General features: G+C 45.7%; 184 protein-coding genes and 3 pseudogenes (1 of these 187 only partly in view). 44 read left to right on the plus strand and 143 right to left on the minus strand.

Annotated elements, in window-relative coordinates:
• Positions 1–132: 132 nt before the first annotated feature.
• Positions 133–1,233: an alcohol dehydrogenase catalytic domain-containing protein gene (locus ACKTT9_RS27395; protein ID WP_407868400.1), complete on the minus strand. Its 1,101-nt coding sequence runs from the start codon at positions 1,231–1,233 to the stop codon at positions 133–135.
• Positions 1,234–1,606: 373 nt separating this feature from the next.
• Entirely contained in the window at positions 1,607–2,347 is a 741-nt protein-coding gene (locus ACKTT9_RS27400) for an MgtC/SapB family protein (RefSeq protein WP_407873128.1), read from the minus strand.
• 330 nt (positions 2,348–2,677) lie between these two features.
• On the opposite strand from ACKTT9_RS27400, the gene ACKTT9_RS27405 reads away from it, so the two are divergent.
• Positions 2,678–4,162 carry an oligosaccharide flippase family protein gene (locus tag ACKTT9_RS27405; protein WP_407868401.1) on the plus strand — a complete coding sequence of 495 codons (1,485 nt, stop codon included), beginning with the start codon at positions 2,678–2,680 and terminating at the stop codon, positions 4,160–4,162.
• A gap of 248 nt (positions 4,163–4,410) precedes the next feature.
• Here ACKTT9_RS27405 and ACKTT9_RS27410 read toward each other — a convergent pair whose 3' ends face one another.
• The gene (locus ACKTT9_RS27410; RefSeq protein WP_407868402.1) at positions 4,411–6,969 is read right to left on the minus strand and encodes an asparaginase domain-containing protein; all 2,559 of its coding nucleotides are present in this window, start codon (positions 6,967–6,969) and stop codon (positions 4,411–4,413) included.
• A 21-nt stretch (positions 6,970–6,990) separates the two neighbouring features.
• Entirely contained in the window at positions 6,991–8,160 is a 1,170-nt protein-coding gene (locus tag ACKTT9_RS27415) for an asparaginase (RefSeq protein WP_407868403.1), read from the minus strand.
• A gap of 437 nt (positions 8,161–8,597) precedes the next feature.
• Between ACKTT9_RS27415 and ACKTT9_RS27420 the strand changes: the two genes are divergently transcribed.
• The 3 genes from ACKTT9_RS27420 (at position 8,598) to ACKTT9_RS27430 (ending at position 13,320) form a co-directional block, all read left to right on the plus strand.
• Positions 8,598–10,808 carry an amidase family protein gene (locus ACKTT9_RS27420; protein ID WP_407868404.1) on the plus strand — a complete coding sequence of 737 codons (2,211 nt, stop codon included), beginning with the start codon at positions 8,598–8,600 and terminating at the stop codon, positions 10,806–10,808.
• Between the two features lie 31 nt (positions 10,809–10,839).
• Positions 10,840–12,501 (plus strand): S-layer homology domain-containing protein, encoded by a 1,662-nt coding sequence (locus tag ACKTT9_RS27425; protein ID WP_407868405.1) that lies wholly within the window; start codon positions 10,840–10,842, stop codon positions 12,499–12,501.
• Between the two features lie 135 nt (positions 12,502–12,636).
• Positions 12,637–13,320, plus strand: coding sequence for an MBL fold metallo-hydrolase (locus tag ACKTT9_RS27430; protein ID WP_407868406.1), 684 nt, complete (start codon positions 12,637–12,639; stop codon positions 13,318–13,320).
• Between the two features lie 88 nt (positions 13,321–13,408).
• On the opposite strand, the gene ACKTT9_RS27435 is transcribed toward ACKTT9_RS27430, so the two are convergent.
• The 4 genes from ACKTT9_RS27435 to ACKTT9_RS27450 all read right to left on the minus strand — a co-directional run bounded on the left by ACKTT9_RS27435 (position 13,409) and on the right by ACKTT9_RS27450 (position 17,444).
• The gene (locus ACKTT9_RS27435) at positions 13,409–14,233 is read right to left on the minus strand and encodes a carbohydrate ABC transporter permease (protein ID WP_315955461.1); all 825 of its coding nucleotides are present in this window, start codon (positions 14,231–14,233) and stop codon (positions 13,409–13,411) included.
• A 15-nt stretch (positions 14,234–14,248) separates the two neighbouring features.
• The gene (locus ACKTT9_RS27440) at positions 14,249–15,178 is read right to left on the minus strand and encodes a carbohydrate ABC transporter permease (protein WP_407868407.1); all 930 of its coding nucleotides are present in this window, start codon (positions 15,176–15,178) and stop codon (positions 14,249–14,251) included.
• A gap of 22 nt (positions 15,179–15,200) precedes the next feature.
• Positions 15,201–16,511, minus strand: a complete 1,311-nt coding sequence (locus tag ACKTT9_RS27445; RefSeq protein WP_407868408.1) for an ABC transporter substrate-binding protein — start codon at positions 16,509–16,511, stop codon at positions 15,201–15,203.
• 66 nt (positions 16,512–16,577) lie between these two features.
• Entirely contained in the window at positions 16,578–17,444 is an 867-nt protein-coding gene (locus ACKTT9_RS27450) for a MurR/RpiR family transcriptional regulator (RefSeq protein ID WP_157319394.1), read from the minus strand.
• Positions 17,445–18,339: 895 nt separating this feature from the next.
• Between ACKTT9_RS27450 and ACKTT9_RS27455 the strand changes: the two genes are divergently transcribed.
• Entirely contained in the window at positions 18,340–18,756 is a 417-nt protein-coding gene (locus tag ACKTT9_RS27455) for a VOC family protein (protein ID WP_407868409.1), read from the plus strand.
• A gap of 130 nt (positions 18,757–18,886) precedes the next feature.
• Here the strand turns inward: ACKTT9_RS27455 and ACKTT9_RS27460 are convergent, their stop codons facing one another.
• Positions 18,887–19,492, minus strand: a complete 606-nt coding sequence (locus ACKTT9_RS27460; RefSeq protein ID WP_407868410.1) for a TetR/AcrR family transcriptional regulator — start codon at positions 19,490–19,492, stop codon at positions 18,887–18,889.
• Positions 19,493–19,642: 150 nt separating this feature from the next.
• Between ACKTT9_RS27460 and ACKTT9_RS27465 the strand changes: the two genes are divergently transcribed.
• Complete coding sequence (locus tag ACKTT9_RS27465) at positions 19,643–20,836, plus strand: MFS transporter (protein WP_407868411.1); 1,194 nt, start codon at positions 19,643–19,645, stop codon at positions 20,834–20,836.
• A 96-nt stretch (positions 20,837–20,932) separates the two neighbouring features.
• On the opposite strand, the gene ACKTT9_RS27470 is transcribed toward ACKTT9_RS27465, so the two are convergent.
• The 6 genes from ACKTT9_RS27470 to ACKTT9_RS27495 form a co-directional block, all read right to left on the minus strand.
• Entirely contained in the window at positions 20,933–22,513 is a 1,581-nt protein-coding gene (locus tag ACKTT9_RS27470) for a phytoene desaturase family protein (protein WP_407868412.1), read from the minus strand.
• A 66-nt stretch (positions 22,514–22,579) separates the two neighbouring features.
• Positions 22,580–23,755, minus strand: a complete 1,176-nt coding sequence (locus ACKTT9_RS27475; RefSeq protein ID WP_407868413.1) for an ROK family protein — start codon at positions 23,753–23,755, stop codon at positions 22,580–22,582.
• A 20-nt stretch (positions 23,756–23,775) separates the two neighbouring features.
• Entirely contained in the window at positions 23,776–24,498 is a 723-nt protein-coding gene (locus ACKTT9_RS27480; protein ID WP_407868414.1) for a glycerophosphodiester phosphodiesterase, read from the minus strand.
• A gap of 22 nt (positions 24,499–24,520) precedes the next feature.
• Entirely contained in the window at positions 24,521–25,831 is a 1,311-nt protein-coding gene (locus tag ACKTT9_RS27485) for an ABC transporter substrate-binding protein (RefSeq protein WP_407868415.1), read from the minus strand.
• Positions 25,832–25,898: 67 nt separating this feature from the next.
• Positions 25,899–26,822: a carbohydrate ABC transporter permease gene (locus tag ACKTT9_RS27490; protein WP_407868416.1), complete on the minus strand. Its 924-nt coding sequence runs from the start codon at positions 26,820–26,822 to the stop codon at positions 25,899–25,901.
• A 31-nt stretch (positions 26,823–26,853) separates the two neighbouring features.
• Positions 26,854–27,738 (minus strand): sugar ABC transporter permease, encoded by an 885-nt coding sequence (locus ACKTT9_RS27495; RefSeq protein ID WP_326062395.1) that lies wholly within the window; start codon positions 27,736–27,738, stop codon positions 26,854–26,856.
• A 559-nt stretch (positions 27,739–28,297) separates the two neighbouring features.
• On the opposite strand from ACKTT9_RS27495, the gene ACKTT9_RS27500 reads away from it, so the two are divergent.
• A complete protein-coding gene (locus ACKTT9_RS27500; RefSeq protein ID WP_407868417.1) occupies positions 28,298–34,258 on the plus strand; it encodes a discoidin domain-containing protein in 5,961 nt (1,986 codons plus the stop codon).
• A gap of 75 nt (positions 34,259–34,333) precedes the next feature.
• On the opposite strand, the gene ACKTT9_RS27505 is transcribed toward ACKTT9_RS27500, so the two are convergent.
• The 7 genes from ACKTT9_RS27505 to ACKTT9_RS27535 all read right to left on the minus strand — a co-directional run bounded on the left by ACKTT9_RS27505 (position 34,334) and on the right by ACKTT9_RS27535 (position 41,605).
• Positions 34,334–35,116, minus strand: coding sequence for a DeoR/GlpR family DNA-binding transcription regulator (locus ACKTT9_RS27505; RefSeq protein ID WP_407868418.1), 783 nt, complete (start codon positions 35,114–35,116; stop codon positions 34,334–34,336).
• Between the two features lie 93 nt (positions 35,117–35,209).
• Positions 35,210–36,577 (minus strand): ABC transporter substrate-binding protein, encoded by a 1,368-nt coding sequence (locus ACKTT9_RS27510; protein WP_407868419.1) that lies wholly within the window; start codon positions 36,575–36,577, stop codon positions 35,210–35,212.
• A 38-nt stretch (positions 36,578–36,615) separates the two neighbouring features.
• Positions 36,616–38,031: an MBL fold metallo-hydrolase gene (locus ACKTT9_RS27515; protein WP_407868420.1), complete on the minus strand. Its 1,416-nt coding sequence runs from the start codon at positions 38,029–38,031 to the stop codon at positions 36,616–36,618.
• A gap of 14 nt (positions 38,032–38,045) precedes the next feature.
• Positions 38,046–38,852, minus strand: coding sequence for an HAD family hydrolase (locus ACKTT9_RS27520; protein ID WP_407868421.1), 807 nt, complete (start codon positions 38,850–38,852; stop codon positions 38,046–38,048).
• 63 nt (positions 38,853–38,915) lie between these two features.
• Entirely contained in the window at positions 38,916–39,809 is an 894-nt protein-coding gene (locus tag ACKTT9_RS27525) for a carbohydrate ABC transporter permease (protein WP_157319380.1), read from the minus strand.
• Between the two features lie 22 nt (positions 39,810–39,831).
• On the minus strand, positions 39,832–40,908 hold the full coding sequence (locus tag ACKTT9_RS27530) for a carbohydrate ABC transporter permease (RefSeq protein WP_407868422.1): 1,077 nt from the start codon (positions 40,906–40,908) through the stop codon (positions 39,832–39,834).
• Positions 40,909–41,161: 253 nt separating this feature from the next.
• Positions 41,162–41,605, minus strand: a complete 444-nt coding sequence (locus tag ACKTT9_RS27535) for an Lrp/AsnC family transcriptional regulator (protein ID WP_407868423.1) — start codon at positions 41,603–41,605, stop codon at positions 41,162–41,164.
• Positions 41,606–41,751: 146 nt separating this feature from the next.
• Between ACKTT9_RS27535 and ACKTT9_RS27540 the strand changes: the two genes are divergently transcribed.
• Both ACKTT9_RS27540 and ACKTT9_RS27545 read left to right on the plus strand, forming a co-directional pair.
• Positions 41,752–42,720, plus strand: coding sequence for an NADH:flavin oxidoreductase (locus ACKTT9_RS27540; RefSeq protein WP_407868424.1), 969 nt, complete (start codon positions 41,752–41,754; stop codon positions 42,718–42,720).
• A 252-nt stretch (positions 42,721–42,972) separates the two neighbouring features.
• Positions 42,973–45,291 carry a helix-turn-helix domain-containing protein gene (locus ACKTT9_RS27545; RefSeq protein ID WP_407868425.1) on the plus strand — a complete coding sequence of 773 codons (2,319 nt, stop codon included), beginning with the start codon at positions 42,973–42,975 and terminating at the stop codon, positions 45,289–45,291.
• Positions 45,292–45,420: 129 nt separating this feature from the next.
• Here ACKTT9_RS27545 and ACKTT9_RS27550 read toward each other — a convergent pair whose 3' ends face one another.
• From ACKTT9_RS27550 to ACKTT9_RS27560, 3 genes are read right to left on the minus strand one after another with little or no spacing between them, the layout of a single operon-like run.
• Entirely contained in the window at positions 45,421–46,437 is a 1,017-nt protein-coding gene (locus ACKTT9_RS27550; RefSeq protein ID WP_407868426.1) for a glycosidase, read from the minus strand.
• 36 nt (positions 46,438–46,473) lie between these two features.
• Positions 46,474–47,391, minus strand: a complete 918-nt coding sequence (locus ACKTT9_RS27555) for a carbohydrate ABC transporter permease (RefSeq protein ID WP_407868427.1) — start codon at positions 47,389–47,391, stop codon at positions 46,474–46,476.
• Between the two features lie 24 nt (positions 47,392–47,415).
• Entirely contained in the window at positions 47,416–48,360 is a 945-nt protein-coding gene (locus ACKTT9_RS27560; protein WP_407868428.1) for an ABC transporter permease, read from the minus strand.
• 281 nt (positions 48,361–48,641) lie between these two features.
• Between ACKTT9_RS27560 and ACKTT9_RS27565 the strand changes: the two genes are divergently transcribed.
• Both ACKTT9_RS27565 and ACKTT9_RS27570 read left to right on the plus strand, forming a co-directional pair.
• On the plus strand, positions 48,642–51,398 hold the full coding sequence (locus tag ACKTT9_RS27565) for an alpha-mannosidase (RefSeq protein WP_407868429.1): 2,757 nt from the start codon (positions 48,642–48,644) through the stop codon (positions 51,396–51,398).
• A 28-nt stretch (positions 51,399–51,426) separates the two neighbouring features.
• Positions 51,427–52,707, plus strand: a complete 1,281-nt coding sequence (locus ACKTT9_RS27570; protein ID WP_407868430.1) for a glycoside hydrolase family 125 protein — start codon at positions 51,427–51,429, stop codon at positions 52,705–52,707.
• A gap of 946 nt (positions 52,708–53,653) precedes the next feature.
• Here ACKTT9_RS27570 and ACKTT9_RS27575 read toward each other — a convergent pair.
• On the minus strand, positions 53,654–55,264 hold the full coding sequence (locus ACKTT9_RS27575) for an extracellular solute-binding protein (RefSeq protein ID WP_407868431.1): 1,611 nt from the start codon (positions 55,262–55,264) through the stop codon (positions 53,654–53,656).
• 425 nt (positions 55,265–55,689) lie between these two features.
• Between ACKTT9_RS27575 and ACKTT9_RS27580 the strand changes: the two genes are divergently transcribed.
• Entirely contained in the window at positions 55,690–57,060 is a 1,371-nt protein-coding gene (locus tag ACKTT9_RS27580) for a catalase (RefSeq protein WP_407873129.1), read from the plus strand.
• Positions 57,061–57,098: 38 nt separating this feature from the next.
• Here the strand turns inward: ACKTT9_RS27580 and ACKTT9_RS27585 are convergent, their stop codons facing one another.
• A complete protein-coding gene (locus ACKTT9_RS27585; RefSeq protein ID WP_407868432.1) occupies positions 57,099–58,481 on the minus strand; it encodes a PLP-dependent aminotransferase family protein in 1,383 nt (460 codons plus the stop codon).
• Positions 58,482–58,628: 147 nt separating this feature from the next.
• Here ACKTT9_RS27585 and blaOXA point away from each other — a divergent pair, with 147 nt between their 5' ends.
• Together blaOXA and ACKTT9_RS27595 are read left to right on the plus strand one after the other, a co-directional pair.
• A complete protein-coding gene (blaOXA, locus tag ACKTT9_RS27590) occupies positions 58,629–59,420 on the plus strand; it encodes a class D beta-lactamase (RefSeq protein ID WP_407873130.1) in 792 nt (263 codons plus the stop codon).
• Positions 59,421–59,534: 114 nt separating this feature from the next.
• The gene (locus ACKTT9_RS27595; RefSeq protein WP_407868433.1) at positions 59,535–60,008 is read left to right on the plus strand and encodes a GlcG/HbpS family heme-binding protein; all 474 of its coding nucleotides are present in this window, start codon (positions 59,535–59,537) and stop codon (positions 60,006–60,008) included.
• Between the two features lie 149 nt (positions 60,009–60,157).
• On the opposite strand, the gene ACKTT9_RS27600 is transcribed toward ACKTT9_RS27595, so the two are convergent.
• The 3 genes from ACKTT9_RS27600 to bglX form a co-directional block, all read right to left on the minus strand.
• On the minus strand, positions 60,158–61,123 hold the full coding sequence (locus tag ACKTT9_RS27600; RefSeq protein WP_127455911.1) for a LacI family DNA-binding transcriptional regulator: 966 nt from the start codon (positions 61,121–61,123) through the stop codon (positions 60,158–60,160).
• Between the two features lie 99 nt (positions 61,124–61,222).
• Positions 61,223–64,567: a GH36-type glycosyl hydrolase domain-containing protein gene (locus ACKTT9_RS27605; RefSeq protein ID WP_407873131.1), complete on the minus strand. Its 3,345-nt coding sequence runs from the start codon at positions 64,565–64,567 to the stop codon at positions 61,223–61,225.
• A 31-nt stretch (positions 64,568–64,598) separates the two neighbouring features.
• Entirely contained in the window at positions 64,599–66,761 is a 2,163-nt protein-coding gene (gene bglX / locus ACKTT9_RS27610; RefSeq protein ID WP_407868434.1) for a beta-glucosidase BglX, read from the minus strand.
• Between the two features lie 421 nt (positions 66,762–67,182).
• On the opposite strand from bglX, the gene ACKTT9_RS27615 reads away from it, so the two are divergent.
• From ACKTT9_RS27615 to ACKTT9_RS27630, 4 genes are all read left to right on the plus strand, one after another.
• Positions 67,183–68,439, plus strand: a complete 1,257-nt coding sequence (locus ACKTT9_RS27615) for a sugar ABC transporter substrate-binding protein (RefSeq protein ID WP_407868435.1) — start codon at positions 67,183–67,185, stop codon at positions 68,437–68,439.
• A 90-nt stretch (positions 68,440–68,529) separates the two neighbouring features.
• Positions 68,530–69,417: a carbohydrate ABC transporter permease gene (locus tag ACKTT9_RS27620; RefSeq protein ID WP_127455908.1), complete on the plus strand. Its 888-nt coding sequence runs from the start codon at positions 68,530–68,532 to the stop codon at positions 69,415–69,417.
• A 20-nt stretch (positions 69,418–69,437) separates the two neighbouring features.
• Complete coding sequence (locus ACKTT9_RS27625; protein ID WP_127455907.1) at positions 69,438–70,295, plus strand: carbohydrate ABC transporter permease; 858 nt, start codon at positions 69,438–69,440, stop codon at positions 70,293–70,295.
• 168 nt (positions 70,296–70,463) lie between these two features.
• On the plus strand, positions 70,464–71,879 hold the full coding sequence (locus ACKTT9_RS27630; protein WP_407868436.1) for an S-layer homology domain-containing protein: 1,416 nt from the start codon (positions 70,464–70,466) through the stop codon (positions 71,877–71,879).
• Between the two features lie 667 nt (positions 71,880–72,546).
• Here the strand turns inward: ACKTT9_RS27630 and ACKTT9_RS27635 are convergent.
• From ACKTT9_RS27635 to ACKTT9_RS27655, 5 genes are all read right to left on the minus strand, one after another.
• Positions 72,547–73,437: an ABC transporter permease gene (locus ACKTT9_RS27635; protein ID WP_407868437.1), complete on the minus strand. Its 891-nt coding sequence runs from the start codon at positions 73,435–73,437 to the stop codon at positions 72,547–72,549.
• Positions 73,418–74,197, minus strand: coding sequence for an ABC transporter ATP-binding protein (locus ACKTT9_RS27640; protein WP_407868438.1), 780 nt, complete (start codon positions 74,195–74,197; stop codon positions 73,418–73,420). The genes ACKTT9_RS27635 and ACKTT9_RS27640 overlap by 20 nt, the downstream gene beginning before the upstream one ends.
• Before the next feature lie 4 nt (positions 74,198–74,201).
• On the minus strand, positions 74,202–75,251 hold the full coding sequence (locus ACKTT9_RS27645) for an ABC transporter substrate-binding protein (RefSeq protein ID WP_407868439.1): 1,050 nt from the start codon (positions 75,249–75,251) through the stop codon (positions 74,202–74,204).
• A gap of 24 nt (positions 75,252–75,275) precedes the next feature.
• The gene (locus ACKTT9_RS27650; RefSeq protein WP_407868440.1) at positions 75,276–76,322 is read right to left on the minus strand and encodes a Nif3-like dinuclear metal center hexameric protein; all 1,047 of its coding nucleotides are present in this window, start codon (positions 76,320–76,322) and stop codon (positions 75,276–75,278) included.
• Positions 76,323–76,735: 413 nt separating this feature from the next.
• On the minus strand, positions 76,736–77,089 hold the full coding sequence (locus ACKTT9_RS27655) for a Na-translocating system protein MpsC family protein (RefSeq protein WP_127455782.1): 354 nt from the start codon (positions 77,087–77,089) through the stop codon (positions 76,736–76,738).
• 301 nt (positions 77,090–77,390) lie between these two features.
• On the opposite strand from ACKTT9_RS27655, the gene ACKTT9_RS27660 reads away from it, so the two are divergent.
• A complete protein-coding gene (locus ACKTT9_RS27660; protein WP_157319361.1) occupies positions 77,391–77,852 on the plus strand; it encodes a nuclear transport factor 2 family protein in 462 nt (153 codons plus the stop codon).
• Here ACKTT9_RS27660 and ACKTT9_RS27665 read toward each other — a convergent pair.
• The 7 genes from ACKTT9_RS27665 to ACKTT9_RS27695 form a co-directional block, all read right to left on the minus strand.
• Positions 77,849–79,225: a sulfatase-like hydrolase/transferase gene (locus ACKTT9_RS27665; RefSeq protein WP_407868441.1), complete on the minus strand. Its 1,377-nt coding sequence runs from the start codon at positions 79,223–79,225 to the stop codon at positions 77,849–77,851. The genes ACKTT9_RS27660 and ACKTT9_RS27665 overlap by 4 nt on opposite strands.
• Positions 79,226–79,268: 43 nt before the next feature.
• Positions 79,269–80,777, minus strand: a complete 1,509-nt coding sequence (locus tag ACKTT9_RS27670; protein ID WP_407868442.1) for a sulfatase-like hydrolase/transferase — start codon at positions 80,775–80,777, stop codon at positions 79,269–79,271.
• A 52-nt stretch (positions 80,778–80,829) separates the two neighbouring features.
• On the minus strand, positions 80,830–81,693 hold the full coding sequence (locus ACKTT9_RS27675; protein WP_407868443.1) for a carbohydrate ABC transporter permease: 864 nt from the start codon (positions 81,691–81,693) through the stop codon (positions 80,830–80,832).
• Positions 81,693–82,598 carry an ABC transporter permease gene (locus ACKTT9_RS27680; protein ID WP_407868444.1) on the minus strand — a complete coding sequence of 302 codons (906 nt, stop codon included), beginning with the start codon at positions 82,596–82,598 and terminating at the stop codon, positions 81,693–81,695. The genes ACKTT9_RS27675 and ACKTT9_RS27680 overlap by 1 nt, the downstream gene beginning before the upstream one ends.
• 81 nt (positions 82,599–82,679) lie before the next feature.
• Positions 82,680–84,218, minus strand: a complete 1,539-nt coding sequence (locus ACKTT9_RS27685; protein ID WP_407868445.1) for an extracellular solute-binding protein — start codon at positions 84,216–84,218, stop codon at positions 82,680–82,682.
• A 110-nt stretch (positions 84,219–84,328) separates the two neighbouring features.
• Entirely contained in the window at positions 84,329–86,137 is a 1,809-nt protein-coding gene (locus ACKTT9_RS27690) for a sensor histidine kinase (protein ID WP_407868446.1), read from the minus strand.
• Between the two features lies 1 nt (position 86,138).
• The gene (locus ACKTT9_RS27695) at positions 86,139–87,155 is read right to left on the minus strand and encodes a response regulator (protein WP_407868447.1); all 1,017 of its coding nucleotides are present in this window, start codon (positions 87,153–87,155) and stop codon (positions 86,139–86,141) included.
• A gap of 213 nt (positions 87,156–87,368) precedes the next feature.
• Here ACKTT9_RS27695 and ACKTT9_RS27700 point away from each other — a divergent pair, with 213 nt between their 5' ends.
• Positions 87,369–88,718, plus strand: a complete 1,350-nt coding sequence (locus ACKTT9_RS27700; protein ID WP_407868448.1) for an MATE family efflux transporter — start codon at positions 87,369–87,371, stop codon at positions 88,716–88,718.
• Positions 88,719–88,735: 17 nt separating this feature from the next.
• On the opposite strand, the gene ACKTT9_RS27705 is transcribed toward ACKTT9_RS27700, so the two are convergent.
• Positions 88,736–89,188 (minus strand): GNAT family N-acetyltransferase, encoded by a 453-nt coding sequence (locus ACKTT9_RS27705; protein ID WP_407868449.1) that lies wholly within the window; start codon positions 89,186–89,188, stop codon positions 88,736–88,738.
• A gap of 40 nt (positions 89,189–89,228) precedes the next feature.
• Positions 89,229–90,602, minus strand: a complete 1,374-nt coding sequence (locus tag ACKTT9_RS27710) for a PLP-dependent aminotransferase family protein (protein ID WP_407868450.1) — start codon at positions 90,600–90,602, stop codon at positions 89,229–89,231.
• Between the two features lie 120 nt (positions 90,603–90,722).
• Here ACKTT9_RS27710 and ACKTT9_RS27715 point away from each other — a divergent pair, with 120 nt between their 5' ends.
• Positions 90,723–91,589: a DMT family transporter gene (locus ACKTT9_RS27715; RefSeq protein WP_407868451.1), complete on the plus strand. Its 867-nt coding sequence runs from the start codon at positions 90,723–90,725 to the stop codon at positions 91,587–91,589.
• A 936-nt stretch (positions 91,590–92,525) separates the two neighbouring features.
• Here the strand turns inward: ACKTT9_RS27715 and ACKTT9_RS27720 are convergent.
• The 8 genes from ACKTT9_RS27720 to ACKTT9_RS27755 form a co-directional block, all read right to left on the minus strand.
• A complete protein-coding gene (locus ACKTT9_RS27720) occupies positions 92,526–93,476 on the minus strand; it encodes a DUF1861 family protein (protein ID WP_407868452.1) in 951 nt (316 codons plus the stop codon).
• 46 nt (positions 93,477–93,522) lie between these two features.
• Complete coding sequence (locus ACKTT9_RS27725; protein WP_407868453.1) at positions 93,523–94,530, minus strand: glycoside hydrolase family 130 protein; 1,008 nt, start codon at positions 94,528–94,530, stop codon at positions 93,523–93,525.
• A 27-nt stretch (positions 94,531–94,557) separates the two neighbouring features.
• Positions 94,558–96,120, minus strand: coding sequence for an extracellular solute-binding protein (locus ACKTT9_RS27730; protein WP_407868454.1), 1,563 nt, complete (start codon positions 96,118–96,120; stop codon positions 94,558–94,560).
• A gap of 85 nt (positions 96,121–96,205) precedes the next feature.
• Positions 96,206–97,081, minus strand: a complete 876-nt coding sequence (locus tag ACKTT9_RS27735) for a carbohydrate ABC transporter permease (protein WP_127455767.1) — start codon at positions 97,079–97,081, stop codon at positions 96,206–96,208.
• 31 nt (positions 97,082–97,112) lie between these two features.
• The gene (locus ACKTT9_RS27740; RefSeq protein ID WP_407868455.1) at positions 97,113–98,009 is read right to left on the minus strand and encodes an ABC transporter permease; all 897 of its coding nucleotides are present in this window, start codon (positions 98,007–98,009) and stop codon (positions 97,113–97,115) included.
• A gap of 172 nt (positions 98,010–98,181) precedes the next feature.
• Positions 98,182–99,849 (minus strand): extracellular solute-binding protein, encoded by a 1,668-nt coding sequence (locus ACKTT9_RS27745; RefSeq protein ID WP_407868456.1) that lies wholly within the window; start codon positions 99,847–99,849, stop codon positions 98,182–98,184.
• A gap of 12 nt (positions 99,850–99,861) precedes the next feature.
• Positions 99,862–101,403 (minus strand): response regulator, encoded by a 1,542-nt coding sequence (locus ACKTT9_RS27750; protein WP_407868457.1) that lies wholly within the window; start codon positions 101,401–101,403, stop codon positions 99,862–99,864.
• Positions 101,384–103,270, minus strand: a complete 1,887-nt coding sequence (locus ACKTT9_RS27755; RefSeq protein ID WP_407868458.1) for a sensor histidine kinase — start codon at positions 103,268–103,270, stop codon at positions 101,384–101,386. The genes ACKTT9_RS27750 and ACKTT9_RS27755 overlap by 20 nt, the downstream gene beginning before the upstream one ends.
• Before the next feature lie 309 nt (positions 103,271–103,579).
• On the opposite strand from ACKTT9_RS27755, the gene ACKTT9_RS27760 reads away from it, so the two are divergent.
• On the plus strand, positions 103,580–103,834 hold the full coding sequence (locus ACKTT9_RS27760; RefSeq protein WP_407868459.1) for a hypothetical protein: 255 nt from the start codon (positions 103,580–103,582) through the stop codon (positions 103,832–103,834).
• A gap of 66 nt (positions 103,835–103,900) precedes the next feature.
• Here the strand turns inward: ACKTT9_RS27760 and ACKTT9_RS27765 are convergent, their stop codons facing one another.
• The 15 genes from ACKTT9_RS27765 to ACKTT9_RS27835 form a co-directional block, all read right to left on the minus strand.
• Positions 103,901–104,230, minus strand: a complete 330-nt coding sequence (locus tag ACKTT9_RS27765) for a hypothetical protein (RefSeq protein WP_407868460.1) — start codon at positions 104,228–104,230, stop codon at positions 103,901–103,903.
• Between the two features lie 121 nt (positions 104,231–104,351).
• Positions 104,352–105,389 (minus strand): phosphotransferase, encoded by a 1,038-nt coding sequence (locus ACKTT9_RS27770; RefSeq protein ID WP_407868461.1) that lies wholly within the window; start codon positions 105,387–105,389, stop codon positions 104,352–104,354.
• 138 nt (positions 105,390–105,527) lie between these two features.
• On the minus strand, positions 105,528–106,859 hold the full coding sequence (locus tag ACKTT9_RS27775; RefSeq protein WP_407868462.1) for a hypothetical protein: 1,332 nt from the start codon (positions 106,857–106,859) through the stop codon (positions 105,528–105,530).
• Between the two features lie 286 nt (positions 106,860–107,145).
• Positions 107,146–107,538 (minus strand): DoxX family protein, encoded by a 393-nt coding sequence (locus ACKTT9_RS27780; protein ID WP_127455761.1) that lies wholly within the window; start codon positions 107,536–107,538, stop codon positions 107,146–107,148.
• A 1,272-nt stretch (positions 107,539–108,810) separates the two neighbouring features.
• Entirely contained in the window at positions 108,811–109,275 is a 465-nt protein-coding gene (locus ACKTT9_RS27785; protein ID WP_407868463.1) for a RidA family protein, read from the minus strand.
• A gap of 37 nt (positions 109,276–109,312) precedes the next feature.
• A complete protein-coding gene (locus ACKTT9_RS27790) occupies positions 109,313–110,359 on the minus strand; it encodes a serine hydrolase domain-containing protein (protein ID WP_407868464.1) in 1,047 nt (348 codons plus the stop codon).
• A gap of 4 nt (positions 110,360–110,363) precedes the next feature.
• On the minus strand, positions 110,364–111,524 hold the full coding sequence (locus tag ACKTT9_RS27795; RefSeq protein ID WP_407868465.1) for a M20 family metallopeptidase: 1,161 nt from the start codon (positions 111,522–111,524) through the stop codon (positions 110,364–110,366).
• Between the two features lie 20 nt (positions 111,525–111,544).
• A complete protein-coding gene (locus tag ACKTT9_RS27800; RefSeq protein ID WP_407868466.1) occupies positions 111,545–112,798 on the minus strand; it encodes a threonine synthase in 1,254 nt (417 codons plus the stop codon).
• A 52-nt stretch (positions 112,799–112,850) separates the two neighbouring features.
• A complete protein-coding gene (locus tag ACKTT9_RS27805; protein WP_407868467.1) occupies positions 112,851–113,687 on the minus strand; it encodes an ABC transporter permease in 837 nt (278 codons plus the stop codon).
• Between the two features lie 26 nt (positions 113,688–113,713).
• On the minus strand, positions 113,714–114,631 hold the full coding sequence (locus ACKTT9_RS27810) for an ABC transporter permease (protein WP_246238739.1): 918 nt from the start codon (positions 114,629–114,631) through the stop codon (positions 113,714–113,716).
• Between the two features lie 26 nt (positions 114,632–114,657).
• Complete coding sequence (locus ACKTT9_RS27815; RefSeq protein WP_407868468.1) at positions 114,658–116,199, minus strand: ABC transporter substrate-binding protein; 1,542 nt, start codon at positions 116,197–116,199, stop codon at positions 114,658–114,660.
• Positions 116,200–116,287: 88 nt separating this feature from the next.
• The gene (locus tag ACKTT9_RS27820) at positions 116,288–117,397 is read right to left on the minus strand and encodes an amidohydrolase/deacetylase family metallohydrolase (RefSeq protein ID WP_407868469.1); all 1,110 of its coding nucleotides are present in this window, start codon (positions 117,395–117,397) and stop codon (positions 116,288–116,290) included.
• Entirely contained in the window at positions 117,394–118,380 is a 987-nt protein-coding gene (locus ACKTT9_RS27825; RefSeq protein WP_407868470.1) for an ABC transporter ATP-binding protein, read from the minus strand. The genes ACKTT9_RS27820 and ACKTT9_RS27825 overlap by 4 nt, the downstream gene beginning before the upstream one ends.
• 17 nt (positions 118,381–118,397) lie before the next feature.
• A complete protein-coding gene (locus ACKTT9_RS27830) occupies positions 118,398–119,363 on the minus strand; it encodes an ABC transporter ATP-binding protein (protein ID WP_407868471.1) in 966 nt (321 codons plus the stop codon).
• 321 nt (positions 119,364–119,684) lie between these two features.
• Positions 119,685–120,323, minus strand: a complete 639-nt coding sequence (locus tag ACKTT9_RS27835) for a transcriptional regulator (RefSeq protein WP_127455750.1) — start codon at positions 120,321–120,323, stop codon at positions 119,685–119,687.
• 226 nt (positions 120,324–120,549) lie between these two features.
• On the opposite strand from ACKTT9_RS27835, the gene ACKTT9_RS27840 reads away from it, so the two are divergent.
• On the plus strand, positions 120,550–121,107 hold the full coding sequence (locus ACKTT9_RS27840; protein WP_407868472.1) for a DUF420 domain-containing protein: 558 nt from the start codon (positions 120,550–120,552) through the stop codon (positions 121,105–121,107).
• Between the two features lie 144 nt (positions 121,108–121,251).
• On the opposite strand, the gene ACKTT9_RS27845 is transcribed toward ACKTT9_RS27840, so the two are convergent.
• The 4 genes from ACKTT9_RS27845 to ACKTT9_RS27860 form a co-directional block, all read right to left on the minus strand.
• Positions 121,252–121,869, minus strand: a complete 618-nt coding sequence (locus ACKTT9_RS27845) for an alpha/beta hydrolase (RefSeq protein ID WP_407868473.1) — start codon at positions 121,867–121,869, stop codon at positions 121,252–121,254.
• 77 nt (positions 121,870–121,946) lie between these two features.
• Positions 121,947–122,663, minus strand: coding sequence for a class I SAM-dependent methyltransferase (locus ACKTT9_RS27850; protein WP_407868474.1), 717 nt, complete (start codon positions 122,661–122,663; stop codon positions 121,947–121,949).
• A gap of 74 nt (positions 122,664–122,737) precedes the next feature.
• Positions 122,738–123,931, minus strand: coding sequence for an acyl-CoA dehydrogenase family protein (locus tag ACKTT9_RS27855; protein ID WP_407868475.1), 1,194 nt, complete (start codon positions 123,929–123,931; stop codon positions 122,738–122,740).
• Positions 123,932–124,093: 162 nt separating this feature from the next.
• Positions 124,094–124,618, minus strand: coding sequence for a GrpB family protein (locus ACKTT9_RS27860; protein WP_407868476.1), 525 nt, complete (start codon positions 124,616–124,618; stop codon positions 124,094–124,096).
• Positions 124,619–124,817: 199 nt separating this feature from the next.
• Between ACKTT9_RS27860 and ACKTT9_RS27865 the strand changes: the two are divergent.
• Positions 124,818–125,154 (plus strand): annotated as a pseudogene (locus ACKTT9_RS27865) (transposase); the annotation flags it as partial.
• Between the two features lie 365 nt (positions 125,155–125,519).
• Here ACKTT9_RS27865 and ACKTT9_RS27870 read toward each other — a convergent pair.
• From ACKTT9_RS27870 to ACKTT9_RS27905, 8 genes and pseudogenes are all read right to left on the minus strand, one after another.
• Positions 125,520–126,119, minus strand: coding sequence for a GNAT family N-acetyltransferase (locus ACKTT9_RS27870; protein WP_407868477.1), 600 nt, complete (start codon positions 126,117–126,119; stop codon positions 125,520–125,522).
• Between the two features lie 130 nt (positions 126,120–126,249).
• The gene (locus ACKTT9_RS27875) at positions 126,250–126,480 is read right to left on the minus strand and encodes a hypothetical protein (protein ID WP_407868478.1); all 231 of its coding nucleotides are present in this window, start codon (positions 126,478–126,480) and stop codon (positions 126,250–126,252) included.
• A gap of 221 nt (positions 126,481–126,701) precedes the next feature.
• Positions 126,702–127,094, minus strand: a complete 393-nt coding sequence (locus ACKTT9_RS27880; protein ID WP_407868479.1) for a contact-dependent growth inhibition system immunity protein — start codon at positions 127,092–127,094, stop codon at positions 126,702–126,704.
• Positions 127,095–127,174: 80 nt separating this feature from the next.
• Positions 127,175–127,540 carry a ribonuclease E inhibitor RraB gene (locus tag ACKTT9_RS27885; RefSeq protein WP_407868480.1) on the minus strand — a complete coding sequence of 122 codons (366 nt, stop codon included), beginning with the start codon at positions 127,538–127,540 and terminating at the stop codon, positions 127,175–127,177.
• Positions 127,541–127,898: 358 nt separating this feature from the next.
• Positions 127,899–128,681, minus strand: coding sequence for an SDR family oxidoreductase (locus tag ACKTT9_RS27890; RefSeq protein ID WP_407868481.1), 783 nt, complete (start codon positions 128,679–128,681; stop codon positions 127,899–127,901).
• 81 nt (positions 128,682–128,762) lie between these two features.
• Positions 128,763–129,332 carry a histidine phosphatase family protein gene (locus ACKTT9_RS27895; RefSeq protein WP_407868482.1) on the minus strand — a complete coding sequence of 190 codons (570 nt, stop codon included), beginning with the start codon at positions 129,330–129,332 and terminating at the stop codon, positions 128,763–128,765.
• A gap of 192 nt (positions 129,333–129,524) precedes the next feature.
• Positions 129,525–129,635 (minus strand): annotated as a pseudogene (locus tag ACKTT9_RS27900) (DUF6210 family protein); the annotation flags it as partial.
• 213 nt (positions 129,636–129,848) lie between these two features.
• Positions 129,849–130,394 carry an O-acetyl-ADP-ribose deacetylase gene (locus ACKTT9_RS27905; RefSeq protein ID WP_407868483.1) on the minus strand — a complete coding sequence of 182 codons (546 nt, stop codon included), beginning with the start codon at positions 130,392–130,394 and terminating at the stop codon, positions 129,849–129,851.
• A 138-nt stretch (positions 130,395–130,532) separates the two neighbouring features.
• Here ACKTT9_RS27905 and ACKTT9_RS27910 point away from each other — a divergent pair, with 138 nt between their 5' ends.
• Complete coding sequence (locus ACKTT9_RS27910) at positions 130,533–130,778, plus strand: hypothetical protein (RefSeq protein WP_407868484.1); 246 nt, start codon at positions 130,533–130,535, stop codon at positions 130,776–130,778.
• 451 nt (positions 130,779–131,229) lie between these two features.
• On the opposite strand, the gene ACKTT9_RS27915 is transcribed toward ACKTT9_RS27910, so the two are convergent.
• The 5 genes from ACKTT9_RS27915 to ACKTT9_RS27935 form a co-directional block, all read right to left on the minus strand.
• Positions 131,230–131,895 carry an HAD family hydrolase gene (locus ACKTT9_RS27915; protein WP_407868485.1) on the minus strand — a complete coding sequence of 222 codons (666 nt, stop codon included), beginning with the start codon at positions 131,893–131,895 and terminating at the stop codon, positions 131,230–131,232.
• A 316-nt stretch (positions 131,896–132,211) separates the two neighbouring features.
• Positions 132,212–133,078 (minus strand): SDR family oxidoreductase, encoded by an 867-nt coding sequence (locus tag ACKTT9_RS27920; protein WP_407868486.1) that lies wholly within the window; start codon positions 133,076–133,078, stop codon positions 132,212–132,214.
• Positions 133,079–133,453: 375 nt separating this feature from the next.
• The gene (locus ACKTT9_RS27925; RefSeq protein ID WP_407873132.1) at positions 133,454–134,341 is read right to left on the minus strand and encodes a glycine betaine ABC transporter substrate-binding protein; all 888 of its coding nucleotides are present in this window, start codon (positions 134,339–134,341) and stop codon (positions 133,454–133,456) included.
• Positions 134,342–134,346: 5 nt separating this feature from the next.
• Entirely contained in the window at positions 134,347–135,180 is an 834-nt protein-coding gene (locus ACKTT9_RS27930; RefSeq protein WP_157317383.1) for a proline/glycine betaine ABC transporter permease, read from the minus strand.
• Complete coding sequence (locus ACKTT9_RS27935; protein WP_407868487.1) at positions 135,155–136,378, minus strand: glycine betaine/L-proline ABC transporter ATP-binding protein; 1,224 nt, start codon at positions 136,376–136,378, stop codon at positions 135,155–135,157. The genes ACKTT9_RS27930 and ACKTT9_RS27935 overlap by 26 nt, the downstream gene beginning before the upstream one ends.
• 230 nt (positions 136,379–136,608) lie before the next feature.
• Here ACKTT9_RS27935 and ACKTT9_RS27940 point away from each other — a divergent pair, with 230 nt between their 5' ends.
• Positions 136,609–137,169 (plus strand): GbsR/MarR family transcriptional regulator, encoded by a 561-nt coding sequence (locus tag ACKTT9_RS27940; protein ID WP_157317381.1) that lies wholly within the window; start codon positions 136,609–136,611, stop codon positions 137,167–137,169.
• A gap of 256 nt (positions 137,170–137,425) precedes the next feature.
• On the opposite strand, the gene ACKTT9_RS27945 is transcribed toward ACKTT9_RS27940, so the two are convergent.
• The gene (locus ACKTT9_RS27945) at positions 137,426–137,974 is read right to left on the minus strand and encodes a hypothetical protein (RefSeq protein ID WP_407868488.1); all 549 of its coding nucleotides are present in this window, start codon (positions 137,972–137,974) and stop codon (positions 137,426–137,428) included.
• Entirely contained in the window at positions 137,971–138,639 is a 669-nt protein-coding gene (locus ACKTT9_RS27950; RefSeq protein ID WP_407868489.1) for a phosphatase PAP2 family protein, read from the minus strand. The genes ACKTT9_RS27945 and ACKTT9_RS27950 overlap by 4 nt, the downstream gene beginning before the upstream one ends.
• Before the next feature lie 122 nt (positions 138,640–138,761).
• On the opposite strand from ACKTT9_RS27950, the gene ACKTT9_RS27955 reads away from it, so the two are divergent.
• Entirely contained in the window at positions 138,762–139,526 is a 765-nt protein-coding gene (locus tag ACKTT9_RS27955) for a YheC/YheD family protein (protein WP_407868490.1), read from the plus strand.
• Between the two features lie 68 nt (positions 139,527–139,594).
• On the opposite strand, the gene ACKTT9_RS27960 is transcribed toward ACKTT9_RS27955, so the two are convergent.
• Positions 139,595–140,200 carry a DedA family protein gene (locus tag ACKTT9_RS27960; protein ID WP_407868491.1) on the minus strand — a complete coding sequence of 202 codons (606 nt, stop codon included), beginning with the start codon at positions 140,198–140,200 and terminating at the stop codon, positions 139,595–139,597.
• Between the two features lie 263 nt (positions 140,201–140,463).
• Here ACKTT9_RS27960 and ACKTT9_RS27965 point away from each other — a divergent pair, with 263 nt between their 5' ends.
• The 3 genes from ACKTT9_RS27965 to ACKTT9_RS27975 all read left to right on the plus strand — a co-directional run bounded on the left by ACKTT9_RS27965 (position 140,464) and on the right by ACKTT9_RS27975 (position 143,213).
• A complete protein-coding gene (locus tag ACKTT9_RS27965; protein ID WP_407868492.1) occupies positions 140,464–140,994 on the plus strand; it encodes a C40 family peptidase in 531 nt (176 codons plus the stop codon).
• A gap of 147 nt (positions 140,995–141,141) precedes the next feature.
• Positions 141,142–141,840, plus strand: a complete 699-nt coding sequence (locus ACKTT9_RS27970; RefSeq protein ID WP_407868493.1) for a response regulator transcription factor — start codon at positions 141,142–141,144, stop codon at positions 141,838–141,840.
• 5 nt (positions 141,841–141,845) lie between these two features.
• The gene (locus tag ACKTT9_RS27975; protein WP_407868494.1) at positions 141,846–143,213 is read left to right on the plus strand and encodes an ATP-binding protein; all 1,368 of its coding nucleotides are present in this window, start codon (positions 141,846–141,848) and stop codon (positions 143,211–143,213) included.
• A gap of 34 nt (positions 143,214–143,247) precedes the next feature.
• On the opposite strand, the gene ACKTT9_RS27980 is transcribed toward ACKTT9_RS27975, so the two are convergent.
• The 12 genes from ACKTT9_RS27980 to ACKTT9_RS28035 form a co-directional block, all read right to left on the minus strand.
• Positions 143,248–143,421, minus strand: coding sequence for a hypothetical protein (locus ACKTT9_RS27980; RefSeq protein WP_407868495.1), 174 nt, complete (start codon positions 143,419–143,421; stop codon positions 143,248–143,250).
• 20 nt (positions 143,422–143,441) lie between these two features.
• Positions 143,442–144,563: an MGDG synthase family glycosyltransferase gene (locus tag ACKTT9_RS27985; protein WP_407868496.1), complete on the minus strand. Its 1,122-nt coding sequence runs from the start codon at positions 144,561–144,563 to the stop codon at positions 143,442–143,444.
• Positions 144,564–144,590: 27 nt separating this feature from the next.
• Positions 144,591–145,277: a response regulator transcription factor gene (locus tag ACKTT9_RS27990; RefSeq protein ID WP_407868497.1), complete on the minus strand. Its 687-nt coding sequence runs from the start codon at positions 145,275–145,277 to the stop codon at positions 144,591–144,593.
• Entirely contained in the window at positions 145,274–146,752 is a 1,479-nt protein-coding gene (locus tag ACKTT9_RS27995) for an ATP-binding protein (RefSeq protein WP_407868498.1), read from the minus strand. The genes ACKTT9_RS27990 and ACKTT9_RS27995 overlap by 4 nt, the downstream gene beginning before the upstream one ends.
• A gap of 17 nt (positions 146,753–146,769) precedes the next feature.
• A complete protein-coding gene (locus ACKTT9_RS28000; protein WP_407868499.1) occupies positions 146,770–147,516 on the minus strand; it encodes an ABC transporter permease in 747 nt (248 codons plus the stop codon).
• Positions 147,509–148,246 (minus strand): ABC transporter ATP-binding protein, encoded by a 738-nt coding sequence (locus ACKTT9_RS28005; protein ID WP_407868500.1) that lies wholly within the window; start codon positions 148,244–148,246, stop codon positions 147,509–147,511. Before ACKTT9_RS28005 ends, ACKTT9_RS28000 begins: the two co-directional genes overlap by 8 nt.
• A gap of 79 nt (positions 148,247–148,325) precedes the next feature.
• A complete protein-coding gene (locus tag ACKTT9_RS28010; protein ID WP_407868501.1) occupies positions 148,326–149,240 on the minus strand; it encodes a hypothetical protein in 915 nt (304 codons plus the stop codon).
• A gap of 190 nt (positions 149,241–149,430) precedes the next feature.
• Positions 149,431–150,048, minus strand: a complete 618-nt coding sequence (locus tag ACKTT9_RS28015; protein WP_407868502.1) for an undecaprenyl-diphosphatase — start codon at positions 150,046–150,048, stop codon at positions 149,431–149,433.
• 101 nt (positions 150,049–150,149) lie between these two features.
• Positions 150,150–151,556: an ATP-binding protein gene (locus ACKTT9_RS28020; RefSeq protein WP_407868503.1), complete on the minus strand. Its 1,407-nt coding sequence runs from the start codon at positions 151,554–151,556 to the stop codon at positions 150,150–150,152.
• Positions 151,553–152,227, minus strand: coding sequence for a response regulator transcription factor (locus tag ACKTT9_RS28025; RefSeq protein WP_157317369.1), 675 nt, complete (start codon positions 152,225–152,227; stop codon positions 151,553–151,555). The genes ACKTT9_RS28020 and ACKTT9_RS28025 overlap by 4 nt, the downstream gene beginning before the upstream one ends.
• Positions 152,228–152,655: 428 nt before the next feature.
• A complete protein-coding gene (locus ACKTT9_RS28030) occupies positions 152,656–152,766 on the minus strand; it encodes a YjcZ family sporulation protein (protein WP_127455728.1) in 111 nt (36 codons plus the stop codon).
• A gap of 403 nt (positions 152,767–153,169) precedes the next feature.
• On the minus strand, positions 153,170–153,271 hold the full coding sequence (locus ACKTT9_RS28035) for a sporulation protein YjcZ (protein ID WP_127455727.1): 102 nt from the start codon (positions 153,269–153,271) through the stop codon (positions 153,170–153,172).
• 230 nt (positions 153,272–153,501) lie between these two features.
• Between ACKTT9_RS28035 and ACKTT9_RS28040 the strand changes: the two genes are divergently transcribed.
• Positions 153,502–154,140, plus strand: coding sequence for a DUF1796 family putative cysteine peptidase (locus ACKTT9_RS28040; protein ID WP_407868504.1), 639 nt, complete (start codon positions 153,502–153,504; stop codon positions 154,138–154,140).
• Between the two features lie 105 nt (positions 154,141–154,245).
• On the opposite strand, the gene ACKTT9_RS28045 is transcribed toward ACKTT9_RS28040, so the two are convergent.
• From ACKTT9_RS28045 to ACKTT9_RS28060, 4 genes and pseudogenes are all read right to left on the minus strand, one after another.
• On the minus strand, positions 154,246–154,668 hold the full coding sequence (locus ACKTT9_RS28045) for a VOC family protein (RefSeq protein ID WP_157317367.1): 423 nt from the start codon (positions 154,666–154,668) through the stop codon (positions 154,246–154,248).
• A 66-nt stretch (positions 154,669–154,734) separates the two neighbouring features.
• Positions 154,735–155,352: a hypothetical protein gene (locus tag ACKTT9_RS28050; protein WP_407868505.1), complete on the minus strand. Its 618-nt coding sequence runs from the start codon at positions 155,350–155,352 to the stop codon at positions 154,735–154,737.
• 46 nt (positions 155,353–155,398) lie between these two features.
• The gene (locus ACKTT9_RS28055) at positions 155,399–155,884 is read right to left on the minus strand and encodes a dihydrofolate reductase (RefSeq protein ID WP_407868506.1); all 486 of its coding nucleotides are present in this window, start codon (positions 155,882–155,884) and stop codon (positions 155,399–155,401) included.
• 34 nt (positions 155,885–155,918) lie between these two features.
• Positions 155,919–156,017 (minus strand): annotated as a pseudogene (locus tag ACKTT9_RS28060) (DinB family protein); the annotation flags it as partial.
• Between the two features lie 281 nt (positions 156,018–156,298).
• Between ACKTT9_RS28060 and ACKTT9_RS28065 the strand changes: the two are divergent.
• The gene (locus tag ACKTT9_RS28065; RefSeq protein ID WP_407868507.1) at positions 156,299–158,887 is read left to right on the plus strand and encodes a heparinase II/III family protein; all 2,589 of its coding nucleotides are present in this window, start codon (positions 156,299–156,301) and stop codon (positions 158,885–158,887) included.
• A 47-nt stretch (positions 158,888–158,934) separates the two neighbouring features.
• Here the strand turns inward: ACKTT9_RS28065 and ACKTT9_RS28070 are convergent, their stop codons facing one another.
• The 8 genes from ACKTT9_RS28070 to ACKTT9_RS28105 all read right to left on the minus strand — a co-directional run bounded on the left by ACKTT9_RS28070 (position 158,935) and on the right by ACKTT9_RS28105 (position 173,769).
• Positions 158,935–160,446, minus strand: a complete 1,512-nt coding sequence (locus tag ACKTT9_RS28070; RefSeq protein ID WP_407868508.1) for an alpha-N-arabinofuranosidase — start codon at positions 160,444–160,446, stop codon at positions 158,935–158,937.
• Positions 160,447–160,465: 19 nt separating this feature from the next.
• Positions 160,466–163,570, minus strand: a complete 3,105-nt coding sequence (locus tag ACKTT9_RS28075) for a glycoside hydrolase family 2 TIM barrel-domain containing protein (protein WP_407868509.1) — start codon at positions 163,568–163,570, stop codon at positions 160,466–160,468.
• A gap of 26 nt (positions 163,571–163,596) precedes the next feature.
• Positions 163,597–165,207 carry a response regulator gene (locus ACKTT9_RS28080; protein WP_407868510.1) on the minus strand — a complete coding sequence of 537 codons (1,611 nt, stop codon included), beginning with the start codon at positions 165,205–165,207 and terminating at the stop codon, positions 163,597–163,599.
• Between the two features lie 7 nt (positions 165,208–165,214).
• On the minus strand, positions 165,215–166,966 hold the full coding sequence (locus ACKTT9_RS28085) for a sensor histidine kinase (RefSeq protein ID WP_407868511.1): 1,752 nt from the start codon (positions 166,964–166,966) through the stop codon (positions 165,215–165,217).
• Positions 166,967–167,058: 92 nt separating this feature from the next.
• Complete coding sequence (locus ACKTT9_RS28090; protein WP_157317360.1) at positions 167,059–168,465, minus strand: ABC transporter substrate-binding protein; 1,407 nt, start codon at positions 168,463–168,465, stop codon at positions 167,059–167,061.
• A 150-nt stretch (positions 168,466–168,615) separates the two neighbouring features.
• Positions 168,616–169,479, minus strand: coding sequence for a carbohydrate ABC transporter permease (locus ACKTT9_RS28095; protein WP_407868512.1), 864 nt, complete (start codon positions 169,477–169,479; stop codon positions 168,616–168,618).
• Between the two features lie 16 nt (positions 169,480–169,495).
• Positions 169,496–170,389 (minus strand): carbohydrate ABC transporter permease, encoded by an 894-nt coding sequence (locus tag ACKTT9_RS28100; protein WP_407868513.1) that lies wholly within the window; start codon positions 170,387–170,389, stop codon positions 169,496–169,498.
• Between the two features lie 230 nt (positions 170,390–170,619).
• The gene (locus tag ACKTT9_RS28105) at positions 170,620–173,769 is read right to left on the minus strand and encodes an alpha-mannosidase (RefSeq protein ID WP_407868514.1); all 3,150 of its coding nucleotides are present in this window, start codon (positions 173,767–173,769) and stop codon (positions 170,620–170,622) included.
• 319 nt (positions 173,770–174,088) lie between these two features.
• Between ACKTT9_RS28105 and ACKTT9_RS28110 the strand changes: the two genes are divergently transcribed.
• Together ACKTT9_RS28110 and ACKTT9_RS28115 are read left to right on the plus strand one after the other, a co-directional pair.
• Positions 174,089–174,448 carry a transposase gene (locus ACKTT9_RS28110; protein ID WP_407868515.1) on the plus strand — a complete coding sequence of 120 codons (360 nt, stop codon included), beginning with the start codon at positions 174,089–174,091 and terminating at the stop codon, positions 174,446–174,448.
• A gap of 5 nt (positions 174,449–174,453) precedes the next feature.
• Entirely contained in the window at positions 174,454–175,350 is an 897-nt protein-coding gene (locus tag ACKTT9_RS28115) for an IS3 family transposase (RefSeq protein WP_407873025.1), read from the plus strand.
• A 297-nt stretch (positions 175,351–175,647) separates the two neighbouring features.
• Here ACKTT9_RS28115 and ACKTT9_RS28120 read toward each other — a convergent pair whose 3' ends face one another.
• Positions 175,648–176,187, minus strand: coding sequence for a GNAT family N-acetyltransferase (locus tag ACKTT9_RS28120; protein ID WP_407868516.1), 540 nt, complete (start codon positions 176,185–176,187; stop codon positions 175,648–175,650).
• Positions 176,188–176,363: 176 nt separating this feature from the next.
• Between ACKTT9_RS28120 and ACKTT9_RS28125 the strand changes: the two genes are divergently transcribed.
• Positions 176,364–177,038, plus strand: a complete 675-nt coding sequence (locus tag ACKTT9_RS28125) for a hypothetical protein (RefSeq protein ID WP_407868517.1) — start codon at positions 176,364–176,366, stop codon at positions 177,036–177,038.
• 58 nt (positions 177,039–177,096) lie between these two features.
• Here ACKTT9_RS28125 and ACKTT9_RS28130 read toward each other — a convergent pair whose 3' ends face one another.
• The 10 genes from ACKTT9_RS28130 to ACKTT9_RS28175 all read right to left on the minus strand — a co-directional run bounded on the left by ACKTT9_RS28130 (position 177,097) and on the right by ACKTT9_RS28175 (position 194,727).
• Positions 177,097–179,007 (minus strand): stalk domain-containing protein, encoded by a 1,911-nt coding sequence (locus ACKTT9_RS28130; RefSeq protein WP_407868518.1) that lies wholly within the window; start codon positions 179,005–179,007, stop codon positions 177,097–177,099.
• A gap of 16 nt (positions 179,008–179,023) precedes the next feature.
• Positions 179,024–180,157, minus strand: coding sequence for a S1C family serine protease (locus ACKTT9_RS28135; RefSeq protein WP_407868519.1), 1,134 nt, complete (start codon positions 180,155–180,157; stop codon positions 179,024–179,026).
• Between the two features lie 202 nt (positions 180,158–180,359).
• Positions 180,360–183,176: an S-layer homology domain-containing protein gene (locus ACKTT9_RS28140; protein WP_407868520.1), complete on the minus strand. Its 2,817-nt coding sequence runs from the start codon at positions 183,174–183,176 to the stop codon at positions 180,360–180,362.
• Positions 183,177–183,231: 55 nt separating this feature from the next.
• Positions 183,232–186,378: an efflux RND transporter permease subunit gene (locus ACKTT9_RS28145; RefSeq protein ID WP_407868521.1), complete on the minus strand. Its 3,147-nt coding sequence runs from the start codon at positions 186,376–186,378 to the stop codon at positions 183,232–183,234.
• Positions 186,375–188,411, minus strand: a complete 2,037-nt coding sequence (locus tag ACKTT9_RS28150; protein WP_407868522.1) for an efflux RND transporter periplasmic adaptor subunit — start codon at positions 188,409–188,411, stop codon at positions 186,375–186,377. The genes ACKTT9_RS28145 and ACKTT9_RS28150 overlap by 4 nt, the downstream gene beginning before the upstream one ends.
• 247 nt (positions 188,412–188,658) lie before the next feature.
• A complete protein-coding gene (locus ACKTT9_RS28155; protein ID WP_407868523.1) occupies positions 188,659–189,483 on the minus strand; it encodes a carbohydrate ABC transporter permease in 825 nt (274 codons plus the stop codon).
• Positions 189,480–190,301: a carbohydrate ABC transporter permease gene (locus ACKTT9_RS28160; RefSeq protein ID WP_157317415.1), complete on the minus strand. Its 822-nt coding sequence runs from the start codon at positions 190,299–190,301 to the stop codon at positions 189,480–189,482. Before ACKTT9_RS28160 ends, ACKTT9_RS28155 begins: the two co-directional genes overlap by 4 nt.
• Positions 190,302–190,446: 145 nt before the next feature.
• Positions 190,447–191,748, minus strand: a complete 1,302-nt coding sequence (locus ACKTT9_RS28165) for an ABC transporter substrate-binding protein (RefSeq protein WP_407868524.1) — start codon at positions 191,746–191,748, stop codon at positions 190,447–190,449.
• Between the two features lie 124 nt (positions 191,749–191,872).
• Complete coding sequence (locus ACKTT9_RS28170; RefSeq protein ID WP_407868525.1) at positions 191,873–192,940, minus strand: helix-turn-helix domain-containing protein; 1,068 nt, start codon at positions 192,938–192,940, stop codon at positions 191,873–191,875.
• A complete protein-coding gene (locus tag ACKTT9_RS28175) occupies positions 192,937–194,727 on the minus strand; it encodes a sensor histidine kinase (protein WP_407868526.1) in 1,791 nt (596 codons plus the stop codon). The genes ACKTT9_RS28170 and ACKTT9_RS28175 overlap by 4 nt, the downstream gene beginning before the upstream one ends.
• Before the next feature lie 147 nt (positions 194,728–194,874).
• Here ACKTT9_RS28175 and ACKTT9_RS28180 point away from each other — a divergent pair, with 147 nt between their 5' ends.
• A complete protein-coding gene (locus tag ACKTT9_RS28180; RefSeq protein WP_407868527.1) occupies positions 194,875–196,440 on the plus strand; it encodes a diguanylate cyclase domain-containing protein in 1,566 nt (521 codons plus the stop codon).
• Positions 196,441–196,504: 64 nt separating this feature from the next.
• On the opposite strand, the gene ACKTT9_RS28185 is transcribed toward ACKTT9_RS28180, so the two are convergent.
• On the minus strand, positions 196,505–197,887 hold the full coding sequence (locus tag ACKTT9_RS28185) for an MFS transporter (protein ID WP_407868528.1): 1,383 nt from the start codon (positions 197,885–197,887) through the stop codon (positions 196,505–196,507).
• A 146-nt stretch (positions 197,888–198,033) separates the two neighbouring features.
• Between ACKTT9_RS28185 and ACKTT9_RS28190 the strand changes: the two genes are divergently transcribed.
• Positions 198,034–198,873, plus strand: coding sequence for a helix-turn-helix transcriptional regulator (locus ACKTT9_RS28190; RefSeq protein ID WP_407868529.1), 840 nt, complete (start codon positions 198,034–198,036; stop codon positions 198,871–198,873).
• Positions 198,874–198,883: 10 nt separating this feature from the next.
• On the opposite strand, the gene ACKTT9_RS28195 is transcribed toward ACKTT9_RS28190, so the two are convergent.
• Both ACKTT9_RS28195 and ACKTT9_RS28200 read right to left on the minus strand, forming a co-directional pair.
• Positions 198,884–200,116: an ATP-binding protein gene (locus ACKTT9_RS28195; protein ID WP_407868530.1), complete on the minus strand. Its 1,233-nt coding sequence runs from the start codon at positions 200,114–200,116 to the stop codon at positions 198,884–198,886.
• A 78-nt stretch (positions 200,117–200,194) separates the two neighbouring features.
• Entirely contained in the window at positions 200,195–200,704 is a 510-nt protein-coding gene (locus ACKTT9_RS28200) for a GrpB family protein (RefSeq protein ID WP_407868531.1), read from the minus strand.
• A gap of 119 nt (positions 200,705–200,823) precedes the next feature.
• Between ACKTT9_RS28200 and ACKTT9_RS28205 the strand changes: the two genes are divergently transcribed.
• Positions 200,824–202,014 (plus strand): RCC1 domain-containing protein, encoded by a 1,191-nt coding sequence (locus ACKTT9_RS28205; protein ID WP_407868532.1) that lies wholly within the window; start codon positions 200,824–200,826, stop codon positions 202,012–202,014.
• A gap of 76 nt (positions 202,015–202,090) precedes the next feature.
• Here the strand turns inward: ACKTT9_RS28205 and ACKTT9_RS28210 are convergent, their stop codons facing one another.
• The 7 genes from ACKTT9_RS28210 to ACKTT9_RS28240 form a co-directional block, all read right to left on the minus strand.
• Positions 202,091–203,047, minus strand: coding sequence for a bile acid:sodium symporter family protein (locus tag ACKTT9_RS28210; RefSeq protein ID WP_407868533.1), 957 nt, complete (start codon positions 203,045–203,047; stop codon positions 202,091–202,093).
• Positions 203,048–203,157: 110 nt separating this feature from the next.
• A complete protein-coding gene (locus ACKTT9_RS28215) occupies positions 203,158–204,090 on the minus strand; it encodes a D-2-hydroxyacid dehydrogenase (protein ID WP_407868534.1) in 933 nt (310 codons plus the stop codon).
• Positions 204,091–204,501: 411 nt separating this feature from the next.
• Positions 204,502–205,539 carry a glycoside hydrolase family 105 protein gene (locus tag ACKTT9_RS28220; protein WP_407868535.1) on the minus strand — a complete coding sequence of 346 codons (1,038 nt, stop codon included), beginning with the start codon at positions 205,537–205,539 and terminating at the stop codon, positions 204,502–204,504.
• Positions 205,540–205,751: 212 nt separating this feature from the next.
• Complete coding sequence (locus ACKTT9_RS28225) at positions 205,752–207,170, minus strand: sulfatase (protein ID WP_407868536.1); 1,419 nt, start codon at positions 207,168–207,170, stop codon at positions 205,752–205,754.
• Between the two features lie 7 nt (positions 207,171–207,177).
• Positions 207,178–208,056, minus strand: a complete 879-nt coding sequence (locus ACKTT9_RS28230) for a carbohydrate ABC transporter permease (RefSeq protein ID WP_407868537.1) — start codon at positions 208,054–208,056, stop codon at positions 207,178–207,180.
• 34 nt (positions 208,057–208,090) lie between these two features.
• The gene (locus ACKTT9_RS28235; RefSeq protein WP_407868538.1) at positions 208,091–208,981 is read right to left on the minus strand and encodes a carbohydrate ABC transporter permease; all 891 of its coding nucleotides are present in this window, start codon (positions 208,979–208,981) and stop codon (positions 208,091–208,093) included.
• A 71-nt stretch (positions 208,982–209,052) separates the two neighbouring features.
• Entirely contained in the window at positions 209,053–210,372 is a 1,320-nt protein-coding gene (locus ACKTT9_RS28240) for an ABC transporter substrate-binding protein (protein WP_407868539.1), read from the minus strand.
• 128 nt (positions 210,373–210,500) lie between these two features.
• Here ACKTT9_RS28240 and ACKTT9_RS28245 point away from each other — a divergent pair, with 128 nt between their 5' ends.
• The 4 genes from ACKTT9_RS28245 to ACKTT9_RS28260 all read left to right on the plus strand — a co-directional run bounded on the left by ACKTT9_RS28245 (position 210,501) and on the right by ACKTT9_RS28260 (position 215,331).
• Positions 210,501–211,976 (plus strand): sensor histidine kinase, encoded by a 1,476-nt coding sequence (locus ACKTT9_RS28245; protein WP_407868540.1) that lies wholly within the window; start codon positions 210,501–210,503, stop codon positions 211,974–211,976.
• 26 nt (positions 211,977–212,002) lie between these two features.
• Complete coding sequence (locus tag ACKTT9_RS28250; protein ID WP_407868541.1) at positions 212,003–212,689, plus strand: response regulator; 687 nt, start codon at positions 212,003–212,005, stop codon at positions 212,687–212,689.
• 252 nt (positions 212,690–212,941) lie between these two features.
• Complete coding sequence (locus tag ACKTT9_RS28255) at positions 212,942–214,291, plus strand: lytic polysaccharide monooxygenase (RefSeq protein WP_407868542.1); 1,350 nt, start codon at positions 212,942–212,944, stop codon at positions 214,289–214,291.
• A 158-nt stretch (positions 214,292–214,449) separates the two neighbouring features.
• The gene (locus ACKTT9_RS28260; RefSeq protein WP_407868543.1) at positions 214,450–215,331 is read left to right on the plus strand and encodes a helix-turn-helix domain-containing protein; all 882 of its coding nucleotides are present in this window, start codon (positions 214,450–214,452) and stop codon (positions 215,329–215,331) included.
• A gap of 70 nt (positions 215,332–215,401) precedes the next feature.
• Here the strand turns inward: ACKTT9_RS28260 and ACKTT9_RS28265 are convergent, their stop codons facing one another.
• The 4 genes from ACKTT9_RS28265 to ACKTT9_RS28280 form a co-directional block, all read right to left on the minus strand.
• The gene (locus ACKTT9_RS28265; RefSeq protein WP_407868544.1) at positions 215,402–216,424 is read right to left on the minus strand and encodes a Gfo/Idh/MocA family protein; all 1,023 of its coding nucleotides are present in this window, start codon (positions 216,422–216,424) and stop codon (positions 215,402–215,404) included.
• A 47-nt stretch (positions 216,425–216,471) separates the two neighbouring features.
• Positions 216,472–217,350 carry a carbohydrate ABC transporter permease gene (locus ACKTT9_RS28270; RefSeq protein WP_407868545.1) on the minus strand — a complete coding sequence of 293 codons (879 nt, stop codon included), beginning with the start codon at positions 217,348–217,350 and terminating at the stop codon, positions 216,472–216,474.
• A gap of 27 nt (positions 217,351–217,377) precedes the next feature.
• On the minus strand, positions 217,378–218,334 hold the full coding sequence (locus ACKTT9_RS28275) for an ABC transporter permease (protein ID WP_407868546.1): 957 nt from the start codon (positions 218,332–218,334) through the stop codon (positions 217,378–217,380).
• A gap of 76 nt (positions 218,335–218,410) precedes the next feature.
• Complete coding sequence (locus tag ACKTT9_RS28280) at positions 218,411–219,928, minus strand: extracellular solute-binding protein (RefSeq protein WP_407868547.1); 1,518 nt, start codon at positions 219,926–219,928, stop codon at positions 218,411–218,413.
• Positions 219,929–220,186: 258 nt separating this feature from the next.
• On the opposite strand from ACKTT9_RS28280, the gene ACKTT9_RS28285 reads away from it, so the two are divergent.
• Positions 220,187–221,032: an alpha/beta hydrolase gene (locus ACKTT9_RS28285; RefSeq protein ID WP_407868548.1), complete on the plus strand. Its 846-nt coding sequence runs from the start codon at positions 220,187–220,189 to the stop codon at positions 221,030–221,032.
• A gap of 122 nt (positions 221,033–221,154) precedes the next feature.
• On the plus strand, positions 221,155–221,970 hold the full coding sequence (locus tag ACKTT9_RS28290) for a class I SAM-dependent methyltransferase (RefSeq protein WP_407868549.1): 816 nt from the start codon (positions 221,155–221,157) through the stop codon (positions 221,968–221,970).
• A 690-nt stretch (positions 221,971–222,660) separates the two neighbouring features.
• Here ACKTT9_RS28290 and ACKTT9_RS28295 read toward each other — a convergent pair.
• The 7 genes from ACKTT9_RS28295 to ACKTT9_RS28325 form a co-directional block, all read right to left on the minus strand.
• Positions 222,661–223,818, minus strand: coding sequence for an enolase C-terminal domain-like protein (locus ACKTT9_RS28295; protein WP_407868550.1), 1,158 nt, complete (start codon positions 223,816–223,818; stop codon positions 222,661–222,663).
• Between the two features lie 31 nt (positions 223,819–223,849).
• The gene (locus tag ACKTT9_RS28300; protein ID WP_407868551.1) at positions 223,850–226,144 is read right to left on the minus strand and encodes a helix-turn-helix domain-containing protein; all 2,295 of its coding nucleotides are present in this window, start codon (positions 226,142–226,144) and stop codon (positions 223,850–223,852) included.
• Positions 226,145–226,233: 89 nt separating this feature from the next.
• Entirely contained in the window at positions 226,234–227,742 is a 1,509-nt protein-coding gene (locus ACKTT9_RS28305) for an extracellular solute-binding protein (protein ID WP_407868552.1), read from the minus strand.
• Between the two features lie 39 nt (positions 227,743–227,781).
• Entirely contained in the window at positions 227,782–228,657 is an 876-nt protein-coding gene (locus ACKTT9_RS28310) for a carbohydrate ABC transporter permease (protein ID WP_407868553.1), read from the minus strand.
• Between the two features lie 16 nt (positions 228,658–228,673).
• The gene (locus tag ACKTT9_RS28315) at positions 228,674–229,639 is read right to left on the minus strand and encodes an ABC transporter permease (RefSeq protein WP_407868554.1); all 966 of its coding nucleotides are present in this window, start codon (positions 229,637–229,639) and stop codon (positions 228,674–228,676) included.
• A 199-nt stretch (positions 229,640–229,838) separates the two neighbouring features.
• Positions 229,839–230,282, minus strand: a complete 444-nt coding sequence (locus ACKTT9_RS28320) for a DUF2269 family protein (RefSeq protein ID WP_407868555.1) — start codon at positions 230,280–230,282, stop codon at positions 229,839–229,841.
• A gap of 21 nt (positions 230,283–230,303) precedes the next feature.
• Positions 230,304–230,686 carry the 3' portion of a DUF4267 domain-containing protein gene (locus ACKTT9_RS28325; RefSeq protein WP_407868556.1) on the minus strand. Its footprint extends 88 nt past the window's final position, so the window shows 383 of its 471 coding nt (coding positions 89–471); its start codon lies off the right edge, out of view; the stop codon is at positions 230,304–230,306.

Raw genomic sequence — 230,686 nt, forward strand, 5'->3', positions numbered from 1 at the left:
TGTTCAAATGGATCCTCCTTCCATTGATATCAAAGATGTTGATGCTTATTAATGTTTATTTCTTTTGGTAAACGCTTTCTTTTTGCTTAGATAAGTTTACTTCAATTCATTATTTTTGTCATTACTGAAACATCACCATTTGAAATTTAGCAGAATCTTCTTCCACCCTCTGTTGGATTCAGCAAATTCCATAACATGTGCGAAATCTTCTGCGGATTGAATCTGTGTCCGTTCATCCGGAAGCAGCTTCCTTAAGGTTTTCTGGCATTGCAAATCTTTCATAGCCTCCAGCACAGGAATGAAATCATCAATAGAACTACGACTGCTTCCTCTCATCGTGATTCCTTTCTCAAGAACGTCCCTCGTATTAATGGGCACCCGCTCTTCCGTGACTCCCATCAGAATGAGATGTCCGCCTGGATTTAACACCTCAATGGCTTGATTGATCGCACTTTCTGAGAACTTACCACCCGTGCATTCCAACGCGACATCATACTTTTCACCTTTGGAGAAATCATAGTCCTGCACCAGTCTGCGGGTGGCAAATTCAAATTGTGCCAACTTCTCCGGGACAGCACCGAATACAGTGAGGCGATCTTGACTTACACCATAAACATGATGAAGCATGGCAGCTGCCAAATATCCGACCGGACCGTCTCCGAATACAACTACCTGTGCACTCTTAAGTGCATCGGCAACATGATGGAGTGCTTGATAGGAAACGGAGCTTAGCTCTGTCAGTACAGCAATTTCATCCGGCACTTCATCTGGAATCGGGATTGCACTTGCTGCCGGAAATACCAATCTGCTCTGAGCAATACCGTCGGTTCCGCTTCCCAAAAAACGCCCTCGTGTGCAATAATTTACGCCCTTGCCGCTTCTGCATGACTCACAACAGTTCATCGGATCTGTTCCATCCAACATATAACCTTGAATGTTCGGTACAATAACAACTCGTTGGCCCGTTTTGACTGCCGGTGTACCACTTGACTTTACGATACCAATGCCTTCATGAATAAGTGCCATAGGAAGCTTTTTTTCCAACACTTCTGCTCGCCGTTGACCACTAAAATAGCGTAAATCCGCATGACATACGCTGCCCAGGGTCGGTTCCACGACAACATCCCAATCATGCATTTGTTTTTCAAGAACCGTCTCAATTACCTCATGAGGCTTTACTAATCGATACGCACGCGATTGAATACGGTTCTGAACGAATTTTGCTTGTTCCATCTATGATTCCTCCCATTTCTGTCTAATGACCTCTGCGGTTGCAAACTACATTCATATAAATCTAATCAGACCCGCATATGCTGCTTCCGTTCTATGCCGAATTACAGCATAAACCCCTTCTTCTCCTTCCTGCTCATATTTCACTGCAATAAAATGTTCATTAATGCTCATTATTGCTTGTTTTGAGTATACTATCCGAATTTCACTTTCGTCAATACGAATTTTTCATAAATATTAGCAGATAATTTGCTCGATTATGTTTAATTACTATTAAACAAAACAAATAAGCATAGCCGCCTGGCTGCTACCATCCAAATAGGAAGAGCCACTGCTTCTATGCTTTCTTTACTACAATATGAATGACTGTACTCCCCTAAGAGTGCAAGGATTTAACTATATGTTCGCTACTGCTTCCACCAGAATGTTCATGCTGAGCACTTGGCTCAACGCCCAGAACGTCCGGAAGGGAGATAAGCGTTTTCAAAATATCCGTCAACGACTTATCGTTTTGTACTTTAATTGAAATGCCTAATGAAACTTCACCGTTGTAACCACTCACTTCAGCCCTTTCCATGCGCGGAATCATCTGCATAGTCCGAATGTGTATTTTGAGTTCAGTCAACTTATTGAATACAAGATTTAAACTTTCAGGATTACTCGATACACAGAGAATAAATTCTTTGTGTCTGCGTTTCCGCAGGAGGTACTTCTCCCAATGATTCAATACAAACAAACAAAACAAGACAAGAATGGCTGCCAAAATAGAGACATAATAAAACCCCGCCCCTACCGATAGCCCGATTGCGGCTACTACCCAAATCGAGGCCGCCGTAGTCAAACCGTAAACGGTCGCGCCCGTGCGCATTATAGCTCCCGCGCCAAGAAAACCAATTCCACTTATCACCTGTGCAGCCAAACGGGCAGGATCAACCCTGACGTTAGGTTCAATGATGAAATCATTAAACCCGTAAATAGACAACAGCATGATGGTTGTTGAACCGACACATACAAGAATATGGGTTCGCAGTCCAGCTGCATGATTGCTCCATTCCCTCTCCAGACCAATAAGCCCTCCGAGTACCACAGATAAAATCATGCGAAAAGTAAGCGACATATCGGAAATGTGCCAAATCGAATCATGTGATAACAATAGACGTCACCCCCTCATCTTTTGCTCGTTAATGAATGATAATGTTCATTAATATTAAAATAATGTTTATTAATGTTTATTACATAGTATTTCATGGATATAGGTGTGTCAAGATGAATAATTGGATTTTCCCACATATTTCTCTCACAGGAATTAACAACCCCACATAAGCAATGATTATCTTTATTTTTCTCCGTTTTCCTTCAAATCCTTGGTTTGTCATACACGAAGGTGTTTGATACGCTTTGGATATCATAAGCGTCCGACCTAATCCACGGAAAAGGGGAAGTCCCCATGCGAACACAGCGATTCAATTTATCCGATACACAACGTTTTTTACTTCGAAACGTGTCTATCATCGGTCTCGGACTTTTTATCAATCAAATGCTGCAAACCGTGGGCAGTATCGTACTCGCCCGGGAGTTAGGCGACCCGGATCGGTTTGGCGAGGTCAACCTGTTGTTGCAAATTTTCGGAATGATCGCCCTATTTCTCAATTTCGGCTTCAACTCTTCCTTAATCTATACATTTTCGCGCAAACCATTGGAAGCGGTTCAAACGAATTTACGTGTCGCTTTGACAGGGAGCATCCTTTTTAGCTTGATTGTCGGATTGCTGCTCTTAGCTCTAGCTCCACTTTTGGCGAACTACTACCATTTACCGGAGCTTCGAGGCGCATTGCTGCTGAGTTCGATTATGTTTATTTTCAACTCCATTCTAAACATCGGTGTCGCTTCCTTCTCTGGAAACCGCGATTTCGGTACGCAAGCCTTCTTTATGGTCATTACGACGGCACTTTCCACCACCGGCACCGTGCTTGGCGTACTTTTGCCGCGTGGCAGTATGAGCTTGTTGGAAAACATTTCACTTTGGATGGGCGTAGGAGCATTCCTGACTGCCTTTATTATTTGTATTAAAGTTGAACGTGTGCATAAACCCTTATGGTTCGGTCCTCTTCCGATTCAGGAGGTCAAAAACATGCTTTCGTACGGACTGCCAACCTGGGCTGGCAATATAGCAAAAGCTTTTCAACAGCCTTTTCTCGTCATGATGGTAGGTTCAAGCTCTGTATTAGCTGTAGGTTATTTGGCAAATGGTTTCCGAATTACCGGCTTTATTGGAATCATCACATGGGCGTTCATGATCGTCACCCTCCCCTTTGTCGCAGAGAAAGCACAGGATGCCCAGGAGAGCAAGAATCGCGGTACGAGTTGCATCCGCTACAATAACATTTTGCTTTATCCGTTGACCGCAATCATTTGTTTATATCCGAGTCAAATCAATGGATTTTTATTCGGTTCGGACTATTCGACAGGAGATTCCGCTACATACATTCGTCTAATGGCGCTAGGCGTCCTCTTTTCTTCTGTCGGCCGTTTAGGAGGCAGCATTATGGCAGGTATCGGCAAGACGAAATCCACCTTCTGGGTGATGATTGCCGCCGGAATTTTCGTTGTCATTTTAGTCCCTATGGTTGCCGCCAGCAGCCCTGTGCTTGCCGTTTGGATTTATACCGGAGGTTGGGCCGTGTCTGCTCTGACAATGATCGGATTTTATTATTATGAAAAGTTTACGCTTAACTGGTGGAAAGCCTACGGCGAGCCTCTGCTGCCAACGATTGCGATGCTGGTGATGATGGAGGCAGGACGATTCACAAAAAGCTGGCTTCCTCTCTTCATTGTCTTGGGTCTTCTTGCTCTCCTCGTTTTCACGATATGGATTGAGAGAACCCGCAAGCCGAGATCAAAGGCAGCTCAGCGTGCCGTTGTTGTGGAATGACATGAACTCCAGTTCCCTTAAGCTTTGCTTAAGGGAACTGGAGTTCGCTAATTGAAGAAGATCGAGCATTTCGCTCTCTGTGAGGAACTGCAGGGTCTTATTTCGCCTCCATCACCCGTTTTTCAGGCGAAATGGCCACATTAGCGGACCGTAGTTCCCCTCCCAGGCCGAAAGTCTACCTTTTCAGCAAAATAGAGGACCACAGTTCCCACCACCAGAAAAAAGACCACCCTAAGGTGGCCTTTTTTCTATTTCCGCTGCATCATTTTCATGAGCACCTTAACCGCTTCCGCCCGCGTAGCTGTATCCGCCGGCTCAAACTTATTACCGCTGCGTCCTTCGATAATGCCTAGCAGGCGAATACTCTCTACATGGCCTTTCGCCCATGCCGGGATCTCTTGGTCATCGGCAAAGCTAGTTACCGCTTGCGCCGCCGGCGTCGTACCCAAAGCTGCCGAAATCATGGCTGCCATTTCCACGCGGGAAATCAAGCCATCCGGCCGGAAAGTCTGATCCTCATAGCCGTGAATGATTCCCAAATCTACCGCTTGAGCAACAGCCGTTTCAGCCCACGCAGGGATCTGCCGCTGATCTGCGAACGCAGACGCCGCGCCCTTTTTGTCAACCTTCAACGCGTTCATCAGCATGACTGTAAACTCGGCCCTCGTAACCGAATTGTCCGGTTTGAACGTTCCGTCCGCATAGCCACTGACGATTTTCTGCGTTACAGCTTGCTTAATGTCCAGTTCCGCCCAGTGTCCAGCTATATCCGAGAAGGAAACTTCCGCACTTCCCGGACTCTTCGGTTTGTCCACTGCGAACACTGCAAACTTCGTAAAGTGATCTACTTCCACTGTTATTTTGTTATCCACGACGGTTCCGCCGATTTCAATCCATGACTTTTTCGTTTCATCGTAATAAAAAACAGATGGCTGCTGATCTTGTGCTAACTTGGCCGGATCGAACAAGAGTGAAATGCTTACTGGCTTGTTGAAGTTCTGCGTGAAATTTTTCAAAATTTCAAAAACAGAACTAAGCAGCTTACGACTATCGCTGACTAACCCATCTACATTTTGCAATGCCTCAGCTGTTAGATGAAGCTCTTGACTCGTTGCTCCCTCAGGTATGGTAATCCAAATGGCATCCTTCCAACTTACACTGCGCGTACCGCCTGCTGGAACCGTCACATCTAGCTTGACAGGCACAACAGGAGAAACTGAACCCGAGTTTGACGAACCTGTTGAATCTGACGAACTTCTTGGTGAGTTAGTCTGAATCGTCTTGCTAAGCCCAATACTCTCATTACCCGCAGCATCTATCGCTGTAACACTAAATGTATAGGTCGTACCTGCTGTTAAAGTACTGAGGTTGAAAGAATAATAGACACTTCCTGTAACTGAGGAGTAGACAGTATCAGTAACCGAAGCATACACGCCATTCGTCACTGAAGCGTAGACGTTTCCGACCACGGTGCCGCTTCCCGTCTCATAAATTCGGTATTGCTTCACGCCAATATCATCCGAAGCTTCCGGCCAACTGAGAGTCAGGCTATTTTGTCCAATATTCGTAACCTGAAGGGCGCTGCCCTGCGGCCATACGGGAGCCTCAATATCAGGCGCTTGTGTCTTGAGTTGAATGGCCTGCGTTCCGACAGTTCCAAACCAGTTCTTGATCGTATTAAAATCATTGGAAAAAGCCAAGGACAACAAAAGCATAATTCTGGCATGCTGCGGATTCAAACTGTCTCCAGCGATAATACCGTTCCCGCCGCCAGGGTACATCGTGCCCGAGCCCGTTCTTGTTGTGGTGACGAAAATAACACCTTGCTTGATGGCATTACTGCGCGCCGCGCTCATCTTCGACGAAATGCCGCCTGCGCCCGTACCGGCGGTCACGATCCCCCTCGCCCCCTCCGCGACAAATCCCTTAATCGCACCGGCTGAGCTATCTTGGTAGCCATATACGATTTCAACTGCCGGGAGTTTATCCTTCGTGATTTTCTTCAGATCGAAAGGGGTTGCCCAATCCGCTCGGCCTGCTTTGAACCGTTTCGCAGTGGTGCGATAAATACGAATGTTAGTCTCATCAATATAACCAAGCGCACCTAGAATCGGTGTTTCAAACGTATCCATGCGCTGTGCGTTCGTCTTGGTTACATCCCTTGCTGCTTGGATGATGTCGTTCAGCATAACCACGGTGCCGAACGATTTCGTTTTACCGCTGCCTGCAAGCTTAATGGCATTGTACAAATTCGCCGGACCATCTGTTCCGATGACGTCCCAGGGTCTCATGGCGCCAGTGACAACGACCGGCTTTTCACTTCTTACCGTGAGGTCAAGAAAATAAGCGATTTCCTCCATGGTATCCGTTCCGGTAGTAACGACCACACCATCATAAACTTCCAATGCTTGATCTACCGAAAGTGATAGGTCGTATAAATCCCCCATCGAATAACTGCCTGAACCTTTATTGCCAAATTGGTACGTGTTCACATTGGCAATTTTGTTTTTATTCGGCAATTGGTTTACAAGATCGGACATCAGGTAAGTACCTGCTTGATAAGTTTGAAAACTCGTTGCATCTCTTGCTTTACCCGCCAACGTTCCACCTGTTGCGATCACAACAACGTTAGGCAGCCCAGGGTCTCTGTTGTCGGATAGCGGAGGGATCGGAAAAGCCGATCCCGAAGGTTCCGCCGCACCTGCATGTGACGGATGGTTGAACAATGCAGCCAACAGGAGCATCAGAGACACGAAATAGAGCGGGATGAGGCTTCTTTTGAGATTCGGATGATCCATATCATTCATTAAACCTTACCTCCCGCTGAATTAGGATGCCTCTTCCACATCTTGCGTACCATAAGTGCCAAACCACCCTTTAATCACGTTAAAATCGCTGGAAAAAGCCAAAGAAAGCAAAAGCATAATTCGAGCATGCTGTGCGTTCAAGCTATCCCCGGCGATGATGCCGTTACTTGAACTAGGATACATAGTACCCGAACCTGTCCGTGTTGTCGTGACGAAAATAACACCTTGTTTAATCGCATTGCTGCGCGCTGCGCTCATCTTCGATGAAATGCCGCCCGCACCTGTTCCTGCCGTCACAATCCCTTTGACGCCATCGGCCACCAGACCGTTAATCGCGCCGCCTCCAGCATCCTGATAAGCATAAGCAATCTCTACGGCAGGGAGCTTGTCCTTCGTAATCGTCTTCAAGTCAAATGGCGTCGCCCAATCCGCTTCACCTGCTTTAAGCGCTCTAGCCGTAGCACGATAAATACTAATATTCGTCTCATCGATATAACCAAGTGCGCCGAGGATAGGCGTTTCAAAGGTATCCATACGGTGAGCGTTCGTTTTGGTCACTTCTCTCGCTGCCTGAATGGTGTCATTCAGCATAAGGACAGTACCAAATGATTTCGTTTTTCCACTGCCTGCAAGCTTAATGGCGTTGTACAGGTTCGCTGGACCGTCAGTTCCGATAACATCCCAAGGTCTCATAGCCCCAGTAACAACAACCGGCTTTTCACTTCTAACTGTGAGGTCAAGAAAATACGCGATTTCTTCCATCGTGTCCGTCCCGGAAGTCACAACAACGCCATCATAGACTTCCAAAGCTTGATCCACGGCAAGTGATAGATCGTACAAGTCGCCTATGGAATAACTGCCTGACCCTTTATTTCCAAATTGATAGGTGTTCACATTAGCGATTTTATCTTTATTCGGCAATTGGTTTACCAAGTCCGACATCAGATACGTTCCTGCTTGATAAGTTTGAAAACTCGTTGCATCTGTTGCTTTACCTGCAAGCGTACCGCCGGTTGCGATCACGATAACGTTAGGCAGCTGGGGATTTCTGCTGTCGGATAGCGGAGGAATCGCCGCAGCCGCACTCGCAGAGGTCGGATTCATAAATACCAACATCATACTAAAGAGAGCCAAAACAAGGAACGGGATGAGGACCTTTTTGCTGAGTTTACTTTCATGAATAAATGTCACGTAAGAAAACCTCCATGTTAGGTATTTTTTTGATTTAAACGCTTAAACATATCCCAATCGTATTTAATGTTATATTTTTTATCAAATACATAACACAACCATAAAAGCGCATACATATTATATTTTCGTTATTTTACGAGATAATTCGCTAGTTTATCTATGTTTTTAGCTTTACAACTCTATAAATTTTAAAATATTTGCATGCGCTTTCTTGGAAGAATCTACCTTGTTGATTAACAAATGATGTAATAGAATGATGTCCATAAGTGAAAATAAACAAAACGAGGTGATATTATCTGACATAACATTCACTTTATTATTCCTCTCAAGTTATTGGTCTCAGGTTAATTCATCATTTTCATCATTTCTATCAACCTAGCATTTTCTTTGAATTATCCACGTTCGATAAATTCGTAATTGTTATTGGAGGCGTCTTCATGAAATCCTTATTATCCAGAAGCTCTATTTCAAAGATTCTTTCCACGGCCCTTATTGCAGCTACGCTGCCTATAGGAGCACTGAGTGCTGCCGCAGAAACTTCTATCTCCAGCGTCGATTCACCGAACAATTCATCGACAGTAACAGAGAGTGTTTATCAAACAGCTCCTAATGTTGTCGTTTTGCCACCAGGTTCGGAATCCGTCCTTCTGACTGGGCCTTCAACGACAATCAGCGGAGCGTTATTCGATGTTGATGTCGCGTTAACCGGTGTTACCGGGAAAGTAACCGCCCAGAAGTTTATGATCGAGTTTAATCCCGCGCGAGTTGATTTCATCGATGTACAAGCCGTAGACAGTTCAACTACCATCGTTGGTCAGAATGCAGAACTAGGTAAGGCAACAGTCGTCGCAGCCAGCATTAGCGAGTCAGCCATTAATAACAAAACATTGATTCGCCTTAAATTCAAAGCAAAAGCAAATGGCGGCGTACAGGATATTAAGGTGAGCGCTGAGCTTGGCCTTGCAGATACAGGCGTAATCCAAGCAACGCGTTTTGGCAGCCTCAGCTTGCAAACGAACCAAGTTACCGGAGACTTAAACGGCAATGGCGCACTTGATATCGGCGATTTAGCATGGCTTGCCCCTTATTACGGTATTACATCTACTCACGCTTCATGGTCCTCGGTGGCTGGTGCCGATTTCAACCAAAACGGATCAATCGATCTGACCGATTTAGGCCTATTAGGCAAAAAGGTATTGTATGATACAAAGCAATTTGAACTAATGGAAGCATCGGTGATGGATATTCAAAATGCGATGAATGCCGGTAAACTGACAGCCGTCCAGCTTGTCACGAAATATTTGGCGCGTATCGATACATATGATCAAAAAGGTCCTGAAATCAAGGCCATTCTTAACGTCAATCCGAAGGCACTCGAAGAAGCAGCAGCTCTAGACAAGGAGCGCAGCGAGAAAGGGCCTAGAGGGCCACTTCACGGAATTCCCGTTATTGTGAAGGACAACTTCAATACAATTGGCATGCCAACAACAGCCGGATGTATTTGTCTAAAAGCAAACAACACCTCGACCGATGCGTATATGATTAAAAAGCTGAAGAATGCAGGCGCAATTATACTCGCAAAATCTAATCTCCACGAATTCGCCTTCGGAACGACAACACTCAGTTCGCTTGGCGGACAGACCAAAAACCCGTATGATCTGACCACGAATCCCGGCGGATCAAGCGGCGGTACCGGTGCGGCTCTTGCGGCAAACTTCGGCACGATCGGCCTCGGAACAGATACAGGCGGCTCTATTCGAATTCCATCCTCGCGCAACGCACTCGTAGGCATTCGCCCTACAATCGGGTTGACGAGCCGTGAAGGCATTATTCCTCTCGCCCATTCTCAAGATGTCGGCGGTCCAATGGCTCGGTCTGTAGCCGATGCTGCGATTGCACTTGATGTTGTAAGCGGATATGACCCGAACGACCTGGTCACCGCTCTATCAACCGGCAATATTCCGAAGAGCTATACCGATTATTTGGATAAGGACGGTTTAAAGGGTGCAAGAATCGGCGTTATACGTTCACTGTCAACAGGCAACGACGCCGCATTCAATGCGGCAATCGACAAGATGAAACAGCTTGGAGCAACCGTTATCGATGTAACCATCCCGAACCAATCCAAAATCCTCGGCTACGCCAGCTTGAGCGGCACGGAATTCAAATTTGATTTAAATGATTACTTGGCTACACTCGGTGCGAATGCTCCCTACAAGACATTGACGGAAATCATTGCTTCCAACGATATTTTACAGAGTCAAAAAAGCTCGATGATTCAGCGCGATAACGTGACGACCCTGGAAACGTTGAACTACTATAAAGATCTTTGGGAGCGCACGAAACTCACACAACAATCGCTAACTCAAGTACTGGGCGAAAATACGTTAGATGCCGTTATGTATGCAACTACATCAGGGAATGCGAACCGGTTAAGTGCATATTCAGGCTTCCCAGCCATCAGCTTTCCTGCAGGCTACAACAACCAAGTTCCATTTGGAATTGAACTCCTGGGCAGAGAGTACGATGAAGGAACTTTGATCAAACTTGCGTACTCCTTCGAACAGGCGACCCACATTCGTACGATGCCGGCGTCCACCCCTGCCCTAACAACCGAGGAGGAGTCCAAGCTCGTATTAACACCGTAAGCAATTTTCAATGAAAGGTCGGGACCTAGATATGGCACGTATGCTGCTTGGGTTATCTTTATCCTTATGTTTAGCTGTTGGACTTTGGCTTCCGCAGGTTGCGGCAGCCGTTGTCGATCCTGTGTTCTCTGTAACAACTTCAACAAATTCTATGTTACAAAATCAATCGGTAACGGTGGACATCCAGGGCGACTCCTTAGATGATCTTTTCGCCTATGAGATTAACCTGTATTATGACGATTCCATCCTTCAGCCGGATACTACGCAAAAATTTACCGACCTGAACGGCTTCGCACTTCCAATCAAGATTGTGCAGGAAGGCGGTACACACGCGCAGCTCGTCTATACGAAAACAGGATCATTAACCGGTCTGAGCGGCTCTGTCAAACTCGGTACCTTAACTTTCAGGGCAGTAGGTACCGGTACTGTAGATCTAACGCTAAAACAAGTCAAAATCAGCACCAGTTCTCTCAAGGAAGAGAAGCTGCTTACGCCGAATGCCAAGGCGACCATCCTGGTAGATAGCCGAGAAAGACCAACATTAGGAAGCTATCCAACACCAACTGTCTCAACACCCGCAGAACCGAATGTTGTTTCCGTGAAACCTGAACAACTACAGACCAGTGGAGCAGAGAAGATTGCTATCGCTCTGCCAACAAATGCTCAGCAGATTCTTTTACCTTCTAACACGGCCGAATTGTTAGGCGATAAGAATCTTGAAATTCAAGCGGAGAAGCTCAAACTGGAATTGCCAGCGAAAGTGTTCACCCAGCTGATCAATCTTGTCAATGAGCAGGAACGCTCCGACAGCAAAATCACGTTAGCCATCGAACCGCTTACCGAATCGGCCGTTGGCGAGGACGTGTTGAATCAAGCTAAGAATCAACTAGGAGCGAGCGTGAAGCTAGGCAGTATGATCTACAGCATTAAGCTTTATGTAACGACAAAAGCAGGTCAAACCTTGAGCCTTACCAGTTTCGAACAACCTGTTCAAATTCAATTCAAACTCGATTCTGCTGTAAATCCGAAACTGAGCAGCGTGTATTACATCTCCGATAATGGAGGGCTGGAGCGCGTAGGAGGAACTTACCTAAGTGGTGAATTAAGTACTGACATCTCTCATTTCAGCAAATACACCGTTCTGGAAGTAGCTAAATCTTTCGCCGATGTCCCTCCCTCTCACTGGGCGGCGGATGTCATTCAAGAACTGGCCGCTAAACTTATTATTAGCGGTACAAGCGAACAAACCTTCGAACCCGAGAGCAAGGTCACACGCGCACAATTTACGTCACTTATGGCAAGAGCCTTGAATTTGAAGATGACCAATTCATCAACTTCATTCAAGGACGTGCAATCATCTGACTGGTTCGCCCATGAGGTTGCGGCTGCCGTGCAAGCTGGCATTGTAAATGGCAGAGAAACCGATAATTTCGAGCCTAACGCTCTGGTCTCGCGCGAAGAAATGACAGCCATACTGATGCGGTCGTACAAGTTTCAGCACGGTAAAACCGATCCGGCAGCAGCGCCCTCTTTCTCGGACGAAGCCGCCATCGGAGAATGGGCCTTGGCTGATGTAAAAGCAGCAGCAGCTCTAGGTTTGGTACAAGGCCGCTCCGAAGGCGAATTCGAGCCTCAAGGCTTTGCAACGCGAGCTGAAGCAGCGCAGGTATTGTACCGTTTGTTATCGAAATAAACAAAACGAACAGGGAGGGGACGCCTAGTCCCCTCCTTCGCTTGCTCTCTTTTATCCCTCTACGCAGAACTTGTTTTTCTACAGCAATAGAGGAATAATAAGAGAGTATACAATCTTAATTAGGCGGTGTTCGAATTGGTTCAATTGGGCTCAGGCATTACAACTATTCAGCTAAGCGTAGCAAACAACAGCAACTCCTTCATCCCTACTATCCTATGGGACGATCAAGACGTCATTCTCTTTGATACAGGCATTCCCGGCCAACTAGAGCTGATTCGTGCCGCGTTCCAGGAATTGTCCATTCCTTTCGAGAAGTTGACCAAAATTATCATTACCCATCAAGACATGGATCATATCGGCAGCCTTCCGGCGCTTGTGGAAGCTCTCGGAGACCAGGTTCAAGTGCTGGCTCACGAAACAGCCGTACCTTATCTAGCCGGGGAGATCCCGCTCGTGAAGAGCAAAAAGCTCGCTCCACCCGTCAAGGTCGACGTAGCGCTGAAAGACGGCGATATTTTACCGTTTGTTGGCGGCATTCGTGTCGTCTATACGCCAGGTCACACGCCGGACCATACCTCCTATTATCATATCCCGAGCAAGACCCTGATCGCCGGCGATGCTTTAACAGCGAAGGATGGCGTTCTGCAATCCTATAACCCGACCTATACACCGGATCAGGAAACAGCACTTGCATCCATTGCGAAACTCCAAGAGCTGGACCTTAACGCAATCATCGCATTCCATGGCGGTGTTTGCACCGATAATCTGCAGGAGCGTTTGCAGGAAATCGTCACGGCCGGTCCCGTCGTGAACAACTAATCATCGTCTATTGCAAGTAAAAAGAACCTCCATTTCCACTAGTATCGTGGATGTGGAGGTTCTTTTTTGTCATTTTCTCAAAACGAAATTACTTCACAGCTCCTGCCGTCATGCCTTCCATAAACTGTTTGGAAGCCAAGAAGAAAATAACCATCATCGGCACAGAGGCCAGGGTTAGTCCAGCGAACAGCATACTTAAGTCAGTCGAGTACTGCCCGAACAAGGATAACATACCGACCGGAATTGTCTTCTTCGCATCATCCTGTATGAAAATTAGCGGGAAAAAGAAATCATTCCATGCCATGATGAAATTCATAATCATGACCGTCCCGAGTGCTGGCCGAATTAAAGGCAGTAAAACATGCCACATCACACCAAAATCAGACGAACCATCGATGCGCGCCGCTTCTTCCAATTCCTTCGGCAGCGTTCTGAAGAAGCCCGTTAAGATCAGAATGGCTAGCGGCAATCCGATCGCCGTATACACGCTAACCAACGACCAAATGCTGTTTAGCATCGAGAGTTTCTTCATTAGAAGAAACAAAGGTACGATCCCGAGTTTGATAGGTATCATCATGCCCAAGAGAAAGAAAAAGAACAAGGCTCCATTCCAGCGGAACGGATATCTGGCAATATAGAAGGAAGCCATAACACCAAATAACAAAATGAGAACCACTGACACAACACTCACTACAAGACTATTCCAAAAATAGCTGAAAAACGGTATTTGATGCACTAATTTACTGTAGGCCGCAAATGAGATGGATGTTGGCAGTGACATTGGATTTTTCAAAATTTGAATATTCGTTTTCAACGAGGAGGTCAGCATCAGAAAAATCGGATACAAACTGACCAGTGCCCCCAAATACGCCGCAGCATATTGGAGTCCCCGAACTGATTTGTTGGTTTTCATGGTCCGCCTCCTGTCTTAATGCTGAGCCGACTGGTTCCTGGTGAAGTACAGGAACAAAGCGGAAATCGTTGCAATAATGAAAAATAATACAACAGCCAATGCGGACCCAAGACCAAGCGCAACTGAATCGCCGCCGGACGAGCCACCGAATGCAATGCGATAAAAGAATACAGCCAACGTGTCCGTTGAGTTGTAGGGCTCACCTTGCGAGCCTTCCATCGCATAAATCAACTCAAACGCTTCGAAAGCATGGATAAACGTGAAAACCGTAATAATGATTAGTGACTGACTCATCATAGGAAGGATCATCGAGCGGATTAAGCGAAAACCCTTAACGCCATCCATCCTAGCCGCTTCAATAACTTCCGTAGAAATTGCATGTAAACCGGCAAGGAAGATTAGCATCGAGAAACCAACACCAAACCAACTATTGACGATGGTAATCGAGGTTAGCGCCGTAGCTGGATCCCCCAGCCAAGGTTTGGCCCATGAAACAAGACCGATCTTTTTGAGCATAACATTCACAACGCCATTATTCGGGTTCAACATGAGCTTCCACAAGAAACCTACCACGATGACAGACAGCAATCTCGGTAAGAAGTAGGCCATTTTCAAGAAATTAGAACCTTTAACTTTACTATAAACCAAATATGCAAGCACAAAGGCAAGTACGTTTTGTACAGCCATCTCTACAGCAAAATAATAAAGATTATGGCCAAAGGCGTTCCAAAACAGATGATTAAACGGCTCCTTCGTAAACAAATCTACGAAATTGCCTAGACCAATGAATTCTCCGCGAACGAGGCCTTTCCAATCAAAGAAGCTGTAACCAAACGCGGATAGAATCGGGTAAATAACGAACAGGATATACACTGCAAGGGCAGGGACCGGGAACAGATGAACTGCTCCCTTTTTCCACCCGGACGTTTTGGCCAAGTTATTCATGTCCCCCACACCTTTACTTTACTTATTTCTTTGGTTTAAACCAGGAATCTGCACTCTTTTGAACTTCCTCTGTCACTTGCTCCGGTGTTAATTTGTTCAAATACATCCCTTGGATGGAGTTTTCCAATGTCGCTTTCGTCGTCGGGTTACCTGCATTAAAATAAACGACTGCAGCATAAGGTGTGGAGATCGAATCGGCGTTTTTGGCAATTTTAGCTACCAACGGATCATTTGCCGCTACACCTGGAATTGTGCTTGGTTTCTGCAATTCATTTACCGCAAGCGTTCCGAACTCTTTGGACGTTAAAAACTCCATGAACTTCAGAGCTTCCTGCTTATGAGCGGATTTGGCATTAACGGAGAATGAACCGTCTACCCAAGTCGTTACTGTTTGCTTGCCATCTGCCTTCACTGGCGGAACCGGGAATACATCCATTTGTAGATCAGGATTCGTTTTCTTCATAACGGCATACTCCCAATCTCCCATAACCATCATGGCTGCTTGCTCCGTAACAAACATATTTCTCATGTCGTCCATGCCGATTCCTACATAATTATCCGGGAAATAAGGCGTTAAATCTTTCATCATTTTAATGGATGCCACATACTCCGGACTTTTGAAGTTCGCAGCACCGCTAAGAATTTTCTTCATGAAATCCGTTCCGTATACAGACGGCCCAAGCGTTCCTTCCGTCAGCGAAAGAATCCAGCCTTCTTTAGAACCAAACGCGAATGGCGTTACTTTATTTTTCTTCAATGTATCCGCTGTTTTTACAAGCTCATCCCATGTCTTAGGTTCTTGAAGATTATATTTTTGGAAGATTTTCTTGTTATAGAACACTTGCGTTGAGCTGAAAACAGTTGGAACCCCGTATACTTTCCCGTCAGATCCCGTAGCAGCGAGCAAAGTGTCTTTTGAGAATACATCCATGCCCTTAACATTCGTCAACGGCTCCAGGTAGCCCGCATCCGCCAAAGCTGCACCTGCCGCATAAGGACGAAGATGAATAATATCAGGACCATTCCCGCTTTGTAGAGCTGTGTTCAGAGCTGTGTTATACTCTGTATTCTTGGTCGGTTTAAACTCGATATCAATGTTCGGGTTTTTCTTTTTGAACTCTGCAATGATCTTTGCGTAAGCTTCTGTATCTTCTGTACGCCAGCTACCCATTGTCAGCTTTACTTTATCCTGTGGCGCTGCTGTTGTTGTTGGTGGTGCAGTACTTGCTGTACCGGAAGTTGCACTTGGCGTTGCGGTGTTACTGCTGCATGCTACAAGCATGGAGGATGCTGCGACCATCGTTAAAACTGCCCCACTGAATAAACGTTTCATAAAAAAGCCTCCCTTTAATTTTTCATATCTATGTTTAACCTCCAAAACCACAAGAGGACCAAACCGTTATCCGATACGTTTTCCTACACTAACTGCTTGCCGAGTCATATCCAGCGATTTCACACTTTCCTCGTAATGACAACCCGCGATTCCTACATACAAAATATCTATGACATTCAGCTGAGCAATTCTTGATGCCATCGCTCCGCTGCGAATACTTTTCTCCAAGGTACTAATAAACAGCTGGATATCAGCAAGCTCCGCCACCGGATTGGCTCCAAATCTCGTCAATGTAATGACAACTGCGCCATTTTTCTTGGCTACAGCGAGCGAACGAATCATATCTTCTGTTTGACCCGTGTAGGAAATGCCAAAAACCACATCACCCGGAAGCAAGTTGGCCGCAATCGTAGCTTGGGCATCGAACCCCGTACCAATCTCGCACCACCGGTTAATCCGTGAAAGCTTTTGCTTGAAATCCTCCGCAATGACCCCTGAGGCGCCTACGCCAAACACACCAATTTTCCTCGCAGCGCTAAGCGTTTGTATAGCTTTCTCTACACTTTCTGGCGAAAGAACGGTTAGTGTATCTTGAATTGAAACAATATTGTTTGTTGTGACTGATTTAATGAGTTCCCCTACTGAACTGTTCGCATTAATTTCCTGATACGCTTCTGTCGGTAATGACGTCTGCGACAAATCCCCGGCGACTCGCATCTTAAGTTCCTGAAACCCTTTGAAATGAAGCGAACGGGAAAGCCGTATAATTGTCGCTTCACTAACACCGGCGAACTCCGCCAATTTCTGTACCGAAAGGCTAACTACCTCTTGCGGATGTTCCAAAATATACTGTGCAACTTTGCGCTCACTCGGCGTCAAGCTTGCCATAGCAGCTTCTATGCTCACTAATCCACCTTTTAACATAGGCAACATCCTCAATCGTTATTTTTCGATATCTCAATTTTATGTTAATAAAGCTGACTTATAATCCTCATTATAATGAGTTTTATTTCATCTTGTAAATACTTTTCTGAAATTTTATTTCTCCTATGTTATGTAAACTATCACACTTAAAATTTAAAGCGTATACATTTTTTCAGTCTTTTTTTTAGCGCAGAAAATGTCACATCGCGCGCCACTGTTCGCAGAAAGGCACGAAGCACATAAAGCTCCATATAAAAACTTTCAGGAAAGTTTATCCATGACACTCCAGTTAGCTTGCGTGCACATCGGCAGTTTTGCCCCCCCACCACCACTCTAAAGGGAACTGGAGTCCCCTATTCCGGGAAAAACGGGCTGTATCCTGTCCGAGCGGAACTACAGGGTTTTAATTGTCCGTGATACCGCGTTACACAGCTGAAATCAGCAAAATAGCGCCCCACAGTTCCACTTCCACGTGGAAAGTATGCTTTTACCCAAAATAACGGACCGTAGTTCCCGTCAATTAGGGGAAGATCGCATTCGCAGTCAGACCACGCCATTATGTGGTACAAATGCAACGTAAGCCTCCGAGTTTGCTGCTCAGCCGCCTCGCCGTCAACTCAGCTTCAGCATCAATTTCATCTTCATCCGCAACCTTATGCCTCCCCTTCCCTCACGCCCCCCAAGAACCATTCCCTTAATTGTCAAGGGGAAATAGTGGCTCAATCTTACAATCAATACTTGACGGGCGACGGAGTGACGTCGATATGAAGTTCAGTGTGATCGACAAACAGAATCTGGCTGCATGTAATTCTGGTGTGTTGAAAAGTTCATTGATATACTGAGTTTGCTAAATAAACGAAGACTCTCATGACAACAATCCAATTTGACGATGAGGTGTTTAAAAATGGCATTAATGTCCACATTCACGAGCTTCAATCTGCCCGTAAACAACGTAGAACAATCGAAGGCGTTCTTCACCGGACTCGGATTCGAGCTCAACCCGCAATTCCCCGAGAGTGAGAATTCGGTAGCCATCGTGATTGACGACAACCTGCAGGTCATGCTGCTCACCAAAGAAATTTTAAAGTCGCTCACGCAGAAGGAAACCGTTGATACGGAAAAGTATGCGCAAATGACGATCGCATTGGCCTTCGAGAGCCGAGAAAAGGTGGATGAAATCGTGAATACTGCGGTCTCCTTGGGTGGGAAATCGTACGAAGAACCTGAGGATTATGGTTTCATGTATCATTGGGCCTTCGAGGACTTGGACGGCCATATGTGGGCAATCAACTACATGAACACGGATGCAGCTCAAGGTTAAGGATAGCGGAGAGCGCACTCATACTTGAAATAACAAGGAAAGACGCCGGGTACCTTCCCCGGCGTCTTTTTCGCGAGATGGAGAGTATCCCACTAATAGGGGAACCTTGCATCTGTTGTTACATTCTCATCTATAAATCCAATAGACTTATCTTTGCCTTGCCCGTGGAAATCAATCCATTGAAAACGGTGTAAATCATCCGCTTCACTGTATCCTCTGTTAATGGCTCCCCGCTAACTAACAAGCGGTAAAACAAGGGTCCATAGATCAAATCAATGCTGGACTCTACATCCAGTTCTTTACCTAACTCATCGCGGTCAATCCCTCTTCTCAGAATCATAGCGGACTCTGAGCGTCGAGGCTTTACATAGTATTCTCGGAAAACCTGAATTAATGCAGAGTCCATCTGTCCTTGGCCGATTAACTCCGAGATCACTCTACCTTCTTTGCTTTCCATGAACAAAGATAAATTTACGGCATGTTGCGTAATTTCTTTCAGAACAGAGCCTGTATCCGGGACAGGCAGGCGGCTGGCCGCAGCTTCAAAAAAACCTTCAGCCACGACAGCAGCTTTATTTGGCCACCATTTATAGATGGTTGCCTTGCTCACGCCTGCTTTTTCAGCAATTTTATCGATGGTTACTTCTTCAAAGCCACCTTCCAATAGCAGCTCATAAGCTACAGTCAATATCACATGTTGAAGCTTTACATCTCTCGGGCGACCTTTTTGAGCCATTCAACTGACCCCTTTCTATCCTTTGCCATCAGTATATATGATATTTAGCGTATTTACAAAACGCTTCGTTCAGTATATAGTGATACCTATTAAGTAAACGATACGTTCACTTAATGGAAAATTCATTGTTGTAGAGGGGGAACATTTCCTATGAGCAAGTCCATTTCAAAACCGCAAAACGAGATCTCCACAACAATGATGGTTGTTCTGGCAGCGGCATGCGGCCTTATTGTAGCCAACCTTTATTATTCCCAAACCCTTGTGGGCCCCATCAGCGCAGCACTTGGTCTGCCTTCAGGAGCAGCCGGGTTGATCGTAACTTTAACGCAAATCGGCTACGTAGCCGGCTTGCTGTTCATTGTTCCGCTGAGTGACAAAATAGAGAATCGCCGACTGATCGTGACATCTCTTGCCATCGTAGTCCTTGCCTTGATCCTGGCCGCGGTTTCCTCGGAATCCGTCCTGTTCTTGACAGCCGCCTTGCTGATCGGATCCGGCTCCGTAGTTGCGCAAATCCTCGTCCCTCTTGCCGCTTATTTATCTAACGACCAGCAGCGCGGCCGAGTCGTCGGCAACGTCATGAGCGGCCTTTTACTCGGCATCATGCTCGCACGGCCGATTTCCAGCCTGATCGCCGGTATTTGGGGATGGCGCACCATTTTCGTGCTATCCGCCGTCGTCATGGCACTTCTAGCTCTTTCACTGGCTAGAGTGCTGCCAAAAAGGAGTCCCGAAAGCACCTTAACGTACTCGCAGCTTGTGGCTTCCTTAATTGAACTGTTCAAAAAGAACCCGATTTTGAGACGACGCGCTTTTTACCAAGCCTGCCTCTTCGGATCGTTCAGCCTCTTTTGGACGACCGTACCTCTTCGATTGGCGGATGAATATGGTATGTCCCAACAAGGCATCGCTTTATTCGCCCTTGTTGGTGTGGCGGGAGCTATCGCTGCTCCTATTGCCGGAAGATTGGCGGACAAAGGCCTTACCAAAGTGATCACCATTGGCGCAATTGTAACTGCGATCTTGTCCTTTCTGCTTATTGTCGTGTTTCACAACGGTTCACTTTTTTCGCTCATCCTGCTTTTCGTCGTCGCTGTTACGCTTGATATGGCGGTTTCCGGCAATCTGGTAGCCAGCCAGCGAATTATTTTTTCACTGGGGAATGAAGCCAGGGGAAGATTCAATGGATTATTCATGGCCATTTTTTTCATCGGCGGAGCAGTGGGCTCATTTTTAGGCGGTTTAACCTATGCGCATGGCGGCTGGGTATCGAGTGCAAGCATCGGGGTGGCACTAACTTTCATTGCTTTCCTGTATTTCTTGACGGAACGTAAAAGCAAATAAGGGAATTTGGAATTAGAGGACCATAGTTCTTCCTTTCTTCTGAAAACCCCAAAAACACAAAGGAGCTGCCAACAGGCAGCTCCTTTCTATGTAAACTTATAATCGTGATAAAAGCTGCTGAGCTACGATATAACCCGAGCCGCCATTCACCCCATGGCCTGGCCAAGTCGCAGCACCGAGCATATACACATTCGGAATCACCGTCTGGTGGCTTGGCTGTCCTGGCAATGGACGGAGCAGGTAGCTTTGCGCCAGATCGTGCGCGCCGCCGTAGGGATCTCCCGGTCCCGCGTTCGGATTGAATCGGGCGATAACGTCTGGCGTTACAACATATTTGCCAATGATCGCGCTTGGTATATTCGGAATATGTTTGCTCACAACCTGCAATACACGTTCTGTAAAACGCTCCGTGAGGTCCTGAGTCCAACCGCCATCTCCAACATCAATCAGGCCGGCGGCATCCCCTCGTGGCCGAGTAGGCACTTCAAGCACTTGAATTCGCATGATCGCTTTGCCAGCGGGCGCGCGCGTCGGATCAAGATTCGTGGAACAATCAACAGTAAAGGTTGGTTTCGCCGGAAGCAGATCAGCCATTCCCTGGGCAATCGCTAGCGTAAATCCATCCAGCCCATCTGTCAGATGAGGCTGTCCTACGCGATCAAAGCGGGCATCCGGCCAACGCGGCGGCTCGCTAAGAGCCAGATGAATCTGTACGCATCCGCGGCCGTACCGAAACTGCTTCGCTTGGCTGCGCAGTGCCGAAGGGGCATCACTCTCAGCCAGCAGCGAGAGGTAGAGTTGATCCGGCGTAGTCGATGCCACAACCGCTTGCTTCGCTATGTATGTCCTGCCTTCCGCGGTTCGCACGCCGACAGCTCGGCCATTCTCTACTACGATACGCTCGGCCAGCGTATCCGTTATAATCTCTCCGCCTTGATCCTTGATCAACTGTACCAACGCCTGAACCAATTGTTCGCTGCCTCCTGCCGGAGTAGGCATGCCGCCGCCCATCAAGGCCATGGCCGTGAGCGGAACCCAAATGCCGCTTCCGACTTCATCCGGCGTGCGGCCCAGATGGGTGACCCATGAGGCCAGCATGGCCCGCGTCACGGGAGATTTCAGCGAATTCACCGCCTGTCGCGCTGTCCCGAACAACTGCCCGGCAAACGCCGAATAGCCTGAGCTATTCTCATCATGGAGCAACCGTTTCAGGATAGGGGCAGCCTCCTGGCTGGAAAGATCCATGCTGAATAAACCAAACACGTCGTTGACGTGCGGGTTTAACTGTTCGAAGATGCCGGCCAGCGCAGCGCCATCTCCAGGAGCCAAACGCTCCGCCTCTGCGATAAGCTCCTCGAAAGAGCGTGACAATACGGCCGTGCGCCCATCCTCCATAGAAACTCCAGTCGGCAAGTCCGTATTCACATAACGTAACCCGCGAGCTTCCAAATCCTCCCTCAGCTCTGCATAAGCGGGCCCTGTTGTAAAAAGAGGATGCGCCGCTGCATACACATCATGCTTGAATCCTGGCAAGGTGAGTTCCTCGGTCCGCACGAAGCCGCCAGGGCGATCGTTTTTCTCTAAAACTAGCACACTGCGACCAGCACGAGTTAAGTAGGCAGCCGTTATTAAAGCATTGTGTCCACTGCCGATAATAACAATGTCGAACGATTCCATTCTATCACTCCTTTTTAAAATTGAAGCCTAGTAGAAACTTATTCGAACATTTGCTAGTTCATTACTTCATCCACAATGAAATATCCACTGGTAAAAAACGAGCGCGGCGGCTCCCATGCTGCAATTATTTTGATTATAATCACTATAAATAATTGGGGTATCGCGAGTTGGACGGATCGTTATTTCTTCAATGGCTTGAAGCATGGATTCTTTAAACCAACCCGCTGCCGTAACAAGCTCTCCACCAAGAATGATCACCGTAGGATTAAGCAAATTAAGCGTATTGCCAAGCATGAACCCGAGGTGTCGTCCCACCTGCTCGAATAACATCTTCGCTTGCGGATGACCTTCTTCCAGCAGCCGCATGATTTCGGTGAAAGTTCCTACGGGCCAACCGAGCTCCTCCCTAATCCTTTGAACGGAAACATAAGCTTCCAGACATCCCCGCTGTCCGCAAAAACATAAAGGGCCGCCCCAACCAATTTTCATATGTCCAATTTCGCCTGCATAATAACCATCGCCTGTATAAATCTCGCCATTCATCACCAGTGCGGAGCCGATGCCTTCATCCAAGTAAATACACAGGGCATGCCGCAGCTGCTCTTCGGTCCTCATCCAAACTTCTCCCCGGGCAAAAGCGCGCACATTATTGTCAATATACACAGGAATTGCATACCGCTTCGAGAGATGCTCTTTAATCCCGAACTGAAACCAACCAAGATATGGGGAATGAACGACCTCCCCTTTTTGCGAATCAATAATGCCCTGTATACCCACACAGATCCCCACATTGCGAGCGAAAGCCGGAACCCGCTCCAGCAATCCGTCAATCAGCTTTTCAAGACGTATCGTTAAAGCATCTCCTTGACAAGGAGTAACATCACTAGCCGATGTGCCCACGAGATATACCTTCTCTTGATAAACGATCTCCCGGTTATAACTCATCACTAAACCAATGATATAACTTTTGGTCACCTCAATACCGACGGCATACAGGTTTTCTCGATTTAAACGAAGAAGGACGGGCTTGCGCCCGACCCCGGAAATAGCTAAAACATCTTCTTCTATGACTAGTTCTTCGGCCAGCAGCTCATTCACAATATTCGTAACGGTCATCTTCTGCAGGTTAGCCCTTCGCGCAATGTCGATGCGTGAAATCAGCTTTTCCTGATGGAGGAGCTCAAGCACCTTCTTCTTATTCTGAAGTTTCATCCAACGAAAACTGTTGTAATCTTCTTTCAAGCCGATTCCTCCATGCTGCTCTAATTGTTCGCCGATGCGCTGCGGATTGCTGCTGTTAACTCATCCGGGAAGTTGATGGTCATACCGTCAACGCCGCATTGTAGAGCATGATTCATCAATTCAGGGGTAAAAGCGCCCCACGCTCTGACTTCAAAACCATGCGCCTTCGCAAGCCGTACATCCTCTTGCTCAAGCCCATCCGCGCAAGGACAAATTTGCACAGCGCCAATTTCTTTCAAACGGGCAATTGCTTCCTCATCAATCTTACGGATTAAATGTCCGAGTCGGATCGAGGGGTCGACAGCTCGTGCAGCTTGCAAATTCTCATATCGAAAGGAAGTTATCGTCGATTGATGCTGGACATCATACTTTCTAATCAGCTCCAAAACAGGCAGCTCGATGTTAGGATCCTTTAATTCTAAGGCAAACAAAGCCTTCTTTCTACCAAAATAATGAAGAAATTGCTCAAAGGAGACGAGTCTCTCTCCCGCGTAGGCGGGGGAGAACCAGGAGCCGGCATCCAACTCCTGAAGCTCTTTCCACGTATAGGACGACGGAAGACCATGACCGTCCGTCGTACGGTCTAACTCATTATCATGAAATAAAATAATGACGCCGTCTTTCGATTGTTTCAAGTCTGTTTCAATCCCGTTTGCGCCTTGCTCAAGCCCCTTGTAGAAAGCAGCTAGTGTATTTTCAGGCGCATATTCCGAAGCACCTCGATGGGCTAAATTCATGAACATTGTGAACATTCCTCACTCTCTTTTATTTGTAGCTTTTCATAAAGCTGTCTACGTCGGCTTGCAGCTTGTCGAGCACTTTTTGCGGATCAGCCTTGGCGTCGCCTTCCACGGTTTCAAGCGCTGTAACGAGCCCCGACCAAATCAGGGAATCCGCCGGATGGATGCCTTGACCGCGCAGGAATTGATTTTGATCCATGATAATTTTAAAGTTCGGATCTTCGCTCATTTTCTTCTTGAAAGCTTCTGTTTCTGTTGCAGATTTTTTAATTGGCGCATACCCCGTCGAGATGCTGGTCGCTGCCGCATTTTCCGTATTCGTCAAAAAGGAGACGAATGCCCAGGACGCTTTTTCTATATCTGGATCGGATTTAAAAATCCCTAAACTGTTTCCGCCAATCGGCACGTTGCGGTCCTTAATCATCGGAAGGTAAGCTACTCCAATTTCAAACTTTTGACCCACTTCTTTTTGAGTGCCCGCCAAAGCAGAACCGGATTTATAAATCATCGCCAATTTACCAGCACTGAAATCCTGCTCCGAGGTGTTATGCTGATTCGGCGCCATGGCTTTTTGCACATGAACCAAGTCCTGGAACGATTTCAACGCCTCTACCGCTTCCTTGCTGTTTACCGTAACTTTCCCCGCCTTATCCACGATACTTCCTCCGCGATTCCACGTCATCGGTTGAACATACCAAGGAGAATCAGCCGCCGTATTAAAGCCCCATACATCCACTTTACCGTCGCCGTTTGTATCTTTGGTCAGCGTTTGCGCTGCTTTTACCAGCTCATCCCATGTGTTTGGCGCCTTCAGACCGGCTTGGTCGAACAACGTTTTGTTGTAGTAGAGCATAGGCGTACTGCTATTGTACGGGATGGTCCAAAGCTTGTCCTTATATCGGAATCGATCCCAAAAAGCGGGATATACATCCGTTTTCTCCTGCTCGCTCATGAACTGTTCAATCGGAATCAGCTTCCCGCTGTCAGCCATTTGCGGAATGCCATGCCGTTGGCCTAACTGGACCACATTGGGCAAAGTGTTGGATACAACAGCTGCCATGACCTTTTGAGCCATTTCATCATAGCCGCCCATGAATTCAGCTTTAATTTTAATCGTAGGATATTTCGCTTCAAAAGCTTTGACCTGGTCGGCGAGCAAGTCTTTATTGGTTGTCCATACACTCAGTGTAACCGGTTTTTGTTCACCTTGCGTCGTTTGACTCGGCTTTTCCGCTGTTTTCCCTGCGTCTGTATTCCCAGCCGGTTGGTTGGCTGCTCCACACGCCGTCAATCCCAACATGGATAACGAAAGCAAGACAATCATCGTTTTTTTCATAAAATGGTTTCTCCACCTATCTTGTTTTTTTATTTGAATTTGGTTTATCGTCATCCTCTTGCAAATCTTATTTCACACCGGCGTTCATCACCCCCCTGACAAAATATTTTTGGCTGACCAGGAAGAACAGCAGAACCGGCAGGATGATAAACGTCGATGCCGCCATCAAACTTGGCCAATCCGTTCCCTGTTCCGCATCGATCATATAACGCAGCCCTACTTGCACGGTTCGCATATTCGCCGTATTCGTGATGAGCAAAGGCCACAGGTAGCTGTTCCATGCGTGCAGGAAGGCAAAGAGGCTTAGTGTTGCCAGCACCGTTTTGGACATCGGAAGAACGATCTGTATCAAGGTTCGAAAGTGCCCGCAACCGTCGATCCGCGAAGCATCCATCAAATCTTTGGGAATGGTCAGAAAAAACTGCCTCAGTAAAAATATCCCGAACACACTCGCTGTGCTTGGCACAATAAGTCCAGCATAGCTGTTGATCCACCCCAGTTCTTTAATGACCAAGTAGGATGGAATCATCGTAGATTCGAACGGGACGATCGTTGAAGAGACAACCAGAAGAAACAATAGTTTTCTTCCACGGATTGGAACCCAGGAGAAGACATACGCAGCCATCGAGCTGGTCATCAATTGACCCACTACAATGCCGGCAGACATCACCAAACTATTTATAAAAAAGCGGTCGAACGGAGCCTTTTTCCAGGCTTGCCCATAATGCTCCCAGTGCCAGATCTTCGGCAAAGCGAATAAGCTCCCCGAGAAAATTTCTTCCGTCGATTTGACAGAAGATAGAAACATCCAGATGAAGGGCAGCATCATAAATAACCCACCTACGAGCAGAACCGCATGCTTTAACCATAGATCCATTGGCAGCTTGCTTAGCGAACGGGAACTTTCAGCGCGTTTTGCTGTCCTCGCTTTCCCACCCACGGGTTTCAGTGTTGCTTTTTGTCCGACTGTAACCGGCTTGGATATACGCATCTTGCCTCATACCTTTCTAAAATAACGGATTTTATTGATAGTGTACCTTTCGGCCGACCACAATCATTTGCAGGACAACTAGCAGCAAAACAATCGCAAAAATGACCATCGAAATCGCCGAAGCGTATCCCATTTGGAACAGCTCAAAGGCATAGTGATAAAGCTGCACCACCACTAACTCCGTACTCTTGGCAGGACCGCCTTTTGTCATGACGTTGACTTGAGTAAATGTCTGGAATTGCTCGATCGTTAGCAGAATTAATAATAGAAAGAGCGATGGAGTCAACAGTGGTATGCGGATTCTCGTAACTACTTGCCACTTATTTGCACCATCTACTTTCGCTGCCTCCAGCACGCTGGAATCCGTGTTCTGCAAACCGGCTAACAAAATAATGACATTGTAGCCCAGCGTCTTCCAAATCGACATGATCGCTAGCGACATCAGGGATGTGTTCGTATCATTGAGCCAACGGAGCGGTTTAAAACCAAAACTTTCTATTATCGCGTTCGCCAGGCCATAATCCGGATGGAAAATGAACATCCAAACGACCGAGATTGCGACGGTGGAAGTAACCATAGGAGCGAAAAACATCGATCGGTACGTGATCATCAGTTTTTTGGAACCCTGATCAAGCAGCAGCGCAAAAATCAATGCGATCAACATCGATAACGGCACCGTCATAGCTGCAAAAAGAAAGGTGATCTTCAATGAATGATAAAACTCTTCGTTGGTAAACAACCTCTGGTAATTATCTACGCCTACAAAGGTTGGCGTTGGGCGCAGCATGTCCCAGGAGTACAAGCTCAAACCTGCGCTATAGAGGACAGGAATAAGGACAAAAATAGCAATAACCAACAGAGACGGCGCCAGCAGCAAATAACCGGCAACATTCGTTTTCCATGATTTCAGTGACAATGTGGTGGTTCCTCCTCTCATTTATTAGCGAAGCCAGTAATTAGTAAAATTATTTGACTTATTTATATGGTCATCGTAACAAGACAAAATCAAGTAAGTGTTATCTCACTTTGAATAATATGTAAATATGTACAGCTTTGCGTTCCCGCCTGTTTTTGACCCAGGATCGATTGTAAATATTTTATTAAGAAAACGTTTTGAGACCTATTACGTTTGACATATAAGCTTAGGTCCCTATGACCAATTAATTTTTTAAATGAATAAACTTACAGGAGCGCTATCTAATTGAGTCTAAACCTGACATCATGATAGACGAACCCTTTTTTATTCGACCGGCGGACAAAAAATGACCTAGATTCATTTTTTTCACGTAGGCATACAGGCCTAATTCCAAAAATTGACTAGGAATTTCCGCTTATTGTTAACAGGATTCGACAGAATATATAATCGCGTTGGAAATTAAATTTCCAAAATAATGAAGAATGTTGTTTCTTTTTGTCAGTTCACAACATTCAAGCTAGTAAGCCCTATCGGGCGAAAAAAGGAGGAATATGAAGGAATGAGTTCACCCAAGAAAAGATTACGCAAGAAATTGACCCAAACCGCATCATCAGCGCTCGCTCTTTCTGTGCTTCTTGGGTCCTGGAGCGGTATGCCTGCCCCAGCATCGGCTGCGAATGCAGGCGAAACGTCCCACCTTCTGACTTATGAGGGTGCAGCCTATGCCTCTTCAACCGAAGGTGGCTTGACGGCGGACAAAGCGTTTGACGGCAATACCGACTCCCGTTGGGGAAGTGCTTTCAGCGCCGGCGAGCAGTGGATCTACGTAGACCTTGGTTCCAAAGCCAAGATCGACAAAGCCGTCCTCCGCTGGGAGAATGCCTATTCAAAGTCGTACAAGATCCAAGTATCTGACGACGAAACGAACTGGAAAGACATCTACACAGATACCAAAGGAGACGGTGGCGTTGACACCATCGCCTTATCTGGCGAAGGACGTTACGTCCGCATGCTGTCGCTTGAGCGCAGCGGAGGCTATGGCGTTTCCCTGTATGAGTTTGAAGTATACGGTACAGGCGGCAGCAACCCGCTCCCTGTCATACTTGGCGAAGATGTCGCTTTGAATAAACCGGTAACGGCTTCTTCAACCGCTGCACCTGACAAAGATAAGCCCCTGCTATTGCCTGAATATGCGGTGGATGGCAATGCGACAACAAGATGGTCTTCTGCGAGCACGAGCGATGAGTGGATTTATGTTGACCTTGGCAGCAAGCATGACATTGGCCGCATCCGCTTGAACTGGGAAAATGCAGCTGGCCGTATCTATGATTTGCAAGTATCGGACGATGCCCAGAGCTGGACAACGATTTACCGTGAAATTAACGGTCAAGACGGCTGGATGGATACGCAGGTATATGCCAGCGGACGTTACGTTCGTATGAAAGGGATCTCCCGCACAACGAGCTACGGCTACTCTCTGTTCAATTTCAGCGTGTACGATTATGTGGAAGGTGACCCGAAACCGGTTTATACCATTCCTTCCCTTCCTACCGCATCGACCGTTGAAGTAGGCAAAGGCAGCTATTTGAGCAGCGACATCAACATGCCGCAGCCCCGTCCTCCTGTTAATAAAACAGATGACGTGAAAGGTCCGATTCCTTCTAATGATTGGTGGCAGTCCGTTCTTATTAAAAACTTGAGTGACAGCCTCATCACGCTTCCGCTCAAATCCAAATATACGACGATGGGTCTCGGTATCCTGAACCCGGGTGCGGGTTGGGTGAATGACACAGGCAACTCCCAAGCAGCCGATGGCGCGCCTGACTTCTACTTGAACGCCGGCAACATCTCGCCATCGCATATCAAGAACAAAGTAGCCGGTTATGGCGACTGGTCTGCAACCGTTCAGCTAAGCGACAACGACACGGAGAAAATGAAAACGACGTTCGTCAAAGGCTCACCGTACCTGTTTTCGGAATTCAGCGATCCAACGACACCGGAATTAAACTTCCCGGTTTCCACAAGCTTTTATGACGACAACGGGAATCCGGTTCTCTTAGGTGAAGGGACTACATTGACGGCAGACCACATCGGTTTTACCGTTAACAACGTGGATGGCTCACCGCAATCCAAACCCGTGACTCGCCACTACGGCTTGTTCGCACCGCAAGGCTCCGTCTTCATGAAAGTCGGCAACAAGATCAAAGTTCGACTCGGCGGCGGACAGAACTACCTGTCTCTAGCCTCTATGCCGGCTGCAGGTGACTTGAACTATTTTTATAAACACGGCTATGCCTTCATTAAAAATACAACGGTAACTCCGGGCTTCGATGAAAACACCTCCGAAGTCACAACCCGCTTCGACGTCGAGATCGATCAGAAGCGCGCGGACATGGAGCCAACGACACTGATGGCCCTGCTCCCGCATCAATGGAAGCAAACGTCCTCTTCGCTGACTTCGCTTTCTTATGAGTCCATTCGTGGCACATTGAAGCTTCATGAGGGCAATTCGTTTACGACAGTTGACCGTTTTAACGGTATGGTCCCTCAATTTACAGAGCCAGGAGATCCGACTTACTCGCGGGAAACGCTGCTTAAACAGCTAAGCTATCTGGACGAATCAACCTCGAAGAACATCATGTCAGGTGATGCTTATTGGCAAGGCAAAGTGCTTCATCCGCTGGCAATGGGCGTCCTAATCGCCGATCAGATCGGAGATCAAGCATACAAAAATGTGTTCTTGGAGCGCCTCAGAACGATCTTGACGGACTGGTACACCTATACCAAGGGAGAGCCGGATTACTTCATGTACTACGACCCAACTTGGGGGACAATGTATTACAAAAACAGCGAATTCGGCGCTAATACTGGCCTGACGGACCATCATTTTACCTATGGTTATTACGTCTTCGCTTCCGCTGTACTTGCCACTTACGATCAGGACTTCAAAAACAATTACGGCGAGATGGTCGAGCACCTGATCCGTGACTACGCGAATCCGTCGAAGAGCGATCCGATGTATCCGTTCCTGCGCAACTTCGATCCGTACGAGGGCCATTCATGGGCTGGCGGTTACGGGGATAACAACAACGGGAACAATCAGGAAGCAGCGGGCGAGTCCTTGTTCGGCTGGGTTGGCGAATACATGTGGAGCCTGATGTCCGGCGACAAGGAGTTCCGTGATATCTCCATCTATGGCTTCACGACAGAATTGAAAGCTGTTGAACAATATTGGTTCAACTATGATAACGACAACTGGCTGCCTGGATTTGCTCACAAATCCGTTGGCCAAGTGTACGGCAGTGCGTACAATTTCGGTACGTTCTTTAGCGGCGACCCTGTCAACATTTACGGCATCCACTGGTTACCTACTGGCGAATACCTGACAAGCTATGGTTTCGATCCTGCGAAAGCTGCAGACCTGTATAACGGTCTTGTCAAGGATAACAAAGGCCCTGAAAATGCATGGCAGCACATCGTTTGGCCAATTGAATCCTTAAGCGAGCCGCAAACGGTACTTAATAAATTTACGACCGAGAATACGCAAAAAAATGAAATTTTCAACACGTACTGGTTCGTTCATAACATGGCGACTCTCGGAACGCGCACCAATGACATTTGGGCAAGCGGCTGGACAGGAGCTTCCATCTATAAGAAAGATTCGGCATACTCCGCACTGATCTGGAATCCGAAGAACGAAGCGGTTACGGTGACATTCCACAATGCAGCCGGCGTAACTGGATCCGCAAAAGTTGGACCGAAATCACTCGTGAAAGTAGATCCGATGAAAGTGACGGATTTGGATGGCAACACACCACCGCAGCTTGCGGCAGATACAACACAAAACACGATTGGACAACCGATCGACATTACGTTTGCCGACCATCTGAAATGGCGCGAGTCCATCTCCTCCGTTCTTGTCAATGGAGCAGCCATTGATGCCAAGCAATATCGTGTGCAAGACGGCAAAATCACCTTGAACAGCGCTGTATTCCCAGTGGAAGGCAGCTACACAATTACCGTTCAATCTGCTGGCTACCCGGATACGAGCACACAGCAAGTCGTCATCACAAACTCAACGGTCAATCTGGCGCTGAACAAACCGACCTTTACGTCGGATAAAGCGAAAAACCCTGGCTCCTACGCGGTTGACGGCAAGACGGACACGCGTTGGGAATCCGATTTTAGCGATCCGCAGTTTATTGGTGTCAACCTGAACTCGGAGTATAAAATCAGTCATGTCCGCTTGAACTGGGAGAATGCAGCTGGTAAAAGCTATACCGTTCAAACTTCTGTAGACGGCCAAACTTGGCAAACGGTATACACGACCACACGTGGTCATGAAGGCATCGACGACATTAAATTCCCAGCCGTGAATGCTCGATATGTCAAAGTAGAAGGCACAGAGCGGACGACAAACTACGGTTACTCTCTATGGGAGATGGAAGTGTTCGGTACGCCGGCAGGCGATCTTGATGCTCCGAAGTTGACGGCGGATACGACCATGAATCGTGCAGGTCAGTCAATCGACATCGGCTTTGATGACTTCGCGGATTGGAGAAATGCGGTCATTGGCGTGAAAGTGAATGGCGTGGCGGCATCTGCTGCACAATACGTTGTTTCACCAGGTAAAATCACACTAAATGGCGCCTTGTTCCCTGAAGCTGGCAGCTACGACATTTCCGTTGAGGCTAAAGGTTTTGCCAATGCTGCGGTTCAGCAAACAATCGTGACGAACTCGAACGTCAACCTTGCCTTGCGCAAACCGACACTCACCTCAGCGAATCCAAAACAACCCGGCAAAAATGCCGTTGACGGAAACACCGCTACGAGATGGGAGTCCGATTTCAGCGATCCGCAGTACCTGACGGTCGACCTTGGCGCGGATAACACCATTTCGCGTGTGCTTCTAAACTGGGAGAATGCGGCCGGCAAGAGCTACACGGTTGAAGTCTCTTCGGACGGTAAGGACTGGAAAACGGTCTATGCCACAACAACAGGCAAACCAGGCATCAACGATATCGGATTCTTGCCGACGCAGGCAAGATACGTGAAAGTGAATGGAACCGAGCGGACGACTGCCTACGGGTTCTCGCTTTTGGAATTCGAAGTGTACGGCAATGCTTCCAGCTTGCCGAGCGCGCCGGAATTATCAGCTGATACAACGGATGCGAAAGTCGGTCAGCCGATCGACATCACTTTCGACGATGATGCAACATGGAGAAGCACGATTGAATCAGTCAAAGTTGACGATACAGTGGTTGGCTCCGGCCAATTCACATTGTCTGCAGGCAAAATCACTTTAGACGCTTCGCTTTTCAAAGATGCAAAAACGTATCGAATTTCGGTTCAAGCGAAAGGGTACACGGAAGCATCCGTACAGCAAACCGTCGCAGCGAAAGACATTCCGGGGAATCCGAATACAGATCCGGACCCAGATCAAGGCCATGGAACAAATCCTACAAATCCGACGAATCCTAATCCGTTAAATCTCGCTTACGACAGACCGACAGCTTCGTCGCCGGACTACCACCGTTCCAGCGCAGATGCCGTCGACGGCCGATTCGATCGCCGCTGGGAGTCTGCTTTTGAAGACAACCAATGGATGAGCGTTGATCTAGGAGCTCCAAAAACGATTAATCACGTTGTCCTAACTTGGGAAAATGCTTACGGTAAAGCTTACACCATCGATGTCTCCCTGGATGGACAAACATGGACAACGGTATACGCTACAGAGAATGGCAACGGGGACGTTGACGATCTTACATTTGCTCCAGTGAGTGCAAGATATGTGAAGATGAACGGAATCAAACGTGGAACACCATACGGCTTCTCGTTATGGGAATTCGAAGTGTATGCCGGGAATCAAGCTCCACTTGCAGGACCTGCATTATCGGCGGATACGACTGATAACATTCTTGGTCAAACCATCGACATCACGTTTGAGGACAATAGCGCTTGGAGAAACGCAATCAACGCAGTTGAACTGAGCGGCGTTACCCTTCGCGCTGATCAATACAAAGTATCTGCAGGCAAAATTACGCTTAACGCTGCTTTGTTCACAGAAGCTCGCCCTTACGAAGTAAAGGTGCGGTCAACTGGTTATGACGACGATACGGTTGTACAAGCCATTATTCCTGCAGCTAATCTTGCGCTTAACAAACAAGTCACCACTTCCGAAACGCCGCTTCAAAGTGCGCAGTTCGCTGTGGATGGAAACAAAAGCACACGTTGGGAATCGCCATTCAGCGATTCGCAATGGATCTGCGTTGATCTTGGGCAATCCTACAAGATCGGTCGCGTTCTTCTGAACTGGGAAAATGCTTCAGCGAAGGCTTACACCATTGAAGTGTCCACGAACGGCGAGAACTGGACGACAGTATCCTCGACAACGTACGGAGACGGCGGTAAAGACAACATTCTCTTCACCCCTGTTGACGCACGTTACGTGAAAGTTGCTGGCACACAACGCAATACGCAATACGGCTACTCCTTATTTGAGCTAGAAGTATACGAATAATAAGTGAAAAGGCTGTCCCCAAGTCATCTAATGACCGAGGGACAGCCTTTTTTTTTTCCAAACGACCATCTCATCTTACCTTTCACTCTGATCATCGCTGCTGGTCACAATCAGGTTACGGACCGTTTCCCGCAGACTCTCACGCATATCATGCGGCGTCCCTTCATCGGTCACTAACGTTTGAATCCGATTAAGCTCCATCCCAAATAGAAATCCGCTGCGGTTGGCTTTGGACGAATCCGCCATGAGAATGAGGTGATTACTCTGCTCAACCATCATCTGCGCAATTTGCAGAGGCTCCCATTTGGAATAATAAATGCCTTGTGTACCAAACCCCATGCAGGAAAAAAGCGCTTTGTCGAAGCGGTATTGACGAAGCTCGCAGTGCAGCTTATAGCCGAATGTCATTCCATCCTCGCCCACCTCGCCACCAACCATATAGACACTCAGCTTCCCTTTCTTCTGAACAAGATTCAAGGCGACCATCGCCGAGTTCGTCACGATCGTCAGGTTTTTATCGGCGGGAATCAAGCGCGATAGCACAAGCCCGGTCGTATTGCCATCTACGAAAACACTGTCGCCATCCTCCAATAAGAGCACCGCCTCGCGGGCAATAGCCTCTTTACGCTCCAGATTCAGCTGCATGCGATCATAATATGGCATGTCCCACGTCGTCTGCTCTCTTTTCACCGCACCGCCGTACGTTCTGCGAACAATGCCTTTTTCGTCCAAAATACGTAAATCCCGGCGAATTGTTTCCACCGAGACTCCATAGGCCATCATTAATTCATCGACAGAAACGCTGCCGGTACGCCGCACATCCATAATAATTTCATTTCTTCGACGGACTGAGTTCACACCTGTAACCTCCCCTGACGTTAGTAAAACAAGGCTTCCTCATAAGCCCTAATGGCGCTTACGCAGGAAGCCTATTACCTATTGTTTTTGAGCTTATTTGAATTCTTTGAGCGCTTTCGTGGAATCAGCTTGCGCCTTCTTCAGCGCATCGGCCGGAGACAATTTACCGGCAGTCATCGCTTGCAAAGCTTCTCCAACCGCCGTATCCATCTTGTTACGCGCAGCACTGGATACATCAATTCGTGCAAAAGGGAAAACTTCATCAAAAGCCTGCTTTTTCTGCGGGTTATCCGTATAATTTTTCTTCAATAAATCTGTATTCTGTGCGGATAACGTTGCTGGGAAATAACCTGTTTTGGCAGCATAAATCGATTGCGCTTTAGATTCAGCGAAATACTTCATAAATAACCAACCTGCGAGCTGTTTCTCTGGCGTTGTTTTGAACAGGACTTGATTGCCGCCGTATAATTCCGTCACTTTGCTTCCACTTTTCCCCTGTGGGATTAGCGTAATGCCCCATTTGAACTTATCTTTCACCAGATCAAGTTTGGAGCTTGTACGAGCCGTCGTACCGATTTCCATCACAGCTCTACCGTTCGTAAACTCCTGCTCCGTGTCTTGTGCGAACAGAATCGCTTTCTTATCCACCAAATTTTTGATAATTCCAGCTAATTCCAATGCCTGTGGATTATCGTAGTTCACACCGCTTTGATCCAGATTAATCGGATCAATGCCGTAAGTACGCAGCCAGGTGCGGAACGTTCCCCCATTATTGGCATTCCCCATAACCAGCGCAGGAACACCTGTTTTCTCCGTAATGTCCAGCGCCATCTTTTCAAATTCCTGCCAGGTGGCTGCCGGCTTCTCATAACCTGCTTTCTTAAGCAGATCTATGTTGTAATACACGCCCATGGAGGAGTTGCCGTGAGGCCAACTCATCGTTTTCCCATTGTATTCCGGGATTCGCTGACGAGCCAATACGCCTGGCATAATGTCATCAAGCTCTGCCTTTTTCAATCCGTTAACCGGATCGTTGATGTAGTCGTCGAGCGCTACAATTTTGTCTGCTTTCATATATTCCAGCGTATCGCTCTCATAGGACATGGCTACGGCCGGAAGGCCCCCGCCTTGCAGGGCAGCGCGCACTTTTTTATTCAAATCGTCATACGAACCCTGGAACACTTCTTTGACAATAATTTTACCTTCATACTCTTTATTAAAGGCTGCGACCATCTCTTTAATTGCATCGCCATAGATCGTTGCTTGAATATGCCAGAAATCGATCGTTATCGGCCCGTTTTTCCCAAGCTCAATCCCTTGCGCTACTTTAGATTCCTCTTTTTTTTCCGTTTGCGTGCTGGCCGGCGCTGCTTGCTGCGGTGTTCCACAACCGATGGTTGCGAGAAGCAAAAGGCTCGCCATCGAAGCTTTCCAAGCGGGAAAACGTTTCGTCAAATTCATGGTTATCACTCCCTCGATTTGTATGTTGCATGAAGCATCTATTTACCAACGAGTTCCGAAAGTTCAAAGCTTTCTCCAGGAGCCGGACAATACTTCCTTATGCCACCGCTATTAAACAATGTCGGGTGTAAGCTGTGCAAAGGAACAACTAATTTCGGAGAAATCCGAGTAGTTAATTCGGTTATCTCCTGTGGAGAGGCATGGCCTCCTGTTGCACAATAGCGATACTGAACACCAAATTCCGTGAGCCACTTTAGCAGCGTTTCGTCCGACGGGGTCAACGGATTACCGTCAGCATGAACGTAAATCGATGCCGAAGCGCGTGAGCCGAAGGTTTCCATTTCCGCTATAAGTGGTGTGTTCGGATAAGTAAGATAGACGGCATACGACGATTTATTAGCCGTAATTTCATTCAGCGTTATAGGCGCATAAGGAAGATCAACCTCCTTGGAAGGGTGCGGCCCCTTGGACCATTGCGGCGTGCTCATAAGTCGAATGACATCCTGATCGACATCAAGCGCCGGATGCCCGGCTAGCACCGATAGTTTCGTGGAGGCCTCCTTCCACAGAACGGCTGTACTTTCGTCCATCACAAGCTGACGACCCGCTTCGCTGGTGCGGATAATCAAATCAGCGACACGCTCCACGTTGCGAGCGAGAATGTTAACATACACCAACCCCTCCGTGTCTTCCATCGCACGGCGGCACTCGACAGCCACTTCAATTTCAAGCCGATCCTTCGGCTTGCGGAACAACGTGTCTGGGCGCATTCTTGTGCCTTCGGTAATGAGCAGGTCAACTTCAGCGCTTTGACAGCGTTCAATGAAGTGATCCAAGCGATGCGAATTCCGACCATGGCGGCGCCAATCGGCCGTGAATGCGATTTTGTGCTGCGGTCCGTGAATAATGAAGCCCGTAACCCCTGGACTATCATGATCCACTTCGATGAACTCTATGCGGAAAGTGCCAAAGTCTACGATCTGTCCGTCCTCAATGAGACGAATATCTGCTTTCGTGCCTTCATACTCGCCAGCAGCTACAACACCTTCATACACCGCATAAGCGTCACGATGCATCCAGACAGGAAGTCCTTCGCGCAAGGAAGGAAGCAAAGCCATATGATCTTGATGGATGTGGCTTACAAAACCATGCAGGTTATTTACCTGAGGAAAGTGGTCTTGGCCCCATACTTGCGCAAGTTCAGCTTCCCCAACATCGCCCAGGAAAGCAGGATCGTATAACCCCAATACAGGCGGCGCCATCCGTGTCAGCAGACTGCTTCGGATCCCAAAGTCAGAACGGACGCTGACTTCGCCTTTGAAAAATGCGCGTGCCATACCAAGATCAAACACAATTCCCGTATCTCCACAGCTGTATAAGATATGAACTCCGCCAATTGTGGTCAACCCACCATAAAACGTTATGCGTTCCTCCAACTGATGCTGCTGATTCATACACATGACCTCCTTTAATCTTGTTTAAGTTTACTATCTTGAATATCCATCAAAAGGGCTGCCAGTTCATCCAGCGTTGTCAGTCGTACATCCCACGGCGACGGGTCGGACGATGGGTACGCGGATATCCATGCCGTGCGTCCGCCTAACTTACGCACCGGATATAGATCGTTCCAAGCGTGATCGCCGATCGAGAGAATTTGTTCAGGCCGCAGCCCCTCTCGTTCCATCAGCTCACTCATGAAATGCTCCAATCCAACCGGTTTCCCCGCTCCGTACTTAATATCTGTAAACAATTCGCCAGCGCCGAGTGCAGCAATAAATTCACGTCCTGTATTTTCCGGCGAATTCGTGAGCAACAGCTTCGAGCGGACTCCACTCAACTGACGAATAGCCTCATATAACCCTGCATGGCGTTCGAAACTCGACGAGCCCTGAAGCATTTCCTTGCGCACCTGCTGAAAAGCTTCCTGACGTTTGGCTTCGCCGATCCCGTGCTTAACGGTAAACATGCTAACCAAGCTCCATGCGTCGCCGGCATAAATAGCTGGCGTGTTCCAATCTTGCTGCGATAATTCCAATACATCCCCAAGCGTTACCCGTGTCCAAGTATCCGTGCTCGGATGATACCAGTCCCCTATACGGCTTGTATCCCGGCCTGCAAGCAAACGCTCCATTTCTTCCAGAATCTCATTCAAACTTGCCGCATGATCTCCCTCTTGAAAGAGCAATTCCAAATACCGTTTGTAAAAAGTGCCATCCTGATAAAGCGTGCCATCTAAATCGAATAAGACGATCTCAATCTCATGCAGCCAATCCATCTGATGTTCCTCCAGTGTGTTTCTTTGTTGTTTTATAAAATTCTAAAGTGTTGGGGCTTTGGCTTATCCTTTGAGCCCAGCTGAGGTAATCCCTTGATGAAACCAATGCTGCGCGACCAAGTACAGGACGACAATAGGAGCGATTGTAAAAGTAGCCGCCGCCATTAAATGATGATAATTTGGCCCTTCTTCACTAACGAAATACAATAAACCTACTTGCAGTGGCCTGAGCGCTTCACTAGATGTAATCAACAATGGCCATAGGACACCGTTCCATTTTCCAATAAAGGCAAGTAATGCTGTCGTAATTAAGGAGGGCAGAACGAGTGGCAGCAGTACGGACCACAGATATCTGGCGCTCGACATGCCATCCACTTGGGCAGCTTCCCAGTACTCTTTTTGTACAGATAAAAAAGCTTGCCTTAACAAAAATATCGTGAATGCCTCCGCTAAAAACGGCAGCATCATGCCCATATAACTGTCATAGAAACCCTGCCCCCCGTTCCCCGCCCAATCGTTACCGCCAGCAAAAGGTATATGCCGCATCGTCACGAAGTTAGGAACCAAGGTAACATCAAAGGGAATGAGCATCGTGATCACCACGAGCATAAAGATGAGATTACGACCGCGAAATGTAAAATGGGTAATGGCAAAAGCAATCGGCACACACACGAGTAATTGGAGAGCCGTGCCAACGCCAGCGATAATCACCGTATTGACAAAATAGCGCTGAAAGGTGGATTCCGGTTTTAACCATGCTTCCGCATAGTTCTTAAGGTGCCATACATCCGGCAGCCATGTTGGCGGCATGCGATTAATTTCCTCCGCACTTTTTAGCGAAGTCAGAATCATCCATACGAAAGGGAACACCACACAGCAGGCTAACAATACCGTGCAAATCCACACGATTAACCATGTTATTCGGGAAGAGCGGCTTGATCCTACTGAGCCAAACATTCTTTTCATCCTCCATCCTGCATTAATGCATATAATGAACCTTTTTCTCGCCGTAACGCAGCTGCAGCCAAGTTAATCCAAGCAAGAGTACGAATAATACCATCGAGACGGCCGATGCGTAACCAACTTGACCGTACACATAGAAGCTTCTGAAAATATACAAGGGCAGTGACATCGTGGAACCTAATGGCCCACCTTCTCCACCAGAGAACACATAAAACGCGTTAAACGATTCGAAAGCGCCAATCACAGAGACAATGATGAGTAAAAACCAAGTCGGCGACAGCAGTGGCAGCGTAATATGACGGATCGTATGCCACGTCCTGGCCCCATCAATTCGGGCCGACTCCGTCAGATCATGAGGAATTTGCGTCAACCCTGATAAGAACACAATAATTTGAAAACCAAGACTGCCCCATATCGTGAATAACATGATGACACCAAGCGCCCAAGTCGGACCTGCGAATGCCGTTGGGATCGAAGATGGCCAGTGCCCGCCAAGCGACTGAATTAGCTTCATTAGAATGGGATCCGGGTCCGTCAGCCATTGCTGCGGCGTTCCACCCATCTTGTTTACAGCCCAATTCGCAAGGCCCACGCTTGGATGGAAAATCCATTTAAATACAATTGCCGCCGCAACCTGTGAAGTAATGTATGGAAGGAAGAAAAGGACGCGCAACAAGGTTCTGCCTTTCGTTATATGAAACAGGACATAGGCAACAAAAAATGAAAGCAACAATGACAAGGGAATCGTGCCTATGGCGTAAAAAACGGTAACCATGAAGCCTTGTCCGACAGGGCCCAGCTGTAAACCGACGGTTGGGTCTTGCACAACGAGGTCTTCTGTAAAAATACGAATATAATTATCGAATCCTACGAATCGCTCCGGTACATAACCCCACTTCCACAAACTCATCCACATGCCGAACAGCAGCGGCCAATAACGAAACAACAATAACAGAGCCAGCGCCGGAAGGGCATAACACAATCCCGTCCACGCTTCTATGGCTTTTCTCCGAGAACGCGACTTGACGATGGTACGCTCCCGCATTTTTGGAATAGGCTTGTTGTCATAAGCAGCGGCTTCTTTCGTTATCACTTGGAATCTCCTCTCTTATCTGCCTTTTTGTTCACCTTACTTCACTTATTGTAGCTAGCAATTGTTTGCTGATAGTTATAGATGCTTTAAGAAATTGTTGCCGATGTTACCGATGTTTACACAATTCGTTATTCACTGTTGTCAGAACGGGCATCTTATTGATGAGAACGGTCATATTCGGCATTGTTTTTTAAAAAAAGAAAGACTCTATTCCCTTTGTAAATTTAGGAATAGAGTCTTCGTGACGGCATGTTCACTCCAATGTTTGTATCGATGCAATTAGACTTCTGTCTTCAAATTCCGTAGCGAGAACAATTAGAGGCATACTAAATCCAAAAGCATTGCAGGTATCCAGGAATTGGGCAAGAGATGAAGTAGATTCCGTTAATACTTTCATCAAATAGTTATACTCACCACTGATTCTGTAAAGATCAATAATTTCCGGAGAATTTTCGCTGAATACTAGAAAATCCTTACATCTATTGGTTCGGAATAAAACAAAAGAAGTTGTAAGTTTACCTAGTTTCTGCGGGGAAAGCTCTGTGCGGTAGCCTGTTATGATCCCTTGATCCTCAAGCTTCCGGAGTCGTTCTGTAACTGCAGGCTGTGACATTGTAATCATTCGGCTTATTTCAGATATGGGGATCCTCGCGTTTTCATGCATGAATGACAAAATCTTGGAATCGATATGGTCCATGAAAAGAAACACCTCATTTTATAAAGAATATATAATCAAACAAATAAATATTTAAGTTTAGATGATGAATAGACCTTAATTATCATATGTGAATTATATATTTTCTGAAGTAAAATGTCATTAATAAACCGTGGGGAGATGAAGAAATGACAATCCATACACCTATCCAGATTGGCGGAATAAGCTTAAAAAATAGACTCATTATGGCACCATTGCAGCAATATGCGGGAACTCCGGAAGGCTTTGCTACAAATCATCATCTTGAATTTTATAGCCGCAGAGCTAGTCATGTTTCATTAGTCATTGCGGAATCAACAGCGATATCGGATAGCGGGCGCCTTTTCAATAACGACATCGGCATTTTTACCGACCATCACATAGAATCGCTAAAAAAGATAACAGAGGCTGTTCACGCAAAGCAAACACCCATATTTATACAATTGTCGCATGGGGGAAGAAAATCATCACCATTGGTTACAAAAAAGCTAATGGCCCCAAGTTCAATCTCCTATGATGATCATTATGGATTACCAGAAGCTATGTCACTGGCTGATATCCAACAAATTGCTGAACAATATCGTTTAGCTGCAAAACGTAGCATTATGGCTGGATTTGATGGGATCGAAATCCACGCTGCTCATGGTTTCTTGATCCATCAATTTCTATCGCCGTTGTCGAACCACCGTATCGATTCTTATGGGGGCAGTGCTGAAAACAGGTCACGGTTCTTAAAGGATGTACTTACGGTTATCAGAGGAGAAGTCGGCAAGAATTATCCGATTACCGTTCGGGTTTCCGCCACAGATTATGTAAAAGGTGGATTGTTTCCTGAGGACATAGCCCGAATGTTACAGCCACTGGAATCAGAGCTTGATGCTGTCCACGTTTCAACGGGTGGTCTAGTCTCTGCGCAACCGAATCATATATATCCTGCTTATCAGGTTCCCCATGCAGCCATTATTAAACAACATTTGAAAATACCGGTTATTGCTGTCGGATTAATTAATAGTCGCAGTCTTGCAGACCATATCATTCAAGATCAATTGGCTGATATGATTGCAATCGGCCGACCGCTCATAGAAGACCCGGATTTTGCGGCTCAACTACTTCAATAGGCGATACGGTGATCTTGTTCTCTCACTCTCATCAGAAAGACAGCAGCAGTCTAGGACTTAGTTTTCGTCCATGGCCGCTTCTGTTTTTTTTATTTTTGGGTCAGTCGCGTGCCACAAAAACTTATATCCTACTAGAAAGGTCGTCTCCACTTCCTTTACACCGGCTTATTTTTCAGCCATAATGAGGAGATGCATACAATTAAAACCCTCTAATTGATCTATGTTAGTCTAGTATGGAGAGGAAGCGCATTCATGTCGAAATCATCCTTAAAGTCATCTGTTGTGTCCAGCTTCCGAATGTCTTGGAACAGCTTTAAATCAAAATTGCTTCTTAAATATGCCTTATCTTACATACTGATGTTCCTCATTCCCTTGACCGGTGTTACGATTTTCATCTATGAAAACGCAATCAATGATTTGCGCAGAGAAATTGAACAGACGAACGTCAACCAACTCATTCAAGTCAAATTATCGATTGATGAACGCATGAGTGAACTGCAGCAAATTACAAGCCGCATAGCTTATGACAAGCAGCTCAGCTCCTACATGGTGCATCATCCGTACTATGAGATGGAAGCTATCGACACCTTGGGCAATTACAAAGTGAACAGCAGCATTCTGGAAGATTTGTTTCTGTACTTCCATAACGATGAGAATATTTACTCCTATCGTGGTTTAACGAATGTGCATGTAGCATTTGGAGACTGGTACCACTATAGCAATTGGACCAGCGACCAAATCTATAGCGATTTGAATAAAATTAAGCAACCGATGATTCGCCCAGCCGAGAATGTAACCGTTAACTCGCGGAATGACTCCATGCTGACGATGCTTTTCCCGATCAAGCCGAACGATCTCTATCCCACGGCCACAGTCGTTTATATGGTCAGTGAGGAGAAGCTGACCGGCGTTATGGACATGATACTGAACAATTTTTCTGGCAGCAGCTACATTTTCAATCAGAACGGACAGCTTCTTACTTCCAATAATCATGGAAATGCACTTCCGGAACAGGCAGTTGGGTCCTTGGCCTCTCTAGAACCCGGCATACATAACATGAAGCTCGACGGCGTAGAGCATTCCGTAGTTTCGGTAAGATCCAAGGAGAACAATTGGAATTATGTAACTGCGATCCCAAGCCATCAATTTTTCAGCAAAGTGGTCCATATCCAGACCTTATTTCTTCTGGTGTTCTGTATCACTGTTTTATTCGGCATTATCGTAGCCGTGATCTTAGCGAAGCGGCAGTACCACCCGATTAGGGATTTGATCGAATTCACCAAGATGAAGAGCTCCAATTACGACATGACCCGGAACGAGTGGGACTGGATTAAGCAAACGCTTCATGATTACAGCGCCCGCATCGACACCCAGGAGCCCTTCGTCCGCAACCAGTGCCTGCTGATGTTGTTCAAGCACGGCAAGCCGGATGATCCCGAAATTGAACGCATGGTGGCGAGCGCCGGACTGGAATACCCGCACGGGCAAGGATTGTATGTCTCCCTCATCCTCGCGTGGGATGACAATCTTGAGGGCGAGGATTCCTCGAACATTCGGCAGCATCTGCAGGAGATGTTTAATGAATTGGAATTTCCGAGTCTTCAAGCCCGTGTTTACGGCGTAGAATTTTCGGCAAAAGACCAACTGGCCTTGCTCGTCTCCGTCCCTGCGGAAGCTCAAGAGCCCGCCCAGAAGCGGATCGAGGATGTTGTCGAGGCGATTAAAATCATGATGAACAACAGCATTCAAATTATGCCGTACATCGGCGTAGGAATGCCGTATCCAGACCTCGCCTCGATCAACCAATCATTCATCGAAGCAGCTACGGCGATCGATAATCGAATTCTGGGATCTAACGGACGAGTGACTTACTTTGAGCAGCTGCAGGATATGATTGCATCGACTTCGTCCGAAGCCTACTGGCTGCCGAAAAAGTCGATGCTCAAGCTGGAGCAAAGCTTGAAGCAGGGCAACGAAACGGTAGCCAATCAGGTAATTATTGATCTGATCGCCGAGATTAAGGAGGCCGCCGTCCCTGCAGCATTGCTACGCTGCATCTGCTTCGATCTGTTGAACTCCTTGCTGAAAACAGCCCATGAGCTGGGGGTCAGCGAAGTGTTCGCCGGCATTCACAACTTCTCCGTTTTCGAAACGTTGGAAGAGCTTGAAGACCGATTAACTTCCCTGGCCGTCAGCATCTGCCAACAGGTCGAACGGAATACGGAAACGGAGCAGCCTTCTTTAATTGAAGATATCGTCGCGTATGTGGATCAGAAATTTGCTGACTACACGCTAAGTCTTGAGCATGTGGCTCTCAAATATTCCATCTCGATCTCCTACTTGAGCCGCACCTTCAAAGAGAAAATAGGCCATAACTTCACACAATATATTTGGCAAAGAAGAATGGAAGAAGTCATTCGGTTGCTGGTCCATACGACCGCACCACTAAAAGATATCATTGAGCAGGTCGGCTACTTGGACGCACCGAATTTTATCCGTAAATTCAAGAAAGAAACGGGCTATACACCGGGACAATATCGGAAACTATATGCCAAAAAAGAGCAGGAATAACCTGCTCCTACCACAAAGCTGCCCCTAAAGTCATGAAATGACCGAGGGCAGCTTATCTTATGGGAAAGTAAATAAAAAACCAAAGAACTAAGCGAAAACAGGCCGCTTAGCTCCTTGGTTTTTTTAAATTTATTGAGGCTCGTTAAGTATGTACTCCACCAGCTCGTCCAGAGGCACGGTAGCCAAAGCAATAGCCGTGTCCGTCACCCCGTAGTAAATATAAAGCAGTCCATCCTTCACGACATTCCCCGTAGGGAAGATCACATTCGGAATTTGATAACCGAATTTCTCATAATACGTCTCCGGCTCCATGATGAAGTTTTTCGTGCGGGCAATCACTTTCTCCGGGTTTTCCAGATCCAGCAGCAGCGCCCCCATGCGATAGACAATCTCGTCATCGACACCATGGTAGAGCACCAGCCAGCCCTTATCCGTTCTTACCGGCGGCGTGGAGCCTCCGATTTTCCGTGATTCCCATGCGGGATTCTCGCCTTTGGCCAGCAGCTTCGGCTCTTCCCAGTGAATCAAGTCTTCCGAATACGTAATCCACATGGCTGCCTTTTCCGTGCCGTATTCTTCCCCTACATATTCCTCAGGACGGCGCAGCATAACGAACTTGCCATTAATTTTCTCCGGGAACAAAATGTTGTCGCGATCATTGATCTCCAATGGAGTCGTGTCGGCCACAAACTCCCAGTCGATCAGATTCGTCGACTTGGCGATCGAAGAGCGCGTCCGCCAATGGACTTCCTGCTCTCCCCAACCGTCTGGGTACGACGGGAACGATCTCTCCGGGACACCGCGATTCGTCGGGTAGTAATTCATCGCACACGGACGCAGCGCGTAGTTCATATAAAACGTGCCGTCAATTTTGACAACACGCGGGTCCTGAACGCTGCCATAAGGGAATCCGAGCTCATCAGGCGTCAGAACAGGTTCATCTTTCACATGGGTGAAATTCACGCCGTCTTCGCTTTCCAAAAGGCCCAGGAAATTTTTGCACGGGGTCAAGGAGCCCGCCGTACGCTCAACCATGTAGAATTTGTCATTGTCAATAATAACAGCCGGATTGAACACCGTCACTTTGCGCCATTCGTAGCCTCCCGGAACGACAATCGGGTTATTAGGATGTCTTGTAATTTTCATACTTATTGCCTCCTAGGTATATGGGGTAAATTGCAACTAGCCTTTGACGGAACCGATCATGACGCCTTGTACGAAATAGCGCTGCAAGAAAGGATACACCACAACAATCGGCAAGGTAGACACGATGATCACTACATATTTTACAAGTGCAGCAATCTCGGCCTTGTTATTCATCGCGATAGCCATATCGCCGCTAATCGCAGCCCCTGTGGTCTCCGCCGTCATTTCTTGCAGGACGAGAATTTGGCGCAGCACCATTTGCAGCGGATATTTCGACTCGTCATTCAAGTAGATCAATGCTGGGAAATAACTGTTCCAATGGCTCACGCCATAGAATAAGGCCATTACCGCAATAATTGGCGCTGATAATGGAATAATGATAAGCCCAAACAGCTTAAAGTTCGTGCAGCCATCCATATAAGCAGCCTCATGAAGCTCCTTGGGAATACTGGACTCGAAAAACGTGCGAGCAACAATGATATTCCACACCGAAGCAGCTACTGGCAAGATGAGTGCTCCGATGGAGTTCATCAATCCCAAGTTTTTCACCAATAAATAAGTTGGAATGAGACCGCCATTGAAGAACATCGTGACCAGGAACATCCCCATGAAAAACTTACGGCCGACAAAGTCCGCTCGACTAAGCGCATAGGCGGCAGGCAGCGTTACAACCAGGTTCAGCAATGTACCGATAAAGGTGTACAAAAGTGTATTGCCATAGCCGTTCCAAATTTTCATATTATCGAACACAAGCCCATATCCTTTGAAATTAAGCCCCTTTGGAAACAGCCACATCTCACCGGTGCTTACATACTTGGGATCGCTCATAGAAGCGCTAATAATATATAACACAGGGTATAACACCACGATCAAAGCCAAGCTTAAAAACACATAATTCATGATGAGAAAAATCCGGTCACCCTTCGTCTCCTTAACTGCAGTGGCAACAGCCATAGATGACTCCTCCCTTCTTCTTGTCTACCACAAGCTCGTTTGACTTGTGCGTTTGGCAATTTTGTTAACAGTAATCAGCAGAATCGCGTTGACCAGCGAGTTGAACAGGCCTACGGCTGTGGAGAAGCTGTATTGCGCGCTGACAAGCCCCGTACGATAGACAAATGTAGATATCACGTCGGACGAATTTATGTTCAGCGGGTTTTGCAGCAGCAATACTTTTTCATAACCCACGCCCAGAATATTGCCCACATTCAAAATCAATAAAATGGTAATCGTCGGCACAATTGTCGGAAGATTAATATGAAGAACACGTTTGAACCGGCTCGCTCCATCCACAATGGCCGCTTCATGCAGCTGCGGGTCTACGCCGGACAGCGCCGCCAGGTAGATAATCGTCCCCCAACCTGTGTTCTGCCAAACCCCCGAGAAGACATACACCGTCTTGAACCAGCCCGGGTCCGTCAAGAAAGCCGGAGCATGGATACCGAATAGCTCCATCAACTTCACAATGATTCCGCTTGATGGAGACAGGAAGGTAATCACCATCCCCGCCATGACCACGACAGAAATAAAATGTGGTGCATACGTAATCGTTTGGACACCTTTCTTGAAAAAACCATTCTTCACTTCATTAAAAGCAAGAGCCAATATAATGGGAAGTGGAAATCCGATCGCTAGCTCATAAAGACTGAGGCTAAACGTATTCCACAATAAATCCCAGAAGTAATAGGAATGAAAAAACCGCTCAAAATGTGCGAATCCTACCCAGTCACTCCCAAAGATCCCCTTAGATGGCGTGAAATTTTTAAAGGCAATTTGAATCCCGTACATCGGTCCGTATTGGAAGATCAGGAAATACAAAAAGGCCGGGGCGATAAATAAGTACAGTTCCCAGTTTTTCTTCATTCTCAAAAATAGCGAACTGCTGCTTGACACCTTCGTGTTACTTGCTGTTTGTTGACTCATTGTACTCATTTCCTCCATCCTCTCCTTTCTCTGCATGTTGGTTGCTGCTAACGCTTACATTCGTCTTTTAAAGTGTAGAAAAACCGAGCGTATTCGTAAATATGTGAAATCTGCATTGTCATTCTTCAGCCTCTCTAAGCCTTGATAGGCAAGGAATTATCATGAGCAAATCATACATATTGTCATTCCCAACGATATGTGTGAATCTGTCTACGAAGTAAAATAAAAATCACTGATTTTTGGTCACCATTTTTACTTTATAAAAGGAGGGTTTTCATTCTATGACTAAAAAATCAGCTCATCTGATCTCACACAGTCACTGGGATCGAGAGTGGTATATGCCGTACGAGCGCCATCACTATCTATTGACCGAACTGATGAACGATCTGCTAGACACGTTGGAGCGTGACTCTGAGTACCGTTATTTCCATCTGGACGGACAAACGATTATTATCGAAGACTATCTGACGGTTCATCCTGAAAAAAGAGAGCAATTGGAAGCCTACATCAAAGCTGGCCGCATCATTATTGGTCCTTGGTATGTCCTGCAGGATGAATTCCTGACCAGTTCGGAAGCGAATGTGCGGAATTTGCTGATCGGACATCAGGATGCGGCCAAATACGGCGTCATCTCCAAGCTGGGATACTTTCCAGATTCCTTTGGTAACATGGGCCAAGCGCCACAATTGCTAAAACAAGCGGACATTGATACAGCTGTGTTCGGACGCGGTGTAAAACCAACCGGTTTCGACAATGTTGTCATTGACGCGCACGGCTCCGGCTACGAATCTCCCTATTCCGAGATGTATTGGTCGGCCCCGGACGGCTCCAAAGTTATCGGAATCCTGTTCGCCAACTGGTACAGCAATGGCAACGAGGTTCCGGTCGAAGCCGAAGCAGCCAAGGCATTCTGGGACAAACGGCTTGGCGACGCACAGAAGTACGCGTCTACATCGGAGCTGCTGTTCATGAACGGCTGTGACCATCAGCCGATCCAACGCGATCTTAGCGAAGCTATCGACACCGCCAAAGCACTCTACCCTGATGTGGATTTCATTCATTCTAGTTTCGAGCAGTATATCGATGCGCTCAAAAAGCAGCTGCCCGATGACATGGTGACCATCCAAGGCGAGCTGCGCAGTCAGCATACCGACGGCTGGGGCACGCTGGTCAATACCGCATCCGCCCGTGTCTATCTCAAGCAGCTGAACCAACTTGGACAGACGCTGCTAGAGAAGGGCGCTGAGCCTCTGGCGACGCTAGCTCATCTGGCGGCTGGCAAAGCGTACCCACATCAGCTGCTCACCCATGCATGGAAGACGCTGATGCAGAACCATCCGCATGACAGCATCTGTGGATGCAGCGTGGACGAGGTTCATCGCGAGATGATCACGCGCTTCGACAAGAGCAGGCACTTGACAGAGACCATCATCGACGAAAGCTTGCAGGTGTTGGCAGGACAAATCGATACAGCCAGTGTAGCTTCCTGGCCGAAAGACAGCCTGCCTGTCACGATCTACAACATGACTGGCTGGGAACGTACAGGCACTGTCCGTATTGAATTGCTCGTCGCCAAATCTTACTTCAAAGAAGGCCCGAACCCACCGGCCATTGCGGAGAGGCTGGCCCAACTGCCATTGAACTTGGACAATGGCGTTTTGCTAGACGACCACGGCCAGGCTACTTCGGCCAAGGCGGAGGATCTGGGCGTGCACTTTGGCTATGAATTGCCGAAGGATAAATTCCGGCAGCCTTATATGGCGCGCAGAATCGCGCTGACTTTCGAAGCGCAGCAGGTTCCGGCGTTGGGCTTCAAAACGTGGGCCTGGGTTAGCGATCCTACAGTACAAGCTGAGGCAGTAAATAGTCCGCTAATCGCGACGGATTCCGGCATGGCTAATACGCATATAGCGGTTAGTATTCACGCAGACGGCTCTTACGATATTACCGACAAAGAGACAGGTTTCACCTACGAAGGCATGGGCGTATATGAAAACTGCGGCGATCTCGGCAACGAGTACGTTTTCCGTCAGCCTGACGGAGATATTGCTTTGACTACCAAAGGTTTGCCGGCTCAAGTAAAACTGGTTGAAAATGAGCCTTATCGAGTGACCTATGAGATCAAGCATACTTGGCTCATCCCGGCTTCCGCTTCGGAGCTGTTCGAAGATGAGAAGCGGAAAATGGTTCCTTTCCGCAAACGTACGGCTTCGCGCTCAAGCGAGCTGGTGCCATTCGAGCTGATCACTCGTATCAGCCTCGAGCAGTCCGGGAAAGGCGTTCAGGTGTCGGCTTCCTACAATAACCAAGCCAAGGATCACCGCCTCCGGGTGCTGTTCCCTACCGGACTGACAGCGTCGACACATCTGGCTGATTCGATTTTTGAAGCTGCTGAACGCGATACAGTGCCGGCCAAGGAGTGGATCAATCCGAGCAACGCCCAGCATCAACAAGCTTTCATCAGCGTATCGGATGGCACACAAGGCCTGATGATCGCCAATAAAGGGCTGAACGAATACGAGGTCTTGCGTGACGGCAAGAACACCATTGCCGTCACCTTGCTCCGCAGTGTGTCCGAGTTGGGCGATTGGGGCGTTTTCCCGACGCCGGAAGCCCAATGTCTTGGCGATCATACGGTCGAATTTGCGGTTTATCCGCATAAGGGCAACGCGATCCAATCCGGCGCATTCGCTTCGGCGTACCAGTTCCAATCGCCGTGGTTCCACACGACTGCGATGGGACAACAGCAAGGCACGCTGCCGACTAGTTATCAAGCGTTGGAATGGAGTGGCTCATCGCTTGCTTTGTCGGCATTCAAGATGTCCCTGGACCATGACGATGTCATCGTCCGACTGTACAATCTCGCCAACGAGGCGGAGCAGCTGACGCTGAAGCCTTCCTTCCCGGTCGCTGCAGGCTACCAGAGTGACATTCTGGAGCGCCGTCACGATTCGGCCGAGCTCGCAGACGGGCTAATCCGTGCCTCTGCAGGCAAGTGTGAAATTATCACTTATGCTTTTCAGCACAAACAATCTTAAACTTAATTCCACAGGAGGAATATTCATCATGCATTTACCCGCTTCCATTACCGAATTTCTGAACGAAGCCGACCTTAAACTGGCACATAACCCGAAGCTGCAAAAGCTGTTCAGAAACTGCTTCCCGAACACGCTGGAAACAACGACCAAGCTCCTTGACGATGGCACCACCTTCGTATTTACAGGCGATATTCCAGCTATGTGGCTGCGCGACTCCACGGAGCAGGTTCGCCATTACATTCCTTTCGCCAAGCAGGATAAGGATCTGCAACGCATCATCGGCGGTCTCATCGCGCGTCAAATGTTCTACATTAACATTGATCCTTACACCAATGCTTTCAATGAAACCGCTAGCGATAAGCACTACCGAGACACAGACGATTGCGATCTGAACCCGTGGATGTGGGAGCGGAAATATGAGATCGATTCTCTCTGCTTCCCTGTGCAGCTTCTTTACTCTTACTGGAAGGAAACCGGGATTACTGAAGTTTTCACCCATTCGGTTTACCAGGCGCTGACGTCCATCGTGAACCTGATGATTACCGAACAGCATCATGATCAAAAGTCACTGTATCATTTTACGCGCCAAACAAAACAGCATACCGAAACGCTCCAAAATAACGGGCGTGGTCTTCCGTCCAACTACACCGGCATGACCTGGTCCGCTTTCCGTCCGAGCGATGATGCCAACCTGTATGGCTACAACATTCCGGGCAACATGTTTGCCGTCGTGATTCTCGGCCACATTATCGAAATGGCTGCGGATATTTACAACGATACGCGCCTAGCTGCGCGCGCAGAGAAACTGCGGAAGGAGATCGACTTCGGCATCCAAACCTACGGCATCGTCGACCATCCGAAATACGGCAAAATTTATGCCTATGAAACGGACGGTTACGGCAACTACTGCCTGATGGATGATGCAGGTACACCTGGCTTGATCACCATCCCTTACATCGGTTACACCGGCATCGACGATCCGATCTACCAGAATACGCGCAAGTTCGCGCTTAGCTTCGATAATCCGTATTATTTCGAAGGCAAATACGCCAAAGGCATCGGCAGCCCGCATACGCCGGGCGGCTACGTCTGGCATATGGCCTTGTCTGTGCAAGCGTTGACTTCCAACAATGTCGACGAGATCAAGGAGCTTATCCAGACGCTGATCAATACGGATGCGGACACAGGCTACATGCACGAAGGATTCCATCCGGATGATCCTTCCAATTTCTCGAGACCATGGTTCGCTTGGTCAAATAGTCTTTTCGCCTCTCTGATTTGCAAAGCTATGGACGAAGGACTCGTCTAGTAGCATAATAAGCTCCTCGTTAGCCCTTACCGGCTGCGGGGAGCTTTTTAGTTGCGGAATGTGTTCACACGCGTCCCCTATAGCCTTGGGTTGCCCTGATGCTCTAAGCCCCCTACTACTACATATATCGGCCGCCTCCGGGCTCTCTACCGCCTCCTATTCGAATCCTATCCCCCCCATACTCACGCCCATACCCGTGCTCATACCCACATTCACACTTTTCCCCAAACTCATACTCATACTCATACTCATACTCATACTCATACTCATACTCAACTATTCACCATACAACCAACCTCCGCCGCACCTGCCAATTACAACTTTCATTAACCAGCGGAAATTCCGCTAAGGCTATGCTTAAAGGAACTAGAGTCCCCTATTTAGCGAAAAATGAACAGTTTCCTCTCCGAGCGGAACTACGGGATCTTATTTGACCTCCACGCCACGTCTTTCGGGTGGAATCGCCGAAATAGCGTCTCGTAGTTCCCTTCCCAGATGGAAATACTGCTTTTTTAGGAAAATAACGGCTCGTAGTTCCCTTCTTTCGTTCATACGGGAGAACTCACCCCTCAGAATTTAAAGATTCAAAAAAAAAAAGGCGTAAAGGTCAACTTCACCTCTACGCCCACTTCAATCCGTATAATGTCTATTTCCTTAAAGGAACTAGAGTCCCCTATTTAGCGAAAAATGAACAGTTTCCTCTCCGAGCGGAACTACGGGATCTTATTTGACCTCCACGCCACGTTTTCCAGGTTGAATCGCCAAAATAACGCCCCGTAGTTCCCCTCCCAGATGGAAATACTGCTTTTTCAGGAAAATAACGGCTCATAGTTCCCTTATTTCGTTCATACGGGAGAACTCACCCCTCAGAATTTAAAGATTCACATAAAAAAGGCGTAAAGGTCAACTTCACCTCTACGCCCGCTTCTATTCGTTCAGTCATTCACTAGCTGTTTTTCCAACGATCATACGCTTTTTGATAAATCTCTTGGAATCGGTCCGACCCCATTTTCTTCAGCGTTTGTACATACTTGTCCCAGCCGTCCAGCGATTCTTGTCCAGTAGTAAACTTCGCTTCCATCTGCGCAACATAAGTTGTGAGATCGGAGCGCAGTGCCGCAACTTCACCAGATTCCGCTTCCGTCAAGTATAATGCCGGGAACGGTACGCGTGCGCCACGGTCCAGCAGTTTGGTTTTGGACTCATTTTCCACCCATTTCGCGAAATCGTCCTTCACAGGCTCATCCGGTACAACCATTGGTGAAGCGATACCGAAGTTAGGTGTAATCTTGGAGCGATAAGTCTCTCTATCTTCACCATTCGGTACTGGCAGGTACTCAATTTTGCTCTTCGTGCTGTCCGTATATTTCCAGAGAATGCCCTCTGGCCCTTTGTTGAACAGCATTTGGCCTTCCGGTGAGTACATATAGTCTACCCAACGAATCGATGCTTCTGGAGATTTATTGGATTTGGAGATTGCAAATGTGCCTGTCGAGAAACCTTTATTGCTCGCGATGGCCGGAGCGCTTACCTTGTCACTGCGAACCGGGCTGAACATAACGTCCTCGGTGTTAGGCTTCCCGCCATGGGACATGTAAGCATGCCAGTCGGAGAACAGCAGCACTTGATCGTTTTTAATCTTCGCTTTCTTCTGATCATCCGTCTGTGAAAAGGATTCGTGATCCAGAAGATTGTCAGCCCAGAGCTTATTGAGGTACGTTACGTAGCCTTTATAAGCGTCTTCAGCCGGTGTATAGTGAACTTTTCCTTTATCATCCACGTACAATTCTTCCTCATAGGCTCCAAATGCGCCAAGAAGCCACGTACGGATATCTCTCAGCTTGATGCCTGAGGAAGAGGACAACGGAATTTCATCCTTTTTGCCATTTTTGTTCGGATCTTCATCTCTCGCACGCTTCAGCAAATCATACAGCTCATCCGTCGTCTCCGGCAGCTTCGTCACATTGAGCTCCTTCAGCATCTTGCCGTTGTACCACATCGGATTTCGGTACCACGGCTGGAACGGTTCAATGCGTGGAAGCGAATAAATATGTCCGTCCGGTGCTGTGATCGACTTCCGAATATCCGGTTTATCGGCCAACACTTTCTTAATATTCGGAGCGTACTCATCGATCAGCTTCTCCAAAGGAATCAAGATGCCTTGGCTTCCGTAGTTCAGCTCTTCCGCTTGTGTCAGTTTCGATGCGAAGAAAATGTCCGGGTAATCGCCGCTTGCAAAAACAAGGTTTTTCTTCGTATCAAAACTGTCACGAGGAGCATTCCGGTAATCGATCTTGATGCCCGTAAGCTTCTCCATCTCTTGCATAACCGGCATATCCTTCCAGTTCTGAATCCCCATATCCGGAGCCATGATCGATAAAGTCAGCGGATTCTTCACGATCGGGAACCCTTCTTTATTCACTGTGCTTGCCTTCGAGCTTGCACTCCCGTTTGCGGCGCTTTCATTCTCTTTTTTAGTTGCGCAGCCGCTTAATACGGAAAGTGATACCGCTAACACGAGTGCGGACGCCACGACTTGCTTCTTTCTCTTCAACATTGCATGTCCTCCCTTATGGTCATCTTTGAAAGCTGCTAGCGCTTACAAATTGAAGATTAAACTTTGCTGACGTTTTAGTAAATATGTCGATTTTGTGCTGTCAAAGACCTCATATCCCCCCTGATCCAGGTCAGGATGGTTTGTACAAATCCGGTTCCCCCATTAAGTCTACTACCGAATATGTGATTTTTGTAAACCTTTTAGCCAGAGCAAAACATACACATTGTAACTTTTTAATTACAATTGTCAAAGATCAATCTCCCGCTACGTAAGCGATTTCGTCCATAAAGTATTGTCATAAGTGCAGGGATGTTCAACATAAATAATAAGAGATCAGGGAGAATTGACTGTTTGATACAGGAGGTACAATGATGAAAGATAATAAAGAATTTCCCCGAAGACCTTCCATCCAGCCATCGCAGCCTATGATAAATGATCAGCAGCGTCATGGTCATTCCCCTACACAATGGTCAACTGTTAAACCGGCTACCCATCATTCGCAAACTGTCGGTGACCGAGGTCCCGTACTGGAACAGGACAGCGTTCTGCATGAAACATTGGAAACTTTTATCCATGAAAAGATTCTTGAAAGGCCGGTACACGTCAAAGGATACGGCGCTTTCGGGTACTTTCAGACCGTCCATTCCATGGCGGCATACACTCAGCTTTGTTTTCTTCAAAGTCCTGGTCAGCAGGTCCCTATCACGGTGAGGTTCTCGTTTGCTGTCAGCAACAAGGGTACCCCGGACACTTCCCGCAATGTACGTGGCTTCTCCACCAAGTTTTATACGGAAAAAGGTGTTTTTGATCTCCTCTGCAATCACATCCCCGTTTTTGCGGTACGCGACGCCATGCGCTTTCCAGAGTTTATTAAAGCCTCCTTACCCTCACCGGTAAATAATCTCATCGATCCCGAGCGGTTATGGAGCTTCATAGCGAGAACACCGGAGGCCACGCATTTTCTTCTTTGGCTCTATTCCGACGCCGGTACGCTTAAGAGTTTCCGTCACACCCCTGGACACAGTGTTAACACTTATGTTTGGAAGAATGCAGCAGGCGCCCGTACGTATGTCAAATATCATTGGGTTCCTTTTGCCGGCGTGCAATACATAGACAGTCGCGAAGCCACTCAGCTTGCAGCGGAGAACCCGGATTTCGCAGGCAAAGATTTATACGATCATTTAGCAGCGGGAAACACGGTTGAATACGGACTTTACGTACAGCTGATGAACCCCGCGGATGAAACATCTCTTCCATTTGATCCATTGGATGATACCAAAGTTTGGGATGAACGGCAATATCCGCTGCAGCCAGTAGGCCGGCTTGTGCTGAACCGTAATCCGGATAACTACATGGAGCAAGTGGAGAAAATAGCTTTTTCACCCGCCAATTTATTGGAAGGTGCCGAAATGTCAGACGACAAGCTGCTGCAAGGACGCAACAATATTTACTGGGATTCTCAGCGCCGGCGAATGGGGCCGGATTTCCGTAAGGTTCCTATTAACCACCAGGCCAACTGGTCCCCCGATTCGTTGGTAACCAGCGGGAATGGAAGATACATAGAAGGCCATCTCATGCGATCGGACATCCCGAAGCAGGATGATTTTACGCAAGCGGGCCAGTATTATTACTCGCTCTCTCCTGTGCAGCAAGATCACTTGGTTGCTAATCTCTCTGGCGATCTGTCCGGCATATCCAAGAATACGCAAAACATTGTTCTGAACTATCTCTACAATGCCTCTACCGAACTAGGAGAGCGGGTAGCTCGAGCCGTTCAACAGCATGAACAAGGATAATTAAATCAACCGTAGATGATTCCTATATGGCATAGGGGTCATCTTTTTTTATCTCCACTCACAAATCTCACTTCCGTCCGCCTGCCTAGCAGCTCAGTTATCCCTTTTGCGATCATCTGAACGCCTCGCTCAATCAAATCCTCATCCACTTGAGAGATACTAAGCCGAATCACGTTATCTTTGGAAAAATCAGAGAGATACATGCGCTCTGCATGATCCACTAAAACATTCTGATGCTTCAGGTATTCCTGAAGCTGCTTCGCTTTCATCGGCAACGGCAACTCAATGGTGGAATAGAAGCCGGATAAGGAACCCGAGTAGGTGGCGACAGCAGGCAGCCACTTCCGGAAAGCTTGCTGCAGGAGTGCAGCCTTCTTGCTATACAGTTTCCTCATACGTTCAATGTGAGCACTGAACATTCCGCTTTGAAGGTAAATCTCAAGCGCTCCTTGCGTCAGCATAGGCGTATGTACGTCTGCAGCGAACTTAGCTCGCAGATAATCTTCCCGCAAGGCATCAGGGAGTACGGCTAAGCCAAGTCGGAGGCCGGGCAGCATCACTTTCGAGAAGCTTTTGACATAAATCACTCTTCCGGAAGGATCATAGGCAAACATCGGATCAGCCTTGGCATTCGAGTCCAGGTCGCCCATATAGTCATCCTCAATAATATACACATCATATTGCTGCGCTAATTCGACGATTTTTCGCTTCGTTTCATTCGTATGGCTGTAGCCGGTCGGATTGTGGAATCTGGACACTGTGTAGAACAACTTGATATCGTTATGTTTGAAAAGCTGCTCCAACCGCGTTAGATCGATCCCCTCGCTTCCTACTTCTATACCATAAGTCTCGCTTCCATGCTGACGAATAGATTCAATAAACCCGGCATGTGTAGGCTGCTCCAAACAGATATGACGTTTTTCATTCGGAAAAGGCAGGGATAGAAGCAGATGCAGGGCTTGCTGCGAACCGGAAACGACATAAATCTTATCAGGCACTGTAAACACCTGAAGCTCTTGCAAATGCTTGGCCAGCTGGACGCGAAGCGATCCAAGCCCTTGAATGTCCGAGTACGTGAACATCTCTTCTTTGTAGCGTTCAATAGCTTGATTGATACAGTGTTGAAAATCCCGATAAGGCATCGCATGCCGATCAGGTCCAGCCGAAAGGAAGTCAATTGTACCGTGTACTCCCTCCAACTTTTCCCGTCTTCGATAACCCTCCACGACGTAGTAGCCACTCTGGGGCACCGAATAGATGATATGCCTTTTCTCTAACTCGCCATAAGCTTTCATGACCGTATTTTTGCTGCAAGCGAATTCCTGCGTTAAAGCACGAATAGAAGGCAGCCTGTTCCCCGGCTTCAAAATCCCTTCCTCGATGTGCTTCATCATCTGATCCACAATCTCTTCATATAGCATAGGGTTCATCCCCTCTTCTTCCCAACTGTAAGGGTACAATTCAAGAATACTACCCTATCAAATGCATGCCATTCCTCGTATACTCAACGTGAAGAAAGTCAATTGTTACCATTTTAAACCAAAGAGGAGTGATGCATGATGAAAAAAATGAAGGTTATTGTTCTACTGCTTATTGTCCTGCTTTTTACAAGTACAGGCTCTTTCGCCAGTTTTGCGAATTCGGCTAGCGCCAAGCCCGGCAACAAGGAACTTCATGTAGAAGAATTATTCCATGGAATAACAGGTACAATCGTGATCAAAAATTTGAAGACGGATAACATGTATACCTATAATCTCCAGAGGAGCAATCAGCGTTTCACACCCGAATCCTCATTCAAAGTTGCTAATGCACTCATCGGCTTGGAGGAACATGCCGTAGAGGATGAGTACGAAGTCAAACGCTGGGACGGGATCGTCCGGGAATTCGACGTCTGGAATCGCGATCATACGTTAGCTTCCGCTATGCGAAATTCCGCTATCTGGTATTACCAAGCCATGGCTCGGGACATTGGCCCTGAACGGATGCAAAGTAATCTCAATCGAATTGGGTATGGCAATCAAGACATTAGTGGTGGCATCGATAAATTCTGGTTGAATAGCAGCTTAACGATCTCCGCACAAGAGCAAGTTGAGTTCATAGAGAATCTCGTGGAAGAAACGCTGCCGTTCCATGAGCAAACGATGAAAACGGTCAAACGCATCATGATCGATAACGAACAGGACGCATACACCGTTCATGGTAAAACAGGGACAAGGCTTTCCGATATGGGACTCGGATGGTATATCGGCTATGTGGAGACGAATAAGACCTCATGGGTATTCGCCACCAACGTGGATAACAGTGGTACGACCGCTAAGACGATCACCCTCGAGTGTCTCAAGCAATTGCATATTTTATGAGTCTCACTCTACTTCTCATCATATCACGAATTGGCACCTCCTATGATTGAATTCACCCCGTTGGGGGAATGACCATACAATATCGGAGTATCCAAATTCCGAGGAGTGAATGTGATGTACAATCTTACGTTAGAAACGGCAAAATATTTATTGGAAGTCGCCGAACAGAAGGCTCGGCAAATGGGGCTGAACAGCGATATCGCGATTGTTGATGAAGGCGCGAACCTGATCGCTTTCCATCGGATGGACGGCGCGCGAATTGCCGGGATCGAAATCTCGCAAGGGAAAGCTTGGACTAGCGTTGCCATGCAAATGCCGACAGCCAACCTTGCGCAATCAGCACTCCCAGGCTCTCCCTCATTTGGGATCAACACGACCAATCATGGCAGAGTGACCATTCTGGGTGGAGGCATACCTCTCATCCATTACGACAAAGTCATTGGCGGTATTGGTGTAAGCGGAGGCACAAGTGCGCAAGATATTGAAGTAGCCACTGCCGCAGTTAATGCCTTCAATAGCACGATGCATGGAGCTAGAGATCCTTGGACGGCTAGCGCCCGTATAGGCTCCAATCAATCTTACCGATAGATGTATCTGTAATCCATTTTTTTGTAAATATGTAATATAAAGAAATTTTTACCCTTCGCTCACCTCAAAACCAAACAGCGGCAAACGAAGACTCGAAAAAGTCCTAGAAAGCCGCTGTTGTTTCATTAAATATGGAAAACAAGCTCGGCTCACCCTTTTCCAACCGACTCGCCCTTAACCAGACTCACATATACCCGCTCATGCTCCACTTTTTCTTCCCCAATCAGCTTAATCAGCTGCTCGGATGCCAAAGCACCCCACTTGCGTTTGGAGTAATCAATCGTCGCGAGGCGCGGCTGAGTATATTGTGTCAGCTCGATATTGTCGAAACCGATGATATGGATGTGTTCGCCAATCCGGAAATCCGTTTTCATCAACGTATTGTACATGCCAATCGCCATTTCATCGTTCAGGCAAAAAACGGCAACCGGTTCTTGGTATTCCCGCATAATTTGCTCGGCGGCTCGTTCCCCGGAATCCTTATTGAAATTCCCCTCGATCTCGACATAAATCAGATCAGAATTCCGCTCAATGGATTGTTTCGTTGCCTGCAGCCGCTGTCTGGAGTCGTAGGAATCCTTCGGTCCCGTTACGACATACAGTTTCCGATGGCCTCTTTCGATCAGATATTCGACAGCCAAAGTAGCCCCCGCTTTATTGTCCAGAAGAACATGATTGATGTTCGGATGGTTCAATTCACGGTCCAGCACAACCAATTTATGTCCGCGGTCCGCCAATTGCAGCAATTCTTCGCTAGCGAACGAGTGGTCCAAGACAACAGCCCCGTCAATCATACGCTGCGGCAGCAAACGGTGAGAGTAGGAGCCGCTGCAGACAATCAGATCATAACCTCGTTTATTCAGTACCTCTTTCATCCCCTGCAAGATTTCCCCGTAAAACGCTCCGCTAAAATCCGTCAAATAAACACCGATGATTTTGGAGACCCGTTTCTTCAACGTTCTTGCCGCGGCATTCGGAACATAGTTCAGCTCGCTGGCTATCTTCAAGATCCTTGCACTCGTTTCCTCCGTCACTTTGGGGTTTCCGTTGAGCGCATAGGACACGGTCGAGATTGAAACGCCCGCTTTTTTGGCAACATCTTTAATGCTGATCACAAAAACCGCTCCTAACATCTACACTTTCGTTTTCTTCTTACTATATCATAAAGCACTTTTTAAAAGGAAAAAGGCGATCCTTAAGATCGCCAATTTTTCTTACAGATACACATCAATCACATTTGTTTCTTCACTTAAAAGCGTTTGAAGATCCTGCGCGCTGATGCGAAGGCCACCCTGGCGATAACGGTTGGCGGTTGCTTCGGCAGTCACGGCTTTCTTGTTTACCGTCACATAACTTGCCGAACGATTTTCCAAGTGATAGATGAACGTCACCGGACGTCCCGCTGCTTGAAAATCAAACTGCAGCCCGTCTAATTCTTGCGGAAGCACTGGATCCAGGACAAGATCGCTACCTTCCATGCGAATACCGAGGACGTTAGAGATGAGCTGGTTCATATAAATTCCCGGACCGCTGGAATAAATTCTCCATCCGCCTTTGACCGGCACAGTACCTTCTTTCAACTCCCCAAAACGCTCCTGCGCTTCGTAACGCGTATTGAACTTCCCGTCCGAGCTGCTGAAGTAGGTATTGCTTTGACGCAGTTCCGCATTCGGCACTACACCGCGGATTCCGACCGGGTTAATCATCTCGAGCCCCTTCCAGGCTTCATTGGCTTTGCCCAATTTGGCCATGGCCTCGACAAAACGGATGTGAGCGTGCACGTACTGCAGTCCGATCTCCCTGCCGAAGTTAGCCGCTTGCTCAGCTCGCTTGAAGTTCGTGCTGATACCGCCGACATAGTTGGCAGGGCGGTTCATCAAGCGGACACCGTCCGGATAATACAGCTCTTTTTTAATAAGATTGTAATGCGAAATAGCCTGTTCCTCTGTTAACAGCTCACCGATCATACTCCTCGTCATCGGGAGCAGGCGATATTGAATCCCCGTCTTGTTATCCGTTGGATGCAGCAACAGTTCTGCTTTGCCTGGCTGCTCCATGTACAAGAAGCCCGGGATGACGTCCGTTCCCAGCATATATTTATTGAAATCAGCCTGAATGCCAGCTGCCAAATCCCTTAGTTCAACCCCCATCTGTTCATCAGCTTCTAGAAGCGCCGCGGACAATTGATTGAACACCTGATAGGTCAAAGCAACCGTCCAGCTGCTGACCATGTATTTCTTTAGCTGCGCATTGGCAGGCTGAAGCGTGTCATCCCAATCGCCATCGCCATAGGAAGAAAGATGAGTGCCATGAAGGAAGTGATGCTTGATGTAATCAATCTCTTTTTTGGCATGATCTAATAACGTTGCTGGCTCTTCCGTAAACTCGAACACATGCCGCTTCGTATATGGAACCTTCTCTTGTAAAATCCCGAAATCTTTGGTAGCCGCCAAATAATCACTTAATACTTTCAACGGCCACACGATGATATCGCCATGGCTTTCTTCCTGCTGAATCGCCGCATAGCGGTCGAACATAAACCACTGTGGCCAGTTGCCGTCGTCTTCGTACTGATGGGCATAGACGGTTTTGAGAATATCGCGCACTTCACCATATTTTTGCGTAGCCATGAAGTATTCAGCCGGTCCTTGGCACACATCGCGTGTTCCCCAAGCAGCGCCGCCATACTGTTCCAAACCGTGAGGGACGGAGTAGTGGACCAGCATATTGTGCGTATACCACCAAGCAAGCGTATTAACTTTCTCCAAACTTTCAGCAATTTCTCCGTTTTGCGATAGTTGGAACCCGTTCATCACGCTGGCAAAAAAGTCCCTGTAACGGCCAATCTCAGTAGCAGCATTAACTTCTGTGAAAGGCAGATCTTCATCCCGCAGAAGCCCCTGAATGGTTAGGCTCCATTCGCTGCTGGCGCCAAGCTCCATGACGACCGTAGAAGCGGCAAGGGGTTGAACATTTTGCGCAATCAGCGTTTCATTGCCTACTTGCATATCTGCGCCGGCAACACGCACCCGGTAGCATAGATGCGGCCAAACCTTCGCACTGTCGGACTCGGGAGACGCATAGAAAGACAACGTTTGCCCTTCTTGCTTGCAGCTAAACGGTGATTCGTATTCGTTGTTGTTCATCGTGATCTGATTCGTTACGAGGAAACGATACTTGTTGCCGCTTTCGGAACGAACTTGCAGATGGATTTCCGGCGTATCAACGGTCGTCAGATTCGTGATAACAAGCGTATCGTCCGCCATTTTGTAATACCAGCGCGCATAGTTGAAACCAAGTTCAAACATCGACGGCATCGTGAGCAGACGGTATTGGCCTTGAATCTCCACATACATGCGTTGTCCTGAAGTTTTCATCACATTCAAGGCATTCCGTGCATTTGTGAGCATTTTGTTGAACGACGTGTTGCCCACTACCACCTGCGAATTGAAGATACCATACATATACGAAGTGGTCGTCATGACGTCTTCCTTCAGGCGAGCATTATCGCCAGACATGAGAATATGACCGTGCGGGCGCTCTACGAGCAGCTCTTTTTCCTTCAGAATGACGTGTTCATGGGTTTCCGTGAAAAAGGCTAGCAGCCTCTCCCCGTCAAACTCTTCCTGGTGTCTGTTCGGGAAATAACGTTCAATCTCAGCTTGGTTCATTGACAAGGTGGTCAGCGGCTCACCTATATTCCCGAATAAAGTCACCTTATCGAGCTGCTGGTTGAATACATGGCTTTGAGCGCCAGCTTCTTCCCAGGCACGCGTGATTTCAGACTGATATTCCAGTCCTTGAAGTGTCTCCGGATGATCAGGTTTGAACAAGCCGTAGAACACAAAACGTGCCGTACCGTTCACTTTCACACGTTCAGATTGCAGCGCCGTAAACGCGAATTCATACTGGTACACTTCGTTCGCCAGGCTACTTTGGATTAACGCTTCAGGTACGTTCGTTTCCTTGTACGATAACCCGTAGAATTGGAAACCATCGGTCGAGTAGCCTACTACCTTGGTTAAAGCACTTTGCTGCAAATAGGGGAATGCCCCTTGTTGCGGCATATTTTGACGGGAGCAGACGGCATATCCGTTTGTACCATTTTCAAAAACCGCGTGGTCGATATATTGGGATAAATAAGCTTCGTTGCTGCGTACGGCACCTTTGTCAGCGAGGCCAACATCCTGACCGTATATGACATCAACTTCCGCGTCTTCCCCCTTCACCTGGATTTCCCAAAACCATATGTCATAAGGTGTCAGATGAAACGTTAATTCGTAATGGAGTCCTTCAGCGAAACCTTGCCAAGCTACTTTGGATGCCGAGTACTGTACCCTGCTAACCGAGCGAGCGCCCATTAACGGTACAATTTTGATACCATCAGCCGAATGTACGCGCAAATACAGGTTATTTAGAGATCCATCAACGGGATTGGCCACCCATTGGTTTATCATTATGTTCTTATACATCACTTCGCGAATATCCCCGCTGCTAAGGAAGGAAAATTGCAAATTGCCCGACTTCAGTTGAAAATCCGCCTGTTCGGCAGCTGCCATGTTGTTCACTCGCTTTCCACTTGCTTACTTTTTACTTTGTTAATCGAAATGAAAGTGCCTGCAAAACATCCCGGCTATTGGGACCTACGAAAACAGCGAACTCCCCGGCATCGCTTGTATAGGACAAGTCGGAATGATGGTAGCGAAGCTGCTCCTCCGTCAAGATGAAAGCGACTTCCTGAGCTTCGCCCGGCTGCAGCTTAATTTTGCGGAATCCTTTTAACTCTTTTAACGGTCGAACCACTTCGCCAGCCAGATCGCGCACATAGAGCTGAACGACTTCTTCTCCGGCGACATCTCCCGTATTTTCAACTTTCACCGTCACCTTAAGCGTCTGATTGAAAGCCATTCTATCTGATGAAATCGAAGCGTCGCTATAAGCAAATGTCGTATAACTCAAACCGTAGCCGAATGGATAAAGCGGCGCGTTTGGAATGTCCAAGTACTGAGAAACATAACGCACCTGAGCATCAGGAGCTCCCTGCGGGCGTCCGGTGTTGAAGTTGTTGTAATAGACGGGAACTTGGCCAACGGAAAAAGGAAACGACATCGTGAGCCTTCCCGATGGTTGGCTGTCCCCGTACAGAAGGTCCGCAATTGCCGCGCCTCCTTCCGTTCCCGGGTACCAAGCTTCCAGCACGGCATCCGCCACGTCGTACACACCGTGAAGATCTAACGGACGGCCATTGAATAACACGGCCACCATCGGCTTGCCGAGGCTTTTCAACTTGGCCGTCAGCTCCAGTTGAGCATCCGGCAAGCGGATATTAGACCGGCTGCCCGCTTCTCCGCTCATATCAGAGTGCTCGCCAAGGGCTAGCACGATCACATCAGCATCACGCGCCGCTTTTACTGCTTCCTCTAATTGCTCTTCCGTCATGCTTTCAATGTCGCTGCCTTGAGCCGTAACGATGCGGGACGTTTTTGATTTCAAGCCGTCATACAACTGAACGGCATCGTCTTTTGAACCTAGCCACGACCATGGGCCAAGGATATCTCCGTTTTGGGCAAAAGGACCGATTAACGCGATGTTTTGTTCCTTTTTAAGCGGAAGCACAGACTCGTTTTTCAAAAGTATGCAGGACTTTACAGCCAAATCACGCGCTGCCTGGCGGTGCTCCGCGCTCATGACAATCTCACGCTCGCGGTCCACATTCGCACCTCGATATGGATTATCGAACAGTCCCAGCTTCTGTTTCAGCTCTAGAATGCGCAGAACAGCTTCGTCGATCAAAGCTTCATCTACTTCTCCGCTTTCCACAAGCTGCTTCAGATGATCCTCATAACAGGTGGTCATCATTTCAATATCGACACCCGCCAGCAGGCTTTTGCAGGCTGCTTCCGCTTCATCGGCAGCCACGCCATGCGGAATCATTTCCTTCACTGCGCCCCAATCGGAGATGACAACACCGTCAAAGCCCCACTCCTTGCGCAGCAAATTGCGCATTAACCGCTTGTTGCCTGCGGCTGGAATGCCATCTACCGTGTTGAACGCCGTCATCACAAGCTCTGCACCTTCATCCAGTGCCGCTTTGTAAGCTGGCAGGTAATATTCCCGCAGTTGGCGTTCGGACATGTCGACCGTATTGTAATCGCGGCCGCCTTCCCCTGCTCCATAAGCGGCAAAATGCTTCACGCAAGCAGCAAGACGAGTTAGGTCGTTCTTCAAATCTTTTCCTTGATAGCCGCGGACAAAAGCCCTTGCAAACTCACCGTTCAGGTAAGGATCTTCTCCCGTCGTTTCCATAACACGTCCCCAGCGGGGATCTCGCACCAAATCAACCATAGGGGAGAACGTAACATGAACCCCGGCAGCGGACGCTTCCGCCGCAGCGATTGCCGCGCTTTGTTCAGCCGCTTCCAAATCCCACGAACACGCAATTGCCAGCGGAACAGGGAATATCGTTTTATAACCGTGGATAATATCCGCCATCACAAGCAGCGGAATTCCCAAACGGTTTTTTTTCATATGAGCTTCTTGTACGCCGATCGTTTCTATTGCGCCTGACAACCCGAGCACGGAGCCTGTATTTTTTACAATGTCATCGTTAATACCCATAGCCGCCATAGGGCCGGTTATTTGCCCCTCGGTTCCCGACCCTTCGAAGAAAGGCGCGGCCAACTGCAGCAGTTGGGATATTTTTTCTTCCAAAGTGAGCTCCTTAAGCAGGGCATTCAATTGTTGATCCGTCATCAAGATGCCTCCTTTGGCCTCATTCATTTGATTTCAATCTGAATAATACAGAGATCGAAACGTTTCGATTCATATTATAAACACTATAAAAAATGTCGTCAACCTATTAACGAAGACTATTTTCAGTAATCAAAACGTTTTTATTGTTTAAAAATAACTAGTTGAAAACGATATCAAGTTGTTTTATAATGACATCGAAACGTTTCTATTGACTGAAAGAGAGATTATGAGATATTTTTTATAGCAAATCGAAACGTTTCGCAGATTTATAGTATAACGTATTGTATTTCTATTATTTAGTAGGGAATCTGATTTTATTCCTGAAAGTATCCGGTTAAAAAATGTGTATATATAACTAATATTTTCATGAATAAGCGTGCACCCTATTAAACAAATGAAGAACAACTGGGAGGAAAAGGAAATGCGTAAATCAATCACCACAGTAATGGCCGGCACTTTGCTGGTAGCGGGAGTTCTTACAGGATGTGCTTCGAAAAGCACGCCGCAAAGCTCTGGAAATCCAGCAGCAGGCGGCTCGCAAGTCACATTGAATGTTTGGGGTATGGGGGAAGAAGCCAAATCGCTTCCGAAAATCGCAGAAAAATTCATGCAAGAAAATCCAACTATTAAAGTCAATGTACAAGCTCTGCCTTGGGACACGGCGCATGACAAACTCCTGACAGCCGTTGCCTCCAAGAAAGGACCAGACGTCCTTCAAATGGGGACGACCTGGATTCCGGAATTCGCATCCGCCAAAGCATTGATGGATTTGAAGCCGGAATTGAGCAAATATCCCGAATTCGCTGAAGCGAACTTCTATCCTGGAGCCGTCAACACAACCAAACAAGGCGACACGGTCGTTGGTGTTCCTTGGTATATCGATACTCGTGTCCTTTACTATCGCACTGATCTCTTAAAATCCGTTGGTTATAACGAAGCACCGAAAACTTGGGACGAGCTGTCCGACGCCGCTACGAAACTGGCTGCACGCGGCAACGGCAACTACGGAATTAGCATCGATCCAAAAGAACAGTCCTTAGAATTCATGTTCGCACGTCAAAACGGTTCCAAACTGCTGGACGGTAACAAACCTCTTTTCAACCAACCTGAATTCGTTGGCGCAGTTGATTACTTAAACAGCTTCTTCAAAAATGGCTCTGCACCGAAAGACCTTGGCATGGATATCGTTCCGGCATTCCAAAAAGGGATTGCGCCAATGTTCATCAGCGGACCATGGATGATCAAACTGATCAATGATCAAGCTCCTGACATTAAGGATAAATGGGCAACAGCAGTTCTGCCTAAGAAACAAAACAACATCTCTGCCTTAGGCGGTTCGGATCTGTCCGTCTTCCAATACACAGAGCATAAAGACGAAGCTCTCAAGTTCATAGCTTATATGAGCAAGCCTGAAACACAGTTGGAGTGGCTGAAACTAACTAACACATTGCCAGCAACGAAGAAAGCTTGGGAAGATCCTGCTCTAACGAACGATGCGAATTACAAAGTGATTGGGGAACAAATGAACGCTTCTGAGCCGATGCCTCTGATCAAATCTTGGGAAGAAATCGCTCAAAACTTTTTGAAAACTTTTGAAAATATTTATCGCGGCGGCGCTAACGTTCAAACCGAATTGGATGCTTTCAACAAAAAATCCGAATCCATCCTTTCTAAATAACGATAATTCTACTACACAGCTAGCCGGCTTTTGTCGGTTAGCTGTTCAATGCTGCAAGCACTTCATCCCTCGGAAAGGAGAGGATTTGTCATGAAGGGATCTGCCGCCAAAAGAGCGCCCTATTTTTTTATTGCTCCAACCCTTATTTTATTAACCTTATTCTCTGTAATACCGATCCTGATTGCTTTGGTGATCAGCTTCACGAATATGGATTTGGCCGGATTAGCCGATTATTCGAACATCAAGTTCATTGGTCTGCAAAACTACAAGGATGTACTTTCTGACTCGATTTTTATAAAAGCGATCTACAATACGTTGTTCTACGTTGTGATCGGGGTTCCTCTGGTTATCCTCTGTTCACTTGGCGTCGCTATCCTTATTAATTTCGGAACTTCCCGGATCTTCAAAGCGTTCCGAGTCGTCTATTACCTACCTTCCGTGACCAACGTTGTTGCCGTCGCTGTCGTATGGTTCTACCTGTACAATCCGACATTCGGATTATTAAATTACTTGCTCAAATTGGTTCACCTTGGACCTGTTCCTTGGTTGACCCACCCTATCGTTGCGAAAATATCGCTGATATTACTAGCGTTGTGGAGAGCCATTGGCCTCAATATGATTATTTTCATCGCCGGTCTGCAAGGGATTCCGAAATCCAACTATGAAGCAGCGGAGCTAGACGGGGCGACCCGTTTGCAGCAAATGTGGTACATTACGATCCCGATGCTGCGTTTTGCCATCTTTTTCGTTTCGATCACAACGATGATTGGTTGGCTGCAATTTTTCGAGGAGCCTTTCATTATGACTCAAGGCGGTCCTTTAGACAGCACGACTTCCGTCGCCCTGTTCATTTATCGCAATGGTTTCCAATTAAGCCACTTCGGTTATGCGGCAGCTGGATCATTCATTCTGTTCTTCTCCATCATCATCGTGACACTGATTCAATTCCGTTTCCAGAACAAAGACACGGATCTTTAATGAGAAAGGGGGCATAAATCATGTCCGCAAAATCTGCATCAACCCCGTCAGCAGGTTCGGGATCGAACGATCGGCTGCTCCAATGGTTAGCCGGCATTGTTCTGACTGTATTCGGGCTCGCGATGCTGCTGCCATTTATTTGGATGGTCTTGTCAACCTTCAAATCGGAAAGCGAAGTGCTCAGCATCCCGCCTACACTGTGGCCTAATGCTTTTACGCTCGCTAATGTGAAAAAGCTGTTCGTCAGCATGAACTTCGGTGTCTATCTGGGGAATACGCTCAGTATCGTTGTTTTCTCCTTCTTCGGGATGTTTCTGAACGCTATGGCGGGCTTCGGATTTGCCAAATATCACTTCAAAGGGAGCAAGGCGCTCTTCTACATTGTGCTCGCGACCATGATGATTCCCGGACAGGTAACCATGATTCCGGTTTATCTCATCCTTAATGCGATGCATTTGACAAACACGATGATTGGTATTGTTTTGCCAGGCCTTGTCGGCGCGTTCGGCATCTTCTTGTTCCGACAATTCATGGTCACCATTCCGGATGAATTGCTCGAAGCCGGCCGTATGGAAGGTGCCGGAGAATTCCGTACCTTTTTACAAATCGTGCTGCCGATTTCGAAACCGATTCTGTCCGTCCAGGGCATTCTGACCTTCATCGCGGGCTGGAACAGCTTCCTCTGGCCTTTGATCATCGCGAACGATGAGAAGCTATACACCTTGTCCGTTGGCCTCTCTTTGTTAAAAAGCCAATCCAACCAAAACTTTGCTTTACAGATGGCCGGCGCTACCCTGATGGTCGCTCCGATCATTGTCATCTTCATCATTTTCCAAAGACACATTATAGAAAATTACACCACTTCAGGCATGAAGTAAGTGAACGAACTGGCGAGCCCATGCGGCTTTCCAGTTTTTTTGTACGACAAAACAGATCACCTTGTGAGAGTCGTTCAAATATTTTAAAAAAAGTTTGCAACCTTTTCTTTCAGCCCGCCGTTTATGAGATTGTGAAAGAAATAAACAAACTATTATGAGGTGAAATTTATGAAAAAAATATTCAAAACGATGACTCTATCAGCAGCCACTGCTGTTTTCTCTTTAACACTTGTAGGACAAAGCTTCGCAGCAGCGCCGAGCTTTACAGATTTGGATAAAGTTGCAGCCAAGGACAAAATCATGGCCCTACAACAAAGCGGTATCGTATCCGGTATCACGCCTGAGTTGTTTGCTCCTCAAGCGGCGATGTCAGAAGCCCAAGGCGTTCAATTGCTTGTTAATGCATTCAAACTCAATCTGGATTTGGTGAAATTCGTAAAAGAGCCAAAAGCAACTGATTATTTCGTTAAAGCTACTAATGATGCTTGGTATGCCAATGCGCTTATCACGGCTGCCGTTAACAATGTTGAGCTCCCAAAAGATTTAGACCCTAATGCAACCTTAACCCGCGAACAGTTCACACATCAGCTCATTCACGCTATGGAAACATACGGTAAGCTGCCGCTGATTAATCCGGTTGTTGCAGATATTAAAGATAACGATCAAATTAACGTTGAATATTCCGGCTCCATCCAGCGCGCAATTAACTATGGGGTGATCAAATTGAGTGCAGATGGAAAAATGAATCCAAAAGCCGAAATCACTCGCGCGGATGCAGCAGAAGAAATTTTCAACGCCATTGAATATTTGAAAGCTCACCAAGCGCCAGCGGCTCCAACTGAAGCCCTTACAGCAACAGAAGGTGTGAAGCTGATTACGGAGACATTGGGACTTGTTGATACAGACATTCAAATCAAGATTGACCCGAACTCCAAAATGACTCGTGAGTCATTCACGAATCTGCTCGTTACGACGCTTCAATCAAGCGGTAAACTGCCTATGATTAAGGTCGTTCCAGTTGATATCAAAGATAACGACCAGATCGACATCTTAAATACAGGCGCTATCCAAACAGCGATTGCCATTGGTGCCGTGCAGTTGAATTCGGATGGCAAGTTCGATCCTAAAGCTGAGATTACTCGTGCTGATGCAACTGAAATTGCAACTAACGTTGTTGACTATTTGAAATCTCACCAAGTGCATTCAGATCCAGGTGCAGCCATTACTGCTACGGAAGGCGTAAGACTGATCACAGAAACACTTGGACTCGTTGGTTCAGACATCAACATCAAGATTGACCCGAACTCCAAAATGACTCGTGAGTCATTCACAAACCTGCTCGTTCAGACGCTTCAATCAAGCGGCAAATTGCCTATGATCAAGGTTGTTCCAGTTGATATTAAAGACAATGACCAGATCGACATTTTACACTCAGGTTCCATTCAAACAGCGATCGCTCTTAAAATCGTTAAATTAAATCCAGATGGCACCTTTAATCCAAAAGCTGACATTACCCGTGTTGATGCAACGGAAATCGCAAACAATGCTGTTGCAGCTGTCAAAGCGCTGCCGAACAATAAATAAGATACATGACTGCAGAGAGAGGACGCGTTCAGCGCCTCTCTTTTTTTAACATGGAGCTACCTATACTCCGTCCGCCTCCAGAATCCCCGCCCCATAAAACAAGGATAAACGACTTCGTCGTCCTTTTAGGACGAACGCGTTTGTCAAGGTAGATGCGAAAGGAATCGTTGGAGGAATTAATTTCCCTCCGTAGTTTAGCTTGTTAAGAGCACAGTGGGAGCGAATTTTGGCGGTGGAGAACACCCAACGCCGCTAAAAATTCAGCGTTCCTAAGACATTTGGCGGAGGGGGCATCCTCAGGAGAGCTAAGCTGGTTGGCCACCTAGAGGAACCGCTAGAGCGATAACTGCGACTGTAACAGCTATGTTGTATTTTGCGCAACCATCTGGCCGTAAAGGGGCCTCACTTCGCCTCTATATTGCACTTTATACAACGATTGTTGCATTTAAACCGCTTACAGTTCACCTTTTGCAACAAATGGTTGTATGTTGTGCAACGAAAGACCGCAATCGCGGTCTGACCACACCATTACGTTGTATGTCATGCAACGTGGCCCTTTAACTTTGCTGCACAGCCGTCTTTACAACGAAAAATAAAAAGCTCCGAGCTATCACTCGAAGCCTCCTCACGCTATCCATCTCTTGCCTTATCGAAATTGATTAACAAACTACGCTTCAAAGTGATACTTTTTCTTCGCAAACCGTCCGATTACATTCACTAATCCGTACATAATAATGGATAGAAGCGCCAACATCGCAATGCTCACCATGACCATGTTCATTTGGAAAACTTGGCCACCGTAGATAATCAAATAACCGAGTCCCGCTTTAGAGGACAGGAATTCTCCCATAATGACGCCGACCAGCGTCAAACCGACATTGACTTTTAGTGTAGCAATCAAGTTAGGTATACTTGCCGGCAGCAGCACCATCCTTAGCATCTGCGCCTTGGTTGCACCGAAGGATTCCATGAGTTTAAGCTTTGTTTTGCTAATCTCTTTAAACCCGCTCTCCACCATAATAATGGTGACGATGACCGATATGGCCATGGCCATCCCGTAAATCGAGTACTTATCTCCGAGCCAGATGTAAAAGATAGGCCCAAGCGCAACCTTTGGCAATGCGTTCAATACGACGACGTACGGTTCCAATACCTTGGAAGCAAAGGTTGACCACCAGAACACAACTGCTACGAGCGTACCGAACAGCATGGACACGACGATACCGATGAAGGTTTCAACGGCTGTAGTCCATGTATGCTTCAACAGATCGCCATGAAAGGCAAGCTCTTGAAAGGAGTGGACAATTTGCGAGGGTTTGCTGGTTAGCATGGAGTCCACCCACTTCATATTGGCGGCAAATTCCCACAGCCCCAGGAACAAGATGAGTACCAACAGTTGGGTTAGGCGAACCGCCCACAGCCTGCGCTTTTGAACCCGAAGATATTGTCCGTATTGAACTGACGCTGCCTTTTCCGGAATTTCCGCAATCAAGGCCATCGATTGTTCCTTTCTCGCTTCTGAACCTATACTTGGCTCACTAACCGGCAGTGACGACATGTCCTTCCAACTCCCTCCAAATTTGATTAAAGTATTCATTGTAACCGGCCGCTTCTCGTTTGTTCCACGGAGTCAACGTCTCTCCCTTACCAAGCTCAATATTGTAAACGGATGAAATCGTGCTTGGCCGCTTGGACATGACCATGACCCGGTCTCCCATGCTGATGGCCTCGGATATATCGTGAGTGACAAGCACGGCGGTCTTCCCTTGATCTTTGATGATCTTGAAAATTTCATCGTTAAGCGTTATCCGCGTTTGATAATCGAGAGCGGAAAACGGTTCATCGAGCAGCAAAATGTCCGGTTCCGTCACGAGCGTACGGATTAAGGCGACTCTTTGGCGCATCCCGCCTGAGAGCTGTGCCGGACTATGATGGGCAAAGCCGCCTAACCCGTAGCGGTCCAGAAGCTCCATGGCTTTCCGCCTTGCTTTCTGCAAATCCATCTTGCGTACCTCAGCGCCAACGAGCAAGTTGCTCAAAATATCGCGCCATTCAAACAAATGATCATGCTGCAGCATATATCCCACCTTGGGCGAAGTGCCGATCACTTCCTGCCCGTCAATCAACACATTGCCTTTTGTTGGTCTATACATGCCGGAGATCAGAGAGAGCATCGTACTCTTCCCGCAACCGCTTGGGCCAACAATGCTAATAAACTCACCCGCTTGAATCGACATATTGATTTTGCGTATCGCCTCGGTCTCTTGCTTCAAAGTAAAATAGCTGAGGCAAACATCCTGCAATTCAATTTGCGCCATCTGTCTATTCCGCCTTCCCGATTTTTTTCACAAAGCTCATATCCACAACAGCGTTGATGTCAGCTACTTTCTGTTCGGGTTTCAGCACACCGTTATCGATCAGTACCTTTTGCAGCGTGTCAAATTGCTGGGCATTCAATTCCGGCACGGCCGGCCAAGTATCCTGCTTCATGTACCGGTCAACCGATTGAATAATAATGTCTTTGGGCGTTCCATCAAAAAACGGCATCAATGCGTTAGCGATTTCGTCCGGAGATGCGGTTTGCATCCATGCTCGACCTTTGACTACGGCATTGACGAATTTCTGGATAATGACAGGGTTTTTCTTTATGTAATCGGAGGTGGCCACATAAGAAGTTTCAGGGAAAGCACCAAAATCCTGTCCAACTGAAGCAACATAATGAGCTTTACCTTCCTTCACCAAGCTGGACGCGATAGGCTCGAAGACTTGAATGTAATCCCCTTTGCCGCTTGTGAAAGCTCCCGCCATGGCCGTCGAGGCGATATTCGTCACAACGTCCGTCTGAGCAACCTTTTCTTGCGTCAATTTCGTGTTCAGCACCATTTGCGGCGCACTGCCAGGCCTCCAGCCAATGACCGACTTGCCTCCCAAGTCGCTCCATTTGAAATTATCAACCTTATTGCGAGAGAGTAAAAAAGAGCCGTCCTTCATCGTGAGTTGGTGAAAGATTTTGAGTGTTTTATCGCCTTTTTGGTTATAAATGTAGATGGCGGTCTCGGGTCCGACAAGCGAAATGTCGGCCACGCCGGCGATTAGTGCAGCCGCTCCTTTGTCCGAGCCTTGCGCGGTATTCATATCCACGTTCAGCCCTTCCTCTTTAAAAAAACCTTTTTCCATAGCAATGTAATGCGGCGCATAAAAAACGGAACGGATAACCTCAGAAAACTTGACGGTTTGCAGAGCTTCCTCCTTCTTCTTCTCCGCTGCTGCGGCGGGCGCAGTTGTCGAAGACGTTGTCGAGCTACATCCAGTGGCAGCTGTCAGGAGCATAGCGGCAAATAAAATAATGGCGGTTTTCTTCATTTTTAGCATGAGCAGTCATCCTTTCAACAATGTTTATAGGAATTGTACAACCTGGGGCTGTTTTGTCACCAAATGTGTCTCCGCCATTTCTTTCCCATAATCAACCATCACCTTGTGGCCTACGTCCTTCAGGGGAACAGCGGTTATACGCTCTCTGAGCAAAAATACTTCAACGTCAGGGAGCAGCATTTCTAAGGCATACGCGAGTGGAAGCCCATTCTCCATAAGTTCAACGGAATGCGAATTGCCGACGATAAAATTAAGCCCGCGCCGTTTGGCCAGGTCAACAAAAGCATGATCCTCTCTCACCCGGCTGATGCTCGCAATAATCGTGTCGGTCTCGGGATACATGTCCAAGGCCGTTTCCAGATTGCTCATGGAAAATCCGGTATGCGGGAAAAAGTGCAGGACATGCTCTACAGGACTATTCACCGTGCCGCTTAGCAGCTGTGCCGGATTCGCAAGCGTCGCTTCTTGCAGGGAGTTCTCTCCGCGGATTGCCCGTTCTGCTTCAAGAATGTCATCATCCATTTCTCTCCCCATCAAACGATGGATACGTTCCAGGATGTCGCCCGCCGTCTTAATCCCTTCCAAAGCTATTCCTTTATGTAAAATGTTGCCCGGAATTCCGCCGAAGGCAATGTCCGTCTTCAATTTGCGATGACCATGCAAAAATGTCATGCCGGGATGCAGCCCGTGGAACGCTTCGTGCATTTCAATCAGCGCCAAATTGTATAAAGGCAAATAATCCGAGAATGGCACTCCCCCTGAGCTGGCGGCGTCTGCAACGGGATGATGTACAACAATGAGGTCAAGCTTCATGGCTGAGGCCAGCTCGATCACTGATTCGGTCAGGGTCATGCCCACACCGATTTTCTTGACCGGTTGCTTTTTATCGCCGAAAATGAGACCAGGAATTTCAATAACACTTTTGCCCGGGATATTCGAGGTTTTCATAACAACGTACGGGTTCGTTCCCGAAGTAATCTCATTCCAATCCATCACCATCCTTCCTCTAGAAATGGTATTCAGTGCCTCAAGTACTTGTCCTACATCCGTTTGCTTTTGGATTTGCTTCATTTGCGCCCTTCCTTTCTCCTGCTGCTTTTTCTAACTTGCCAAATAACAAATAACCGCTACTTATGAGCATACGGACTTAAAGAATCCGATAGTGTCATTAGTAGCGGTCGTAAAGCTCTCCAGAAATTGGAGTTCCTTAGCACCTGCATGAAAATAGGTTTGTAAAGAGCAGCACTATGGCATCTGATCTCTTGTTCACACAAGGATTCGACCCTTAATGCTCCCTCCTGTAAAACGCTTACACTGCCATCATAGCATAAATTCACGAAAAATACTTTGGTAATTGCATATTGTATACAAAAATATTTTTCAAATGTTATGTCAGTAAATATAACAACAAATAAAGTTCATGTCAATAAGAAGTTGAAAACTTCCGTTCAAAACGCCATTTCACGTCACGTTATATAACACAACTATTCCAAAGGCTCTTTAAACAAAATCACAGTACCTGATAATTCCGTTTCCGGGTCATAATCCTTCAGCACCAGCTTAACCTCCAGGCCAAGCTTACTCTCAATCTGCTGCTTGAGCATGCGCTTGTTGGCTTCCATAAGCAGAATGTCCACGCTAGCGGTCAAACTCCGATTCGAACCATCCAATATTTTCAAAGCCGGTATACGCTTGTGCGTGGCAAAAATAAACACCTTGTCCCCTGATATGTCAACCTTTTGCGATTTGATACCGGTTCCGAATATTTCCTGATTGATAGAATTATAGATCTTAATAATTTCCTGTTTCAGTTCGCCGGGCGAGTATGAATGCTTCATCCAACCGCTCCCCTACCATTTTTTCTCCCATTATATCACAAGGAACTTAGCGAGAATTAAGATTTCCGCTAACTCTTGATTGGAAGGGAACCGGAGCCCTCTATTTGTGAAAAAAAGCTATTTCTTCACCGAAGGGGAACTGCAGGCTCTTATTTGGACTAATAAAAAAACCTCCCATTCACCTTCACTCGGAAGAGGAATAAGAGGTTTTCATGTCACACACCTAAATTGCAAGCACATATACTGGTGCATATGACTATGTCTCCCTTATGAGAAGGGAATATTACAAAGGAGCACTAGTATGCGAATTTTTTTAACGCCATTTACATTGGAAACGGCCACAGCTAAAGTCCGAAAAGCCGAAGATGACTGGAATACACGTAATCCTCAACTGGTTGCATTAGACTACACCGAGGATTGCCGCTGGCGGAACCGAGTCGAATTCCCTGTGGGAAGAACCGAGATCATCGAATTTCTCACGAGAAAGTGGAATAAGGAGTTGGACTATCGACTCATTAAGGAACTATGGTCCTACAGCGGCAATCGCATCGCCGTACGTTTCGCCTATGAATGGCATGACGACGGCGGCCAATGGTACCGTTCTTACGGGAATGAGAATTGGGAGTTTAACGCCAAAGGGTTGAATCAGCGCCGTTACGCTTCCATTAATGATATGCCGATCACCGAGGCTGAACGGAAATATCACTGGCCCTTGGGACGTCGTCCGGATAACTATCCGAGCCTCTCCGAGCTAGGGCTTTAATCAATTAGCGAACCAGGGCTGCCTGCGAGAAAGTCGCCGGTCACTCGCATCCAGTCCTCGAGTGCAGCATTAAGCTGTTCCATCGGTTCTTCGCCGATCGCATCGTTGGATAAATCCGTCGTTTCCCAAGGATCGTCAATCAGATTAAATAACTGTACACGATCGGTTCCTAATCCCGTAAGGGGCGAACGGTAGTAACGGATGAGCTTCCACTCCCCATCCATCGCCATGCGCTGCACATCTTTGTAAACCGAACATACAACGTCTCGGATGGATTCCCCTTCCTCTGAGACGAGCGGGAGCAATGAAAGGCCCTCCGTTCCTTCCGGAAGCTCCACATCAGTCATTGCAGCCACCGTCGGGAAAATATCGATATTACTGGAAAGTCCCGTAATCTGTCTGCCTTGCGGCAAGCCAGGCCCAGACATAATGAGGGGAATTCGAACGCTATGTTCATACAGATTCTGCTTCCCCATTAGACCGTGCTGCCCAAGGGCTAACCCATGATCAGCGGTATACACGATAAGCGTGTTCTCATAGATGCCCTTCACTTTCAGAGCTTCCACGATCCGCCCGATCTCCGCATCCATGTGAGTGATCATCGCATAATAGTCTGCGATATGCTGGCGAATTTCCTCCGCATCCCGAGGCTGGGAAGCCAACTTCTCATCACGAACCAACATTTCCCCATTGTCAAAAGGGTGTTCCTGGCTAAAGTTAGCAGGCAGCGGAATATCGTCCGGACGATACATGGAAGCATAAGGCTCCGGCGCTGTTCGTGGATCATGAGGTGCCGTAAACGCCACATACAGGTAAAACGGGCTCTCATCCTCATAGGCTTCAACAAACTGCACGGCGGCATCGGTAAATAATTGTGTCGAAAACGTTTCTTCGATATATTCCCGCTCCTTGGAATACGCGCCCGTTGGATCGAAGTCTTGGACAGGCACTTGGGTATGCGGGCTCATACCGTAAAAAAACAGCTTATCACCGCCATCAAAGCTTTTCGCAAAACTCGCTTTGTCGTTATGCCATTTACCGACCGCATGCGTATAATAACCCGATTCCCGCAGCGTTTGCGGCATTAATTGGATGTCGGGACGAATGTCTGAAGAGTGCATACATTTGTGCAGTTCCTGTCCGACCATGGTGTGAAAAATGGCTTTTCCCGTATTAACGCACGCCCGGCTAGGGGCACAGACAGCGCCCGTTAATCCTCCGAAAATATGCGTATTCCTGAACGAGACGCCGCTATTCGCTAATCCATCCAATACGGGAGTCTGTAGAACCGTGTTTCCGAAAGCACCTATCGCCTCGTCGCGATGATCGTCTGAAATAAGAAAAACGACATTCGGTCCCTTAGCAGCCTGCATGATTTAGCACCAGCCTTCCCCAAATTTGCCTTCCTTCACTTTTCTATGGGAGATCCCGCATGCGCTTAAATATTTTCAAGGCACCGTCTCGATGCTGAACCATCCAATCCGCCAGCCTTAATCTAAGGAAAAGCAGTTTCTCCACATAGTCGGAATGATCAATCAGATTATCCAATTCGTAAGGATCCTTGCTTAAATCATAGAGCTCATCGAGGTCACCGCAATTAAATACATACTTCATCTTTTCATGACGGATCATTCTTTGTGTATACATCACACTCTCTAGTCCTGAACATTCCGTTACCACACAATCCGGCCAAGAAACCAAAGCCTCAGCGTTATTTCGCAGCATAGGCGCAAACGAACGTCCATCCCGGTTCTCCGCCTTTTCCCGCTCGACACCGGCCAACTCAAGAATGGTCGCATACAGATCGCATGTGCCAACAAAGTGATTTTCTTCACGGTGCACGCTTTCTCCTGCCGGTTTTACAAATAAAGGAATACGGCATGTTTCCTCATACATGAAAAAGGCTTTATCGCTTAATCCGCCATGAATGCCTAGTGATTCGCCATGATCCGCCGAAAAGATAATCGTCGTATTGTCATAGAGATCATTTTCTTTTAAATAAGCAATGATGCGACCGATTTGCTCATCGATGGAGCTCATAAAGCCATAATAATGCTTCACATAGGGAGCAAAAGCTTCCCATTCCTTCGATTTCGCGCTTTTCGCTTTATGGATCGACGGTTTCTTATGCCCGTCATCATAAAAATTAGGCCATGGCTCCAGTTCCATGTCACGGTACAGATCGAGATGCTTGGTCGGTGCCATATACGGCTCATGCGGCCCCCAGTAGTTGAGCGCAAAAAAGAACGGCTTCGAACGTTTACGGAATCGATCCATGTAATGAATAGCCCGTTCTGTCAAATAGTACTCCACCGTCGATTCAATAGGTGAGACCACCTCGGCTGCGGTATGTACATCGAAGTTGCCGGATAACATATTTTTCGTCTCAAATGTGAGGTTATTCTCTTCCAAGTAGTCCTTGAACTGTTTATAGTGATACCCGCCAATCCCATGACCCGGGAAATCGTCCGCTTCATACCCTACATCAGAGGGGAGTGAACGCATATCGTATTTAAATTCCGGAAATTGAATGGCATGTTCGCCCTGACTCAAGTAATGTTTCGTTTCTGCGGAATCATTCCCTTGACCCAAGTGCCATTTCCCGGTATAACCAACACTGTAATTTTGATTCTGCAATTGCCGGCTGAGCAGGTCCGGGTGGTCCGGCAGTTCCCTGATCAAGCAATGCGATCCATACGAGTTTGCCTGCATGCCTACATTAAACGGGTAATACCCGGTTTGCAAAGAGGATCTTGCCGGTGTACAAATCGGACAGCTCGTATAGGCATTCGTAAATACAATGCTATCTTCCGATAACTGATCGAGATTGGGTGTTTGGCACACCTTTCCGCCGTAAGCCTTTAATGTATCCACACGTTGCTGATCGGTCAAAATCAATAAGATATTTTGGTTTTCCCTACTCATTTGATACCCACTCCTCATCGTCATTTTGTTCGTGTTTTGCAGCTATTTATATTCAACCTTTGACGGAACCCATCAGCATTCCTTTGTTAAAGTGCTTTTGCATAAAGGGATAGATCAGCAGCATCGGAGCCGCAGCGATGACAACGGCAGCCATCTTGACCGGTGGTCCGTACTCGAAGCCTTCAACGGCTTGTATCATAGATGAATCACTAGATTCGATGAGCATTTGCCTTAAATACACTTGAAGCGGCCACATCTGTGTGTCGTTCAAATACAGCAGCGCCGAGAAATACGTATTCCAATTTTGCACTAAATAAAATAAGGTGAACGTTGCCACCGCCGGCATCGAAAGCGGCAGCACGATCCGCCAAAACAAGCGAAGTTCACCGCAGCCATCCATACGCGATGACTCTTCCAATTCAGCCGGGAAGTTTTGGAAAAAGCTTCTCATCACAATCAAATGAAAAGGTGCAATCGCCCCCGAGAGCCAGAGAGAGCTATAGCTGTCCAATAAACCGAACGCTTTGATGACCAGGTAGGTCGGGATAATACCACCGCTGAACAGCATGGTGACCAGCACTAGAAAATTGATGGTTTTACGGCCGGGCAACCAGACCTTCGATAAGCCGTATGCCATCAAGCTGGTCATCGTGATATTAATCGCCGTTCCGATGATCGTAATGACGAGCGAATTTTTGAAAGAAGTAAGGAAATTTTGCTCCCGCAGCAGAAACTGGTAGGAGTCGAGCGTCCATTCCTTTGGAAACAAGAAGAAACCTCTTGATATCACCTCATGCTTGGTAGCAAACGAAACAACCACGACATAAATGAAAGGCACAACTACAAGCAGCGATGCGAGAGCTAGTAAAGCGTATACGATCCAAACAAACAGACGATCGGTTCCTTTGGCAGCCATTAATATACACCCTCTTCCCCAAACCGCTTCGCCAGCGCATTTGCCGTGATGACAAGTACAAGACCAATGGCTGATTTAAACAACCCCACTGCCGTCGTAAAACTGAATTGCGCCGAGAGGATACCTGATCGATAAACATACGTATCGAAAACATCGGATACCTCCATGTTGAGCGGATTTTGCAGCAACAACACGTGTTCAAAACCAATATCCAGCACTTGACCCAGCCGCAAAATAAACATAATGAAGATAACGGATTTGAGTGCCGGAAGGCTAATATTCAGCATCTGCTTCCATCGGCTTGCGCCATCTACGACGGCCGCTTCGAACAAGGTTGGATCTACGGAAGCAAGCGCAGCCAGGAAAATGATTGCACTCCAACCTGTTTCTTTCCAAATGTTTTGAATCAAATACATGGACCGAAAATAATCGGGATTCGTTAACAGATCGAACCGCTCCCAGCCCCAGGAAACGAGCATTTTATTCAGTGCCCCGTCTTGTGTAGAGAAGAGAATGACTGTCATGCTGACAACAACGACCCAGGACAGAAAGTGAGGCAAATACGTAATGGTCTGCACCGATTTGCGGTAAGCCTTCATTCTGACTTCATTCAGCAGCAAAGCTAGAATGATTGGAGCCGGAAAAAAAAGAAATAAGTTCAAAGAACTCATAATCAATGTGTTGCGCATCAAAAACCAAAAATCAGCTTCCGTAAATAGGCGGCGGAAATGCTCCAAGCCGACCCAATCACTATGGAGAAAGCCATCAAATGGATCATAGTCTTGAAAGGCAATGGCAATGCCGAACATTGGTAAGTAGCGAAATAGGATGAAAAAAAGCACGCCCGGTGCAATCATCGCATAAAGCGGTAGTCCACGGCGGAGCAGTTTCTTAGTTGTGATCATTGTCGTTCCCCCTTCCTAAAGGATAAGACGCTGTGTAACAAAGAAGGAAACCACGAAACCGTGGTTTCCCCAGTAGAAGATTTACTTCATTTTCGCATAAATATCGTTGATCTCTTTCGTAATTTGGTCGCCGCCACCGGATTTCCACTGTTCGACCGCTTTATCAATGCTTTCAACCGGCTCCTGGCCTACGATGACTTTGACAATGGCATTCGTAAACTTTTTGTCCAGCTCACTGCCGACTTTCGTCTGCGTTTCTGAGACAAGACCTGCTCCAGGATTGTCATATCGGTAAGGTTCTGTGTTCTTAAACCAGGTAAGCACTTTGTCACCGTAGGATTTGTCGTCCCAAATGCGAATTTGGATGCCAGGGTCAAAGCGACGGAAAAACCAGGTAGACAAAATTTGTGGACGATTTGTGTTGAAGGCCGGAAGCATGGTTACTTTATCGCCTTCTTTCTTGTAATCCACACCTTCAATACCGTTCTTGATTAACGTATATCCTTCGTCAGAAAGCATATAGTCAAGCAACCTCATGATGCGCTGCTGTTTTTTCAAATCTGTTTTGGCATTTACAACGATTTTCGTCGTACTGATGACCGTCGTGGCAAACTGTAAACCCGTCGGGCCCTTCGGAGGAGTAAGCTGCACAATATCCGCTTTCGGATCTAACTTTTGTAAATTCGGTAGCGTCCTTGTATAGACTTCATTCGGATTTACCTCTCCAATGCCATTCGTATTCGCTTCTAGCTTATTCAAAGGATCGAATTCTTTGTTGACAGCGAAGTCTTTGTCCAGTACCCCTTCCGCATAAGCTTTATGCAAGAATGTGGCAAGGTCCTTCCATTCCTTCGTTTGAGATTGCATCGGCACCAGCTTGCCATCCACCGTTTTCCAATTATTCGCAAGTCCAAAGGCGCCTTTTAAATAATCAATATTTCCAAAGCCCCCATTCACACCAACATTCATGCTGAAACCGACCGTATCTTTCTTACCATTACCGTCCGGATCTTGATCAGCGAAGGCTTTGGCCACATTGTAAAACTCGTCCACGGTCGTCGGCATTTTCAAGTTCAGCTTATCCAACCAGTCTTTGCGAATGGATAAATTGCTGCGGAAGCTTGGCGCATACATCGGCAAGCCATAGATATGATCCTTCGGATTCATCATTTGCAGATCGCGCTCTGGAAGCTCCTTGGATAAATTCGAGTATTGCGGGAGCAGTGGTTTTAAATCTAAAAATACACCTTTCTCCTGCCACTTATTGTACGAGGTTGCATTCCATATCTGGAAAACGTCAGGGAAGGTATTCGAGGCAGCCATGACATTAAGTTTCTCTTCATAGTTGTCACCGGGAACCCACTGAAACTTCAAATTAATGTTCAACTTTTCATTTAGCTTCTGAATCATAGGGTGATTCTCCGGCCAGCCTCCGCCTATCGCTGTGCTGACGAGCATCGTGATATCCATTTTCTCTGAACCGTCATCCACATTCGCATTCTGCTTGGCTGTTGGCTGAGCCGATTCCTTTTTGCCGGCAGTCCCATTGCTAGTGCTGCAACCTACCAGGCCTGCGGCTATCATTAACACCGAAATTGAAAGCGGTAACACTTTCTTCATGGTTTGCTCCCCCTCATACTCGTTATGTAAGTTTTTACATCCTCAGTATAAAACAGAAGAGAAAAACACTCCTTAACCGTATTCACGATTTCCTATCCGATTTCACGAATCTATTCCATGTCCACTTTTCTGCGATAAGGTAATCGAATGGATACAACCGTTCCTTGTCCGGGAAACGAATCAATTCGAATTCCGTACTTACGGCCATATCGCAGAACAAGCCGGGCATGTACGTTGGAGAGACCTAATGAGCCGCTGGCAGACGGAAAACCGTTGGGATTCTCAGACTCCTTGCGCAGCAAATCTTGAATGTCCTCTAGCTGAGATTCGGGAATCCCTTTCCCATTATCCGCAATTTCCAAGATCAAATCTCCGCTCTCTTCAAAAGCGTTGATGATGATCGTCCCTTCCCCGCCATTGGGTTCAATCGCATATTTGACGGCATTTTCTACGATTGGCTGTAACGTCAACTTCATGCACAAACAATCGTAAAACTTCTCATTCACCGAGATGGTACGGATAAACGACATAGGAAAGCGGAGCTTCACGATTTCCAAATATTTCGCCATAATCGTCAGCTCGTCGTGAAGTGTAACCTCCTCGTTCTCGAACCTTGCCGTATAACGATAAACGTCGGCTAAATTCCGCGAGATTGTCTCAATACGTGGCACATTTTCTAAAAAGGCCATACTTTTGATAATCCCCAGCGTGTTGTATAACAAATGGGGATTTATTTGATTTTGCAAAGCACGAATCAAAGCTTCCTTTTGCCTGAGCTCCAGCTTCATCTCTTTCATTTGGAGATTAGTGACCGTCGTCATCAATTGGTCCAGCCGAGAGACCATGTGGTTGAAACCCACGTTCAGGCTTTGCATTTCATCCTGCTGATTGGATAAGTATGCCCGGACATTCAAATCCCCGGTCGACACTTTCGCCATTAAATTTCGCAAGGTAATGACTGGTTTGACAAACCGGCTAGTCATGAGCGGAATAATCGTCACAATAATGATGGCTACGGCAAGAAAGGCGATAATAATCGACCGCTCCACAGCTTTGGCGCCTACTTCCAGCTCACTTTCAGGAACCATAGAAACAACGTGCCAATTCATCCGGTTCGTTTTGTTAACGGATATAAGCCAATTTTGCCCATTCCAATCCTGATTAAAGGTTTCGTTTCCTTCATTCAGCTGAAGACTGGACAGAGGCGTATTGGCCCTAGGGATGCCAAGCCACTCGTCATTGGGATGATAGATGATGGTATCATCTGGCGACACGACAAAGAAGTACCCCGTATTCCCAATTCGCACGTCTCCGAAGGAGGCACTGATGCTTTTGGGCATCACATCGATGACGAACCTGCCGATAATATCCATCGATACGGTGTCATAGACGGGCATAACAATAGAAATTACCGCATATCTGGGTTGTTGCGGATAGTTCGTCAAATGGGTGGGAATGATTTGGATCTGTTGATCATAATCAAGCGGAAACCATGGCTCTCGCCAGTAATAGGAAGACTGCGAATAAAAGAAGCTGTTCATCGACACCATCTGGTTATTCGTGGACATCAGAAACATACCGACGATTTCCGGATGATTCATCGCAGTAAACTTGCGCATCTCCTTCTCAATCGCTTCAGTTTGCTCCGGCAATAGGGTCTGGCCGCGCAGAAACGCTTGGAATTGTGCATTCGCAGGCATGGGCGCAGATGTCTGGATGATTTGCTCAATATAATCATTCATTCGGAAGCTGAACCGTGAAGCGGCATCATTGGAAGCGGCAACAAAATCACGCTGAATCACCTTTTGAAACGCTTGATTCGATATCAGCAGGACAACAAGCAACGACAACAGGTTGACCAATAAAAAGCCAATCGTCATTCGCGTTTTAATGGAATGGATTTTCGTTTTCAGAAGCACGTTACATACCCATTCCTTTCCGAAAATCATTTGGTGTCCTATCGGTCAATGCTTTAAAAACCCTATTAAAATAGGGCAGTGAAATAAAGCCAACCATTTCAGCGGCCTCATAGATTTTAATGTCATCCTCCACCAGGAGCGCCTTCGCCTTCTGGATCCTGACGCCATTCAGATAGTTAACGAAAGATTGTCCCGTATGCTGCTTGAATAAATAACCGAAGTAAGACGGGCTCAAATTCGCAATCTGAGCTATTTTGACTAGTGTTAACTGCTGCATGTAATGGCTTTCAATATAGTCGGTCGTTTTGCGGATGACTGCGCGCACTTCGGCGTTTGCCGACTGATTGGATTGCAGGGTCAACGTCTCCAGCAGGCTTTGAAAATAGCGCAAAATATCGTCATGATGATCCCAAGCCGGTCGAGCAGGCAGCTCGCAGCTCTCTTTATCTCCCTTGATCAATTCCGTTAATTTGCCGGCAAAAATCTCCAATATCGTTCTACGTGTTCCCGGGCGAGCCGATTGCAGCTTGCGAATTTCATTCAGTATGCTCGTCAGCTTCATAAGCCGTTTCTTCGCATCCCATTCATGCATCTGCTCGAGAAAGCTCACGATTTGCTTGAGATAACCTTGCATCTCCTTAAACATGGCCATTCGGTTCAATGACCGATGCAGCGCATCCTTGAGTTCATCCTTCATGAGCGGCTTCAGCAAATATTCCGAAACGCCGTACCGCACGGCTTGCTGGGCATAAGAAAAATCGTCATAACCACTTACAATGATGGAAACGATAGGAAGCCCGGCCTCCTCAATATCACGAATCAGCTCTAAACCGTCCCGTCTCGGCATCCGGATGTCGGTCACGAGTATTGCAGGCCACAGCTCATGTATCATATTCCATGCATCCTCACCGTCCATGGCTTCACCGACAATCTCGAAGCCTTCACCGATTTGCTCGATCATTTCAACCAGCTCACTGCGCAACCATAGTTCATCTTCAGCAACAACGATTTGTACCATATTGGATTCCTCCCTTTACAAAATGGTTGCGATTATCATACCACTATGGATTATGTTAATAAATCATTAACACGCAATATTCTTCTTTGACGGAGTCAATATAAGCAATGATTTGCCCACATTTTGCAAAGAAAACGGTTTCATCATCCCCCAAGATAAAGAGAAGATTCATATAGATTCATATCGCGCAGCATCGAAGGAGCTCTTTTACCCATGACCATTCCAAAAAAACTAGGCCTATTTGCCATTACATGGCCTTTATTTATTGAATCATCCTTACAGGTGTTTATGCGAACTTCGGATACGTTCATCGTGAGTCATATTTCGGATGAAGCCGTTGCAGCGGTTGGCGTCAGCAATCAGCTCATTATTTTTTTATTTTTGCTGCTGCAAGTCATCTCAACCGGTTCAGCCATCGTGATTTCACAATGTTTGGGCGCGAATAAAAACAGAGAAGTCAAGAAGTTTGCCGCTGGAGCCATCGCGCTTAATTTCCTGTTCGGCTTTCTGGTCAGCCTGTGTATCGTATGCTTCAGTAAACAGCTGCTGCAGCCCTTCGGGTTGGAGCCAGCTGCACTGGAGCAGGCCCGCATCTACTTCTCAATCGTGGGCGGCTCTTTATTTATTCAGGCCGTTAATCTGACCATTGCATCCATCACGCAGGTGCATGGGTATACAAGATATACAATGGCGGTCAGCTTAGGCGTTAACCTGGTCAATTTGACGGGCAGTATTTTATTTGTTTTCGGCCCTTTCGGCTTTCCCAAACTTGGCGTGCCGGGTGTGGCGATCTCAGCAATCGTCAGCCAATTCATTGGACTCCTGGTGTACAGCATCATTTTAAGAAAAATCGTTCGATTGAACTTATCCTTCAGCAACTTTTACAAAGCTAGATTTGCAGATCTGAAAAAAATATTGACCATCGGGATTCCGACAGCCGGGGGCTCCCTCGTCTATTCGATTAGCCAACTGATGACTACCTATTTCATCACGCAGCTTGGCGCTGAGATGCTTTCCACCCGGATTTATACCCAAAATATCATGACATTCATTATGGTGCTGGCCATCTCCCTTGGACGGGGAACTCAAATTATTATCGGCCGACTGGTCGGCGCCGGGGAAAAGGAAGAGGCTTACAGGCAGTTGTTTCGCAGCTTGCTGCTCAGCTTACTGCTTTCACTTGCCGCGGTCACCTTAACCGTTTTGTTCAGAAAACAGCTGATCGGTATGTTTACGGATAACGTCGAGATCATTACACTGGGGGCGTTTTTACTGACGTTTGGTTTCCTTCTGGAGCCTATACGCTGTCTGAACATTGTGATAGGTGAAGCCCTCCGGGCTGCCGGTGATGCGCGATTCATTCTCCTTATTGGCGTGGGTGTCATCATGGGACTGTGTGTCCCGTTGACCTATTGGGTAGGCATTCGTCTAGGGTACGGACTCGTAGGGATGTGGGGTGTATTCATCATGGATGAAGGCTTGCGGGGGCTTCTCTTATTATTTCGTTGGAAAAGCAGGGCCTGGGAGAACAAAGTGTTGGTCACCAGGGAGGAAGCAGGCTAGATGGAGCCATCTAGCCTTTATAAATCTTGAGATAGCCGAATCATATCGATGACTTGTATCCCATTTTCAATAATTTCTTCCTCATAATGTCTAATAAAAAAGTCCTTGTCTATGCCCGTTATTCTAAAACCGCATTTCTGATAAAGGGCCAGCTGACCAACACTCGAATTTCCGGTACCTACCTCGATGGTTTTAAATCCGAGTCCCGTGGAAATTTGTATGGCATGCTTCACTAGCTGTTTTCCGTAGCCTTTGCCATGATGCCCTTCGTCTACGGCTACATTTACTAACTCTACTGTATCGGGTCTTGTTGGCAGTAAGACATAGACACCTACGATTTGCTCATGCAATAAGCCAATAAAGCATTGCCCTCTTTGAAGATAGCCTTCGACAAGCTTCTGTGAGGGATCCGCTAACAATAGCAGCTCTAATGGCGGTTGTTCATTCTTTTTTAACTCTCGTATTTGCATGTTTATTACGCCTCGATTCTTATGAAGTGCTCAGAAGTTCTCAAATCCATGCGAATGGCTTAGGGGAACTGCTTATAGGTTGGGCACGCTCCAATTCCTCGGCAATGATGCGAATGCCCTCTTCCATATCCTGTTCATCCGTCCGTATGATGCTAAGCCGCAGCAAGTTCATTTTGGGAAAAGAAGAAAGATACTGCTGATCGGATGGCACCACGTCAACTCCCCGAATCTCCAACCGCCTGACCATTTCTTCTGTACTGGTGCCCGGAAGGCGTATGGAAGCGAAGACCCCTCCGCTAGACTGTACGGAATATAAAGATTCACGTGGCAATAATCGCTTTGCAATTTCCCCTAATGTTTTTATGCGATGATGGTACAAAGATTTCATTTGCTTGGCATGATGCGCATACATCCCGGACTTCATGTAAATCTCCAATACACCTTGAGAAAGAACGGAGGTGCTCAGATCCGCCGTTTGTTTATGCAAGTGGAGCAAAGGAATTAACGAATCCGGCACCGCTGCCGCCGCAAGCCTTAAACCAGGCAGCATCACTTTGGAAAAACTTCGCAGATAAATCACATGACTGGCGCCATGATAAGCGCGAATTGGATCTGCTTTCGAATTTGTTTCCAGATCAGCCAGATAATCATCCTCAACGATGTAAACGTCGTAAGTTTTGGCAAGCTCTGCTAGTCTCTGCTTCTCTTCTTGCGTATAGGAAGTACCTAACGGATTATGAAACCGTGGAATGGTATAAAAGAACTTGATCATATTGCTTTGAAAATGGCGCTCCAAGGCTGCCCAGTCCATCCCGTCAGGCGTTCTTTCGATACCGATGACCGTTTGTTTTTGAGCTTTTAATGCAGCCAGCATCCCCCAATAGGTTGGTTGCTCAACCAGAATGTTCGTTTTTCCGTTAGGGAAAGGCATCCCGGATAGAAGATGAAGAGCTTGCTGCGCGCCTGAGAAGACAAAAATTTGCTGTTCGGAAGCGAATACCTGCTGCTGTTGAAACAGTTTCACAAGCTCTTGGCGAAGCGAAAGTAAACCTTGCGGATCGGGATAGGTGAAAATCGAAGCCTCAAATAGATCCATCGCTTTGTTCATGCATTGACGAAAGTCACTTTGTGAGATCGATGATGGATCTGGAGCAGCGGAGGCAAAATCAATTCGTTTTGTTTGAATCAAAGGAAGCAGCGCTTCTTGGGCAACAACAAAGTAACCGCTCTTCGGACGGGAATAAACCAGATTTTTGTTTTCCAGTTCCTGATACACGCTAATGATGGTGTTAAGGCTGCAATCATATTTCTCGCTCTGTTTCCGGATTGACGGCAGTTTTTGGCCGGGTTTAATGAGACCACCCACGATGTCAGTGCGGATGCTCTGTATGATGGATTCCTTTTTACTTGTCATACATGCACCTCCAAACAAAATCTGTACCCATACAAACTGAAATAACATCAGTGTACACTGCCCATTGTACCTAATATAATACAAATCACCAAGTAAAAGATCTATTTGAGGTGATTTAAAATGAACAAAACGGCAAATGGCTGGTTTAGCGGAATGTTAGGCGTACTTATCTTTAGTGGATCTTTGCCGGCAACACGTTTGGCTGTCATGGATTTCCATCCTTTGTTTCTCACCGTATGCCGAGCCGCCATAGCTGGTGTACTGGCAGGCGTATTACTCCTCATCTTTAAGCAGCAACGGCCTATCAAAAGCGACATCGTTCCTCTATTGTTAATAGCGCTTTGTGTGATTGTAGGGTTCCCCCTGCTGACTGCCCTAGCGCTCCAATATGTTACGGCTTCGCACGCGATTATCTATGTGGGGCTTCTGCCACTATCAACAGCGATTTTCGGTGTATGGCGAGGTGGTGAACGTCCACGACCGATCTTCTGGATGCTATCCGTCTTGGGCAGCTCCCTTGTGGTCGGATTCGCTTTAATAAATGGAGCTTCCTCTTCGTTTATTGGTGACGGGCTCATGCTGGCGTCTATTATTGCTTGTGGTTACGGTTATGCGGAAGGAGCTAGACTCTCACGGAGATTAGGGGGCTGGCAGGTGATCTCTTGGGCGCTTATCTTGTCGCTTCCCGTTATGGCACTGCTTTCATTGTATTTCAGGCCGGATTCTTGGTCTAGCACCAGTGTTACATCGATCCTGAGCCTCGCTTACGTTTCCTTATTCAGCATGCTCATCGGTTTCGTTTTTTGGTATCGCGGTCTTGCTCTAGGAGGAATTGCTGCTGTCGGGCAGTTGCAGCTCCTTCAGCCATTCTTTGGTCTTTTATTATCCGCTTTATTATTGCACGAGTCCATTGGATGGCCCGTCTTTATGGTCAATATGGGTGTGGTGTTGTGCGTGGCGTTTGCTCGGCGATTTGCGGTAAAGTAGGAAAACTACATTACTGCCAATAATTGGGAACGGCAGCCAATTGTCGGCTGTCGTATGCGTTAAACTTTTCAGTTGCCTCGGTGGCTTTTTTCATCCCAGCTCGCATATATATGATGCAAAAACTCTGGAGCTGGGCAAAGAAGGTGAATGTCCCAATGCCTATTTTGGGGAGGAGTTAATTTCCCTCCGTAGTTTAGCTTGTTAAGAGCCTAGTAGGAGCGAATTTTGGCGGTGGAGAACACTCAACCCCGTTAAAAATTCAGCGTTACTGAGACATTTGGCATAGGGGGCATCCTCATAGGATAGGTAAGCTGGCCGGCCACTTAGAGGAACTACAGGGCGCTATTCTAACAAATTAAGCCCGTTTCCGCGGTCAAGCGGAACTGCAGGGTCCTATTTGACCGCCTAACCCCGATTTCTTCAAGAAAACGGACAAATAGAGGACGTCAGTTCCCCTCCACGTGAAGAGGAGCCTATTTCGATGGAAAAGCGCCCTGTAGTTCCCCTCAGGGAGGAACCGCTCGAGCGATAGCAGCTACTGTGACAGCTATGTTGTATTTTGTGCAACCATTTGGCCGTAAAGGGGCCTCACTTCGCCTCTATATTGCACATAATACAACGATTGTTGCATTTAAACCGCTTACAATTTACCTTTTGCAACAAATGGTTGTATGATGTGCAACGAAAGACCGCAATCGCAGTCTGACCACACCATTGCGTTGTATTTACTGCAACGTAGCCCTTCAACTTTGCTGCACAGCCGTCTTTACAACGAAAAATATTTGTTTGAGTAGATTCGATTCCATACTTAGATTTTAACAAAACCTCCTATTAAAGCTAAAACGCCAATTAGCTTTAATAGAAGGCTATAGACCGAATGATTGAACTAAGCATACCAACTGGCCTAATCAGCAGCAATTAAGACTTTTAATACATCTAAACAATACGCCCATATCCCTCAAATGGATAGTCAATCGTAATACGCCCCGTGTGGCAATCGCCAATGCCGCTGTATAGATCGGCTTTACCGTCAGGTCGCATGGCAATTCCCGAAGCAAAAACGCAGTCGACCAACTGCGGCGTCTTGGCAGGTCCCGGAGGATAGCAAGAACGGCTTCCGATCAAATGAAGGTTGTATGACTCCCGGGTGGTTGGATCAAAGACGAGGGCCATGTTCAGATAAACCTTCACTTCCCCGCCGTTCTCATCCTTATCGGTGTAGCAAATGTGGCCGATGACGCCTATTTTACCGCTATCGAGCAGATAAGCCTGATTAACGCCTCCCCATTCACCTTTCCCAAAAATACCGTAAATGTACGGTGCGTTATCGATGACTTCCGCGGTCAGTTCCTCCAGACTGTCAATGACCGTGAAGCCAATCATGGATTCGCTTCCGTATTTGACACTCATGTCTGCTCTGCGAGGACGTGAGAACACGCCAATCTTCCCGTCCTGCAGCGGAACAAGGCGAATATCCTTCATTTTGTTAGGCCCGGTAGTAAAATAGTACAAATTGTTCAGGTCGGTGCCCCGGAAAAAATAGCCGAAAAATGTGCTGTATTTGCCACGCTCATATTGTACATGTGTCCCGCCCATGACCAGCTCTTCACCGATTTCGGTAACATAAGGATCTTCCAACGTATAGATCATGCTGTCTTTCACTACAGCCCATTCATCCTGTCCCGTCTCCTCAAATAGGCGAACCCAAGAGCGCGCCCATTCCTCGCGACGTTCTATCCGCCCGAACATATAACGTTTTCCATCCCGGATGAACGGAATAGAAACATTGTAGACATCAAAACCGTCCACGCCATGAAATACCAAAGTTGCACTTTCATAAATCTTTTTTGCCGATTCAAAAGCTAATTTTTGCGCCTTCAGAGTCAATTCACCACACCTACCTTTGTTCATCCATATATTTAGTTAGACTCGCCTACAAGCACAGTCGGAGCAGATCGTCCACATCGGCGGTCGCCAAGCATTCCACCGTATCTGCCGCACCGTAATAAATTTTCACTTCGCCTGAAGGCTCCAAAATCATTCCGCCCGGGAAAATCACATCATTGCGGAACCCGCCGGATGTCTCGTACTCCGCTTCCGGAGCAAGCAGCGGCGTCCTACTCATGCCCACGATTCGGCTCGGGTCATCGAGATCGAGAAGCATAATGCCGGCTGAATAGCGTTTTTTCCACGTCGGCTCCCAACCGTTTTTGCCGCGCTCGCGGTCGATGTCAACGGCATGGAACGTCGTCAACCAGCCCTTCGCGGTCTTGATCGGCGGCGCACCCGGGCCGACTTTATCGTTGGCGAACGGCACGTCCTCCACGCCGAGCACGAGCTTGGAGTTGCCCCAATAGCGCAGGTCGGGCGAGTCACTAAGCCACGTGTCAAAGCGGTCAACGCCGCCGCGCCCGTATACCGGGAACGGTCGTTCCAACCGAACGTACTTGCCGCCGATTCGTTCCGGAAACAACACCATGTTCCGGTTATCCGGTACGGACATGCTGAGTACTTCAAAACGGTTGAAGTCGTCCGTGACGGCAATGCCGCCTCGCACCCCATGCTTTGTATCAACCGCAAAGCACATATAACATCTGCCGTCGATAACGGTTAATCTCGGATCGTAAACGCGAACGACTTCTTCATCGTTCCAGGACCAGACTGGTTGCTGCTGCACATTCCAATGTACTCCGTCATCGCTAAATGCCAACCCCAGGTTCGTTGTGCTGGCAGGCTCGATGGTTTTCGCTGCGGCATTGCCGTAATCATTGCGGAACACCATTACGTACTTCCCTTCGTATTTGGTAACACCCGCATTAAACACCATCGCCGGGCCGTAAGGTACATCCTTCGGCGATAGCAGCGGATTAGCCGGATGACGGTGAATAACCGGACTGGAATGCAGCTGGCCGATGATAGTTTGGTTCGTGTTCAAAGACATAGCAGTTTCTCCTTTGTAATGTCGCTTTTATTTGCCCAACTTGTTCATATAGTCGATGTATTCTTTCTCGGCATCAGCAGTGGCAGGATACCATTCCTTTTCCAGGAAATCTTTGAATTGCTGCAACGAAATGGATCCGAGAATGTACTTCATCTCCTGATCGTCCTTTTTCTTCATGAGATCGGGAATCGTTTTGCTCAAATTGGCAATTTTCGGAGACCGCACAGCCGGCACGTTGATGACCGTCATCTGCTTCATCGCATCGTCAAACTGCGTCTTATATTTATTCAGCCGTTCCGGTGTATCAGCGTTCTCGATGAGTGCCGGTTCTCCATTGACGGCATTGGCGAGCGTCATGTACGTACTTGTCGTGCTGGCCAGTTTCGTCGTTTCGTCGGCGGTACGCGATATACTTTTCGTTGCTGGATCGTAACTGTCATAGGTAAGGCCTTTGATCCCGATTTGGAACAATGTGTTAGCTTCGGCCGTATTCCCCCAGTCTAAAAATTTCAAGACGTCATCCACGTGTTTCGTCGATTTTGGGATCATCCATCCGCCCCACGTCGCCGGTGTCACCCAATCGCTCGCTACGCCTTTGCTATCTTTCAGAACGGCATGATACGTAAACTTCTTATCCGAATCCTTGTCTTTGGACAGGTTGCCCATGACGGTATATTGATGAGCGTAATTGATACCGACACGGTTCTGGTTCAGTTTGTCCTGATCGACGTAAATTTTGTTAACCAAAAACTCCGGATCGATCAGCTTATCGTCGTTCAACTGTTTCATATACGTCAGGAAAGGGATGTACCCGGACATTTTCTCCCGGATTTTGTAATTGCCGTCTGTATCCTTCGATCCGTTCTGGATCGGCAAGTTGAAAGCGGAGGTCAGGAAGTTGGACGAGTTCCAAATCGTATTGCCGCCGAGCGTCGGGTTGGAGAAGCTGACACAATACGTATCCGCCTTGCCGTTACCATCGGGATCGTTAAGCGTAAACGCCTTACACACGTTCGTAAACTCGTCGATCGTTGTCGGCGCTTTCAAATTCAGCTTGTCCAACCACGTCTGGTTAATCATATAGCCCCAGTGATTGACGACGTTCGTACGTGGAACAATGTAAATTTTGCCGTCGTTTACCGATTTAACACTATCCCACATTTCTTTCGTGATGTTTTTCGTCAGGTTCGGATACTGAGCGATTTTGTCGTCGAGCGGTGTGAGCAAACCGTTCTTAATCCACGTTTCCATGTTGGAATCGGCGCCGCCCCAATTGTAGACTAGATCCGGCAGATCACCGGAAGCCATGAGAACCTGCAACTTGTCGTTGTAATTGTTGATCGGTGGTGCTTCCACCGAAAGCTTGACGTTAGCCAACTTGTTCACTTCGGCGATAACCGGGTTATTGTCAACGACGATCTGCGCATTGACCCTATTGAACATGCTGATGCTGACCGGCTCATTGGTGCCAGACGATGCGCCCCCGGTGCTGCTTGACGTTTCCGAGTTCGGGCCGCAGCCTGCGACGACGGCCGCCAGTAGCGACACGCTGACGAAGGCGCTAACTTTGCGTTTATGCTTCATTTTCATTTTCCAAGACTCCTTCGTAGAAAGTTATATTACAACTGCATGAGAATACAGCTATAATCGAAAAGCATTGCCGGTCCACGCCCTCTTACCCCTTAATGGAGCCGACGAGCAGACCTTGCATGAAAAACCGCTGCAGGAACGGATACACGAGCAAAATCGGCAGCGACGCGAAAATAATAATCGCCATCTTGATCGTAAAAACAGTCACGCCGGCGCTGCTGGCGTCCATCGCATCCTTGGCGAGCCCGCCGTCGTCCACGACCAAATCGCGCAAAATAAGCATTAACGGCCACAAATCCCGCTTGGACGTATACATAACCGCTGGGAAAAATGTGTTCCACTGCGTCACCGCGTGAAAAATGACAAACGTAGCGATGGCCGGCTTCGACAGGGGCACGATGATTCGCGATAACACCTTCAGCTCGTTGGCGCCGTCGATGAACGCTGCCTCCTCCAGGCTAGGCGGGATGGCGGCGACGAAATTTTTCATCAAAATAAGATTGTAAGCACTGAGTACTCCGGGTAAAATCAAGCTCCACAGCGTGTTGTACAGATGCAACGATTTCACCAGATAAAAGTTCGGGATCAGTCCACCGTTAAAAAACATCGTAAACGTGATGAGCATAAGCACAGCATTTCGGCCTTTCAGATCCGTTTTGGATAGCGGATAAGCGGAGACTAGCATCAAAACGATGTTTATCGCCACGCCGATGAGCGTAATTAAGATCGTGTTCCTGTAACCGGTCCACATCAGAGGCATGTGCAAAATTTGCTTGTACGCGCCGAACTCGATATGGCTCGGGATGAGCTTCATCGGATTTTCCAAATATTCGGAATAAGGCGTAACGGAGAACGAAGCTACATAAATAAACGGGAACAAACAAGCTAGAGAGAACAATGTAACGAACAAATAGTTGACGGCATCGAACGATTTGTCGCCAATCGATCGGATTTTCATCATAAGCACCCTCCTCGTCGATCTGCAGCACGGATTACCATATACCGTCCTCCTTCAGCCACTTGGCGATACGGTTACCGGCGAGCAGGAAGATGAGCCCGATCACAGACGTGAAGAGTCCGACAGTTGTACCGAAAGAGAACCTTCCGCCGAGAATGCCGACCCGGTACGCATACGTCTCAAACACTTCAGACACATTCAGGTTCATTGGGTTTTGCAGCACGAATATTTGCTCAAAACCGTTGTTCATCACTTGCCCAAGCCGCAAGATCAGCAAAATGACAATCGTTGACTTGATCCCTGGCAGCGTCACGTACCATATCTTTTGCAACCGGCTCGCGCCGTCGATGCTGGCTGATTCGTACAACTCCGAGTTGATACCGGCAATCGCCGCCAAATAGATGATGCTGCCCCATCCGGATTCCTTCCAGATGCTACTGAGCACGACGACGGGGCGGAAATAATGCGGATCGGCAAGAAAAAACACCGGATCGATACCTAGCTGCTTCAGAAAAATGTTGACGAGCCCCCATGCCGGCGACAGGAAGTTAACGAGAATACCGCCGATCACCACCCAAGAGATGAAATGCGGGAGGTAAATAATGGTCTGCGTCAGACGCTGGTACGCCATATTGCGCATCTCGTTCAGCAGCAGTGCCAAAATGATCGGCAGCGGGAAACCAAACACGATTCGCAGCACACCTAAATAAAAGGAGTTCCAGAACACTTTGTAAAAATCGCTAAGGCCGAACATATACTTGAAATTGTCGAACCCGACCCATGGACTATGGATAATCCCCTTGGAAAAATCGAAATCTTTGAAGGCCATCAGCACGCCATACATCGGCACGTAATTGAATACGAGGAAATAAAGGACGCAAGGCAGCAGCAGCAAATACAAATATTTCTTCTTGTTCAAATAACTAAGCACAGCTATCACCTCCACTTTTGTTTTGTCTTGACCAGTTTAATACTTACGCCTCCCCGCAACATCTAGGAATTATGGGAATCTGGATAAAATCTTTAGTTCGCTTGAAAGGGATACAAAAGAGCAGCAGCCCGAAAGCGAAGGCTTCCGAGCTGCTGCTCTAATTCCAGTTCATTTATTTTCCCTGTGCGACACGCTGCTCCTTAAAAATGCTATAAATGTCTTTCGTCAAGATGATGCTGTCTCTGTCATGCGCGTAAAAATCCCGGTACCAATCATCAACTTGCTTGCCCCCGGCCTGCTCCCACGCTGCAATGGCATCCCGCTTCGCCTGCTCCGGCGTGTAGTCCGGCGTTACAATCGCCTTGATCCAGATATCGCCTGTATCCACATCGACCTGATTTTTCGTAGCATTCAAAATCGCCTGCAGCTCCTTGGGCAGCTGCGGCATTTGCTCAGCGTTGGTCGGGCCGGCGATTGGCAGGGAGAAATCGACGTACTCCGAGTTCAGTTCGAACATATTCTTGACTTCCCGCTGAAGCGGATCGTGCACATCCAGCTTCTCGGTGGCGTAATAGCAATTGCCGGCCAAGATTGGTGAAGCTAACATCGCGAAATCACCGGTGGCATAATTGAATTCCGTCCTCCATTTGTCCAGATCCGTCACAACCGGGCATTTACCCGGCTCAGTCCTACTGTGGACGCCTTCAAAACCATAGTACATCGTCTTCATAAAATTATCAGAGGAAGCGAAGTCAACGTACTTCATCACCGCTTCCGGATGCTTCGTGTCGGCATTGACGACTGCTGTCATTTGAATTGGATTGACGAAAACTGAGTTAAACCTCCCCACCGGCGTCGACGGATACGGGATGACAGTCAACTCGGCATTCGGCACGTTCCGCTTCAGAGGCGCGTAAGTGTCCGTATAGAAAGTGATGGGCACGTTGAATTGATCCATGTAGATGCCAATTCGATTGTTTAGAAAATCCTGCTTCGCCCGTGCGCCGTTCTTGTCACTCAGAAAGTTCCGATCCACCAGCCCCTCGCTGAACAACTTCCGCTTGAACGCTATTAACGCCTCGATATTATCCCATCCATGCACGAGCTGGCCATCCTTGACGACGAAGTCCGGGTACGTGACGCCAAACATTTCGCTTAGGACATAACCCGAGTTATAGGGTAAAGCAATACCGTACGTATCATTTTTGCCGTTGCCATCGGGGTCCTGCTCCGTGAACGCTTTGGCCACTTCGTAAAGCTCATCTGTCGTCGTAGGGACAGCCAAATGAAGCTTTTTCAGCCAATCTGCGCGTATGAAGAGTCCTCTTGTCGGAATTGTCTCGTTAATGCGCCCGAACTGGTACAACTTGCCATCCGCTCCAGTGCCCGCTTTGCGCAGTACCGGGTACTTGCTCAATAGTTCGTTATAGGTCGTGCTGTACTTCTCAATCATGTCGTCGATCGGTCGCAACAGTTTGCGGTCGATCAACGTATTTTTTATTTGCGGCGCATACTCCAAAATAAGGTCCGGCGCTTCACCCGAAGCGAACAGCGCGTTCAGCTTCTGTTCCGACTGAGATCGCGGTACAGCCACGAATCTCGCTTCCACCTCTCCGGTTTCGTTAATCCACTTTGTTATTTTGTTATTTTCAATCGTCCCTTCGCTGGACGGGATATTGCCACGGTCATAGATGGTCACCGTGATTTTTTCTTTCGTCGAAGCTTTCGGCGCGTCTTCGGCACGGTAATAGCTCGGGCTGGCCGAGCAACCAGCTGTGGCAACAATCAGCGCACCAGCCGCCAGCAGCGGCATAGCCGCACGCTTCAGCACATGCAGCATCTCCGCTCCCCCTTATATGGTAATGTGCTTGCGGTATTCCTTTGGCGATAAGCCGGTGTTTATTTTGAACAATTTAGCAAAATAATTGGGCAAATCGTATCCGACTCTACCCGAAACTTCCGTAACGTTTAGATTCGTATTGGACAGCAGCAGCTTCGCCTTGTCCATACGCACGTCAATTAGGAAATTGACGAAGCTGCGGCCGGTCTCTTTCTTAAACAGATGACTGAAATAAGCGGCGTTCAAATGAACGTGCGAGGCGACCTGCTGTAACGAAAGCTGCTCAGCATAGCGCTCTTCGATGTAACGGACCGCCCGCAACACTGCGTTAGAGCTGTAACGGTTTTGCCATTCCACATAATCCTGCATAAACCGCTCCGTCTCCGCCTTCATCCAAGCGCACACTTCATCTCCACTGCGGCATTCGTTCAGCTTTCCGATACGCTCCGTCAAAGCGCGAGCCTCATACTCCCGCTCCAACTGCTTACGTGCCACGTCCTGCAGGGCGAAGCTGAGCGACAATGCCTCAATCGGCAGGGCTTCTGTATCTATAGCTCTCATTTCTTTTATCAGCTCATCCAAGTAATGCTGCAGCGCTTCCGCTTGTCCAGCCATAATTAATGCCACTGCCTGAGCGCCAATGAGCTGCTGCCGGATACGGTTGACCGACAGCTCAGCTTCCGGCTTGCCGCCATGATCTGCAGAGACACGGCTCTGCGCGCTCTCTGCCAGTGCCGCCTCGTACAAGTCGGCCAGCTCGCTGAGACTTTGGACCTGGCCGGCACCGTGTACGAGGACTGTCAAACCGAGCAGTTGTCGCACCGTATTGCAAGCTGTATCCAGAAGCCGCTCTTCCTCGGCGCTAGTTTCAGTAGGTAGAAGCAAAGCGAAGCGTCCTGCTTCGATCAACAGCAGCGTGCCCCAGGTTTCATACACATCTAGAAGCTCGCCTATAATGTTAAGGACTGCGTATTGCAACAGCGGCACATCACTTTTCGTATACCCACGATCATCAGGGAGAAAATCGGCAACATGCAGCACGAACAACCTGCTGCAGCGCAGCTCCCTTTCCAACTCGGGAACCGCTTCTTGGCGATACGGAAAACGCAGGAACACGGCGCGCAGCGCGTTTTCCTGCAGGAGCTGACGCTCACTCGCCTTCTTGCGTGCGGCCATCTGCTTCTTTTGCACAAACTCATCCGCCTTAGAAAGGGCTTCATGCATGTCAGGTTTGCTGCACGGCTTGACGAGCAAATCGAGCGCCCCGCTGCGAAGTGCTGTTTGCGCGTAATGAAAATCTTGAAACCCCGTAATGACAATGAACTCGATGTCCGGGAAGACGGCCTTCGTGCTTCTCAGTAGTTCCAGACCGTCCATGACCGGCATCCGAATATCGGTAACGACGAGATCAGGTTGAAGCTCAGCGATGAGACTCTCCGCCACCAAGCCGTTCTCCGCCTCGCCGCAAACTTCCCAGCTCGCTTCGCTGCCTGCGATCATCTTGGCGAGGCCTTTGCGGAATAAAGGTTCATCTTCAACTAGCAGAATGCGCATCAGGAACCATCCTCCTTTCCTCTGTGTACTCCATTTCATAGGGTAGTTTGACTTGAATGAGCGTCCCTTGCGCCAACCGTCGAATATCCATACCATACGACTCGCCGTGCACCAAGTAAATGCGCCGCAGCACGTTGCGCACTCCGAGCCGCTCCCGCTCACCTCTCTCGTCGTACAAGGTACGGTCGTCGAGCAATTGATGAATCATTTCAGGAGAAATCCCGTACCCGTTATCCTCGATTTCAACCCACATTTCGGTCTCCCTGCGGCTGACACGAATCGCGAGCCGCTTGCTCGCTGTTTGATCCAAAAACGCATGAACGAATACGTTCTCGACAAGGGGCTGCAGCAATAGCCGCTGCATACGGCAACTTAAGAGCTCCTCCGGAGCCTCGATACTGACGTGCAACTCATCGCCATGCCGCGCTTCTTGAATCCTGATATAATTGCGAATTTGCGCAAGCTCGTCTCGCAGTGTACTCGACGTCGATACGGGAGCGAGCGAATAGCGCAGTAGATCCGACAAGCTGGTGACGAGCGCCGCCGTCTCTTCGTCGTCGTAGAGCAGCATGATTTTCCAATAAATCGAATTAAGCGCATTGTGCAAAAAATGTGGATTCAACTGCGCCTGCAAGGCCTTGAGTTCGGCTTCCTGCTCACTCAGTTTGCTGACATATACCTCCTGAATGAGCGACTGAATGTCTGCGACCATTTTGTTAAAGCTGTCGGTGAGAAAAGCAAACTCGTCATTGGACGTACGCGGGAGGACAGTCCGTAGGTTGCCTTCGCGCACCCGCTGCATCGCCCTCACGAGCACATGCAGAGGTTTCAGCATTTTACCGCTGAAGAACGACACGCTTACCGCCATCAACACGATACTGACAAGCCCAAATGCGAGAGCCAGGTGATAGACCGTGCGCCCCTTGGCCTTAATATCGATGAGCGAAATGCCGCTGACCAACTTGAACGACCGGGGTTCGTAGACGCTTTTCACGAACAAATAATCGTTGCCGTCGCGATGCTCAATGAAGCTGCCCGGTCCCTTGCCCGGGCCGGGATCGAAACCGGGACTGCCTTCGGGCTCCCGGCTGTACAACAGTCGATCGTATTTATCGTAAATATACGCTCCAGCTGTTTGCCCCGCCATTAGCGGATCTAACAAACTGCCGAAGTATTGTTCGTCAATAATGAGGATCAGCATGCCGTATACCGTCTGCTGCTCGGTCGACTTGAGCCAACGCGCAGCGACGAGACTGCTCTTCTCCCCGGTCGGCTCGTAGAAATCGGGGATGTTCATCCGCTGCCAGACGATCTCCGCTGAAGCATTGTTCATCCCCTTTTTAACTCGCTCGTAAAAATCCGGGAACTGAAGCTGAATGGAAGGATTCGCCTGGCTGAAATACATGTTGTAGCCTTGCAAATCAACGATGTAGACGGCACGAATGTGCGTCGTTTCATTCTTGAGCGGCAGCAGAACATTCTCAAGGTTCCGCTCCAGCATGAAGTTGCGATACTCGACACTTTCCCCGGGTGCCGGTTCAGCGTGCATATTTTGCACAATGCGTTCGACATAAGAGTTGAAAATCACGAAGTCCGTGATGCGGTAAATATCCTGTATTTTGGAGCCGATCTGCTCAATCGTTTGCTCGCTCGTTTTCAGATACTGCTTGCTGATCTCACTTTCGAACAAGTTCAAATTCATTTTGTACGATATATAGCCGGTGACGAGCGAGCAAATAGTAATAATAACCGAAAGCGACAATATTAGCTTCACTTTGAAGTGCTGATTGATGTACTGGAGCACATTGGTATGCTTCATCATAGCTGTTTCCTCTTCCCGCAATAACAGACATTGGCTTTCCCCCATTATAATGACTCCTCGTCACTCTTGCAGCCAGCAAAATTGCAAAAATGGATAAAATTTTTAGATGTTTAGATATTGGGTTGTGTAACGTCAAACAATCCTCACCGATTTGGTGAAGATTGTTTGATGATACACAACCCTGAGGAGTTTCATAAGTCCTTGGCGCGTTGAGATTAATCGCTAAGGCGACTCACCAAAAACTTTTTCCAAAAAATGAAACTTTATCCAATCAATCAAGTCATATAATGGAAAAGATAAATGATTTGACTATAGCGAAAGTTAAAATTCTCAGCGAATGGGTGTGGCGTTGCCATGGATAATTATAAAAACAATAAAGATTTACATGATTTATTGTGGGAGAAATTAAAACAATATGACCAAGATTTTTCTAGTAAATTCTTATTAGATTCGTTAAAAAGAGTGGATCGACATCGCTTTAAAAACACCTTTATAGAGACGATTGTTGAGTTATTTCGAACACCGGCGTTTTGGATATATCTGTTTTTAATTATTATGTTTATTCCACTAATCTTTCTCTTAATTATCTGGATTCTTGGAGAGGCTTGAACACGGCAATTATAAACTCCGTATGAAATGCTAAAAGCATATCGTCAATAGCCCCATTTTATTCAACTATTGATTCTCGTTAATTGAATACAGGATCTCTATGCCTTCCGAAATGATTTCAAGAAAAGCATCATCTTCATCACGCCAGTTTGCAAAACGAAACTTACGATATGGCCCGTTCTTAACCAACTCACTGATGGCATAAAGTATCATTCCGAGTGGTCTATTAGCATTAACGGTTTGCAGTCGAATGAACTTTATTACTATTGTACCTCCTTCATAACTTTTTAAAGTTACAGTAAGGGTGGTGTCTTCCCAGAAAATGCCCTCGATTTTACTATCATGTATCCTATAATCACCTATGTAAGTTAGAAACTCATTTTCTTCAGTATTCATCAACCTAAGCCTCTTTTATAAAAAGGTAAAATAACGAATCCATTAAGTTTTTTGCATACATCTTCTCTAAAATTATGACCACCTACTTTTTGGTTGTTTTATGATTCTCCCAAGTGGCAGTCTACATTCGGTTCCCCAACCAAGCCTCCACAGTCCCAACCCTTGGTTCAATACTATCCCAACGGTTCATACAATGATAAAGAATCATTGCCAAATCGTTTTCATTCTGCGCCTCTTCCGTGTTGCGATACAGAATATTCATTAACCAAGTGGTTAGATTCCGAAGATGGTGACGATAAGCGTAAAACCGTAATAAGTCAGGATTAATCGTCACAGTTTTGCCTGTATGCTTTTCATACGTAGAGAAAAACACTCCGAATTCCTCACCTATATAGCCAACCAAATCAAATTCTGGAGGTGCAATCACCGCTGATTCCCAATCAATAAAATATAACCCGCTCTCACAATGAATCAAATTGCCTCCCCAAATATCACCGTGGCACAATACTTTCTCATTTGTATCAGCTATGGCTATGCCACGAAGTTTACGCACGAGATTCAGCAAGACAAAAATTTGTTCTTTCTTTGCCAGAACGAGCTCTCGCAGAGCTTGTTTAATAGAATTGTCAAATGTTTCGGTATTTTCAAGCATCCAAATACACTTCTCAAGGTCAGACTCAAACGAAATATCAAAGGTTTCTGTCAACAGCGTATACTGTTCTATAAAAGGAGTGATTTTCTGAATTAGTGCCACTGATTTAGCAATGGCTTCAAGAATCTCCTTTGAAAACGGATATGCTGCCGCCAATGTCTCCCCTTCAATAAAGTTAAACAATACTACCGTGATGTCAATGAAAGTTGTTTTAAAATCGCCGCTCTGATTCTTAATAGGATATGCAATGTTCCGAAAAAGTCCTTGATGATACATTTGCCAAGTTAATGGTAAGTAGTATGGAAGGCGCTCAACACTAGTTCTTTGTTTGTCATTATGATGGTCAAATAATTTCAGATAGTATCGTTCCCCGTTTGTGCATTTCAACCAATAAGAGTAGGCTGAATCCCCCATAGGTATGAAGTTAACGCTTTCAACTTGTATCCCGTATTCTTTATGAAGCTTCGTTATAAGATCACTATCGTCGATTCGATATTTAACTTTCAAACCTTCCACCCTCTCCCTTTGTTAAAATCCACTTTCTGAGAGTATTCATCTACCGTATTTTTACGAATGATTAGGCAATACGTCCGGTGTTTCCATTAATCCCTTTAAATCACTTACTGCTTTTTTTATAAAAAACCATTATCTCTGCGGGTGAGTCGCATCCTGATTACTCATGAATGTATTCATATCCTCCGACTTGATGCCTTCGGCATCCAGCAGCTCTTTTATCCGCTTCAAATGCAAATCGCCAAGTCCGTACAACAGATAACCGTCACTCTTAGCTTTCTTAATATGCTGGAACATGGAGAAATCACGGGCCTTCTCCGCCTTCATGATTTCTGACCCCTCAACGTCATAATCCACCTCGGCCATATGCCATTTAGCTGCAAATGCGCTCTTGTCCGCTTCTGTTGCACGCGCTTGCTCCTCTTCAATCTTCGTTGTGGCATACTCCGTCAATTCCTGCATGAATGTAGTAAACAGATCACTGCTTCCCGCAGTCAGCATTGCATCAGCCAAAGGTGCTGCTGACTTGATATCGCCTTCAAGGCTAGTTGCGGTGTTTCTCCACAAATCTTCCTGAGCTGAGTACGTCTGATAGAGGCCAGAATCTTCCTCCGCACTTGCGGCAAATCGAATGGCCATACCCAATAAATTCTTTTCCGCTTCCGACCCCATAATCTGATAATCATGTCTGACTTTAAGACCTTGCAGGCCTCTAATGATTTTCGGATAAAAGCTTTCAGCATAATGCGATTTAGTCCCAGGGCCGGTGCCGACGCCACCAAACTTCGCATCGCCGATTGCATCACGTTGACGCATGTTTGCTTGCAGTTCAGGATTGTCTACAGCTTCAGCAGGATGTTCTGTATATCCTTCATACATGAACTTGTCGGTTCCCACAGCTTTGACAACATCATGCAATGTGGTGGCCGTATGTTTTTCCCCGATAACCGTCAACTCATTCGGAATTCGAATCCAAGTACTCGTCTTCTCGACGTAACCAATTTTCTCTGTGGTATTTGCAGCATACTGGGACATCTCATTTTTGCTGTTAAAATAGCGCGACTTGTTATCCTCCATCATCGTTTTCACGTTACGCTCGCCTGAGCCTTCGCTGCCGCGGCCCGATTTACTTTTGTTCCGGTAGCCGCCAAATAGCGTCCTTTTAATGTAAACCTTGCGCTGAATATCGGGTTGAGTGGCTGAAGGAGCTGCTTGAATCGAGTCAGCAGCGGCAATCGTCTCATCCGGCTTCTCAACAGCCTTGGTTCCCTTCGAATGCTGTTTAAACAGTTCAGCGACCGAGCGGTTGCCTATTGTACGCTGCAGGTGCATCATCTGCGCCGGACTCATCGCCTTTGGGTGTCGTCCTATCGATACATTTTCAAGTGTATGCGATGAATTGGAGGCAGTAACAGTAGGAGCATTATGCTGAACGATCTTACCCGATTGTACGTGCGATTGCATTAATACCTCTCCTCCTCAATTGATAGGTCTTTCGATTATAAGGGAATGTCATTACGAGACTCCTTCTCCTAACAAACTACTGCAGTTCAATAAAAGAATAATGAAAGATTCGGCTATAAAAAGATCAAAACCGCGCAGCATTTATCTGTGAATGCACGAACTAACGAACTGTAAACATCGGTCAACTCTTCAGAAGGGCGAATACCTAGCTCCTGACGGATTGTGCTCATTAAGCTTAGGGCATTTTCCATTTAAGCTTAGCTTCGTATAATTTGCCCCACTCCCATTACTGTTGCAAAGAAAAGATTTTGCGTACTTGCTCATTCCTCAACCAAAGACCTCCCCAAACCAATACTGCCAGATATACAGGAAACAGAATTGTGGAGAAAAGCGGGGCATCTAGACGAACCTGAGTCGCCATTACGCCTCCAAAATAACCGGTCAACAGTATAGCACCCAGGATCGTTGTACGTGGCACCATATAAAGAACGGTTGAAAGAAGTCCGAGTATGCCCATCACATAAATATGATGCTCCTGGAAACCAAGCGAATTGACAGAATCAACAACAAATGAAGGTTTAAATAATTTCATGATACTGTCAAGCAGCATGAATAAAATGGCTATTCCGCTCATCACTCTCGCCGTCCATAGTCGTCCTTTAGAAATTGTTCTTGTCATTGTCCAACTCTCCTTTAACTGATTCACTAAAATTTGTCCTTCTAAGAGTACGACGAATAAACACTGCTGAAATCGACATAGGGGAAATTTTTTTTGTAAAATCTCCTTGCACTGCAGCCATGTTCTTACACTCTATCGCACCGATACCGCGGCGGAGTAGATGTTTCTCATGGTTTTAGCGGTATAACGTCATATCCAAACTTACTGAGTATTTCTAGCCCATCATTAAAAACTATTCTGTTTGCCCCATTCCAACCATTCTCAAGACCATACTGAATAAAATGTTTAACTATTCTCGGGTAATGTAAATTTGAGTGTCATTATTATCTTAACACATATTGGAAGTACCCTACTCCATCTGATTTTGATGAGGATAAAACTGCTTTCATAGAAATAAGGGCTCTCAGTTCCCCTTCGGCGCATAAATGGGGCCTATTTCGCAGAGATGTCGCCCTGCTGTTCCCCTCAGCTTGGCTTCAGCCTCGGCCAAGCCCCTACGCCAAGTTGCCAGGCCGCACGCGGCGGCATTTAGCGGAACCTGAGGGCACTATTTGTTCCCTTAGGGCTGTCCCCGGCTTTTCGGGGAACTACAGGGTCTTATTTCTATGGATTTGACGGATTATCCGCCAAATCTATAGAAATAAGAGACCTCTGTTCCCCTTCCCCACACAAAAGGGCCTAATTCTGCAGAAATAGCGCCCTGCTGTTCCCCTCAACCGTGCCACAGCCTCGGCCAAAGCTCCCCCGCCGACTAGCCAGGCTGCACGCGGCGGCATTTAGCGGAACCTGAGGGCACTATTTGTGCCATCAGGGCTGTCCCCGGCTTTTCGGGGAACTACAGGGCCTTATTTCTATGTATTTCTGGCGGAATATCCACCCAATTCATAGAAATAAGAGACCTCTGTTCCCCTTCCCCACACAAAAGGGCCTATTTCGCAGAAATAGCGCCCTGCTGTTCCCCTCAGCTTGGCTTCAGCCTCGGCCAAAGCTCCCCCGCCGACTAGCAAGGCCGCACGCGGCGGCATATAGCGGAACCTGAGGGCACTATTTGTGCCCTCAGAACTGTTCCCGGCATTCCGGGGAACTACAGGGCCTTATTTCTATGTATTTGGCGGAATATCCGCCCAATTCATAGAAATAAGAGACCTCTGTTCCCCTTCCCCTCAGCCGAGCCGCAGCCTCGGCCAAGCTGCACGCGACGGCAAATAAAAAAAGCCGCATCAAATGCGACTTTTCATGTCTCCTTCGCTCCGCTAAGCGAGAAGCTCCATCCTACGATTTAATTTGAACAATCATCTCAATTTCCACTGGAGTGTTAAAAGGTAAATCGGATGTACCTATGGCCGATCTGGCATGTTTGCCATTTTCACCAAAAACAGACTCCAACAGTTCCGAAGCCCCATTAATGACATACGGCTGGTCCGCAAAGCCACTCGCACTGTTGACAAAGGCTAATAACTTCACAACTTTTTCCACCCGATCTAAGTCACCTAGATGCGCTTGCAATACACCTAGCAGGTTAATCATCGTTTGTCTTGCTGCTAGTTGCCCCTGTTCAATCGTCAGATCCTTTCCTAGCTTCCCTTCAAAAATAAGCTTACCATTCATGCGGCAATCATTACCTGATGTATAGACCAGATTATTAACTGTTACAGCTGGCACATATTGGGCTACAGGTACACCTGGAACTGGCAACTCAATACCTAATTCTTTTAATCTGTTCGAAATTACACTCATCGTTGTCCTCCGTTAATTTCCGTATATTTGATAAACACTAACTTCTTACCGACAGAAAGGCCAAGTTGTGGAAAATAGAGCGAATTCTTTTGATTGCCGTGCTGGTACGTACAGGGTGAACGCGATTTGTCAAAAGAACAGCAAACACATCATTTTCCGGATCCATCCATATGCTGGTTCCCGTGAAACCGGTATGTCCATAGGAAGACATGGAGAACAAGTCACCCGCAGGAGAATCATGCCTGTCCTTCGCCTGCCATCCAAGTCCTCTGGCCAGTTTTAAAGAAGATGTCTGATTGTTAGTCATCAGGCGAACTGTCTCTGGCTGTAAGAAACGGCCTTCTGCAGTTTCTCCTAACCGGAGCATCGCTTGGCAAAGTTGGCTCATGTCCCCGGCGGTGCTGAACAATCCCGCATGTCCAGCAATGCCTCCCATCACGACAGCATTCTCGTCATGAACTTCTCCGATCACGGTCGTGCCACGCCATTCACAATATTCAGTTGCGGCAATACGCGGATGCACATGTGCGCCGGGATTAAACAGGGTCTGACTCATCCCAATCGGCTCCAATACCAGCTGCTTAAGCACGGAATCCAGACTGTCACCAGCAATCGCTTCTATGATTTCTCCCAAAATCATGTAACCTTGTGAGGAATATTCAACATCGGTGTAAGGCGCATAGCGCAGCGGAAGATTTCTCACAGCAGCCAATAGTTCCTCTTTCGTAGGCGATGTCTGATATAAAGGCTGCTGTCCAGGTATCCCGCTTGTATGCGCGAGTAGTTGACGGAGCGTCAGGTTGGCCTTATCCGTATCTTTGTAGTCGGGCAAAAAATGAGCGATCCCATCATCCAAATAACAATCACCACGCTCTAGCATCACCATTAATGGTAATACTGCGATGGGTTTAGTCACAGATGCTAGATCCCATATACTATCCAGTTGCACCGATGGCCCGTCCCAAAAGAGCGTTCCAACCGTCCCCTGCTCCGTAATTCCGTCTGAATTTCCAATGGCATAAGCCGCACCGGAGAAAGCTTTCTCATCACGGGCCTGCTGCAAAAACTCAGTTATTCTGCTCATTCAATCACCTGCCTATAAATTGTCGGGCAATTCGTTCATAAATGTGCACTGCCTGTTCAACCTGAGAAATTTCAACAAATTCATCAGGGGCATGCGCCTGATCCAAACTGCCTGGTCCCAGTATGATTGTTGGAATCCCGGCTATTGTCACCAGCTTGCTCATATCACAGCCCGCCCTGAATCCATACGGAGTTTGCGGTTTCCTCATGACATATTCAACCGCTTCAAGTGCCGTACTAACGATTCTCTCTGTTGCCAATGTTTCGGAAGGAATGGTAGCCACCACTACGTCAATTGGGTCTAGCGTTAGCTCAGGTATCGATATTTGCAATGCATTCAAAATATCTTGAAGCTCGGAATCCGCATCCGCGTGCGTCTCGCCAGGAATCAACCTGCGGTCAATGATGATTTCCGATTGATTAGGAATCGTGTTTTGCCGAGTTCCTCCCTGACTCATCGTTACTACCGCACTGGCCGGTCCAAGCAGCGCATGAGGAGTAAGAGACAATTTAGTATTCAGTTTCTCATACTCCACAATAAATTTTGATGAATGGATGATCGCATTAATGCCAAGCTCCGGCCGTCCTGAATGTGCAGCACGGCCAAGGAAACGCAGCCGTCGCATATAGGTGCCTTTATGCGCAATGGCAACGTCCAACCCAGTAGGCTCCCCTACAACCGCACCATCCGCCTCGATTCCTTGCTGGACCAAATGCAGCGTACCGAGCCCCCCGGCTTCTTCCCCCATCACGGCAGTGAGAACTAGCTTACCGCTCAGGTTTCTCGGATCATTTGCGATGTTTTCCAAAGCTGCCATCATACTAACTAGACTGCCTTTGGCATCACAAGCACCTACGCCATAGAGCCTCCCCTCATCCAAGCTTAACCTCGGCTCAAAAGGCGGAGTTGACCACACTTGTCCTTTGGGAGAATTAACATCCATATGGGTATTGAACACGAGACATGGACCGGGACCGTAATCCAGCGTAATAATGACATTATCCTTCCCCGGTTCAACCGTTTGACGCGCGACTTGTGCACCGAAGCTCTTCGCCCATTTCTCCAACCAATCCGCTACCTGAGCTACTTCACCAGGCGGATTTGGAGTAGGATTCGATATACATGTCATTAAAGCTTTAATTACAGGGCTTGGTTGCTGCACCATATCATCTCCAACCTTGTAGTCTACTTCCATAAATCGGTCAAAAGTTTATTCAAATCATCAAAGCTCGCGTTCAATGTTAGTTCCGATTCCGCTATTGCCTGTTGAATGACGGATGGCTGCTTCAAGCCGCTTCCGGTAATCACGCATACGACACAATCATCTGGCTGAACGAGGCCATCGGAAACAGCTCGTTTCAGCACAGCAAGTGAGGCTGCAGAAGCGGGTTCAGCACAAATCCCTTCGTTGCCCAGCCACTGCACCGCTTCGATGATCTCCTCATTCGTCACAGCCTCTGCGAATCCACCGGAATCATAAAGCGCATTCAGCACCCGGCGACCTCCTTGAATCGGAGCATCAGCCGCAATACTTTGCGCAATTGTTTGGGTAGGGTCACCATGTTTCTCCGCATGTCTTGCTCCCTGCTTGAACGCCTGGACAATCGGCCCCGTAGCGCTCGGCTGCACAGCAACCATTTTGGGGAGCGAGTCGATCCACTCCAGTTGCTTCAATTCACAAAAACCTTTCCAAGCTCCCCAGATACCTCCACCTGTACCTACGGGGTGAATCATCACGTCCGGAGCCTTCCACCCCAATGCCTGGCTGATTTCATAAGCATAGCTCTTCATCGCTTCGTGCCTGGTCGGGTTGATGAAATTCACAAACTGATATAAACCGAGATCCCTCACTGCTTGCTCAAGCATCGCAGAAATATCCGTCATACTTTCAAAATGTAAAGTAGCCGTATGAGCCCCGTACAAGCCAATGATCGCTTTCTTGATCGGGTTAGCCAAATATTCGACCAACACCGTTGCATCTAGCCCCGCCCGGCTTGCATACGCAGCAAATGAAGCTCCCGCATTCCCAGAGCTGTAAGTCAGCCCCCGAGATAACCCCAACTCTTTGGCAAAACTAACCGCCAAGCTAAAGCCACGATCCTTAAAACTACCAGTAGGCATCAACGCATCATTTTTAAAATAGAGCTTGGACAGCCCTAACTTCTTTCCAGCGTAAACAGATGGTAACAGCGGTGTGCCGCCCTCTCCCATTGATACAACGTTAACACCGTCCTGCAGGGGATAAAATTCATGCCACCGCCACATCGAGGGTTCGCGAGAATCAAATAACTCCGGCTGCAATTCAACCTTCATACGGTCCAAATCATACTGAATTTCCAGCAAGCCCCCACAGCTTGGGCATGTATTTAAAGGCTGCATTAATTCGAATCTCTCTGTGCAATTATCACAGGAATAATGAGTTGCATAAGACCAAGTCATTTGCTTTCTTCCTCCTAAAAACTTTCTATAAGGAAAATGCTGCTTAACTTCTTTAGCGCCCTTTGGCTTTCGGATTCAGTTTATCTCTCCAAATATCACCCAAAATATTGATGGCTAACACAATCAGCATAATGGACAAGCCCGGAAATACGGAAATCCACCAAGCTGATTCCATATACAACTGTCCTTGATTCAGCATGTTGCCCCAGCTAGGTACACTGACAGGCACGCCAAGCCCAAGAAAACTCAGTGAAGATTCCGCAATGATAGCAGACGCCACTTGGAACGTAGCAATGGTAATCACCGGCGAAAAAATATTCGGAAGGATATGCCTGAACAGCAAGCGAAAGTCACTAACTCCAATGGTTTGCGCTGCGACGACGAAATCACTGGAGCGTATGCTCAAAACCTCTGAACGAATCACTCTCGCATAAGGCACCCAGCCTGTAATACCAAGCACAATAATCAAATTATTCAAGCCGCCTCCAATGACAGCCACGATCGCTAGTGCTAATAAAATCGTCGGAAAAGCCAATTGGATATCTGCGATTCTCATCATGAGATGATCCAAAGCGCTGTAAAATCCAGATAACAAGCCTATGATCGTTCCGAGCACGCCTGATATCACTACGGCTGCTACACCTACAAGGATGGAAACCTGACTGCCATATATAATTCGGCTTAACAAGTCCCGTCCCATATTATCTGTGCCCAGCCAATAGCCATCTTCGGAGCCACTAAGCCAAAAAGGTGGTTTAAAACGCATCAACAAATCCTGTACGTTCGGATCATGCGGTGATATTTTCGTTGCGGTCACGGCCATAATGAGAAAGCCGCCAAGCACGCATAGCGATAACCAGTTAAATAGACTGCCATATTTCCCACTCACTATTCGTTTTAACGTAGGTATCCCTCCTATTTATATTGGATACGAGGATCAACAAGCGAATAACAGATATCAACAATTAAATTAACCAGTACGAAAATAGCGGCCAAAATGATGATTGCTCCCTGAACCAATGGATAATCACGGTTATAAATGGATTGCACCAGCAGTTGCCCGACACCTGGCCAAGCAAATACGGTCTCTGTTACTACAGATCCTCCCAATAAAGATCCAATCTCCAAGCCAACGATCGTAATGATTGGTAGCAGACAATTTCGTAAAGCATGTTTTGAAATGACAACTACCGCAACCAAACCTTTGGCTCTGGCTGTACGAATATAATCAGAATCGAGTGCTTCAATCAACGATGCCCTTAACAATCTGGCAACCAGTGCCAAGAGATGAATGCCCAGCGCAAAGGCAGGTAATACGATGTGGCTGAATCCGCCAATACCACCCGTCGGGAATATTCTCCAATGAACGGAGAACAGTAAGACGAGCACAATCCCCACCCAGAAAACAGGCATGGACTGACCAAAAACAATTAACGACATGATACCCTTCTCTATCACTGTCCCCCGTTTAATAGCCGAAATAATTCCGGCAGGGATCGCAACGACAAGAGAGAATAGCAAGGCTGCTCCGGCGAGCTGAATCGTCGCCGGCATCCTTTCTATAATAAGTTGTAACGTATGCTCGCCGTAGCGCAGTGAAACTCCAAAATTTAAATGAAGTAAGTTCAACAGATAAATGCCATATTGCTCAATGACGGGTTTATCCATGCCCAGAGAATGCCGAAGCGCTTGCGCCTGTTCAGCCGTAGCATCCGGTGTCAGCATGATGGCTACCGGATCGCCAGTCAGCCTTGTAATTAGAAATACGACCGTCGCTACCCCAAATAAGACAAATATGGCATAAAAGCAGCGACGCAGTATATAAGAAAGCAATAGATATCACCTCCGCAGCAGACAAATCATTTAATGGATGCTTTGTACATGGACAAGATGCCGACCGGATTCGGTTTCCACTCAATATTGTTGCGGATTCCGTATAGGCCATTGATTTGATATAAATAGATGAAAGGTGCATCTTCTTTTAAAATTGTTTGCAGCTTTGTGAATGCAGCTTGTCGTTTTTGTGGATCTATGCTTTGTTCTTCTTCATCGACGAGTTTATCAATGTCAGGGTTAGCATATCTGTTATAACGTCTGTCACTTTTTAGATAGGACTGAAAATTACTCATTGCGTCCATGGTCCATCCTGTATTTCCGATAAAATACATAGGTGAAGTCTTTTTCGCTACCAAATTAGCCGTCAAGGTTTTGCTGTCCATCAAGTTAAGCTGAACTTTAACCCCAATCTTCTCCAGCTGTGCCGCAATGACTTGAACATTGTTTACTTCCAAATTATCCGCATCCAGTGTAATTGCGAAACCATCAGGATAACCGGCAGTCGCCAGCAGTTGCTTAGCTTTCTCGATATTATATTCGTATGGAGCAATGGCCGGATCGTATCCGAAGTTCTCCTTAGGGACTAATGTAGACGCACGCGCAGCATTACCATCCAACACGGTTTTGATGATGGTATTCACATCAATGGCATAGTTGAGTGCCTGACGAACTTCCTTCTTGGCCAAAGGTCCTGCTTTCGTATCCAATGAAATGTAAAATGTTCGGATTCCAGGACTTGATACGACTTTAAGATCGGATTGGTTTTTCAGCTGTGTAGCCACATCGGGTTTAATACCAGATGCAATATCCACTTCTCCTGCTCTTATTGCTGCAGCCATATTGGAAGGATTCGGAATGATTTTGAAGACCAGTTTTTTGAATTTGGCAGCTCCTTGCCAGTAATCCGCATTGGCTTCCATTGTAACTTGACTATCTTTTTGCCAGGAAACAAATTTGAATGGACCTGTACCAACAGGATTTTTCGCGAAATTCTCATCGCCTTTTTCCTTAATATACTGCGGAGGAACCATTGCGCCACCGAACAACGTCATTTTATTAGGCAAGATTGGATCGGGACCATCAGTAATAATTTTTACAGTTTTGGCATCGACTACAACTACTTCTTTAACCGTTTTCAGCTCAACGATCGGTGATTTCGTTTCAGGATTATTAAGACGATCGATACTGAATTTCACAGCATCTGCGTTGAACGGCTCACCATCATGAAATTTCACCCCTTCTCTAAGCTTGAATTCCCAAGTCGTATCGTTCAGCGCTTTCCATTCGGTAGCAAGTGATGGAGCCAATTTGTTATTCTCATCGCGTGTAACCAAGGTATCAAACATGTTAATCAGAATACCCATGTCCGGTATTTTGCCTTGCTTTTGCGGGTCCAATGTTCCTGCATCGATATCTTGCGCCACCGTTAACGTGTCCTTAGCCGGTTTGGATGAGACTGTACCAGTTCCTTTGTCAGATGGAGTCGTGGAGCTGCCATTCGAGTTCGAACAAGCCGATAAAACGGTTATCAAGCACATAGCTGCCAGTATAAGCTTTAATTTCACAATAATTCCTCCTAAAATGGTCTCACTGAATTGATTAGCTTACATACTCACATGACTGGACTTGTTTGATGTATAAAAATTGCTGATCCTACAACGTCTTGCACGCTGTAAATTGACCTGCTCGTATAACTGCTGTTGGCTTTATGAACTGTTCAGGTGCTAGCAAGTTGCCTTGTGAATCGCGATAATCACGCCCTTCTGGACGCTGCCCATCAACTTCAAATAACGTTGCTCGATCCAGAATTCCATTAAGGGAACACCAATTGTTCATCTGTAAAATCTGTGCTGGTGCTATCGTTACTGCGTCAATCACCTTCTCAAGTGGCATGCCGCATGCCAGCAGCTTGGTCATCGTTGTAGACAGGTCATAAACCGGACCTCGAATATTGCGAATATGTACATCTGTACTAATGGTATGTGGCGCATATCCAGCTGCTATTGCATTCCTGCATATCTCATTATTGAAGCTTGCCGCCCCATGTCCCACATCCAGCTTAACGCCTCGATCGATGGCTTTCTGGAGTGCCAATATCGGTCCTCCATTTTTGGACCATGGATGTCCGATTTTCCCATGAAAGCAATGGGTTATAACATCTCCTTCGTCCAAAAGATCTAAAACGCCATCAATAAGCGGAGGCGCTTCCCCGATATGTACCATAACCGGCACGCCAGCCTCGTGTGCTGCCAGCTTCGCCAATTGAAGCGGTTGGAGTCCCATCGATCCAACAATGGCACCGCTCGAACGAACCTTGACACCACAGACAAAATCGCGATTCTCTGCGATGGCTTGCACCGTTTTATCTACATGAATGTAATCCAATGTCGCCACTTCACGAAGATGAACCAGCCCAATTGAGCTAATGTTTAACCACGCCTTCACTTCCGTCTGAAAAGCAGGAGCAACATACTTCCGAAGCCCCGGCAAAGTCGCTTCCCCAGCACTGCCTGCATCAACAACCAAATGGACGCCATTATAAATCCCTGCTTCATCAGCGGGTACACTGAGGTTGGCAACACCATCGTAGACGTGTGTATGGAAATCAATCCATCCTGGGCTCAAATAAAATTCAGGCTCTTGTGAAGCATGATCCGGTAACGAACGATCTAATTGGTACCCATCGGCCGTCTTCTTCAGCAAAGCTTTGTATGTCTGTTGATTCAACGGGTCTATAACTTTTACAAGCGTCTGATCTTTCATAACGATGCACCTGCCGTTTCGTATAAATGACAAGCTGCGGAATGTCCTGGAACAATTTGTTGCAGCTGTGGTCTTACTGATTTACAAACCTCCATCACTTGCGGGCAGCGAGTATGGAACGGACAACCTTGCGGGGGATTAGCGGGACTTGGCACTTCTCCTTGCAAGATAATTTTTTCCCGTTTAACCCCTCTTTTCGCATGAGGTGAAGAAGATAACAGCGCCTTCGTATAGGGATGGAGCGGTTCTTGGTACAAGCTATCCTTATCTCCAATCTCCACCAAATGCCCTAGATACATGACACCAACGCGATTGCTAATATGCTTGACTACGGATAGATTGTGCGAAATAAACATATAAGAAAGATTAAATTCTTTCTTCAATTCCGTCATTAGATTAAGAATCTGCGCCTGAATGGATACATCCAAAGCCGAAACCGCCTCATCTGCCACAATTAACTTAGGGCTTAATGACAATGCTCTTGCAATACCTATGCGCTGCCGCTGCCCACCGGAGAACTCATGCGGATATTTCCGCAAATCTTTCTGACGCAAACCAACCAAATCTATTAATTGATTAACCTTCTCGGAAGCTTCTTTTCTGTTCATGATGTCGTTTATCAGCAGTGGCTCCGCTATAATGTCTGCAACCATCATCTTAGGATTCAAGGATGCGTAAGGATCCTGAAAGACCATTTGAAAGTTTCGACGTGTACGGCGAAGTGTATTTCCGTGCATCTTGGTGATGTCTTGCTGATCGAATAAAATGGTTCCTTCTGTCGGTTCAAGAACACGCATAATCATTCGGCCCAAGGTCGATTTCCCACAGCCCGACTCTCCAACAATACCAAGCGTTTCGCCATATCCGATTTGAAAGGAAACATTATCTATGGCCTTCACATGTCCGATTGTTCGACGGATAAGTCCAGCTTGGATCGGATAATATTTTTTGAGATTGGAAACTTCTAATAGCTGATCACTCATGATATCTATCCTTTCTGTTAGATTAGATCACACCTAGCGAACTGGCCGGGCTTCACTTCGCGCAGCTCAGGCATTTTTTGAGTACAGGAGATCTGTGCCCACTCGCATCGTTCGGCAAATCGGCAACCTATTGGATACTTTGATGAATCCGGTACCGTACCTGGAATTGAATACAGCATCTCTTTTTCTTCATCAAGTGATGGGATGGATTTCAACAGTGCCTGGGAATAAGGATGAAGCGGATCCTCAAACAAAGAATCGGCTGATGCACTCTCAACCACTTGGCCCGCATACATAACGACTACGTGATCAGCGATTTCAGCGACTACACCCAAATCATGGGTTATCATCATCACCGATGTATCGAATTCATCACGCATGCGCTTCATCAACTCAAGCACTTGGGCTTGAATTGTCACATCCAGAGCCGTTGTAGGCTCATCAGCAATCAAAAGCTTAGGCTCGCATATCATCGCCATGCCGATCATCACACGCTGCCGCATACCGCCAGAGAATTGATGCGGATATTCCTTTATAATCTCTTTGGCCCTTGCTACACCAACGAATTCAAGCATTTTAACAACCTGTTCCAGCGCTTGCTGCTTCGTTATTTTACGGTGTCTGAGCAGAACTTCCGACATCTGATCGCCAATCGTCAAAACCGGATTCAGCGATGTCATCGGCTCCTGGAAAATCATCGAAATATCGTTTCCCCTGATCGCTGATAGTTGATTCTCCGTTAACTCAAGTAAATCTTGACCCCCAAACCAAATCTGCCCATTTACCACACGACCATGTGGCTTTGGAACCAACCCCATGATGGATAAAGACGTCATGCTCTTCCCGCAACCCGATTCCCCAACAATACAAACAATTTGCTTAGGATAAATAGTGAGATCAATACCATCAACAGCATGTACTTCGACATCGCCTTTGACAAAATAGGTTTTTAAATTCTCAACCGATAGTAGTGGCTGAACCATCAAGTGCCTCCTTTATCTATGATTTTCATCACCTTTAGGTAATATTAAAATTTTTTATATTATATTAATTTTTTTCTTTTTATTAATATAGTCAAAAAAAACCAACCCGTCAATGCTTTTTTCTGAAGTAAGCCCTTCCAAAAGGAAATTACATGACATAAACTTAACACACACTTGATGCATCATCTATTTTTTCGAAATATTTCTATTGTTCGCCAAAAATATGTTAGATTTCATGCCATTTAAATTTCAGTTAATGCAAAAAAACCAACCAACGTAGGGAAGTTGATTGGTTTTTTTATTCATATGCTTTCGAAGAATTTATTTCACGCGGACTTCATCAAGCAGATTGTAGAGAGTAAATTTAGAGATATCCAGAAACTGGCACACCTTATCTCCAGCTTTCTTAATTAGAAATGCTCCTCGTCTATCGAGAAATTGGACTGCTTTCTTCTTGTCCTCTTTCCCCATATGGGAAACGGGTATTCCTATCTCGTTATGGCATTGCTGAAGCAAATAATCCAGTAAATCACTCACATCATTAACAAATACTTCTTCCGTTTCTTGTTCCATGCTGTGCATCGTGATCGATTTAAGCGCTTTTTCAGCCATAATCAAATCAGAAATATCCATATTTATGCAAATAGCTCCGATAATCTCCTCTTTATTATTTTTGAGGTAAATAGACGTAGATCGAAGAATTTTTCCATCTTTCGTTTGCGTGATATAGTTATAACGATCACCGTCTTTGTCAGAACCTCTCAAAACTTCCAGCCCTAGGTTGCTCCCACAATCACCAATTCTTCTTCCAGTAATGTGGGAGTTCTCAATCCCTACGATTGTATGCTCATAATCACCAGTCAAATCATGAAGGACAACCTCGCATTTATCCCCGAATTGCGTTGCAATTCCTTTAATGATTTGCTTTAAAGCTCCAAGTTCATCGTTTATATGTTCCAATCACATCACACACCTTAAAAAAAATAATATCGCATTAAAATTTTTAATAATGCATATTCTAACCTTATTTTTGCCATTTAGCAACATGATTACTACAATACCTTTTGAAGACTATAAATCGTCAATAAGATTTCGCTATTTTGACATCAAAGTCTGATTACGGTACGACAAAACCGCTTATAATGAAGCCATTACCATCTGTTAGGAAAGGAGCTTTTCTGATTACATGAGCGAAAACAACCATGCACCAAGGCAAGCTAGCAACAAAAATTATACGGCTGCCATCGTCACCATCTCACTTGTCGCAAATATCGTTATATTACTCTTGTTCTTCTCCCCGATTGGTTACAAGGGAGAGATAAATTTTGATCTTACCATCTTTCCAAGAATCAATGGGGTGTTAAACAGCTTCACCTTCATCTTTCTGCTTGCTGCTTTGATCGCGATCCTAAGGAAGAACGTAAAGCTTCATAAAGGGTTCATTCTAGCTGCCTTCTCTTCTACACTGTTGTTCCTTGTCTCCTACTTAACGTTTCATTACATGTCCTCGGAGACGGCGTTGTTCGGTGGTAAAGGGATTATCCGGCCAATCTATTTTTTCATACTGATCTCTCACAGCATTCTTGCCGCCATCATCGTGCCACTCGCCTTGTTTACTCTAGTATGGGGTTGGACTAACCAGTTGCATAAACATCGTAGAATTGCCCGTTGGACAATGCCGATCTGGTTATATGTGAGCTTAACCGGAGTTGTCGTGTTCTTAATGATGAATCCGTATTATTAAGGGGATTTGAAAGGAGCAGTTGCCGCGGCATTCTGCTCCCTATTTGAACTATTAATAGTAGTCCTGCTATTTAATTGATTTTAAAATCTTTTCTAGCGCCTGCTTCAACCCCCGTTACTTTGAAAAAGAGCTGCCGCATAGACGCTATTTATACTTGAAGAAGCGATTAGAATCCTCCACTAAAGTTTTCATTATCTCCAAAGATTGAAGCAAATCATTAACCTCTAATGCATGGTTAGCATCTTTTATTCTAATTACATCTGTATTTGGAAATTCATCGATTCGTTCAATGTCACTCTCATGAAAAAGTTTGTCGTTTGTGCCGCATACAACTAATCCACCAAATTTCTCAATTATTGGGATAGTTGATCTGATAGGTGTTAGAAATAGATGTCTTATATTTCTATCTGCAAATAGTTCAGCCGTTTTTCCAGCAATGTAAGTTCCAAGACTCTTGCTTACAAAAACGACATCTAAATAATCGTTAATTACCTGGTTTATTGAATTGTAGCATTCTTGAATTACCTTATCGACTTTTGATTCTTCAAATGCTCGTCTTGCAGATTGGTAGCCATACTCAAGTAGTAATAGATCGTGTTCCGCATCATATGCTGATTTGCCCGTATAGTACAGAAGAGGCAATTCACATGAGTAATTCTGTCCAGGGAAAAACACGGCAACTGAGGTGTTATCATTTTTTATGTGTTTGTGTGATATATCCGCTCCCCAATATGAGGGTAAAATAATCTTATCAACTTGCACGAACAACACCTCTTTACGATTGATTTGGCAATACATTTGGTGTATATGCATTTATTCCCTAAACGTTAACCGTAAGCTCAATAAATTATTTGTTTTTTAAACAAAGCAGTAAGTAAACCTGAAACACCAAACATTGCACTTGATGCTTCCATTTCGAGCATATCCCTTAATTCGATTACTTGAAAAGCATTAAATACTTCTCTTAATTTTTCGTCCGTGTAACCTAAACCACCTCTGAGGCTCCTTAGTCGATACACTTCCCAATCAGATATATCCGAACCCCCAAGTTCCCCACCAACCTTAAAGCAAGTTATTGCAAAAAAACCATTTGGCTTAAGCGCTTTATTCAACAATTTTAGATAACTCATCCTTCGATGAGGTGCGATATGGTGAAAACAACCCGAGTCATAGACAATGTCATATGTTCCTTCTTCAATATCTAACTCAAATATATTTTGCTTTATAAAATTAACCGAGACATTTTTATCCTTAGCACGCTGCTTTGCCCAAAGAAGAGCCTCTTGGGATAAGTCCACAGCGTCAACTTTACAGCCCTGTTCAGCAAAATAGATTGCATTCCTCCCAGGACCACAACCTAGTTCCAACACCTTTCCTGACTTTAAATATCCTCGATTAAAATACTGGACTAAATTTTCATCAGGTAAATTAACAAAAAAAGGGACTTCCTTTTCCTTGTCAGAATAAAAGTTGTCCCAATTAAAACGTGATTGTTCTATTAACAACGTATCCAGCATATTCAAGATATCATCATAATTTAAAATTGATTCCTTCATCGGATAACCTCCTGACGATTTGGCAATGGAGCTGAAGAAGGTTGGCTTAATTTACATCCCTTTGCCATCGGCTTTTATGAATTCATAAGTTTCACTTCATCCAAAGCTCTCTGCGCCAATCCGTTAACCACAATGTCGTCCATCGGCGGATTATGCAGCCCTGCCCGCACGTCGCGGTACATCCGCTCCAACGGTAAACTGCGTGACAAACTCGCAGCACCAACGATACGCATTGCTGTATCAACAATCGAGATAGCATGATTCGTGGCCACATGTTTGGCCAAGCCCAGCTCCGGCTTTAGCGCTTTGCGTCGTTCAGGTTCCCGGTCCCAGCGATCGGCAACCGAGTAAAGCACCGTGCGCGCCGTGACAAGCGCGATTTCCATTTCGCCGATTTGACGTCGAATATTCGGTAATTCAGCTATCGGTGTGTTCAAGCTGTTCGGTCGATAGTGCTGCGCGTAGTTAATCGCAAAACTTCTAGCCGCATGCGCAATCCCGATATAACAAGCAGGAATATGCAACAGCCATCCACCTTCGTCGGGTTTGCGCTCCTTGCGCGGTGCTCCCGAACGGTGAATAAGTTGATCATCTGGTACGAATACATCTTCAAGCACCACATCGTGGCTCCCCGTAGCGCGCATGCCAAGTGTGTTCCATGTTTCTTCTATACGTACGCCAGATCCGGAACGCACGAAAAAATCCCCTGTTTCCTCCGTGCCCTCAATCGCTGCCGAAACAGTAAAACATGTGAGTATAGGACTCAAAGTACTGTAGGTTTTGCGTCCACTGATCAGCCATCCGCCCTCTGTGGCAACGGCCTTCGTTTCCGGTCTTCCCCCCCGACTCGGACTCCCTGTTGCCCGTTCCGTCGCCAAATTATTAATCAACGCACCTGTTTCCACCGATTCTCGGCAAAAGCGTGCGTACAACGTTTCCGGCCAAGCATTCGTAAAGCGTAGCTGATGCATCAAACCAACGTGCCAGCCCACCGCAAGCGTTGTTGAACCATCGCCTCTCGCGAGTCGTTCCTGGGCAAGCACCAATTCGTACAGCGACGCTTCCTCTCCGCCGTAAGCTCGCGGCACTGTCAGCTGCAAATAACCTGATTCACGAAGATCCGCGAAATTGTCGAACGGAAAGCTTCCCTCTGTATCATGATGTGCCGCACGACTCGCGAAGAGTGCTGCTAATCGATCAGAACGTTGCGCAATCTCCGCCTCTCGTTCATTACGAATATATATATCTGTTTCTATGCTCTCAGTCATTTTTCTATCTCCTCTGCATGTAAATATATTAGAATAGTCGGAATTATATCGAGTATATGTTTGCTAATAAACTGATAATATTCAGGACCTAAACTTAAGAAAATTAGGTAAAGTAAAGGGTAGCTACATGTTATATATATTCAACCAACGTTCCCCGTTAGCTTAACCTCGGCGACTGGCGCCGTGATCAGAGCTCTTTGCTCGATTGAGAAGTTCTAAAACAAATTCTGACTTATGATCTGAATATGCTAACAATGTACGGAAGCCTTTCTGGTACGCAGCTAATTTATGTTCGGAGTATTGCCTCGCTTCATTTGGGTAATTCCTAAGATAATCCCTCAAAATCAGATTGTCATTCCATAAATCTGATTTATATTGAGTTATTGCTAAATTAAATGAACGGCTCCCTCGCTTGCGAAGATAAATACGACCTGGAACTCCAGCAGTTCCAAGACATTCATATCCTACATCTTCTAGTGCTTGAATAGGGATGTATGGAAAATCAGAAATGCCTATAAGAATATCAACTATTGGTTTTGCTGCCAAGCCGGTTACAGATGTACTACCAAAGTGTTCAATGGGGACGTCAGATCCAAGAACTGAAGCTAACAAAGAGACTTCTTCGGTATACCATAGAAGCCACTCAGGGTCATAATCACAAATGGTTATATCCTCATCTAAGATCAAGTTAATCCCCTCCGATTTCACTATATAATTCGTGAATTCGTTAAGCAATCCTGCCCTCTAGCTTTAAAAAAACAAGGAGCATCTGCCGCGTGGCGTGCTGCTCCCTGCTTATTGCACTATCGTGTCCCGTTAGCGTAATCCTTGAGTTCAAGACTAGCCTTAATTGCTATTAATATTGAACTGGCGAAACTCTGCATTAGCTGGAGATCTTCGAGGTTATGCGCACGGGAACGCTCTACTCCGTCACGCAGGCCTCAATGTAACCGAAGCAAGCTCGGGTAAATGGAAGGGACAACTGAAGCTCAGTAAACGAGGCCGTCCACGGCTACGTCACTTTCTCTATTTAATTACGATGTGCATGGTCATGAGTAACCAAGAATTTAAAAGCTTTACACCACTACAATGTTCAGGTGAAAAAGCTTAAAAAGATGAAGTCTATCATGAAGCTATGTGGTAAGCTAGCTCGACTCTTAGTGGGAATGGCTCGTAGTGATGTCGCATACAAACCCGATAAAATCTTTGCATTAGCAACTTAACATAAACCTTGTATCACGCAAGTTGGCGTATTCGCAGGAGACAAAGAAAGCACGGAGTATCGGGATACGTTAAACAAAAAGGCTCTGACCTGTTCCGTTAGAAAGACCGACCTCCACCCCTTGGATAGATGTGACGAAGGAATGAAAGGGCTATTTGACCCGTTGAGACATGGGAGTGAGAATCGCTAAGGGCACCGTGGAGAATACGTGCATTATTTGGAATGAATTGGGTGATTCAACTCCACCTCTGTTCCCGCATGCCTTTTTAACGAACTCATCCTAATATATCTCGCTATCTTTCATTCAGCATCGATATCTAAAGAATGAAATCCTGCGAATAGACGAGCTTGCGTGAGGAAATCAGATCATACCGAGGGAGTTAAATCACCATCAATGCATCTTTCAATATCAAAACTCCGACTATTTTTGTTCCATTCTTCTGCCAAAATTCCATAAACAATGTGGTCTACATAATGGTCATATAACCATTCTGCTTGCCTAATGCATCCTTCTTTTACGAAGTTTAATCTTTCGGGAATACTCCTACTTTTCTGATTCCCTACAGCAGCCCTAATTTCAACTTTATTTAGGTTTAACTCACTAATTGCATAATCGGTCAATGCACTAGCCACCCTGGTCATAATTCCATTCCCTTGAAATTCTTCTCCAAGCCAATATCCTATATATGCAGTTTTGTTCGACCAATTTATACTATTGTAGCCTGCAACTCCAACAATTTTACCTTTATATAATATAACTGTATTCAAGCTCTTATTTTCAGAGAAACTTTTTAGACATATTTTAATAAAATCTATTGTATCTTCAAGTTGTATTGTTGCATCAAGCCAAGGAAGCCATTCTCTTAGATAACCTCTTGAATTATTTGTTAATTCAAATACCCTCTCTCCATCCCTTAATTCTATTAGTTTTAAACATAAGTCTTCATCAATTTTATGTATAAACATTGTCTCCTCCTTGAAAATGTAACAATATTCCCAAACGAAGCAGGCTGTAAAATTCTTAGGCTAAAACTATTGATTGTTGAGCAAGTTTCCTAATATTATTTAGCCAACGCATATCCTCTGTGAGTCCGCCCTACGCCTTTTGATGGACTATCTCTTCATCAACTAATGACCAATACAAGATTATTTTCGTATATAAATCAATATCACTAATTAAATGCCCCTTTATCTTTTCCCAAACTCCATCTTCGATCTTTCCTTCTGTCACTGCGTCATCAAATGAAGATATGATCAAGCTCATTAATGCGAATTTTTCACTTGGGTTTAGTTCAGCACTTTTGTATAATGAGACAAATTCGTTCACTCTCGATGAATCTGCACTTTCATGTTCCCAGTCTTGCGAATACACCCCTAACTCAGGTAGACTCAATTTATGAGTCAGACTTTCAATTGCCTGCCTTGTAATAAAAAAGCTCCTTATTATTGCTCAATAGATATCCCCCGTTATTATTATCCTCGAATATTTTGAATTCAACTAAGGTTCCCCAATAGTTAATACTAAACGAACATCCAGGAGTATCCACTTCAGTCGTTTTTATCTTGATAAGCCTTTATAAGAGGAGCTATTGTCTCATACGCTTGGAGCAAGTGAAATACAATTAGATCGAATTCTTCTTTTAGTTCTAAATTATCGTTCCAAAAATCCTGATTAACCTTTAATAGTGAACATAAGAGATCTCCCGTATAATAATTTCCGGAGTTCAACGGGTTATCAACTAATCTTGTAATGGCTAAAGGGACAAGGTAATTTAGAGAAAATTTTTGAAATATCATTCGGGTAAGATCATCATTTGTAAAGTCCTTTAGAGGTTTTCTTCTTAATGTAAGACACTTTCTTATTAAACCGGTGGCTCCCTCATCAGGATCCCCCCAATTTTCCCCATCGATTTCCTCTAAAGACTTATTTAAATCCAGCATATTTAACTCCACTCCTAGGTTTGGAACTAATGTTTTTAGTTAGCCTAACGTACTACCATACAGAAAGCCTTTTTCGCCTGTCAGTTTACTTCCTTATTTTTAGTAGAAATAGCTGGTTTTACCATAACACCCCAACCATCAGAATAACCACCATATTTTTTGGCCTCTTTATTAATCATCTTTTGGATCTCTACAATTGCATTCAATTCTAATGGCATCTCTTGTGAACATGTACATGTCCATTGATTGCCTTCAAAATCTTTTTCTAAAGAACAAGTGAAATTTTTATCCATCATCATTTGTTTCACTTTTTCACCCGATATTTCATTTCTAATAGCGATTTGAAAATCGACATTATGCTTTTGGGCAAGATCTACTCCTGATCGTTCAAGGGATTCTAAGTTCTGACGATCAGCGCTATCATTGAAATAACTATCTTCTGACACGATACTTTGACACCCCACTAATAGTGTTATTATGCAAACCGCATAAATATTTCTTATCGTTTTGATCATAATTCTACCCTTCAACTTGTTCAACGTTATATTCTCATTATTCGGCTAATACTACTATTTCACCTGCAATCGATTGGCGAATACTGCCCTTTAGAATGGAAACAGCAGCCGATCTTAGTGACCGACTGCCGCGCATTATCTTTATACACTCACTATTTGATTTGTTATTTTGTAAATCGACTTTATAAGATAAGGTTTCATTATCATGCAATTGTGACATAATCTACTATCAGGAGTTACACAAATACATACTTCTCAATTTTCAGTTTGAATTTAATAACTTCATTTTCTATCTACCTGTAAATCCACCTTCTGATTTAATATACTGACCTGTAATCCATTGAGCTTCATCACTGGTAAGTAAGGAAACAATATTGGCCGCATCCTTTGGTAACCCGATACGCCCCATTGGAAATAAAGGTTGTAAGAATGATCTGATGTCATCATTCATCCATCCCGTATCAGTTGGACCAGGGTCAACACAGTTTACAGTAATTCCTAACGGTGCAAGTGCAACGGACAAGGGTTCGGTTAAAGCAATAAGAGCACCTTTCGTTGCAATATAAGCAAGATTGTCTGGATCAGGACCTTTAGAAACGAGATATATAATTCTCCCAGGAACTAGCCCTTTAAGATTTTGTTCAAATTGCTTAGCAAACTCCACGCTGAGAATAGAGCTTCCACGGATATTCACATAATAGTGTTTGTCAAGTATCGTACTGGATAAATCCCTAAACCCACTATTAACACTATAACAAGCATTATTAATGAGTATAGAGGGTGCTCCAAGCTTATTATTAACCTGTTCAAGTATTAGTTGCGGAAGATCCGGATCAGTCAAATCAGCCTCCATCTGAGCCGACCGCACGCCAAATTGTGTTAATTCCGTACATAGTTTGTTTGCCCAATCGTATTCCGCACCGCAGCCAACGGTTTCGTCATAACGACTCCAATGGGTAAAGAAGATATCTGCACCATTAGCCGCTAGCATTCTACATATTGCAGTTCCAATTCCCTGTTCACGACTTGCTCCAGTAACAATCGCTACACGTCCCTTGAATCTTTTGGTCAAAATAAGCACCTACTTTCAAGTAGAAAGTTACTCCATATTAGCTTATACAAGCTAGTAACCAGTATTTCTGTTACCTGTTACTTAATCCAAATCCTCATTCCACAGTCTTATTACTTCTTTTAATTCTAAATTTTCGAAACTTAATTTATAAATATCTGGTTTATTTAATTGATTTAAAAAATCCAACCCATAACTTGAATCAAAATAATTCATCATTAAAGTCATTACAAGTCCATGTGTTCCAATAGCTATTTTCTTCCCAGGGTGTTCCTTTAATATGTTTTTTATCACTGATATCGATCTATTCTGGCAATCAGAATTAGACTCCCCACCCGGTAAAGAATAATCAAAATCATAAAATTTCTCTCTAATAACAGACATTAAATCAGCAATAATTTCCTCAGCAAAATACCTTTCCCTGAGATCTTCGAATGTTTTGATCTCTAATCCTAAGTTTTGTGCCAATCCCTCAATACTTAGGATTGCTCGGTTATAAGGGCTAGATATAATAACATCTATTCCTTCTTCTTTAAGAACTTTTGTAACTTTTTCAACATCTCTCTTGCCCTTAGCGGTGAGTCCTCTTGTTCTTTCGGTACCTTCAGTGTATAGTGATTCAGCATGCCTAACCATATAGTTGATGGTCTTCATATAAGCCTCCTTGAAATGCTAACTTATTACTGTAATTTCTCATAACGTGATTCTCACGAACTTCGTAAATTCCGTTTCAAAAAGTATTCGCGAAGCTCATTCAGCTACCCTTTAGTTGAGAAAACGGCAACCTTTCGCGGCCGCCGTTTCTTTGTGATTATTGAGCTACCTTCCAGTTCAAATACTCAAATACTAATCACTATTATTCCAAGTTAATATTCCTTCTTCTTCATAGAAACCACTCAGCAATGTTTCATCTATTACTTCATAATCAATTATCACATTGAGCCATGCTTCCATTGATTCTTGTAGTCTTTATCTATCCACTGACAGAAACTTCCCCGCTCTGTTAGAACGAAGCAATTCATCTAAAGAATTTGCCACATCAATTGTTAATTTGGTTTTATTCAAACAAAACTCAGATAGTTTTTGTACTAATTCCCCTGTGTCGTCATTAAGTATTGTAACAATTCCTTCTGCCGAAGGTTCCTTCAACTATCGTGTCCCGCACACAATTTAAACAAAGCCTTTAATTGTTTTTAAATATATCTGATAATTATCATCATCGAAGCAAACGAACTGAATTCTTCTAAAAGAGTAATTATCCTCTTCCATAAATTCCCTTAATGAGCTAATGGCTATTTCAGCGGCCCTCACTTTTGGAAATTTATATATACCTGTACTTATGTTGGGGAACGCGATACTTTTAATATCATATTGGTTAGCAAGATCTAGGGTGTTTATATAACAGCTTTTAAGTTTCTCTTCCTCATTACTTTTTCCATTGTTCCATACAGGTCCAACCGTATGAATAACGAATTTTGCATCTAATTTCCCCGCTGTAGTGATTACGGCCTCGCCAACTGGGCATCCTCCTTGTTTCTCTCTTATTTTCATGCATTCTATAAGAATTTCCTTTCCTCCAGCTCTGTGAATAGCACCATCCACACCACCACCGCCAAGTAAGCTAGTGTTTGCAGCATTAACTATGCAGTCCACTTTTGATTTTGTTATATCTTCCTTAATAACCTCTATATAAACTGAATTTAATTTGATTTCCATTGTTTTAACGATCCTCCGTTACAGAAAACTTAGTCCATGATTCAATTTATACTACCATAATTTGGGTTTGTATGGCACTTGATATAATGAAAAACGTTAAAATATGCTAATATTGTTAATATGGAGGTGGTTAATTAAATGCAACAAATCTCTGATTATCTTTTTATGTTTTCTATAATTCTGCTTATATTGACCTTACTTTTTAAAGGAGTAGGCTCTAAAGGTTCTTCTAACGCAATGGGGAACATGGATTTAGCCATGCATGAAAACCATGGTAATGATTTGAAAAGTCAGGATTCGATTATCAAAAATATATTTAAATCAGTTTTCGTATGGATATCAATTTTAGGAATACTTGTTTCAATACTCTTGTCGAAATTATAAATACCTACCAAAATTATTGAACAAAAAAGGCGCTTTAAATGGCGCCTTTTTGTCCGTTTTCAGATAAGCAGCAAGAAAGCGAAGATCAGTGGGATTAGGACACCACTGTCGCCAATTGAACTAACGTTCCTCGTTAGAGTTTGTTTAAGCTCTTAATTATTTTAATTAGGTCCCTTAATTCCAATTTTTGTTCTCTTTTTACGATCTTTATCAAACAAAATCGCAGTAAAAAATCCAATAAACCCAATACCTACACAATAAAAAAAATACTCATCTTTCAAAATTTTGTTGCCAATCTGTATGTCCAATACGCGAAAGAAAACAAATAAGATAAAAATTAAAACACTTAAGCAGAAAGTACAGATTCCGATTTTTGAGATTAAAGGTATTTTCTTAAAATCCTCAAACGTCTTTATCTCGTAGGTTATCTTCAAATATTTCACTTCCCTCTTCATGGCTTAAACAATGATATCAATTCTTGTAACGAATTTATGATGTAATCTGGACAATAATTTTCTGGCAATACTTTATTTTTTCGATTAATCCAAGCAACTTTAATTCCTAAGTTTTGGGCACCTGCAACATCACTAGAAAGTGAGTCACCAACATGTAGAACTTCTAGGGGGCTAAGATTGTATGCCTCAAGGGCTTGCTGAAACATTTCAGGTCTTGGTTTATATGATTTTACATCCTCGCTGGTAATAATGTTTTTCAATGATAATCCGTTATGATGAATTGCTGATTGAATGTCATTTCGATCGATGTTGGAGAGGATTATTTTCGGGGTACTACTGATATTCTTCAAAAATACATTTGTGTCCTCAAATAGTTGGGGAGCTTGCCAGTGATCAAATAATATTTCGCTAAGCTCTTTAGGATTTTCAGATGAGTTGTAAAAAGCAATTGTATCCTCTAATGAATGTAGTTCGATTTCGCGTTGAGTTCTAAAGTTATCACCAAAAGATGAATTAAAAGTTTTTGAAAAAGAGTCCCACCAGTATTTTCCGATCTCTTTGGTTGTAGTACCAGTTGAAGTTGTTCTTAAAATTTTACTGCATATTTCCTCAATAAATACATCATCTTCGTGTACGAGTGTGCCGTAGAAATCAAGAAACACTGCTTTGTATATAATATTCCAACACGTCCTTTATTTATTTCTTTAACACTGTATCACTTTACCATAGTAACGTATTTGGGTTATTTTGTATATAACTATCGTCCAGTTACAACGGCCCGCCAATCGTGTATCGGCTGCCGTCATGCAGTGATTGAATTATAAAAAAAAGACCCACAGCAACGGGTCGCGAGTCTAACTTATATATTTTAAAGGTGGGTTTGATTCTTAGTATAGGCTTAATTCGAACAAAAAGCTCATTCCTATTACGAATGAGCTTTTGCGAGTTTTTGTCGTGTGACTTTGCTTTCTTCCAATATCAGTTCTTGCTTTCTAATGTTCTAAGAATGAAGGATGAAAAATCATTCGGCTTTCGTCCTAATATCCACGTTAAAACATTAGGATTACCGATAGATCCATGTTCATTATAATGGTGAAACATTTTTAATATTGTATTTACTTGATATTCTCCTAATCCACGGTTATTTAATTGTGCTGCAAACATTTCGTCTTGCGGCGTTTCAACTTTGATTCCATGGCCAAAATGCTGTTCCATTGCTGCTGTCATATCAGACAATGATAAATTTTCAGGTCCAGAAAGTTCATATGAAGCTCCTGTATGTCCCGGACGAGTAAGAATGATTGCAGCTGCCTCGGCTAAGTCTTCTAAGTCAATCATACATATGCGAGTTTCTTGAGTCGTAAAATACTTTTGTCGAAAGATACCTTCTTCACTAAGCAGCTTCCAAGACTCAAGTATATTCTGCATAAATATGCCTGGCTGAATAATCGTATATGGGATACCTGAATTCACCAGGAGCTCCTCAACCATAAGTTTTTTCTGATGATGCGGCATTTCTTGAATGACGGGATGTATGACAGAATGGAATACAAAATGTTCAACTTCGGCCAAGCGAGCTGCTTGTATGATTACTTGTCCGATTTGAACTTCATCGGGATTCATTGCTGAACAAATGTGGTATACAGCCCTAATTCCGACTAATGCCTCATTTACAGCATTTTGATCCAGCATATCGCCTGTAACGACTTCCATCTCACCTAATGATTTAATGTCCTCGATTTGTTCGGTTCTTCGAACAAAAGCCCTTATCCGCTCTCCTTTAGAAAGCAAAGCTTTAATGACTGCACGACCAGTTTTCCCGTTTGCTCCAGTTATAAGGATCATTTTTATTTCTCCTTTTATAGTAAAGTGATTTTATAAAACAGTATCACATGCAACACGATGCCGAAATTTTGATATATGTGCACATTCCTCATTTCTGCCTTCCCGAAATATAATAATGCCATCATACTGGATCTCTTTTATTTATTCCAACGCATTTCAAGTTATATTCTTATTAATTAAAAGGAATGAATGTGGTCGAATTTGATTAATTCCAAATTAAAATTCTATTTGTTAATCCTTAAAAATTCATTGTTCAATTACCGCGGAGAACACATCATCATGATGTCTATCAATGGAAAACAATACAATAAAAAAACCGCGAAATTCGCGGCTGATATTTCATATATGTTTTTGTCCTCATTTGTTCATTTTTCCTTATTTGCTGTTCAGTTCCTCAATTGAATTGATATTCATATATGTGGGAACTACTAATCCTAGTTTAGTACCATTCAGATTCGGCCCCAAATCTTCAAATTTACCTTTATACTTATCATAATAATCTTTATGCGTCGTTGGAAGCCAGGCTGCTACTATTGCATCCGCACTTCCATCTGAAATTCCTGCCCACATCGGTCCGGCTTCTACCTGCAGCATTTCCACTTTGTATCCTAGCTTTTCTTCCAAAACAGCTTTCACGACATTCGTGCTGGCAATTTCGGAATCCCATGCGACATAGGCGAGTTTTAGCTTTTTGCTTTTTTCTGGAGCTAGATCTTTTACCCAACCATCAACCTTATCAGCATTATCCTTTACCCAAGCGGCAGCTGCTTCTTCCGGTTTTTTCCCATCGATGATCGCAGACATCACGACGGCCATCTCTTCCGGGGTCCATTCGAACCTGTCCAGCATGGTATAAGCCGAAGGAGCATCTTTCTTCAAGTTATTCCTCACAATGGTATGAATCTGTTCATCCTTTCCGAACACACCTTTAGGATCATTCAAATATTTAAGCTCATATTTGGCAAACATCCAATGAGGTGTCCAGCCCGTTATAATGATTGGCTTCTTAGCTTTATAGGCTTTGTCGAGAGCGGCTGTCATTGCAGCGCTTGAGCCTTCTACCAACTTCCAATCTTTCAGATCATAATCATTGATCGCCTGGGCAGCTTGTTTCATTAATCCCGCTCCAGGGTCGATCCCAATGATTTCATGATGCACCTGGCTTCCAATGTTTCCTTCGGACGATACTTGTTTGGAGCAACCTGTAATCACGGTTACTGCAGCCAAACTTACCAACACTAATGCTTTGATTTTATTCCTCAATTTATTCACACGCTCCTCTTTCTTTTCAGAATATACTGACTCATTCGATCAAGAAGTATGGCTAATACGACAATGGATAAGCCCGCCTCGAACCCTTGTCCTGTCTTAATCTGTGTCACTGCGCGGTAGACATCCGCCCCTATACCTTGAGCCCCGATCATAGAGGCAATAACAACCATTGATAATGAAAGCATAATCGTTTGATTAATTCCCGCCATAATGGACGGCATTGCTAATGGAAATTGCAATTTGAACAATTTCTGTGTTCTTGTTGAACCAAATGCATCCGCAGCTTCTACTAAATCCTCTGCAACTTGCCGAATTCCTAAATTCGTAAGTCTTATTGTTGGAGGTACTGCAAAGATCACAGAAGCAATAACACCAGGAACAACACCTAATCCAAAAAACGTTACAGCTGGTATTAAATACACAAAAGCAGGCATCGTTTGCATAAAATCCAATAATGGCGTAATCACATCACGAAATTTATTGCTTTGAGCGCACCAGACTCCTATTGGAATACCAATAATGATAGAAATTAACGCAGAAGTCAGAACAAGCGCTAAGGTGTCCATCGTATGGCTCCAAAACCCTAAATTATCTATTAATAAAAGACCTAGCCCTGAAAATAGCGCAAATGACCAGCGGCCCAAATAAAAGGCTATTGCACAAATTATTGCGATGAATAATAAAACCGGAACACCTTGGAAAACAAAAGATAAGGCATTCACGCATCCCTCAATGCAAACCGAGAAGAATTGAAATAGTACAGCCAAATTAATTTCCAGTTTATCCACGATAAATTCTACCCACTCATCTAGAGGAATCTTGGGAATCATCCTTATGCACCTCCTCTTTAGCGATGGGTTGTCCAGCTAGTGCTCCAAGAACAGCACCGCGAACAATGACACCGATAATACGATTGTTCTCATCAACAACGCCTACCGGATATTTTGAATTTCCACATATCTCGAATAGCTCATATAGCATTTGCTCCGGCGCCACAGTAGGCGCACTTCGGATGACGATGTCCTCGAGTGTTTTTCCTACTCTTACTGCTTCAGAAGCATCTTCAGCTGTGATTACACCAAGTAGTTTTTTCCCACGATCAACAACAAATAAGTTCGATATGCCGCTTTCTCGCATAAGCTGAAGAGCTACCCTCGGCCCCCTGTCAAGGCCAACCGTTTCTGGCCTTCGCATCACCGATGAGGCTGTCAGTACTTTAGACAGGTCTACGTCCTCGACAAATCGTTCAACATATTTATTAGCGGGGTTCATCATAATCTCTTCCGGCTTCCCAATCTGAACGACACTGCCATCTTTCATCAATGCGATCCGGTCACCGATACGAAGTGCCTCATCCAAATCATGCGTAATAAAAATAATTGTTTTCTTCATTTTATCTTGCAACTCTAACAACTCATCCTGCATATCCTTACGGATTAACGGATCTAGTGCACTAAAGGCCTCATCCATCAATAAAATATCAGGATCGTTAGCCAGCGCTCTGGCAAGTCCTACCCTTTGCTGCATACCGCCGCTTAATTGCGATGGCATACTATCCGCCCACTGTTGCAATCCTACAAGACTCAAGGCCTCCAAGGCCTTTACTCGTTTCTCCGCCTTACTTTTCCCCTGAATCTCAAGCCCGTATTCCACATTTTGAGCAACCGTTCTATGCGGAAACAATGCAAATTTCTGAAATACCATACTGATTGTTTCTCTCCGAACAAGACGGAGCTCTTCATCACTCATCTCGACAATATTTCTGCCGTGAATGTTGATGATCCCCTTCGTAGGTTCAATTAACCTGTTTAGCAGCCGGACAAGTGTTGACTTCCCGCTGCCTGACAGTCCCATAATGACAAAAATTTCACCAGGTTCTACGGAAAAGCTGACTTCGTTGACCCCCACTGTATGTTTCGTTTCCCTGTAAATCTGTTCTTTGGAGACCTTACTATTCAATAGCGGAAGAACAGACTCAGGTTCAGGCCCAAATACCTTGGTTACCTGATGCACATCAATAATTGCCACACGCTCACTCCTTTCTGTATGCGTTAATGCCCTCTTGCCTTTTAAGTGTAAAGAACCAAAGTGGGTTGTGTCAACCATAAATTCTGTTTAATCTGTTTATACAGTAAAAACTGTACAAAACAATTTGAATTCTACTACATACTTAAGCATCCTATTCAATGACTTTCTTTACTTTATCGAAATTGTTTCTTACAATAACGTTGTACACATAAAGGCAGGGTGAACTTCGAATGGAACAACTAAACAATATAAGCTCCGAACAAGAGTTGATTATTCAAAAAGCGCGCAAACGCATCATTGAATCTATGGGCAAAAATATGGAACTCTATGGCATAACTCAATCGATCGGCCATCTATATGGATTGCTTTTTTTCCAAAACAAGCCCATGACCCTAGATGAGATGAGAGAAGCCATGGAAATGAGTAAAACCAGCATGAGCACTGGCGTGCGTACGCTGGTTGATTTGAAAATGGTCAATAAAGTTTGGGAGAAAGGATCGCGGAAAGACCTTTATGAAGTAGAAATGGATTGGTTCCAAACCTTCTCCGATTATTTTTCACTGAAGTGGCGTAAAGCATTGGAAATCAATCTCAGCTCTTTGCGCAAGTCAAAAGTTGAGCTTAATCAACTTAGTCAGCTATATCCTGACGATACTGCGTTGCAAGGCATTCTACAAACAGATATTAATAAAATCGACGAAGCTATTCGATATTACAAATGGCTGGATCGGCTAATTGACAGTTTTGAAACAGAAGAAATTTTTAACCTGGTACCTAAAGATCTGCCCTAGGATAATCATAATTTAGGTTCATTATGCGTGGTTTTTCCGTCAACCAGTAAAAAGAGGCATCAGTTAATCCGAACGCCTCTTTTGCGATTTTACACTTTTAACAACAATTTATATTTATCTTAAAATAAAAAAATACCGCAACCGCGCGGCATTTCATGTTTTCCTCATTATAAGTTTCGTCTACAAGCTCTGAGGCATAGATTCCCCTTGCAACCCCATCCCTTAAGCTCCTCCGCGGCATCCAACTCAAAAACTTCTATAAAAATGCATGAATCAAAAATAACACAGCAAACGCTAGTCCACATCTTAAGTGCCATTTCTTATCGAGCCTTCTGTAGCGGAATAAACCCGAAATCGGTACCGGTAATAGGACAATTAATGCAAGCAGCCCGCTAATGTTGTTGAAATCCCATTTGAAACCAAACATAAACACAGCAACCGTATGGAGTATTATGAGTGCGATAGCGAGAATAGCAATTGTAACATGATATTTCTTGACAATACGAAGCAGCATAACCAAGCCTTTTTTCAGATGAGCGAATTTTCCCAATATGCCTTGTTTAAGGATAAAAGCTAAAATATAATTCGATACGACCACGAATAAGGCTATACGGGCATTGGAGCCATAATCCTTGAATGTACGCTCAAAAAGACGACTGTGCAATGTGGTTGATGGTAAATGAATAAGACTCCAAAGCTGCCATATTAGATAGATTGTGGACACTGCCATCGCACCAAATACCCATATGCGTTCTCTTTTAGGAATCCACGGTTGTTTCATTTCTAGTTGTTGCTGAGAGTTCATCTTAACTCCTCCAATATCTTCATATCTTCATACCGTCTTTCCTGATATCGTTGATAATACCAAATAGAGAGGGCTAACCAACTACCGCTTGCTAGAAAACCGCCAAGAACATCGCTTGGATAATGTACGCCCAAATAAATTCTGCTGATTCCTATCGCCATAATCATAATGAAACTTATTATAATTAACGTGCTACGACCAAGAGCAGTTGAAATATGCCGCCAAAGCAAAAAAGCAACAACACCGTATAAGCTAAAAGCGGCCATTGAATGTCCACTTGGAAAACTAAAACCGTTTGCATCAATGATGCGGTGTAATACTGGTCTTGCACGTTTAAAGATAAGTTTTAAAGTTTCGTTTAAAATCACCGATCCGATGACAACGCTTATAAATAGAATCAATTCACTTCGATGATGTAAAACCTTATACAAGAAAAACAAAATGATTAGCGTAACAACGACAACTGGAAATCCTCCTCCTAGGAAGGTAAAGAATTTCATAATGCTTGTTAGATGCGGTGTTTCTAACCCTTGAACAAACGAAATGATCACCTTGTCGAATTGAGATACCTTATGATCGGTTACCAATAGCGCTATGGCTCCAAAACTAATTGCACTCAAAAGGCTTATAAAAAAAGCCCAGGTAAGTTGTATTTTCAAATTCACTAATGAATTAATCCCCCTTATCAATTAAAGAAATTTAATTTTTGAACTAAACTCTACTCCAAGTCCCTCAACTTCATTTGAATATGATAACTCGAATGATATCGAAAACAAGAGGTGCTGGAATGGTGAATAGAGCTCGAACAGTTGGCAGCAAATGGGTCAAAACAAAGGTGCTCTTATTAAACAAGGAACTTCGCAGATTTGTACCGGAGACAAGAGTCTACAGTCAAACGAACCTTCTTCAAATGCTAAATAAGCATAAAATGGTTTATGTCAAACCAATCAATGGCTCTTGCGGACAAGGTGTTATTCGTGTAGAGAAAAATGATAAATACCGTTATCAGGCTGGCAAAACAGCCAAATCATTTGGAACGTTTCAAGGCTTATTCGCTGCTCTAAGCAAAGCCAAGTTAAACAGATCCTATCTTGTACAGCAAGGTATTCATCTCTTAACGCACCAGAAGCGAATCTTCGACACACGTATCATGGTTCAAAAAAACACTCATAAGAAGTGGGAAACAACCGGTTATATTGGCCGAGTTGCTCATCCTCGCAAGATCGTAACGAACTTTCATAATAGCGGCAAACCGCTGCCTTTGGAATTATTACTTGGTTCCCATTTAAAGAATCAACAGAAAAGTCATTATATCCAAAACTTAAGACATTTAGGGTATCGAATTGCAAGGCACTATCAGAAAAGTTATCCCGGATTTAAAGAAATTGGTGTTGATATTGGAATCGACAAAAATTTAAAACCGTGGGTGCTAGAAGTCAACACAGCGCCTGACCCTTTTATTTTCAATCAATTAAAAGATAAAAAAATGTTCTTCAAAGTCCTGCGGTATGCGAGAGCAAACGGCCGTTTCCTACGTGTAAAACGCAAATAATTATTGCTCCTTGAGCAGCGTACAACAGCTCCAATCCTCTTAAACAGGGGATTGGAGCTGCTTACTTTTTAAGAGGGCAATTTTTGTTGACGGACCATCTTTTTAACTCCTAACAAACCAAGACCGACTACACCAGCCGCGACAATCAGCCATAAGGGATGATGGAAATGTATAAACATGTGGTCCCACGCTTTACCAAGCTTTTGACCTAGAAAAACAATAACTAAAATCCAGGCCATTGCACCCAAATACGAGATACTTATAAATTTAGTGAACCGCAATTTGATTGCCCCTGCAATAAACGGTGCAGCATGCCTAAGACCAGCCACATAAAAGCCTACTAATAGTAAGATAGCTCCATGCTTCTTGAAATGCTCTGCCCAATTTTCTAATCTGCTTTCAGAGAGCTTAATCCACTTGGTTACTTTGCTAATCCGCTCGAGCCCTATACTTTTCCCCAGGAGGTAATTAACTGTCATTCCAGCACAAGCTCCTAGCCAAGCGAAGCCGATAATGCCACCTAAATGTAGATTCGTCTTAACGGCTATATAGCCTGCACCTAGCAGGATAATCTCGATCGGTAACGGGATGCCAACAATGCCAAGGAAAAGTGCTATAGAAATACCGGCATAACCGTAATGGGTGATTAACAAGATCATTGAATGATGATTCATCTTTCTTCACCTGCCTCGAATTGATCCTATCATAGGAATGTGAAAATCACATGAGAGAATCCTTTGAAAAACGAAGTTATCTTGTGTTTGGATTGTCAAGGTATTTCCGTTCATCCGATTCTCATGATCTTCTAATAATTGTCCTTTAAGCCTCACTGGACTTAGCATTCCCGCATGTTTGGTAATCTATAGGGAATTCCGGATATGTTAAGGTTATCTCAGGTGAAAACCTAAAACACGATCCTGAAGGGGGATATCCAATCATGAACAACATGAAAAAGAACCGCCTAAGCAAATCGCTATTAGGTATTACACTTAGTGTATCCTTATTTGCATCTGCTAACCTAATGATGGCGCCGCAATCCGCGCATGCTGCAAGCAATGTTTCTGCAACAGCAGCTTCAGCTTCGACATCAACATCGACATCCGGGAAAGCAAATAGTATCATTACAACTGGTAAACAATATTTAGGTGTCAGATATAAATTCGGTGCTCAAAAAGGCAGCACTAACTCCTTTGATTGCTCTTCTTTTACACAATATGTTTATGGCAAATATGGGATCAATCTTCCCCGTTCGTCAAAGCAGCAGTCACAAGTAGGAACTTTTGTTGCTAGAAACCAGCTTCAACCGGGTGATCTTGTCTTTTTCTACTCACCAATTCATCACGTTGGTATCTACATGGGGAATGGAAAGGTTTTGCACACCTACGGCAGCCCTGGTGTTACGATTTCTGATATGAACTCTGGCTGGTGGAGCAAAAATTACAAAACAGCCCGTCGTGTGATCCACTAAGCTTGTCTCACTTTATTTAAAAGCTCAGAAGACCTCTTTCAGTTCTCCAACTGAAAGAGGTCCTTTTCCTATGCCAGAACATCCAGCTTTCTAGGTACATAAGATGTAAGGTGATTAATTTCAAATACCTTGAAAAGAGAGCTGTTCATGTCACATAAATTACTTGTCATCGAAGATGAAGAGAAAATAGCAAGACTGCTGCAATTAGAACTCACACATGCCGGGTATATTGTGGAGCTAGCTTCAGATGGCTCAGAAGGACTACGAAAAGCATTGAATGATAAATGGGACCTCATTCTTCTAGATATTCTGCTCCCTGTATACAACGGTTTTGAACTGATTAAATCCTTTCGCAAGCAGAATTCAGAAACTCCTATTATTGTGGTAACTGCCTGCGGCACCCCCGCGGATATTGTGAATGGACTTGATTTGGGAGGGCAGGATTATATAACGAAACCCTTTCACTTGGAAGAGCTGCTTGCTCGTATTCGCGCTTGTATACGCCGCCAAAATCAATTCCAACAACCCGATGATGAGCTTAATAAGCATGACTCCATGATGTATACGGTGAAAGGAACAAACGTGAATCTTCGCTCCAGAGAAGTGTTACAGAATGACATTAAGATCGACTTTACACCAAAAGAATTTGAACTTCTCGTCTATTTGATCGAACATCAAAATGAAATCCTTAGTCGGGAACAAATCATGAACGATGTATGGGGTTACGATTTCCTAGGAAATTCAAATCTGGTGGATGTATATATAAGGTATGTCCGCAAAAAGCTACTTGCACCTTATCCGAACATTCGGACCATCCGTGGTATTGGGTACCTCTTGGAGGTCTAATTGACATGAAAATTAAGACTAAAGCTTCCCTGCTTTCATTCTTTTGGTTAATTAGCATTCTAATACCGCTTACCTTTATTATTTACTATCTTTATGCACAGTATGAAAAAGAGGAAGAGCTCGAAACGCTTCAATTTAAAGCTAACCAAATGCTCACGCATATAAGTCCTATGGAATTGCTTCAAGAAGATAACAACCGAATATTAAGAAGGTATCTACCCGATCACGCCATGATTCGCTCACTTGATCTTTCTTCTAAGGTGATAAACCAAGTAGCCAACAATGACGAATTAGCCGTTATTCCGCCACAACACATGGATACACAAGAGACTTATTCGCAAAAACTTAATGAACAGACCGTTATGATTGTTCGAACACCCATTCGCCAAGGAACAGAAATCATCGGAACATTAGAAATCATTAGGGAACCAATAGAGCTTGACCAAAGCTTATACCGATTGGTTGGTATTATTGGCATCGTAACGCTTGCTGCTATGCTGCTCTCTCTATCTGCTAGTTTTTTATTGTCCAAACTGTTATTCTTACCGCTATCCCGTATGATTCAGACGATGAAAGAAATCGAAACGAGTCTTGCGATTACCAAACTACCTTTGAATCGAAAGTCAAAGGATGAGCTCTATCAATTATCTGAGACATTTAATCATTTGATGGAACGGATTGAGATAAGCATGAAGAAACAGCGGCAGTTTATATCGGATGCCTCACATGAGTTTAAGACTTCACTCACGATTATTGAAGGCTATTCGTCTCTCATTCGCAGATGGGGTTTTGAAAACTTAGACCTTCATATGGAAGCTCTTAACGCTGTTCATGACGAGAGCAAGCGAATGAAACACATTACTTATCAATTGCTTGAATTGGCTGAACTCGACCATGAACCTAAATTAACGCTGTCCTTATTTGATCTTGTCACACTATGTAAAGAGAACATTCAACTTCTTCAGCCACTCTCCAACAAAGAATTCATACTTATCCCCTCCGAAAGCAGCATGCTGATGGAAGCAGATCGACCGCAAATCAAACAAGTCCTCTTTATTATTTTGGATAATGCGATGAAGTACATGACACATCACACCCGGATATACCTCTCTCAAACAGATTCAAATCATTGTATACGCATTGTGGATGATGGCATAGGCATTCCTGTAGAAGAATTGCCTTTCGTCTTCGAACGATTCTATCGCGTAGATCGATCCCGAAGCCGACAAACCGGCGGTTCAGGCTTAGGTTTAGCCATAGCTAAATGCATTGTCAGTTTACATCAAGGCACAATTCAAATAACCAGCGATCGGCATAACGGAACAGAAGTCATCGTTACCATCCCCAAATTGAAAACCTCCAACCCGTTTTAGGACTTGGAGGTTTTGGCTTAGACTTTTGCATCTGTCATGAAATAGCTTTACATTCATCATGATCTTCCTTTTTTCCTGGGATGATTAGGATATGTTCCAAAATGAATTGTTTCTCCTCTATGGTTAAGTTTGATCGATGGATCAGATGAACGATTTTCCCCTCTAGCTCATGGATCTCTTCTAAAAAATTATCAAGAATCTCTTTCATTTGAATCATGCCTCCCCATTCTAAATTGACGCTAACATGAATTGGCCATTCCAATGATGCATGATATCTTTTACGATATGAGCTGCTGCATGACTTCGGTGTAATCCCTCCATATGATCCCGAATTTCTTCATATTTTTGAGGATGATGAATGAAATGTTGAATACTTTTCGAAAGTTCTTCCATTTTATTTGAGATTGAAGCTACGCCGCGGCGTGATAAATATAGAGCATTTTCCTTCTCTTGCCCGCCATTAGGCTTATAAATGAAAACCGGCACTCTTAAGGCTATGGCCTCTGTCAACGTTAGTCCGCCTGCTTTCGTTACCATACAACTAGCTTGCGCCATCCAATCATGAAGATTATCAACAAACCCATGAATGGTTATCCCGTTATAAGCTGCAAACTCCACTTCCAATCTATGTTTTAACTTCTCATTATGACCACAAACAACAACCAATTGACAATTATCCAAATGAAAAAGCGTGCGCATCATTTCCTCGATATAACTTGTTACACCGCTATCTGTGGCCATGATAAGAATGATTTTCTTCTGCTGATTTCTTGCACGAATCCTCGTATTGGCGAACTCTTGCCTGAGCGGAATTCCACTAACATCTATTCGGTCCTTGCTAATTCCTCTTTCAATGATTTGCTTTTTTAAGTCTTCCGTTGCCACATAATATCGATCGACTTTCGGATGAAGCCAACTAGCATGTAATGCATAATCCGTAAGCACGGTATAATTTTTAATCCCCATGGAACTACAAACGATTGGAGATGCACCGAAGGGGAACGTATTGACGACTACATCCGGACGTTCTTCGTGTATAATCTCTCTCAGCTTCTTTTGCCCTAAATAGGTCATCGACTTCTGAAATAAGGCCGTTTCTTTGGTTTCCCGTGTCAAATAATAGCTCCAACCATAATAGTCAATTCCTAGCCGCGAAACTTTCGTGCTTTTGCTAATCAACGTAGATGTAATCGAATGGATCCATGGATGGCCTTCCTTCATTAGATTCACAATCTTCACGTTCTCCACACCTTGCTGATTAAATTGCTGTAACAATGCTTTAGAAGCCTGGAGATGTCCATTCCCATAATTAGCCGTAAGGATTAAAACACGAGGATTAAATGGTATCATATGCCTACCACCTTTCATCACATACTTTTATAACCGGAACCGATAACCTGCTCCCCATACCGTTTCAATGTATTGCGAATTGGATGGATCGACTTCAATTTTTTCTCTTAATTTACGGATATGAACCGTAACCGTCTGGGCATCTCCCATAGCATCAAATCCCCAAATCCGTTCAAATAGGTGATCTTTACTAAATACTCGATTTGGATTCGTAGCTAGAAAATAGAGCAAATCAAATTCTTTGGTTGTTATATTGATCTCCTGATCATGAACAAATACCCGACGGGAACTATTATCAATTAAAAGTCCCTGAATGCGAATCTCATCCTTATTTTCTTTGGTACCAATTAATCGCTCGTATCGTGCTAAATGTGCTTTAACCCTTGCTACTAATTCACCGGGTTTGAAGGGCTTCGTAATATAATCATCTGCCCCTAGACCTAGTCCGCGAATAACATCAATATCCTCTTTTTTGGCGGTTACCATCAAGATTGGAATCTGATATTTCTCACGAATTTGCTTGCATACTTCAAATCCATTTAACAAAGGCAGCATGACATCCAGGATGATTAAGTCGAACTCTCCACTAAGACCCAATCTAAGTCCTTGTTCACCGTCAGTTGCGATATCGACCTTATATCCATTTACCTCCAAATAATCACGTTCAAGTTCTGCAATGAGCTGTTCATCTTCAACAATAAGTACCCGTTTCATTCATTTCCACCGTCTTTACGCAGCTTTTGCGGTAATTTTATCGTAATACAAGTCCATTCGCCTTTCATACTGTGTGCGCTAATGGCGCCGCCATGCCCCTCGATCATTTGTTTGGAAATCGCTAACCCTAACCCGCTTCCCCCATTGTTGCTGTTCCTAGAAGGATCTGCCCTGTAGAAGCGATCAAAAATATATGGGAGTGCTTCTGCTTCTACACCAGCCCCATTATCCCTAATTTCAATAATGACACTTGTCCCTGCATTCTTTGCTTGCAAAGTGATGGACTTTTCCGATTTGTTCATAAATTTCAAGCAATTGTCTACAATGTTAGAAAAAACACGTCTTATTTTGTCTCGATCTATGGAAACCAGTGTCTGCTGGTCAACTGTGATATCCGACTTATAATGGATGCCTTTTTTATGGAGTTCAAATTCAAGTTCGTCCGACCAATCCACTAGAAAATCGGAGAAGTTTACGACTTCAAAGTTAAACGGCACTCGCTTTAAGTCCAGTTTAGAAAAAAGAAATAATTCATCGATTAAATGATCCATTTCTTCCGCTTTGGATGAAATGATTTCGATGTATTTTTGTCTTTTGTCCGTGGTATCCGCAATTCCATCACCTAGTCCATCGATATAACCTCTAATCGCCGTAAGCGGGGTCCGAATATCGTGCGAGATGTTAGAAATCAATTCTTTTCGGTTTTCTTCATATTGAACTTGCGTTTGAATGGATTCTTTCAGCTGCTTGCGCATTTGTTCGAAGGCTATACTGAGCTGCCCGATCTCATCCGTGCTTGTTATCTGAACTTGGAAATCCAGATCACCGGATTGGATCCTTTTCATTGCATTCTTTAACTTGCTTAGCGGTGAAATAATACTTCTAGAAACAAAATAAGTTAATGAGCTATGCGTCAAAACTAATATAATAAGGAGCGTTATAAAAAGAGCCGGGAAAAATTTCTGTATAAAATTAACTAACGGATTAACAGTCGTAATAATAAAGACACTTCCAGATTGCTGGCCAGTAAAATAAAAATCAAAAGAACTAATCTCCAGTAATTCATTCCCAATATGTTTGGCATCTTCGTGTTCCGGATGGCCAGGATGCTTAAATGCCGGCAATTGCTGAAGTACATCCGAATTTTCTAAGGTTGGAGATACATACACATACGTATTATCTTTTCGTACAATCATCCTTGAGTTATTGGTTTGCAGTTCTTGATCGATGTCTGCCAGATAAGTCAGGTCGGCAAGCATGGCCGGATTTTTCTCCGATGTTCGTTTCATTTCCTTGAACGTATGCTCTAGATTCTGATTCTCGAATAGTCCGACCCCGGAGCTCACTTGTTCGCGAATACCTTGGAAGTCTCCACGGAATACCACGATTAATAAGATGGCTGTGATCATCATCATTACGAGTGGAATTAGCAGCATGGCTGCATAGGAAAGTAATAATTTTAGACGAATTGACATGTGCAGACCCCGTTTATTTATACTTCTTTTCGATCGAATTTATAGTAACCTAGTGCCATAAACAACATGCAACTTGAAATCAGGAAAAGTGAAGTCGTTACTAATTTACCATTGGAAACGGACGGACTTAACCATAACATATGCCAATCTGTATACGATGTTGGTGAAAAGGCAGCGAAATTGTGCAGCAAGAAGGGCGCTATCTTAGCTACTGCAAAAAGAATGAGTGCAAAAACCATATATCCGCTGGCTGATTTGAAAAACTGGGCAACAAATACAAACAAGGACGATATGGCTACCATAGAAACAAAAGCAGCAACATAGGCTTTCAACATTCCCAATGTTTCCGTGAAACTGGATGTTGTTCCAGCAAAAAAGCTACAAATAGAGGTTACGATGCCGAGTACAATCAGGATTCCAGCCATACAGGTGACAAGAGCAGCCGCTTTTGTTACATAGACTTGAAAACGTGAATTGGGTCGTAGTAAAGCAAGTTTCATCGTTCTGGACCCTACTTCGCCAGGAAATAAATCAGCCGTGATGGTTAAAATCAAGAGCGGAATCCAAATGCTCGTATAAATCGATAGCATCTCAATAGGAAAAGACTGGCTAACTGCAAAAAGTCCAAGAAAAGGCTGTAATGCTTGAAGTGAAACAGCGAGTATGATCGGCAATAGAGCTGAAATAATAGCAAACATCACGACTTTTTTTCGATAAAACATTAAGTAAAGTTCATTAAGGTAAGCAGCACGCCATCTATGCACTCGCGTTGTCCTCCTTTGGAAGCTGAAGCTCATCGATATAGAATTGCTCCAAGGATTGATTTTTTTGCAATAAGTCAGAGACATATCCTTCTCTTCTCAACTGCCCCCCTATAACGATCCCAACTCGATTACATAACTGTTCTAACTCGTGAATCATATGGCTCGAAATTAGAAATGAGGTTCCCATTTCCGTGGACAACTGCTTGATTAATTTTCGAAACATGACGGTTCCTTCAATATCCAATCCATTCGTAGGCTCATCTAATATGACGAGTTTCGGTTCAGGTAATATAGCCGCGGCAAGCGCTAATTTTTGTTTCATCCCTGTTGAATAGCCTTTAATTTTTTCTTTGCGTACTTTAAGTAAGCCTACACGATCCAATACTTCTTCGATTCGTTTCGATACAACAGCTGGGTAGAACCGAGCTACTAATGCTAAATACTGATTTGCTGTAAGAAAATCATGAAAATCCGCCGATTCAACCATCGTGCCTACATGCTGCATACCCGCTTCAAAATGTTCGGGAATTTTATGATTAAACAAAGTAATTGTTCCTTGATCCGGTCGAATTAAACCCGTTATCAATTTTAAAAAAGTCGTTTTCCCTGCACCGTTTGGCCCGAGTAAACCATACACATCCCCAGCATATAGCCGAAGCGTCATATCACGAATTCCGCGTTTATTGCCATATTCTTTATATAGATTAGTTGTTTCTAAAATGATATTCATTTGGTTCCCCCATTCATGAACAGCAGACAAGCTTCAACAGGGAAGCCTGTCTGCATGAGCATCTAACTTGCGTAAACCATTATTGATTTTGCTTACCTTGGTGATCGTGTTTCAACGTTTGCACCGTTTTTCCAGTAAGATCAACGGTTTCGGGTGTTGTTTGATTATAATCTGATAGATTCGCTTGAAGGTGCAGAGTCACTTGGTGTGCTGTGCCGGCATCATCTTTGCCAGATACAGTTAAATCTGCTTCTTGATGAGTAAGATAATTACTTGAATTCACTGTTGCTTTAATCGATACATGTTCAATTTTGATGTCTTGGGTCAGTTGAGGAGCTGCATTTTTCAGAAAATCCTCTTGAAATGGTAGAGCATTCGCCTGAACAGCATCATCACTTTTTTCGCCGTCGTGTTCGGTCTTAGTAGCTTCTTTAATAGCGATTGGCGCCAATGCATTGACTACAGTTGGAATTTGCGCGTTATCCAGTTGTATCGAAATGTCTTTGGAACCATCGTCCTTCGTATCAACAGCTACATAGTCTTTCAGATTCCCGACTAACGCATCAATGACCGTTTCAGCTTGCTGAGGAATTTCCGTTTCATTCAGCTTATTCTCGGTTTTATGTTTCTTCTCGTTCTCTTGTTTCACGAAATACACATCACTGGCAGCTGATTTAAGTACTGTTTGGTTCGCTTCCTTATAGAAGCTAAGTGCTTGCTGTGTGCCGCCCACTGCTACATCTGCGTTTCCGCTTGCTGTTTTCGAATCTAGACTTACCTTAAAATTTCCACTCGCACTAGCAAGCACTGCTCCATTATCTTGTAACGCCGCTTCTGCTTGTACAGCAACATTTTGCACCGTTTTGGTATTTTTAAGCGCTGATTTATAGGCTTCATACCCTGATGTACTCGCCATTGCGCTAAACCCAGTTGTCACCATAACGATGCTACTAATCCCAACAGCACTGCCTAACATGATCCACTTTTTATTCATGATTTCCTCCTAATATAGGGAGCGATCTTTGAGAGGTGCTCAAAGTCTCTCCTTTTTGGTATTGGGCTTACAACTAAATCATAGGCAACAAAAATGAAACGCTTATGAACCAATTCTTAAAACTTTCTTAACTATCCATTTATTCAAAAAAATAAAAATCCGCTCATCACTTGAACGGATTTATAGAGACTTATAGTTTCGTTGAATATTCGCTTAAGAGTTTCTTCTTCCAAACCTTGTTCTCCACAACTTCATACCAATGAATTACTTGGAATAGAATGTTTTGCGCTTTTGGAACCCTGCTTAATAATTGATGTACAACAGCCGCGGCAGCTATGCCAAGCACTGCTCCCGCCAAAACGTCTGATGGGTAATGAACCCCTGTCCATACTCGCGAAAAAGCAATACACGCCGCTAAGACAAGCCAAACCATTCCTTCTTTTCTACGGAAAATCCAAATGGAAGCCGCAATGACAAAAGCCCCGGTTGCATGGTCACTTGGAAATGAAGCATTCGCTGGATGTTCAATCAATTGAAGCACCGTATGTGTTACGAAAGGACGGTCTCGATAGAAGAAATGTCCGATAATTCCGCTGCATGCAAATACTACACAGGCAGAAAGAAGCGATTGCGCAACCATTTGGCGTTGGATTTGATGCCTAGTAAACCAATAAATCACTATGCCAATGTAAAATACGTACTCAGCATAAGAAGCAAACATACGCATAACGGGATTTAGAACATCCATCGTGCGTCCTAATCCATTAACCATTTGAAACAACTGATAATCCAACTGAGCGAAACTCATTTTCATCAATCCTTTAATTATAGTAGATGCCGCAAAGACGACATTACAATAACTTTACATGATGAAAATGAGAGGAAAATGAGAAACATACCTATATAAAATTACAATTTTGGAAACTTCACACTTATTTTTGTTCCAACTTTCTCCTGACTGCTGACCGTTATTTCTCCCTGATAATTATTGACGAGACGCTTAGCAATGCTTAACCCAAGTCCAGTTCCTGCTAATTCACGGCTCCTTGCTTTATCCACACGATAGAAACGGTCGAACACATGCGCCAGATCCTCCTTGGGAATACCAACTCCATGATCTAAGATGGTTATTTCAACTTCATTTTTAAATGTTGTTCCTTCAATTAAAATTCTTTTATCTTCTTTCGTGTATTTGACGGCATTATCCAAAATAATTAAGAGAATCTGTTCCATATGCAGTGGGCGTATTGATATGAAAACATCTCTAATTTTCACCAAATTCAGCTCAAATACAAAATCCGGGTGGAGTAGCTCCAATCTTTTTATCGTCTCATGAATAATAGGTTCAAGTTGGGTTGGCTCTCTATTTTCATATGAGAATTGAGACTCTGCTCTCGTTAATGTCAGTAATTCTTGAACAATACCTCGCAAACGCCTAACCTCTTGCAGAGATGCTGACAGTGATTCATCGAGCACAACAGGATCGGATTTGCCCCAGCGATCTAAGAGCGATAAATGCCCCTCCAAAATGGTTATAGGCGTTCGAAGCTCATGGGAAGCATCTTCAACAAACTGTTTCTGTTGACGAAAGGATACTTCCAGTTGATCCATCAATTCATTAAAAAGTTTCGCCAAACTGGATAATTCGTCCCCATTTTCTATCTGCACAACTCGTTCCTTAAGTCCATTCTCTTGGACGTTCTGCATCGTTGATGCCAACGTTCGAATCGGACGCATGAACTGCCGCGCAATGGCTAAACCACCGAGTCCGCTAATAAAAATAGCCAGTACCCCACCGACTGCCATTACCCACAAAATCGTCTCGCTAAAATGATCGAATGTTTCCAAATTACTTGCCAGCTCGATAGTCCCAACAAAGGCAGAGGTAATCAGTGGACTCCTGTATATTAAAATGTGCTCTTCCTGATGGGTAATGTCGGTTAGCTCTTGAGAGCTAGTTGGTTTCCGTGAAACCCAGTTCTCGTCAAAATGGTTTGAAACAGTCAGTAATGAAGTCCCTTCCTTATCAAGGATACGTATCATTTGATTTTTTCCAATAATCTTCTCTAAATAAGATCTGCTATCTGAGATTTGCAAAGTCTCTGTCCTAGTCAATTTCTCGTTAAAATAGTCTTCAAGCTGAATCATACTCACTTGAATTTGATCTTTCTCTTGTTTCAGCATCCATTGTTTAAGCACTATGTATTGAGCAAAATTATAGGTAACAAATATCAAAAAGATTAACGCGGTAGCCCCAAACATGAGCTTCCACTTGATCGGAAGGCGCCGTATCATCATTGTTAGACGTTCTATCATCTCATTACATATCCTATTCCTCTTATGGTGTGAATTAAATTTGTTTCACCGTTATAACCTAGCTTGTTTCGCAAATACCTCACATAGACATCGACTACATTCGTCTCAACCAAAGAATCATACCCCCATACTTGATCCAAAAGCATATCACGTGTTAAGACAAGATTATGGTTCTTCATGAACATAACTAATAGATCGAACTCGCGTTTCGTAAGCGCAACAATTTGTTGATCCTTATATACAATACGGGCATCCACATCGACAGTAATATTCTGAAAAGAAAGCTTCTCATGCGTGTCGTTTCTTTCTAACTCCGTGCGGCGAAAAATAGCTCTTATTCGAGCTAATAATTCTTCAATGGCAAATGGTTTGGGCATGTAATCATCTGCGCCGCTATCTAAGCCAGATACACGATCCACAACGCTGTCCCTGGCTGTCAACATCAGGATCGGTGTCTTCTTGGCTGCACGTATCCGTCGACACACCTCAATGCCATGAAGTCCCGGCAGCATGAGATCCAACAATATTAAGTCCCACTCTTCTTGAAGCGCTAATTCCAATCCGGTTTTCCCATCATAAGCGGCCTGCACTTCAAACAATTCATGCTCCAGCTCCAGTTGAATAAATCGGACTAAGTTTTTTTCATCTTCAATGAGCAATATTCGTTTCATCGTTATCTCCCTGATCCCTAAGTTAAAGTTTACCAGTGCATGTATCCCCAAGTAGTTTGAAGATCAAGATGTTTTTCTATACAGTATCATCCCATTGAACGACTTTAACAATAAAAAATGAGAATTTCATGAGATTTACACAGAAACATTCGAATCTTACCGTGTACTCACAGAATTAACGCCACTACAGGCCGCTATTTTAGCGTAAAGTGGCCATTTCGGAGCTGAAGGGAACTAGCGTCCGCTATTTCTCCGTTTTGGCAGGGAAAACGGAGATTGGCAGGTAAATAGAGCCCTGTAGTTCCGCGAACACGTGGAATCGGCTGATTTTGCTAGGAATAGCTGCCCCAGGTTCCCTTAACAAAGAGAAAAAACGGCCCGTGTTCGCGACTGTTGCGCGAATGGGCCGTTTTTTTCATTTTAAGAAATTACCATACAAATGCGGATGTGATGATTACCAAAAGAATAAAGAGAACCAAAATTGCTGCTGCGTTGTTACCATAACCTGCACAACTACCACCATAACCTACTGCTCCCATGTGTACTCATTCCCCTCTGGTGAAATGTCACTACGGTATAAAATATGTTGGTTACGCAATGATTGATTGGACGTATGTACCAAATCGAGTATAAATAACCGGCATTTATAATAAAGATTTTCGGGTCATCCCCTTTTTAAACCATCCCGAAAAAATAGTGCAAATTCCAGCCATGTGCCCACGCATTATTTTTAAAGTTGAATCTTATATATTACCCCACCACAGCAACTCAAATTTCACCTTCATTAACCATAAAAAGGTCACCCTTAGATGAAAAATAAGGGCGGCCTTTTTGATATTTCCAGCCAGTACCCAACCTGTCAGCTTTATCTAAACGACAAAAAAACGGTCTTATCGCTCCTATTTCGCGATAAGACCGTTTTTTGTTTTTTGCGATGTCAGGTTAGATTGCAAAAGTCATCAAGATAATAACTAAAAGAATAAAAAGAACCAGAACAGCTGCTGCGTTGTTAACACCATAACCAGCACAACTTGCACCACTCATATCTAGTCATTCCCCTCAAGTGAATTTTAACTACGGTATAATCTACGCTGGGTACGTGATCATTGCTTGGGCATAAGTCTATATTCTGCTTCATTTTTCAATTATTGTTCTGAGGTAGTGAAATAACAGATTGCACTACACGTTTGCCCAAGCGGAAATTTAATTTTTGCATAATTTAATTCTACTCATCATTGTGAAGGAGATCGGTTGTTGAAAAGGGAGTGAAAGTTATGAAATCGCGCGATTCCCTAGGTGGTTATAAAGCCTACATTAGTCTAGGTTCTACATGTCAAACAGCCCATCAACTTAGAAGACTGGGCTTACGAAAATATGCGGGGCCTTTAGATTGGTTTATTTCCGATTCGACAGAGGAAGTGGTTCGTTTGATAAATCATCGTTTCAAAGGATTTATGGAACTTAGCCAGCTTGAACTCATTGGCACTACCTATGAATGCTTTGTTATAAGAGATAACGCAAGTGGCGTTACATCTTTCCATGACTTCCCTCTTTATCTCACTGCGGCGCGATGGCGTGATGCTTATCCCGCGTTTAAAGAAAAGCTCAATCGACGTGTAGATCGCTTTTTAAAAACGATGCAAGGTCAACCCCTTCTTTTTATTAGAACCAATGCTACAAAAAAGGAAGCACAGGAGCTGCATGCCGCATTAAAAAGGCTGAAACATGGAAAATTCCACCTTCTGATCGTGAATAACCACCAGAAAGACAGCAAAGATGTGATTTACGAGTCTTGGGGGCTAGATGGAATTAGCTCGGTGCTCCTACCACCAGGGGAAGACTGGAGAGGATCTAACCAAGCTTGGGATACGTGTATGAACGGCTTTAAATTAAAAGCTTCGTCCCTTCGTTGAGTTTGACCCTGCAATCCTCAAAGAGAAAAAGAGCAGTTGCCGCGGCGATCTGCTCCTGGTTTGTTTGAACTTACGCTATTCACTAGCGGGTAGCTCCAATGGAAATTATTTTATTCTCTTATGAATAGGATGGTCCTCATTTAACTCAAGCAAATCCCATAGGTTCCCATATAGATCTTTAAATACGGCGACAATACCGTAGGATTGTTCTTTGGGCTCTCTAACGAACTCAATTCCTTTTGCCACCATGTCATTATAATCTCTCCAGAAGTCATCCGTGTTTAAAAACAGAAAAACCCTACCCCCCGTCTGGTTTCCGATAAACCTATCTTGTTCCTCTTTCGATGCTTTCGCAAGCAATAACGTGGTGCCAACTGAACCTGGCGGGGATACTACTACCCATCGTTTATCTTGCTCAGGTTGATAGGTATCCTCAACTAAAGTGAAGTTCAGCTTCTTTGTATAAAAGTCTATTGCTTCATCATAATCTTTTACCACTAGAGCAATATGAACTATTGATTGAATCATAGTTGACTCCTCCCGAAAGAGTTTAATTTTTCAACGGATTTCCTTATCTTATCATCTTCTCGGTAGTTAACAAAAAGCATTATGATCAGTTGATTTGTTTGCAATATCCGAGAAATTATCTATATAATACCCTGCTGAACTACGTTCTTTGTCTGCTTTATCTAAAAGTTCTTTAAGTGTCTCCTGTGATTCACCAAATCTCCTCTTTATAGCTTCTTTAAAATAATCCATATCGCGGCCTTCAAAAACATAATCTAATGTACAGTAACTATCACCAATATAAATTGAAAAATCGTAACCAAAGTAATCAGCAACCTCTTTGCAGATATTTCTAAGTTCTTGTTGTAGGTCAGGATTAACCAAAAAACTGTACCACCTAAAACACGAGGTAAATTCGCAAATACTTCTATTAAAAATGAAGTCAAAGCCTCCAGGACCATAGACTTCAATATATTCCTCATCTCCAATTAAGATTGGATCAAATGGATCGAAGTTCATTGATTCAATAATTCGTTCACGATTTATTGACCAATTTCTTCTAAGATGTGGGTTATGTTCATTCACTTGTAATATAAATTGAACCGTTTTAGGAAACCTATCACCTTTAACAAGTTCTTCTTTAAATTCCTCAATAGATTTGAAATCCAACGAATGTTGAAAAGTTGCTGTAAAATTTACCCCCATCTTTCCACTCCCCACCTCTTAAAAAAGAAACATAAACATACCTAACCTAATTTCTTTCGTAAATATGAAAAAAATAAGTGAAAGGATTCTTACTGTCAGTTATCCCTTTCTCAACGGATACTTCCTTCCATTCACTAAAATCTATTTCCGGAAAAAAGGTATCTCCTTCAAATTCATGATGAATTTTTGTTACATACATTTTTTTAACATATGGCATAAACAGTTTGTAAATCTGTTCTCCTCCGAAAATGAATATCTTCTCTTCATTCTGGCATAAATCAAAAACTTCTTGGATGGAATGCGCCATCTCACAACCTTCTATGTTTAACTCTGTATCTCTACTTAATATGATATTTCTACGATCGGGAAGTACCTTTCCAATGGATTCGAAGTTCCTTCTCCCCAATACAAGTGTATGCCCTTTTGTTATTTTGTTAACATACCGCCAGTCATTGGGGATCCTCCATGGAATGTCATTGTCTTTTCCAATGACTCTGTTTTTGTCCATTGCGGCAATTAGGTATATCTCCACTTACCCCACCCTTTAACATGTTTGCTTTATAAAATTATATTACCGTTAAAATTTGATTTTTATGGTGCTTGTCATGATCATTAAATTCGTGAATGATGTAAATTAAAGAATAGGGTGTGCCTGTATGCGGGCAAGGTATTCGTCCACTCTGTAAATTTTTTATACAGAAGAATCGTACTTCTATCCAAGCTAATCATCTCGAAGTCTCCAATTCATTTTGGAATAATAATCCATCTCCATAATACCGAATATATGTTCGTTTGTGAAGATATAATTTTGTTCAGCGCTTTTAATTGACGTTATCATTTCAGTTGATTTGCCCCCCTTCCTAACATGGATTGTCCCCCTCACTAAAAAAAAGCAGGTGATATAGTGTTTATATAAGTAAGCATTAACCACTCGGGGGTACTTGAAATGACAAACCAATCTAAGATCGCGACGGCCAATCGTCCTTTCGCCTGCTACGGTGCGGAGCAGTTAGAGGGTATTCGCAATCGAATTCTCATGCAGCCTAAGCTGCGGCAGGAATATGAGCGGCAATGGAAGTTGTCGGATGCATTTGCCAATGAGGAATTGTCCTTGCCTATTCAACGGATAAGCGCTTTCCGAACCGTTCCTTTTGTGTTCCGAACGCCGGAGAACGCTGCCTATCTGAAGTTCGCTTTACATATTCGGGGAAAAGGAGAAGTTTGGATCAACCAAGTACAGCTTACCCATTCGGAAAAAGGGCTGCCTATTCCGCTCGCAAACGGCAGGTTCGATCACGGCTTATTAGGATGGGCAGCATCGCCGTACTCCTTTACAAGCTCAACTTCCCTTGAATCTTCCGAATCCCCCGGACAAGGGCAGTGCTTGCACGTGAAGAACTTGTCAAATAACGACCACATGCGTCTGTCAATTACAGATTCGATTCCTGTGCATGCCAAGGAGCACTACAGTATTCAGACGAATCTTCGATTGGATCAACACTTCTCGGATGACGGTGTAACCATCGAAGTGAAGTTCCAGGACGCTGCCGGTCAGCCTGTGGATGCGGTCTATACTTTGCCTTCCTTTAACCGAAAAACACCGACCAATTGGGCTGCCTTGCTGGAAACAGCTGGAGCGGATGCAAACGTCTATATGGTAACTGGGAATACGGAGTACGCAGAGCGGGCCAAACGGAAGATGCTGTACATGCTGCCCGATATGTGCCAAGGCATGGATATTTTCAAAGCGACTGGCTGGCATGAGGATGATACTTACGGAGCCGTTCATATAGGCCGAGGCATCGCGGTGTTATCGGTCATATACGACCAGATTGCAGACTCAGGCATCATACTTCCACATGAGAGCGCAGACATCCATGCTAACTTCCGCTATATTACTGAAATGATGATGGACACCGCATATTATCGGTTCAATCTGGAGCAGTTTCCGGATGAAAAGGGAGGCAAACGGAGCAACTGGAACGCGGACCGCGCTACTGGCCTTGGGATCTACGCACTCATTTTCCCTCAGGAGAAGCTCGCTGATGACTATCTGGCCCATGCCTGTGCTGTCGTCGATTGGCAGCTGGAACATGTCGTAGACCAAGACGGCGCGTGGCCTGAAAATATCCGTTACCATGGCGCTGTGCTGCATAGGTACTTTCTATTTTTCACGCTGCTGCAGCGACTAAAGGGCGTGGACTACTGGTCACGAGACAAGGTAAAAAAGATGTACCGCTTCTTAATCGACACGGTGACTCCGAAGGATAACGTTCAGGGCGGGCCGGACTCGAAGCCTAAACTGCTGTCTCCTGCTGTTGGCGATTCAACGGTTGACGACCAGTGGTTCCGTATGTTCGCTTACGCAGCGCCCTTTTATGCCACAATAGATTCACCGCTTAGTCGGGAAATGATGTGGGGATGGCAGCATGGAGGTGGCGTGGTCCGAGATACGGGTGCTTATCCCTGTACCCTGCTCGCACTTCTCTACCCACAGCCAGAGCTTCCTCAAAAAGCTCCTGCGCTGACTTCTGTCCACTATCCAGGGATGGGCTATATTATTTTACGCCAACATGCCAGTGTGTGGGGTCGTGAGAACTATGCCATTTTTGAATCTTCGCCGCTCACCTATCATGCCCATCACGATGAGGGCCATTTCTCCATATGGGCGAACGGTACCCCACTGACGCTAGACCCTGGAACGGGTGGATATTACAATGGAGACCGCCACTGGTATGTAAACGGACATGCGCATAACGTGGTTCAATTCATGGACGAGGCAGGAACCATACAAAATGGCCCGCTGAAAAGCCTCTGTGAGGAAGTTTTCTTTTCGAATCAACTCGATTATGTTAGGAGCAAAATTCCAGATGTCCATGCGGAAACTTACCATCGCCATTTTGCCTATGTGAAAGCCGGCATTGATGTTTATGTGGTTTGGGATCGTATTCGTAGTGAGAACAATAGCATCTGGAATCTGCATACGATGAGTACCTTGTCGGATATAGAGAAGAATCGGATCACGGCCCATTGCTTAAATGACATGAAATTGGAAGTCACTTTCATTGAGCCAAGCGGCATTTCAGTATCTAAGGATCACGGAGCCGTATCCGGCGCCTATCCCCTAACCGTGCAGGAACACTTCCGAATTCGCAGCGATTTTGGCGGTGAGGGTGGCGGTGTTAGCAGCAGCGATGGCGGTGATGATGCCGACCGAGATAACAGCTCTAATTGCAATCGAGATTATCTAACTCTGCTCTATCCAAAAACCCGCGAAGCATCCGCAATGGTCATACAATCTTTGCCAACGGATGCCGATTGCTCTGAAATACGGATGTACAAAATACTCCGGGATGAACAAACCATGTTCTACTTGTTTGTGAACGGGACAGAACAGCCGCACACATTCCACTGCCAAGCTGGAGCAGCACTTTTGAATCCGCACGACAAGACAACCTACTCCCCCGACCATAACGGAGAGTGTCACGTTCAGGTGGAAGCCGGCAGGCTTACTATCCTTCTCACAAACGGCTAATACAAACAAGGTCAATCGACATTACGTCGACTGACCTTGTTTATTATCTATTCCTTGATAACGTCCAAACGAATCACATTCCATGAGCTCTTAGATAGCCTAGCCTGAACATGCCCTTCTTCCATTCTTGCAGTTCCTTGATTATGAGGGATCACATTTTCCGGATGAAGCTTGGTATTGGTTGCTTTCAGATCGTCATGTTCAAGCACCAAATGCTCAACTAACCTAACTTCACGGAAGCTGCGAAGATTGATATCCAGATCAAGCGTTTCGCTCAGATGACGATTCACAGCAAAAACCGTAATTTGACTCTGTTCCTCGTTATAAACACTGATGGCTTCCAAATACGGAACATCTGTATAGTCTTTGGAGTCGTATTTCGGCGACCGGATAACAGGATGCAGCACTTTTCCCCTGCCGTAAAGAGATGCATGGAGATAAGGATAATACGTCGTTTGCAGCCAGACAGGCCCGCCGTTCTCAGTCATAATAGGTGCGATGACATTAATCAATTGTGCCATACACGCCATTTTTACCCGATCGGCATGCTTAAGCATGGTGATCAGAAAACAGCCGACGGCAAGGGCATCCTCCAGGGTGTAAGTGTCCTCGAATTCGGCCGGTGCAATCTGCCATCGCTCCGTAGCACGGCTGGTGCCAATCGAATTCCATACGTTCCATTCGTCCAAAGAAAGGTATAACTTCTTCTTACTCCTCTTCTTGGCTTTGACATAATCACAGATGGAAGCAACCGTGCTGATGAATTGATCCATTTCCAGTGAACGGGCAAGAAAATTCTCCGAATTGTTTTCGTTATTGTTGTAATACGTATGCAAGGATAGAAAATCTACTTGATCATAACTCAGATCCATAACCGTAGCTTCCCAATCAGCGAAGGTCGCCATGCCGCTGCTGGAGCTCCCGCACGCGACAAGCTCAAGATTTGGATCCACCCATCTCATGACTTTCGCCGTTTCATTGGCCAAGCGGCCATATTCTACCGCAGTTTTTGCGCCAATTTGCCATGGGCCGTCCATTTCGTTGCCTAAGCACCATGTTTTGAACCGGTGAGGCTCCTTATAGCCATGGGATATTCGGAGGTCGCTCCAATAGGAGCCAGACGGGTGGTTGCAGTATTCCACCAGGTTGCGCGCATCATCTGCACCACGCGTGCCAAGATTAACGGCCATCATGACATCTGTACCCGCAAGCTTAGCCCAATCGGCGAATTCATTCGTTCCAACTTGATTGGTTTCTGTCGTCCACCAAGCCAGCTCCAGCTTTCGTTTGCGCTCCGATTGGGGGCCAACGCCGTCCTCCCAGTTGTAGCCGGATACGAAGTTCCCGCCAGGGTATCGAATAATCGGAACCTGCAATCTCCGAATAACTTCCAAGGCATCCCGGCGGAATCCGCGCTTATCTGCTGTCGGATGGGAGGGTTCATAAATGCCTCCATATACCGCACGTCCTAAGTGTTCGATAAAAGAACCATAAATCCGCGGATCAACCTCATCGAGAATAAAGTCTTTGTCCACAATCATCGATGCTTGTAGTGTCATTGCCTTTCCCCCTATTCAATTAGTGCGTTATACCTTTAAAAGAAAAGCTATATGCGTAACTGCGGTTTGCATAAAGGGTAAACTCCGGATGTGTTTTCGACATCCAACTATCATCGCCGCCGACCCCCATTTGCCGGTAGTTAACTCGCAGCGCGATTTTGTCACTAGGAGGCAGCTTATACATATGATCGTGCGCTTCCAGCTCAGACGGTGTGTAAGGCAGCGCGTTCAGCTCCACAGCCCTGGCTCCTTCAATCCGTAAGCCAAGTCCATCGGCACGGGTCAGCTCAGCCCATCTTACATCGGTTTTGTTCCCACACTCTTGAGGGCGCAGATACGGCACATACTGGTCGGCAACTTTCCCTTGATAGATCCCCAACCTTGCGCTCTCCGCACGGTCCCAATGATTTTCATGCGGGCCTCTGCCGTACCATGCCAGGTTCTCAAAGCTGGCATCCAGCTGAAACAGCATACCGATCTCAGGAATTTCCGGCAGGTTAGGACCAGGCTGCAGTTCCTCACTCAGCTGAATCGTGCCGTCCCCTCTCACGACATAGAACAGTTTGCAAGACGTGCTGTGTGTCGTTGGCAACATGTACTCAACCGCTATTTCTACCTTATCCGCGTAGGAATGTATATGCATGACATGAAGCTTACGCTCCTGTCCGGCTTCCTTCCAAGTCCTGCTTCGTTCCGGGAGCTTATTGCCTTTATCATTGTCGATACTGGCACGCCAAAAGTTTGGCTTCGGAGCTTCTTTCATAAGCTCGACGCCTTTATACGAATAGGAACTCAAATCTCCGGTCAACTTGCTGAACGTCACGCTAAAATCGGAACCAAACGCTGTAAAAGACGTCTCCGACTCCTCCGTACGCAACTCCCCAACTTCAGGGGATGGCACAGCCTGCGTCACAACGGGCAGCAAAAACTGTTCGAATGCAACCTCATGCCCGGCATCCGCCCAAGCTCTATCTTGCTTCTCTAGCAATTGAACCATCAATGTACACTCCTCACCATCGTTCACGTTCATTGGCAGCCCAATAGGAAGTGTAATCTCTGCCGTGTCACCCGCTTCCACTGCTAGCGAAACGTACCCTTCATCCACACTTATACCATTTTTCGCCAATTCCCATTTCAAATCATAATCGATTAAGTTCGTAAACAGGAAGTTGTTCTTTACACGAATGCGGCATTGCTCCAAATCTATCATCTCAAACTTCACATTTTGATAGCATTTCTTCACTTCAACTAATTTAGGAGTTACACTGCGATCTGCGAAAATAAGACCATTCCCGCAAAAGGTGCCATCATTAGGGGTATCACCGAAATCCCCTCCGTAAGCCAGATACTCGGTACCCTCTGAGGTTTTCGTGCGGATGGCTTGATCAATCCAGTCCCAGATGAAGCCGCCTTGGAGAATGGGATACTTCTCAAAAAGCTCGCTATATTTAAAGAGATTCCCATTCGAGTTCCCCATCGCGTGACTATATTCACATAGAATAAAAGGTTTCTTAGGGTTGGTAAGTGCATACTCCTCCACTTTACTAGGAAGTGTATACATTTGGCTTTCCATGTCAGAAGCTGCGTCAGATTTCCGGCAGCGCGTGACACCTTCATAGTGAACCAACCGAGTTGGATCGTTGGACCGGAAGAAATCGTGCATTTTAATAAAATTGTCTCCGCCCCAAGATTCATTGCCCAGTGACCAGATGATGATCGAAGGATGATTTTTATCCCGCTGCAGCATAGAATTCGCTCGGTCTATGACATTTGCCGTCCATTCCGGTTTGCTCGCAGGGACCGTCCAGCCTTCCTCCTCTTGGAAATTGGACCAGCTGCCATGCGTCTCAAGGTTGGTTTCGTCAATGACATACAGCCCATATTCATCACATAGATCATACCAAAGCGGATGATTCGGATAATGCGAAGTACGAACAGCGTTGATATTATAGGCTTTCATCAGCTGAATATCGCGAACCATATCGTCGTAGTTAATGGCGCGGCCTGTATCGCAGTTAAACTCATGACGGTTTACACCCTTGAACACGATTCGTTTGCCGTTAATCTTCATCAGCCCATCGATCAACTCAAATCTGCGGAACCCGATGCGGCAGCTCACCGCTTCAACTAAATCCCCGGATGAATCTTTCAACGATAGAACCAAATAGTACAAATTCGGAGTCTCGGCCGTCCACTTCAGTGGGTCATTAAGCATAGTGCGAAGATGAAGTTCCTGCTCATTCTCACCGTCCAACCTTACGTCCGCGGACAAAGATGCTTGTACAAGATTCCCATCCTGATCATAAAGGCTGACTTCCAGCATGTGCCTGTCTAAATGTTCACTGAACGCATTCGTCACCGTTGCCTTTATGTTCAAAAGGCCGTGCCGATATTCGTCGTCCAAATCCGCTACAGCACTGAAATCGTAAATATGCACTCTCGGCGTGCTGTACAAGTAAACATCGCGGAAAATCCCGCTCATCCGCCAGAAATCCTGATCCTCCAACCAGCTGGCGTCGCACCACCGATAGACCTCTACAGCCAATTTGTTTTCACCTTCATGCACATAAGGGGTCAGGTCAAATTCCGCAGGAGTAAACGAGTCTTCGCTGTACCCGACCAATTCACCGTTCACCCAGACGTAAAAGGCTGATTCCACACCTTGAAAACTAATATAAACAGGTAGATCCTTCCATCCACTTGGCACTGTAAACGTTTGTGTATAAGAGCCAACAGGATTATACTTCGTCGGTGCAAAAGGGGGTTTAATATCCTCTTTGCCTTCCCAAGGATATCTAACATTCGTGTACTGCGGGTAATCGTAACCTTGAAGCTGCCAATGCCCCGGAACTTGAATCGTATCCCAGCCGCTGGTATCATAGCCCATTTCGTAAAAATTCCTAATACGCTGATCCGGGGTTTCGGCAAAGCTGAATTGCCACATGCCATTAAGTGAAACCATGGATCTGGATGCGCTTCTGTCCCCTTTAAGCGCCTCTTCTATCGAAGCGTAGGGCATTAAAGTGGCATGAGCTTTCATTCGATTCAATTGGAAAATCTCCGGATTATTGTTCCACTCGGGATATCCGTTCTTCGGAGGAAGATAGGAATATTTTTGACGCATATCAAGCACCTCTTTTTGCTAGACTTTTATTTTATATACAGCTGTTTAAATTCTGAGGGAGTCATACCCGTATGCTTCTTAAACAATTCACTGAAATGCCGCCTGTCTTCATACCCCAGAGCCTGAGCAATCTCTTGAACCTGCTTTCCTTCAAGCAGCATCGCTTTTGTCTGCTCCATCCGCTCCGTCGTTACGAATTGGGTAACCGTCATCCCCGTCACCTTTTTGAATAGATTAGCAAAATAACTGCCGCTCAAATAAACCAATTTGGCATAATCATTAACGGTCATGTTTGAAGAGACATTCTGCCGGATATGCGCAATGACTTGCTCAACTACTTGATTCACATCTTCAACGTGGCGTTTCTGAATGAATTCGCAGCCGAGTCTGCACAATTCCTTAATGTTTTCTTGAAGTTCTTTCAGCTTATAGGAAGAGAGATTTTTGATGGAATACAAATAACGTTCAATCCCTTCCATCTCATCGCGCGTTAGCTTTTCAGAAAAGACCCGATTGATTAGAAAAGCCAGCTCATCACACATTCCTTTCACTACCTCGGGAGCAGGAGGCGTCGAGGCATGAACGGCTTCCTCAAACAGTTCATCTACAAGGCTGCACGCTTTTTGCAAATTTCCCGACCTCAAGCAGTAAAACAGCTCCTTCTCCTTCTCGGGAGAGTAGCGGGGCAACGTTTGATGGACCGGGCTCAAATCCCGATACGTGTAAACGGTATTGCCTCCCGTATAGAAATTATAGGAGATGGCCGCGAACGCCTGGGAATACGAATACGAGATCTGATGGATCTCCTGCACTTCTTCTCCAAGCCCAATCGATATCGTATATCGGGAGTATTTATTGACATTTTCGCGGCATTTTTCCGCGATGACGTCTGCATGATAAGCATCCGAAGGATTGAATATTGCGACAAATCGGTTCGTATGATCCCGAAAAACGAAGCCTTTGGTGTGCTCCCTCAAGCTTTCCTCCAAAATATTGTGAACGGTAAACCGGATGAGCTCGACCTCCTGAACAGGCAGCGTATCTGTTTGCTCGCTGAACTGATCGATTTCCGTCAACATCACAATGAAACGCTCTCGCTCAAGTCCAATATTCAGAAAATCCCAACGCTTTTGGGCCTGTTCAGGGGTCGTCCGGAACTGCAGCAGCAGTTGAAAATATTCCTGCCGCAAAAATGGCAAGCTTTCCCGCAGCTTTCTTTCCATTTCCCGATACCGTTGTGTTTCATTAATTTCCTCTTCAATGGACTGCTTCGCCTTCAACACAACATCGATAATTTTCTGGGGAGTATACGGTTTGACAATATAATCGAACGCACCTAAGCGAAGAGCCTCCTGCGCGTACTCAAAATCGGTATAGCCGCTTAAAAAGACAATTTTCGTTCGTGGAAACCAAGCCAGGATCTGTCTGGTCATCTCCAGCCCGTCTACTTTGGGCATTCGAATGTCCGTCAGCACGATGTGCGGCTCCGTTTGTTTGATCAGTTCAATCCCCTGCTCGCCATTGCTCGCAGTACCCGAGATGCAAACACCGTAAGAGGCCCAATCGATTTGATTGGCAATGCCCTGCACGACGGTTTTGATATCGTCGATTACGCACATTCTAAGTTCAGTCGTCATTGCTTCATCACTCGCCTGTCAATGGGATAGTTAGTTGCACCGTGGTGGAGACATAAGGCTCGCTGCTCAGACGAATATCTGCTTTATTGCCGTAGTAAAGCCGCAGTCGCCCATACACATTGCGAAGCGCGTAGCTTTTCTTCGACGCCTGCTCGCTCCGCATATCCGCATCGACGGATGGGACGTCCATACCTGCACCGTTGTCCTCCACCAGTAGAATGAGATGAGACTCGGATTTGGAGATGGATATCCGAATGTTCCCCATCCTATCCATACTCTGAAAGCCATGCAAGATGGAGTTTTCTACCAATGGTTGCAAAATAATTTTCAAAACCGGAACATCCCGTAGTGTCTGATCCGTCAGCTCAATCGCATACTCGAACAAGTCCTCGTAACATTTTTGCTGAAGTATTAAATATTGCCTTACGTGATCCATCTCTTTCGCTAAAGTGGTCATCTCATTCCCGCCGTTCAAGCCAAACTGGAACAAGAGAGACAGTGACGTAATCATCTCCGTGACGTCCCGGTTTTGAGACGTTTCCGACTTCCAAATGATCGTGTTCAATGTGTTATACAAAAAGTGCGGATCAATTTGCGCCTGAAGCGCTTTGACCTCCATTTTGCGTTTCTCATATTCGGCTTCCTTGACGTCCTCAATCAGCGAAGAAATTTCCTCCAGCATGCGGTTAAACTTCAGCCCGACCTGCGTCACTTCATCTTCATATTTACTGGTGAAGCGCACATCGAGTTGATTTTGTTCCACTTTCTTCATTAAACCTTGCAGTTTGTGGAGCGGCTTCAGGAGAAAGCTCGAGATAACATTTGATAACACGAAAGCCAATATAGCGCAGCATAACATGATCCAGAGGGTGATTGTTTTGATGCGATTCACTTGATGAAGCAAATCCGACTGCGTCTGTATGCTGACCATCGTCCAATTGTCCGCCAGTGTCAGCCTCGAATAGTTAACCAAATACTTTTTACCAGCGAGTTCATGCTTGAAAAATCCACGATCCTGGTTCTTCAGCTGCTCTAAAAAAGAAGAGTCACCTTGAAAGGGAGGTGTATTGCCGCTTAGCGGAAGAACAGTTTCACCTTTGTTTGATATGAGATAATAGTTTTTGGTTTGATCCAATAAACCATCTGTGACAACCTTGCTAATGGCCTCTTCCTTGACGTTAACGACAACATATACATCACGAACGTCCGCTTCTGTAACGGGCTTCATGATCAACGAAATCACTCTCGACTTTCCTGAAAAAAGCGGATCCTCGTGATCTTCCAGCCATACGACACGTTCGGTTGTGTTCAGATATTGGGAGAATAGCGTATCTTTGAAACGAATCTGTCCGTTACGAAGATCATTCGTGGCATACATCTCGCCAACAGGTGTGTAAATCAAAATGGACTGAATCGAAGGCTCTATGAGTTTCATTTGCCCTAGAGGCGTCTGTAAAGATGATAACCGCGTATAATAGGAAGCCGAATGATTCGAAACAACATCTTCCATAGCGTTCTTGAAGGGGTCGCTGAGCATCATGGAAGAAGTCGTAACAATGATGTGTCTAAGCTTCTCGTCAAACACGCGCGCTGTTTTATTGAGTGTATTTTGACTGGAAATAAAGGCTTCACTTTCTGTTGATCGAAAGGCAATCCAGTACGACATCATTCCTGTTATTGCGATGGAGACGACAGTCAATATCAGAACCAAGAACCATAACCTCCGGCGGAGCGAAAGCCGATAATACCATTTGTTCAAGCTGTTTCCCCCTTCTCCGCACAATAATAAGGAAGAGACGCGCTGCTTTAGGCCGCGCGCCCCTTACCTATTGTATCCATTAAACTTTGCGCCTATTTGGCAAGACTACCCTGCAGTTTGCCCGGATCAAAATTCGGATCCGCCTTCATCTTCGTTTCTCCCGCCGCACGCGCTTTGTCCAATGCCGCATTATAGCGAGTGTTCAAATCGCTCAAAAGCTTGTCCAAGTCTCCGCCCTCAAGCATGTATTTAATGATGACGTTCCCTAATTTTGTTCCTTCCACCTTGGTTTCTGCTACGCCGGTCGGAGTCGTTGCATATAAAGCGTCGAACTTCGTAGGCAAGAAACCTTCAATACCTGGCATAGCCGGCTTATTCGCAGTGGCGTTCACATCCGGCACAATCGAGATGCCAAGACCTTTTTCGTGATATGCCTTTTGGAAGTCCAGATTATAGATGTACTCCAAGAATTTCCATGCTTTATCTTTGTTAGGAGTGTCTTTGTTAATTCCAATATAATTCCCCGTATTGGCAACCGCTACAGTTCCTTGCTGTTTCCCGTCAATCGTTGGGGGCAGAGCCGCACTCCAATTAATTTGGGTCGGGAATTGGCTTTGATACACAGCAGGTTCACCCGAGTGATTAAAATACATACCGATTTTTCCAGCTGCGAATTGGGCACGAAGCGGATCAATGTCAAGCGATTCAACACCAGGCAGCATACTGCCGTCCTGCTTCATTTGGCGAAGCGCCTCAACAATAGGCTTATAAGCAGCAAAATCGTACTGACCTGTTTTGTAATTATAGCCGTCCAACACGGACGTTCCGCTGAAGGATCCGATAGGGTTGGCAATCCGAGAGAAGGCAGAACTTGGATTTTTGAAGTTTTCCGCAAAACCGTAAGCTCCGATATCTTTGCCGGCTTCCGTAATTTTCTTGGCGTCTTCCACCATTTCCTGAATCGTTTTCGGCGGTTCCGTAATGCCTGCTTTTTTGAAAAGATCAACGTTATAGATTAATCTCCAATATTGCCCTGTGTTCGGAAGCGAATAAATTTTTCCGTCGACCATATTGCTATCTTCAACAAGTAGATTATTATACCGTTTCTTCATATCCTCTGTCATCATATCGTTCAGGGGCAATAGATAACCTTTCTTCACAAAGCCGGGGAAATCGTTGGTCCGAAAGATATCAGGTGCTTGTTTACTTGCAAAAGCAATATCGACCGACTGGTTAAAGTTGTCCGCCATAACCGTCATCTCAACTTCAATGTTGTCCTTGTTGGTTTCATTGAACTTTTTGATAACTTCCTTCATATAGTCAGCGTCATGACGGTCAATCGTCCAGTAGGCAAGCTTCGTCTTCTGCCCGCTTGCTGCAGGTGCGCTGCTTGCGCTGCCACTATTATTCGTAGGTTGATTGGTTTGTCCACCGCATGCTGCAAGTGAAGCTACCAGTGTAACGCCAAGCATTGCGCTCATTACTACTTTTTTACTCATGTTGTTAACCCTCCCGTTTTTCTCTTTCAAATGTCTGAACCATGCCTCATGTAACTGTTTTCATAATAACGCTATATCCGTTTTGACCGTGAAGGACAAATCAACTTTCCAGGTGGGGGAAAATAACTCTTTTGTATGTTTCTGTAACAATTATCCTTTTACACTTCCTGCCGTCACCTGAATAAATGACTTATTCGCCAATATATAGACGACCAGAATGGGCAGGAAAGATAAACAAGCTCCAGCCATCATCAGATGTGCCTCGGCCGCGGCGCCAATGCCGTAGCGTAAATTAGCCAGCCCAACCGTCAGTGTTTGCAATTTCGGGTTCGTCATCGTGAAGACCAGCGGCAAGATATATTCATTCCAAGCGCCGCGGAACGTGAACAGTCCAGTGACGCCTAGTGCAGGGCTCAAGAGCGGAAGAATAATTCGCCAATACACCGTAAAGAAATTACAGCCGTCGATGTAAGCCGCTTCGTCCAAATCCTTCGGTATAGCCTTAAAGAAACCGATCAACATAAAGTAAATGACCGCATGGGAACTAATCAGAATGAGAATAACACCCCAAAGGGACTTGTTTAAACCAAGTTTAACCATGAGATTGAACTGCGGCATCAATACCACGGCGCCAATGGAGATAAACATCGTGCTCGCTTGCAGAGCTACATACAATTTTTTACCCGGGAACCTCGTTCTGTCCACCGCATAAGCCGACATGGTTGCAACGAGCAGCGTGCCAATCGTCACGATTACGCTGATAAAGAGGCTATTCCACGTAAACTGTGCGAAATTAGCCTGCTTCCAGGCTGTTGCATAGTTGGAAAACTTCCAGACAGTCGGTAATAGGGTAGCACCGGTTGTCAATTCAGCATTCGTTTTTACAGAGCCCAACATTGCCATAATAATAGGGAATATCGTGAAAAAGGCGACTGCGGTCAAAAAAATCCATTTGATGCTGTGCCCGATAATGCGGCCGCCGAGGTAACCGCCTGATTTCGTGCTAGTAGTCATTGTATACCCTCCTCTGTTAATCCTGATTCAATCGTTTGGACATCGCGAAATAAACAATGGTAATCAACCCGACGATCAGGGCTGTTACGAAACCGGCGGCGCTGCCGTAGCCAATTTGTTGGACGGTCGGAGAAACAGCCGAGACTGGGAAAAATAGCTTGTACACATATAGATACATGACATCGGTTTTGCCGAAAGGTCCTCCCTCGGTCATGACCATAATACTTTCATACCCTTTGAGGGAGTTGATAATGGCAAGCATAACGATCATCTGCAAGACAGGTCCGAGCATCGGAATCGTAATGTACCAAAACTTTTGGACCACATTCGCTCCATCAATGGAAGCACTCTCATATAAATCATCTGGAATCCCTTGCAATCCGGCAATGAAGAGGAGCATATAGTTACCGATCGCGCCCCATATGGCCATAATAATAACCGTTAACATGGCGTGATCCGGCCCCAGCCAATCAATCGCTTTGGAGATTAAGCCGTATTTTAGCAAAAATTGGTTAAGTAGTCCGTTATACGAGTTAAAAATGGTAAAAAATACGATCGCCATAACGGATGTGCTTATAATCGTCGGCATAAAATACACGGCGCGCAGCAGTACCTTCCCTTTGATCCCCCGGTTCAAAATAACGGCAAGGATCAGCGAAAGCGGCAGCACGATAATCAGCTTGCCACCTGCATAGATCATAGTGTTATATACCGAATGCCAATATTCCGTATCGCGCAGCAATCTTGCAAAATTGTCGATACCGATAAATTTCTCTTCGCCATATCCCTGATAATCGTAAAACATATAGCGAAACGCCCATATAAGCGGATAGATGCCTAACGCCAAAGTTAAAAACAGACTTGGAAAAATAAAAACATAGGAATTGAAAAGGGAGTTCCTTTTGCGCATATGTGATCTACTCCTTAGACTTAATTAGTAGATTAAGCATATTACAACCGCGCTGACAGGCGGGAGTGGTAATCCAACTATGTCCGTGTGACAAATCAACTGTCTTCCTCCAAGGGAAAGGACATCGGGAAATTTGCTGTACATACGCGGCAGATACATGGCAAATGCACACAGATGCACGGCAAAAGCAAATAGACCGCGAAAAAATCGCGGCCTCATTTGCCTACATGCTAATTAAAATGGATCATAAATGTCTTGATCTCATATGGCTTCATCTGAACGCTTATTCGAGCGTCATGCTGCTGTTCGCCTTCCAGGCGTTCGAGCAGATCACATTCCTGCCAGGACGCAATCCGGACATCGCTCGTAATGTCCACTTGCCCGCTTATACCTGCGAACTCGTGTACGCGTAGAATGACCGCGTTTTGGCCCTCAGCATGTTTGACTGCATCAATCATGACATGATCGCAGGAAAGCTGGAACAGGCTGAACGATGCTTGTTCAGGCGCGCCAGACGCAGATGTCAATGGATTGTTAAGCGACCATGCGGATTGCATCGTTTGACCATCGTACCAATCGCCGGCATGCGGAAGCAGGGAATACGTGAAGTGATGCTCACCAAGGTCAGCCGTAGGGTCAGGAACCTTCGCGGACTTGATCAGCGTGAGTCTCATCACATGATCTTTGATATCATAGCCGTATTTGCAATCATTCAAGAGGCTGACGCCATACCCCCGTTCGGACAAATCAGCCCACTGATGGCCAACCGTCTCGAACCGTGCGTAATCCCAGCTCGTATTCCAATGCGTAGGCCGCTTTACATTGCCGAATTGAATATCGTAAGTTGCTTCCGTCGCCCGGATGCGCACAGGAAATGCTACCTTCAACAGTTTTCGCTGCTCATTCCAATTCACATGCGTTTTGAAATCTATTCTGCGGCTATGCGCGTAGAGCACCATATCTTGTACAACGGTTGAATCCATGTAGGACCATTCGAATCGAACGATAGCAGCCAAAGCTCCGGTGTCCGTCACTTCCATCCGAGTCACACAAGTCATTTCCTGTTTTTTCTCGGTATAAAAAATGTCAATATCCCACGCCTCGTGCCGACCTTTCGGCTTGTCTTCAAACACCTCAAATCGGTTGCCTCGTTGACCCTCAGCGATGATTTCCCGCTTCTCTATGCGATCATAGAGTCGTTCGATCTGACCATGAGCATCCCATTCAATTTCGTAAAAAGGAGTGATTAACCCCTGATCCAGCTTTTGGAATGGATTCTCCTTAACCTTTTGCATATACGTGTCCGCTTGATCGGCCTGACGAATCACCGTGTAACCCATCGATGGGACGTTCTCAACCTTCACCCACATCTTCCCATCCACCCGCTGCACTTCAAGCGGACGTTGATGAGCATCTAACCATTCTTCTGCAGATGCTCCTTGCGGCAAGCATACGATATCTGTTTGCTCCCACGGCGAACTGTTGAACACCACCACTTCACGCCCCTGTTTGCCGTCTGTGAGATAGGAAACGGATTGATCCCACACCTTCTCGCCAATGGCACGCGCTTCAGCGTATTCAACCCTGCTGTCCTCGTAGACCTCTCGAATCGACGAACCCGGGATGATATCATGGAACTGGTTGCGTAAAATAATCTTCCAACCTTCATACAGAAGGAGCGAGCTTTCCCTAGTCCCTGCATGTGCGGTGGTATTTAATATGCTGCTCATAACTTGCATCCATTCGGTTTCTCTATACAAAAGCTCCAGCTTTCGATTCATCAGCTTGTTATAAGCTTGACTGGTGTAGGTGCCGCGATGCAGCTCCAGATACAATTCACCATCCCATGTGTGCACATAGGAATTTGAGTTCGATACCTGTTGCTGCAGCTCGTTGAAATACGTATCGGCGCGTCCCGTTTTCACCGCGGGAATACCAGGTATTTGATCCAGTCTGCGCCTCATCTCCAGCATTTCACGGTTTACGCCACCCCCGCCATCGCCGTATCCATAGGCCAACAGTAAAGAGGAATTGAGCGATTTATCACGATAGGCGTCCCAAATCCCTTGTACCGAGGATGGCGTCACTTTTCCGTTGTACGTATAGTAGAAGGCTCCTTCACTGGAGCCAGGATCAGGCGTAGTAATGAAATGAGTCAAAATTTCGGTACCATCAATCCCCCTCCACATAAAAGTGTCATGAGGCATCCGGTTGTATTGATTCCAACTGATTTTCGTCGTCATGAAAGTTTCAATACCGGCCTTTCGCAAAATCTGCGGCAGGGCCCAGCTGTATCCAAAAACATCAGGCAACCACAAATAATTGCAAGCAACACCAAATTCATCACGGAAAAATTGGGTGCCATACAGAAGCTGCCGTACAAGCGATTCCCCGGAAGCCAAGTTGCAATCCGCCTCCAGCCACATCGCACCGCCTGCTTCCCAGCGTCCTTCCTGTACACGTTCCTTAATGCGTTCATAAATTTCCGGATAATCCGTTTTGATGTATTCATACAGTTGCGGCTGTGTTTGTAGGAAAATGTACTCCGGGTACTGCTCCATTAATCGCAGCACCGTCGAAAAAGATCTTGCGGCTTTTTCCCGCGTATGCTTCAAACGCCAGAGCCATGCGACATCGATATGCGTGTGCCCGATGCATTGAACCACAACCGAGTGCAGCTTGGGCACCGCTGACAACGCATTTTGAAGCTGCTCCTGCGCGCTGGCAACTGAATTGTAAAAAGCATCGCTGCCCGGCCTTGACCAATCCAGCAGAAGAAAAGCTTGATCCAGCATAGACAGCAGCTGGTGCCGTTCCGGACGATTCTCATCCAGAATGCGAATCGTTTCCAGCAAAGCTTTGGCTGTATAGAACAGATCGTCGCATGCTTCATCCAGCCAGCACAAAGCTGCCATCTCCAGCCGGCTTTCCATCTCAAGGTGGCTTTGATAGCCGCCTAGCCCAGACCACAAACGGAAGCGAAGCTGGATCGTGGAACCTATCAGTTCCTCAGCGAAAAATACTTCCTCATGATTCGAGTCCACGCCCTGATACGGCTCCCCGTTCAGAAAAAGCAGCGACTCAAACCCGCTGTTCGTTCCTCCACCCGTTTGGCCTAAGTTAAATCGGCCGATGACCTTCTTTCCTTTCCACTCGGCCGGGATAACAGGGTCCGCAGCTAACCAGTAGTAGACATCGCGCCCTTTCCAGCGATCTCCAATTTGAATAGTCCCCCACTCGCCGTCTTCGGTTGGATAAGCTCCAATCGCTCCTTCGGCATCGTGTTTCATTCGAAAAGTATCGATCACCCTCGCATCACGGTAGCGAAATGGTTCCAGTTCATGGATTCGCGCATGCAATTTCTCAACAGTCCAAAACATTGACATACTCCCTTCAAACCTGTGATCGTGTCACCGTTTTATATAAGTCTATATCCCAGAGGGATGGATATGTCTATTTTAACGCTTTTTCAGGCGATTGGGTGATAGGTAATCTCATGATTCGTAGGGGGTAAAATCATTTTCTATCAGAAGAGCCGCCAACTGCGGGTTCTTCTTGGAAACTAGCAGGAATCCGGCTAAGATTTTTCCTTAGGGGGAACTGGCGTCCGCTATTTCTGAGGAAACTGTTTAGCCCCCTAATTGTATTGGAGAGTACCTAGGGAAATGAGGTACTATTAAATAAAGGGGGCTGAACGGAATGAGACAACGAAACAATGCATTCAAAGATGTTCGTAACAAAGTGGCGCATGAAGCTTTAGCCGGGATTAAAGTTGGTGTTCTTGCAAGGAAGTATGAGGTCTCACCGAAGACCATTCGAAACTGGGTAAAAGAGTTTCAAGATGAATTTGGTGCAGACGCCCTACCTACGATCGACGAACGCATTAACGACTCCAAACGATTGGCTGAGCTTGAAGAAAAATACAATCGAGCTTTAAAGGCATTGGGGGAAAAGGAACTTGAGAATGAAGTTCTGCGTGAGCTCGTAAAAAAGACGAGCCCTGCCTCAGTGATCGACTCCACGTTGCACAAACGTTTATTGGGCAGGGAAACGCGGTAGTTACAATACTAGAACTTACTGGAGTCGCTTCTTCGACGTACTACGACAGGAGAAAGTCCGAGCAACGAACCACGACGAAGAAAACAATCGCAGTACTTCGTGGTAGACCCGTGACAAATTACTCTTTTACGCGCTCAGGTGAAGCCGTCAGTGATGAGCAGATCGAAGAATGGCTGATGGAACTCGTTTCCGGTGAAGAGCATAGCTATGGCTACTTGATGCTGAATGAATGCTTGCGTATCCAACACAATCTGGTCATCAACAAGAAGAAAACGTACCGCCTATGCAAGAAGCTTGGCATCCTTCATCCGCAGCGGCGAAAGAAGATTCATTATCCACGGAAACTGGCTCGTAACCACACGATCAAACGTTCAAACCAACTCTGGCAGCTCGACATTAAGTACGGCTATGTGGCAGGTTATGACCAGTTCTTTTACATGGCGGGCATCATTGATGTGTTTGACCGCAGTATCGTAGGTTACCATCTAGGCTCTAGCTGCGACGCAAAGCAGGTCTGTCAAGCAGTAAGAACTGCCCTACGTTTACGTTTAACAGATGTTGAGGAAATGCCCATCATACGCACGGACAACGGTCCGCAATTCGTTAGCAAAGCATTCGGCGAGCTCTGCGAGGACGAGAAGATTACGCACGAGCGTATACCGCCAAAGACGCCAAATATGAATGCCTACATTGAATCTTTTCACGCAACACTGGAGCGAGATTTACTCACGAAAGAGGTTTTTGGTACATTCCAGGAAGCATACGACGCCGTTGAAACGTACGTTAATTTCTATAACAATCGACGCATGCACCAAAACCTTGGTAAACGATCCCCAGCTGCATTCATGCAGTGGGCAAGTGCCCACCCGGATCAGTTAGCGGACTACATTCGAGCCGTCTAAAAGAAGAAAACGAACGGAAAGAAGAAAGAAACAAAGGATTTCTAAGAGCAACGTTACTTTCGCTAACAATTCTCCGGAATTAGGGGGTCTGACCGGAAACGCACAGTTTCAGAGGTAGAGGGGAACTACAGTCCGCTATTTTGCCAATTCGACGCGAACTGCGGGTCATGAAGGACAAATAAGAGCCTGTAGTTCCCCTCACAGAGGATACAGACCCATTTTCTCCATAATAGAGGACTCCAGTTCCCCAAAAATAAAAAAACCGGCCCCCACTGGAGTACCGGTCCATTTCTCTCATTATGTCGCAACCTCATGCTGCATACCTTCACTTGCTTCTAAAAAGTCCGACCGCTCCACTTGATACAAATCATAGATCTGTTCAGTAGGATTGATAGATGCATAGACATGCGAGTTTAAATCATTGGCTAACTTGGCATACGGCAGTTTTTCAACGGCTTTTTTTGAGCGAATATTCTGTTTCCTGACTTTCAAAAATACCGTTTCAATTCTATGTTCAAGGAAGAGCTCCGTAAAAAAGGATTCCTTCGCCCGTTGATTATAACCTTGGCCGAAATAAGGAGCTCCAATCCATGTCGCCAGGAAACCCGCTTTATTCTCAATGTTATATAAATCTATCGTACCAATGGGATGCCCGATCTCGTTAAGAATCGTTCTGGAAATACACGTCATCTGCTCTTCTTCCACCATTAACTGCTTGGTAACGAATAAATATTCTTCATACGACTGGCATTTATAACGCACATAAGGAAAAACCTCAGGATCTTTGATTAAGTTATACAGAGAATGGCATTCTTGCAAGTTGCGTTTTCTGATCATTTTGTTCTACCACCTAGTCCCTATATTCAAGCAATTTAAGTATATAAAAGGAGTTCGGTGATTATATAAATTCTGCATTTACTTTATGTAAATTTCAAAAGCCATACAGTTGCAGCACAAAAACAACATAGCGTATTATTAATCATAGACAATCTACCCAATAGGCGGTGCATCAATTGAAAAAGTATCTCATCGGCGGTATCGCCGGATTTCTCTTGGCTACGACACTTTCTGCGCATGCAGAAGAAGTTACTAGTTTAATAGGAAAAACAATTCAGGGGGCTTTCCCCTTCCAGATTGAAGGCAAAACACTGGCAACTCCGGCTATCGTTGTGGACGGTACTTCTTATTTGCCCGTACGTGCTTTTGGTGAAGCAACCGGATACGATGTTTCTTTCGATGCCGACCTCGGCATTTCGCTAAAGAAAAAGGAGGTACAGCCTGCCCTCCCAACTCCAACTCCATCGCCGACACCTTCCCCGTCCGCAACACCTGAACCGCAAGTGCCTGGTGACCCTAGCAGCGGCTACCAAGCAATTAAAACGGTGATTCTCAGTTTAGAGGATGAAAAATCCCAAAAAAGCACGGGAGAATTTGGCCTCATCCAAGTGGACGGAGCGCGTTATGTCTCTCTTTCGACCTTAAGCAGCTTTTACACGATTAGCTGGGGAGAGCCCATGCTGCAGCTTAGCTATAATGGTCAGCTTGTCGGCTTATTTGCCACCAAAAGCCAATATTCCAAAGGAACGGGATCTTTTACCTATGACGGCACGGTCTACGTTAATCTTTCGTTGTTGAAGCTGAAGGGAACCGTTAACGGGGATACGCTTGTTTTGACGGATGATATTTAATTGTTGGCATAAAAAAAGCACAAAAAAGCCGGAGATGGTCTCCGGCTTTTTTAGTGCTTTATTTTGTTGATTGGAATGATTTGATTGTATCCAAAATTTGTTTTTGCAAGAACTCCGTTTGGACTGCCTTCGGGTACATCGTCATGAACAGATAGGAAGTTCCATCCTTTTGAAAGAAGCTGACTGTCGTTACGAGGTTCTTAAACTCCCATTCTACCCAGAGCGCTTGAACACCATTGATGGTTTCCGTCCGGTTGGTGGTCTCTTTGAGATCAGTACCGCCGAACTCAGCTAGTGATTTTTCCTTAATTTGTTTGATAACCTCTTGGGGGGTATAACCAGATAGTTCTGAATCATCAGGTAGTAATAGAAAATACCCTGCCCCGAAGTTATACTCTAGACTGCCGTTTTTACTTTTTGCTGCATTCAGCTTCCAATAGTCGGGAACTGAAATTGTATAGTTATAGTTCTTATTCTTCACTACACTCGTTTTCGAACGGTCCAAGTTCTCCTCGCTGTCTTTTATCGTCCCTATTGAACTAGCTGGTTTACCGATCTTAATGGATTGCAAAGTGGATTGAATAAAACTATCAGATAGATCTTCTTTATTGCTATAACCAATTGAAATAAAGTATTTATAATTTCCTTTGATGAGATTCACATTCTCCGATGAATCCCAAATGCGAGTGTCGAATGTATTCGACGTTCGCGTCACAAGCGCCTGATTCCCGTCAACGACGATACTTCGTGAAGCTTCCATTTTGCTATATGCTGGAGTATACAGCTGCTTATAATTGGCGGCATCTCGATCGGACCATTTTTGCAGCGTATCGCTATCCGACTTGGAAGTCACTTTGTAACCGATACTTCTTTTTTTCTTCGGATCAATGAATTGAATCATTTCGCTGTTGCTACCGGATTTCGACCAGTCGGCTGGGATCTTGATGGAAATCCCATACGTTTCATCCGTATACATGCGCAAGCCATCTTTCACTGTCGAGAGGTCTTTCAAGGTTTTAACATTTGTATCGAATGACATTTGGAAGCTGTTTAATAGATCCTGATAAGCATTATGTTTCGTTATAACTTTATCCGTTTCTTCCTTTATAATCGTGAAAATAAGGATATATACTTTGTCGCCGCTTTGATAAGCGCGATATTCAAAAAGTTCACCATCATCCTTGGATTTAATGAGCGCGTATGGATGTGCACCGCTTGAAACATATTTTTTCTCTAGTAGCGGTTCACCGTCTGTTTCATCCACCAGCAAGTCCAGTAGAGCATCCTCCGACATATTCTCGGTCATATCGGACTTCACCGAAATGTTAATGTGGTACTCACCATTTGCATCATTGAATGAAACATAATCTTCCTTAAAGCTCTGATAACTCTTCACCAAACCTGTCGGATATTTCATCGACCAGCCATAATAGCTGTTGCCGATATGCGTCTTTCCTAGATCTGAATCAATGCCTCCCGCATCCGTGCCGGCTGCGCGCGTGCTGGAAATCGCAATCGTTGAAGTCGCTTCGTCAAACTTCACACTGGCTCCAAACTTTTCCGAAATGAATCGGAGAGGTACCATGGTCGTACCATTTTTCAACTCGGGAGCAACTTCGATTTGTTCGTCTTTCCCGTTGACTGTCGCTGTTGTGCTGCCGATTTGTAACGAAATGGATGTACCATTATAGGTGAGTCCTACCGTCTGTGTTTCAGATGCCCAGCTTAACGCTGCGCCGAACGCGGATGTGATGACTCGCAAAGGTACAAGCGTCACGCCATTGTTCGCATAAGGAGTTTCAACGGAAATGGATTGATCGTTAATCGTAATATGATCTTCACCAAGCTTCAATTGAATCTGTACGGATTGATCCTTCGTTTCTGTATCAGCGGCAAAAGCACTGAGCGGTTGAATCATGATGAGTATAAATGCTAGTAAAATCAGGTATGTAGAGCGTAATTTAATCATTTGTCACCTTCCGAGTTTATTGGGTTTGGGTCGCATCCAGCAAGATTATATCCTTTTGGATAATGTCTCCGTTAGACTGCAGGGTCAAAGTAACCTTGTCTCCGGGTAAATATTGTTTCAATAACTCATTTAAATCAACCAGTGTTTTCACATTGGAATTATTGACAGAATACAGGACATCGCCTTCTTTAATTCCGGCATCGGCAGCGGACGTATGCGGATCTACGCGCGAAACCTTAAGCGGCTCATCTGTAGGAAGCCCGACAACAGCCGCCCAGCTCTCCTCTACTTCCAGACCAAGCGCAGGACGTTTGACTTTGCCGTATTTTATAAACTGATTCAAAATATATTGGACTGTGTCTGAAGGAATAGCGAATCCAAGTCCATCGATACCTGCGGCAGATAACTTCAACGAATTGATACCGATAACCTCACCCTTAAGATTAACTAATGCGCCGCCGCTATTGCCTGGATTAATAGCCGCATCGGTTTGGAGCAGGCGATACGTTGAATGCAGCGAGCGGTCAGTCCCGCTAATCACGCCGTAGGTAACGGAGTTGCGAAGTGCAAAAGTAATCGGCGTCCCGATCGCAACAACAAGTTCACCGACCTCAACATTGCTGCTTTTGGCGAATGTGGCTGCCGGCAGGTCTTTGGCGTCAATTTGAACGACAGCCAAATCGCTTTCTTCATCCAAATGAATCGTTTTCCCCGCATATTGCTTCCCGTCTGAGGTTACAACGATAATCTGCTTCATGTCTTCAACTACATGCGCATTGGTAACAATGAGCCCATCGGATTGAACAATAATTCCGGTGCCATGTGCTAAATTAAAACGGTTGTCCGACGAAGCTTGGCTCCCACTCATCGGCTTGCCAATAATTCCGACTATGGATGGAGATACCTTCTTGACTACCTCCGTTATACGAGATGCAGAAGTATAGCTAAAATCGTTCTCTTCAGCCCGGTAATCTCCACTTCCCCCAAGCGTTTTGACAACGTCGGATGCCTTCACATAGACCTCACCGTCCAGCTCCTTCGTTTGCCAATGCGAAACACTGGTGGCTTGAGCTGCGAATACTTGGCCATTTCCTCCCAAGAGCGTGAGTGCTAGTAAAGTAGATATTACATAGCGAGTGTGCACTTTCAAATAAATCTCTCCCTAACTAGTTTATGGAAAATAGCTCCCTTTCTATTATACATAAATATGGAAAGTAGGATAGGTGGAAAATCTTTCTATTCATCTTTCTGGTGCAAAACGAAAAAATACAGCTGGATCACTAGAGTACGATTTACTCTTTGTGTTCCAACTGTATCTTTTCTGATTTTCCTATCTAGCTATCTGGATAGAATTACTTGCCTTGCAGAACGTTTCCGACACGCTCGACGACGACGACCGCTTGCGCTCTTGTCGTTGCCTCATTCGGAGCCAAACTTCCATCGCTTAAACCTTGTATAATTCCTTTGCTCACAGCTTCGCTCATCACAAAGCTTGGGTCAATGACGGTATTTGCTTTTTGCAAATCCGGGGTTATGACACGGAGGGCAACTGTTGCAATCTCCTGACGGGTAATCGGAAGATCCCAACCTTGCTGCAGGTCACCCGCTTGCAGAATGCCCGCCTTTTGCACAGCGTCAACATAGGGTTGATACCAGGCGCCGCCTGTGTTTTCTGAAGCAATAGGCAGATGCATAGCCGTAACGGCAAGCTTCAGAAATTCACCTCTTGTAATGACACGATCAGGAAGAAAGCTGCCGTCGCTATAGCCATTTACAATGCCTTGCTCTGCTGCTTGAAGAATATTTTCCTTCGCCCAGTGCCCTTCCAAATCATTGAAAGAAGCATTTAACCCAGTAACAACCTCCGGCAGATTGCGATTTGCTAAGGAATTGCTCCCCAGTTGGCCTGTGTAATTGCCGCCCCACGTCCAAATGGTGCCGTCCGTTCCTTTCACTACGCTATGTGTCCCGCCTGCCGCAGCGTCATCTGCTTTGGCAATCCCCTTGATTTGTACCGGTTTATTCTGATTGGCTTTCGTACCATCACCGATTTGTCCAAAAAGGTTTTGTCCCCATGCCCAAACACTCCCGTCATTCGCAATCGCTAGACTGTGATAAGAGCCTGCATGTATGGATTTCATGGAAGGCAATGTCGTCACTTGAACTGGCTTCAATTGATTAACGGTTGTTCCGTTGCCTAACTGTCCGAAGGCGTTGTAGCCCCAAGCCCAGACGGTGCCGTCATCCTTGAGAGCAAGCGCAAAGTTCTTGCCGGCCGAAATCGCGATAACACCAGCTAGATCATAAATCTGTGCAGGCTGCTGCTTACTGGCAAGCGTCCCATCTCCTAGCTGTCCATTCGTATTATCTCCCCACGCCCATATTTTCCCGGTATTTTCCAGGGCTAAGTTAAAATTAGCACCTGAAGCGATAGCCACAATGTTGGATAGTTGGATAATTTGGTTCGACGCTGCCGTTGTGTCATGGCCTAATTGTCCATAGGTATTGTCGCCAAAACTCCAAACAGAACCATTATTAAGCAGGGCCACAGTATGATTGCTTCCCGCTGACGCGGATACCACACCATTCAAGCCTTTTACTTGAACCGGTGCCGTGCTTGGTGTCGTTGTTCCATCGCCCAATTGACCGAAGAAGTTTTGCCCCCATGTCCATAAGGTCTCATCCTTCTTAACGACAACCATGTGTGTGTCACCGCCTTCGATGGCAGCAATCCCGTCCAAGCTTATGGCTTTTGGAGAAATGGCGGAAGTATGCGTTCCGTCTCCCAATTGGCCGAATGTGTTACTGCCCCAACCGTACAGCTGATTGTTTTTGATAATAAATGTGTTGCTTTCGCTCGCCATAAGAGGCTGATCTTTAGGCGCTTTTATGATAACTGTTCCTTCGCCGGGCTTAAGCACGGTAGGATTCAACCATTCGTTCACTTTCGTTTGAACCGGAGCAGGTTGGTTGTTCAGGGTGTTGTCGCCAAGTTGGCTATAACTGTTGTTCCCCCATGCCCAAAGCTTACCCTCTTTATCGATCGCAAAAGTGTCATTGGAACCTACCCCTAAGCTGGCTATCTCGGGCAGATCATTAACATGGTTAGGAAACGTCTGGCTCCAGGTTTTCCCATCAAATCCCGTTCCTACACCTAACTGACCAGAGGTGTTGTTCCCCCATGTATACACGCTGCCATCATCTTTTAATGCCACTGCATGCGAACTTCCAGCCATGATTTGAGTCACATGATCCAACCCGGTAATAAGTACGGGGAACTTATGCGCATCCTGCGTATTCGTCGTAATAGCGCTATACATCGTGCTTGGGTCTGAATCGATCAGTCCCCAAGTTAACACGGTACCGTCATCTTTAAGAGCTAATGAGTAGTCGAATCCGGCAGCGATCTGCGTAATATGCCAGTTGGCGCTTGTAGCCATAATCGGCGTACTCAAACGGTTTTGATCAAAGCCATAACCCAGCTCGCCAAAGAAATTATCACCCCAAGCCCATACAACGCCGTCTTGATCTAGCGCCAAAGTATGGTAAGCACCACTCGCTATTGCTTTAACAGAAGCGATGTTGCCAATAACTTGAACGGGTTTATTTTGAGTAGTATTCGTACCGTCTCCGAGTTGGCCGTACGTATTATCTCCCCAGCTCCAAGCTGTTCCATCGTCCTTGATGGCAACCGAGTGGAAATTACCTGCGGAAATTGCCGTCACATGAGTGAGATTAGCCACCTGGACAGGTGTCGACCGATCTATCGTGGATCCGTCGCCCAACTGGCCGAATGTGTTCTCCCCCCAAGACCATACGGTGCCATCCGACTTGAGTGCCAAGGAGTGAGCCGAACCAACCGCAATGGCCGTAATACCCGACAATCCGCTGATGGGTGTCGCTTGATTACGATTGCTCAGTCCTCCCCCCAGCTTACCGCGAAGGTTATTTCCCCATGTCCAAACGGTACCGTCTTTCTTTAAAACAACCGTAAAACCTTTCCCGCCCCGAATTTGCTGAATCGAGGCAGAGTTCATGTCTGATGTGGTGGTAGTAGGGCTGTTAGTTTCCCCAAAAACTTTCCCGGGAAATACCGAGAAAGCTGTAAAGGAACTAAAAAGCAGAAAACCTAGCAGCCAGAAAGTAACGTTACGTTTCACTGTTTTCATGTTCCTTCTCCTTAAAGCTTTCCATCAAGAAAGCTATCTTCGTAGATCTCTATCACTAAACGATCGTCCCTGGTTCCTGGGTAATGGTTGGTTTGCGTTTGAATTTTTTTGTAATGCCATTTTTCCAACCTTCCAGCAATGTGTAAACAACAGGAACCAATACAAGTGTAACTAAAGTGGATAAAGTCAAACCAAAAGCTACAACCGTTGCCATAGAAGCCTGTGTCTCCGCACCTTCCCCAAAGCCGATAACAAGGGGCACCATCGCTAGAACAGTTGTCGCCGTAGTCATCAGAATAGGCCGCAACCGCACTTTGCCCGCTTCAATCAAAGCATCGAACAGCGGCATCCCTTTGGCACGCAATTGGTTTGTATAATCGATTAATACAATGGCATTATTAACGACAATCCCTATTAGCATGATCATTCCAATGATAGAGTTCATATTAATCGTTCGATGTGTGACGAGAAGTCCCAGTATGCCGCCAATAAACGTTGGCGGTAGGGAGAACATGATGATAAATGGACCATATAACGATTCAAATTGGCTAGCCATAACCATGTACACCAAAGCAACGGATAGAATAAGAACTAAGTATAAGCTTTTAAAAGAATCATTCTGACTAGTCTGCTGGCCGCCCATTTTCACTTGGTAACCGTCCGGTGGTTGAATCGCATCAATTTTCTCTTTGACGAGAGCGGATACCTCACCAACGGAAGCACCAAATACGGAAGCTTGCACCGACGCCACACGGTTCTGATCTTGTCTGCGAATTTGTGCAGGTCCTGTACCAGGTTCAACTTTGGCAATGAGACTAACAGGGACAATCGTACCGCTTGCCGTATTGATCGTCACATTGTTGAAATTTTCCAACTTATTCGTGAATTCATTCGGATACTTCACTAGGACGGAAATTTGCGAGCTAGCAGTTTTAAACTGTGTTGCCACACTTCCTTGATAAGCTGTACGCAATGCGGTCATCACGTCTCTTAAGGAAACGCCGTAATGCGCCGCTGCATCACGATCAATCGTTAAATTAAACTGTGGAATCGAACGATCTAACGTATTTTGCACATTACGTGTGCCATCCACGGAAGTGATTTCCTGTGCGACGAGATCACCCAACTTTTGCAAGACGGCTAAATCCGGTCCGGATAAATCAACTTGAATGTCACCGCCACCAAAGTTACCGCCACCGCCAAGTCCTGGCAGACGTACCCCGGATGGAACACTGACACCGATTTGCGCACCTGCAAAACCCGTTGTGAGCGTGCGGATTTGTTCGGCGACTTGATCGGTACTTTTCTTTCTTTCACTGAGCGGTTTTAATCGGATCTGAATGCTTCCCGTATTCGTTGACGCTGATTGAAAGGCACCGCCACCGGCGGATCCGACAGAAGTAAAGACGGTATCAATTTCCGGCACGTCTTTCAATCTCGTCTCCAACGTAGAAGCAACTTGATTCGTCACGGCGAAATCTGTTCCTTGCGGCAGATTGATATTTAAGTTGACTTGCCCTTGATCTGTTTTTGGCGTTAATTCACTACCTACAAAACGGACTGAATACACGCTGGCAGCGAATAACAGAACTGTAATCGAGATAATTACCCAACGATGAAGCATAGACCACCGCAGCAGCCTTCCGTACACCTTCGTGAGAAACTCCATACCTCTGCCGAACCAAACGAAAGGATTCAGGCTTCTGCCGGTTGGCAGCTCTTCATCGACTTTGCGGCGCAAAATTTTCGCAGCTAGCATTGGCACCAGTGTTACAGCGGCAAACCATGCGGCTATATGAGAGAAACAAACAACCAATGCCATCGGCCAGAAAAATTGTTTAACCAAGCCACTAATGAAAGCCGTCGGCGCAAAAACCGCAATTTGGGCCAATGCTGAAGCCATAACCGCTGTACCTACCTCGGCAGTTCCCACTTTGGCAGCTTCCTCAGGAGACAAGCCTTCATGGCGTTTACGGAAAATACTTTCCAAGACAACGACCGCGAAGTCTACGAGTGAACCAAGACCAAGCGCCAAGCCCCCGAGCGTGATGGTGTTAATCGTCTGATGACCGAAATACATCATACTGAATGTGCTTATGATTGAAATCGGGATCACGACACCGATAATGAGTGTCGCCCTTACACTTCGCAAGAAGAACAACAAGATGATGACCGAGAACACGCCTCCAAGCAGCGTATGCTCAACAACGGTACGTAAGGAATCGCGAATAAACTTGGCGGAATCATTCAATACCGCGATATGCATGCCTTCCGGAAGCTTGGATTGAATTTCTTGAAGCGAGTTCTGAATGTTGGTGGACACGGAAACCGTGTTCCCATCCGATTGCTTAAGGACAGAGAGGGAAACGCTGACTTCTCCGTCTTTGCGTGCTTCAAGCGTAACATCTTGATAAGTATCAATAATATTACCGAGTTCGCTTAGCGCGATCGTTTGTCCACGTCCTAGCTGAACCTGTACTTTTCCGATATCAGCCGTTGACTTAAATTCTCCATCAATATGCAAAGGCACCAGCTGGCTGCCTTTATTCACAAGTCCGGCATCAGTGGAAGAATTATCATTACCGAGAGCTGAAACCAACGTACTGAAAGAGATATTGTATTGCTGCAATCGGCTTGGTTCGACAAGAATTTGTATTTGTCTGACGCGTCCGCCGGTAACCCCAACCGATGCAACGCCATCGGATCGCTGAACATCTGGACTCACAATATTGTCAGCGATGTCGCGCAGTGTGACCAGATCTGTTTTACCATACAAGGCTAACGTCATGATTGGTGTACTGTTCGGATCAACACGTGAAACGACAGGGGCATCCGCATCCGTAGGAAGCTGCCTTCGGACACGATCCAATTTATCCCGCATGGTCAGGGTTGCCTGATCAATATTCGTTCCGTAATTAAATTGCAGGGTAACGTTACTTGATCCCGTACGAGAGCTGGAGGATATACTCGTGACTCCTGTGACGGTAGCCATCGCATTCTCAATCGGTTTCGTAATTTGTTGTTCAATCTGTCCTGGCGATGCGCCGCTCCAAGAAACCGATACCGTTGCCGATGGAATTTCCAGGTTCGGGTATAGATCCACGGGGAGAAGCGGAATTGCGATCGAGCCTACGATCACGAGTGAAATCATGATCATCAAGATGGTGACAGGACGATGAACGGAGAAATTAGCTAATTTCACTGTCCAGCCCCCGCTTTCGGAGCTGCTGCATCAGCGCCGTTGCCGGTTGGCTTAGCCCCTGATGGGTCAGCTCCCTTACCTGGGGTGCCTTGTCCGTTTTGTCCTTGGCCGCCGCTTCGGCTTTGGCCTTGACCAGCTTGACCGCCGCCCTGGCCGCCTTGAGCGCCTTGACCGCCTTGGCCGCCAGTTCTATTTTGGCCCTGCCCTTGGCCTTGACCTTGACCACCTTGTCCTTGCCCTTGGCCTCCGCCCTTGCCTTGACCCTGACCGGCTTGCCCCTGGCCTTTGCCTGCTCCATTTTCTTGTCCTGGTTGATTAATCTGAACCGGAACGTTATCGGAAAGCAGCTCTTGTCCTTTAACGACAAGCTCATCTCCAACTTTCAGCCCGCTAGTAATTTCGAAGGATGAACTGGTCATCACGCCTACTTTTACAAGCACCTTAGACGCTTTCCCGTCTTTCACAATGTATACCGCATTACCGCTTGGTTGGCTGAGCACGGCATCTGCAGGTACAACGATGGATTGTTTACCTTCACTTTTGAGTGATGATTCCGCAAACATCCCAGGCAATACTTCATGGTTATCATCTTTAATTTTGATGTCGACCAGGAAAGATTTGGACGTAGCGTCCATGGTTGGATGAATCGTATACACGGTTCCATCAAACGATTTATTCAATGTAGGAATTTTAACCGACATCGGTGAGCCGGATTTGATTTTGCCAATGGATGCTTCAGATACGTTTACGGTTGCCAATAATGGATCTACCGTAGCAATCGACATGACGGCAGCTTGCCCTGCATTTTGGCCGACTGGAACCAGAATCGCGCTTACGATCCCTGCAACGGGGCTCGTCAACACACCATCTTGAAGCTGTTCGCTTAAAATGCTCAACCTAGTTTGAGCTTGCTGTAGCTGAGCAGCACTTACCTCCAAGGAATCCGTAGACTGGGCAGATTTCACCTGCTGCTTGGATTGTTCGAGCGCAGCCTCCGCACTGTTTTTGGAAATATCCTGAGAAGATTGTGACTGCGCCAGCTGAGTACGGCTGAGATCCAGCTGAGCTGAAGCGGTCGCTTGTGTATTAGCAAGTGATAATAGCGCTGAATTTAAGGATTCCTGCGCTACTTGCACCGATTGCGAGCTTTGTGCCGTCAACAGCGCATTTTGCAAGCTCGTCAACGATTGCTGCGCCGACTGTGTATCTTTATACTGCGCCTGCTGCGCTTGCTGCAAGGCAAGCTGTGTCGTTTGCAGCTTAGCGAATGCACTGTCTACGTCTTTACCAGACTGAAGAGCGGCATTGTAAGCAGCAACAGCTTGCTGCACGCTTAATTGAGAAGTATCTATATTATTATTCTGTGTTGTTAATAAGCTGTCTAACTGTGAATTCAAGTTCGTCTGGGCGACAGTCACGGCGGTAGCGGCATCAGCTTGTGCTTTACTGAAGCCTACCTGTGCAGTAGAAACCCCTTGTTTTGCCGTTTCAATCGAATTTTGCTGAGTCGTAATCGCATTATTTAATTGCGTTTGCGCCAGAGCTACAGCATTCTTCTGATCATTGATGGTTTTCTCGTAAGCGGCTTGCTGAACGGCTAGCGTTTTCTGAGCTAGAGCCAGACTGTTCGCCTGATCATTCACCACTTTGTTGTACTGAACTTGACTTAAAGCATAGTCGATTTTGCTCTGCTCGACAGATTGTTGAAGCGTAGTGGTATCAATGTGCGCTAAGGCTTGTCCGACCGTTACTTTATCCCCGATATTCACATCAAGAGAAGTAATGCGGCCATTCACTTTGGAAGAAAGATTCGTAGTGAAAGCCGGCGTGATCGAGCCTGTAAAGACCTGCCCGCCACCGATGTCCGACAATTTAACAACTTGTGTTTCTACGGTCATCTGACGTGTTCCCGTTCGTCCGTTTGCCCCTGGTTTAGCGGTGCTTGCTGGCGCGCTGCAACCCGCTATGGTGACGGTTATCGCGGTAACGACTGCGATGATTGTGGTACTCTTGAGTGAACTGTACTTCCTCATGGGATGGAAACCTCCGTCTGCTTCATTTCATTTGGGCAAATACTCTCTTTCACCATATTTGACATTGATGATAGAAGTGTGATTAAAATGTGAAGAATATGTAAAAACAAGGAAAAACACGCGATTTCCGTAGGATAATAGGCCTGAAAAAACGAAAAAACCACCCAATATGGGCGGTTCCCCGAAAATCATTCGACTAATTTCGACTAATTCTGCAATACCCTTCCGCATCATTCTTGTCATTCCGTCAACCTTTTACAGCACCATCCGTAATCCCTTGGATAATCCAACGTTGGAACAAGGAGAATATGACGACTATCGGAATGGATGACAAAATCAGAGAGGCCAGAATGAGAGACCATTCCCGGCTGTACTTGCCGAAGAACATATTGATGGTCAAAACTAACGTATATTGGCGGAAATCGGTCAGCATGAGCACCGGCAAGAGGAAATCGTTCCACAACCACAACAGATTGAGAATACCAATCGTAAATGTAATCGGCAGCAGCAGCGGTAAAATGATCATGAAAAAGGTTTTTATTTCGCTGCATCCATCCATTTTCGCAGACTCATCGAGCTCTCGTGGAATGCCTTTCACAAAACCGTGATACAGAAACACGGCCATACTGACGCCAAGTCCAGCACAAACAATGCCCAAACCAAATGGCGAACCCTGAAGTCCGAGCGATTTTGCCATCTTCGTTAAAGTAACCATAATGGTCTGAAAAGGAATCAGCATCGAGGACACAAACAGCATGAATATCACGTTGCTCATCTTTCCAGGCGTTCGGGAAAGCTTGTAGCCCGCCAAAGAGCTGCATAACACGATGACCACAATACCCGTTACGGTTACAACAATCGTATTCCAGCCGCTCTTAAGCATGTTCGCTTTGCTAAAAGCTTGCACATAGTTCTCAATGTGGAGCTTGACGGGTAAGCCTAGAACGGAGCTGTACATCTCTCCCTGCGTTTTGAAAGAATTCAATATAGCCATGTAGATCGGAAAAAGGAAAAAAATAGCCAAGATGCCTAGTACCAATAGAGACAGCCCCGAATACTGCCGCTTGTTCATGCCTCTACCTCCCGCTTCTTCATCACCGACACTTGAATAAGCGTAATGACAAGTATGATCAGGAAGAGAATAATTGCTTTCGCGCTCGCATATCCGTATCGGAAATTGCGCTGATAAGCCTCTTCCAGAATATTCATAGAGATAACTTGCGTTGCCCGGGCAGGTCCTCCGCCTGTCAAAGCATAGATTAGGTCATACACTTTAAACGAGTTGTTCAAGGTTAAAAAGATACAGATCGTGAGCGCATGCGCAATCAACGGCAGCGTAATGTAGCGCAGCATATGATAAGGCTTGGCGCCGTCAATAATAGCCGCTTCTTTGAGATGCATGGGAATGCCTTGAATGGCCGACATGTAAATAATCATTAAAGTTCCAATACCGCCCCAAACCGAAACGAGCATGATCGTGAAAAACGAGACGTTAGGGTCGCCCAACCACGAAATATCGAGAAATTTCAAAACGGCATACTTGGACAAGGCAGGCATGACTTTTGTAAACACGAATACCCACATGAACGTACTAATGATAATACTTAACATGCTTGGCATGAAAAAAATCGTTCTAAGCCACCCTTTTCCTTTGCTTTGAGATTCAATCATGAGGGCAAGCAGCAGCGCGATGGCGTTCTGAAAAACGACAGCGAACAAGACGTATTTGGCCGTGAATACGATCGAGGATCGAAAATTCGCATCATCGCGAATAGCTTCAATAAAATTCTCTATCCCAATGAAGCTGTAATGTTTGTTCAAGCCATCCCAATTCGTAAAGCTGTAATACGAGCCTTGGAGCATCGGAATAACCAGAAAAATCACATACATGATAAAAGCGGGCAGCACGAACAAAATCAATGATGTATGGTCTTTGGCAAGGCGTTTCAGCACGTGGGCTCACTCCTTAGGAAAATCTCGTGCTCTACCTTGATCTTAAAAGGACCAGGGCAGAGCACAACATGACTTCCAATCTTTATTTTTTGTTGGCTACCGCATTCGCATCTTTCCAGGTTTTATCCAGATCCTTAATGACATCATCTGCGGACATTTTCTTGTTAAAATAGGCTTGAAGCGCTTTGCCCGACTCATCTTTTACGGCAGCTGGAATCTGCGGATCTTTATACGATTGCCCTTTGTTTACAAAAACGGAAGCGTCCTCGACCCAAGGGTACGGTTTGAACGTGTGGTTTTTGGACACTGGATTGAACTTCAATCCTTGATACAAGTCGTTTGACGCTTGATCATCCAAAATGAAGTTCAGCAGATCCGCCGAAACTTCTTTATTTTTCCCTTGGGAAGCCATTGCTAAGGAAGTTGATACAGATACGTTGATTAGTGTTGCCGCAGGATCATCATTGATCGGAAGAGGAGCAACCCCGAACTCGAACTTATCATTAGCCTTCAATAGGCTGTCTGCATCCCATGGCCCTTGCACCCACATAGCGGCTTTGCCGGCAGCGAAATCAGCAGCCCCGTCATCGTTGCCTACTTCAAATACACGATCAGTGCCATTGCTGTTAACAAGATCGATGATTCCGAACATCTCTTTCACATCTGCAAAGCTTCCTTGGTTTTTGTTCATTTTATCAACAAAATCCTTGTGGCTGGAGTTGCCTAATCCGCCAATGGCCAGAGGCAAGAACAACTGAGGAATCCAGCTTTCTTTGTAACTGAGCATAAACGGCTTAATTTTATTGTCATTCAGCTTTTGAACAACAGCCTTCATTTCTGTCAAAGTAGACGGCGGCTTGATGCCTAAATCTTTAAAGATTTTTTTGTTGTAAAGATACCCCCATGCCAAGCTTTCCATAGGTACCGCTACGACTTTATTATCAATTGTCACGAGTGACTTAATGCCATCTATTAGCTTAGGGGAAAGCGGTTGGTTCGTTAAATCGTCCAAATAACCGGCTTTGTAATAGTCAGGAATGTCGTTCACGGCATGCAAACTGAAAATATCCGGTACATCGCCAGTGGCTAGACGCGTTTTCAAAATTTGTGTGGAATTATCGGAGCCCGGATACTCGGTGTTGATCGTAACCTCGATATTTTTCTCTTTCTTTTCTTTTTTAGCAAATTCAGCGAAGTACTTCTCAAATTGATCGCGAAAACGGTCCAAGCCGCCAAGGAATACTTTTAGCTCAACCTTTTTAGCCGCACCCTCGCTTTTGGCATTGCTGCTTCCTCCAGCGCTTGGTGTGCTTTGACCCGAAGAACAAGCTACCGTGCTTCCTAGCAGAGCCATAGCAACTATCATTACAAATGCTTTCTTCATTTTGTCGCCCCCTTTGTTATGGTAACGCTTACGAACCTAGTATACTTAAGAAAGCGCCACCATTCATTGGACAGAAAAAGCATCTCGGATTGGATAATATTGATATCACTCCACTGGCTTAAGCTCATTCATCATCCTGCCTCATCTGAGATGGCGTCATTCCTGTCATTTTTTTGAATATACGGTGAAAATAAGTGAGATCGGAATAGCCGACTGCTTCTGCGGCACTCTTGATAGATACAGAGGCGTCCTGAAGAAGCTCCAGCGCTTTCTCCATCCTCTTGGCAATCAAGTAATCCATGACGGTGACGCCCACTTCTTGTTTGAACATGCGGGACAGATGCTCTTTGCTGACAAAAAATGTGTTCGCAATAGTACCTAAACTCACTTGCTCGGCATAGGAAAGATCAAGATACTTCCGAATCTCGTCGATATTAATGCGATTCTTATTTTTCCTTTGGTGAATAAGTGCTTCCAAGATCCCGACATAGGTGGTAGTCAACACCTCGATCCACTCTACTACCTTCGTATCATCCGTGACGAAAAAATGGCTGGCGCTTGCTTGAGCATCAGGCGTTAATTCGCTTCCTGAAAGGGCGCATTGCTCCTCCAATAACAGCATGAATTGCTTGTAGAGTGAATTATTCAGTCCAGGCTGCAGGCTTTCTTGATCGCTCAACACTTGCTCCAACTGTTTAAAACTTTTTTTGATCGCCTCTGTGTTCATCTCTTGAAAGTGCCTGGCGACCGTGTGCTTCATCTCGGTAATGACCTTCAATAACTGCTTGTCCAACGGCTTAGCCGCATGAATCCCCCGTGTTACGCCCAGCTCTCGCACCGCTTTCTCCAAAGCTCTGTTCAGCTCTTCCGGATTGATCGGCTTGATCAGATATTCATCCACCTTGGATAAAATCGCCTGTTTCGTATAGGTAAAATCATCAAATCCGCTAATGACAATTTTGCGTATAAACGGATAGTCTTCACTTATTTTTTGCAATAGCTGAGCTCCGTCCATGCCTCGCATTTTCATATCCGTTATGACGATTTCAGGATGAATCTGCGCTATGATATTTAGGCCGCTAAGCCCATCTTCGGCTTCCTCAACCTGAGAGATGCCTAGTCGCTCCCAATCAGCCAAATGCCTTATACTGTTGCGGACCCAGAATTCATCATCAATAATGACAGCTTTCATTGTATAGGCTCCTCTCCTTTAACAATGGCGGGGATAACGATTTTGACTATCGTTCCGGCACCTTTCGAGCTTGTAACAAACATCCCGTACTCTTGTCCGAAAATAAGCTTAATCCGTGAATTCACGTTGTTCATGCCCATGCTTTCCCCAATCACTTGATCCTCCCCTGGGCGGCTTAATTGTCGCCGAATGTCTTCCAAACGCGCTTCATCTATGCCTAGTCCGTTATCTTCAATACTAATTTCAATGTCATCCATCATTTTCTCGACTCTGATCGTGATGATCCATTGGCCCATCTTTCCTTCCAAACCATGGACAAAACAATTTTCTACGATAGGTTGAAGGATGAACTTGGGAAGCTCGTAATGTCCACAGTCTTCTTCGATGTCCATCTGAATATGAATCATGTCTTGAAAACGTAATTTCTGAATTTGCAAATAGTTCGTTACATGTTCGATTTCATCAGCCACGGTGACCAGATCCGATTTCATTTTGATCGTATAACGAAATAACTCGCTAAGCGCTCTGACGTACTCATAAATTTCCGGTGCTTGTCGGGAGAGGGCAACCCCGCCTATGGACTGCAGTGCATTATACAGGAAATGAGGATTAATCTGTGCCTGCATCGCTTTCAGCTGCGCGGTCCTCTTCTCAATTTTGCTTTTATACTCAATTTGAACCAGCTCTTTAATTTTCAGCAGCATGGAATTAAATCGTCTCTCCAGCGTACCGATCTCATCGCTTCGCACCTTGTCGACACCTACGTTGAAATTTAAATGCTCCACAGCCTTCATCGACCTCGTTAATCGAATGATTGGCTTTGTCGTGAAAAAAGCAATTAATACGGAAAGAATAATCGCTAGAAGGGTAGAGACCATAGCTGTATAAAAACTAAAACTCAGCGTCGTGGAAGCGCCTTCATTCACATAGCTAATCGGGATAAATTTCACGATCCATAAGTTGGCCGACACAACAGGCTGATAAAACAGAATTCCTTGCTTGGATTCAATAAAACCTGGTTCCATTGGGCCGTGTATCGCCTTTCCCAGCATTTCCTGATCCATCATCGTTTGTACGGGGTAAGGGTTGTACATCATGTTTCCCTGCGCATCCAATACAAGCACTTCGCTATTGGGCTCCGAATGGATCATGTTGATGACATTATCCATCATATTCCATCTGGCTTCAATAAACACGCCGCCGAGTATTTCGCGATCTTCAAACCGATTCATGCTGCGTATCAATTTGAAATTATTGTGTGTAGATTTCACAATCTTATTGACGGTCTGATGGTTGTTGGCTGATTCTCCCCCTTCCAAAGCGGGATTCACTTTCTGATCTGTTGATCGAACGGCATCTTTATCCACAATATAGCGGCGCTGTTTGGCATTCAGATACAGAGAGATCGAGGCAATATTCGTGTTGTTGGCCACATATAGCGATCTGAGCTTCTCGTCTATATACGGTTTTCCTGAGTCCAGACCGGTACCAGCGCTAATCGTTTCACCATTGGTATTCGGAAATAAATTATTATCCATAAGAAGGGAATACGCCACCGAATGCAATTGGCCAAATTTTTCATCAAAATATTTCGCTGCCCAGTCCATCCTTGACTCGTTAGAACGTATGATTTCCAGACTTAGTGAGTGCTTAGTCGTCTTTGCAGCGAAAATCGTTACTAAGGTTAACGGCAGCACAGCGATAATAACCATTAGAATCATAAGCTTGTATCTCATACTCATTTGAAAAGGAAACTGAAGACGCCGAGTCATATTTCTAATTTCCATAGTCGATCCCCTTTTTATTGATAGTTAAAAATCTTCATCATATCACCTTATATTTTCCTCCTGTTTTGTTATTGCATAGCAAGCAAAATTCATGCTACTGTGAGAGTGAACACTCCACTATACGATCACGAGAAGGTACATTTTATAATGAACGAACTTTTCATGGACTTCTTAACGATTTTGCTCCCTAGTTTTTTCTTTTTCTACATGGCAGTAACCTTACTACATCGAAATATAAAAAGCATGTTGAACCGAATTGCCGCTCTGCTTATGCTGGCTTTTCAGTTTTATTTTTTAGGAGAATACATTAAAACATCTTTGCTGCCTCAATATCAAATGCAAATTGTTCTGTATGGGAATAGCCCGATGCTTCTGTTGGTCATCTGCTGTTTGGTCCATCTCAGCGTGCTCATCGGAAACCCTGCAACTTCGGCTTTCAAGCGATTGTTGCCTTTCATTTACGCAGCCCCGTACACATTGTGGCTTGGGTTTTTAATCACCAAAGATCATCGCGTATTATATAACGCTGAAGTGACGGATGGACGAAGTCCGCTTGATCCGCAATTTTTACTTATTACCGTTCTCTTTATAGCAGGATATATCCTGCTTTCGGTGATCATCCTCGCCGTTTCTTGGTATCGTGTGAAGGAAATCAAACATCGACAGGTTCTGCGTTCCCTGCTTCTCAGCTTATTTTTGCTGTTTGCCTGGTTTGTCTTGGTTATCTTCCTTTTGCAATCGAAAGTATTAACGTCACGAAATGCCATGATCCTATTTTTTATCGGCTATTTGCTATGGGCTGTTACCCTCCGCCATTTGGTTGGCAAATATGACATTATGCCGGATTACCGCAAGCTCTTCCATATTCTTTTCAAATCTGCGCCGACCGCCATTCTGCTTCTGGACAAAAAGGGAGACGTTAAAGAAATGAATCCCCGGGCCAAACAATGGCTGGACGGGATTCCTGTTTATCATATCATGAGCTATTTCCAGTTTGAGAATAACATGCCCGTAGTCGACATGTTGGCTCTCGTTCAGCAAGAGAATGAAGTCCAGTGGGAGGCTCAACTGCATAATCCGAAGAAAGGCGATTTGGATTTGATTATGGGCCTTGAATTGATTGAGGAAACCGACGAGAAGCTATATGTGATGCACCTGACGGATGTTACGTCTCTCAAGGTTGCGGAACGCAAATTATTGAAATCCGAGCAAAATTACAAATATTTAGCGCACCATGATTCACTTACGGATTTATATAATCGGGCTGCCCTTCATGAGCTGCTGTTAGAAAAGATTGAACGCCGTGAAAGTTTTGCTCTTATCTTAATTGACCTGGATAATTTTAAACCAATTAACGATCGATACGGGCATTTTGTTGGCGACCTTTATCTCAAACATATTGCACTTATGTTGGAAAACTGCTCCCAACCGGATGATAAGATCGGACGGATCGGTGGAGATGAATTCGTTTGGATTATTTCCTCCATGGACGAAAATAGCGAATTAGACCGTATAGTCGACCATCGGTTGTCTCTCTTACAGAAGACCCCTTTTACGTATAAAGGGATTGAAATTCCGATTTCGTTTAGCGCCGGAGTCAGCCAATTTCCTCGAGATGCCACCGATATCACGACATTAATGAAGAACGCGGATGAAGCTATGTATACGATGAAACGGGCAAGAAAAACTGGCATTTCCTCCTTGGCAGATTGAATAGCCAGGGACAACAAAAGGCGGCAGCCTTGGACTGAACATCTCGTCCTTGACTGCCGCTGTTTTATTTTTTTCTATCGATAAATAAGAACGACAAGCTACTCCCGCCAAACAAGATAACGGTTGTCACGATGAACGACAGATGCATACCGTCAATAAAAGATGTGCGACTGCTCAGAATCGAACCGAGAATGGCAACCCCCAGCGTGGCGCCGAGCTGACGGCTTGCGTTAAGAGCGCCGGATACCGCACCGGTCTGTTCCTTCGGGACAGAAGAGATTACAGCTGCCATCAGCGAGGGAATCGTAAAGGATACTCCGAAACCGATTAACAGCAAACCAATCATCGTAATTACATAGTTGGTGTTCACTTCCGTCCACACCTGAAGCAGTGTACCCACAGCACCAAGGCTAAAACCGACAGTCATCGGAATTCGTGCTCCGATTCTGCCAACGATGCGACCAGTCAGAATCGGGTTAAAAGCAAGCGGAATCATCATGGGAAGAAGCAAAAGCCCTGTGATGTGGGCCGACAATCCGCGCACTTGTTGAAAAAATACCGGCACGATAAATAAAATACCCGACAGGCCGATGTTAATAGCCATACCCGCTATAATACCCGCCGATACTGTCGTATGTTTAAATAATGACAAAGGAAGTAATGGGGATTCACCTTTCACTTCGAATATGAGAAAGAGAATGGCGCTTAGCAGGGCTACTCCAAATGCCATAATAATCATCGGAGACTGCCATCCATAGCTGTCTCCCTCCATCAGTCCGAATGACAAAGCAGCGATGGCGACTATGGCCGTCATTTGGCCCCCTATGTCAAAGCTTCTCTGCGCTCTACGGTCTGTTTCCCTAACTAGCAGAAACGTCAAGATCAGGCTAATGACTGCAAGCGGCACATTAAGCAGGAAAATGCTTCGCCAACCAAACGAATCTACCAAGAGTCCGCCGATAACAGGTCCCGCCGCCATCGCTGCCCCGGTAACCGCTGCCCATAGACCAAGCGCCCGGGCGCGTTCAGCCGCCTCTGGGTAGGCATGGACCAATAGGCTGAGCGAAGCTGGCATCAGCGCTGCTCCTCCAATGCCGAGTATCGCACGTAAGCCGATCAGCATCCCCAGCGACGAAACAAATGCGGCTAGGACCGAAGCCCCGAGAAAAAGGACCAAACCTCCGGCATAGACCCGTTTAGCACCAAGTTTATCCGCTAACGAACCCATGGATAGCAGTAAACCGGCAAATACAATTGTGTATGCGTTGACCACCCATTGAAGTCCGGATAATCCTCCGCCTAATTCGGTGCGAATCGCCGGTAGCGCGACGCTCACCACCGTCATGTCCAGGAGTACCATAAAGTAACCAAGCGAAAGTCCAAGAAGCAGCAGCGTTTTGGCTAGCTTTCCTGTAAGGTTGGACTGTAGTTGCAATGCTTTTTCCAAAGTAAGTCCCCTTCCATTGCGATATGAAATTCATCTCAATAGAAAGTGTATAATGAATTGTATAATAGAATAAGATGATGGTTTATCCTAGGAGTTGAGCTCCTACGATAGGAGCCAGATAAGAGGAGAGGAGTAGACGCTGCTATATGGAACATTCAAACCATACGCGCCTTGAAGAATTGGCGCAGTTTCTTAAAACTCGTCGCGCACGCCTCTCGCCCGAGCAAGTGGGTCTGCCGCATGGAGGCCGTAGGCGCACACCCGGTCTTAGACGCGGGGAAGTAGCGCAGCTTTCCGGCGTAAGCGTGGATTGGTATACATGGCTGGAACAAGCGCGAAATATTCAGGTATCGGCTCAAGTGCTGGACAATATTGCGCGGGCTCTTCAGCTGGATTCGAGTGAACGCAAGCATTTATTTCTGCTGGCTTTACAGCAACTGCCTGCCGATCTGACGCCAGTTGAAACTACGATTAGTCCGACGCTTCAGCTTTTCCTTGACCTACAAGGGACCAGTCCGGCTTATGTGACCGATCAGCGCTTGAATATTGTTGCTTGGAACAGAGCAGCAAATCTGATTTATGGGGATTATCGTGCCATGTCGATGCGCGAGCGCAATTCGGTATGGCGAACGTTCACTTCGCCATACGTGCGTGAAATGCTTCAAGACAACTGGGAAACGCATGCCCGGCACCGTTTGGCTCATTTTCGAGCCAACTATGGCAAGTTTGCGGGAGATCCTTGGTGGATGGAGCTTATTGGAGATTTGAATCAGATCAGTACAGAATTCAGGGCATGGTGGCCGCAGCATGATGTTCTGAATGGGCCCGAAGGAAAGAAAATCAATCATCATCCGGCAGCCGGATTACTGATCTTTGATCAACTTTCTTTCCATGTAACGGATTTGCCCCACCTTACGGTGACAATCAATGTACCGACACTCGATAGTGATACAACTCTCAAGCTTAACAAGCTTCTGTCGGAATAAGTTCTCTTTCTTATTTTGCCTCTGCCTCCAATGGAATGAGAACACTGAATTTCGTGCCCATCCCCTGTTTACTTTGAACGCGAATCGTTCCACCCAAAGCTTCAATGATTCGGTAGCTGACCATAAGTCCGAGCCCCGTTCCTTTCGCTTTCGTCGAATAGAAGGGATTCCCTAATCGCTGAAGCTGTTCTTCATTCATGCCGATTCCCGTATCCATAATTTCGATAACAGCGTATTTATTTTGGGCAAACGCATGAATCGTTATTTTCCCGTTTTTCTCAATCGCTTCAGCGGCATTTTTAATTAAATTGATCATGACTTGCGTTAATTTTTTCGAATCGGCATAAACATACACATCCTCCAACTGGCTATCCACGATGTGGCCTTTTGACGTAACATAGGGCTCGGTTATGCTTATAACGTTTCTCAAATGGGCTTTAACATCAATCTTTTCTACCTTTTCAGCCTGAGGCTTGGCGTACATGAGGTACTCGGAAATGATAGCTTCCGCTCGATCAATCTCTTCTAATGCAAGAATAGAATATTTAAGATCCGTTTCATTCTGCGTACGGGATTTTAATAATTGAAGAAAACCTTTGGATACGGTAATTGGATTTCGAATTTCATGAGCAATGGTGGCGGCAAGCTCACCCAAAACACTAAGTTTCTCAGAACGGTAGATTTCATCCCGCATATGGATGTTGTCCCTCATCGTTTCAATGAAAAAGAAAGTAATCCATGAACAAACCGTTAGAATGACACAATAATAAACAAAAAAGATCTCATGGTGATCTATATCATGCTGCAATTGAATAGTGCTCCACACGGATACAATTAATGCTGACAATAAAGAGAACAACATACCAAATAAAATATTTTGTTTTGCTTCTTTTCGAAGCTTCAAAAACACAAGAACAAGAATGAAAATGGGAATGTAAGATAACGTGGTTACGATAAATCCGCTGCCTCCGAGATAAAAGCGATACAGAAGCAAAGTAACGGCTACGAGCCCTCCTGCGCCATACCCCCCGTAAATCAGCGCTACTAGAAATGGAATTATTCTCAAATCGTAGATGTACCCTGGAAAAACCGTAAAAGGAAACGACATGCAAAATACGACGGATACACCCGAAAACACACCAATAATTAATTTGGAGTGTTTATTCTTGTATAATCCAAAAGCAAAGTATGAAAGGGCACCTACCAGAATAAATAGAAAGTTTAAGAGTATGTAATCTAACATAAGCCCTCCCATACGAAGTTATTCAATTTTGATTATGCATGAAAAAAGCCACTTAGCAAATAGCCAAATGACATTTCTTCATGATTTCCTCGCCAGTTCTATAACCGATTGAATGAAAGGTGCTTTCATTTTGGTATATGTCACTCGATCTTCTGAATATATGGATGCAAGATGCTTCTTAAGTGCGGCATATTCGCCTACTTTCTCTTGGTGACTTCTGAGATAATTACGGAATAAAAGGTTACTTTCCCATTCCTTACTCGTAATTTCATAAACGTGAAGGTGATGCGTTCCTTTCCTCCATTCACCTTTACGAAAAAATCGGCGAGTGGGAAACTCCATTTTAGAAACATATTTGTAACCCAATGTATTCAAAGGTTCAATGAATAAGTCTGCTTCCTCAAGATGATGCACGCCAACCGCGATGTCCACTATTGGCTTTGATGGTAATCCGACCACTGAGGTGCTGCCTATATGTTCGATATAGACCGCCCTTTGTTGCAGAGATTGCTGTATCTTCGCCTTCTCCCTCTCAAACTCTGCCGCCCATTCAGGCGTATATTCTGCAATTACAACTTCCTCGGCCATGGGAATACCTGCCTTTCACTCTGAATGATCAAATCACCAACTTGGGAATTAATAGAATATTTTATTGTATATCGAAACTATTTCCTATTTTTTCCGTCAAATCTTATGGATATAAATGGATGAATAAAAAAAATTCCCCAACTAAAGGAGAGATAACGACGTTGAAGTTTCATTATTGGTCAAAACGATTAACTCAAGGTGCTGCGTTATTATCTATACTATCGCTTTCTAGTATTGCTCCGCTGACGGCAACAGCGGCAGAAGCTTCGGCGAAGGATCAGCCAAAGATTGTTCATTGGAAAGATCCCTATTTTTCATTAGCTATTGACGATCAAGGGAATGCTTGGTGTCTGGCTCTTCATGCCATTTCCGTAAAAGATGGTTTTTTTCCTAATCCCATGGTTAAAGCAACAAGTATTACAAATGTTAAAAGCAGTGGTTCGAGGGTTGTCTTAAAAAATGATGGTACCGTTTGGGCTATAGAACGAACATCAGAAGCTGAGCAACCCAATTACAAGGAGCATATCTCTGCAACTTTGGGAGAGCAAATCCCTCACTTAGAAAATATCGTAAAAGTTGATGAGGTTGGCACCCTCGTTTTAGCTCTTGATCGAGACGGAAAAGTATGGATCATTGAAACCGTAAAATATGATCTGACTATTCCTTTGAAAGCAGAGCCGGTTCTTGTTGAAGGTATTGACCATGTTAAAGACGTGTTAGTTTCTACTGACTACAATGAAATAACATTTTTAAAAGAGGATGGAACGGTTTGGAACATCGATAAATATAACCCATGGGGTTCGAGCACACCCTTATATGACACGATCCGCTATTCTAAGCCTGTGCAACTCGAAAATCTAAAAGACATTGTCCAACTTAAAAACAACCATTATGCCATAAAGAAAGATGGTACCGTATGGAACTGGGGGAGAACAACAGCTTTCTCAGAAAATCAATCCTTCCAAGATGTAGCTCTCACACCTGTAGCACCTTTTCAAGTGGATGAAATTTCAGATGTCGTAGATGTTTCTAGCAACTTTGAACATGTACTTTTTGTCAAAAAAGATGGTTCGGTTTGGGGCAAGGGCTATTTTGTAGTGAAATGGGAAGCTCTTGGTATTGAGCCTCAAACCGTTTGGAAGGATTTATTTAAACTAGATGGCATTGCCGATGCTGCTTCCGTTAATATTAATAATTACTATTCGCCGACAGAGTCTATTATCAAAAAAGATGGAACGGTCTGGATGTGGGGACTTGATAACTTCAGCAAATTTGTTGATAAACCACAGCAAGTAGAGTTTAGGAGTTAATTAGTATATAGACCAATACAGGCCCATCAAGGGCCTGCAAATTGGTCTTTTTTCATTCGCGAGTATAGATAAACTATCATTCGGCTTGGTTTGCTCTCAATGCCTCTTTCTCAGCACGGCGCGCAAACCATGTAGCCAGCAGAGAACCGGAAATGTTATGCCACACACTAAAGATTGCACTAGGAACGGCTGCGATCGGGCTAAAATGAGCCGAGGCTAGCGCCGCCCCAAGACCGGAGTTCTGCATGCCAGTTTCAAATAAAATGGCTTTACGCTTGCTTGAATTCATCCGGAACAGCTTAGCGAACAAGTAACCTAATAAATACCCGAGGCCGTTATGTAAAATGACAACCGCAAAAATTAGCAAACCGCTTTCGATAATTTTCGCTTTGCTGCCGCCAACTACAATGGCCACAATGATGACAATTGCCAGTGTGGATACGAGCGGGAGTGCCTGTACACTCGCTTCAGCTTGTTTTCTGAACAGACTTTTTACGACAACACCTAGAATAATAGGCAAAATAACAACTGTCAAAATGTCCTTAATGAGCGCTCCACCATCGATCGGCATCCAGCGTCCCGCAAGCAAGCTGATCAAAGCTGGTGTAGCCAGCGGTGCGATGAGTGTGGAAACGGAAGCAATGGACACACCAAGTGCAACGTCGCCTTTTGCAAGCAGTGCCATCACATTGGAGGATGTGCCGCTTGGGCAGCAGCCGACGAGAATGACACCAACAGCTATCTCCGGCGTCAAGTTCAACACAATAGCCAGCACATAGGCGAGCAGCGGCATAATAATATAATGACCGACAACACCGATCAACACTTCTAGCGGACGACGAAATACTTCACGGAAATCAGCAGAGGACAGCGTAAGTCCCATCCCGAACATGACGACACCGAGAAAAATGGAAATGTAGCCCTTCAGCGGCGTAAATACCTCAGGCCAAAAAAATCCCAGACAAGCAAATAGGATAACCCATAGAGAAAAAGTTCCTCCTACGAACCGGCTTACTTTTGCAATTGTACTCATTCAACCTAACCTCACTTATGATGTAATGTAACAAGCTAGAGTTAGGTCATTGTACGTGAAAATGAATAAAAAATCCACCCTTTTTATCTATGTCCTCGTAATTAAATGCGCTAATACCCTCGGCTTACGTCCACCGAATGGCGAACTCGTTCATGTCCGTTATCCATATCTTCCAGTACGGCGAGCAAACCATTCATCGCTTCATCCACCCCGGTAACTGCGGAAATATGCGGGGTAATGGTGACATTCGGATGAGACCACAATGGGGATTCTGCTGGCAGCGGCTCCTCTTGGAACACGTCAAGAACAGCTCTGCGTATCTGACCTCGGTCTACTGCCTCAAGCAGTGCGGTTTCATCTACGGAAGCTCCCCGGCCAACATTGATAAAGCCAGCACCTTGCATGCAGGAGAACAAATGCTTGTCGAATAATTTATCCGTCATTGGAGTCAATGGAAGTGTGTTAATCACCCAGTCGGCCTCTGCTAACAACGAGTTCGCATCCTTAAGTTGAACGACCCTATCAAAATGAGCGATCGAAGCTCCGCTGCGAGATACACCATAAACGGTTACTCCGAAAGTTTGAAGCATCTTCGCGACTTCCATCCCAATTGTTCCGGTACCGAAAATGACAATGCGAAGCTGCTGTAGAAGCTGCTGCTGTGAAGGCTGCCAATGTCTTTCTGTTTGATATTGCTGAAATTTTTGATGATGCTGCACATCGGCAAGTATGTAACTCAAGCAATATTGCCCTATCTTAGCTCCAAAGCTGCCAACAGTTCGGGTCAATAAAACATCTTTTTTCCATTCGCGATTATGTAAAAAGGCATCAACGCCAGCTCCAAGTGCATGAACCCACCGCAGCTTACCGAAATGAAACGACTCCGTCGGTTTAAAAGCCACATAACCATCAGCCCAGTCGAAATGATTCGAGCGCACTTCCGCCTCTGGAAGAAACAGATACTCCCGCTTAGTGTCCAGCAAAGCTAGCTTCTCCAGCTCTTTGAACATCCGTCCAGTCACCAAGATTTTTTGTATATCCACCTGCTACGCCCCCTATAAAATCCATAAGACTATACAATAGTAACTTATTATACCACGGCAGGTTCTCTTTTATATTCTTCCTCCGTGCTCGAAGGATAAACAACTTCATCGTCTTTGAGGAACTACAGGGCGCTATTCTAGCACATTCAGCCCGTTTCCGCGTTCAAGTGGAACTGCCGGGCCTTATTTGACCGCCTAATCCCGTTTTCTTAAAAAAAACGGACAAATAGCGGCCCACAGATCCCCTCAGCGCGAAAAAGAGCTTATTTCGATGAAATAGCACCCTGTAGTTCCCATCGCTGGCCAAGGAGGAACCGCTCAAGCGATTGCAACATTTATCTTGGGGTGGCATTCTGATAAATAAAAGCGGCAGTCCTAGGAGAAAATCAGGCCCCAGACTGCCGCTGTCTCTTAAATTTTACTAACGACTTCCCTATTTTGCAGAAGAGCGACTAGGTAAGCCAAGGTCAATCCTTGCCCCCATCCTTGTACTCTTTTCTTGGAGATGACTTTGTAATCATCTACGGAATACATCACGGCTGTACCTGCCGATACATTCCGCACGGAACCGTCTTCATCAATGTTTGCCAAGATGCCCTCATAGGCTTTGGCCATATAATTTTGATGCAGCGGGTGCGCATAAGTGGTGAGTGCGGCAGCAATACCAGCGGAGGCTGAAGTTTCCTCGTAGGAGCTTTCATCCGTCAGTACCGTGCGCCACAGCCCATTCTCAGACTGGAGTCTGACCAGAGCGCTTAATTGATCGCCTAGAGCTCCTCCAATTTGCATCCACATTGGCATGAAAGGATTCAGCATTTTGTACGCTTGCGCCATCGTATAAGCCGCCCATGCATTGGCTCTGCCCCAGTAAATCGCCGACAAATGATCTTGCCTCACATTATCCCATGCGTGGTAGAACAAATTCGTCTTTGTCTCCTGCAGGTATTCTTCATGCCAGTAAAATTGATTCAGCGCATCTTCTATGTATGCTTTATTGTCTATTTTAAATCCAAGCCGCAGCAGGAAATACGCCGCCATAAATAACGTATCCGCCCACGCTTGCTCTGGGAAATCATTTTTGGAGGATACCGTATGCTGGAAAACACCCGATCCGAATCGGATGGCATCCTTGCGCAAATATTCGGCCTTCAAGAGCGCCAGGTCAAGGTACTTGGAATCGTCCGTAGCTTCATACAAGGTCAACATGGTATGCCCCATCGCGCAAGCATTAACCATCATCGGCGGCAATCCGAGCTCCAGGTACTCGTCCACCCATTTCACCAAGAAATCGATGTATTCTTGATTCCCCGTTACTTCCCAAGCTTTGCAAATGCCATAATAAGCTACTCCACAAGACCAGTTCCATGTGAAATCCATATTCATCGTTCTGCGGACTACCCGGTCTATGAGTTCTTTTACTTCATTTTCATTGCATTCAAATTTCCGCATAGGATCGATACCTCCATCTATTCTGCCTGATGAAATCTATAGCCTTAACGCACATTACCTATAAAAATAACATAATTTCCGAGGGCATTCTCCGCATTTTTAACTAAAAAATAGGCAAATCTCGCATATCTTGCGATTAGATAAAGAAACAGCAAAAAAGAGTGCACATTCAAAACTCTGTGCGCTCTCTTTTAACTTGCTTCAAATATCTATCAACTCAGATCAAACCGATCCATGGTTCGATCTAACCAACTTTGCAGCTCTTTTTCCAGTGAAATCAAAAGCTCCGTCTGCGGCCGCTCATGCAGCACAACTGGATTCAGTTGATAAGGATCCTTCTCATGCTCATAAAAGAAGCGTTGCACTTCCACTCCAGGTGCGTATCCTCTATGTACAACATAGGTGTACATGCTTGTGCGGATACCCCGCCAACCATATCGGCGGTTGTCCAAGCCAGAGGCGGCGAAGAGCTCCATCGCATCCTTTCTTCCGGGGAAACCGGAAATGAAAGCTGAGGAAATATCCGTTTCTCTCGTACCGAGGATATCACCGGACAGGTCCATCCCTTCTACAGCAGAAGGGACGGGAATGCCGGCAAGACCAAGTAGCGTAGGCATAATATCCACACTGTTAAAAAGCAGATTCGTGCTGCCTTGCTCAATCACGCCTTTCCAACTCATTAGACAAGGAATCGCGATAGATTCCTCATGCCAAGAATGCTTCGCCATTAAGCCATGCGAGCCCATGAGCTCTCCGTGATCGGACGAGAGTACGATCAGCGTGTTTTCCGCTATCCCGAGCTGCTCGACTTCCCGCCAAATCCGGCCGAATTGTTCATCCATGCCAGACACCGCTGCGAAGTAATCTCGGGTATACCGGTCCAGCGCCTCATCCCCGCTTTCAAAGGGCTCACCCGTGTGCGCAGCAAGTCGATCCGAACTTACGTTCGGTCGCAAACTCAACTCCCGTCCGCCATAGATCTCCTTGTAGCGTTCCGGCACAAGTTCAAAGGGGCTATGAGGCGGATTCCAAGAAACAAATAGAGCAAACGGTCCATCATCCTTTTCGGTTCCTTTCCCTTTTGCCCGAATAAAGTCTAACGCAACATCCGTTTCATGCTCCAATGACCACTGATCCACTTGAATCATTTCCGGTGTGTCTTTCCAATAATGCGGCTTCAAATGTTGGTCGTACGCACCGTAGGAATACCAGAAATCAAAGCCGTGTCGTTTCGGCCCTGGCGGTGTGTACGCATCCCATTCACGCGCTCCGGATTCCGGTTCCGGGCACCGATTTTGCTCAGGTAAATCCAGATGCCATTTCCCAATATAACCCGTTTGATACCCAGCCGCCTTCAGCGCATCTCCCACACAAGCTTCGTCCGGACTTAGCATAATATCCGCTCCGATCTTACAGTTCGTATAGACACCGGTCGATTGCGGATATCTGCCTGTCATGAGCGCAGCCCGGTGCGGAGAACAAAGCGGCGTACAAGAGAGCGCATGATTAAACACCAAGCTTTCTTCCGCAAATCGGTCTATATTGGGCGTGATAACAGGATCTTCCCCCATAAAACCGGCAGCCTGCTTCCGCCATTGATCAGCAAAAATATAAATGATGTTTGGCTTCATGATCAACTCACCCTTTAACCGCGCCTGCGGAAATCCCTTCGACGAAGTGGTCTTGCGCCATAAAGTAAATGATGATCGTCGGAATAATGGCACAAACCGCTGCGGCCATTAACGGGCCGTATTCCGTAGCATGCTCGGATTGGAAATGCTGCATACCAAGCTGGAGCGTAAATAAGTTATCCGAATTCAGGTAGATCAAAGGACCGAGGAAATCATTCCATGCGTGCATGAAGGTAAAGATCGTCAAGCTGGCAATCGCCGGACGAATGAGTGGAAGGATGACCCGTGCATAGATGCCAAACTCGCTCAAGCCATCAATTCTGGCAGCTTCCGAGAGTTCCTCTGGAATAGACATAAAAAACTGTCTGAACAAGAACACGCCAAATGGACTAAAAGCCCCCAACAAAATCAATGCCCAATGCGAATCGATTAACCCGATTTTCTTCATTAACATAAACTGTGGAATCATCATGACTTGGTAAGGCACCATCATCGTTGCCACATACAGGAAAAACAGTTTATCCCGCTCCGGAAATTTCACTTTGGCGAACGCATACGCAGCCGTAGAGCATGTAATAATTTGCAGCAGTGTAGTTAGCACGGCGATTTTGATCGTATTCAGGTAATAGGTGAAAAAAGGAAGCTGCGTCCACACCTTGCTGTAATTCGACCAGTAAAAGTGACTCGGTATCCACTGAATGGGGAAGCTGAATATTTCAGCCTCCGACTTCACCGATGCGGAAAGCATCCAAAGGAACGGAACAACCATGGACAAGGCGACAACGGTCACAACCGCATATAAAACCGTTTTTCTAATCCATGCACCAATTGGAGTTCGCCTCGGTAACGTCACCATCGTCCGACTTGATTCTACTTGTATATTCATGTTGGCTTCTCCCTTCTCTAACCCGATAAGCTCGTTAGGAGTAGTTCACCCAACGTTTTTGCCCTCTGAATTGAATCAACGTAATGACTAAAATAATCGCGAACAGCACATAAGCCATGGCAGAGGCATAGCCATATTCAAAGCGTTGGAACGCTGTATAATAAATGTCGTAAACCAGCATGTGCGTGGAACGGCCGGGGCCTCCTTTGGTCAAAACAAAGACCAGATCAAATACTTTGAAGGAATTGATAATGCCCATAATAATCGTAAAGAAAATGACCGGCGACAGCATCGGCAGTGTTATATTGCGGAACTGTGAGACTTTGCCTGCGCCGTCAATTTCCGCTGCTTCATAGAGATCCTTAGGAATTCCCTGTAAGCCGGCTAAATAGAGCACCATATAGTAACCGATTGAATGCCAGATACTGACGACAATGACCGAGAGGAGCGCCCAGTGTGTCGATGCAAGCCAAGTTGGCGGATTGTCGATCCCAAGGCTTCTGAGAAAGCCGTTAATCGGCCCCATGGTCGGGTTATAAAGCAGCTGCCACACGACAGCTACGGCAATGGTTGCCGTAATATGCGGCAGAAAAATCGCCGTTCGAAATATTTTAACGCCTCTCAAGCCTTTATTGAGGGCGACTGCTGCCAAAATCGCAAGAATCAGCGTCACCGGTACGGAAACGGCTGTCATAAGTAAACTATTGAGCAGGGAGATCCGGAACGTTTCATCGCTCCATAAACGCGTATAATTCGATAATCCCGCAAATTCAATTTCACCAAACCCGTTCCACTCCGTAAAACTCATGAGGAAGGAAGCACACACCGGTAAGCAAATAAAAATCAAAAATCCAAGTATATTGGGAAGCAGAAATGTATACCCTGTCAATCGATTACGCCGTAATGCTTTGCTCGAACCCTTCATATGCTTCACCCCTATCAAAACCGTCGAGCTTCACTACATAGAGCGAAGCCCGGCCGTTTCTGTTCTGTCCCTTACTTTTTGCCTGCTTTGTAATCCTTGGCATATTTATCGGCCCATTCGGAGGCAACGCGCTGGCCGATCTTTTGAATCGCTTGATCGACGGTCTGAGCGCCCGTTAGCGCCATTTCGCCTTCTTGTTTGTAAACGCTGTTCACCAAAATGTTTTTCACGCCAGGCAGCAGCGGATATTCCGGATATTCTTTTTGTTCCACGAAATAGTGGATGTTTTTAGGCTTCAAGGTACCGTCGCCAATATACGTCTTGCGGATTTCATCGTTGATATAACCTGTGAGAAAGCCCTTCGCTGCAAACTGCTTCGCGCCTTTCACGCCGGTCAAGAACTGAAGCACTTTGAACGCTTCTTCCTTGTGCTTGGAATTCTTGTTCACCATCAAGGACACCGGAGTCGCCAAGCTCGTATTGGCTGCTACGCCTTCCGGATGCGGAACGGGAACAACATCCCAATCAAAGCTGATTTTCTTCTCGGCTTCCGCTTGTCTAAGCTGTGCCACGTGCCAGTCCCCGATCAGATTCATTGCCACATTGCCCTTCTGGAAAGCGGCGTTGTAATGCGCATTTGTCGTAATTTGTTCCGCCCAACCCATCATCGAACCGTCTTTTTCCATATCCAAACGGAATTGAAGGCCTTTCTTGAACGCCGATAAGTCTTTATCGATGATCGAAGCGCCGGTTTGAACGCCTTGCATATACCACGTTTGTGCCCATGGATGCAAGAATGCCCCGTACGTTTTATTGGCTCCTTCCCCTTTGGTCATCTTCTTCGCCAGTTCACGGAATTCATCCCATGTCATATCCGCTTTCGGATAGGCCACGCCGGCTTGATCGAACAACGTTTTGTTGTAGAACAACATCCAGTTGGATTTCCGGTAAGGAAGCCCGTAAACTTTATCGTTCACTTTTAAAGAATCATACAACGGTCCATATCCGGAAACATCCACATTTGCCTTTTTGACATAATCGTCTAACGGCTCCAAAATGCCAGTGTCCAGAAACACATCCATGTTGCCGCCGAACAAATCAATATTATCCCCGGAAGACAGCTGCATGCGAAGCTTTTCGTAGTACTGCGCCTGTGGAATTGTTTCAAATTGCACTTGGATCGTCGGGTTCTCTTTGCTAAATTCTTCGTAAGCGGTTTTAAACGTTTCCAAATCATCCTGAAGTACTGTTGCTTTCAAGCTCACTTGAGCCGCTTTGGCATCCGGAGACGCCGTACTTTTATCTCCTGTCGTTTGCCCGGCGGACCCGCATCCGGCCAGCAATCCCAACAGTAAAGAGCCTGTCACAGCAAGCTTTAAACTTTTTTTCATTTGACACCCACCCTTTTTTTGATATGATTTGTGTGCGCTTTCTTATTTTGAATTATACGTAGACACCAGGCAGACCGACAGATGAATGTTTTATTCCCCCCTTTGCCTGAAGAGAAGGAAGTGATTCTATGCTGTTCGTTACTCTTGTATTGCTTATTTTCACCATATTGTTCACGTACAAAAAGCTAAATCATACGTCAACCCGCTTCATGTACGGCATTATCATCGGCTGGGTGCTTTCTTTTGTAGCCTTTACGTTGTACCTGAGCAAATTTAATTACTATTTCAATGTCATTCATACCTTTTTTGATTTCAGTCCCGGCACCTGGAATTATTTAGTTTTGACCAAATTTAATCCCGATTGGCTTATTCGCATGCTGAATATCGGCGTTGGGTTGTTCTACTGCTCGCTGCTTGGCTTCGCCATTGCCTTCACCCGCAGCTTAAGCCCATGGAACCAAAGGATCGGCTATGGAGGTATCCTACTCTTTTTTATCATCGAGACCACCTACTTTGACCCTTCTTTCCATATCGCCCTAAGCAATCAGATTGATAGCTTGACGTTCTTTCGTGTGATGGAAATGGTTATAAAGAGCCTTCGCTACCTCATACTTTTTGTTGCTTTTGGCTTACTGATCAACTATTATTTGAATTATCCGAAAATTAAGTTTATCAAAAATTTAACCTTGTATCATGTTCTGCTCTTTATTCCGCTCGTCGTCATCCATCTGTTTATTTTTTCCTGGGCTCCGAAAGTATTGGTTAAAGAAACGTATTTGAAAGGTTATTTCAACTATCTGCAGCCTCCTCTTGGCTATCAGTCGATCCTTCTGCCTGTGTTTCCATTTGCCATCTATTTAATTTTGTTTTTGATGATTTACCTGGTGTATAAGTTTAATTCCATCGAGATTTACCGTAAAAACCGCGATATTCAAATTAATAAAAGCATCGACACGGCAACGCTCGGTACGCGCGCTTTTACACATGCCCTCAAAAATCATTTGATCGGCATCCAGTCCGAGGCAGCCTATCTGAAAGAACGCCATCAGGCGGACAACGAATCCCAGTATAGTCTGGATCTCATCTTACGATCGTCGCAGTCGGCACTCGCCAGCATTAACGATGCCGCTGATAAATTAAAAAATATAAGCCTGAATCTCCAACCGATGTCTATCGATCTTCCGGTTCAGCAGGCGATTGACCGCTTAAACGAACAGGCCAGCCGCTGCCAAGTCGATTATTCGCCAGACACACTGCCCGCTAATTGTTATATTGACTTCAAGCATTTGACTGAAGCCATCTACAACCTGCTCCTCAATGCCAGTGAATCGCTCCTGTTTCGGGATGACGGCCGCATTGTGGTCGAACGCAGCCAGCAAAACGGATGGGCGCTCATCCGGATTACCGATAACGGTCCCGGCGTGGCCGAGGAGCATTTGGAGGCCATTTTCGATCCTTTTTTCACCACCAAAGCATCGGTTAATAATTGGGGCATCGGCTTGTCCTATTGCCATAAGATCATCATTGGACACGACGGGAAGATCGTCGTCGAGAGCAAGAAAGACGTGGGAACGACCTTTACAGTCTACTTGCCGATTATCTAAAAGCTGACGAAAGGAGATCCTGTACAATGACACATCAACCTATTCGTATTCTCATCGCTGATGACATGGAAGCTCACCTTCGAAGGCTGGAAAGGACATTCGCCGGACATGATGATTTTGCCTGTGTGGCGCGTGTTTCCTCGGGGCACGACGCCGTTATTCAAGCTGCGCTGCATCAACCGGATGTGATTCTCATGGATATTGAGATGGAATCCCAATTCGCGGGTATTCAAGCAGCGAAAATCATTCACGATAAATATCCCCAGATAAAAATTATCGTGCTCACCGTCCACAAGGATGAAAACTTCATCTTTGCCGCCTTTCAGACAGGCATTACGGACTATTTATTAAAAACCGCTACGGACGTCGAAATTATGGAAGCCATACGCGCCGCCTACATGAACGAATCCCCCATCCGCCCGATGATTGCTGAGAAAATCCGTGAAGAATTTGCGCGCGTGAAGCGAGCAGAGAACAGCCTGCTGAATATTATTCAGATCATTTCAGAGCTTACGCCAAGCGAACTGCAGGTCCTCCGCTTACTATGCGAAGGCAAGAAAAGGAAGCAAATTGCCGAAGAACGATTTGTCGAGTATGAAACCATTAAGAAACAAATAAATTCCATTCTCAAGAAATTTCAAATGTCTGATTCCGCAATGGTTATCCAAACCATCAATGATTTGCGAATTTTTGAAGTGCTGAAAAAGCTCTAAGCCGGCTTAAAGCCACAGTGAAAAGACTGCTCTACAAGTAGAAGACCTACTTGTGCGGCAGTCTTTTTGGCTTTAGTACCCCAGACTTATTTTTCGATAAAGAGCAATGAATTCCATACATTTACAATATCAATCAAAAGACTCATGAGGAATCCAAGTATTTCCTTTACAATTATACATATATTTTTACATATATGTATGAACTCTATAGGAGTTTATATAAAAACATTTGATTATGGAGGTATTTCATTAATGAATGTACTACGCTTAACAAGGCCTACCCCAGCAAAAATCGCTCTCATGTGCCTTCTTGTCGTTCTTGCAACCATTAGTTCGTTATTTCAGGCTGGAATAGCGTCAGCGCACGGTTATGTAGACGGTCCTGCAAGTCGCTCCGCACTTTGTAAGTCAGGTGAAAACAAAAATTGCGGTGCCATTGTTTATGAACCCCAAAGTTTGGAAGCACCAAAGGGATTCCCTGCTGCAGGACCAGCAGACGGCCAAATTGCCAGTGCCGGCGGCAAATTTCCTGAGCTTGACCAACAATCGGCTACTCGTTGGACTAAAGTGAACATGGCTAGTGGGACAAATTCCTTCACTTGGACGTTTACGGCAAATCATTCAACAACAGGCTGGAAGTACTACATCACGAAACCAAATTGGGACCCAAATGCCCCACTCAGTCGAAGTTCTTTTGATTTGACGCCGTTCTGCTCAGTAGCCTATAACAATGCACAACCCACATCCGGTCACACGGATACTTGCAATGTGCCTCAGCGCAGCGGGTATCAAGTTATCTTAGCTGTTTGGGAAATTGCAGATACCGGTAATGCCTTTTATAACGTAATTGATGCTAATTTCTCAGGTACCAATCCGGTAGATATAACTTCGCCAACAGCACCAACATCGCTTAAAGGTACAGCAGCTGCAACGAGCGTATCCTTGTCGTGGGGAGCCTCAACCGATAATGTTGGCGTTACAGGCTACAAAGTCTATAAGGGCTCTACGCTTGTCGCGAATGTCACCGGAACCAGCTATACCGTAACGGGACTTACAGCGAGCACATCTTATACCTTTACGGTGAAAGCTTTTGATGCAGCAGGCAACGAATCCGGAGCAAGCAATAGCCTGAGCATTACAACGACAGCGCCGCCGGTAACAGACACTACCCCGCCAACCGCACCGGCAGGTCTTCATATCATGGGAGCACCTACAGCATCCAGCATGATGTTGATGTGGACGGCTTCCACCGATAACGTTGGGGTAACAGGCTACAGAATCTATAACGGTTCCACGCTGGTCACAACAACTTCAGCCACAGCTGATTCTTATACCGTAACCGGGCTGGCGGCGAATACAACATATAACTTTAAAGTTTACGCAATCGATGCTGCAGGTAATCAGTCGGCTGGCAGCACGGTCAGCGGAACAACAGCTGCAGGCGAAACTCCGGCGATTGCTGCTTGGGCGACAAATACCTCTTATACAAGAGGCACTTTCGTTACCTACAATGGCCACACATACAAATGTCTGCAGTCCCATAAGTCCATCTACACTTGGACACCAACGGTCACTCCAGCTTTATGGGAATTGCAAAAATAACCCAGTAAATGAAGAAGACTACCGATAGTAATGAATCGGTAGTCTTCTTTTTACCCTTTTTCACTTTGTGATATCCCTCGTTCTATGTTAAAATCATGGCAGCGCTTACTTACATGTCGCCTTACAGCCTTATAATTAAACATGTTGGAGGGACAACTTTGGAAGAAAACGCCAAAAATGAACACGTTAATTACCATCATCCCTTGCTGCGTTACAAAATATGGGACATTACTTTAGAGCCACTGCCTTCGTTACCTTGGAATATGTGGCATTATCATAAAGAAATAGAAATCATTCTCTTATTTGAAGGTTCCATGCAAGTTGAAACAGTCGACACCATTTATCAATTACAAGATCAGGATCTCTTAATTATCGGATCATCTCGGTTGCACCGTACCCGAAGACAGAAGTTAGTCAAACAAATTGTACTGCAATTGGATATCCTGGCACAATTAGATCCATATACCAAGGACTTCTCGCCTATTTTGCTGGAATTATCGGAACCGCTGGATCGTATGAATGAGGTGCTCGCTAACAACCCATCCGTCAAAGAAACGATGTTTCAGCTGTTAGTTCAAGTGTACCAAGAGGCAAGCCATATGGAGGCTGGCTACGAACTGGCGATAAGTGGCGCCTTCAAGCAGCTGCTCTCCCTGCTCATTCGTCATGCGCCCTCTTCGCCTCCCCTTTCACCTGCAGATTGGCAGCGTCTCAAGCCCGTATTGGATTATATTGAAATCAATTATCGAAATCCGATTCGAATTCAGGATGTACTTCATCTCGTACATTTGGAGTATCACTATTTCATCAAATATTTCCAGCAGTGTATCGGTATGTCCTTCGTCGATTATCTTCATTTGAGACGCATAAAAACAGCTGAACATCTGCTGCTTACCGAATCGTTAAGTATTGCCGATGTTGGTGTTCAATCGGGGTTCCCGAATGTCAATATGTTCATTCGTATTTTCAAGCGCTATAACGAGTATACGCCTTCCGAATTTCGAAAAAAGCGAATACAAAAACCTGTATCACTCGTTTAATGTAAGAAAGTGAGAAAGTGCTCTTCCGCAGTCGGAAGAGCACTTTTTTATATTCTATGGAGGCTTTCTGTTACTCGCTTGTTTGCACCAACGCATTCTTTTGAATGAGCTCATTCGTTGCCCTGCGAGCGATCCGGGTCGCAATTAGCCCGTCCAGTCCAGTCGGCATATCTCCCGTTTGACCGGTCTCAAGCGATAAAGCAAAGGCCTCGTACATGCCCTTGAAATTCTTTTCTGACGCATAAGGAAACCGGGTCGTGCCGGATGCATTCCGCATTTCAAATATTTTGGCTTCACGATCATAACGAATAACGCCGTCAGTCCCAATCAGTTCATAAATAAAATGTGACACCGGTTCTTTGGCCGTAAAACAGTAAGAATAGCTGATTTCCAACATCGTATGCACTTTGTTAGCATGCTTCATATGCAGGTACATATGGTCTGGAGCTTCATACTCGTCCACCCAGGCCCCTTCCGAATGCTGAAGCTGCACATCCGAATTCAACCACCATCTTGCAAGGTCAATCTGGTGCACACCGCAGTCAACCATAGGTCCACCTTCAATCATTCGGTTTGCACGTCTCAAGTTTAACTGTGGAGGAACCTGCTCATCATTGACATATTTTCCATGATTACTCCATATATAACTTAGCCTCAGTGAGCGAACGTCACCGATGCTCTTATTTTCAACGATAGTTTTGATCATCTGAGCAACGGGGCTAAATCGATAGTCAAAGGCTGTAAACAGCATTAAGCCCGCTTTTTCCATCAAAGCGATCATCTCTGCAGCCTCTTCGTCATCCATAGCCAATGGTTTTTCGCATAAGACATGCTTTCCATAACGTGCGGCGTCGCGAACATTTTGATAATGAGAAGGCGCTGGCGATGTAATGACTACCGCATCAATTCCGGATTGGAAGAACAGCTCTACGTCACTAAAAACTTCAACCTGATGTTTCTTCTGCAGCTCTTCTTTTCGAGTAACAACCGGTTCATAAATAGCCGTTAATTCAAATTTAGAAGAATCCATTATTGACGGAATATGCCCGTAATTTGCAACAACTCCACAACCCATTAAACCCAACTTAAACATACATTTCCCTCCTGGAGATCCTACCAACTTGATCTTTTCTGTTTTTTCTATTCTTTAACCGAACCCATTAATACCCCTTTAACGAAATATTTTTGCAGGAATGGATATACCAACAAAATAGGGAGTGTAGCGACCACAATAGCGGCATATTTTAATGTTTCGGGAAACGCCGTTTTATTGGCATCATCGATGACTTGTCCGTATCCTGTGGAGTCTCCAATGATGACAAGCTGCCTTAATACGACCTGCAGCGTCCAATAACGCGAATTATTCATATACATGATGGCTGCAAAAAACTGATTCCAATTTCCAACGGCATAAAATAACGTGAAGGATGCAAGTGCTGGCAAAGACAGAGGTAACGCGATTCGCATAAAAATGCCAAAGTTGCTGCAACCGTCAATCCTTGCTGAGTCTTCTAACGCTTGCGGGAGACTCGCGAAGAAATTTTTCAAAACAATCAGGTTAAAAGCGGAAATAGCGCCAGGCAGCATTAAAGCCCAAAGGCTATTGATCATCCCCAGCTGTTTAACAACGAGATAGGTTGGAATCAGTCCACCGCTAAACATCATCGAAAACACTATTAGCATCAAAATAGCCCGACGCGCTCGAAACCGTTTCTTGGACAAGGAATACCCTAACGTTGAGGTAAACAACATATTGATGGCTGTCCCAACTACCGTTATAAATATGGTAAAAAGCAGCGCTCTTACAAACGACGGGGTAGTAAGAATCATATGGTAGGACGTAAGCGTAAACTTCTCCGGCCATAAAATAATGCTTTCCGTAAGCACCTGCTTGATGGGTGATAGGGATGCGACAATGACATAATAGAAGGGAATAAAGGTTATTACCGCTACTAAAAACAATGATAGATAGTTTGCACCATCGAAAATTCGACTGCCTACTCCTCTATTTCGAATCATGCTGTAATCCTCCTTCTCATTCCCTAATCAATAAATGCCATCTTCGCCGGCCTTTTTAACCAACCAATTCGCAACCGCAACAACAATGAGGCTGATAATTGATTTAAAGAGTCCAACCGCTGTAGAAAAGCTCAATTGCCCCTCAACCAATCCCTTTTGATAAACAAACGTTTCGAAAACATCTCCTACATTTCGCACCAAACTGTTCAGCATGAGGAATATTTGCTCAAATCCGACATCCATAATATGTCCCAGTCGCAGTAGAAACAAAATGATAATCGTACTGCGAATCGTTGGCAGCGTAACATGCCATAACTGTTTCCATCGGTTCGCGCCATCCATGACCGCAGCTTCATACAATTGCGGATCGACACCTGCGAGTGCAGCCAAATAGATGATGGTTCCCCAACCGGCTTCCTTCCAAATATCTTGTAAAACAATCAGCGTTCTGAAAATCGCCGGTTCCGACAAGAAATTGACCGTTTTTCCACCCATTGCTTCAATGATATGATTAACGACTCCCCCGCCTGACAACAAGACAAACGTAATAGAGGCAATGACGACCCAAGAGATAAAATGCGGAAGATAAATGACCGTCTGGATTAGCTTTTTAAAAAAAGTTTTGCTTATTTCGTGCAGCATTAGGGCGAATATGATTGGAACCGGGAAGAAAAAGATCAGCTGATAAAAGCTAATTAACAACGTATTTCGCATTAAATTCCAAAAATGATCATAAGCAAAAAGTTCCTGGAAATGCTTAAGCCCAACCCACTCACTTTTCCAAAACCCCAAGAAAGGACTGAAGTCCTGAAAGGAAATCAGAATTCCCCACATGGGCAGGTATTTAAATAAAAGAAAATAGACGATCCCGGGAAGGGCAAGCAAATAAAGGTCCCAATCTTGGATAAAGGCAACAAAATTTCGTTTCGTTACTTTCTTCGTTATCGGCTGGGTTAAGCTGGACTGCCCTGAAATTTGGTTCATACATGTCATCCCCCAATGATACTAGTTCACTTGCCGTACCATCTACGGCAAGTGAACGGAAAGAATGCGGCTTCCTTTATTTCGTTCCCTGAGATTTATAGAACTCGTTGGTTTCCTTCGTGATTTGGTCGCCTCCACCGGATTTCCATTTCGCGACAAACTCATCGAAGGCATTGGCCGGCAGCTGCCCTGTAATAATTCTTGTAAAGTAATCATATCTAAGCTTATTGTTTATTTCTTCGTTCTTCTGAATTTGCGTTGGTGAAATGTAGGATGGAAGCGTTAAGGCAATCCCTTTGTCCTTATTCCTATCCAGCGCATCACGCTGAACTTTTTGGACATCAAGCGGTGCTCCCGTATCGGAATAGCTGTAGACGTCATAAGGTGAAACCATGATCAGTTCCTTAAGATCATCCTTAATGTACTTCTCGTTCGTGGTGAACGTACCGTCCGCATTTTTCGTGTTATGGATACCATCTATCCCGTATTTATTGAAATGGTAACCTTCATCACTTGCTTCCCAGTTCATAATCTCCAGTATTTTTTCTACCTTTTCTGGTTTTGCAGTTGCAGGTATGACCCATCCGGCAGCATTACCGCTGCCAGCAAAGTATCCACTGGCGCCAGTTGGTCCTACAGGAGGATCGATATAAATAAGCTCCGCTTTGGGATCCACTTTTTTCAGTGCAGCAATGTCCTGAGCGTAGTCAATGATATAGCTCTCCAGCATAATCCCTGCTTTTCCGCTTTGAATCTCTTTTCGAGTGTTTCCTTGTTGAACCGGGAAGTCTTTGCTTAAGGCTCCTTGTGCGTATAAATCCCGTAAATATTGAAGCGACTGATTCATTCCTGGGGTAATAAATGAGTTGACAAGGGTCCCGTCTGCCTGTTTCAACCAACCGTTTCCTGTTCCGAATGCACCAAACAATGGGTTCAAATTCGATAGCTTGGGATCTGTGGCAATGCCATACGTATCTGCATTGCCATCGCCGTCAGGATCATTTTTGGTAAATGCGATGGCGACTTTAGCAAAGTCTTCCGTTGTTTTGGGAATGGGCAGATTGAGTTTATCCAGCCAATCCTTCCGAATTAGGACGCCTGTGCGTACAATCGGCCTCACCCTCGGAATCATATAAAAGTGTCCGTCTACTTTCACATTGTCCCAAATCATTTGCGGGTATTTTTTCAAATTAGGCGCTTTATCAATATATTTATCTAGTTGCATGAAAGCCCCTTGCTTCAAATAGCCGCTTAAAGCCGCATCGGGAAATGCGTTCCAGACCATCACATCCGGTATACTGCCCGAAGCCACAATCGTGTTTTGCTTGGTTGTGTAATCATTAATTGGCGTGTCCATAATCGTCAGCTTAACGTTAAACTTTTTCTCCAAAAACTTGATAGCCTCATTATCGTCATGTGTAATCTGGATATTAGCCGATGTGTAAAACATCACGCTTAAATCCATCGGTGCAGCAGCTTTCGAATCTCCGGAAGATGAATTCGTGGTTGAAGCGGAAGAACAGCCAATTAATGAGGCGGTTAGAACGGCTGTCGCTGCAAGCGTGTTTACCTTACGCAATCTGTTTTTGACCAAATGGTTAACCCCCTAGATTCATCATCTTTTTAAAGATAACGCTTTCACGACCCTCAACCATCGCTCCTACAAAACCAATTGTACGTGATAGTCCGCATAGATTCTAGGAACAGAACTGGTGTAAAATCACACAAAACTGTCATTTCACTTCTGACCGGAAGTGCTTTACTGGGTTAAAAGAGCACGAAACTGTCTTAAGCACCATGCAAGCGGATTGGGCATAAGCTGATATATGTCATTTTGAGAGGATGTTTGTACATGTATTACCGATTTGTTCCCCACTGGCCATACTATTCCCCCTATGCGGAAAGCGAGTGGCTCTCGTGGCGCAGCGCCGCCCTATCCGACGGAATCAATCGCCTGCCTGAGCAGCGGCTTTCTTTCGTGCTTGTGCATGGATCCTGGGCCGATGCTCATTTCTGGGACGGCGTTGCCGCCGTGCTGCGCAGTCAGGGGCATACCGTCCATGCGCCGGAATACGCGGGTCACGGCACAGATCCGACCAAAAATGTCACGCATGCGATGATCACGAAGTCTGTCGTCGATTATATAACGAAGCTGAACCTGCGCGATATCGTTCTCGTAGGACACAGCTTCGGTGGTACCGTCATCCAGAAGGTTGCTGAACAAATACCAGACCGCATCAAACGCCTCGTCTTCTGGGACGCATTTGTTCTGAAAGACGGCGGGTCGCTAGTCGACGAGTTACCGCCCCAGACGAGGGAGGGTTTCGAGCAGCTCAGAGCCGGATCGAAGGACGATACCATCCTGCTTCCATTTCCGCTGTTTCGCGATTTATTCGTCAATTTGGCAACTTTGGAGGAAGCCAAACGATTTTATACAGGAGTCAAGCCTGAACCGGCGAAACCACTTTTCGAAAAATTAGATCTCAAAGTGTTCTATACACTGCCTACACCCAAAAGTTACGTCTATTTCTACCAAGACAATGTGTTGCCACAAGGAGAAGGCTTCGGCTGGAATCCGCATATGTCCTCACGGCTCGGTGTGTTCCGATTGATCGTCGGCGACGGAGACCATTTTACCTATACCCGCACAAAACCTGCCGTTGTAGCACAGAAGCTGTACGAGGCGGGTCGTGACTGATTAGAACTGCAAATGCAAGCTCAGGCCTATACCGCTTGGGCTTTATTTGTTATTGGAGTTCTAGAAGATAACGGATATTTATACCAGCATATGGTATTATGAGAGTTGGATAAGCCTGTAACATGAGTGGAAAGGACGTGGATATTCTGAGCAAATGGAATGAAATGACGGACGATTCCCAGTCAAGATGGGACGAGATTGCAGCGTTTTGGGATAATTACATGGGTGAACACAGCAATCGATTCCATCGTGAAATTATCAGACCGAAGACGGAAGAACTTCTTGAAGTAAAAGAAGGCCAGTTACTGCTGGATATTGCATGTGGCAATGGAAACTTCTCACGCAGGTTGGCTGATTTAGGCGCTGAGGTTATTGCTTTCGACTATAGTCCAAACATGATCGAGCGAGCAAAATTAAGATCAACTAACTATACAAATCGCATAGACTATCAAGTGGTTGATGCAACAAACTATCAGTCATTACTAACCCTTGGAACAGAAAAGTATGATGGCGCTGTAGCTAATATGGCATTAATGGATATTGCGGATATAACCTTTTTAACAAAGGCGCTTTCACAGTTATTAAAAAAGAGCGGGATTTTCGTATTCTCCATCCCGCATCCTTGTTTCCAAACGCCAACTACAAGAAAAATACATGAATCCGAAGACCGTAACGGGGAGATTGTCACAAGAAATAGTGTCCAAATCTCAACATACTTAACTCCAGAGCCTAGCCAAACCATAGGTATAAAAGGTCAGCCTGTTCCTCATCTCCTATTTCATAGACCTTTAGCCTATTATATGAACTTATTTTTCAGCTCTGGTTTTGTTCTGGATGGGTTGCATGAGCCAAGCTTTGAGAAGGATGAACTGGAAAATAATAGATTTGATTGGTATGATATTCCGCCTGCGGTTATATTTCGTTTTAGAAAGATGTAGGGTGTGTAGTTACGAAAAACTACCCTATCATTTGGAGTGGTATTAAGGAGTTTGGTGGGGAGATGCAATCTCACCACCATTAAGTTGGCTGCCCAGCCAACCTGGAGGAACTACAGTCCGCTATTTCAGCGAATAGCGGGGGTTCGATTGGCTGAGGGGAACTACAGGGCCTTATTTCCGCTCATTGGCTGAATCACAGCCGAATACGAGAAAATAGTGGCCCCTTGTTCCCCTTCGCTGTTAGAAAAAGGGCGCTATTCGAAGAAATAGCGCCCTGTAGTTCCCTCCCGCGGGAGGATGAAAGCGGTAGTTAAAATCTTAGGGGGGAGTTTGCATCCTCCCCCTGGATTTAGCTTGTTCAAGAGCACGGTATCAGCGAATTTTCATGGGGGTGCACGCGTAACGCCGCTGACAATTCAGCGTTACTAAGGAGTTTGGTGGAGAGGTGCAACCTCACCACCATTAAGTTGGCTGCCCAGCCAACTTGGAGGAATTACAGTCCGCTATTCCGGCGAATAGCGAATAACGGGCCACCCGAGGGGAACTACAGGGCCTTATTTCTCCTCATTTGGCTGAATCACAGCCAAATAGAACGAAATAGCAGCCCCTAGTTCCCCCTCAACAAATAAAAAGGCGCTATTCAAAGAAATAGCGCCCTACAGTTCCCTTCGCCCTTCGCCGAAACGAAGGTCAAACTAATCCAATCTGCCCGTAATCCCGGCAGACTGACCTTAACTGCTTCGCGTCCAGCACAAGGCCGAAGCCTGGCGAATCGCTGCGCAGGTTGACCTGGCTGTCAGCCGTCCTTGAGGTAACCTGAGCAACGACGCAGGTTTCGAAGGCGTCCGACTCGCCCGGTTTCTCCAGCGCCTCGACCCAATCGGCCGACAGACCGATCGCGAGCTGCTGCCAGACCGTGCAAGCCGGGCCGACCAAGCTGTCGTCACCAATCATGAGCCTGGCGCCGAAACTTTGGATCTTGCGGGCCAACTCTACCGCATGAATGAGAGAACCCGCACAGCCTGGGTGGATGTTGTAGATGCCGCCCATCCCCGCCATTACCGTACGCGCAGCCTCAACCGCCGGGCGGAGAGGCGCGTCTGGCAGCAGCTGCAGCGTACCAGCCTGACGCTGCAGTTCGATCCACTGCGGCATGGTCATGCTCGCCGGGTCTTCGCAGGCATTAAGACCAGCCTCTTCCAGGATGCGCAGTGAAGCCACGATGCCGTCAAGGTCATCTTCACTCTTCTTCGGCCGATAACCGTCGTTCACATCGCCGACGATAAACGTTTCCGGTCCCATGATGTCACGGGCTGCTTCGACGACCTTTTTATCCAGAGCGATGTCCCCGAACAGCTTGACCTTGAGGTGGGTGCGGTAACCTTGGTCCCAAGACTCTTGCGCCCTCACGCGTACCTTCTCCGGGTCGTTCTCCAGGATACAGAATAACCCCGGGACAGGCTCCTTGCCATCCAGCCCCAACAACTCAAGAGCGGACTGACCGAGCAGTTGCCCCGCAAGATCCAGCAGTGCTGTCTCCACCATCTCGGCACGCTTGGAGCCCAGCTCCGTAAGCCGGCTCATCACTGTGCGTACCGCTTCCCCGATAGACATCCCGATCAGATCCCGCAACGGGCTGAGCCATTCGTTCAAATCCAACTCCTCGCGGTTGACAGCCATAATATTTTCTCCCCAGCCACTCTGTTCCCCCGCTGAAATACGGATAAATCCATGGATACGGTTGGTCCATGCCCCGTGACTGAATGTCCGCTGCACGTTCACGTCATACCGGTAAAGCTCAATGGAGCGTATCGGCTCCGTTACCTGACTCAGTCGATCCATTATCATGTTGACTTCTACTCCCTTCTTATCTCAAGGTTTATAGTTTATTATGTTCGCGAAAATCCTTAGGCGTCATGCCCTCCATCTTTTTGAAAATCCGGTTAAAATACGTCGGTTGATAGCCGACCTGTACGGCGATCTCCTGCATTTTCAGCTCGGAGCCGATAAGCAGCTCTTTGGCCTGATCCAGCCTTGTCTTGGTCAAGTAGTCAACGAAATACATACCGGTCACTTGCAGAAAAAGCTTACTCAGACCTGACGAGGAGATGCCGAGGCGGTCAGCGCAGGAGTCTAACGAAATATCCGTTTGATATTCCGAACGAATCATCCCAACCGTTCGCTCAACCAAATCGCGAGCCCTGTCGTTCTGATGATGCATAAGCTCCGCCATCAACGGTTCCACGATTCGAGCGGCATACCAAACCTGCATCTCGTCACTGTCCTTAAGTGCCAACAGCTCCGCATAGAGCTGGCCCCAATCGAACAGGGAACCGGCCTGCATCACGTCCGATTGCATCAAAGCCCCCTGCACAGCTCCCAAAAGCTTAAGACTGCCCTGCTGCAAAAGCAGTTCCCGTTTCGCATGCGCCTTCAGCTCTTGGAAAAATAAACCTAACAACCGGTGGCTTTCTTCGCCCAGGCCACTCACCATCGCATGAACCAGATCCTGCTCCAACGTGAAGGGATATCTTGAATCCGCGTGCTCGCTCATCGGTTCGTTCAAGTCGATAATCTGGTTCGGTACATCCAGCTTTCTGTGCCGCAGCGCCTGCTGCACCTCTTCCCAAGCGATCGGAACACGGCTGATGGCGGATACAGGCTGGCCTAGTCCGATGACCGTATCCATTTTCAAAATGCGGTGCAAACTGTGCCCAATCTCCGAAGCCATCCGCTTTAGCCGTTCAGCGACCTCAGCAGGAGATACCTCCCGGGGAAACATCGTGAACAAGCCGACGGATAAGTCATGCAAGTTCATGACGGATACATTGTCATTGCCTGTCAGCTCTTCAATAATATTTACCGCCGCAAACGTTACGAGCGGCTGTTCATCCTCGCGGAAGGAACCCTGCAGCCGGTGGAAACCCAGCAATTGTACGACCATCACGACAAATTGCTGGCCTTCCGGTTCCCAGCCGTACTGCTCCATCCGCTGCGTAATCTCCTGCTCCTGTAAAAGCTGCAGATGGCCCTGCACCAATTGCAGCAAGAACCCCGTCCGTAGCGAAGAGTGCTGCCCTTCCAGCCGGGACTGCAGCAGATGACTTTCTCTGCTCAAATTCCGCCATTGTTCCTCGATGTACTGGATCTCGTCTTTTGGAACGAGCAGCGGCTCCGGCCCTGCCGGGGAAATCAGCGTACGGAGAAGCCGATGAAGCGGTTGGACTAGCCGGACGGATGCGTACCACGAGCTGAGCAGGACAAACAACAAACTAATCAGCCCCACCGCCATAATGAGCCGGGAAACGAGCACAATCGGTTTCAGAAATTCAGACATCGGCACGGTCGAAACCAGCTCCCAACCGGTAATCGGTATAGTCGCCGTCGATACAACGTAAAGCTCATTTCCCCAACTCCAACGGAAGGAAGAGGATTTCTCCTGCTTCACGCTTATCTCCTTAACGAGTGCCTCGTTCATCTCTTTAACGGCAGGCGAAAACAAATCTCGTGACAGCAGCGTTCCTTCTCGATTAAGAATGAAAACAGTACCGCCCAATCCTGCATCGAAGCCCGCCAAATTTAAAAGCTGCTTCTCGTTAATTCGGGCCATGATTACGCCAAAGGGCTCGCCTATAACCGGCAGCTTGTGAATGACGAACAGACCATCGAGCGCGGGTGCCTGGAGCATGCGCCAAAACAAGCGCTCCTTGACGGCAAGCAGTTCGTGGTAGGGCTTAGCTCCACTTTCTTCCAACTTGTGGATACCTTGGCTATCCGAGATAAGGCGTGGCGGGTTCTCAAGGTACACAAAGGACTGATCAATTAGCGCACTGCTGTTATTCAAAACAGTCAGAGATTCAAAGAACTCCTTGCTAAACGCATAATTATCTTTAAAATCAATGCCTCTTAGCTTATCGCTCATCGGATTCAGCGTCCACTGGTTCATACCGACTTGCAGATGCCCAAGTGCATCGCTCACTTGCTTGACCGTGTAATCAAGCTGCAGTTTATGCGTTCGTTCAACCTCGCGCTCTATGTAGCTGACACCGATATAATAACTGCTGACTGCAATCAGCAAGGTGGGAATGGTCGTGACAATCAGAATGAGCAGCAAGCTCCGCCGGAATGCGTGTCCCCGATATAATAGCAATCCTTTTCCTAGCCGCTTCTTCATGCCCATCCATCCCATCTTTTATGCTCATACAGGAAGCGCGCTCTTGAGCAAATGCCCGAAAAGCCGCTTCCTGTTGATTTTGAAGTCTTTTATTTACCTGCTGTCCGTTTCTGATACGAATCGTTGACTTCTTTAATAATGGCCTGGAAGTTCTGGTCCTTGGACAGATTGTTCACGAAATCATCCCACGCGCTGATCGGTTCCTTGCCCATGATGACTTTGACCCGCAGATCATCTACCTTCTTATCGATCTCTGCTCCAAATTTGCTCGCCGTTTCCGAGTATAATCCGTTGCCAATATCGCCGACCAGATACGGTTCCCGTGCGTCTACGATTTTCTTGTTGCGCTCAAAGACATCAGCAGGCATCCCCGTCCGGTAAGCCCAGAGGTACTTCTCGTCGCGACTGAATATTTTACCCAGTGCACTTTGAGAGACAATATCCTTTTTAGCCTGTTCTGTGGCCAGCTTTATGCCGTCCTTCTCTGTATAGTGAACATCTTTAAAGCCATACCAAGCCAGATCCGTACCTTCCGTCGATGAACCATAGTCCATTAATTGTAAAATTGTTTTCAGCTTCGCCTCGGATACCTTCTTCGGAATCAGGAAGATACCATTGAAGCCACGCCATTGATACGCCATCTTTTTGCCTTCGGGACTAACCAAATAGGTCATTGGCAAGAAATCCGCATTGGGATTCGTTTTCCGCAGTTCTTCTGTCGGACGCCAGGAGGCCTCAACCGTATCAACCCACATGCCCGCTTTATTAGACTTGGCCATATCCTCGAACTGGCTCAGTTTGAGCACCGCAAAGTCTTCGGGAATGACTTTCTCGTCGTACAGCTTCTTTTGATACAAAATGGCATCACGGGTTTGCGGCTCCAGATAAATATGCGCCAGTTTACCATCTTTCAGTTTCCACTTGCCCTGCGTCGAGTTAAAAAGCGGCTCAAATAGGAAGGAACCTTGATTACCAGCCAGTCCAAATGTGTCCTGCTTGCCATTGCCGTCTGGATCTTTATATGTAAAAGCCTTCATCGTTTCGAATAATTCATCCATCGTCTCTGGCATTTTCATACCAAGCTTGTCCAACCAGTCTTTACGAATATTGATAAAAGACCACCCGCCCATTGGGCGAACCGCAGGAATACCATAGTTTTTGCCATCCTGCATCTTGGAGCTTTGCCAAACAGCTGACGGGTAAGCTGCCAAATTCGGGTAAGCCTTCACCAGATCAGGTGTAAGCTCCCAGAATGCACCTTCCTTTGCCATCTGCATGACAAGCGGGTCGAATGGATCCAGAACGAACATCAGATCCGGGATATCGCCGGAAGCCAGCGTCACCTTCGTTTTTTCCGCATAGTTATTGGACGAAACCCATTGAATATTTAACTTCGTATTCGTACGCTTGCCGATTTCCTGGACGATCACATTGTCGGCGCCCGGCGGTTCCGGTGTGCTGAAGTTCGTCATGATCGAAATCTCGGTCACTTTCTGGGAAGATTTTGCAGCATCGCCACCTCCGCAGCCCGTTATGGCTAGAGCGACCGCCGTCAAAATCGTTGCACTTTTTACTATACCATGTTTACGTTGTAACAAATGAAAAACCCCCTGATCCATAGTCGGATATTTGCCTCATTACCCTTTGATTGAACCTACCATGACACCCTTGGCGAAATGTTTCTGCAGAAACGGATAAACAAATAAAATCGGGACTGTCGCAATGACGACAGCAGCCATCTTCAAAGTCTCCGGAGGAATGGACTGCTCGTTCATCAGCTCCTGTGCAGCGCCTCCTCCTGCCGCCGTAGACGAATCGATCAACATGTTCTGCAGCAGAACTTGCAGCGGCCATTTCGAAGCATCGGTCATGTATAACACAGCCGAGAAAAAAGTGTTCCAGTAGCTGACCGCATAGAAAAGCCCGAACGCCGCTAACGATGGCAGCGATAATGGTAAAATAATTCGGAACCAGATCCCGATATCATTGCAGCCATCCATCTGAGCCGCTTCCTCAAGGCTATCTGGAATGCTGTCGAAGAAACCCTTCATCAGAATGACATACCAGCCGCTCGTCAATACCGGGATGATTAGTGCCCAGATGCTGTTGATCAAGTGCAAATCGCGTATGAGCAAATACGGTGGAATCATCCCCGGGTTGAAGAGTGTCGTCAGCAGAATTAACAACAGAATCGCCCGACGTGCCGGCATTCTTCTTCGCGAAAGTGCGTAAGAAAGCGCCGCCGTAATGACCAAGCTGCAGAAGGTGCCGACAATCGCCAAGAAACCGCTGATCATCGAGGCGTTCAGGAAAGACTTTGTCGACAGCAAATATTTGTAGGAAGCCAGCGACCACGTAGAGGGAAACAGCCGGAGCCCTCCCTTCAAGTATTCCGATGGGTCCATAAACGAAACGACGACAACATAATAAAGCGGGAACAACGTCACTAGCCCAATAAGAGCCAACACCGTGTAGTTAATAATCGGAAAGAGGTCCTTCGTGCTCTTTCTCATTCTTCATCCTCCTTCCTTAATACACGCCTTCTTCGCCGAACCGTTTGGCCAGCTTGTTGGCGATGACGACCAGCACCAGTCCAACCACCGACTTGAAAAGCCCGACAGCCGTACTGAAGCTGAACTGACCTTGTTGAATACCGAGCCGGTACACATACGTATCAAAAACCTCGCCTACGGTCGATACCGCCCCATTCCCCATTAGGAATACTTGTTCAAAACCAACATCCATAATATTTCCTATTCGTAAAATGAGTAAGATGAGAATCACACTGCGGATTCCTGGTAGCGTAATGTGCCAAATCTGCCGCAATCGCTTAGCTCCGTCGATTTTGGCTGCTTCGTATAACTGTGTATCCAACCCGGCAATAGCCGCCAGGAAAATGATCGTGCCCCAGCCCGCTTCCTTCCAGATCGATTGCACCGTAAGCAAGATCCAGAACAATTTCGGGTTTGTCAAAAAATCAATTTTGGAAAAGCCGAAATACACCAGCAGGTTGTTGATCGATCCATCTGTGCGCGTCAACATCAGAATCGTGATTCCTACAATGATGACCCAGGACAAAAAGTGCGGCAAATAAACGATGGATTGGATCAGCTTCTTGAAGGGCTTGCTCATGACCTCATTCAGCAGCAAAGCGATGATGATCGGCAGCGGAAAATAAAAGACCAAATTCATCAAATTAATCGCCATCGTGTTGCGGAACAACATCATAAAATCAGGGTTGGAAAAAAAACGGATAAAGTGCTCCAGCCCCACCCAATCGCTTCCAAGCACACCTCTGTACGGTGAGTAATTTTGAAATGCAATAATGATGCCCCACATCGGTACATACTTGAACAAGATCATAAACAGAATGCCCGGCAGTGCCAACATATACAGAAATTTATCGCGTTTCATAATAGCCCAAATCCGTGATCGCTGCTTGGTTGCAGGTGACCCAAGTTCCGACGGTACGTGTTGACTGAGTTCACTGTTCATTCTTTTATTGTACACCTCCTCTCGCGTCTCTTGGTGTTCGAATTGATACTCACAGCCTACGAGAATAGCGTTCTTGCCGCAATTAGACTTTTTTTCTCAGGGAAAATCCGCGTCATTACTGGCTTTTCGCTCACTACAATGAAAAAGAAGAACAAGTCGCTTATCTGTAAAGATAGCAGCCTGTTCTTCTTTTTTATCACTACGGTTTAAACACCATTAGCAAAATGACGATGAATGCAGCAAGATTTGCAATCACTTCCAACCAGGCAGATCGCCTGCGACTTTGTCTGTACGCACCAGGCAAATCATCGCCCGGCGTCTTCTGCAGCAGTGTAAGCTGCTGCTTAATGCCCGCCGGAATGAGTCCGGCAAAAATGACGAGAATGACTAGGAAGATGACAATCGAGAGCAAATACCACAGCTCTTTGAACAAAGAGGTTTCAAGAAAGCCAAGGGCCAAACCTGTAAGCAGCAGCAATGTACCACCTAGCTTAGGGAGGATCGCCGTCTTCTCCAACAGTGCGAGCGCGAACTTGGCTTGACCTGTTGTTCTGGCGCTGCTCATAATTAAAGGGTAGCAGATGACTGCAGCCATAGCTGTTATGGCGGAAACGATATGGACGAACAACAGGTAAATATACATGTACGGCCCCCTACTTTTGACTTAAGCTTCTAATGAGGATATTGTTTTGATAGTTGCGGTTTTCGTACTTATCGTTGTTTCCGTATTCGCGATCCGGGCACGCTGCTCTTCTCGATATAACATCCAACCTACGACAAGTCCGTATACGGCTGTAACAATATGGATCCAAGAAGGCGTTTTATCTGCGGCATTTGTTAACACCAATAGGGCATCGATAATAGGCATTACTATAGAAGTTAGCATGACAACGAGCATTGCTTTTCTCATTCGGAGTACCATTAAAGCTAACAGGAAGATACCAATAAACAGATCACGATCTGCTTTAATATGAACAAGATATTTATCAGAAACATCATGCAGAGGGAGGCCAAAATCCCGAATCGCCGCTTCAGGTGTGATAAAAC

The organism is Paenibacillus sp. P36 (assembly GCF_045866505.1).
GTDB lineage: Bacteria > Bacillota > Bacilli > Paenibacillales > NBRC-103111 > Paenibacillus_E > Paenibacillus_E chondroitinus.

What these genes read in the sequence shown, in the direction of transcription:
- ACKTT9_RS27395 (WP_407868400.1), bottom strand. Translation starts at nt 1,233, where the DNA reads ATGGAACAAGCAAAATTCGTTCAGAACCGTATTCAATCGCGTGCGTAT.
- ACKTT9_RS27400 (WP_407873128.1), bottom strand. Translation starts at nt 2,347, where the DNA reads ATGTCGCTTACTTTTCGCATGATTTTATCTGTGGTACTCGGAGGGCTT.
- ACKTT9_RS27405 (WP_407868401.1), top strand. Translation starts at nt 2,678, where the DNA reads ATGCGAACACAGCGATTCAATTTATCCGATACACAACGTTTTTTACTT.
- ACKTT9_RS27410 (WP_407868402.1), bottom strand. Translation starts at nt 6,969, where the DNA reads ATGAATGATATGGATCATCCGAATCTCAAAAGAAGCCTCATCCCGCTC.
- ACKTT9_RS27420 (WP_407868404.1), top strand. Translation starts at nt 8,598, where the DNA reads ATGAAATCCTTATTATCCAGAAGCTCTATTTCAAAGATTCTTTCCACG.
- ACKTT9_RS27425 (WP_407868405.1), top strand. Translation starts at nt 10,840, where the DNA reads ATGGCACGTATGCTGCTTGGGTTATCTTTATCCTTATGTTTAGCTGTT.
- ACKTT9_RS27435 (WP_315955461.1), bottom strand. Translation starts at nt 14,233, where the DNA reads ATGAAAACCAACAAATCAGTTCGGGGACTCCAATATGCTGCGGCGTAT.
- ACKTT9_RS27440 (WP_407868407.1), bottom strand. Translation starts at nt 15,178, where the DNA reads ATGAATAACTTGGCCAAAACGTCCGGGTGGAAAAAGGGAGCAGTTCAT.
- ACKTT9_RS27445 (WP_407868408.1), bottom strand. Translation starts at nt 16,511, where the DNA reads ATGAAACGTTTATTCAGTGGGGCAGTTTTAACGATGGTCGCAGCATCC.
- ACKTT9_RS27450 (WP_157319394.1), bottom strand. Translation starts at nt 17,444, where the DNA reads ATGTTGCCTATGTTAAAAGGTGGATTAGTGAGCATAGAAGCTGCTATG.
- ACKTT9_RS27455 (WP_407868409.1), top strand. Translation starts at nt 18,340, where the DNA reads ATGGCATTAATGTCCACATTCACGAGCTTCAATCTGCCCGTAAACAAC.
- ACKTT9_RS27460 (WP_407868410.1), bottom strand. Translation starts at nt 19,492, where the DNA reads ATGGCTCAAAAAGGTCGCCCGAGAGATGTAAAGCTTCAACATGTGATA.
- ACKTT9_RS27465 (WP_407868411.1), top strand. Translation starts at nt 19,643, where the DNA reads ATGAGCAAGTCCATTTCAAAACCGCAAAACGAGATCTCCACAACAATG.
- ACKTT9_RS27470 (WP_407868412.1), bottom strand. Translation starts at nt 22,513, where the DNA reads ATGGAATCGTTCGACATTGTTATTATCGGCAGTGGACACAATGCTTTA.
- ACKTT9_RS27480 (WP_407868414.1), bottom strand. Translation starts at nt 24,498, where the DNA reads ATGTTCATGAATTTAGCCCATCGAGGTGCTTCGGAATATGCGCCTGAA.
- ACKTT9_RS27485 (WP_407868415.1), bottom strand. Translation starts at nt 25,831, where the DNA reads ATGAAAAAAACGATGATTGTCTTGCTTTCGTTATCCATGTTGGGATTG.
- ACKTT9_RS27490 (WP_407868416.1), bottom strand. Translation starts at nt 26,822, where the DNA reads ATGCGTATATCCAAGCCGGTTACAGTCGGACAAAAAGCAACACTGAAA.
- ACKTT9_RS27500 (WP_407868417.1), top strand. Translation starts at nt 28,298, where the DNA reads ATGAGTTCACCCAAGAAAAGATTACGCAAGAAATTGACCCAAACCGCA.
- ACKTT9_RS27510 (WP_407868419.1), bottom strand. Translation starts at nt 36,577, where the DNA reads ATGAATTTGACGAAACGTTTTCCCGCTTGGAAAGCTTCGATGGCGAGC.
- ACKTT9_RS27515 (WP_407868420.1), bottom strand. Translation starts at nt 38,031, where the DNA reads ATGAATCAGCAGCATCAGTTGGAGGAACGCATAACGTTTTATGGTGGG.
- ACKTT9_RS27520 (WP_407868421.1), bottom strand. Translation starts at nt 38,852, where the DNA reads ATGGATTGGCTGCATGAGATTGAGATCGTCTTATTCGATTTAGATGGC.
- ACKTT9_RS27525 (WP_157319380.1), bottom strand. Translation starts at nt 39,809, where the DNA reads ATGTTTGGCTCAGTAGGATCAAGCCGCTCTTCCCGAATAACATGGTTA.
- ACKTT9_RS27535 (WP_407868423.1), bottom strand. Translation starts at nt 41,605, where the DNA reads ATGGACCATATCGATTCCAAGATTTTGTCATTCATGCATGAAAACGCG.
- ACKTT9_RS27540 (WP_407868424.1), top strand. Translation starts at nt 41,752, where the DNA reads ATGACAATCCATACACCTATCCAGATTGGCGGAATAAGCTTAAAAAAT.
- ACKTT9_RS27545 (WP_407868425.1), top strand. Translation starts at nt 42,973, where the DNA reads ATGTCGAAATCATCCTTAAAGTCATCTGTTGTGTCCAGCTTCCGAATG.
- ACKTT9_RS27550 (WP_407868426.1), bottom strand. Translation starts at nt 46,437, where the DNA reads ATGAAAATTACAAGACATCCTAATAACCCGATTGTCGTTCCGGGAGGC.
- ACKTT9_RS27555 (WP_407868427.1), bottom strand. Translation starts at nt 47,391, where the DNA reads ATGGCTGTTGCCACTGCAGTTAAGGAGACGAAGGGTGACCGGATTTTT.
- ACKTT9_RS27560 (WP_407868428.1), bottom strand. Translation starts at nt 48,360, where the DNA reads ATGAGTCAACAAACAGCAAGTAACACGAAGGTGTCAAGCAGCAGTTCG.
- ACKTT9_RS27565 (WP_407868429.1), top strand. Translation starts at nt 48,642, where the DNA reads ATGACTAAAAAATCAGCTCATCTGATCTCACACAGTCACTGGGATCGA.
- ACKTT9_RS27570 (WP_407868430.1), top strand. Translation starts at nt 51,427, where the DNA reads ATGCATTTACCCGCTTCCATTACCGAATTTCTGAACGAAGCCGACCTT.
- ACKTT9_RS27575 (WP_407868431.1), bottom strand. Translation starts at nt 55,264, where the DNA reads ATGTTGAAGAGAAAGAAGCAAGTCGTGGCGTCCGCACTCGTGTTAGCG.
- ACKTT9_RS27580 (WP_407873129.1), top strand. Translation starts at nt 55,690, where the DNA reads ATGATAAATGATCAGCAGCGTCATGGTCATTCCCCTACACAATGGTCA.
- ACKTT9_RS27585 (WP_407868432.1), bottom strand. Translation starts at nt 58,481, where the DNA reads ATGCTATATGAAGAGATTGTGGATCAGATGATGAAGCACATCGAGGAA.
- blaOXA (WP_407873130.1), top strand. Translation starts at nt 58,629, where the DNA reads ATGAAGGTTATTGTTCTACTGCTTATTGTCCTGCTTTTTACAAGTACA.
- ACKTT9_RS27595 (WP_407868433.1), top strand. Translation starts at nt 59,535, where the DNA reads ATGTACAATCTTACGTTAGAAACGGCAAAATATTTATTGGAAGTCGCC.
- ACKTT9_RS27605 (WP_407873131.1), bottom strand. Translation starts at nt 64,567, where the DNA reads ATGGCAGCTGCCGAACAGGCGGATTTTCAACTGAAGTCGGGCAATTTG.
- bglX (WP_407868434.1), bottom strand. Translation starts at nt 66,761, where the DNA reads ATGACGGATCAACAATTGAATGCCCTGCTTAAGGAGCTCACTTTGGAA.
- ACKTT9_RS27615 (WP_407868435.1), top strand. Translation starts at nt 67,183, where the DNA reads ATGCGTAAATCAATCACCACAGTAATGGCCGGCACTTTGCTGGTAGCG.
- ACKTT9_RS27620 (WP_127455908.1), top strand. Translation starts at nt 68,530, where the DNA reads ATGAAGGGATCTGCCGCCAAAAGAGCGCCCTATTTTTTTATTGCTCCA.
- ACKTT9_RS27625 (WP_127455907.1), top strand. Translation starts at nt 69,438, where the DNA reads ATGTCCGCAAAATCTGCATCAACCCCGTCAGCAGGTTCGGGATCGAAC.
- ACKTT9_RS27630 (WP_407868436.1), top strand. Translation starts at nt 70,464, where the DNA reads ATGAAAAAAATATTCAAAACGATGACTCTATCAGCAGCCACTGCTGTT.
- ACKTT9_RS27635 (WP_407868437.1), bottom strand. Translation starts at nt 73,437, where the DNA reads ATGTCGTCACTGCCGGTTAGTGAGCCAAGTATAGGTTCAGAAGCGAGA.
- ACKTT9_RS27640 (WP_407868438.1), bottom strand. Translation starts at nt 74,197, where the DNA reads ATGGCGCAAATTGAATTGCAGGATGTTTGCCTCAGCTATTTTACTTTG.
- ACKTT9_RS27645 (WP_407868439.1), bottom strand. Translation starts at nt 75,251, where the DNA reads ATGCTAAAAATGAAGAAAACCGCCATTATTTTATTTGCCGCTATGCTC.
- ACKTT9_RS27650 (WP_407868440.1), bottom strand. Translation starts at nt 76,322, where the DNA reads ATGAAGCAAATCCAAAAGCAAACGGATGTAGGACAAGTACTTGAGGCA.
- ACKTT9_RS27655 (WP_127455782.1), bottom strand. Translation starts at nt 77,089, where the DNA reads ATGAAGCATTCATACTCGCCCGGCGAACTGAAACAGGAAATTATTAAG.
- ACKTT9_RS27660 (WP_157319361.1), top strand. Translation starts at nt 77,391, where the DNA reads ATGCGAATTTTTTTAACGCCATTTACATTGGAAACGGCCACAGCTAAA.
- ACKTT9_RS27665 (WP_407868441.1), bottom strand. Translation starts at nt 79,225, where the DNA reads ATGCAGGCTGCTAAGGGACCGAATGTCGTTTTTCTTATTTCAGACGAT.
- ACKTT9_RS27670 (WP_407868442.1), bottom strand. Translation starts at nt 80,777, where the DNA reads ATGAGTAGGGAAAACCAAAATATCTTATTGATTTTGACCGATCAGCAA.
- ACKTT9_RS27675 (WP_407868443.1), bottom strand. Translation starts at nt 81,693, where the DNA reads ATGGCTGCCAAAGGAACCGATCGTCTGTTTGTTTGGATCGTATACGCT.
- ACKTT9_RS27680 (WP_407868444.1), bottom strand. Translation starts at nt 82,598, where the DNA reads ATGATCACAACTAAGAAACTGCTCCGCCGTGGACTACCGCTTTATGCG.
- ACKTT9_RS27685 (WP_407868445.1), bottom strand. Translation starts at nt 84,218, where the DNA reads ATGAAGAAAGTGTTACCGCTTTCAATTTCGGTGTTAATGATAGCCGCA.
- ACKTT9_RS27695 (WP_407868447.1), bottom strand. Translation starts at nt 87,155, where the DNA reads ATGGTACAAATCGTTGTTGCTGAAGATGAACTATGGTTGCGCAGTGAG.
- ACKTT9_RS27700 (WP_407868448.1), top strand. Translation starts at nt 87,369, where the DNA reads ATGACCATTCCAAAAAAACTAGGCCTATTTGCCATTACATGGCCTTTA.
- ACKTT9_RS27705 (WP_407868449.1), bottom strand. Translation starts at nt 89,188, where the DNA reads ATGCAAATACGAGAGTTAAAAAAGAATGAACAACCGCCATTAGAGCTG.
- ACKTT9_RS27710 (WP_407868450.1), bottom strand. Translation starts at nt 90,602, where the DNA reads ATGACAAGTAAAAAGGAATCCATCATACAGAGCATCCGCACTGACATC.
- ACKTT9_RS27715 (WP_407868451.1), top strand. Translation starts at nt 90,723, where the DNA reads ATGAACAAAACGGCAAATGGCTGGTTTAGCGGAATGTTAGGCGTACTT.
- ACKTT9_RS27725 (WP_407868453.1), bottom strand. Translation starts at nt 94,530, where the DNA reads ATGTCTTTGAACACGAACCAAACTATCATCGGCCAGCTGCATTCCAGT.
- ACKTT9_RS27730 (WP_407868454.1), bottom strand. Translation starts at nt 96,120, where the DNA reads ATGAAAATGAAGCATAAACGCAAAGTTAGCGCCTTCGTCAGCGTGTCG.
- ACKTT9_RS27735 (WP_127455767.1), bottom strand. Translation starts at nt 97,081, where the DNA reads ATGATGAAAATCCGATCGATTGGCGACAAATCGTTCGATGCCGTCAAC.
- ACKTT9_RS27745 (WP_407868456.1), bottom strand. Translation starts at nt 99,849, where the DNA reads ATGCTGCATGTGCTGAAGCGTGCGGCTATGCCGCTGCTGGCGGCTGGT.
- ACKTT9_RS27750 (WP_407868457.1), bottom strand. Translation starts at nt 101,403, where the DNA reads ATGCGCATTCTGCTAGTTGAAGATGAACCTTTATTCCGCAAAGGCCTC.
- ACKTT9_RS27755 (WP_407868458.1), bottom strand. Translation starts at nt 103,270, where the DNA reads ATGGGGGAAAGCCAATGTCTGTTATTGCGGGAAGAGGAAACAGCTATG.
- ACKTT9_RS27760 (WP_407868459.1), top strand. Translation starts at nt 103,580, where the DNA reads ATGGATAATTATAAAAACAATAAAGATTTACATGATTTATTGTGGGAG.
- ACKTT9_RS27765 (WP_407868460.1), bottom strand. Translation starts at nt 104,230, where the DNA reads ATGAATACTGAAGAAAATGAGTTTCTAACTTACATAGGTGATTATAGG.
- ACKTT9_RS27775 (WP_407868462.1), bottom strand. Translation starts at nt 106,859, where the DNA reads ATGCAATCGCACGTACAATCGGGTAAGATCGTTCAGCATAATGCTCCT.
- ACKTT9_RS27780 (WP_127455761.1), bottom strand. Translation starts at nt 107,538, where the DNA reads ATGACAAGAACAATTTCTAAAGGACGACTATGGACGGCGAGAGTGATG.
- ACKTT9_RS27785 (WP_407868463.1), bottom strand. Translation starts at nt 109,275, where the DNA reads ATGAGTGTAATTTCGAACAGATTAAAAGAATTAGGTATTGAGTTGCCA.
- ACKTT9_RS27790 (WP_407868464.1), bottom strand. Translation starts at nt 110,359, where the DNA reads ATGAGCAGAATAACTGAGTTTTTGCAGCAGGCCCGTGATGAGAAAGCT.
- ACKTT9_RS27795 (WP_407868465.1), bottom strand. Translation starts at nt 111,524, where the DNA reads ATGGTGCAGCAACCAAGCCCTGTAATTAAAGCTTTAATGACATGTATA.
- ACKTT9_RS27800 (WP_407868466.1), bottom strand. Translation starts at nt 112,798, where the DNA reads ATGACTTGGTCTTATGCAACTCATTATTCCTGTGATAATTGCACAGAG.
- ACKTT9_RS27820 (WP_407868469.1), bottom strand. Translation starts at nt 117,397, where the DNA reads ATGAAAGATCAGACGCTTGTAAAAGTTATAGACCCGTTGAATCAACAG.
- ACKTT9_RS27825 (WP_407868470.1), bottom strand. Translation starts at nt 118,380, where the DNA reads ATGAGTGATCAGCTATTAGAAGTTTCCAATCTCAAAAAATATTATCCG.
- ACKTT9_RS27830 (WP_407868471.1), bottom strand. Translation starts at nt 119,363, where the DNA reads ATGGTTCAGCCACTACTATCGGTTGAGAATTTAAAAACCTATTTTGTC.
- ACKTT9_RS27840 (WP_407868472.1), top strand. Translation starts at nt 120,550, where the DNA reads ATGAGCGAAAACAACCATGCACCAAGGCAAGCTAGCAACAAAAATTAT.
- ACKTT9_RS27850 (WP_407868474.1), bottom strand. Translation starts at nt 122,663, where the DNA reads ATGAAGGAATCAATTTTAAATTATGATGATATCTTGAATATGCTGGAT.
- ACKTT9_RS27855 (WP_407868475.1), bottom strand. Translation starts at nt 123,931, where the DNA reads ATGACTGAGAGCATAGAAACAGATATATATATTCGTAATGAACGAGAG.
- ACKTT9_RS27870 (WP_407868477.1), bottom strand. Translation starts at nt 126,119, where the DNA reads ATGTTTATACATAAAATTGATGAAGACTTATGTTTAAAACTAATAGAA.
- ACKTT9_RS27880 (WP_407868479.1), bottom strand. Translation starts at nt 127,094, where the DNA reads ATGCTGGATTTAAATAAGTCTTTAGAGGAAATCGATGGGGAAAATTGG.
- ACKTT9_RS27895 (WP_407868482.1), bottom strand. Translation starts at nt 129,332, where the DNA reads ATGAAGACCATCAACTATATGGTTAGGCATGCTGAATCACTATACACT.
- ACKTT9_RS27905 (WP_407868483.1), bottom strand. Translation starts at nt 130,394, where the DNA reads ATGGAAATCAAATTAAATTCAGTTTATATAGAGGTTATTAAGGAAGAT.
- ACKTT9_RS27910 (WP_407868484.1), top strand. Translation starts at nt 130,533, where the DNA reads ATGCAACAAATCTCTGATTATCTTTTTATGTTTTCTATAATTCTGCTT.
- ACKTT9_RS27920 (WP_407868486.1), bottom strand. Translation starts at nt 133,078, where the DNA reads ATGATCCTTATAACTGGAGCAAACGGGAAAACTGGTCGTGCAGTCATT.
- ACKTT9_RS27930 (WP_157317383.1), bottom strand. Translation starts at nt 135,180, where the DNA reads ATGATTCCCAAGATTCCTCTAGATGAGTGGGTAGAATTTATCGTGGAT.
- ACKTT9_RS27940 (WP_157317381.1), top strand. Translation starts at nt 136,609, where the DNA reads ATGGAACAACTAAACAATATAAGCTCCGAACAAGAGTTGATTATTCAA.
- ACKTT9_RS27945 (WP_407868488.1), bottom strand. Translation starts at nt 137,974, where the DNA reads ATGAACTCTCAGCAACAACTAGAAATGAAACAACCGTGGATTCCTAAA.
- ACKTT9_RS27955 (WP_407868490.1), top strand. Translation starts at nt 138,762, where the DNA reads ATGGTGAATAGAGCTCGAACAGTTGGCAGCAAATGGGTCAAAACAAAG.
- ACKTT9_RS27960 (WP_407868491.1), bottom strand. Translation starts at nt 140,200, where the DNA reads ATGAATCATCATTCAATGATCTTGTTAATCACCCATTACGGTTATGCC.
- ACKTT9_RS27965 (WP_407868492.1), top strand. Translation starts at nt 140,464, where the DNA reads ATGAACAACATGAAAAAGAACCGCCTAAGCAAATCGCTATTAGGTATT.
- ACKTT9_RS27970 (WP_407868493.1), top strand. Translation starts at nt 141,142, where the DNA reads ATGTCACATAAATTACTTGTCATCGAAGATGAAGAGAAAATAGCAAGA.
- ACKTT9_RS27975 (WP_407868494.1), top strand. Translation starts at nt 141,846, where the DNA reads ATGAAAATTAAGACTAAAGCTTCCCTGCTTTCATTCTTTTGGTTAATT.
- ACKTT9_RS27980 (WP_407868495.1), bottom strand. Translation starts at nt 143,421, where the DNA reads ATGAAAGAGATTCTTGATAATTTTTTAGAAGAGATCCATGAGCTAGAG.
- ACKTT9_RS27985 (WP_407868496.1), bottom strand. Translation starts at nt 144,563, where the DNA reads ATGATACCATTTAATCCTCGTGTTTTAATCCTTACGGCTAATTATGGG.
- ACKTT9_RS27990 (WP_407868497.1), bottom strand. Translation starts at nt 145,277, where the DNA reads ATGAAACGGGTACTTATTGTTGAAGATGAACAGCTCATTGCAGAACTT.
- ACKTT9_RS27995 (WP_407868498.1), bottom strand. Translation starts at nt 146,752, where the DNA reads ATGTCAATTCGTCTAAAATTATTACTTTCCTATGCAGCCATGCTGCTA.
- ACKTT9_RS28005 (WP_407868500.1), bottom strand. Translation starts at nt 148,246, where the DNA reads ATGAATATCATTTTAGAAACAACTAATCTATATAAAGAATATGGCAAT.
- ACKTT9_RS28010 (WP_407868501.1), bottom strand. Translation starts at nt 149,240, where the DNA reads ATGAATAAAAAGTGGATCATGTTAGGCAGTGCTGTTGGGATTAGTAGC.
- ACKTT9_RS28015 (WP_407868502.1), bottom strand. Translation starts at nt 150,048, where the DNA reads ATGAGTTTCGCTCAGTTGGATTATCAGTTGTTTCAAATGGTTAATGGA.
- ACKTT9_RS28020 (WP_407868503.1), bottom strand. Translation starts at nt 151,556, where the DNA reads ATGATAGAACGTCTAACAATGATGATACGGCGCCTTCCGATCAAGTGG.
- ACKTT9_RS28025 (WP_157317369.1), bottom strand. Translation starts at nt 152,227, where the DNA reads ATGAAACGAATATTGCTCATTGAAGATGAAAAAAACTTAGTCCGATTT.
- ACKTT9_RS28030 (WP_127455728.1), bottom strand. Translation starts at nt 152,766, where the DNA reads ATGGGAGCAGTAGGTTATGGTGGTAGTTGTGCAGGTTATGGTAACAAC.
- ACKTT9_RS28035 (WP_127455727.1), bottom strand. Translation starts at nt 153,271, where the DNA reads ATGAGTGGTGCAAGTTGTGCTGGTTATGGTGTTAACAACGCAGCAGCT.
- ACKTT9_RS28040 (WP_407868504.1), top strand. Translation starts at nt 153,502, where the DNA reads ATGAAATCGCGCGATTCCCTAGGTGGTTATAAAGCCTACATTAGTCTA.
- ACKTT9_RS28045 (WP_157317367.1), bottom strand. Translation starts at nt 154,668, where the DNA reads ATGATTCAATCAATAGTTCATATTGCTCTAGTGGTAAAAGATTATGAT.
- ACKTT9_RS28050 (WP_407868505.1), bottom strand. Translation starts at nt 155,352, where the DNA reads ATGGGGGTAAATTTTACAGCAACTTTTCAACATTCGTTGGATTTCAAA.
- ACKTT9_RS28065 (WP_407868507.1), top strand. Translation starts at nt 156,299, where the DNA reads ATGACAAACCAATCTAAGATCGCGACGGCCAATCGTCCTTTCGCCTGC.
- ACKTT9_RS28070 (WP_407868508.1), bottom strand. Translation starts at nt 160,446, where the DNA reads ATGACACTACAAGCATCGATGATTGTGGACAAAGACTTTATTCTCGAT.
- ACKTT9_RS28075 (WP_407868509.1), bottom strand. Translation starts at nt 163,570, where the DNA reads ATGCGTCAAAAATATTCCTATCTTCCTCCGAAGAACGGATATCCCGAG.
- ACKTT9_RS28080 (WP_407868510.1), bottom strand. Translation starts at nt 165,207, where the DNA reads ATGACGACTGAACTTAGAATGTGCGTAATCGACGATATCAAAACCGTC.
- ACKTT9_RS28090 (WP_157317360.1), bottom strand. Translation starts at nt 168,465, where the DNA reads ATGAGTAAAAAAGTAGTAATGAGCGCAATGCTTGGCGTTACACTGGTA.
- ACKTT9_RS28095 (WP_407868512.1), bottom strand. Translation starts at nt 169,479, where the DNA reads ATGACTACTAGCACGAAATCAGGCGGTTACCTCGGCGGCCGCATTATC.
- ACKTT9_RS28100 (WP_407868513.1), bottom strand. Translation starts at nt 170,389, where the DNA reads ATGCGCAAAAGGAACTCCCTTTTCAATTCCTATGTTTTTATTTTTCCA.
- ACKTT9_RS28105 (WP_407868514.1), bottom strand. Translation starts at nt 173,769, where the DNA reads ATGTTTTGGACTGTTGAGAAATTGCATGCGCGAATCCATGAACTGGAA.
- ACKTT9_RS28110 (WP_407868515.1), top strand. Translation starts at nt 174,089, where the DNA reads ATGAGACAACGAAACAATGCATTCAAAGATGTTCGTAACAAAGTGGCG.
- ACKTT9_RS28120 (WP_407868516.1), bottom strand. Translation starts at nt 176,187, where the DNA reads ATGATCAGAAAACGCAACTTGCAAGAATGCCATTCTCTGTATAACTTA.
- ACKTT9_RS28130 (WP_407868518.1), bottom strand. Translation starts at nt 179,007, where the DNA reads ATGATTAAATTACGCTCTACATACCTGATTTTACTAGCATTTATACTC.
- ACKTT9_RS28140 (WP_407868520.1), bottom strand. Translation starts at nt 183,176, where the DNA reads ATGAAAACAGTGAAACGTAACGTTACTTTCTGGCTGCTAGGTTTTCTG.
- ACKTT9_RS28150 (WP_407868522.1), bottom strand. Translation starts at nt 188,411, where the DNA reads ATGAGGAAGTACAGTTCACTCAAGAGTACCACAATCATCGCAGTCGTT.
- ACKTT9_RS28155 (WP_407868523.1), bottom strand. Translation starts at nt 189,483, where the DNA reads ATGAACAAGCGGCAGTATTCGGGGCTGTCTCTATTGGTACTAGGCATC.
- ACKTT9_RS28160 (WP_157317415.1), bottom strand. Translation starts at nt 190,301, where the DNA reads ATGTATGTGATTTTTCTGGTTATTCCGATGCTCCAAGGCTCGTATTAC.
- ACKTT9_RS28165 (WP_407868524.1), bottom strand. Translation starts at nt 191,748, where the DNA reads ATGAAGAAAGCATTTGTAATGATAGTTGCTATGGCTCTGCTAGGAAGC.
- ACKTT9_RS28170 (WP_407868525.1), bottom strand. Translation starts at nt 192,940, where the DNA reads ATGAAAGCTGTCATTATTGATGATGAATTCTGGGTCCGCAACAGTATA.
- ACKTT9_RS28175 (WP_407868526.1), bottom strand. Translation starts at nt 194,727, where the DNA reads ATGGAAATTAGAAATATGACTCGGCGTCTTCAGTTTCCTTTTCAAATG.
- ACKTT9_RS28180 (WP_407868527.1), top strand. Translation starts at nt 194,875, where the DNA reads ATGAACGAACTTTTCATGGACTTCTTAACGATTTTGCTCCCTAGTTTT.
- ACKTT9_RS28190 (WP_407868529.1), top strand. Translation starts at nt 198,034, where the DNA reads ATGGAACATTCAAACCATACGCGCCTTGAAGAATTGGCGCAGTTTCTT.
- ACKTT9_RS28195 (WP_407868530.1), bottom strand. Translation starts at nt 200,116, where the DNA reads ATGTTAGATTACATACTCTTAAACTTTCTATTTATTCTGGTAGGTGCC.
- ACKTT9_RS28200 (WP_407868531.1), bottom strand. Translation starts at nt 200,704, where the DNA reads ATGGCCGAGGAAGTTGTAATTGCAGAATATACGCCTGAATGGGCGGCA.
- ACKTT9_RS28205 (WP_407868532.1), top strand. Translation starts at nt 200,824, where the DNA reads ATGAATAAAAAAAATTCCCCAACTAAAGGAGAGATAACGACGTTGAAG.
- ACKTT9_RS28210 (WP_407868533.1), bottom strand. Translation starts at nt 203,047, where the DNA reads ATGAGTACAATTGCAAAAGTAAGCCGGTTCGTAGGAGGAACTTTTTCT.
- ACKTT9_RS28220 (WP_407868535.1), bottom strand. Translation starts at nt 205,539, where the DNA reads ATGCGGAAATTTGAATGCAATGAAAATGAAGTAAAAGAACTCATAGAC.
- ACKTT9_RS28225 (WP_407868536.1), bottom strand. Translation starts at nt 207,170, where the DNA reads ATGAAGCCAAACATCATTTATATTTTTGCTGATCAATGGCGGAAGCAG.
- ACKTT9_RS28230 (WP_407868537.1), bottom strand. Translation starts at nt 208,056, where the DNA reads ATGAATATACAAGTAGAATCAAGTCGGACGATGGTGACGTTACCGAGG.
- ACKTT9_RS28235 (WP_407868538.1), bottom strand. Translation starts at nt 208,981, where the DNA reads ATGAAGGGTTCGAGCAAAGCATTACGGCGTAATCGATTGACAGGGTAT.
- ACKTT9_RS28240 (WP_407868539.1), bottom strand. Translation starts at nt 210,372, where the DNA reads ATGAAAAAAAGTTTAAAGCTTGCTGTGACAGGCTCTTTACTGTTGGGA.
- ACKTT9_RS28245 (WP_407868540.1), top strand. Translation starts at nt 210,501, where the DNA reads ATGCTGTTCGTTACTCTTGTATTGCTTATTTTCACCATATTGTTCACG.
- ACKTT9_RS28250 (WP_407868541.1), top strand. Translation starts at nt 212,003, where the DNA reads ATGACACATCAACCTATTCGTATTCTCATCGCTGATGACATGGAAGCT.
- ACKTT9_RS28255 (WP_407868542.1), top strand. Translation starts at nt 212,942, where the DNA reads ATGAATGTACTACGCTTAACAAGGCCTACCCCAGCAAAAATCGCTCTC.
- ACKTT9_RS28265 (WP_407868544.1), bottom strand. Translation starts at nt 216,424, where the DNA reads ATGTTTAAGTTGGGTTTAATGGGTTGTGGAGTTGTTGCAAATTACGGG.
- ACKTT9_RS28270 (WP_407868545.1), bottom strand. Translation starts at nt 217,350, where the DNA reads ATGATTCGAAATAGAGGAGTAGGCAGTCGAATTTTCGATGGTGCAAAC.
- ACKTT9_RS28275 (WP_407868546.1), bottom strand. Translation starts at nt 218,334, where the DNA reads ATGAACCAAATTTCAGGGCAGTCCAGCTTAACCCAGCCGATAACGAAG.
- ACKTT9_RS28285 (WP_407868548.1), top strand. Translation starts at nt 220,187, where the DNA reads ATGTATTACCGATTTGTTCCCCACTGGCCATACTATTCCCCCTATGCG.
- ACKTT9_RS28290 (WP_407868549.1), top strand. Translation starts at nt 221,155, where the DNA reads ATGAGTGGAAAGGACGTGGATATTCTGAGCAAATGGAATGAAATGACG.
- ACKTT9_RS28295 (WP_407868550.1), bottom strand. Translation starts at nt 223,818, where the DNA reads ATGATAATGGATCGACTGAGTCAGGTAACGGAGCCGATACGCTCCATT.
- ACKTT9_RS28300 (WP_407868551.1), bottom strand. Translation starts at nt 226,144, where the DNA reads ATGAAGAAGCGGCTAGGAAAAGGATTGCTATTATATCGGGGACACGCA.
- ACKTT9_RS28310 (WP_407868553.1), bottom strand. Translation starts at nt 228,657, where the DNA reads ATGAGAAAGAGCACGAAGGACCTCTTTCCGATTATTAACTACACGGTG.
- ACKTT9_RS28315 (WP_407868554.1), bottom strand. Translation starts at nt 229,639, where the DNA reads ATGAACAGTGAACTCAGTCAACACGTACCGTCGGAACTTGGGTCACCT.
- ACKTT9_RS28320 (WP_407868555.1), bottom strand. Translation starts at nt 230,282, where the DNA reads ATGTATATTTACCTGTTGTTCGTCCATATCGTTTCCGCCATAACAGCT.